At 65.8% G+C, this 218,957-nt stretch carries 232 protein-coding genes, 4 tRNA genes and 61 pseudogenes (2 of these 297 only partly in view); 204 read left to right on the top strand and 93 right to left on the bottom strand.

Going from position 1 to position 218,957, the window contains the following annotated elements; genetic code table 11:
- The 14 genes and pseudogenes from ACHMWU_RS08130 to ACHMWU_RS08065 all read left to right on the top strand — a co-directional run.
- Positions 1-529: the 3' portion of an NADH-quinone oxidoreductase subunit NuoE gene (locus tag ACHMWU_RS08130; protein WP_396043031.1), read on the top strand. It extends 119 nt beyond the left edge of the window; the window shows 529 of its 648 coding nt (coding positions 120-648); its start codon lies beyond the left edge, outside the window; it ends in the stop codon at positions 527-529.
- A 39-nt stretch (positions 530-568) separates the two neighbouring features.
- Positions 569-1,845 (top strand): annotated as a pseudogene (gene nuoF / locus ACHMWU_RS08125) (NADH-quinone oxidoreductase subunit NuoF); the annotation flags it as partial.
- A pseudogene (locus ACHMWU_RS08120) lies at positions 1,745-2,428 on the top strand (2Fe-2S iron-sulfur cluster-binding protein); the annotation flags it as partial. The pseudogenes nuoF and ACHMWU_RS08120, both read left to right, overlap by 101 nt.
- A gap of 34 nt (positions 2,429-2,462) precedes the next feature.
- Positions 2,463-2,525: pseudogene (locus ACHMWU_RS08115) on the top strand (hypothetical protein); the annotation flags it as partial.
- Between the two features lie 78 nt (positions 2,526-2,603).
- A complete protein-coding gene (locus ACHMWU_RS08110; RefSeq protein ID WP_396042637.1) occupies positions 2,604-3,047 on the top strand; it encodes a hypothetical protein in 444 nt (147 codons plus the stop codon).
- Between the two features lie 2 nt (positions 3,048-3,049).
- Positions 3,050-3,304 (top strand): hypothetical protein, encoded by a 255-nt coding sequence (locus tag ACHMWU_RS08105; protein WP_396042635.1) that lies wholly within the window; start codon positions 3,050-3,052, stop codon positions 3,302-3,304.
- On the top strand, positions 3,301-4,266 hold the full coding sequence (locus ACHMWU_RS08100; protein ID WP_396042633.1) for a molybdopterin-dependent oxidoreductase: 966 nt from the start codon (positions 3,301-3,303) through the stop codon (positions 4,264-4,266). The genes ACHMWU_RS08105 and ACHMWU_RS08100 overlap by 4 nt, the downstream gene beginning before the upstream one ends.
- 96 nt (positions 4,267-4,362) lie before the next feature.
- On the top strand, positions 4,363-5,625 hold the full coding sequence (gene nuoH / locus ACHMWU_RS08095; RefSeq protein WP_396042631.1) for an NADH-quinone oxidoreductase subunit NuoH: 1,263 nt from the start codon (positions 4,363-4,365) through the stop codon (positions 5,623-5,625).
- Complete coding sequence (gene nuoI / locus ACHMWU_RS08090) at positions 5,622-6,194, top strand: NADH-quinone oxidoreductase subunit NuoI (protein WP_396042629.1); 573 nt, start codon at positions 5,622-5,624, stop codon at positions 6,192-6,194. The genes nuoH and nuoI overlap by 4 nt, the downstream gene beginning before the upstream one ends.
- The gene (locus tag ACHMWU_RS08085; RefSeq protein WP_396042627.1) at positions 6,191-6,952 is read left to right on the top strand and encodes an NADH-quinone oxidoreductase subunit J; all 762 of its coding nucleotides are present in this window, start codon (positions 6,191-6,193) and stop codon (positions 6,950-6,952) included. The genes nuoI and ACHMWU_RS08085 overlap by 4 nt, the downstream gene beginning before the upstream one ends.
- The gene (gene nuoK / locus ACHMWU_RS08080) at positions 6,949-7,242 is read left to right on the top strand and encodes an NADH-quinone oxidoreductase subunit NuoK (RefSeq protein WP_396042625.1); all 294 of its coding nucleotides are present in this window, start codon (positions 6,949-6,951) and stop codon (positions 7,240-7,242) included. The genes ACHMWU_RS08085 and nuoK (ACHMWU_RS08080) overlap by 4 nt, the downstream gene beginning before the upstream one ends.
- Before the next feature lie 10 nt (positions 7,243-7,252).
- Positions 7,253-9,127: pseudogene (gene nuoL, locus ACHMWU_RS08075) on the top strand (NADH-quinone oxidoreductase subunit L).
- On the top strand, positions 9,124-10,677 hold the full coding sequence (locus tag ACHMWU_RS08070) for an NADH-quinone oxidoreductase subunit M (RefSeq protein WP_396042623.1): 1,554 nt from the start codon (positions 9,124-9,126) through the stop codon (positions 10,675-10,677). Before nuoL ends, ACHMWU_RS08070 begins: the two are co-directional and overlap by 4 nt.
- Positions 10,677-11,333 (top strand): annotated as a pseudogene (locus ACHMWU_RS08065) (proton-conducting transporter membrane subunit); the annotation flags it as partial. The gene ACHMWU_RS08070 and the pseudogene ACHMWU_RS08065, both read left to right, overlap by 1 nt.
- Here the strand turns inward: ACHMWU_RS08065 and ACHMWU_RS08060 are convergent.
- Positions 11,244-11,444, bottom strand: a complete 201-nt coding sequence (locus ACHMWU_RS08060) for a hypothetical protein (RefSeq protein ID WP_396042620.1) — start codon at positions 11,442-11,444, stop codon at positions 11,244-11,246. The pseudogene ACHMWU_RS08065 and the gene ACHMWU_RS08060 overlap by 90 nt on opposite strands.
- Between ACHMWU_RS08060 and ACHMWU_RS08055 the strand changes: the two genes are divergently transcribed.
- From ACHMWU_RS08055 to ACHMWU_RS08045, 3 genes are read left to right on the top strand one after another with little or no spacing between them, the layout of a single operon-like run.
- The gene (locus ACHMWU_RS08055; protein WP_396042618.1) at positions 11,443-12,306 is read left to right on the top strand and encodes an NADH-quinone oxidoreductase subunit N; all 864 of its coding nucleotides are present in this window, start codon (positions 11,443-11,445) and stop codon (positions 12,304-12,306) included. The two genes, ACHMWU_RS08060 and ACHMWU_RS08055, sit on opposite strands and share 2 nt — an antisense overlap.
- Before the next feature lie 31 nt (positions 12,307-12,337).
- Complete coding sequence (locus tag ACHMWU_RS08050) at positions 12,338-12,583, top strand: hypothetical protein (protein ID WP_396042616.1); 246 nt, start codon at positions 12,338-12,340, stop codon at positions 12,581-12,583.
- Positions 12,520-13,326, top strand: a complete 807-nt coding sequence (locus tag ACHMWU_RS08045) for a polyprenyl synthetase family protein (RefSeq protein WP_396042614.1) — start codon at positions 12,520-12,522, stop codon at positions 13,324-13,326. The genes ACHMWU_RS08050 and ACHMWU_RS08045 overlap by 64 nt, the downstream gene beginning before the upstream one ends.
- A gap of 269 nt (positions 13,327-13,595) precedes the next feature.
- Here the strand turns inward: ACHMWU_RS08045 and rarD are convergent, their stop codons facing one another.
- From rarD to ACHMWU_RS08015, 6 genes are read right to left on the bottom strand one after another with little or no spacing between them, the layout of a single operon-like run.
- The gene (gene rarD, locus ACHMWU_RS08040) at positions 13,596-14,504 is read right to left on the bottom strand and encodes an EamA family transporter RarD (RefSeq protein WP_396042612.1); all 909 of its coding nucleotides are present in this window, start codon (positions 14,502-14,504) and stop codon (positions 13,596-13,598) included.
- Positions 14,505-14,527: 23 nt separating this feature from the next.
- Positions 14,528-14,971 carry a hypothetical protein gene (locus ACHMWU_RS08035; protein WP_396042610.1) on the bottom strand — a complete coding sequence of 148 codons (444 nt, stop codon included), beginning with the start codon at positions 14,969-14,971 and terminating at the stop codon, positions 14,528-14,530.
- Positions 14,965-15,513: a hypothetical protein gene (locus ACHMWU_RS08030; RefSeq protein ID WP_396042608.1), complete on the bottom strand. Its 549-nt coding sequence runs from the start codon at positions 15,511-15,513 to the stop codon at positions 14,965-14,967. Before ACHMWU_RS08030 ends, ACHMWU_RS08035 begins: the two co-directional genes overlap by 7 nt.
- Positions 15,510-15,905 carry a YybH family protein gene (locus ACHMWU_RS08025; RefSeq protein ID WP_396042606.1) on the bottom strand — a complete coding sequence of 132 codons (396 nt, stop codon included), beginning with the start codon at positions 15,903-15,905 and terminating at the stop codon, positions 15,510-15,512. Before ACHMWU_RS08025 ends, ACHMWU_RS08030 begins: the two co-directional genes overlap by 4 nt.
- Positions 15,906-15,910: 5 nt before the next feature.
- Complete coding sequence (locus ACHMWU_RS08020) at positions 15,911-16,297, bottom strand: hypothetical protein (RefSeq protein WP_396042603.1); 387 nt, start codon at positions 16,295-16,297, stop codon at positions 15,911-15,913.
- Positions 16,294-16,686 carry a hypothetical protein gene (locus ACHMWU_RS08015; RefSeq protein WP_396042601.1) on the bottom strand — a complete coding sequence of 131 codons (393 nt, stop codon included), beginning with the start codon at positions 16,684-16,686 and terminating at the stop codon, positions 16,294-16,296. The genes ACHMWU_RS08020 and ACHMWU_RS08015 overlap by 4 nt, the downstream gene beginning before the upstream one ends.
- A gap of 679 nt (positions 16,687-17,365) precedes the next feature.
- Between ACHMWU_RS08015 and ACHMWU_RS08010 the strand changes: the two genes are divergently transcribed.
- The 21 genes and pseudogenes from ACHMWU_RS08010 (at position 17,366) to ACHMWU_RS07910 (ending at position 31,269) form a co-directional block, all read left to right on the top strand.
- Positions 17,366-17,761, top strand: a complete 396-nt coding sequence (locus tag ACHMWU_RS08010) for a hypothetical protein (protein WP_396042598.1) — start codon at positions 17,366-17,368, stop codon at positions 17,759-17,761.
- Positions 17,688-18,269 (top strand): hypothetical protein, encoded by a 582-nt coding sequence (locus ACHMWU_RS08005; RefSeq protein WP_396042596.1) that lies wholly within the window; start codon positions 17,688-17,690, stop codon positions 18,267-18,269. Before ACHMWU_RS08010 ends, ACHMWU_RS08005 begins: the two co-directional genes overlap by 74 nt.
- 142 nt (positions 18,270-18,411) lie before the next feature.
- Positions 18,412-18,651, top strand: a complete 240-nt coding sequence (locus tag ACHMWU_RS08000) for a hypothetical protein (RefSeq protein ID WP_396042594.1) — start codon at positions 18,412-18,414, stop codon at positions 18,649-18,651.
- A complete protein-coding gene (locus tag ACHMWU_RS07995) occupies positions 18,621-18,998 on the top strand; it encodes a class I SAM-dependent methyltransferase (RefSeq protein ID WP_396042592.1) in 378 nt (125 codons plus the stop codon). Before ACHMWU_RS08000 ends, ACHMWU_RS07995 begins: the two co-directional genes overlap by 31 nt.
- A 209-nt stretch (positions 18,999-19,207) precedes the next feature.
- Entirely contained in the window at positions 19,208-19,576 is a 369-nt protein-coding gene (locus ACHMWU_RS07990) for an NADH-quinone oxidoreductase subunit A (RefSeq protein WP_396042590.1), read from the top strand.
- 23 nt (positions 19,577-19,599) lie between these two features.
- Positions 19,600-20,152: pseudogene (locus ACHMWU_RS07985) on the top strand (NADH-quinone oxidoreductase subunit B).
- The gene (locus ACHMWU_RS07980) at positions 20,149-20,682 is read left to right on the top strand and encodes an NADH-quinone oxidoreductase subunit C (protein WP_396042588.1); all 534 of its coding nucleotides are present in this window, start codon (positions 20,149-20,151) and stop codon (positions 20,680-20,682) included. Before ACHMWU_RS07985 ends, ACHMWU_RS07980 begins: the two are co-directional and overlap by 4 nt.
- Before the next feature lie 173 nt (positions 20,683-20,855).
- Positions 20,856-21,191, top strand: a pseudogene (locus tag ACHMWU_RS07975) (NADH-quinone oxidoreductase subunit H); the annotation flags it as partial.
- A 67-nt stretch (positions 21,192-21,258) separates the two neighbouring features.
- The gene (locus ACHMWU_RS07970; protein WP_396043029.1) at positions 21,259-21,642 is read left to right on the top strand and encodes an NADH-quinone oxidoreductase subunit H; all 384 of its coding nucleotides are present in this window, start codon (positions 21,259-21,261) and stop codon (positions 21,640-21,642) included.
- Positions 21,642-22,442 carry a hypothetical protein gene (locus tag ACHMWU_RS07965; protein ID WP_396043082.1) on the top strand — a complete coding sequence of 267 codons (801 nt, stop codon included), beginning with the start codon at positions 21,642-21,644 and terminating at the stop codon, positions 22,440-22,442. Before ACHMWU_RS07970 ends, ACHMWU_RS07965 begins: the two co-directional genes overlap by 1 nt.
- A gap of 123 nt (positions 22,443-22,565) precedes the next feature.
- Positions 22,566-22,829 (top strand): annotated as a pseudogene (locus tag ACHMWU_RS07960) (4Fe-4S binding protein); the annotation flags it as partial.
- 210 nt (positions 22,830-23,039) lie between these two features.
- Complete coding sequence (locus tag ACHMWU_RS07955) at positions 23,040-23,450, top strand: NADH-quinone oxidoreductase subunit J (protein ID WP_396042586.1); 411 nt, start codon at positions 23,040-23,042, stop codon at positions 23,448-23,450.
- A 6-nt stretch (positions 23,451-23,456) separates the two neighbouring features.
- A pseudogene (nuoK, locus tag ACHMWU_RS07950) lies at positions 23,457-23,755 on the top strand (NADH-quinone oxidoreductase subunit NuoK).
- On the top strand, positions 23,752-25,977 hold the full coding sequence (locus ACHMWU_RS07945; protein ID WP_396042584.1) for a proton-conducting transporter membrane subunit: 2,226 nt from the start codon (positions 23,752-23,754) through the stop codon (positions 25,975-25,977). Before nuoK (ACHMWU_RS07950) ends, ACHMWU_RS07945 begins: the two are co-directional and overlap by 4 nt.
- Entirely contained in the window at positions 25,913-26,956 is a 1,044-nt protein-coding gene (locus ACHMWU_RS07940) for a NuoM family protein (protein ID WP_396042582.1), read from the top strand. Before ACHMWU_RS07945 ends, ACHMWU_RS07940 begins: the two co-directional genes overlap by 65 nt.
- The gene (locus ACHMWU_RS07935) at positions 26,953-28,227 is read left to right on the top strand and encodes an NADH-quinone oxidoreductase subunit N (protein ID WP_396042580.1); all 1,275 of its coding nucleotides are present in this window, start codon (positions 26,953-26,955) and stop codon (positions 28,225-28,227) included. Before ACHMWU_RS07940 ends, ACHMWU_RS07935 begins: the two co-directional genes overlap by 4 nt.
- Complete coding sequence (locus ACHMWU_RS07930) at positions 28,193-28,357, top strand: hypothetical protein (protein WP_396042578.1); 165 nt, start codon at positions 28,193-28,195, stop codon at positions 28,355-28,357. Before ACHMWU_RS07935 ends, ACHMWU_RS07930 begins: the two co-directional genes overlap by 35 nt.
- A 100-nt stretch (positions 28,358-28,457) precedes the next feature.
- Positions 28,458-29,192, top strand: a complete 735-nt coding sequence (locus ACHMWU_RS07925) for a hemerythrin domain-containing protein (protein WP_396042576.1) — start codon at positions 28,458-28,460, stop codon at positions 29,190-29,192.
- Positions 29,189-29,461 (top strand): annotated as a pseudogene (locus tag ACHMWU_RS07920) (hypothetical protein); the annotation flags it as partial. The gene ACHMWU_RS07925 and the pseudogene ACHMWU_RS07920, both read left to right, overlap by 4 nt.
- Positions 29,415-30,305 (top strand): hypothetical protein, encoded by an 891-nt coding sequence (locus ACHMWU_RS07915; protein ID WP_396043027.1) that lies wholly within the window; start codon positions 29,415-29,417, stop codon positions 30,303-30,305. The pseudogene ACHMWU_RS07920 and the gene ACHMWU_RS07915, both read left to right, overlap by 47 nt.
- A gap of 634 nt (positions 30,306-30,939) precedes the next feature.
- Positions 30,940-31,269, top strand: a complete 330-nt coding sequence (locus tag ACHMWU_RS07910) for a hypothetical protein (RefSeq protein ID WP_396042574.1) — start codon at positions 30,940-30,942, stop codon at positions 31,267-31,269.
- On the opposite strand, the pseudogene ACHMWU_RS07905 reads toward ACHMWU_RS07910, so the two are convergent.
- Together ACHMWU_RS07905 and ACHMWU_RS07900 are read right to left on the bottom strand one after the other, a co-directional pair.
- A pseudogene (locus tag ACHMWU_RS07905) lies at positions 31,185-31,880 on the bottom strand (FBP domain-containing protein). The gene ACHMWU_RS07910 and the pseudogene ACHMWU_RS07905 overlap by 85 nt on opposite strands.
- Before the next feature lie 64 nt (positions 31,881-31,944).
- Positions 31,945-32,436, bottom strand: a complete 492-nt coding sequence (locus tag ACHMWU_RS07900) for a YajQ family cyclic di-GMP-binding protein (RefSeq protein WP_396042572.1) — start codon at positions 32,434-32,436, stop codon at positions 31,945-31,947.
- Between the two features lie 91 nt (positions 32,437-32,527).
- Between ACHMWU_RS07900 and ACHMWU_RS07895 the strand changes: the two genes are divergently transcribed.
- A tRNA-Tyr gene (locus ACHMWU_RS07895) sits at positions 32,528-32,609 on the top strand.
- A gap of 547 nt (positions 32,610-33,156) precedes the next feature.
- Here the strand turns inward: ACHMWU_RS07895 and ACHMWU_RS07890 are convergent.
- The 3 genes and pseudogenes from ACHMWU_RS07890 to ACHMWU_RS07880 all read right to left on the bottom strand — a co-directional run.
- A complete protein-coding gene (locus ACHMWU_RS07890) occupies positions 33,157-33,777 on the bottom strand; it encodes a class I adenylate-forming enzyme family protein (protein WP_396042570.1) in 621 nt (206 codons plus the stop codon).
- Positions 33,778-33,800: 23 nt separating this feature from the next.
- The gene (locus ACHMWU_RS07885; RefSeq protein WP_396043025.1) at positions 33,801-34,460 is read right to left on the bottom strand and encodes an AMP-binding protein; all 660 of its coding nucleotides are present in this window, start codon (positions 34,458-34,460) and stop codon (positions 33,801-33,803) included.
- A gap of 16 nt (positions 34,461-34,476) precedes the next feature.
- Positions 34,477-34,671: pseudogene (locus tag ACHMWU_RS07880) on the bottom strand (AMP-binding protein); the annotation flags it as partial.
- A 246-nt stretch (positions 34,672-34,917) separates the two neighbouring features.
- On the opposite strand from ACHMWU_RS07880, the gene ACHMWU_RS07875 reads away from it, so the two are divergent.
- A complete protein-coding gene (locus ACHMWU_RS07875) occupies positions 34,918-36,642 on the top strand; it encodes a helix-turn-helix domain-containing protein (RefSeq protein WP_396042568.1) in 1,725 nt (574 codons plus the stop codon).
- Here the strand turns inward: ACHMWU_RS07875 and ACHMWU_RS07870 are convergent.
- The 3 genes and pseudogenes from ACHMWU_RS07870 to ACHMWU_RS07860 all read right to left on the bottom strand — a co-directional run bounded on the left by ACHMWU_RS07870 (position 36,628) and on the right by ACHMWU_RS07860 (position 38,609).
- Positions 36,628-36,882 carry a hypothetical protein gene (locus tag ACHMWU_RS07870; RefSeq protein WP_396043080.1) on the bottom strand — a complete coding sequence of 85 codons (255 nt, stop codon included), beginning with the start codon at positions 36,880-36,882 and terminating at the stop codon, positions 36,628-36,630. The genes ACHMWU_RS07875 and ACHMWU_RS07870 overlap by 15 nt on opposite strands.
- Positions 36,878-37,807: pseudogene (locus ACHMWU_RS07865) on the bottom strand (acyl-CoA dehydrogenase family protein); the annotation flags it as partial. The gene ACHMWU_RS07870 and the pseudogene ACHMWU_RS07865, both read right to left, overlap by 5 nt.
- 13 nt (positions 37,808-37,820) lie before the next feature.
- Positions 37,821-38,609, bottom strand: coding sequence for an enoyl-CoA hydratase/isomerase family protein (locus ACHMWU_RS07860; RefSeq protein WP_396042566.1), 789 nt, complete (start codon positions 38,607-38,609; stop codon positions 37,821-37,823).
- 170 nt (positions 38,610-38,779) lie between these two features.
- Between ACHMWU_RS07860 and ACHMWU_RS07855 the strand changes: the two genes are divergently transcribed.
- The 9 genes and pseudogenes from ACHMWU_RS07855 (at position 38,780) to ACHMWU_RS07815 (ending at position 44,289) form a co-directional block, all read left to right on the top strand.
- A complete protein-coding gene (locus ACHMWU_RS07855) occupies positions 38,780-39,457 on the top strand; it encodes an ABC transporter substrate-binding protein (RefSeq protein WP_396042564.1) in 678 nt (225 codons plus the stop codon).
- A complete protein-coding gene (locus ACHMWU_RS07850) occupies positions 39,420-40,013 on the top strand; it encodes an ABC transporter substrate-binding protein (protein WP_396042562.1) in 594 nt (197 codons plus the stop codon). The genes ACHMWU_RS07855 and ACHMWU_RS07850 overlap by 38 nt, the downstream gene beginning before the upstream one ends.
- A 25-nt stretch (positions 40,014-40,038) precedes the next feature.
- The gene (locus ACHMWU_RS07845) at positions 40,039-40,932 is read left to right on the top strand and encodes a branched-chain amino acid ABC transporter permease (RefSeq protein ID WP_396042560.1); all 894 of its coding nucleotides are present in this window, start codon (positions 40,039-40,041) and stop codon (positions 40,930-40,932) included.
- 8 nt (positions 40,933-40,940) lie between these two features.
- Positions 40,941-41,840 carry a branched-chain amino acid ABC transporter permease gene (locus tag ACHMWU_RS07840; RefSeq protein WP_396042558.1) on the top strand — a complete coding sequence of 300 codons (900 nt, stop codon included), beginning with the start codon at positions 40,941-40,943 and terminating at the stop codon, positions 41,838-41,840.
- A 68-nt stretch (positions 41,841-41,908) separates the two neighbouring features.
- A pseudogene (locus ACHMWU_RS07835) lies at positions 41,909-42,582 on the top strand (ABC transporter ATP-binding protein).
- Positions 42,569-42,703, top strand: a complete 135-nt coding sequence (locus ACHMWU_RS07830; protein ID WP_396042556.1) for a hypothetical protein — start codon at positions 42,569-42,571, stop codon at positions 42,701-42,703. The pseudogene ACHMWU_RS07835 and the gene ACHMWU_RS07830 overlap by 14 nt, the downstream one beginning before the upstream one ends.
- Complete coding sequence (locus ACHMWU_RS07825; RefSeq protein ID WP_396042554.1) at positions 42,703-43,293, top strand: ABC transporter ATP-binding protein; 591 nt, start codon at positions 42,703-42,705, stop codon at positions 43,291-43,293. The genes ACHMWU_RS07830 and ACHMWU_RS07825 overlap by 1 nt, the downstream gene beginning before the upstream one ends.
- A 41-nt stretch (positions 43,294-43,334) precedes the next feature.
- Positions 43,335-43,775 (top strand): EthD family reductase, encoded by a 441-nt coding sequence (locus tag ACHMWU_RS07820; RefSeq protein WP_396042552.1) that lies wholly within the window; start codon positions 43,335-43,337, stop codon positions 43,773-43,775.
- Positions 43,705-44,289, top strand: a complete 585-nt coding sequence (locus ACHMWU_RS07815) for an SDR family oxidoreductase (RefSeq protein WP_396042550.1) — start codon at positions 43,705-43,707, stop codon at positions 44,287-44,289. The genes ACHMWU_RS07820 and ACHMWU_RS07815 overlap by 71 nt, the downstream gene beginning before the upstream one ends.
- A 188-nt stretch (positions 44,290-44,477) precedes the next feature.
- On the opposite strand, the gene ACHMWU_RS07810 is transcribed toward ACHMWU_RS07815, so the two are convergent.
- Positions 44,478-44,921 (bottom strand): thioesterase family protein, encoded by a 444-nt coding sequence (locus ACHMWU_RS07810; RefSeq protein WP_396042548.1) that lies wholly within the window; start codon positions 44,919-44,921, stop codon positions 44,478-44,480.
- A gap of 299 nt (positions 44,922-45,220) precedes the next feature.
- Between ACHMWU_RS07810 and ACHMWU_RS07805 the strand changes: the two genes are divergently transcribed.
- The 23 genes and pseudogenes from ACHMWU_RS07805 (at position 45,221) to ACHMWU_RS07695 (ending at position 60,836) form a co-directional block, all read left to right on the top strand.
- Positions 45,221-45,886, top strand: a complete 666-nt coding sequence (locus ACHMWU_RS07805; protein WP_396043078.1) for a hypothetical protein — start codon at positions 45,221-45,223, stop codon at positions 45,884-45,886.
- Complete coding sequence (locus tag ACHMWU_RS07800; protein WP_396042546.1) at positions 45,796-46,335, top strand: hypothetical protein; 540 nt, start codon at positions 45,796-45,798, stop codon at positions 46,333-46,335. The genes ACHMWU_RS07805 and ACHMWU_RS07800 overlap by 91 nt, the downstream gene beginning before the upstream one ends.
- 61 nt (positions 46,336-46,396) lie before the next feature.
- Complete coding sequence (locus tag ACHMWU_RS07795; protein WP_396042544.1) at positions 46,397-46,693, top strand: ATP-binding cassette domain-containing protein; 297 nt, start codon at positions 46,397-46,399, stop codon at positions 46,691-46,693.
- Positions 46,590-47,420, top strand: a pseudogene (locus ACHMWU_RS07790) (ATP-binding cassette domain-containing protein); the annotation flags it as partial. The gene ACHMWU_RS07795 and the pseudogene ACHMWU_RS07790, both read left to right, overlap by 104 nt.
- The gene (locus ACHMWU_RS07785) at positions 47,375-47,866 is read left to right on the top strand and encodes an ATP-binding cassette domain-containing protein (RefSeq protein WP_396042542.1); all 492 of its coding nucleotides are present in this window, start codon (positions 47,375-47,377) and stop codon (positions 47,864-47,866) included. The pseudogene ACHMWU_RS07790 and the gene ACHMWU_RS07785, both read left to right, overlap by 46 nt.
- Positions 47,863-49,110 (top strand): ABC transporter permease, encoded by a 1,248-nt coding sequence (locus ACHMWU_RS07780; RefSeq protein WP_396042540.1) that lies wholly within the window; start codon positions 47,863-47,865, stop codon positions 49,108-49,110. The genes ACHMWU_RS07785 and ACHMWU_RS07780 overlap by 4 nt, the downstream gene beginning before the upstream one ends.
- A 171-nt stretch (positions 49,111-49,281) precedes the next feature.
- Entirely contained in the window at positions 49,282-50,451 is a 1,170-nt protein-coding gene (locus ACHMWU_RS07775) for a hypothetical protein (RefSeq protein WP_396042538.1), read from the top strand.
- A gap of 9 nt (positions 50,452-50,460) precedes the next feature.
- Complete coding sequence (locus tag ACHMWU_RS07770; RefSeq protein ID WP_396042536.1) at positions 50,461-50,919, top strand: MaoC family dehydratase; 459 nt, start codon at positions 50,461-50,463, stop codon at positions 50,917-50,919.
- Positions 50,920-51,000: 81 nt separating this feature from the next.
- Entirely contained in the window at positions 51,001-52,107 is a 1,107-nt protein-coding gene (locus ACHMWU_RS07765) for a class I adenylate-forming enzyme family protein (protein ID WP_396042534.1), read from the top strand.
- A 49-nt stretch (positions 52,108-52,156) separates the two neighbouring features.
- The gene (locus ACHMWU_RS07760; RefSeq protein ID WP_396042532.1) at positions 52,157-52,510 is read left to right on the top strand and encodes a hypothetical protein; all 354 of its coding nucleotides are present in this window, start codon (positions 52,157-52,159) and stop codon (positions 52,508-52,510) included.
- Positions 52,511-52,523: 13 nt separating this feature from the next.
- Positions 52,524-52,841, top strand: a pseudogene (locus ACHMWU_RS07755) (acyl-CoA dehydrogenase family protein); the annotation flags it as partial.
- 97 nt (positions 52,842-52,938) lie between these two features.
- A pseudogene (locus tag ACHMWU_RS07750) lies at positions 52,939-53,091 on the top strand (acyl-CoA dehydrogenase family protein); the annotation flags it as partial.
- 12 nt (positions 53,092-53,103) lie between these two features.
- Positions 53,104-53,481 carry an acyl-CoA dehydrogenase family protein gene (locus tag ACHMWU_RS07745; RefSeq protein WP_396043023.1) on the top strand — a complete coding sequence of 126 codons (378 nt, stop codon included), beginning with the start codon at positions 53,104-53,106 and terminating at the stop codon, positions 53,479-53,481.
- Positions 53,482-53,506: 25 nt separating this feature from the next.
- Complete coding sequence (locus ACHMWU_RS07740) at positions 53,507-53,719, top strand: acyl-CoA dehydrogenase family protein (RefSeq protein ID WP_396042530.1); 213 nt, start codon at positions 53,507-53,509, stop codon at positions 53,717-53,719.
- Positions 53,716-54,458: pseudogene (locus ACHMWU_RS07735) on the top strand (phosphotransferase family protein). The gene ACHMWU_RS07740 and the pseudogene ACHMWU_RS07735 overlap by 4 nt, the downstream one beginning before the upstream one ends.
- Positions 54,455-54,793, top strand: a complete 339-nt coding sequence (locus tag ACHMWU_RS07730) for a hypothetical protein (protein WP_396042528.1) — start codon at positions 54,455-54,457, stop codon at positions 54,791-54,793. The pseudogene ACHMWU_RS07735 and the gene ACHMWU_RS07730 overlap by 4 nt, the downstream one beginning before the upstream one ends.
- Positions 54,790-55,550: pseudogene (locus tag ACHMWU_RS07725) on the top strand (SDR family NAD(P)-dependent oxidoreductase). The gene ACHMWU_RS07730 and the pseudogene ACHMWU_RS07725 overlap by 4 nt, the downstream one beginning before the upstream one ends.
- Positions 55,547-56,293 (top strand): SDR family NAD(P)-dependent oxidoreductase, encoded by a 747-nt coding sequence (locus ACHMWU_RS07720; protein WP_396042526.1) that lies wholly within the window; start codon positions 55,547-55,549, stop codon positions 56,291-56,293. The pseudogene ACHMWU_RS07725 and the gene ACHMWU_RS07720 overlap by 4 nt, the downstream one beginning before the upstream one ends.
- Positions 56,294-56,382: 89 nt before the next feature.
- A pseudogene (locus ACHMWU_RS07715) lies at positions 56,383-57,564 on the top strand (thiolase family protein).
- A gap of 2 nt (positions 57,565-57,566) precedes the next feature.
- Positions 57,567-58,307: an SDR family oxidoreductase gene (locus ACHMWU_RS07710; RefSeq protein WP_396042524.1), complete on the top strand. Its 741-nt coding sequence runs from the start codon at positions 57,567-57,569 to the stop codon at positions 58,305-58,307.
- The gene (locus ACHMWU_RS07705; RefSeq protein ID WP_396042522.1) at positions 58,304-58,957 is read left to right on the top strand and encodes a TetR/AcrR family transcriptional regulator; all 654 of its coding nucleotides are present in this window, start codon (positions 58,304-58,306) and stop codon (positions 58,955-58,957) included. Before ACHMWU_RS07710 ends, ACHMWU_RS07705 begins: the two co-directional genes overlap by 4 nt.
- Before the next feature lie 86 nt (positions 58,958-59,043).
- Positions 59,044-59,988, top strand: coding sequence for a GAF domain-containing protein (locus ACHMWU_RS07700; protein ID WP_396042520.1), 945 nt, complete (start codon positions 59,044-59,046; stop codon positions 59,986-59,988).
- Positions 59,907-60,836, top strand: a complete 930-nt coding sequence (locus tag ACHMWU_RS07695) for a helix-turn-helix domain-containing protein (protein ID WP_396042518.1) — start codon at positions 59,907-59,909, stop codon at positions 60,834-60,836. Before ACHMWU_RS07700 ends, ACHMWU_RS07695 begins: the two co-directional genes overlap by 82 nt.
- Positions 60,837-60,896: 60 nt before the next feature.
- Here ACHMWU_RS07695 and ACHMWU_RS07690 read toward each other — a convergent pair whose 3' ends face one another.
- From ACHMWU_RS07690 to ACHMWU_RS07680, 3 genes are all read right to left on the bottom strand, one after another.
- A complete protein-coding gene (locus tag ACHMWU_RS07690; protein WP_396042516.1) occupies positions 60,897-61,280 on the bottom strand; it encodes a Zn-ribbon domain-containing OB-fold protein in 384 nt (127 codons plus the stop codon).
- 79 nt (positions 61,281-61,359) lie between these two features.
- Complete coding sequence (locus tag ACHMWU_RS07685; RefSeq protein ID WP_396042514.1) at positions 61,360-62,541, bottom strand: thiolase family protein; 1,182 nt, start codon at positions 62,539-62,541, stop codon at positions 61,360-61,362.
- On the bottom strand, positions 62,541-63,683 hold the full coding sequence (locus tag ACHMWU_RS07680) for a hypothetical protein (protein WP_396042512.1): 1,143 nt from the start codon (positions 63,681-63,683) through the stop codon (positions 62,541-62,543). Before ACHMWU_RS07680 ends, ACHMWU_RS07685 begins: the two co-directional genes overlap by 1 nt.
- A gap of 199 nt (positions 63,684-63,882) precedes the next feature.
- Between ACHMWU_RS07680 and ACHMWU_RS07675 the strand changes: the two are divergent.
- The 3 genes and pseudogenes from ACHMWU_RS07675 to ACHMWU_RS07665 form a co-directional block, all read left to right on the top strand.
- Positions 63,883-63,984 (top strand): annotated as a pseudogene (locus ACHMWU_RS07675) (SDR family NAD(P)-dependent oxidoreductase); the annotation flags it as partial.
- 88 nt (positions 63,985-64,072) lie between these two features.
- Complete coding sequence (locus ACHMWU_RS07670) at positions 64,073-64,264, top strand: SDR family oxidoreductase (protein ID WP_396042510.1); 192 nt, start codon at positions 64,073-64,075, stop codon at positions 64,262-64,264.
- A pseudogene (locus ACHMWU_RS07665) lies at positions 64,264-64,575 on the top strand (SDR family NAD(P)-dependent oxidoreductase); the annotation flags it as partial. The gene ACHMWU_RS07670 and the pseudogene ACHMWU_RS07665, both read left to right, overlap by 1 nt.
- On the opposite strand, the gene ACHMWU_RS07660 reads toward ACHMWU_RS07665, so the two are convergent.
- From ACHMWU_RS07660 to ACHMWU_RS07645, 4 genes are all read right to left on the bottom strand, one after another.
- Positions 64,464-64,907, bottom strand: coding sequence for a putative quinol monooxygenase (locus tag ACHMWU_RS07660; protein ID WP_396043021.1), 444 nt, complete (start codon positions 64,905-64,907; stop codon positions 64,464-64,466). The pseudogene ACHMWU_RS07665 and the gene ACHMWU_RS07660 sit on opposite strands and share 112 nt — an antisense overlap.
- Positions 64,908-64,998: 91 nt before the next feature.
- Positions 64,999-65,931 (bottom strand): alpha/beta hydrolase, encoded by a 933-nt coding sequence (locus ACHMWU_RS07655; protein WP_396042508.1) that lies wholly within the window; start codon positions 65,929-65,931, stop codon positions 64,999-65,001.
- Between the two features lie 193 nt (positions 65,932-66,124).
- Positions 66,125-66,502, bottom strand: coding sequence for a zinc-binding dehydrogenase (locus tag ACHMWU_RS07650; RefSeq protein ID WP_396042506.1), 378 nt, complete (start codon positions 66,500-66,502; stop codon positions 66,125-66,127).
- A gap of 56 nt (positions 66,503-66,558) precedes the next feature.
- Positions 66,559-67,104 carry an alcohol dehydrogenase catalytic domain-containing protein gene (locus ACHMWU_RS07645; protein ID WP_396042504.1) on the bottom strand — a complete coding sequence of 182 codons (546 nt, stop codon included), beginning with the start codon at positions 67,102-67,104 and terminating at the stop codon, positions 66,559-66,561.
- 605 nt (positions 67,105-67,709) lie between these two features.
- Between ACHMWU_RS07645 and ACHMWU_RS07640 the strand changes: the two genes are divergently transcribed.
- From ACHMWU_RS07640 to ACHMWU_RS07595, 10 genes and pseudogenes are all read left to right on the top strand, one after another.
- Positions 67,710-68,000, top strand: a complete 291-nt coding sequence (locus tag ACHMWU_RS07640) for an acyl-CoA dehydrogenase family protein (RefSeq protein WP_396042502.1) — start codon at positions 67,710-67,712, stop codon at positions 67,998-68,000.
- 147 nt (positions 68,001-68,147) lie between these two features.
- Positions 68,148-68,648, top strand: a complete 501-nt coding sequence (locus tag ACHMWU_RS07635) for an acyl-CoA dehydrogenase family protein (RefSeq protein WP_396042500.1) — start codon at positions 68,148-68,150, stop codon at positions 68,646-68,648.
- A 251-nt stretch (positions 68,649-68,899) separates the two neighbouring features.
- On the top strand, positions 68,900-69,367 hold the full coding sequence (locus ACHMWU_RS07630; protein ID WP_396042498.1) for a hypothetical protein: 468 nt from the start codon (positions 68,900-68,902) through the stop codon (positions 69,365-69,367).
- Entirely contained in the window at positions 69,364-69,750 is a 387-nt protein-coding gene (locus tag ACHMWU_RS07625) for an acyl-CoA dehydrogenase family protein (protein WP_396042496.1), read from the top strand. Before ACHMWU_RS07630 ends, ACHMWU_RS07625 begins: the two co-directional genes overlap by 4 nt.
- Before the next feature lie 18 nt (positions 69,751-69,768).
- Positions 69,769-70,395 (top strand): annotated as a pseudogene (locus ACHMWU_RS07620) (acyl-CoA dehydrogenase family protein); the annotation flags it as partial.
- Between the two features lie 158 nt (positions 70,396-70,553).
- A complete protein-coding gene (locus ACHMWU_RS07615) occupies positions 70,554-70,961 on the top strand; it encodes an acyl-CoA dehydrogenase family protein (protein ID WP_396043019.1) in 408 nt (135 codons plus the stop codon).
- Positions 70,961-71,715 (top strand): annotated as a pseudogene (locus tag ACHMWU_RS07610) (SDR family NAD(P)-dependent oxidoreductase). Before ACHMWU_RS07615 ends, ACHMWU_RS07610 begins: the two are co-directional and overlap by 1 nt.
- A 25-nt stretch (positions 71,716-71,740) precedes the next feature.
- On the top strand, positions 71,741-72,184 hold the full coding sequence (locus ACHMWU_RS07605; protein ID WP_396042494.1) for a hypothetical protein: 444 nt from the start codon (positions 71,741-71,743) through the stop codon (positions 72,182-72,184).
- Positions 72,181-72,615 (top strand): MaoC family dehydratase, encoded by a 435-nt coding sequence (locus ACHMWU_RS07600; RefSeq protein WP_396042492.1) that lies wholly within the window; start codon positions 72,181-72,183, stop codon positions 72,613-72,615. The genes ACHMWU_RS07605 and ACHMWU_RS07600 overlap by 4 nt, the downstream gene beginning before the upstream one ends.
- Positions 72,612-73,388, top strand: coding sequence for an enoyl-CoA hydratase/isomerase family protein (locus tag ACHMWU_RS07595; RefSeq protein ID WP_396042490.1), 777 nt, complete (start codon positions 72,612-72,614; stop codon positions 73,386-73,388). Before ACHMWU_RS07600 ends, ACHMWU_RS07595 begins: the two co-directional genes overlap by 4 nt.
- A gap of 56 nt (positions 73,389-73,444) precedes the next feature.
- On the opposite strand, the gene ACHMWU_RS07590 is transcribed toward ACHMWU_RS07595, so the two are convergent.
- A complete protein-coding gene (locus tag ACHMWU_RS07590) occupies positions 73,445-73,981 on the bottom strand; it encodes an SDR family NAD(P)-dependent oxidoreductase (RefSeq protein WP_396042488.1) in 537 nt (178 codons plus the stop codon).
- A gap of 103 nt (positions 73,982-74,084) precedes the next feature.
- Positions 74,085-74,276, bottom strand: a pseudogene (locus ACHMWU_RS07585) (SDR family NAD(P)-dependent oxidoreductase); the annotation flags it as partial.
- A 182-nt stretch (positions 74,277-74,458) separates the two neighbouring features.
- On the opposite strand from ACHMWU_RS07585, the gene ACHMWU_RS07580 reads away from it, so the two are divergent.
- On the top strand, positions 74,459-75,304 hold the full coding sequence (locus tag ACHMWU_RS07580; RefSeq protein ID WP_396042486.1) for a mycofactocin-coupled SDR family oxidoreductase: 846 nt from the start codon (positions 74,459-74,461) through the stop codon (positions 75,302-75,304).
- Between the two features lie 89 nt (positions 75,305-75,393).
- Here the strand turns inward: ACHMWU_RS07580 and ACHMWU_RS07575 are convergent, their stop codons facing one another.
- The gene (locus ACHMWU_RS07575) at positions 75,394-75,984 is read right to left on the bottom strand and encodes a flavin reductase family protein (RefSeq protein WP_396042484.1); all 591 of its coding nucleotides are present in this window, start codon (positions 75,982-75,984) and stop codon (positions 75,394-75,396) included.
- Positions 75,985-76,167: 183 nt separating this feature from the next.
- On the opposite strand from ACHMWU_RS07575, the gene ACHMWU_RS07570 reads away from it, so the two are divergent.
- Complete coding sequence (locus ACHMWU_RS07570; protein WP_396042482.1) at positions 76,168-77,424, top strand: LLM class flavin-dependent oxidoreductase; 1,257 nt, start codon at positions 76,168-76,170, stop codon at positions 77,422-77,424.
- Between the two features lie 1,266 nt (positions 77,425-78,690).
- On the opposite strand, the gene ACHMWU_RS07565 is transcribed toward ACHMWU_RS07570, so the two are convergent.
- Positions 78,691-79,212 carry an SDR family oxidoreductase gene (locus ACHMWU_RS07565; RefSeq protein ID WP_396043017.1) on the bottom strand — a complete coding sequence of 174 codons (522 nt, stop codon included), beginning with the start codon at positions 79,210-79,212 and terminating at the stop codon, positions 78,691-78,693.
- Positions 79,193-79,456, bottom strand: a pseudogene (locus ACHMWU_RS07560) (SDR family NAD(P)-dependent oxidoreductase); the annotation flags it as partial. The gene ACHMWU_RS07565 and the pseudogene ACHMWU_RS07560, both read right to left, overlap by 20 nt.
- A 608-nt stretch (positions 79,457-80,064) precedes the next feature.
- Between ACHMWU_RS07560 and ACHMWU_RS07555 the strand changes: the two are divergent.
- The 3 genes from ACHMWU_RS07555 to ACHMWU_RS07545 all read left to right on the top strand — a co-directional run bounded on the left by ACHMWU_RS07555 (position 80,065) and on the right by ACHMWU_RS07545 (position 83,755).
- Positions 80,065-81,237 carry a sugar ABC transporter substrate-binding protein gene (locus ACHMWU_RS07555; protein ID WP_396042480.1) on the top strand — a complete coding sequence of 391 codons (1,173 nt, stop codon included), beginning with the start codon at positions 80,065-80,067 and terminating at the stop codon, positions 81,235-81,237.
- 42 nt (positions 81,238-81,279) lie between these two features.
- A complete protein-coding gene (locus ACHMWU_RS07550) occupies positions 81,280-82,734 on the top strand; it encodes a sugar ABC transporter ATP-binding protein (protein WP_396042478.1) in 1,455 nt (484 codons plus the stop codon).
- Positions 82,735-82,870: 136 nt separating this feature from the next.
- Entirely contained in the window at positions 82,871-83,755 is an 885-nt protein-coding gene (locus ACHMWU_RS07545; RefSeq protein WP_396042476.1) for an ABC transporter permease, read from the top strand.
- 248 nt (positions 83,756-84,003) lie between these two features.
- On the opposite strand, the pseudogene ACHMWU_RS07540 reads toward ACHMWU_RS07545, so the two are convergent.
- Positions 84,004-84,812 (bottom strand): annotated as a pseudogene (locus ACHMWU_RS07540) (mycofactocin-coupled SDR family oxidoreductase).
- A 220-nt stretch (positions 84,813-85,032) separates the two neighbouring features.
- Here ACHMWU_RS07540 and ACHMWU_RS07535 point away from each other — a divergent pair.
- From ACHMWU_RS07535 to ACHMWU_RS07520, 4 genes and pseudogenes are all read left to right on the top strand, one after another.
- Positions 85,033-85,356 (top strand): hypothetical protein, encoded by a 324-nt coding sequence (locus tag ACHMWU_RS07535; RefSeq protein ID WP_396042474.1) that lies wholly within the window; start codon positions 85,033-85,035, stop codon positions 85,354-85,356.
- An 84-nt stretch (positions 85,357-85,440) separates the two neighbouring features.
- Positions 85,441-85,515: pseudogene (locus tag ACHMWU_RS07530) on the top strand (hypothetical protein); the annotation flags it as partial.
- A gap of 59 nt (positions 85,516-85,574) precedes the next feature.
- Positions 85,575-86,036 carry a hypothetical protein gene (locus ACHMWU_RS07525; protein ID WP_396043075.1) on the top strand — a complete coding sequence of 154 codons (462 nt, stop codon included), beginning with the start codon at positions 85,575-85,577 and terminating at the stop codon, positions 86,034-86,036.
- A 249-nt stretch (positions 86,037-86,285) separates the two neighbouring features.
- A complete protein-coding gene (locus tag ACHMWU_RS07520; protein WP_396042472.1) occupies positions 86,286-86,753 on the top strand; it encodes a VWA domain-containing protein in 468 nt (155 codons plus the stop codon).
- Positions 86,754-87,050: 297 nt separating this feature from the next.
- Here the strand turns inward: ACHMWU_RS07520 and ACHMWU_RS07515 are convergent, their stop codons facing one another.
- From ACHMWU_RS07515 to ACHMWU_RS07500, 4 genes and pseudogenes are all read right to left on the bottom strand, one after another.
- Positions 87,051-87,605, bottom strand: a complete 555-nt coding sequence (locus ACHMWU_RS07515; RefSeq protein ID WP_396042470.1) for an acyl-CoA dehydrogenase family protein — start codon at positions 87,603-87,605, stop codon at positions 87,051-87,053.
- Positions 87,592-87,861: an acyl-CoA dehydrogenase family protein gene (locus tag ACHMWU_RS07510; RefSeq protein ID WP_396042468.1), complete on the bottom strand. Its 270-nt coding sequence runs from the start codon at positions 87,859-87,861 to the stop codon at positions 87,592-87,594. Before ACHMWU_RS07510 ends, ACHMWU_RS07515 begins: the two co-directional genes overlap by 14 nt.
- Positions 87,862-87,958: 97 nt before the next feature.
- Positions 87,959-88,225 (bottom strand): annotated as a pseudogene (locus ACHMWU_RS07505) (acyl-CoA dehydrogenase family protein); the annotation flags it as partial.
- The gene (locus ACHMWU_RS07500; protein ID WP_396042466.1) at positions 88,222-88,974 is read right to left on the bottom strand and encodes a TetR/AcrR family transcriptional regulator; all 753 of its coding nucleotides are present in this window, start codon (positions 88,972-88,974) and stop codon (positions 88,222-88,224) included. The pseudogene ACHMWU_RS07505 and the gene ACHMWU_RS07500, both read right to left, overlap by 4 nt.
- A gap of 184 nt (positions 88,975-89,158) precedes the next feature.
- On the opposite strand from ACHMWU_RS07500, the gene ACHMWU_RS07495 reads away from it, so the two are divergent.
- The 15 genes and pseudogenes from ACHMWU_RS07495 to ACHMWU_RS07425 all read left to right on the top strand — a co-directional run bounded on the left by ACHMWU_RS07495 (position 89,159) and on the right by ACHMWU_RS07425 (position 97,837).
- The gene (locus ACHMWU_RS07495) at positions 89,159-89,875 is read left to right on the top strand and encodes an enoyl-CoA hydratase/isomerase family protein (protein ID WP_396042464.1); all 717 of its coding nucleotides are present in this window, start codon (positions 89,159-89,161) and stop codon (positions 89,873-89,875) included.
- Complete coding sequence (locus ACHMWU_RS07490) at positions 89,872-90,426, top strand: hypothetical protein (RefSeq protein WP_396042462.1); 555 nt, start codon at positions 89,872-89,874, stop codon at positions 90,424-90,426. The genes ACHMWU_RS07495 and ACHMWU_RS07490 overlap by 4 nt, the downstream gene beginning before the upstream one ends.
- Positions 90,389-90,730 (top strand): cyclase family protein, encoded by a 342-nt coding sequence (locus tag ACHMWU_RS07485; RefSeq protein WP_396042460.1) that lies wholly within the window; start codon positions 90,389-90,391, stop codon positions 90,728-90,730. The genes ACHMWU_RS07490 and ACHMWU_RS07485 overlap by 38 nt, the downstream gene beginning before the upstream one ends.
- Positions 90,730-91,689: a hypothetical protein gene (locus ACHMWU_RS07480; protein ID WP_396042458.1), complete on the top strand. Its 960-nt coding sequence runs from the start codon at positions 90,730-90,732 to the stop codon at positions 91,687-91,689. Before ACHMWU_RS07485 ends, ACHMWU_RS07480 begins: the two co-directional genes overlap by 1 nt.
- Position 91,690: 1 nt before the next feature.
- Positions 91,691-91,852: pseudogene (locus tag ACHMWU_RS07475) on the top strand (enoyl-CoA hydratase/isomerase family protein); the annotation flags it as partial.
- 145 nt (positions 91,853-91,997) lie between these two features.
- A complete protein-coding gene (locus ACHMWU_RS07470; RefSeq protein WP_396043015.1) occupies positions 91,998-92,450 on the top strand; it encodes an enoyl-CoA hydratase/isomerase family protein in 453 nt (150 codons plus the stop codon).
- Positions 92,447-92,890: pseudogene (locus ACHMWU_RS07465) on the top strand (CoA transferase); the annotation flags it as partial. The gene ACHMWU_RS07470 and the pseudogene ACHMWU_RS07465, both read left to right, overlap by 4 nt.
- Positions 92,891-93,005: 115 nt before the next feature.
- Positions 93,006-93,611 carry a CoA transferase gene (locus ACHMWU_RS07460; protein ID WP_396042456.1) on the top strand — a complete coding sequence of 202 codons (606 nt, stop codon included), beginning with the start codon at positions 93,006-93,008 and terminating at the stop codon, positions 93,609-93,611.
- A pseudogene (locus tag ACHMWU_RS07455) lies at positions 93,601-93,903 on the top strand (acetyl-coenzyme A synthetase N-terminal domain-containing protein); the annotation flags it as partial. The gene ACHMWU_RS07460 and the pseudogene ACHMWU_RS07455, both read left to right, overlap by 11 nt.
- Positions 93,876-94,499, top strand: coding sequence for an AMP-binding protein (locus ACHMWU_RS07450; RefSeq protein WP_396042454.1), 624 nt, complete (start codon positions 93,876-93,878; stop codon positions 94,497-94,499). The pseudogene ACHMWU_RS07455 and the gene ACHMWU_RS07450, both read left to right, overlap by 28 nt.
- Complete coding sequence (locus tag ACHMWU_RS07445; protein ID WP_396042452.1) at positions 94,496-95,071, top strand: AMP-binding protein; 576 nt, start codon at positions 94,496-94,498, stop codon at positions 95,069-95,071. Before ACHMWU_RS07450 ends, ACHMWU_RS07445 begins: the two co-directional genes overlap by 4 nt.
- Positions 95,043-95,609, top strand: coding sequence for a hypothetical protein (locus ACHMWU_RS07440; RefSeq protein WP_396042450.1), 567 nt, complete (start codon positions 95,043-95,045; stop codon positions 95,607-95,609). Before ACHMWU_RS07445 ends, ACHMWU_RS07440 begins: the two co-directional genes overlap by 29 nt.
- 3 nt (positions 95,610-95,612) lie before the next feature.
- On the top strand, positions 95,613-96,248 hold the full coding sequence (locus ACHMWU_RS07435; protein ID WP_396042448.1) for an AMP-binding protein: 636 nt from the start codon (positions 95,613-95,615) through the stop codon (positions 96,246-96,248).
- The gene (locus ACHMWU_RS07430; protein WP_396043013.1) at positions 96,149-97,249 is read left to right on the top strand and encodes an AMP-binding protein; all 1,101 of its coding nucleotides are present in this window, start codon (positions 96,149-96,151) and stop codon (positions 97,247-97,249) included. Before ACHMWU_RS07435 ends, ACHMWU_RS07430 begins: the two co-directional genes overlap by 100 nt.
- Before the next feature lie 3 nt (positions 97,250-97,252).
- Entirely contained in the window at positions 97,253-97,837 is a 585-nt protein-coding gene (locus tag ACHMWU_RS07425) for a DUF2889 domain-containing protein (RefSeq protein WP_396042446.1), read from the top strand.
- On the opposite strand, the gene ACHMWU_RS07420 is transcribed toward ACHMWU_RS07425, so the two are convergent.
- The 3 genes and pseudogenes from ACHMWU_RS07420 to ACHMWU_RS07410 all read right to left on the bottom strand — a co-directional run bounded on the left by ACHMWU_RS07420 (position 97,830) and on the right by ACHMWU_RS07410 (position 99,038).
- Positions 97,830-98,303, bottom strand: a complete 474-nt coding sequence (locus ACHMWU_RS07420) for a hypothetical protein (RefSeq protein ID WP_396043073.1) — start codon at positions 98,301-98,303, stop codon at positions 97,830-97,832. The two genes, ACHMWU_RS07425 and ACHMWU_RS07420, sit on opposite strands and share 8 nt — an antisense overlap.
- 154 nt (positions 98,304-98,457) lie before the next feature.
- Positions 98,458-98,796, bottom strand: a pseudogene (locus tag ACHMWU_RS07415) (MFS transporter); the annotation flags it as partial.
- 11 nt (positions 98,797-98,807) lie between these two features.
- A complete protein-coding gene (locus tag ACHMWU_RS07410; RefSeq protein WP_396042444.1) occupies positions 98,808-99,038 on the bottom strand; it encodes a hypothetical protein in 231 nt (76 codons plus the stop codon).
- Positions 99,039-99,198: 160 nt separating this feature from the next.
- Between ACHMWU_RS07410 and ACHMWU_RS07405 the strand changes: the two genes are divergently transcribed.
- The 3 genes and pseudogenes from ACHMWU_RS07405 to ACHMWU_RS07395 all read left to right on the top strand — a co-directional run bounded on the left by ACHMWU_RS07405 (position 99,199) and on the right by ACHMWU_RS07395 (position 102,650).
- Entirely contained in the window at positions 99,199-99,630 is a 432-nt protein-coding gene (locus tag ACHMWU_RS07405) for a hypothetical protein (protein ID WP_396042442.1), read from the top strand.
- The gene (locus tag ACHMWU_RS07400; protein WP_396042441.1) at positions 99,573-101,036 is read left to right on the top strand and encodes a flavin-containing monooxygenase; all 1,464 of its coding nucleotides are present in this window, start codon (positions 99,573-99,575) and stop codon (positions 101,034-101,036) included. The genes ACHMWU_RS07405 and ACHMWU_RS07400 overlap by 58 nt, the downstream gene beginning before the upstream one ends.
- Before the next feature lie 142 nt (positions 101,037-101,178).
- Positions 101,179-102,650 (top strand): annotated as a pseudogene (locus ACHMWU_RS07395) (aldehyde dehydrogenase family protein).
- A gap of 526 nt (positions 102,651-103,176) precedes the next feature.
- Here the strand turns inward: ACHMWU_RS07395 and ACHMWU_RS07390 are convergent.
- The 5 genes and pseudogenes from ACHMWU_RS07390 to ACHMWU_RS07370 all read right to left on the bottom strand — a co-directional run bounded on the left by ACHMWU_RS07390 (position 103,177) and on the right by ACHMWU_RS07370 (position 106,818).
- Positions 103,177-104,229 (bottom strand): aldo/keto reductase, encoded by a 1,053-nt coding sequence (locus tag ACHMWU_RS07390; protein WP_396043011.1) that lies wholly within the window; start codon positions 104,227-104,229, stop codon positions 103,177-103,179.
- Between the two features lie 247 nt (positions 104,230-104,476).
- A pseudogene (locus tag ACHMWU_RS07385) lies at positions 104,477-105,031 on the bottom strand (HpcH/HpaI aldolase/citrate lyase family protein); the annotation flags it as partial.
- An 86-nt stretch (positions 105,032-105,117) separates the two neighbouring features.
- Positions 105,118-105,477 carry a PucR family transcriptional regulator gene (locus tag ACHMWU_RS07380; protein ID WP_396042439.1) on the bottom strand — a complete coding sequence of 120 codons (360 nt, stop codon included), beginning with the start codon at positions 105,475-105,477 and terminating at the stop codon, positions 105,118-105,120.
- Positions 105,478-105,583: 106 nt separating this feature from the next.
- Positions 105,584-105,988 (bottom strand): annotated as a pseudogene (locus tag ACHMWU_RS07375) (hypothetical protein); the annotation flags it as partial.
- Positions 105,989-106,173: 185 nt separating this feature from the next.
- On the bottom strand, positions 106,174-106,818 hold the full coding sequence (locus ACHMWU_RS07370) for a GAF domain-containing protein (RefSeq protein ID WP_396042437.1): 645 nt from the start codon (positions 106,816-106,818) through the stop codon (positions 106,174-106,176).
- 424 nt (positions 106,819-107,242) lie between these two features.
- Between ACHMWU_RS07370 and ACHMWU_RS07365 the strand changes: the two genes are divergently transcribed.
- From ACHMWU_RS07365 to ACHMWU_RS07355, 3 genes are all read left to right on the top strand, one after another.
- Positions 107,243-107,740 (top strand): hypothetical protein, encoded by a 498-nt coding sequence (locus ACHMWU_RS07365; RefSeq protein WP_396042435.1) that lies wholly within the window; start codon positions 107,243-107,245, stop codon positions 107,738-107,740.
- Positions 107,741-107,908: 168 nt separating this feature from the next.
- Positions 107,909-108,094, top strand: coding sequence for a hypothetical protein (locus ACHMWU_RS07360; protein WP_396042433.1), 186 nt, complete (start codon positions 107,909-107,911; stop codon positions 108,092-108,094).
- 212 nt (positions 108,095-108,306) lie between these two features.
- On the top strand, positions 108,307-109,056 hold the full coding sequence (locus tag ACHMWU_RS07355) for an SDR family NAD(P)-dependent oxidoreductase (RefSeq protein ID WP_396042431.1): 750 nt from the start codon (positions 108,307-108,309) through the stop codon (positions 109,054-109,056).
- Between the two features lie 1,517 nt (positions 109,057-110,573).
- Here the strand turns inward: ACHMWU_RS07355 and ACHMWU_RS07350 are convergent.
- The 4 genes from ACHMWU_RS07350 to ACHMWU_RS07335 all read right to left on the bottom strand — a co-directional run bounded on the left by ACHMWU_RS07350 (position 110,574) and on the right by ACHMWU_RS07335 (position 112,591).
- The gene (locus ACHMWU_RS07350) at positions 110,574-111,479 is read right to left on the bottom strand and encodes an NAD(P)/FAD-dependent oxidoreductase (protein ID WP_396042429.1); all 906 of its coding nucleotides are present in this window, start codon (positions 111,477-111,479) and stop codon (positions 110,574-110,576) included.
- 288 nt (positions 111,480-111,767) lie between these two features.
- The gene (locus ACHMWU_RS07345; protein ID WP_396042427.1) at positions 111,768-111,962 is read right to left on the bottom strand and encodes a ferredoxin; all 195 of its coding nucleotides are present in this window, start codon (positions 111,960-111,962) and stop codon (positions 111,768-111,770) included.
- 112 nt (positions 111,963-112,074) lie between these two features.
- Positions 112,075-112,473, bottom strand: coding sequence for a cytochrome P450 (locus ACHMWU_RS07340; RefSeq protein ID WP_396042425.1), 399 nt, complete (start codon positions 112,471-112,473; stop codon positions 112,075-112,077).
- Positions 112,433-112,591: a hypothetical protein gene (locus ACHMWU_RS07335; protein ID WP_396042423.1), complete on the bottom strand. Its 159-nt coding sequence runs from the start codon at positions 112,589-112,591 to the stop codon at positions 112,433-112,435. Before ACHMWU_RS07335 ends, ACHMWU_RS07340 begins: the two co-directional genes overlap by 41 nt.
- A 37-nt stretch (positions 112,592-112,628) precedes the next feature.
- Here ACHMWU_RS07335 and ACHMWU_RS07330 point away from each other — a divergent pair, with 37 nt between their 5' ends.
- Entirely contained in the window at positions 112,629-113,105 is a 477-nt protein-coding gene (locus ACHMWU_RS07330; protein WP_396042421.1) for a hypothetical protein, read from the top strand.
- 256 nt (positions 113,106-113,361) lie between these two features.
- Here ACHMWU_RS07330 and ACHMWU_RS07325 read toward each other — a convergent pair whose 3' ends face one another.
- The 3 genes from ACHMWU_RS07325 to ACHMWU_RS07315 all read right to left on the bottom strand — a co-directional run bounded on the left by ACHMWU_RS07325 (position 113,362) and on the right by ACHMWU_RS07315 (position 115,465).
- Positions 113,362-113,754 (bottom strand): hypothetical protein, encoded by a 393-nt coding sequence (locus ACHMWU_RS07325; protein WP_396042419.1) that lies wholly within the window; start codon positions 113,752-113,754, stop codon positions 113,362-113,364.
- 322 nt (positions 113,755-114,076) lie between these two features.
- Entirely contained in the window at positions 114,077-114,589 is a 513-nt protein-coding gene (locus ACHMWU_RS07320; protein WP_396042417.1) for a hypothetical protein, read from the bottom strand.
- A 9-nt stretch (positions 114,590-114,598) separates the two neighbouring features.
- Positions 114,599-115,465 (bottom strand): HpcH/HpaI aldolase/citrate lyase family protein, encoded by an 867-nt coding sequence (locus ACHMWU_RS07315; protein WP_396042415.1) that lies wholly within the window; start codon positions 115,463-115,465, stop codon positions 114,599-114,601.
- Between the two features lie 315 nt (positions 115,466-115,780).
- On the opposite strand from ACHMWU_RS07315, the gene ACHMWU_RS07310 reads away from it, so the two are divergent.
- The 6 genes and pseudogenes from ACHMWU_RS07310 to ACHMWU_RS07285 all read left to right on the top strand — a co-directional run bounded on the left by ACHMWU_RS07310 (position 115,781) and on the right by ACHMWU_RS07285 (position 121,722).
- Positions 115,781-116,944, top strand: coding sequence for an epoxide hydrolase family protein (locus tag ACHMWU_RS07310; RefSeq protein WP_396042413.1), 1,164 nt, complete (start codon positions 115,781-115,783; stop codon positions 116,942-116,944).
- Positions 116,945-117,179: 235 nt separating this feature from the next.
- A pseudogene (locus tag ACHMWU_RS07305) lies at positions 117,180-118,182 on the top strand (ABC transporter substrate-binding protein).
- A gap of 31 nt (positions 118,183-118,213) precedes the next feature.
- Positions 118,214-118,357 (top strand): hypothetical protein, encoded by a 144-nt coding sequence (locus ACHMWU_RS07300; protein ID WP_396042411.1) that lies wholly within the window; start codon positions 118,214-118,216, stop codon positions 118,355-118,357.
- A 24-nt stretch (positions 118,358-118,381) separates the two neighbouring features.
- Positions 118,382-119,272: a branched-chain amino acid ABC transporter permease gene (locus tag ACHMWU_RS07295; protein ID WP_396042409.1), complete on the top strand. Its 891-nt coding sequence runs from the start codon at positions 118,382-118,384 to the stop codon at positions 119,270-119,272.
- Between the two features lie 13 nt (positions 119,273-119,285).
- On the top strand, positions 119,286-121,022 hold the full coding sequence (locus tag ACHMWU_RS07290; protein ID WP_396042407.1) for an ATP-binding cassette domain-containing protein: 1,737 nt from the start codon (positions 119,286-119,288) through the stop codon (positions 121,020-121,022).
- Positions 120,991-121,722, top strand: coding sequence for an ABC transporter ATP-binding protein (locus tag ACHMWU_RS07285; protein WP_396042405.1), 732 nt, complete (start codon positions 120,991-120,993; stop codon positions 121,720-121,722). The genes ACHMWU_RS07290 and ACHMWU_RS07285 overlap by 32 nt, the downstream gene beginning before the upstream one ends.
- Here the strand turns inward: ACHMWU_RS07285 and ACHMWU_RS07280 are convergent.
- The 4 genes from ACHMWU_RS07280 to ACHMWU_RS07265 all read right to left on the bottom strand — a co-directional run bounded on the left by ACHMWU_RS07280 (position 121,719) and on the right by ACHMWU_RS07265 (position 124,334).
- Positions 121,719-122,585, bottom strand: coding sequence for an MFS transporter (locus ACHMWU_RS07280; RefSeq protein ID WP_396042403.1), 867 nt, complete (start codon positions 122,583-122,585; stop codon positions 121,719-121,721). The genes ACHMWU_RS07285 and ACHMWU_RS07280 overlap by 4 nt on opposite strands.
- A gap of 35 nt (positions 122,586-122,620) precedes the next feature.
- Positions 122,621-122,935, bottom strand: a complete 315-nt coding sequence (locus tag ACHMWU_RS07275) for a hypothetical protein (protein WP_396042401.1) — start codon at positions 122,933-122,935, stop codon at positions 122,621-122,623.
- The gene (locus tag ACHMWU_RS07270) at positions 122,928-123,887 is read right to left on the bottom strand and encodes a nuclear transport factor 2 family protein (protein WP_396042399.1); all 960 of its coding nucleotides are present in this window, start codon (positions 123,885-123,887) and stop codon (positions 122,928-122,930) included. The genes ACHMWU_RS07275 and ACHMWU_RS07270 overlap by 8 nt, the downstream gene beginning before the upstream one ends.
- A gap of 108 nt (positions 123,888-123,995) precedes the next feature.
- Entirely contained in the window at positions 123,996-124,334 is a 339-nt protein-coding gene (locus tag ACHMWU_RS07265) for a hypothetical protein (protein WP_396042397.1), read from the bottom strand.
- Positions 124,335-124,773: 439 nt separating this feature from the next.
- Here ACHMWU_RS07265 and ACHMWU_RS07260 point away from each other — a divergent pair, with 439 nt between their 5' ends.
- From ACHMWU_RS07260 to ACHMWU_RS07250, 3 genes are read left to right on the top strand one after another with little or no spacing between them, the layout of a single operon-like run.
- Positions 124,774-125,829 (top strand): ABC transporter permease, encoded by a 1,056-nt coding sequence (locus ACHMWU_RS07260; protein WP_396042395.1) that lies wholly within the window; start codon positions 124,774-124,776, stop codon positions 125,827-125,829.
- Positions 125,830-125,873: 44 nt separating this feature from the next.
- Positions 125,874-126,353, top strand: a complete 480-nt coding sequence (locus ACHMWU_RS07255) for an ATP-binding cassette domain-containing protein (RefSeq protein ID WP_396042393.1) — start codon at positions 125,874-125,876, stop codon at positions 126,351-126,353.
- 50 nt (positions 126,354-126,403) lie between these two features.
- Positions 126,404-126,694, top strand: a complete 291-nt coding sequence (locus tag ACHMWU_RS07250; protein WP_396042391.1) for a hypothetical protein — start codon at positions 126,404-126,406, stop codon at positions 126,692-126,694.
- Between the two features lie 54 nt (positions 126,695-126,748).
- Here ACHMWU_RS07250 and ACHMWU_RS07245 read toward each other — a convergent pair whose 3' ends face one another.
- Positions 126,749-126,892: a hypothetical protein gene (locus ACHMWU_RS07245; protein WP_396042389.1), complete on the bottom strand. Its 144-nt coding sequence runs from the start codon at positions 126,890-126,892 to the stop codon at positions 126,749-126,751.
- Between the two features lie 146 nt (positions 126,893-127,038).
- On the opposite strand from ACHMWU_RS07245, the gene ACHMWU_RS07240 reads away from it, so the two are divergent.
- The 12 genes and pseudogenes from ACHMWU_RS07240 (at position 127,039) to ACHMWU_RS07185 (ending at position 137,703) form a co-directional block, all read left to right on the top strand.
- Positions 127,039-127,308 (top strand): hypothetical protein, encoded by a 270-nt coding sequence (locus ACHMWU_RS07240; protein ID WP_396042387.1) that lies wholly within the window; start codon positions 127,039-127,041, stop codon positions 127,306-127,308.
- Positions 127,309-127,679: 371 nt separating this feature from the next.
- Entirely contained in the window at positions 127,680-128,645 is a 966-nt protein-coding gene (locus ACHMWU_RS07235; protein ID WP_396042385.1) for a sugar ABC transporter substrate-binding protein, read from the top strand.
- A gap of 34 nt (positions 128,646-128,679) precedes the next feature.
- On the top strand, positions 128,680-130,152 hold the full coding sequence (locus ACHMWU_RS07230) for an aldehyde dehydrogenase family protein (RefSeq protein ID WP_396042383.1): 1,473 nt from the start codon (positions 128,680-128,682) through the stop codon (positions 130,150-130,152).
- Positions 130,149-130,481: pseudogene (locus tag ACHMWU_RS07225) on the top strand (GMC family oxidoreductase N-terminal domain-containing protein); the annotation flags it as partial. The gene ACHMWU_RS07230 and the pseudogene ACHMWU_RS07225, both read left to right, overlap by 4 nt.
- A complete protein-coding gene (locus tag ACHMWU_RS07220; RefSeq protein ID WP_396042381.1) occupies positions 130,441-131,766 on the top strand; it encodes a GMC family oxidoreductase in 1,326 nt (441 codons plus the stop codon). The pseudogene ACHMWU_RS07225 and the gene ACHMWU_RS07220, both read left to right, overlap by 41 nt.
- 183 nt (positions 131,767-131,949) lie before the next feature.
- Positions 131,950-132,345 (top strand): VOC family protein, encoded by a 396-nt coding sequence (locus tag ACHMWU_RS07215; RefSeq protein ID WP_396042379.1) that lies wholly within the window; start codon positions 131,950-131,952, stop codon positions 132,343-132,345.
- Between the two features lie 65 nt (positions 132,346-132,410).
- The gene (locus ACHMWU_RS07210) at positions 132,411-133,436 is read left to right on the top strand and encodes a phytanoyl-CoA dioxygenase family protein (RefSeq protein ID WP_396042377.1); all 1,026 of its coding nucleotides are present in this window, start codon (positions 132,411-132,413) and stop codon (positions 133,434-133,436) included.
- 567 nt (positions 133,437-134,003) lie between these two features.
- The gene (locus ACHMWU_RS07205; RefSeq protein ID WP_396042375.1) at positions 134,004-135,119 is read left to right on the top strand and encodes a thiamine pyrophosphate-dependent enzyme; all 1,116 of its coding nucleotides are present in this window, start codon (positions 134,004-134,006) and stop codon (positions 135,117-135,119) included.
- Position 135,120: 1 nt separating this feature from the next.
- Positions 135,121-136,091: pseudogene (locus ACHMWU_RS07200) on the top strand (alpha-ketoacid dehydrogenase subunit beta).
- A 15-nt stretch (positions 136,092-136,106) separates the two neighbouring features.
- Positions 136,107-136,730 carry a biotin/lipoyl-containing protein gene (locus ACHMWU_RS07195; RefSeq protein WP_396042373.1) on the top strand — a complete coding sequence of 208 codons (624 nt, stop codon included), beginning with the start codon at positions 136,107-136,109 and terminating at the stop codon, positions 136,728-136,730.
- A 28-nt stretch (positions 136,731-136,758) separates the two neighbouring features.
- Entirely contained in the window at positions 136,759-137,406 is a 648-nt protein-coding gene (locus ACHMWU_RS07190; protein WP_396042371.1) for a 2-oxo acid dehydrogenase subunit E2, read from the top strand.
- Between the two features lie 75 nt (positions 137,407-137,481).
- Entirely contained in the window at positions 137,482-137,703 is a 222-nt protein-coding gene (locus ACHMWU_RS07185) for a hypothetical protein (protein ID WP_396042369.1), read from the top strand.
- A 59-nt stretch (positions 137,704-137,762) separates the two neighbouring features.
- Here ACHMWU_RS07185 and ACHMWU_RS07180 read toward each other — a convergent pair whose 3' ends face one another.
- The 4 genes and pseudogenes from ACHMWU_RS07180 to ACHMWU_RS07165 all read right to left on the bottom strand — a co-directional run bounded on the left by ACHMWU_RS07180 (position 137,763) and on the right by ACHMWU_RS07165 (position 140,353).
- Positions 137,763-137,903 (bottom strand): SDR family oxidoreductase, encoded by a 141-nt coding sequence (locus ACHMWU_RS07180; RefSeq protein WP_396042367.1) that lies wholly within the window; start codon positions 137,901-137,903, stop codon positions 137,763-137,765.
- Between the two features lie 4 nt (positions 137,904-137,907).
- Positions 137,908-138,534, bottom strand: a complete 627-nt coding sequence (locus ACHMWU_RS07175) for an SDR family NAD(P)-dependent oxidoreductase (protein ID WP_396042365.1) — start codon at positions 138,532-138,534, stop codon at positions 137,908-137,910.
- Between the two features lie 79 nt (positions 138,535-138,613).
- Positions 138,614-139,407: pseudogene (locus tag ACHMWU_RS07170) on the bottom strand (ABC transporter permease).
- 313 nt (positions 139,408-139,720) lie between these two features.
- Positions 139,721-140,353 (bottom strand): ATP-binding cassette domain-containing protein, encoded by a 633-nt coding sequence (locus ACHMWU_RS07165; RefSeq protein WP_396042363.1) that lies wholly within the window; start codon positions 140,351-140,353, stop codon positions 139,721-139,723.
- A gap of 58 nt (positions 140,354-140,411) precedes the next feature.
- Here ACHMWU_RS07165 and ACHMWU_RS07160 point away from each other — a divergent pair, with 58 nt between their 5' ends.
- Complete coding sequence (locus tag ACHMWU_RS07160; protein WP_396042361.1) at positions 140,412-140,720, top strand: hypothetical protein; 309 nt, start codon at positions 140,412-140,414, stop codon at positions 140,718-140,720.
- Here the strand turns inward: ACHMWU_RS07160 and ACHMWU_RS07155 are convergent.
- The 4 genes from ACHMWU_RS07155 to ACHMWU_RS07140 all read right to left on the bottom strand — a co-directional run bounded on the left by ACHMWU_RS07155 (position 140,644) and on the right by ACHMWU_RS07140 (position 144,271).
- Complete coding sequence (locus ACHMWU_RS07155; RefSeq protein WP_396042359.1) at positions 140,644-141,270, bottom strand: ATP-binding cassette domain-containing protein; 627 nt, start codon at positions 141,268-141,270, stop codon at positions 140,644-140,646. The two genes, ACHMWU_RS07160 and ACHMWU_RS07155, sit on opposite strands and share 77 nt — an antisense overlap.
- A gap of 35 nt (positions 141,271-141,305) precedes the next feature.
- The gene (locus ACHMWU_RS07150; RefSeq protein ID WP_396042357.1) at positions 141,306-141,893 is read right to left on the bottom strand and encodes a hypothetical protein; all 588 of its coding nucleotides are present in this window, start codon (positions 141,891-141,893) and stop codon (positions 141,306-141,308) included.
- Positions 141,853-143,241, bottom strand: a complete 1,389-nt coding sequence (locus ACHMWU_RS07145) for a sugar ABC transporter substrate-binding protein (RefSeq protein WP_396042354.1) — start codon at positions 143,239-143,241, stop codon at positions 141,853-141,855. The genes ACHMWU_RS07150 and ACHMWU_RS07145 overlap by 41 nt, the downstream gene beginning before the upstream one ends.
- A 796-nt stretch (positions 143,242-144,037) precedes the next feature.
- A complete protein-coding gene (locus ACHMWU_RS07140) occupies positions 144,038-144,271 on the bottom strand; it encodes a helix-turn-helix domain-containing protein (RefSeq protein WP_396042352.1) in 234 nt (77 codons plus the stop codon).
- Positions 144,272-144,550: 279 nt separating this feature from the next.
- On the opposite strand from ACHMWU_RS07140, the pseudogene ACHMWU_RS07135 reads away from it, so the two are divergent.
- From ACHMWU_RS07135 to ACHMWU_RS07100, 8 genes and pseudogenes are all read left to right on the top strand, one after another.
- Positions 144,551-144,811 (top strand): annotated as a pseudogene (locus tag ACHMWU_RS07135) (cupin); the annotation flags it as partial.
- A gap of 110 nt (positions 144,812-144,921) precedes the next feature.
- Positions 144,922-145,494 carry a hypothetical protein gene (locus ACHMWU_RS07130; protein WP_396042350.1) on the top strand — a complete coding sequence of 191 codons (573 nt, stop codon included), beginning with the start codon at positions 144,922-144,924 and terminating at the stop codon, positions 145,492-145,494.
- 126 nt (positions 145,495-145,620) lie between these two features.
- Positions 145,621-145,923 (top strand): fumarylacetoacetate hydrolase family protein, encoded by a 303-nt coding sequence (locus ACHMWU_RS07125; RefSeq protein ID WP_396042348.1) that lies wholly within the window; start codon positions 145,621-145,623, stop codon positions 145,921-145,923.
- An 80-nt stretch (positions 145,924-146,003) separates the two neighbouring features.
- Positions 146,004-146,461, top strand: a pseudogene (locus ACHMWU_RS07120) (fumarylacetoacetate hydrolase family protein).
- Positions 146,349-146,663 (top strand): maleylpyruvate isomerase N-terminal domain-containing protein, encoded by a 315-nt coding sequence (locus ACHMWU_RS07115; protein ID WP_396042346.1) that lies wholly within the window; start codon positions 146,349-146,351, stop codon positions 146,661-146,663. The pseudogene ACHMWU_RS07120 and the gene ACHMWU_RS07115 overlap by 113 nt, the downstream one beginning before the upstream one ends.
- Positions 146,572-147,000, top strand: coding sequence for a maleylpyruvate isomerase N-terminal domain-containing protein (locus ACHMWU_RS07110; protein ID WP_396042344.1), 429 nt, complete (start codon positions 146,572-146,574; stop codon positions 146,998-147,000). Before ACHMWU_RS07115 ends, ACHMWU_RS07110 begins: the two co-directional genes overlap by 92 nt.
- 67 nt (positions 147,001-147,067) lie before the next feature.
- Positions 147,068-147,373 (top strand): annotated as a pseudogene (locus ACHMWU_RS07105) (MFS transporter); the annotation flags it as partial.
- Positions 147,374-147,386: 13 nt separating this feature from the next.
- A complete protein-coding gene (locus ACHMWU_RS07100) occupies positions 147,387-148,259 on the top strand; it encodes a hypothetical protein (protein WP_396043071.1) in 873 nt (290 codons plus the stop codon).
- Positions 148,260-148,271: 12 nt separating this feature from the next.
- Here ACHMWU_RS07100 and ACHMWU_RS07095 read toward each other — a convergent pair whose 3' ends face one another.
- The gene (locus ACHMWU_RS07095; RefSeq protein WP_396042342.1) at positions 148,272-149,012 is read right to left on the bottom strand and encodes an IclR family transcriptional regulator; all 741 of its coding nucleotides are present in this window, start codon (positions 149,010-149,012) and stop codon (positions 148,272-148,274) included.
- A gap of 474 nt (positions 149,013-149,486) precedes the next feature.
- Here ACHMWU_RS07095 and ACHMWU_RS07090 point away from each other — a divergent pair, with 474 nt between their 5' ends.
- The 3 genes from ACHMWU_RS07090 to ACHMWU_RS07080 all read left to right on the top strand — a co-directional run bounded on the left by ACHMWU_RS07090 (position 149,487) and on the right by ACHMWU_RS07080 (position 152,059).
- Positions 149,487-149,909 carry an FAD-dependent oxidoreductase gene (locus ACHMWU_RS07090; RefSeq protein ID WP_396042340.1) on the top strand — a complete coding sequence of 141 codons (423 nt, stop codon included), beginning with the start codon at positions 149,487-149,489 and terminating at the stop codon, positions 149,907-149,909.
- A gap of 679 nt (positions 149,910-150,588) precedes the next feature.
- Positions 150,589-151,212, top strand: coding sequence for a hypothetical protein (locus ACHMWU_RS07085; RefSeq protein WP_396042338.1), 624 nt, complete (start codon positions 150,589-150,591; stop codon positions 151,210-151,212).
- Positions 151,213-151,261: 49 nt separating this feature from the next.
- Positions 151,262-152,059, top strand: coding sequence for an alpha/beta fold hydrolase (locus ACHMWU_RS07080; protein WP_396042336.1), 798 nt, complete (start codon positions 151,262-151,264; stop codon positions 152,057-152,059).
- A gap of 73 nt (positions 152,060-152,132) precedes the next feature.
- Here ACHMWU_RS07080 and ACHMWU_RS07075 read toward each other — a convergent pair whose 3' ends face one another.
- The 5 genes from ACHMWU_RS07075 to ACHMWU_RS07055 form a co-directional block, all read right to left on the bottom strand.
- Positions 152,133-152,570, bottom strand: coding sequence for a MaoC/PaaZ C-terminal domain-containing protein (locus ACHMWU_RS07075; RefSeq protein ID WP_396042334.1), 438 nt, complete (start codon positions 152,568-152,570; stop codon positions 152,133-152,135).
- 37 nt (positions 152,571-152,607) lie between these two features.
- The gene (locus ACHMWU_RS07070; RefSeq protein ID WP_396043009.1) at positions 152,608-153,066 is read right to left on the bottom strand and encodes a hypothetical protein; all 459 of its coding nucleotides are present in this window, start codon (positions 153,064-153,066) and stop codon (positions 152,608-152,610) included.
- A gap of 22 nt (positions 153,067-153,088) precedes the next feature.
- A complete protein-coding gene (locus ACHMWU_RS07065; RefSeq protein WP_396042332.1) occupies positions 153,089-153,637 on the bottom strand; it encodes an AMP-binding protein in 549 nt (182 codons plus the stop codon).
- Positions 153,638-153,882: 245 nt separating this feature from the next.
- Positions 153,883-154,311 (bottom strand): AMP-binding protein, encoded by a 429-nt coding sequence (locus ACHMWU_RS07060; RefSeq protein ID WP_396042330.1) that lies wholly within the window; start codon positions 154,309-154,311, stop codon positions 153,883-153,885.
- Positions 154,312-154,634: 323 nt separating this feature from the next.
- A complete protein-coding gene (locus ACHMWU_RS07055) occupies positions 154,635-155,081 on the bottom strand; it encodes a GAF domain-containing protein (protein ID WP_396042328.1) in 447 nt (148 codons plus the stop codon).
- Positions 155,082-155,536: 455 nt separating this feature from the next.
- Here ACHMWU_RS07055 and ACHMWU_RS07050 point away from each other — a divergent pair, with 455 nt between their 5' ends.
- A complete protein-coding gene (locus ACHMWU_RS07050; protein ID WP_396042326.1) occupies positions 155,537-155,866 on the top strand; it encodes a DUF6907 domain-containing protein in 330 nt (109 codons plus the stop codon).
- A 901-nt stretch (positions 155,867-156,767) separates the two neighbouring features.
- Here the strand turns inward: ACHMWU_RS07050 and ACHMWU_RS07045 are convergent.
- Both ACHMWU_RS07045 and ACHMWU_RS07040 read right to left on the bottom strand, forming a co-directional pair.
- Positions 156,768-157,238: a hypothetical protein gene (locus tag ACHMWU_RS07045; RefSeq protein ID WP_396042324.1), complete on the bottom strand. Its 471-nt coding sequence runs from the start codon at positions 157,236-157,238 to the stop codon at positions 156,768-156,770.
- A complete protein-coding gene (locus ACHMWU_RS07040; protein WP_396042322.1) occupies positions 157,222-157,593 on the bottom strand; it encodes a hypothetical protein in 372 nt (123 codons plus the stop codon). Before ACHMWU_RS07040 ends, ACHMWU_RS07045 begins: the two co-directional genes overlap by 17 nt.
- An 807-nt stretch (positions 157,594-158,400) precedes the next feature.
- Between ACHMWU_RS07040 and ACHMWU_RS07035 the strand changes: the two genes are divergently transcribed.
- The 4 genes and pseudogenes from ACHMWU_RS07035 (at position 158,401) to ACHMWU_RS07020 (ending at position 160,037) form a co-directional block, all read left to right on the top strand.
- On the top strand, positions 158,401-159,510 hold the full coding sequence (locus ACHMWU_RS07035) for a hypothetical protein (RefSeq protein WP_396042320.1): 1,110 nt from the start codon (positions 158,401-158,403) through the stop codon (positions 159,508-159,510).
- Positions 159,511-159,528: 18 nt separating this feature from the next.
- A pseudogene (locus ACHMWU_RS07030) lies at positions 159,529-159,660 on the top strand (hypothetical protein); the annotation flags it as partial.
- A gap of 28 nt (positions 159,661-159,688) precedes the next feature.
- Positions 159,689-159,841 carry a pentapeptide repeat-containing protein gene (locus ACHMWU_RS07025; protein WP_396043007.1) on the top strand — a complete coding sequence of 51 codons (153 nt, stop codon included), beginning with the start codon at positions 159,689-159,691 and terminating at the stop codon, positions 159,839-159,841.
- The gene (locus tag ACHMWU_RS07020; protein WP_396043005.1) at positions 159,780-160,037 is read left to right on the top strand and encodes a pentapeptide repeat-containing protein; all 258 of its coding nucleotides are present in this window, start codon (positions 159,780-159,782) and stop codon (positions 160,035-160,037) included. The genes ACHMWU_RS07025 and ACHMWU_RS07020 overlap by 62 nt, the downstream gene beginning before the upstream one ends.
- A gap of 1,400 nt (positions 160,038-161,437) precedes the next feature.
- Here the strand turns inward: ACHMWU_RS07020 and ACHMWU_RS07015 are convergent.
- The 3 genes and pseudogenes from ACHMWU_RS07015 to ACHMWU_RS07005 all read right to left on the bottom strand — a co-directional run bounded on the left by ACHMWU_RS07015 (position 161,438) and on the right by ACHMWU_RS07005 (position 164,958).
- Positions 161,438-163,225, bottom strand: coding sequence for an acetyl/propionyl/methylcrotonyl-CoA carboxylase subunit alpha (locus tag ACHMWU_RS07015; RefSeq protein ID WP_396043003.1), 1,788 nt, complete (start codon positions 163,223-163,225; stop codon positions 161,438-161,440).
- A gap of 11 nt (positions 163,226-163,236) precedes the next feature.
- Positions 163,237-163,464: an acyl-CoA carboxylase epsilon subunit gene (locus ACHMWU_RS07010; RefSeq protein WP_396042318.1), complete on the bottom strand. Its 228-nt coding sequence runs from the start codon at positions 163,462-163,464 to the stop codon at positions 163,237-163,239.
- Positions 163,461-164,958 (bottom strand): annotated as a pseudogene (locus ACHMWU_RS07005) (acyl-CoA carboxylase subunit beta). The gene ACHMWU_RS07010 and the pseudogene ACHMWU_RS07005 overlap by 4 nt, the downstream one beginning before the upstream one ends.
- A 200-nt stretch (positions 164,959-165,158) precedes the next feature.
- Between ACHMWU_RS07005 and ACHMWU_RS07000 the strand changes: the two are divergent.
- Positions 165,159-165,797, top strand: coding sequence for a helix-turn-helix domain-containing protein (locus ACHMWU_RS07000; RefSeq protein WP_396042316.1), 639 nt, complete (start codon positions 165,159-165,161; stop codon positions 165,795-165,797).
- 186 nt (positions 165,798-165,983) lie between these two features.
- On the opposite strand, the gene ACHMWU_RS06995 is transcribed toward ACHMWU_RS07000, so the two are convergent.
- Positions 165,984-166,163 (bottom strand): hypothetical protein, encoded by a 180-nt coding sequence (locus tag ACHMWU_RS06995; protein WP_396042314.1) that lies wholly within the window; start codon positions 166,161-166,163, stop codon positions 165,984-165,986.
- 210 nt (positions 166,164-166,373) lie between these two features.
- Between ACHMWU_RS06995 and ACHMWU_RS06990 the strand changes: the two genes are divergently transcribed.
- Entirely contained in the window at positions 166,374-166,658 is a 285-nt protein-coding gene (locus ACHMWU_RS06990) for a hypothetical protein (RefSeq protein WP_396042312.1), read from the top strand.
- Here ACHMWU_RS06990 and ACHMWU_RS06985 read toward each other — a convergent pair.
- The 5 genes and pseudogenes from ACHMWU_RS06985 to ACHMWU_RS06965 form a co-directional block, all read right to left on the bottom strand.
- On the bottom strand, positions 166,584-167,504 hold the full coding sequence (locus tag ACHMWU_RS06985; RefSeq protein WP_396042310.1) for a glycosyltransferase family 2 protein: 921 nt from the start codon (positions 167,502-167,504) through the stop codon (positions 166,584-166,586). The two genes, ACHMWU_RS06990 and ACHMWU_RS06985, sit on opposite strands and share 75 nt — an antisense overlap.
- Positions 167,501-168,034 (bottom strand): glycosyltransferase, encoded by a 534-nt coding sequence (locus ACHMWU_RS06980; RefSeq protein WP_396042308.1) that lies wholly within the window; start codon positions 168,032-168,034, stop codon positions 167,501-167,503. The genes ACHMWU_RS06985 and ACHMWU_RS06980 overlap by 4 nt, the downstream gene beginning before the upstream one ends.
- A 459-nt stretch (positions 168,035-168,493) precedes the next feature.
- The gene (locus ACHMWU_RS06975) at positions 168,494-169,036 is read right to left on the bottom strand and encodes a glycosyltransferase (RefSeq protein ID WP_396043001.1); all 543 of its coding nucleotides are present in this window, start codon (positions 169,034-169,036) and stop codon (positions 168,494-168,496) included.
- A 59-nt stretch (positions 169,037-169,095) separates the two neighbouring features.
- A pseudogene (locus ACHMWU_RS06970) lies at positions 169,096-169,563 on the bottom strand (glycosyltransferase); the annotation flags it as partial.
- Between the two features lie 308 nt (positions 169,564-169,871).
- Positions 169,872-170,555: a GAF and ANTAR domain-containing protein gene (locus ACHMWU_RS06965; protein ID WP_396042306.1), complete on the bottom strand. Its 684-nt coding sequence runs from the start codon at positions 170,553-170,555 to the stop codon at positions 169,872-169,874.
- Positions 170,556-170,965: 410 nt separating this feature from the next.
- Between ACHMWU_RS06965 and ACHMWU_RS06960 the strand changes: the two genes are divergently transcribed.
- The 3 genes and pseudogenes from ACHMWU_RS06960 to ACHMWU_RS06950 all read left to right on the top strand — a co-directional run.
- A complete protein-coding gene (locus tag ACHMWU_RS06960; RefSeq protein ID WP_396042304.1) occupies positions 170,966-171,061 on the top strand; it encodes a hypothetical protein in 96 nt (31 codons plus the stop codon).
- Complete coding sequence (locus tag ACHMWU_RS06955; RefSeq protein WP_396042302.1) at positions 171,058-171,204, top strand: hypothetical protein; 147 nt, start codon at positions 171,058-171,060, stop codon at positions 171,202-171,204. The genes ACHMWU_RS06960 and ACHMWU_RS06955 overlap by 4 nt, the downstream gene beginning before the upstream one ends.
- 112 nt (positions 171,205-171,316) lie before the next feature.
- Positions 171,317-171,478 (top strand): annotated as a pseudogene (locus ACHMWU_RS06950) (sigma factor-like helix-turn-helix DNA-binding protein); the annotation flags it as partial.
- Positions 171,479-171,550: 72 nt separating this feature from the next.
- Here ACHMWU_RS06950 and ACHMWU_RS06945 read toward each other — a convergent pair.
- The 3 genes from ACHMWU_RS06945 to ACHMWU_RS06935 form a co-directional block, all read right to left on the bottom strand.
- The gene (locus ACHMWU_RS06945) at positions 171,551-172,249 is read right to left on the bottom strand and encodes an ANTAR domain-containing protein (protein ID WP_396042999.1); all 699 of its coding nucleotides are present in this window, start codon (positions 172,247-172,249) and stop codon (positions 171,551-171,553) included.
- A 39-nt stretch (positions 172,250-172,288) separates the two neighbouring features.
- The gene (locus ACHMWU_RS06940; RefSeq protein ID WP_396042300.1) at positions 172,289-172,633 is read right to left on the bottom strand and encodes a hypothetical protein; all 345 of its coding nucleotides are present in this window, start codon (positions 172,631-172,633) and stop codon (positions 172,289-172,291) included.
- Between the two features lie 263 nt (positions 172,634-172,896).
- A complete protein-coding gene (locus ACHMWU_RS06935) occupies positions 172,897-174,570 on the bottom strand; it encodes a catalase (RefSeq protein WP_396042298.1) in 1,674 nt (557 codons plus the stop codon).
- A 140-nt stretch (positions 174,571-174,710) separates the two neighbouring features.
- On the opposite strand from ACHMWU_RS06935, the gene ACHMWU_RS06930 reads away from it, so the two are divergent.
- On the top strand, positions 174,711-174,872 hold the full coding sequence (locus tag ACHMWU_RS06930; RefSeq protein WP_396042296.1) for a hypothetical protein: 162 nt from the start codon (positions 174,711-174,713) through the stop codon (positions 174,870-174,872).
- Between the two features lie 534 nt (positions 174,873-175,406).
- Here the strand turns inward: ACHMWU_RS06930 and ACHMWU_RS06925 are convergent.
- Positions 175,407-176,657, bottom strand: a complete 1,251-nt coding sequence (locus tag ACHMWU_RS06925) for a Glu/Leu/Phe/Val dehydrogenase (protein ID WP_396042294.1) — start codon at positions 176,655-176,657, stop codon at positions 175,407-175,409.
- A 133-nt stretch (positions 176,658-176,790) separates the two neighbouring features.
- Between ACHMWU_RS06925 and ACHMWU_RS06920 the strand changes: the two genes are divergently transcribed.
- The 5 genes from ACHMWU_RS06920 (at position 176,791) to ACHMWU_RS06900 (ending at position 180,325) form a co-directional block, all read left to right on the top strand.
- Complete coding sequence (locus ACHMWU_RS06920) at positions 176,791-177,663, top strand: LysR family transcriptional regulator (protein ID WP_396042292.1); 873 nt, start codon at positions 176,791-176,793, stop codon at positions 177,661-177,663.
- A 77-nt stretch (positions 177,664-177,740) separates the two neighbouring features.
- Positions 177,741-178,367, top strand: a complete 627-nt coding sequence (locus tag ACHMWU_RS06915; RefSeq protein ID WP_396042290.1) for a superoxide dismutase — start codon at positions 177,741-177,743, stop codon at positions 178,365-178,367.
- Between the two features lie 89 nt (positions 178,368-178,456).
- The gene (locus ACHMWU_RS06910) at positions 178,457-178,888 is read left to right on the top strand and encodes a flavin reductase family protein (protein ID WP_396042288.1); all 432 of its coding nucleotides are present in this window, start codon (positions 178,457-178,459) and stop codon (positions 178,886-178,888) included.
- Entirely contained in the window at positions 178,885-179,208 is a 324-nt protein-coding gene (fdxA, locus tag ACHMWU_RS06905; protein ID WP_396042286.1) for a ferredoxin, read from the top strand. The genes ACHMWU_RS06910 and fdxA overlap by 4 nt, the downstream gene beginning before the upstream one ends.
- Before the next feature lie 64 nt (positions 179,209-179,272).
- A complete protein-coding gene (locus tag ACHMWU_RS06900; RefSeq protein ID WP_396042284.1) occupies positions 179,273-180,325 on the top strand; it encodes an NAD(P)-dependent alcohol dehydrogenase in 1,053 nt (350 codons plus the stop codon).
- A gap of 1 nt (position 180,326) precedes the next feature.
- Here the strand turns inward: ACHMWU_RS06900 and ACHMWU_RS06895 are convergent, their stop codons facing one another.
- From ACHMWU_RS06895 to ACHMWU_RS06875, 5 genes and pseudogenes are all read right to left on the bottom strand, one after another.
- Positions 180,327-181,154: a type II toxin-antitoxin system HipA family toxin gene (locus tag ACHMWU_RS06895; protein ID WP_396042282.1), complete on the bottom strand. Its 828-nt coding sequence runs from the start codon at positions 181,152-181,154 to the stop codon at positions 180,327-180,329.
- Between the two features lie 163 nt (positions 181,155-181,317).
- Positions 181,318-181,617: pseudogene (locus tag ACHMWU_RS06890) on the bottom strand (HipA N-terminal domain-containing protein); the annotation flags it as partial.
- Positions 181,614-181,742, bottom strand: coding sequence for a hypothetical protein (locus tag ACHMWU_RS06885; protein ID WP_396042280.1), 129 nt, complete (start codon positions 181,740-181,742; stop codon positions 181,614-181,616). The gene ACHMWU_RS06885 and the pseudogene ACHMWU_RS06890, both read right to left, overlap by 4 nt.
- Before the next feature lie 430 nt (positions 181,743-182,172).
- Positions 182,173-182,649: a hypothetical protein gene (locus ACHMWU_RS06880; protein WP_396042278.1), complete on the bottom strand. Its 477-nt coding sequence runs from the start codon at positions 182,647-182,649 to the stop codon at positions 182,173-182,175.
- The gene (locus ACHMWU_RS06875; RefSeq protein ID WP_396042276.1) at positions 182,646-182,927 is read right to left on the bottom strand and encodes a hypothetical protein; all 282 of its coding nucleotides are present in this window, start codon (positions 182,925-182,927) and stop codon (positions 182,646-182,648) included. The genes ACHMWU_RS06880 and ACHMWU_RS06875 overlap by 4 nt, the downstream gene beginning before the upstream one ends.
- Before the next feature lie 69 nt (positions 182,928-182,996).
- Here ACHMWU_RS06875 and ACHMWU_RS06870 point away from each other — a divergent pair.
- A pseudogene (locus tag ACHMWU_RS06870) lies at positions 182,997-185,390 on the top strand (ATP-binding cassette domain-containing protein).
- Positions 185,391-185,402: 12 nt separating this feature from the next.
- Here the strand turns inward: ACHMWU_RS06870 and ACHMWU_RS06865 are convergent.
- Positions 185,403-185,717 (bottom strand): annotated as a pseudogene (locus ACHMWU_RS06865) (hypothetical protein); the annotation flags it as partial.
- Between the two features lie 281 nt (positions 185,718-185,998).
- Here ACHMWU_RS06865 and ACHMWU_RS06860 point away from each other — a divergent pair.
- From ACHMWU_RS06860 to ACHMWU_RS06825, 8 genes and pseudogenes are all read left to right on the top strand, one after another.
- Positions 185,999-186,424, top strand: a complete 426-nt coding sequence (locus ACHMWU_RS06860; RefSeq protein WP_396042274.1) for a winged helix-turn-helix domain-containing protein — start codon at positions 185,999-186,001, stop codon at positions 186,422-186,424.
- Positions 186,405-186,686 (top strand): annotated as a pseudogene (locus ACHMWU_RS06855) (BTAD domain-containing putative transcriptional regulator); the annotation flags it as partial. The gene ACHMWU_RS06860 and the pseudogene ACHMWU_RS06855, both read left to right, overlap by 20 nt.
- A 140-nt stretch (positions 186,687-186,826) precedes the next feature.
- Positions 186,827-189,283 (top strand): ATP-binding protein, encoded by a 2,457-nt coding sequence (locus ACHMWU_RS06850; protein WP_396042272.1) that lies wholly within the window; start codon positions 186,827-186,829, stop codon positions 189,281-189,283.
- A 4-nt stretch (positions 189,284-189,287) separates the two neighbouring features.
- Positions 189,288-190,313, top strand: coding sequence for a quinone-dependent dihydroorotate dehydrogenase (locus tag ACHMWU_RS06845; protein WP_396042270.1), 1,026 nt, complete (start codon positions 189,288-189,290; stop codon positions 190,311-190,313).
- A gap of 71 nt (positions 190,314-190,384) precedes the next feature.
- Positions 190,385-190,457: transfer RNA gene (locus ACHMWU_RS06840), tRNA-Thr, on the top strand.
- A 55-nt stretch (positions 190,458-190,512) separates the two neighbouring features.
- Positions 190,513-190,587 (top strand) — tRNA-Met (locus ACHMWU_RS06835).
- Between the two features lie 57 nt (positions 190,588-190,644).
- Positions 190,645-190,815: a 50S ribosomal protein L33 gene (gene rpmG, locus ACHMWU_RS06830; protein ID WP_108579795.1), complete on the top strand. Its 171-nt coding sequence runs from the start codon at positions 190,645-190,647 to the stop codon at positions 190,813-190,815.
- Between the two features lie 89 nt (positions 190,816-190,904).
- Positions 190,905-191,925: pseudogene (locus ACHMWU_RS06825) on the top strand (UDP-N-acetylmuramate dehydrogenase).
- Between the two features lie 24 nt (positions 191,926-191,949).
- On the opposite strand, the gene ACHMWU_RS06820 reads toward ACHMWU_RS06825, so the two are convergent.
- Positions 191,950-192,501, bottom strand: a complete 552-nt coding sequence (locus ACHMWU_RS06820) for a DUF4190 domain-containing protein (protein WP_396042267.1) — start codon at positions 192,499-192,501, stop codon at positions 191,950-191,952.
- A 27-nt stretch (positions 192,502-192,528) separates the two neighbouring features.
- Positions 192,529-193,551, bottom strand: coding sequence for an adenosine deaminase (locus tag ACHMWU_RS06815; protein ID WP_396042265.1), 1,023 nt, complete (start codon positions 193,549-193,551; stop codon positions 192,529-192,531).
- Positions 193,552-193,717: 166 nt separating this feature from the next.
- Between ACHMWU_RS06815 and ACHMWU_RS06810 the strand changes: the two genes are divergently transcribed.
- From ACHMWU_RS06810 to ACHMWU_RS06665, 30 genes and pseudogenes are all read left to right on the top strand, one after another.
- Positions 193,718-193,790: transfer RNA gene (locus ACHMWU_RS06810), tRNA-Trp, on the top strand.
- Between the two features lie 46 nt (positions 193,791-193,836).
- Positions 193,837-194,058: a preprotein translocase subunit SecE gene (gene secE / locus ACHMWU_RS06805; RefSeq protein ID WP_396042263.1), complete on the top strand. Its 222-nt coding sequence runs from the start codon at positions 193,837-193,839 to the stop codon at positions 194,056-194,058.
- Positions 194,059-194,119: 61 nt separating this feature from the next.
- Positions 194,120-194,935, top strand: coding sequence for a transcription termination/antitermination NusG family protein (locus ACHMWU_RS06800; protein WP_396042261.1), 816 nt, complete (start codon positions 194,120-194,122; stop codon positions 194,933-194,935).
- A gap of 25 nt (positions 194,936-194,960) precedes the next feature.
- Positions 194,961-195,434, top strand: coding sequence for a 50S ribosomal protein L11 (gene rplK / locus ACHMWU_RS06795; RefSeq protein WP_396042997.1), 474 nt, complete (start codon positions 194,961-194,963; stop codon positions 195,432-195,434).
- Between the two features lie 89 nt (positions 195,435-195,523).
- Positions 195,524-196,239: pseudogene (rplA, locus tag ACHMWU_RS06790) on the top strand (50S ribosomal protein L1).
- Positions 196,240-196,382: 143 nt separating this feature from the next.
- Positions 196,383-197,171 (top strand): hypothetical protein, encoded by a 789-nt coding sequence (locus ACHMWU_RS06785; protein WP_396042259.1) that lies wholly within the window; start codon positions 196,383-196,385, stop codon positions 197,169-197,171.
- Between the two features lie 243 nt (positions 197,172-197,414).
- A pseudogene (gene rplJ / locus ACHMWU_RS06780) lies at positions 197,415-198,051 on the top strand (50S ribosomal protein L10).
- Between the two features lie 56 nt (positions 198,052-198,107).
- Entirely contained in the window at positions 198,108-198,494 is a 387-nt protein-coding gene (gene rplL / locus ACHMWU_RS06775; RefSeq protein ID WP_396042257.1) for a 50S ribosomal protein L7/L12, read from the top strand.
- Positions 198,495-198,814: 320 nt separating this feature from the next.
- Entirely contained in the window at positions 198,815-199,177 is a 363-nt protein-coding gene (locus ACHMWU_RS06770) for an ATP-binding cassette domain-containing protein (RefSeq protein ID WP_396042255.1), read from the top strand.
- A complete protein-coding gene (locus ACHMWU_RS06765) occupies positions 199,066-199,776 on the top strand; it encodes an ABC transporter ATP-binding protein (protein ID WP_396042253.1) in 711 nt (236 codons plus the stop codon). Before ACHMWU_RS06770 ends, ACHMWU_RS06765 begins: the two co-directional genes overlap by 112 nt.
- Positions 199,777-199,899: 123 nt before the next feature.
- Positions 199,900-200,658, top strand: a pseudogene (locus tag ACHMWU_RS06760) (MlaE family ABC transporter permease); the annotation flags it as partial.
- A 7-nt stretch (positions 200,659-200,665) separates the two neighbouring features.
- Complete coding sequence (locus ACHMWU_RS06755; RefSeq protein ID WP_396042251.1) at positions 200,666-201,511, top strand: MlaE family ABC transporter permease; 846 nt, start codon at positions 200,666-200,668, stop codon at positions 201,509-201,511.
- A gap of 3 nt (positions 201,512-201,514) precedes the next feature.
- Positions 201,515-201,778 (top strand): hypothetical protein, encoded by a 264-nt coding sequence (locus ACHMWU_RS06750; RefSeq protein WP_396042249.1) that lies wholly within the window; start codon positions 201,515-201,517, stop codon positions 201,776-201,778.
- Positions 201,775-202,952 (top strand): annotated as a pseudogene (locus ACHMWU_RS06745) (MCE family protein). Before ACHMWU_RS06750 ends, ACHMWU_RS06745 begins: the two are co-directional and overlap by 4 nt.
- A 7-nt stretch (positions 202,953-202,959) precedes the next feature.
- Positions 202,960-203,861 (top strand): annotated as a pseudogene (locus ACHMWU_RS06740) (MCE family protein).
- Positions 203,837-204,055 carry a hypothetical protein gene (locus ACHMWU_RS06735; RefSeq protein ID WP_396042247.1) on the top strand — a complete coding sequence of 73 codons (219 nt, stop codon included), beginning with the start codon at positions 203,837-203,839 and terminating at the stop codon, positions 204,053-204,055. The pseudogene ACHMWU_RS06740 and the gene ACHMWU_RS06735 overlap by 25 nt, the downstream one beginning before the upstream one ends.
- A complete protein-coding gene (locus ACHMWU_RS06730) occupies positions 204,052-204,384 on the top strand; it encodes an MlaD family protein (RefSeq protein ID WP_396042245.1) in 333 nt (110 codons plus the stop codon). Before ACHMWU_RS06735 ends, ACHMWU_RS06730 begins: the two co-directional genes overlap by 4 nt.
- A complete protein-coding gene (locus tag ACHMWU_RS06725; RefSeq protein ID WP_396042243.1) occupies positions 204,357-204,968 on the top strand; it encodes an MCE family protein in 612 nt (203 codons plus the stop codon). Before ACHMWU_RS06730 ends, ACHMWU_RS06725 begins: the two co-directional genes overlap by 28 nt.
- 93 nt (positions 204,969-205,061) lie before the next feature.
- On the top strand, positions 205,062-205,571 hold the full coding sequence (locus ACHMWU_RS06720; RefSeq protein WP_396042240.1) for an MlaD family protein: 510 nt from the start codon (positions 205,062-205,064) through the stop codon (positions 205,569-205,571).
- A 150-nt stretch (positions 205,572-205,721) separates the two neighbouring features.
- A complete protein-coding gene (locus ACHMWU_RS06715; protein ID WP_396042238.1) occupies positions 205,722-206,222 on the top strand; it encodes a hypothetical protein in 501 nt (166 codons plus the stop codon).
- Positions 206,222-206,758, top strand: coding sequence for an MlaD family protein (locus tag ACHMWU_RS06710; RefSeq protein WP_396042236.1), 537 nt, complete (start codon positions 206,222-206,224; stop codon positions 206,756-206,758). The genes ACHMWU_RS06715 and ACHMWU_RS06710 overlap by 1 nt, the downstream gene beginning before the upstream one ends.
- Positions 206,751-207,653 carry an MCE family protein gene (locus ACHMWU_RS06705; RefSeq protein WP_396042234.1) on the top strand — a complete coding sequence of 301 codons (903 nt, stop codon included), beginning with the start codon at positions 206,751-206,753 and terminating at the stop codon, positions 207,651-207,653. The genes ACHMWU_RS06710 and ACHMWU_RS06705 overlap by 8 nt, the downstream gene beginning before the upstream one ends.
- Positions 207,650-208,882: an MCE family protein gene (locus ACHMWU_RS06700; RefSeq protein ID WP_396042232.1), complete on the top strand. Its 1,233-nt coding sequence runs from the start codon at positions 207,650-207,652 to the stop codon at positions 208,880-208,882. The genes ACHMWU_RS06705 and ACHMWU_RS06700 overlap by 4 nt, the downstream gene beginning before the upstream one ends.
- A gap of 60 nt (positions 208,883-208,942) precedes the next feature.
- Positions 208,943-209,713: a hypothetical protein gene (locus tag ACHMWU_RS06695; RefSeq protein WP_396042230.1), complete on the top strand. Its 771-nt coding sequence runs from the start codon at positions 208,943-208,945 to the stop codon at positions 209,711-209,713.
- Positions 209,689-210,174, top strand: a complete 486-nt coding sequence (locus ACHMWU_RS06690; protein WP_396042228.1) for a hypothetical protein — start codon at positions 209,689-209,691, stop codon at positions 210,172-210,174. The genes ACHMWU_RS06695 and ACHMWU_RS06690 overlap by 25 nt, the downstream gene beginning before the upstream one ends.
- A gap of 678 nt (positions 210,175-210,852) precedes the next feature.
- A pseudogene (locus ACHMWU_RS06685) lies at positions 210,853-211,606 on the top strand (hypothetical protein).
- A gap of 62 nt (positions 211,607-211,668) precedes the next feature.
- Positions 211,669-212,172 (top strand): annotated as a pseudogene (locus ACHMWU_RS06680) (DNA-directed RNA polymerase subunit beta); the annotation flags it as partial.
- Positions 212,173-212,272: 100 nt separating this feature from the next.
- Complete coding sequence (locus ACHMWU_RS06675) at positions 212,273-213,817, top strand: hypothetical protein (RefSeq protein ID WP_396042226.1); 1,545 nt, start codon at positions 212,273-212,275, stop codon at positions 213,815-213,817.
- Entirely contained in the window at positions 213,762-214,064 is a 303-nt protein-coding gene (locus ACHMWU_RS06670) for a hypothetical protein (protein WP_396042224.1), read from the top strand. The genes ACHMWU_RS06675 and ACHMWU_RS06670 overlap by 56 nt, the downstream gene beginning before the upstream one ends.
- Before the next feature lie 86 nt (positions 214,065-214,150).
- Positions 214,151-217,973 (top strand): annotated as a pseudogene (locus ACHMWU_RS06665) (DNA-directed RNA polymerase subunit beta').
- Positions 217,974-218,052: 79 nt separating this feature from the next.
- Here the strand turns inward: ACHMWU_RS06665 and ACHMWU_RS06660 are convergent.
- The 3 genes and pseudogenes from ACHMWU_RS06660 to ACHMWU_RS06650 all read right to left on the bottom strand — a co-directional run.
- Positions 218,053-218,328, bottom strand: coding sequence for a hypothetical protein (locus ACHMWU_RS06660; protein WP_396042222.1), 276 nt, complete (start codon positions 218,326-218,328; stop codon positions 218,053-218,055).
- 91 nt (positions 218,329-218,419) lie between these two features.
- Positions 218,420-218,680: pseudogene (locus ACHMWU_RS06655) on the bottom strand (hypothetical protein); the annotation flags it as partial.
- Between the two features lie 127 nt (positions 218,681-218,807).
- Positions 218,808-218,957, bottom strand: the 3' portion of a protein-coding gene (locus ACHMWU_RS06650) for a hypothetical protein (protein ID WP_396042220.1). Its footprint extends 423 nt past the window's final position; 150 of the gene's 573 nt are visible here — the last part of the coding sequence; the start codon falls outside the window, past its right edge — the gene reads right to left on this strand; its stop codon occupies positions 218,808-218,810.

The following is a 218,957-nucleotide window of genomic DNA, read 5'->3' as shown; positions in this document are numbered from 1 at the left end:
GTACAAGCGTCGCCCCATGGGCAAGCACCATGTCGGCGTCTGCACCAACACGCTGTGCGCCGTCATGGGTGGCGACCTGATCTTCGAGCGGCTCAAGGGCCACCTCGACGTCGGCAACGACGAGACCACCGACGACGGTGCGATCACGCTGGAGCACATCGAGTGCAATGCGGCGTGCGACTTCGCCCCCGTCATGACCGTCAACTGGGAGTTCTTCGACAACCAGACACCCGAGTCGGCGGTCGAGGTCGTCGACAAGCTGCGCTCCGGCGAGACGGTGCAGGCAACTCGCGGCGCGACGATCACGTCGTGGCGCGAGGCCGAGCGGGTCATCGCCGGCTCGAGGACGGTCTCGTCGACGAGGGCCCGACCGCTGCCGGGGCGTCCCTGGCCGGATTCGAGATCGCGAAGGCCAATGGCTGGACGGCGCCGGCGTACGGCGAGGCATCGGCCGCCTCCGGCACGGCGGAGACCAAGCAGGGCGCGGCCGAGCAGGCAGACACCTCGCGCGCCGAGACCGAGACCGTGATCGAAGAATCTCCGGCAGACACGGCGAAAGAGGGCAACGATGACTGACGTGCTCACACCGGTGCTGACGGCCGACTGGGGAACCGACCGGGCCTGGACACTCGCCGAGTACCGCAAGACCGGTGGCTACGACGCGCTCGAGAAGGCGCTGAAGATGAAGCCGGCCGACCTCGTCGAGATGGTCGAGGAGTCGGGGCTGCGCGGCCGTGGCGGCGCAGGATTCCCACGGGCATGAAGTGGAGCTTCATCCCTCAGGACAACCCGAAGCCCAAGTACCTGGTCGTCAACGCCGACGAGTCCGAGCCGGGCACGTGCAAGGACATCCCGTTCATGATGGCCACGCCGCACACCCTGATCGAGGGTGTCATCATCGCTGCGCACGCGATCAACGCCAAGCAGGCGTTCATCTACGTGCGCGGTGAGGTGCTGCACGTCATCCGGCGCCTGCGCGCGGCGTGCCGTGAGGCCTACGACGCCGGCTACCTCGGACAGGACATCTTGGGCAGCGGCATCAGCATCGACCTGGTGATCCACGCCGGTGCCGGCGCCTACATCTGCGGTGAGGAGACGGCGCTGCTCGACTCGCTCGAAGGACGTCGCGGCCAACCGCGGCTGCGTCCGCCGTTCCCCGCGGTCGAAGGCCTCTACGCGAGCCCGACCGTCATCAACAACGTCGAGTCGATCGCGTCGGTGCCGTCGATCGTCCGCGGTGGACACGAGTGGTTCGCCTCGATGGGCACCGAGAAGTCCAAGGGCTACGTCATCTACTCGCTGTCAGGGCACGTCAAGAAGCCCGGCCAGTACGAGGCGCCGCTCGGCATCACCTTGCGTGAGCTGATCGATCTCGGCGGAGGGATGCGCGAGGGCAGCGAGCTCGAGTTCTGGACCCCCGGTGGTTCGTCCACCCCGCTGCTGACCTCCGAGCACCTCGACATGCCGCTCGACTACGAGGCCGTCGGCGCCGCCGGTTCGATGCTCGGCACCCGCGCCCTGCAGATCTTCGACCAGACGACCTCGGTCGTGCGCTGCGTGCTGCGGTGGACCGAGTTCTACAAGCACGAGTCGTGCGGCAAGTGCACGCCGTGCCGCGAAGGCACGTGGTGGCTCGTCCAGACACTGCAACGCATCGACTCAGGCCAGGGCAAGGACGGCGATATCGAGCTGTTGCTCGACCTGTGCGACAACATCCTCGGCCGTTCGTTCTGCGCGCTCGGCGATGGTGCGACGAGCCCCATCACGTCGGCGATCCAGTACTTCCGCGACGAGTTCGAGGCCGGGATGCACACGCCGTCCAGCGAGCTGTTCCCCCGGCCGCGTCGATGCTGTTCAAGCAGGAGGTCAGCGCATGACTGTCGAGGCACAGCGCACGTCAGGAGCGGCGGAGACTCAGGTACCTGTCGAGCTGGTCACGCTGACGATCGACGACGTCGAGGTCAGCGTCCCCCAGGGCACGCTCGTCATCCGGGCCGCCGAGCTGATCGGCACCGAGATCCCGCGGTTCTGCGATCACCCCTTGCTCGATCCAGTCGGCGCCTGCCGCCAGTGCCTGGTCGACATCACCGACGCTGGCAACGGACGTGGGTTCCCCAAGCCGCAGGCCTCCTGCACGATCGAGGTCGCTGCGGGGATGGTCGTCAAGACCCAGGTCACGTCGCCGGTCGCCGAGAAAGCACAGCGCGGCAACCTCGAGTTCCTGCTGATCAACCACCCGCTCGACTGCCCGGTGTGCGACAAGGGCGGCGAGTGCCCCCTGCAGAACCAGTCGATGACCCACGGGGCGGGGGAGTCGCGGTTCATCGAGACCAAGCGGACGTTCCCCAAGCCGATCGAGGTCTCCGAGCAGGTGCTGCTCGACCGCGAGCGGTGCGTCCTGTGTGCCCGGTGCACGCGCTTCTCCGAGCAGATCGCCGGCGACCCGTTCATCGCGCTGATCGATCGCGGCGCGCGCGCAGCAGGTCGGCATCTACGAGGAAGAGCCGTTCCACTCCTACTTCTCGGGCAACACGATCCAGATCTGTCCCGTCGGTGCCCTGACCAGCGCCGACTACCGCTTCCGCTCCAGGCCTTTCGACCTCGTGTCGACACCGTCGATCGCCGAGCACGACTCGAGCGGCTCGGCGATCCGGGTCGATCATCGCCGCGGCAAGGTCATGCGTCGCCTGGCCGGCGATGATCCCGAGGTCAACGAGGAGTGGATCACCGACAAGGACCGCTTCGCGTTCACCTATGCAACGCAGGGCGACCGCATCACGACTCCGCTCGTCCGCGACCCCGAGACGCGCGGAGCTCGTGCCGGCCTCCTGGCCGGCCGCACTCGCGATCGCCGCCAAGGGACTGGCTGCTGCCGACGGCAAGGTCGGCGTGCTGCCCGGTGGCCGGCTGACCGCCGAGGATGCCTTCGCGTACAGCAAGTTCGCGCGCACGGTGCTGCGCACCAACGACATCGACTTCCGGGCCCGGGCCTCGTCAGACGAGGAGGAGGCCTTCTTGGCCTCGCACGTCGCGGCGACCCAGACTGACGGTGTCGTTCGCCGATCTAGAACGGGCCAAGACCGTCGTCCTGGTGGGCTTCGAGCCCGAGGACGAGAACGGCAGCATCTTCTTGCGCCTGCGCAAGGGAGCACGCGACCACGGACTCAAGGTCATCGCGATAGCGAGTCACGCGAGCCGGGGTCTCGTCAAGCTGTCCGGCGAGCGTCCAGACCGTCCCCGGTCAGGAGCCGGCAGCGCTGGCGGCTCTCGACCTGCCCGCCGGTTCGATCATCCTGGCCGGTGAGCGGCTCGCGTCCGTGGCCGGTGGGTTCTCTGCGCTGGCTTCGGTCGCGCAGACGTCAGGAGCCAGGATCGCCTGGATCCCCCCGTCGCGCGGGCGAGCGGGGCGCTGTCGAGACCGGCTGCCTGCCCCATCTGCTGCCCGGAGGTCGTCCGCTCGACGATGCCGAGGCGCGCACTGACCTGGCTGCCGCATGGGGAGTCCGCACGATTCTCGCCAAGGCCGGACGCGACACCGCGACGATGCTCGCCGACACCAGGCACGGTGTCGTCAAGGCACTTCTGGTCGGCGGGGTCGAGATTGCCGACCTGCCAGACCCGACAGTGGCCCGTGAAGCCCTCGCCAAGGCCCAGTTCGTGGTCTCGCTCGAGGTGCGGCACAGCGAGGTCACCTCGGCTGCCGACGTCGTCCTGCCAGTCGCCCCGGTCGTGGAGAAGCCCGGTTCGTTCGTCAACTGGGAGGGGCGGGTCCGCAGCTTCGACGCCGTCCTGCACGAGCCCAACTCGTTGACCGACATCCGTGTGCTGGCCGGCATCGCCGAAGGCTCGGCAAGCCGCTCGGCTTCCGCACCGTCTCGGGAGCCGGCAGGCCATGGCCGGCTCGGGCCGTGGGACGGCGCACGCGCCACCGCACCGTCCACCGCTGCCTCGCCTGCCGAGGTGCTGAGCTCGCCGACCGTGGTGCTCGACACCTGGCGCCAGATGATCGACGACGGCCGGGGCCAGGACGGTCAGGCCCAGTACCACGCCACGGCACGTCCGGCGGTCCTGCGAGCCGGCGCCTCGACGTTCAAGTCCTTCGGCATCGAGCCCGGTGAGACCGCGACGATCTCGACCTCGCACGGCAGCACCTCGTTCCCGACCGAGGTCGCCGACGTCGCGCACGGTGTCGTGTGGGTGCCAGCCAACTCCGGGTCAACCTGCGCGATGCGCTGGGAGCCGGGTTCGGGGACCGGGTCACGCTGAGAGGTGGACGTGAATGAGCGAGCGCCAGCGAGTGAACGATGAGGCAGGTCTCATGACGTCGCCTCGATACTCCGCTTCTTCTGTTGAGGTGACGGCATGAGCGATCTCTTCGGCAATGAGCCGTTCTGGGTCATCGCGCTCGAGTCGGTGCTGATCTTCGTCTTCCTCCTGCTCTACACGTTGTTCAACATCTGGTTCGAACGCCGTGTCGTGGCCCGTATGCAGCACCGCATCGGTCCCGACGTCAACGGTCCGTTCGGCCTGCTGCAGAGCCTCGCTGACGGCGTCAAGCTCGCGCTCAAGGAAGACATCGTCGTCAAGGCGGCCGACAAGTTCGTCTACATCCTCGCGCCGATCCTCGCGACGATTCCCGCCTTCCTGGCCTGGGCCGTCATCCCGTTCGGTCCCGAGGTCCGCATCCCGTTCACCGACACGGTCACGCCGTTGCAGCTGACCGACATGCCCGTCGCCGTGCTGTACGTGCTCGCGGTGACGTCGATCGGCGTGTACGGGATCGTGCTCGCCGGTTGGGCGTCCGGCTCGATCTACGCCCTGCTGGGCGGTCTGCGGTCCAGTGCCCAGGTCATCTCGTACGAGGTCGCGATGGGTCTGTCGTTCGTCTCGGTGTTCATGTACGCCGGCTCGATGTCGACGTCCGAGATCGTCGCCGCGCAGAGCGACATGTGGTACTTCATCCCGTTGTTCCCGTCGTTCGTCATCTACTGCATCGCGATGGTCGGCGAGACCAACCGTGCGCCCTTCGACCTCCCCGAAGCCGAGGGCGAGCTCGTCGGCGGCTTCCACACCGAGTACTCGTCGCTGAAGTTCGCACTGTTCTTCCTGGCCGAGTACATCAACATGGTCACGGTCTCTGCGCTCGCCACGACTCTGTTCCTGGGCGGCTGGCGGGCACCGTTCGGCATCGGACAGATCAACGACGGCTACTTCAACACCGGTTACTGGCCGGTGCTGTGGTTCTTCGGCAAGACGCTGTTCTTCATCTTCATCTTCGTGTGGCTGCGCGGAACCCTGCCGCGCATGCGGTACGACCAGTTCATGAACTTCGGCTGGAAGATCCTCATCCCGATCTCGTTGGTCTGGATCGTCGCGGTCGCCTTCATCCGCAAGCTCAAGAACGAGGACATGCTCGACCAGGGTGTCATCGTGCCGGTCGCGATCGTGGTCGGCGTCCTCGCGCTGCTCTCGTTCCTGATCCCGGAGAAGAAGCCTGAGCCCGAGCCGGAGCCCGAGGAGTGGGACGCCTTCGCTGGCGGCTACCCCGTGCCACCGATGCCCGGACAGGCCACCCCGTCCACCGACATCTCAGACACCCAGCCCGAGAGGACGGCTCCGCGATGACCGGCAATCCCATCCGCGAGACCCTCTGGGACCCGATCGCCGGCTTCGGCGTGACGTTCCGGACGATGTTCCGCAAGCCAGTGACGGAGCAGTACCCCTTCGAGAAGCTGCCGACCGCGCCGCGGTTCCACGGACGGCACCAGCTCAACCGCTGGCCCGACGGCCTGGAGAAGTGCATCGGCTGCGAGCTGTGCGCGTGGGCGTGCCCGGCCGACGCGATCTACGTCGAAGGCGCCTCGAACGCCGACGGCGACCGGCACAGTCCCGGCGAGCGGTACGGCCGGGTCTACCAGATCAACTACCTGCGCTGCATCCTGTGCGGGCTGTGCATCGAGGCGTGCCCGACACGTGCGCTGACCATGACCAACGAGTACGAGCTGGCCGACAACAACCGGGAAGCGCTGATCTACGAGAAGAACGACCTGCTCGCGCCGCTGCTGCCCGGCATGGTCGAGCCCCCGCACGAGATGATGATCAGCGACGACCACCAGGACTACTACCGCGGCAAGCAGCTGCCCATCGTGAACGTCTCGACCTCTGCCGGCGACGAAGCGGGGGGCGAGCAGTGACGACATTCTGGATCCTCGCGCCGATCATGGTGATCGCCGCACTCGGACTGCTGTTCGCCAAGAAGGCAGTGCATGCGGCGCTCGCGCTGGCGGTCGTGATGATCAGCCTCGCGGTGCTGTACGCCGCGCAGGGAGCGCCGTTCCTGTTCGCGGTGCAGATCATCGTCTACACCGGCGCGATCATGATGCTGTTCCTGTTCGTGCTGATGCTGGTCGGCGTCGACAACAAGGAGTCGCTGCGCGAGACGATCGGCGGGCAGCGGCTCGCAGCGACGATCGTCGGGCTGCTGTTCGGCATCGTGGCGGTGACCCTGATCGGTCAGACGGTCTCGTCACCGGTCGTCGGGCTGACCGAGGCCAATGCCAACGGCAACGTCGAGGGCCTCGCAGCCTTGATGTTCGGTCCCTACACGCTGGCCGTCCAGTTCACCGCAGCGCTGCTCATCACCGCAGTGCTCGGCGCGATGGTCATGGCCCATCACGAGAACCTCACGCCCCGCCGGTCGCAGGCCGACCTGTCCCGGCAGCGGATGCGCGACTACGCCGAGAGCGGCGTCCATCCTGGCAACGCCCCGACACCCGGCGTCTTCGCCCGGCACAACGCGGTCGACACGCCGGCCCTGCTGCCTGACGGCTCCCCCCTGGAGGAGTCGATCTCGCCGAGCATCGTCGAGCGCGACCAGGTGCGGCACAGCCACATGCACGACGTCGAGAAGGTCGTCGAACAGCTGAAGCCGACCGAGGAGGAGGGCAAGTGAACGAGTACATCACCTTGTCGCTGATCCTCTTCACGATCGGCGCCGTCGGCGTCGTCGTGCGGCGCAACGCGATCATCATCTTCATGTGCATCGAGCTGATGCTCAACGCAACCAACCTCGCCTTCGTGAGCTTCTCGCGGCAGCACGGCAACCTCGACGGCCAGCTGGCGGCGTTCTTCGTCATGGTCGTCGCCGCAGCCGAGGTCGTCATCGGCCTGTCGATCATCGTGTCCATCTATCGCACACGTCAGACGACCTCGGTCGACGACGTGAGCATGCTGAAGTCATAGGGGTAGATAGATGCTTGATCTTCAATGGCTGCTGATTGCCATCCCGCTGCTCAGCGGAGCTCTGCTGCTGATCTGGGGCAAGGAGTCCGACCGCTTCGGCCACCTGATCGGCACGGCGGCGTCTGCCGCGTCCTTCGTGCTCGGCGTCGTGCTGTTCGTGGCCCTGCTGGGCAAGGACGGCGGCGACCGCTCGCATGCCGTGAGCCTGTTCACCTGGATCGACACCGGGACGTTCCACGTCGAGATGAGCTTCGTCTACGACCAGCTGTCCGCGCTGTTCGTGCTGCTGATCACCGGCGTCGGCACGCTGATCCACATCTACTCGATCGGCTACATGGCACACGACGAACGGCGTCGGCGCTTCTTCGCGTACCTCAACATCTTCATCGCCGCGATGCTGACGCTGATCCTGGCCGGCGACTACCTCGTGCTGTTCCTGGGCTGGGAGGGTGTCGGCCTGGCGTCGTACCTGCTGATCGGCTTCTGGCAGCACAAGCCGACCGCTGCGGCGGCCGCCAAGAAGGCCTTCGTGGTCAACCGGGTCGGCGACATCGGCATGGCTCTGGCGATCATGCTGATGTTCGCGCAGTTCGGCACCACCGCGATCGCAGCGGTCAACGCCGCGGCTCCCGGTGCCGGTGACAACGTCACGACCGCGCTCGGCCTGCTGCTCCTGCTGGGTGCCTGTGGCAAGTCGGCGCAGGTGCCGCTGCAGAGCTGGCTGCTCGACGCGATGGAGGGCCCGACCCCCGTCTCGGCCCTGATCCACGCGGCGACGATGGTCACCGCCGGCGTCTACCTGATCGTGCGCTCCAACGCGATCTTCGACGCCTCCGAGGCGGCCCGCACCGCCGTCATCATCGTCGGTCTCGTCACGCTGCTCGCAGGTGCCTGGATCGGCTGCGCCAAGGACGACATCAAGAAGGCCCTCGCCGGCTCGACCATGAGCCAGATCGGCTACATGATGCTGGCAGCAGGCCTCGGTCCGGCGGGCTACGCCTTCGCGATCTTCCACCTCATCACGCACGGCTTCTTCAAGGCCAACATGTTCCTCGGCGCCGGATCGGTCATGCACGGGATGAACGACGACGTCAACATGCGTCACTACGGCGGACTGCGCGAGCTCATGCCTGTCACCTTCGTGACGTTCGCGCTCGGCTACCTGGCGATCATCGGCGTCCCGCCGTTCGCCGGCTTCTGGTCCAAGGACAAGATCATCGAGGCCGCCTTCGGCGAGAACCTCTGGGTCGGGCTCGGCGCCCTGCTGGGTGCCGGTGTCACGGCGTTCTACATGACCCGGCTCATGATCATGACGTTCGTCTCGGAGAAGAGATGGCGCGAAGGCGTCCACCCGCACGAGTCGCCCAAGGTCATGACCTGGCCGCTGATCGCGCTCGCCGCGCTGTCGGCCCTCGGCGGCATCCTGCTGCTGGGCGACTGGATCAACGAGTGGCTCGAGCCAGTCGTCGGCCACACCGAGCACCACGAGCCGCGGTCCCGGCGATCGTGCTGACCCTGATCATCACCGCCGTCGTCGCGCTCGGCGTCGTGGCAGCGGTCTTGTTCTACCGGCGTGAACCGATCGCCGCCGAGACCCCGGGCGACAGCTCGGTGTCGATCTTCGCCCGCGCCGGCCGCCACGCTGTACGGCAACGAGGTCAACGACACGATCATCGTCCGACCCACCCGGCACCTGACCCGGTTCTTGGTCTGGCTCGACGTCAAGGGGATCGACGGTCTCGTGACCGGCATCGCCGACCGGCTCGGCGACACCTCGCAGTTCCTGCGCAAACCGCAGACCGGCTTCGTCCGTTCCTATGCCCTCACGATGTTCGGTGGCGCCGCCATCGTCGTCCTGTGCCTCCTGGCGGTGACCCTCGCATGATCCTGACGATCCTGACTGCGACCCCGATCGCAGGTGCGCTGATCCTCGCGCTGATGCCTCGCCAGAAGTCCGGGCACCTCCCGGCCAAGGTCGTCGCCCTCGCGGTCGCGCTCATCACGTTGGCGCTGTCGCTCGTGGCGCTCGCGAAGTTCGACACCAGCACCGGCGACTACCAGCTGACCCGCACCCACGAGTGGATCGCTGCCTTCGGCGCCCACTACGCGGTGGGAGTCAACGGCATCGGCATCACGCTGATCCTGCTGACCACGATCCTGACGCCGATCGTCATCCTGGCCTCGCTGGAGGACCGGCTGCCCGATCCGAAGGGCACGAACGCGTACTTCGCCTGGATGCTGGCAGTCGAAGGCCTCGCGATCGGCGCGTTCGCGGCCACCGACGCGTTCTTGTTCTACATCCTGTTCGAGGCGACGCTGATCCCGCTGTACTTCCTGATCGGGACGTTCGGCGGCACCAACCGGTCCTACGCCGCCGTGAAGTTCTTGATCTACAACCTCGTCGGAGGCCTGCTGATGCTGGCCTCGATCGTCGGCCTGTACGTCGTGAGCTCACGCCAAGGTGATGCGTCCTACCTGTTGGCCGACCTGCAGAACCTCGACTTCAGCCAGACCACCGAACGGCTGCTGTTCCTCGGCTTCATGGCAGCCTTCGCGATCAAGGCGCCGTTGTGGCCGTTGCACACCTGGCTGCCCGATGCGGCCGGCCAGGCGACGCCCGGCACGTCGGTGCTGATGGTCAGCGTCGTCGACAAGATCGGCACGTTCGGCATGATCGTCTGGTGCGTCGGGCTCTTCCCCGAGGCTGCCGACTGGGCCAGCCCCGTCATCATGACGCTCGCGGTCGTCAGCATCATCTACGGTGCGCTGCTCGCAATCGGCCAGGACGACATCCGGCGCCTCATCGCGTTCACGTCGGTGTCGCACTTCGGCTTCATCATTCTCGGCATCTTCGCGTTCACGACGACCTCGATGGCCGGCTCGACGCTCTACATGTTCAACCACGGCCTGTCGACGGCGGCGCTGTTCATCGTCACCGGCATCATGATCTCGCGCCGCGGCTCGGCCAAGATCTCCGACTTCGGCGGTGTGCAGAAGATCGCGCCGATCCTGTCGGGAGTCCTGCTGATCGCCGGCCTGTCGAGCCTGTCACTGCCGGGTCTGGCGCCGTTCATCTCCGAGTTCCTGGTGCTGGCTGGCACGTTCACCCGGTCGATCCCGCTCGCGGCCGTCGCCACGCTCGGCATCGTCCTCGCCGCGCTGTACATCCTGATCATGTACCAACGCACCATGACCGGACCGCTGAAAGAAGGCAACGAGGGAGTCACCGACCTCGAGCCTCGTGAGATAGCGGCCCTGACCCCGGCACTGATCCTGATCGTCGCGCTCGGCTTCTTCCCGCAGCCCATGCTCAACGCGATCAACCCGGCGATCGACACCGTCATGAGTCATGTGGGCAAGGGCGACCCTGAGCCGAAGACCCCGACCCAGATCTCTGACTCCGACACTGCGCACACCGAGGGGGAGGGGCACTGATGAACCTCACAACCCTGAGCTTTGCCGGCAAGACCGACCTGCCGCCCATCCCCGCGCCGGACATCGAGTTCTCCCTGCTCGCCCCGATGCTGATCATCTCGGGTGTTGCGCTGCTCGGCGTGATCTTTGAGGCTTTCTGGCCCCGCCGTACGCGTTTCCAGGCGCAGGTCGTGCTGGCCGTCGTCGGCATCGTTGCTGCGTTCGCCGACACCGTGTGGGTCTACAACCAGCTCGACCGGGTCGACTCCGACCTGGTTGCACGGGGGAAGGTCGGGGCCGAAGGGGCGTTGACCTTCGACGGTCCTGGCGTGTTCACGTGGGGCATCCTGCTGATCTTCGCGCTGCTGAGCATGCTGCTGTTCGCCGAGCGCAAGCTCGAAGGCGGCCTCAGCCAGTTCACGGGTCGTGCCGCGGATGCGCCCGGGTCACCTGCCGAGGCCGAAGCGATCAAGGCTCGCCTCGAGCACAGCGAGGTCTTCCCGCTGGCGATGTTCGCCCTGGTCGGCATGATGCTGTTCGCGACCGCCAACGACCTGCTGACGATGTTCGTGGCACTTGAGGTGCTGTCACTGCCGCTGTACATCCTGTGCGGGCTCGCCCGCCGTCGCCGGCTGCTGAGCCAGGAAGCAGCGCTCAAGTACTTCCTGCTCGGTGCGTTCTCCTCGGTGTTCTTCCTGTACGGAATCGCCCTGACGTACGGCTATGCGGGCAGCTTCGCTGTCGGCGATCGACCAGGCCGTCACCAGCCGCGCCGGCGGCGAGAACATGCTCCTCGCCGCGACTGCCCTCATGGCCGTCGGTCTGCTGTTCAAGATCGGCGCGGCGCCGTTCCACACCTGGACACCCGACGTCTACCAAGGCGCGCCGACACCGGTCACGGCCTTCATGGCGGCCGGCACCAAGGCGGCGGCGTTCATGGCGCTGCTGCGCGTCTTCTACGTCGCCTTCGGCGGCTCGCAGTGGGACTGGCGGCCGACGATCGTCGCGATCGCGATCATCACGATGTTCCTCGGCGCGGTCGTCTCGATCTCGCAGACCGACGTCAAGCGGATGCTGGCGTACTCCTCGATCGCGCACGCGGGCTTCCTGCTCGTGGGCTTCACCGGCGTCTACGTCGGCGTCGCCTCCTCCGACCGGGTCACCTCGCTGTCGAGCATCCTGTTCTACCTGACGATCTACGGGCTCTCCTCGATCGGTGCCTTCGCGATCGTCACGCTCGTACGCGACTCCGGTGGCGAGACGACGCACCTGTCGAAGTGGGCGGGGCTCGGCAAGAAGTCGCCTTGGCTCGCAGGAACGTTCGCCCTGTTCATGTTGTCGTTCGCGGGCATCCCGTTGACCGGCGGATTCGTCGGCAAGTGGGCCGTGTTCAGTGCCGCCTACTCGGGTGGCTTCTGGTGGCTCGTCGTGATCGGTGTCCTGATCAGCGCGCTGGCGGCCTACTTCTACGTCCGCGTCATCGTGCTGATGTTCTTCACCGAACCGGTGGGGGATGGCCCGACCGTCGCGGTGCCGAGCGTCCTGACTACCGTGGTGATCGTCGTCGCTGCGGTAGCCACGATCGGACTCGGTATCATTCCGGGACCGGTGCTTGAGCTCGCGCAACATGCGGGCGCCTTCGTGCGCTGATCGTCTTGTTGGACTGTTCTAGGAGCTTTGCGTGTCCACTCTGGGTGTCTCGTTCAACGACGACGCGCTTGAAAAGCGTGTGCTCGCGGGCGTCGATGAGGTGGAACGGCAGCTGTCTGCCGCGGTCGACAGCCCCGACCAGCTCGTCGCCGAGGCTGCCGCGCACCTGCTCAACGCTGGCGGCAAGCGGTTCCGACCGCTGCTGGTCATGCTGTGCGCCGAGTTCGGCGACGCTGCGGCGCCCGACGTCGCGCGCTCGGCCGTCGTCGTCGGCTGACCCACCTGGCGACGCTCTACCACGATGACGTCATGGACGAGGCCGATGTGCGCCGCGGTGCGCCGAGCGCCAACTCCCGCTGGGGCAACTCCGTCGCGATCCTCGTGGGCGACTACCTGTTCGCCCAGGCCTCCGACCTGGTGTCCGATCTCGGCACCGAAGCCGTCCGCATCCAGGCGCGGACGTTCTCACGTCTCGTGCAGGGCCAGATCCGCGAGACGATCGGCCCGGCCGATGGTGAGGACGCCCTCGCGCACTACCTCGCGGTCGTCGCCGACAAGACCGGCTCGCTGATCGCGACCGCGGCGCTGTTCGGCGCCAAGATGGCCGGAGCGTCGGCCGAGATCCAGTCGACCCTGACCGAGTTCGGCGAGCGCATCGGGGCGGCCTTCCAGCTGGCCGACGACATCATCGACGTCGCCAGCGAGACCGGCGACTCGGGCAAGACCCCCGGCACCGATCTGCGCGAAGGCGTCCCGACGTTGCCGACGCTGATCGCCCAACGGTCCACGGCACCCGAGGACGCCCGGTTGCTCGACCTGCTGTCGCGTCCGTTGACCGATGACGCCGAGCATGCCGAGGCGTTGACCCTCCTGCGGGTGCATCCTGCGATGGACGAGGCCCGCAGCTACGTGCAGGCCGAGGCCGATGCCGCGAGCGCGCTGCTGGCCAAGCTGCCTGACTCGTCGGCGCGCGAGGCGCTCCAGGTGCTCTGCGACACCGTCGCCACCCGTCTCGGCTGAGCCCCGCTGGCCAATCGCCCACCTCCCTGCGCCCGTCGAGCCCAGGACGGTGTTTGAGCAACCTCATCGGTGGGTCGCCGGCCTGGTGCGGTGGTTCTGCAACCTCATTGGTCGGTCGCCGGCCTGGCGCGGTGGTTCTGCAACCTCATTGCTGGGTCGCCGGCCTGGTGCGGTGGTTTATCAACCGCATTCGGTCGAATGAGGTTGCGGGTCCACCGCCCCAGCGAGATGAGGTTGCGGATCCACCGCCCCAGGGGGCGAGGTTCCGGCTAGAGGGCGGCGCCCTCGGCGCACTGTCGTAGCGTCCGGCGGTGGCCGACGAGGGCGTCGACCGTGAACACGACCAGCGCGAGCCACACCAGCACGAACCCGAACCAGCGGGCCTGAGTCATGTCCTCGCCGAAGAACGTCAGCCCGGCGATGAACTGGATGACGGGCCCGAGGTACTGCAGGATGCCGAGCGTCGTCAGCGACAGCCTCGTCGCTGCGGCGCTGAACAGCAGCAACGGGATCGCCGTGACGACCCCGGTGCCGATCAGCAGCGAGGCATTGCCGGCGCCCTCGTGGCCGAAGGTCAGCTCGCCGCGCAGCTGCAGCACCACCAAGAACGTCAACGCCAACGGGAAGAGGATCGCCGTCTCCATGCCGAGCCCCTCGAATGCGCCTAGATCGGCCTTCTTCTTGAAGAATCCATACGCCGCGAAGCTGAAGGCCACGATCAGCGCGACCCATGGAAGCCGTCCGTAGTCGACCGTCAGCACGACCACGGCAGCTGTTCCAATGCCGATCGCGCACCACTGGGCCGGACGCAGCTGCTCCTTCAACACGAACACCGCCAGCAGGACCGTCACCAGCGGGTTGATGAAGTAGCCCAGGGATGTCTCGATGACGTGACCGTTGGTGACGCCGTAGATGAAGGAGCCCCAGTTGACCGCCACGACGACCGAGGCCGCAGCGAGAGTCAGCATCAGACGCGGGTTGCCGGCGATGGCCCGCATCTGCGGCCACTTGCCCATCGCGGTGATCAGGACCATCACCAGCAGCATCGACCACACGACACGGTGGGCCAGCACCTCAAGCGGGCTGGCCGGTTCGAGCAGCGGCCAGTACAGCGGAAAGAAGCCCCAGCACAGGTAGGCCCCGATGCCGAAGGCCACACCACGCCTCGACTCACTCACCAGCCGACTGTATGCCCTGACGGCTACTTGCGTCGCTTGTCGTACATGCGAGCGGCCGTGACCTGACTCTGCCAGCGCAGTGCCTCGGCGCGCCCGAACAGCTGGACGGCCGGCCCGGTCGGGGCCTTCGCGGCCAGCTCGTGCAACCAGGCCAGGATCGGCCGGGCCGAGAGCTCCTGGCTCTGCAGGCGGACGGGCTTGACCACCTCGCGGCGTTGGAGCACCACTGGGTTCGTGTTGATCTCCCAGACCTGAAGGCGGCCGTCGACGAACCCGTAGTCGATCCGGCCGTAGTCGAGCCCGGCGAGCCGGAATGCCTCGTCGACCAGCTGCTCGTCGGCGAAGTTCTCGATGTAGGCGCATTCCTCGTCGTTGGTCCACGGCTCGGCCACGTCGGTCATCTTGGTGACCCAGTCGTCGCTGAACAGCACGTGGCGCGGGAGGAGCCGGTCGCCGATCTTCAGCACCGAGTACTTGCGGAACAGGCCGTCCTCGCTGCGGGCGTCGAGCTTCTCGACGACCAGCAGCTGTGTCGCTGAAGCCGCAGGCGGCCGCGTGCATGCTCGTCAGCGCGTTCCTGGATGGCCGGGTGGTTCATGACAGGCTGGCCGAGGCTGCCGCTGTGCTCGTTCTCCCAGCGGACGAACGCCGGAAACCGCAGGTCTGGCGGGACGTCGCCGATCCGGAACGCTCGGTAGTCGTTGATGCCGGCATCGCTCAGGGCCTGATTGAGGCCCAGGCGTCCGGTCCACCGTGTCGGAGAGTTCAGCACCGAGTACGACTCGGGATGCTCCAGCAGACGTTCGTGGAAGGCGCGGACGTAGGCCGCCTCGGGCCGGCGAAGCCGCTCGAAGTCGCTGAAGATGTGCAGGCCCGCCGGAATCGGTGCCCGGAGGTCGAGATCGCCGTACGGCACCGAGATGACCTTCTGAGCCAGGGTCTTGTCCCAGGAATGGACGAAGGAGTTCATCGTGAACGTGTAGCCGCGGGTGGCGTGGAAGTAGATCATGCCCGGCTTCCTGGTGTCATCGAGAAGTGCGTGTGGACGGCCACGGTGCGGTCCGCATCGTGCTGCACGACGACCGTCGCGCGGCCAGATCGAGGGTGGGTCGAGCCGTCGGGATCGATGCCCTGCGACGACCACTCGACGATGGCCGTCGACTGGTCGCCGACCGTCCACACGGTTGCCCGTTCCAGGTCGAAGGCGAAGTCGCGGGTACGCGGCCAGACCGATCGCCACTGGTCCGCCTCGAGGTCGACGAGGCCGACGTAGCGTCCTGTCACGGTGCCGAACCCTTCGACCTCTGGGGCGCAGAGCTCGCGTCCGGCCGCGAAGTCGCGGGCTCGCACAGCTGCTGCGAACGAGGCAAGCCACTCACGCGTGGCTGTCAGCGGATCCATGGGGCTTATTTTCGCCTCTTGTCGTAGCCGCGGGTCGCCGCCAGCTGTATCTGCCACCGGTGACCACCGATTCGTCCGAACAGTCGCCGGGCAGGACCCCGAGGGGCTTCGTCGGCCAGCTGCCGGAGCCACGCCAGGATGGCCCGGCCGGAGATCTGCTGACCCTGCATGCGTTCAGGCTCGATCATGTGCGGGCGATGCAGGACGATCGGGTTGGTGTTGATCTCCCAGACCTGCATCCGACCATCGACGATGCCGTAGTCGATGCGGCCGTAGTCGAGGCCGGCGAGCTCGAAGGCCTCGGCGACATCGTCATGGTGGGGGAAGTTCTCGATGAACTCGAGCTCTTCGGCGTTCATCGACGGCTCGACGAGGTCCGACACCTTGGTCACCCAGTCGTGGCTGAAGAACACATGTCGGGGAAGAGCCGTGCGCCGATCCTCTGCGCGGAGTACTTGCGGTAGAAGCCGTCCGGGCTCTGGGCGTCGAGGTGCTCGACGACCAGGAGCTTGTGGCGCTTGAGACGTTGACGTCCGTGGGCGTACTGGTCGGCGCGCTCCTGGATGGCCGCGTGGCTCATGACGGGTTCGCCGAGGCTGCCGCTGTGCTCGTTCTCCCAACGGACGAAGGCCGGGAACCTCAGGTCTGGCCCGACGTCACCCAGCCGGAACGCCCTGAAGTCGTTGCGGCCAGCAGCGCTGAGCGCCTGGCTGAGACCCAGCCGCCCAGACCAGCGTGCCGGGGAGTTGAGCGTCCGGTAGGACTCAGGGTGATCGGACATCCGGTCGTGGATGGCCTGGACGTAGCCTTCTCGAGGGGACGGAGGCGTTCGAAGTCGGCGAAGATGTGCAAGCCGGCCGGAATCGGCTCCCGCAGGTCGAGGTCGCCGTACGGGACGCTGACGACCTGCTGAGCGAGTTGCTTGTCCCAGGTGCCGACGAACGAGCTCATCGTGAAGGTGTATTTCCGGGCAGCGTGGAAGTAGATCATGCGCTCGAAGCCGTCGATGCAGGATCGTGGGCGGCGATCGCGTCGGCGGGGAGCCAGTTCGTCGCGAGCCAGCTGGGATCGAGGCGGTCGGTCACGGCACAAGTATGTGGTGCCGCGTCGCCCGGGGTGACGGAACCCTTGACATTCCAGTCGCGCAGCAGTCGGGCCCCAGCGGAGGCGGGCAGCCTCGCAGCACCCACTCACAGGAGGAAACGATGGCATCACTGCGCGTACGAGGCGCCCGGGACGTCCCGCGCCACGATTGCGACGCTGGTCGTGGCGGCCGGGCTGGGAACACTCCAGTTGGCAGCATCGCCGGCAGAGGCGGCGACGAGCCCAGGCACGATCGTCTATCTGAAGGGCCACAACGTCTGGATCGCGAAGGGGGACGGAGCAAGCCGCGACAGATCACGCGAGGCGGGACGGCCAGCGTCCCGTGGATCTCGCCCACGCAGTCGGACGCCGGGATCGTGGTGGCTGGACGCGGCAACCTGATCTATCGGATGGACCAGTTCGGCACGGTGCTGAACTCGATCGATCCGCCGAACCTGCAGAGCTCGGCCGGTGAGACCCTCGGCGGTCGTCCGACGAGACTGGCGGTGTCGCCGGACGGCAGCAAGATCGCGTACACGTATTCGCGCTACTCGTGTCCCGTCGGGGCAGCGTGCCGGGTGCGGTGGGTCACCGCGTTCACGAAGGCAACGGCCCTGCTCGCCCAGCACCTGGGGCGTGACGTACTACGACCATCCGTCCTGGGTCACGAACCAGCGGGTCCTGGTCAACAGCTGGCTCGTGCAGCACATCCGATTGTTCGACCTCGGACGTGGGGACCTGTTCTGGTTCGACGAGAACGTCTACACCTCTGACGACCGTGATCTGGAGGACATGGAGCTGTCGCGCGCTGGGACGTTCGGTGCAGCGGTCCGTGACACCGCTGACAGCAGTCGCATCATCTGGTACTCGCTGACCGGCAACGTCAAGGACGGTGGACGACCGCCCTTCCCGACGCCGATCTGCCAGACCACTGCGGCCGCCGGCTATCGCAGTCCGACCATCGCGCCGGACTCGTCGGCGCTGGCCTGGCAGGAGCCGGATGGCATCTGGATCAAGCAAGGGTTCGACTGCGTCGAGAACATGGTCCTGAAGATCCCTGGCGGATCGGTGCCGTCGTGGTCGGCAGCGTCGATGCAGACGAGCCGCCCGACCTACCGGTTCGCCATGTCGGTGAAGCCGAAGATCAGCGGTGTCGCCAAGAAGGGCAGGACGCTGTCGGCCACGCCCGGCACGTGGTCGCCGGTGCCGGCTCGTACTCCTACCGGTGGTTCCGCAACGGCAAGGCGATCGCCAAGGCCACCAAGCGGACGTACAAGGTGACCTCGAAGGATCGTCGCCGCAAGATCAGCGTCAAGGTCACGGTGCGGGGCCCCGCCCCCGCCAAGACTGCGAGCACCTCGTCGGTGCGCGTGAGGTGAGCCTGGGGGCGGTCGACGTGACCGGTCTCAGGGACCATGGGGGTATGTCCGAGACACCCCGCTGGTTCACCGAGACCAAGGACGGCCACTCGCAGTGGTACGTCGACCGCTTCCGCACGCTCGCTGCTGAGGGCGCCGATCTCGCCGGAGAGGCCCGGCTGGTCGACGCCGTGGTCGAGCGTGGTGCTCGCATCCTCGACGCGGGGTGCGGGCCTGGTCGGGTCGGCGCCGACTCCACGCCCGAGGTCACACCGTGGTCGGGGTCGACGTCGACCCGGTGCTGATCGAGGCGGCGCAAGAAGATCACCCGGGACCCCGGTGGATCGTCGGCGACCTGGCGACGCTCTCGCTGGACGAGGATCCCTTCGACCTCGCAGTCGTCGCGGGCAACGTCCTGGCCTTCGTCGCGCCAGGAACCGAGCGGTCGGTGCTGACCTCGTTGCGATCCGTGGTGCGGCCAGGTGGGCGCATCATCACCGGCTTCGGAACCGACCGCGGATACGAGCTGGAGGCGTTCGACGCTGACGTCGTTGCCGCGGGCCTGGTCGTGCAGCAGCGCTTTGCGACGTGGGACCTGGTGCCGTGGACCCCGGACGCCGACTTCGCAGTCTCGTTCCTGCTGGTCGTCTAAGCTACCGCGCGTACTTGGTGGGTGTCTGGTCTTCCCGCGGGAGGGCGACGGTCCACGACATGCAAGGACTGTACGAACAGTGACACCCCAGCAGAGCAAGGTTCTGCGGGTCTGTGGGCAACCGATGCGTGCGCGTCGCTTGTGGACCGACGGGCTGAATTGCGGTGACGGATCATCTGTCACGGTCGCTCGCGCCCTAGAGTGGACCCATGCGCCTCTACCTGGATGACTACGCCGCCGTCGGCGTCATCATCCTCGTCGGCATAGCGCTGGCCGTCGCGATGCTGGGCGTCAACCGGTTGCTGCGACCGCAGGCGCCGTCCCGCGAGAAGGGCCTGACCTACGAGTCGGGCGTCGACCCGGTCGGTGAGGGTTGGTCGCAGTCCAACGTCCGCTACTACGTGTACGCCTTCCTCTACGTCATCTTCGCGGTCGATGCGGTGTTCCTGTTCCCGTGGGCCGTCGTCCTGGAGGGGATCGGACGGGCCGCCGCAGTCGAGATGGGCATCTTCGTCGGCGTGCTGGTCGTGGGCCTGGCCTATGCCTGGCGCAAGGGGGTGCTGTCATGGACGCCGTAGGAGGCGGGCCGGTCAACCTGCCCATGCCCGCGTTCGCGCCGCCTGAGCTGGGCGTCGCCTCGCAGATCGCACCCAAGCCCGCCCGGTACCTGCTCAACTGGGGACGCAAGTACTCGTTGTGGGTCTTCAACTTCGGCCTGGCGTGCTGTGCGATCGAGTTCATCGCGACCTCCATGTCACGGCACGACTTCATCCGCCTGGGCGTCATCCCGTTCGCGCCGGGGCCGCGGCAGGCCGATCTCATGGTCGTGTCGGGCACCGTCACCGACAAGATGGCACCGGCGATCAAGCGGTTGTACGACCAGATGCCCGAACCGAAGTACGTCATCAGCTTCGGCTCGTGCGCCAACTCCGGCGGCCCCTACTGGGACTCTTACTCCGTCACCAAGGGCGTCGACCAGATCATCCCGGTCGACGTGTACGTGCCGGGTTGCCCGCCGCGGCCGGAGGCGCTGCTGAAACGGCATCGTGACGTTGCAGGACAAGATCGCCGGAGAGAACCTGGCCGAGCGCTACTCCCGCTCCACGACGTCGCTGCTGTCACCGCGCATCCCACCCCCGGTGGTCGACGCGTGAGCATCGCTGACAACGCCTTCGGACCGCCGCACCGGGTCGTCGAGGCCGTCGAGTGGCATGACGCCGTCGCTGCGCTCAAGGCTGATGGATACACCTACTTCGACTGGCTGTCGGCCGTCGACGAGCACCCTGAGGGATTTCGACTCGTGCTGCACCTGGCACGGCTGGCACCGCTGGACCACCTGCTGCTGGTGACGTACGTCGACCGCGAGTCGCCCGCCGTCGCATCGATCACCGACGTGTTCGCCGGCGCCGCGTGGCACGAGCGCGAGACGCACGAGATGTTCGGGATCGACTTCCCTTCGACAGGGGACACCCACCTCGTGCCGTTGCTGCTGCCGGACGGATTCGAAGGGCACCCGCTGCGCAAGGAGTTCGTGCTCGCCTCGCGGGTCGCCAAGCCGTGGCCGGGCGGCAAGGAGCCCGGCGAGAGCGATGCCGACTCCACCCACTCGCCGAGTCGTCGACGGGTCAAGCCGCCGGGAGTTCCCGACGACTGGCTGCAGCCGAGGGGCGGCAGCGATGAGTGATCTTCTCGATGCACTGCTGCGCTGTCTCGTCGTGCTCGTCGCCTTCCTGACCTTGCCGCTGCTGGTCGGCCAGCTGGAGCACAAGACCATGGCTCACATGCAGGGCCGGGTCGGACCGATGGCGGCTGGCGGCTTCCACGGCTGGGCGCAGCGTCGCCGATGGCGTGAAGTTCATGCAGAAGGAGAGCATCACGCCGGTCGCGGCCGACCGGCGCGTCTTCGAGCTCGCGCCGGCCGTCGCCCTGGTGCCTTATCTCGTGGCGATGCTGGCTATTCCGCTCGGGCCGTTCTTCGGCCAAGGCAACCTGATCGGCCAAGACCTCGACCTCGGTCTGTTCTTCGTCCTCGCTGCCATGAGCGTCGGAGTGCTCGGCACCCTGATGGGTGGCCTCGGCAGCGGCAACAAGTACTCCTACCTCGGTGGCATGCGGGTCGCCGCCCAGCTGATGTCGTACGAGCTGCCGATGGTGCTGGCCGCGGCGAGCGTCGCGATGGCCGCCGGGACGTTGTCGCTGGTCGGCATCGCCGAGGCGTGGGAGCCGTGGTGGCTGCTCGTGCAGCTTCCCGGGACTCGTAGTGTTCTTCGTCGCAGGCCTCGCCGAGCTGCAACGACCGCCCTTCGACGCGCCGCTGGCCGATGCCGAGCTCGTGATGGGTCCGTTGACGGAGTACGGCGGGATGCGCTTCGCGATGTTCCTGCTGGCCGAGTACGCGGGCATCGTGGTGCTGGCCGCCCTGACCGCCGTGCTGTTCCTGGGCGGCTGGGTCGGGCCGTGGTCCGACCAGCTCGGCTGGGCTTGGACCCTGGTGAAGATCGTGGCCGTCTCGTTCCTGGTGATCTGGGCTCGGGTCGCCTACCCGCGGTTGCGCGAAGATCAGGTCAACGCCCTGGCCTGGAAGGTGCTCGTGCCGGTCGCGCTGGCGCAGATCACACTGACGACAGTTCTGGTGGTGTGGTGATGGCGCGCAATCGAGACATCGTGATGTTCGGCTGCGGCCGGCTGACCGACGAGACCACCCAGGCCTTCCGCGACCTGGTCCGCCAAGCTCCACGCTGGCTCGACGTCGCGCTCGTCGGCTACGCGAGCGAGCCGGTGCCCGGTCGGGTACGGGTCGGCCTGAGGTCGTACCGGCACCGCCTGTTCGACGCCGCCGAGCTGACGTCGTTCAGATTCCCGGTCAAGGCAGCGGCTGAGGAGTTCCGGCTGATCCCGGGCAACACCGACCTGATCCACCTGCGCTTCGTCGCCGAGAATCCTGGCTACGACCGCTACTGGTTCGTCGAGGACGACGTGCGCTTCGGCGGCAGCTGGTCCGAGCTGTTCGACCACCTGCGACCCTCGACCGCCGGGCTGCTCGGCACGACGTTCCGCCGTCCTGCCGATGATCCCGACTGGCCGTGGTGGGAGGGACTCTCCGGTCCGGCGGCCGATCCTCTGGGCGGCTTCCTGCCCTTCGGAGCGGTGACCCGTCCGGCGATCGACGCGATCATGGCTGCCTACGAACAGGGCTGGCACGGCCACTACGAGGCGGTCTGGCCGACTGTCGTGCACGCTGCAGGTCTCGGTGTCCAAGACATCGGTGGCACCGGAGCGTTCGTCGCGTCGGGCGACGAGGGACGCTTCTACGACAACAGTGGGACCGGGCCGTTGGCACCTGGGACGTTCGTGTGGCGCCCCTATCACCACGACTACGACCGCACGGGTGGCAAGATCTGGCATCCGGTCCGCAGCGAGCCAGGAGGGGTGCACGCATCATGAGCTTTTCCAGGCAAGGGACTTCTGCAGGGGCTTGTTGTCACCTGGCGCAACCTGACCCGTCGCACCGTCACGGCGCACTATCCCGACGTGCAGCCGGTGCTGCCGCCGCGCAGCCGCGGCGTCATCGCGTTGCAGGAGGAGAACTGCACGTCGTGCATGTTGTGCGCCCGCGAGTGCCCGTCGTGGTGCATCACGATCGACTCGCACAAAGAAGTCATCCCGGCGACGACCGAGGGCGGGCGCGATCGCAGCCAGAACGTGCTCGACCGTTTCGACATCGACTTCTCGCTGTGCATGTACTGCTCGATCTGCATCGAGGTGTGCCCCTTCGACGCCCTGCACTGGTCGCCGGAGTTCGCCTACGCCTCGGGTGATCTGCTCGACCTGACCCACGACATGAACCGTCTGCGCGAGTGGATGCCGACCGTGCCGCCGCCGCAGGCCCTCGACCCGGGTGCCGAGCAGGGCAAGGAGCTCGACGCCTACCGTCAGGCCCAGCAGCTGGAGGATGACGCATGAGCCTGACTCAGCTCGTCTTCATCGTCTTCGCGGTGCTCGCGGTCGGTTCGGCACTGCTGTCGATGACCGCCGGTCAGCGTGCACTCCGCGCTGTGGCTCGTCGTGACCCTCGGGGCTGTCGCGGGCTGCTTCGTGCTGATGACAGCAGAGTTCGTCGCCTGGGTGCAGGTGCTGGTCTACGTCGGATCGATCGTGGTGCTCGTGATCTTCGCCCTGATGCTGACCCGGCAGCCGTCGGGCGGCAGGTCGGCCGAGGTGACGGGCAATCAGTGGCTCGCGGCGCTGCTGGGCGTCGTCGCAGCGGTCGGACTCGGTGCGACGATGATCGCCGGCTTCCGCGGTGAACGCATCGAGGGCAACCAGATCGGTACTGCCGGGTCGATCGGCGAAGCACTGTTCACCGACTGGGTGCTGCCGTTCGAGATCCTCAGCGGTGTCCTGCTCGCGGCGCTGGTCGGCGCGATCGTCATCTCCCGGTCGGGGATCTGATCGCTGATGCCGCTGCTCTATCCGCTGCTGCTGGCCGCTGCCCTTTTCGGCATCGGCCTGTACGGCGTGCTCGCTCGGCGCAACGCCGTCCTGATGCTGCTGGGCGTCGAGCTCATGCTCAATGCGGTCAACCTCAACCTGGTCGCCTTCGACGCCTGGTTCGCCGACGAGCTGCACTCGGGCAGGTGCTGACGCTGTTCACGATTGCGCTGGCCGCCGCTGAGATCGGCCTCGGGCTGGCGATCATCTTGGCGTTGTTCCGAGCGTTCCGCACCGTCGACGTCGACGAGGTGGGGGCCGAATGACGTCTTTCCACGAGCTCAAGGGGCGCTGGTCGTACGTCGCGCTGACCGCTGTCCTGGCGGTTGCTGCGGCGATCTGGGCGATCCCGACGGCCTTCAAGAGTGAGATCTCGTTCGGCTGGATCGCCTTCGAGGGGCAGAGTGGGCCCGACGCAGGAGCACCGTTCCCGTCGCTGTCACCTGACTTGACGCTGCTGCCGTTCTCAGCGCAGATCGTGCTGCTGGCGGTCGGCGTCGGGCTGCTGGTGCAGATCTACTCCACGGCCTACCTCGGTCACCATCCGCGCTACCGGTCGTATGCGCTGATCATCATCGTCTTCCTGGTCGCGATGATCGCCGTCGTCGGCACGTCCAACCTGTGGGTGCTGCTGGTCGGCTGGGAGGTCATGGGCCTGTGCTCGTACCTGCTGATCGGCCACGAGTGGGAGACCGGCGAGGCGCGAGCCGGTGCGGCCAAGGCATTCCTGATCACCCGCATCGCCGACCTCGGGCTGCTGCTCGCGATCTTGGTGATCGGCCAGACCTACGGCACCTACGACATCATCGGCGCCCAGGTCGTGATGCTCGATGATCCGCAGAGCTCGACCCTCATCGGCCTGCTGATCCTGGTGGCCGTCGTCGGCAAGTCGGCGCAGTTCCCACTGCACACCTGGCTGCCCGATGCGATGCCCGGTCCCACGCCGATCACAGCGCTGATCCACGCCGCCACGATGGTCGCGGCCGGCGTCTACCTGGCCGCGCGACTGTTCCAGTTCTACGCCGACTCAGCGGTCGTGATGACGGCGATGGCCGTCATCGCCGCGGTCACGATGCTGCTGGGTGCGCTGTTCGCGCTGGTGCAGACCGACCTCAAACGGGCGCTGGCGTGGTCGACGGTCAGCCAGCTGGCGTTCATGTTCGCGGCTATCGCGGCCAGCGATCCGGGGTCAGGTCTCGACCACCTGATCTCGCACGGCGTCTTCAAGGCGCTGCTGTTCCTGGGTTGTGGCTGCCTGATGCATGCGGTCGGCTCGAGTGCCCTGTCGGCGATGGGCGGTCTCCGCGGCTCGATGCCGGTGACGTTCTGGAGCATGACGGTGGGCTTCGCGGCCTTGGCCGGGGTGGTGCCGACAGTCGGCTTCTTCACCAAGGACTCCGTGCTGCACGGCATCCACGCTGCGACGGACGGCGAGACCGCGTTGGCGACCGGAACCGCGTGGGCCTTGCTGGTCGTGGCGCTCCTGACCTCGTTCGTGACGGCGGCCTACGCGACCCGACTCTGGCTCAAGGCGTTCTTCGGTCCCGCACGTGACGATCAGGCTGCGCACGAGGCGCCCTACGCCATGAGCGGCCCCCGTCGTGCTGCTGGCGGTGGCGACGTTCGCCCTCTCGATCGGACAGCCCTTCCACCTCGGCATCGGACTGCTCAGCACCGCGATCGCCCTCGCCGGTGCGGGCACCGTGCTGGCGCTGTGGCAGCGGGGTGCACAGCTCGACTGGTCGACCCGGCCACTGGCCGCCGAGCTCGGCCTCGACCGTCCGTTCACCCACTGGATCCCACGCAGTGTCGACGCCGTGGCACGGCTCGTGGTCGAGCTCGACCGCGATGCCGTCGCGGTGTACCCGCGCTCGTCGGGCGCGGCGGCTGGCCTCGGCTCGCAGGCGCTCGGGCTCGTCCAGTCACGCAACGTGCAGCGGTACGCCACGATCATCGCGGCCGGCGCGATCGTGCTGGTCGGAGCCGGGGTGATCTGGTCATGATCGTCGCTGCCCTGGTTGTGCCCTTCGTCGTCGGCGTGCTGGTGATCGCGCTGCGAGCCACGCTGTCCGGCCGGGTCGCCGCCTCGATCGGCGCGGCAGCGATGGCCGTCTCCCTGGCCCTGTACGCGCTGGTGTGGGACGGGCGTGCCGGCTCGACCGGCACAGGGGTCTCCGGCGAGGTCGACACGACCTGGATCGAGCCCTTCGGTGTCCACTTCCACCTCGGGGTCACGGCTCTTTCGTGGCCGTTCCTGCTGATGACGGCTGCGATCGGGCTGCTGTGCTGCCTGTGGCTCGTCGCCGACGACACGGCGCCCACGCTGGTCGGCCTCGTGCTGGTCATCAGCGCTGCATCGTTGGGCGTGTTCAGCCGCTCGACCTGCTGGTGTTCTTCCTGTTCTTCGAGCCGCGCTGATCCCGATGTGGTTCGTGATCACCTTCCCTTCGACGAGCTCAGGGGGCAAGGGCGGCTCAGGGGGCGCTGAGGCGCGACGCGCGGCCACGACGTTCCTGCTGTTCACGGTCGGCGGGTCGGCGCTGCTGCTGGTCGGCATCGTCATGATCGGGCTCGACGGCGGCTCGCTGCAGGTGGCCGATGCCTCGACCGGATCGCTCGCAGCAGCGGTGCTGGTGTTCTTGGGGTTCGCGGTCAAGACGCCCCTCGTCCCGTTGCACACGTGGCTGCCCGACGCCCACAGCAAGGCGCCGACCGTGGGATCGGTCTTGCTGGCGGCGGTGTTCCTCAAGCTCGGCACGTATGGCTTCATCCTGTTCAGCCCGGTGCTCAGCCGGTTCGACGACGTCGCGCCCTATCTCGCGATCGCAGGTGCTGTCGGCATCATCTGGTCGGGCTTCGCCTGCTACGCGCAGGACGATCTCAAACGTCTCATCGCCTACTCCAGCATCGGCCACATGGGCTTCGCCGCGATCGCGATCTCGACGCAGTCGACGGTCGGCCTCGCCGCGGCTGTCTTCGGATCCGTGGCCCACGGCCTGGTGACTGGCATGCTGTTCTTCGTCGCCGGATCGCTCAAGGACCGCTTCGGCACGGCGTCCATGGCCGCGATGGGCCGCGGCCTGTACGGCCGCACGCCGTGGTTGGCCGTGACCTTCGTGCTCGCGGCCGTTGCGAGCCTCGGCCTGCCGGGCTTGGCCGGCTTCTGGGGCGAGGTGCTGTCGCTGCGGGCGGCCTACGAGATCGGTGACGTCCTGACCAAACCGGTCGCGTGGACCGCACTCGGTCTTGCCGTGATCGGCATCGCGCTGACGACGGCCTACTTCATCCGGGCGATCCGGTTGATCGCCCAAGGGGAGCCGACACCGCACGAAGCAGATCGCGATCTCGGACGACGCGAGGTGCTCGTGCTGGCTGTCCTGGCTCTTGGTGTGCTCGTGCTGGGCCTCGGGCCGGGCCTGATCCTCGACCTCTACCTACCCTTCCAGCTCGGGGAGATTGCACGATGAACATCCCCATCGACTGGAACATCGTCGCCCCGGCCGTCATCGTGCTGGCCGGTGCGCTGATCGGGCTGCTCGTCGACGCGTTCTACCCGCGACGCACCTGGAACGGCCCGGCGATTCCGGCGTGCGTCGCACTCGTCGGTGCCGGGGCGGCAGCGCTGCACTACCGCGACGACCTGGGCCGGTTCTCCTTCGCGCTCGTCGCGATCGTCATCGTCGGCACCCTGTTCGTCGTGGTCGCCTCGATCGTGATGAACTTCGAGGCCGCGATGCCACCGGGGGAGTATCACTTCCTGGTCCTCAGTGCGGCCGCCGGAGCGCTCATGATGGTCGTGGCCCGCGACCTGGTGACGCTCGTGATCTCGCTCGAGCTGGTGAGCCTGCCGTCGATCGCCTTGGTCGGGCTACGTCAGGGCGACCACCGCGCGATCCGTTCGGCATGGACATTCTTCCTCGCGTCGGTCGTCTCGACGGCGATCACGCTGATGGGCATCTCGCTGCTCTACGGCGTCACCGGGTCGATGGACTACGCCGAGATCCGCGACGCCCTGGCGCAGCCCGACGTGCCGCAGAGCGTCGTCGCGGTGGCGGTGCTGCTGACCTTGATCGGGTTGCTGTTCAAGCTCGGTGCGGTGCCCTTCCACGTCTGGATCCCCGACGCCTACACCGGCGCATCGGTCATGGTCGCCGGCTTCTTGTCGACCGTCTCCAAGGCCGCGTCCCTGGGGGCCTTGCTGATCCTGGTCGCCGTCGCGTTCCCCTTCGCCTTCGACACCTGGCAGCCGCTGTTCGCCGTCGTGGCCGCTGCAACCATGACGATCGGCAACCTGGGTGCGCTGCGGCAAGCCGATGCGATCGGCATGCTCGCCTGGTCGTCCGTCGCCCAGGCCGGATTCCTGCTGGCGCCGGCGACCGCCCTGCTGACGATCGAGGGCCTGACGGCACCCGTGCAGTACCTCGCGGTGTACGCCGTGGCCAACCTGGTCGCATTTGCGGCGTTGTCGGTCATGCTGCCGGCTGCGCGGCAGCACCCGGTTCGCCGAGCTGAAGGGCATGGTCCGCAGCGACCCGTGGATGGGCATCCCGCTGGGCTTCGCGGTGCTGACCTTGGCCGGATTCCCACCCGCCGTGATCGGTCTGGTCACCAAGTACGTCGTGATCCGTCCGGTCATCGACTCGGGCTACACGTGGCTCGCCGTCGTCATGGGCGTCAACATCATGCTGGGACTCGCCTACTACGTGAAGTTCCTCATCGTCCTGTGCGACCGGCCTGACGGCGAGCCGTACGTCAGCCCGTCGCCGCCCGTCTCGGTGCGCATCGCCAAGACGACGGTCCTGCTCGGAACTGCGGCCCTCGTCGCGTTCAGCGTGTGGCCCGACCTGGTGCTGACCAACCTGCCCTGAGCGCGTCCCAGTTTAGGCCCCACCAGGACTCCAGTCGGGCTTGTCACGGTAGTCGCGAGCGATGGCGTACGGACGCCGTCACCGTGACGAAAGTGATCCCATGTCTGTCCCCACGACCCCGGCGCCGCTGATGCTGCCGGGCCAGGCAGCGGCGCCAGAAGGCCCCGCCGACCTGACGATGATGTACGTCCTGCATCACGCGTTCCGCCGCGACCTCGACGACTTCGTCGATGCCGCCGGGCGTCTGCCGATCGGCGACCGTGAGGCCTGGCGACGGCTCGCCGACCGGTGGGCCACGTTCGGTGTCCTGCTGCACGATCACCACACGAAGGAGGACAAGTACCTCTGGCCGCTCCTGATCGCCAAGGCCACCCGCGCCGATGACCACGCGGCTCTCGACGTGCTGGCCGAGATGGAGGCCGAGCACGCGAGCATCGATCCCTTGCTCGCCTCGGTCTCCGACACGTTGCAGCGGCTCGTCGAGGCCGACGACGAGGAGGCCCGCGCCGCGCTGGTCGTCGCCTTGGCGCGCACCCGCGAGAACCTCGGTGGACACCTGTCCCACGAGGAGCGCGATGCGATCGCGATCCTGCAGCGCCACGTCGGCGGTGCCGAGTGGGCCGAGCTGGAGGCCAAGAAGTTCCGCGGCGGCATGACGTTCGCCCAGGTGCGGGTGCTCGTGCCCTGGGCCTACAAGGGGCTCTCGGCCGAGGCCACCGCTCACGTCGACAAGACGGCGGGCCCGCCGTTCCGGCTGATCAACCGGCTGGGCCGCAAGAAGTTCCTGCGATCGGACTCGGCTGCCTTCGGTCTCGTGGCAGGAGGCCGGTCATGACCATCTCGACGACGTCTCGACGCGCGACGGCCTGGTTCGCGACGCTCGCACTCGCCGCCGGCCTCGCGGTCAGCGTGCCGGACGACCAGGCGCAGGCCGCGGCCGCCAACGGGTCGAGCTTCATGCAGGCGTGGGGCAACAACGACTTCGGTCAGACCCAGCTGCCGCTCGACCTGCGTACCGGCCTGAAGAACATCGTGAAGATCTCGCTCGGCAAGCATCATGGCGTTGCTGCCACGGCTGACAAGAAGCTCTATGCCTGGGGCAACAACGTCCACGGCGAAGGGTCGGTGCCCGGACTACCTGCAGAACCTCGGCACGATCGACGTCGCGGCCGGCAGCGGCTTCAACGTGGTGCTGGGAGACGACTTCAATGCGCGGGTGTGGGGCGACACCCCGTCGGGTCTCGACAGCGTCCCGGCTGCCGCAGTGGCGGCCGATCTGCTCGAGGTCGCGGCAGGTCACGACCATGCGCTCGCCAAGTCGTCGGCCGGCAAGGTCTTCGCCTGGGGAAGCAACTCCAAGGGGCAGACCCTGGTGCCGATCTCCCTGGCGACCACGACGGTGCAGGCCGTCGCCGCCGGCAACGGCTTCTCGATGGCGTTGACGTCGGGCGGCAAGGTCGTGGTCTGGGGCGACAACACCTACGGTCAGCGCAACATCCCCAGCGCGCTCGACGGCAAGAAGGTCGTTCAGATCGCCGCCGGCGCGCGTCACGCGCTGGCCCTCACGTCGGACAACGAGATCGTCGCGTGGGGCAGCAACGGCGAGGGCGCGCTCGACGTACCCGCACTTGCCCCCCGGGGAGCAAGTGGCTGCAGATCGCCGCCGGCGACGGCTTCTCGTCCGGCGTGGCCAAGGACTCCCCGACGGCGGGAGTGTGGGGATTCGGCGCGACCGGAATCCGCAAGCCTCCGGCGCCGTCGGGCTCGCATCCCGTGTCGATCGTGGCGGGTGGGGACTCGCTCGTCCAGGGCTTCAAACGCCACGGCGTCTCGGCCGCTCCGAGCGTCACCACGACCGGGGGAGTGTTCCGGGTCGGCACGCCGATCCAGGCCTCCCACGCGACCTTCGGTCCGGCTGATGCGACGACCAAGACCGGTGAGTGGTTGAAGGTCGTCGGCAACGTCGTCACGACGGTCGGAACCGGCATGACGTACACGCCGAAGGCGGACGATCTCGGCGCCAACCTCGCGTTCCGCACCAACGGATCGAGCGCTGCGTACGGCTCGGCCTACGCCGACACCCCGCAGGTCGAGGTCAAGGGGACGCTGTTCGCGTCCGTGACGAAGCCCGCCATCACCGGTGACGCCTTCGTCGGGTCGACGCTGAAGGGCTCGTTCGCCTCGACGCCCGAGGCCGACTCGTACCGCTACGACTGGTATGCCGACGGGGTCTACCGCAAGACCAGCGACACCCGGGGCGAATACGTCGTCCAGGAGGACGATCTGGGCAAGCGGATCACGTTGCTGGGATATGCCGACAAGACCGGTTTCGAACGGATCAACGCCGGATCCTCCGATCCGACCGCGATCGTCACGCGAGCACCGGGCTTCGACGTCCAGACACCGCCCGTCGTTCGCGGCGTCCCGCGGGTGGGTGTGCTGCTCGGGGTCACGGCGGCCGGGGTGGTTCCGCAGCCTGGGCGGACGACCTACCAGTGGTACCGCAATGGTCAGCCGATCCGCGGTGCGGCGGGTGCGACCTATCGGGCAGTGCCGTCGGATGCGGGCAGCTGATCGGCGTCATGGCGACGTTGACCGGCTCTGGGCGGTCGACGACGACCGTCGGATCGCAGACCGTGGTGATCGGCAAGGCCACGCCGTCTGTCGTGTGGAAGGCCAAGTCGGGGCGCCGGTCGGGGTCCAAGCGCAAGGTCACGTTCAGCATTGCCGTCACGGCACCCGGCGTCGCGCCGCTGTCAGGCAAGGTCACGATCCGTGACGGCAGGAAGGTCGTGAAGACGCTGACGCTCGTCAAGGGCAAGCGGAGCTACACCGCCAAGCTAAGCGCGGTCGTCACACGGTCTCGGTCACGTACGCCGGGACGACGGGGGTGGCCGGCAAGGCGTCCGTGAAGAAGCTGCGCGTCAAGTAGATCGAGGGCCCCTACCCCGGCGCGGTGGCTCAGCAACCTCATTCGGTCAGGTGAGGTTGCTGAGACACCGCCCCGGCGGGATGAGATGACCTCGTGGGTGTCAGGCGCAGACGCGGGCGACGAAGTCGCGCAAGCGCTCGACGAGCTCTGGCACCCGCTCGTCGGGCGCCCGGTCACGGAGACCTGGTGCCCCTTGAGGGGCACTCGGGCTCGTAGGGAGCAGTCGAAGTCGAGGCACATGCAGAGTCCGACCGAGTCGCCGGAGCGCCCGCGGGCACCGGCCCTCGGTGCCACGAGGAGTGCCACGCCGGCCGACGAGTCGGCCGTCTGGCACAGATCGCACATCGTCTTGCGGGTGCGGCCACCCGGCGAGCTGGGCAGGCGCAAGCTCGATCGTCACGAGCCGTCGACGAGGTCTGGGCCGACCGCGAGATAGGCGCGTCGCGGTGCCTTCGGATCGACCCAGCCGAGGAAGTCGCGGTCGTCTGCGCGCGGCGGCGGCCACGTGGCCGGCATCGTCATCGAGGCAACCTTGCTGCGCGACGCGTTGATGAAGGCGCGTCGGAGCTCTGCCTGGTCGGGGACGTGCATCGTGTCTCCTCGTCGTGTCTTGCCGATTCACCGGCCAGGCGGATGGGCCGGTGAATCCACCGCTTCAGCGGTAGTTGGTGAACTGGACCGCGAAGTCGAGGTCGGCACCCTTGAGCAGGGCGATGACCTCCTGCAGGTCGTCGCGCTTCTTGCTGGTGCAGCGCAGCTCGTCGCCCTGGATCTGCACCTTGACGCCCTTGGGGCCCTCGTCGCGGATCAGCTTGGAGACCTTCTTGGCCTGCTCCTGGCTGATGCCCTCGGTGAACGTCGAGGTGATCTTGACGTCCTTGCCCGACTGGCGCGGCTCACCCTCTTCGAGGCACTTGAGCGAGATGCCGCGCTTGATGAGCTTGTCCTTGAACACGTCGAGGACGGCCAGAGCGCGCTCGTCGGCGTTCGCGGAGATCTCGACGCCCCACTCACCACTCCACTTGATCTCGGCTCCGGTGCCCTTGAAGTCGTACCGGGTCTGGATCTCCTTGACCGCCTGGTTGAGCGCGTTGTCGGCCTCCTGGCGATCGATCTTGCTCACGATGTCGAAGGAAGAATCGGCCATTTTCGGTGCTCCTGGTGCGCTTCAGTGGATCTGGTTTCTCATAGCCTAATCGGCTGCGATAGAGTTTCTTCTCGTTGCCCGGCAACGACCCGGCAGGTTGCCCGAGTGGCCAAAGGGATCTGACTGTAAATCAGACGGCTCAGCCTACAGAGGTTCGAACCCTCTACCTGCCACAGCAAGACAATCAGGCCCTGACCAGCGCAAATGCGTCGGTCAGGGCCTGATGCGTTGTCTGGCGGAAGGCGGCTATATCCGGTTGTCCACGGAAGTCTGGGCTATTTGTCGGCTAGTTCTAGGCGGCTGCACGAATCTTGGGTGTCTCACGGGTGGTTGTCGAAGAGATCCTGAATGCGCTGAAGCGCGACTTCCTCTTGCCCGTCCAGACATTTGGCGTAGGTCGACAGAAGGACAGCAACGCTGTGTCCTGCCCATTTAGCGACCTGCACGGGCGCTACCCCGGCGTTGAGCCAGGTAGAGAACGGGATGAGACTCGCCGTGGGAAAGGGCGGACTGAGAAGACGGCGGTGCTTCGGCAACGGAGCCGTGACATGTGCTGGCGTAGCCCCCGCGGCTGATCACAAGCACGCTCCTTGTTCGGGTCGTCTCGCCAATCCTCCCTGAGGACCGTGTTGGTCGGGTCGGAACCGCGATGCTCGCCACCTATGTGAACCAGGCTAGGGATGGACGAGCTGGTTGGTGATGCACGCCGCCTCTGGGTTGTTAGCTGAATGCCCTCTTGAGCATCGGTCGATCCACCTTGTTGGTCGCTGTCCTCGGAATGGCGTCCACGATCTCGATCCGGCGTGGGCGCTGCAGTCCGCGCAGGTTGGGCTGCGACTCGCAGTACGCCGCAATGTCCTCCGCAGTCACGCCGGGGTTCCGCGGCACGATGATGGCGGTGACCTGGTTCGACAGGCGCTCGTGTGGCGTCCCGATCACTGCTACCTCCAGGACCAATGGGCAGGCAGCCAGATGTCCTTCGACCATCTGCGGGAAGACGTTCTCGCCTCCGCTGATGATCAAGTCATCGGTCCGATCGACGTAGTACATGTAGCCGTCTTCAGCTTCTCGAACGAGATCGCTGGTGCGAAACCAGCCGTCGATGAACTTGTCGGCAGTCGTCTCCTCCAACCGCCAGTAGCCAGGTGTCACAGCATCCCCACGGACCCAGAGCTCGCCCACCTCACCGACGGCCACGTCGGTGTGTGGTGCGACAGGAGCCACGATGCGCGTCTGGACGATCTGCGACAGAGGTTTGCCGAGAGAGCCGCCACGCCGAGCCTCATGAGGGGGCTCGGTGATCGAGACGCCGCTCTGCTCGGTCTGGCCGTATATGTTCACCGCGACGATGTTGGTCAGGCGCGTCAGCGCATCCAGTCGATGCTGCGGAGTGCGGATCCGCCGATGGCGCAGATGCGGATGGAGTCGAGCGGACGCGGGGTTCCGTCCAGCTCGTTGATGATGTCGATCATCATGGCTGGCACCAAGGCTGTGAACGTGGGTCGAAGACGGACTGCATCGTCGAGGTACTCGCGTACGGACCACCGCCGTAGGGTGACCTGCCCGCCGGCGAGCAGCGTGGGCAGGGAGATGAGCTGAAGGCCACCGACGTGGAACAGTGGGGTGCACACCAGGGCGTGGTCGAGATCAGTCAGGGACCAGATGTCGATCGCGGCTTCGGCTACCGCCGTGGAGTTGCGATGTGTCTGCCGGACGCCCTTCGGATGGCCAGTCGATCCGCTGGTATACATGAGGATTGCGTCATCGGTGTCAAGACGTGGGGTCGTGTCGTCGTCGCTGACGCACTGCATGACCTCGGCCCACGTCGCGGCCGTGCCGTCGGCCGGTTCTAACGACACGAGGCGATCCGCAGCAGGCAGACCAGCGAGTGCTTCCTTCAGACGGGGCACATCGGCGGCCGTCGTGATGATCCATTGCACGCCCGCGTCCTCGGTCGTGTGACGAAGTGCTGAGGGGTGAAACAGGTAGTTGTAGGGGACCAGGGTTCCGCCCGCCTGCCAGATCCCCCAACGTGGCGATGAGCCATTCCGGCTGGTTGCGCATCACGATTCCGACACGCGCGCCGGGCTCGAGGCCTTGTTGCCGCAGCCAGGTACTCATTCGTCCCGCTCGGTCCAACAGGTCGGCGTACGTCAGCTCGACGTGGCCGTGGCGGACGGCGACCCGCTCCGGGGCGTGCAGGCCGACGCGGCGGAGAGAGGTAGCGATGTTCACGGTGCGGAATCCTCCATCGATGCGGTGTTCTCTCACGGTAGGCGCGGTTGGCTGTCTCGAGATGTCTCTGATTGGGACAGCGCAGGCACGTAAGTGATGAGCGTACCTGCCAGCGCACTCTTGACACCGTGTCAGTAGTGACGGACGATGGGACCACGTCGGGCGATTGGGAGGGTGAGATGACTGTTGTAGGCGACTTGTTGCTGAACGACGTCGAGCGAGGAACGAGTCAGTCGACGTCCCTCGTTGCCGAGTCGTGGCGACGATGCGCAGCTGGACAAGATCGACCCGGTCACGGCGGCTCCTCAGCAGGGGCCGGTGCCCGAGGAGCGACACCTCCGGGGTGTCATCGAGGGCTTGGCCACCGAACGCGAGGCCGATCTTGTGCATGCTCGCGCCGCCTTGATGGTGACGGATGCGGACGGAATCGTTCTCGGCGTCTGGAGCGGCGATGCAGATGTGTCCGATGCCGTTGCTCGCGCGGGCATCCGCGTGGGCGCGTGCGTGGCCGAGAGGCTGGTCGGGACCAGCAGCGTGTCGACACTCGTGTCCCGTGAGCCGATGTTCGTTGAGGGTCCTGAGCACTTTGCGCGGTCTTGGCAGCACCTCGTATCGGCAGGTACCTGTCTCACGCATCCCGTCACGCGCCGGGTCGTGGGAAGTCTCCACCTGATCACAGATGCCGATGACGCCAGTCCGTTCGCCTTGTCCTGGGTGTCCGAGCTCGGTCGGGAGACCAATAGACGGGCGGGTCATTTCGCGTCGCAGGTCGAGCGCGTGCTCATGGAGGCATATCTCAGCGAGAACCGCGACAGTCGTCACGCAGTGGTGGCCATCAACCAGCAGAACATCGTGACCAACGCGGCGGCGGCCCGTCTGGTCGGCGTGGAAGAGCAGACGGTGCTGTGGGAGCACGCGTCACGCGTGGTTGCCGGTGAGCAGGTAGAAGCAGGCTTGCTCCAGGTAGGCCGTGGTCTCACACTGCGTGTACGGAGCCGGCCGGTCATGCACGGGAACGAGGTGGTCGGCGTCATCATGAGGCTCAAGCGGCTTGCCGGTCCCCGCCACATGTCCAATGAGTCGAGCAGTCTGGCTCTTCCGGGTCTGGCCGGCTCAGGATCGAAGTGGCAGAGCATGTGCAGGCAGGCGCTCGGCGCGGGGTCGGCCCCGCTGGCTCTTGTGGGAGAACGAGGGACGGGTCGCGCCTCAGTCGCCAGGGCACTCTCGATGGGCGACACGCTCGCGGAGCTGGACGCCCTGACCGCCTCGAAACATCCGGCGCGATGGTCGCGAGAACTGAGTGAGGCGATCGACACTGCACCCTCGGCGTTGCTGATCCGGCACGTCGACGAGCTGCCTGAGGTGGTCCTTGCTGAGGTGACGGGCGTCATCGAGTCGCTGCCTGCGGGCACGCGCCTGCTCGTCACCTCTGCCACCTGGCCAGGCCGTGGGGGACCGGTGGACGTCATACTCGGCCGCTTCGTGGCCGTCGTGAACGTCCCGCCGGTCAGGGACCGACTCGAAGACCTTCCTGATCTGGTCAAGGAGCTAACCCGCAGATTCGTCCGGGAGCATCCACACCTCGACGGGGTCGAGTGGATGTCCGACGCTCTGCAGGCGCTGGCACGCATGGACTGGACGGGAAACGTCGCCTCCCTTGCGTCGGTGGTCGACGTGACCCTCGCAGGATCGAGCACGGGCTACGTCGGAGCCCGCGATCTGCCGCCCGAGGTCATGGTGAGGGCCACTGGCCGACGCCTGACCGGCCTCGAACGGATCGAGGCTGGAGCCATCCTGCAGGCCCTGCGCGAAGCGGGAGGCAACAAATTCCATGCCGCCGAGGCGTTGGGGATCGCCCCGCTCGACGCTGTACCGCAAGATGCGTGCGCTCGGTATCGATCTGGCGGTTCAGGCCTACTGACCCCGATCCGCCAGGGCTGCGCTGGCAGGACCCGGTCAGCTGCGGGGTAGGCCAAGCACTCGCTCGGAGATGTAGCTGAGCACTGACTCGTTGTTGATGGGAGCGATCTGCAAGATGCGGATCATCGGCCAGAGTGTCGCGACATCCGTCTCGTAGACGAAGGCCGAGCCGCCGTGGGTCTGGATGGCAGCGTCGACGGCCGCCAGTGCGGCACGGCTGCCCAGGAAGCTTGGCCATGTTGGCCTGGGCGGCGGCATCTTGCCCCCAGTCGTAGCCAGCGGCCGCGGCATACATGACATGACGCGCCGCCTCCATCTCGGCCTTGGCCAACGCCAGCGGGTGCTGCACGGCCTGATTGGCACCAATGGGCTTGCCGAACGGTGCACGGATCTTCGCGTACTCGACGGCCTTCTCCAACGCATAATTGCCTAGGCCGAGGGCCCAAGCAGCGATGATGATGCGCTCTTGATTCAGGCACGACAGGAGGTAGTCGAACCCCATCCCTTCCGTGCCGATCAATGCCTCGTCCGGAACTTCGACGTCGTCGAAGAAGATCTCGTACTGGTTCTCAGGGGCGTACCACTCGATGTCGAGCCGGTTCAGCTGAATACCGGGTGAGGACAGGTCGACCATGAAGAGCCCGAACCCGCTCGTGCGGGTCAGCGCCGTCCCGGCCGGGGTCGTTCGGGCAAGTAGAAGGATGTGGTCGGCCTGGTCCGCGCCGGAAATGTAGACCTTCTGCCCGTTGATGCGGTACCCGTTCTCGGTCTTGCGTGCTGAGGTCCGTAGTGCGAAGGAATTGGTACCGGCCTCCGGTTCGGTGACGCCGAAGCAGATCTTGCGTTCACCGCTGATGGTCGGCACGACGTGCTTCTTGATCTGCTCCGGTGATCCGTATCGGAGAATCGCTTCGCGTGAGAACGAGGTCAGCGAGTACAGCAGCGGAGGGATCCCGGCGCGTGCGAGGGCCTCCATGACAGCGGTGTTCCCACTCAGCCCGCCGCCGGCGCCGCCCAGGGACTCCGGCACTCCAATGGCCAGCAGGTCAGCTTCGACCAAGGCGTCCCGACAGCCGGTCGCAGCACCTTGCTCCCTCGCTCGCTGCAAGAACGTGGATCGAGGGAAGGCCGCGGCCACGCCGTCGACCGCCTGAAAGACTGACTCGACGAGGTCGAGGCTCGGACCGTGGACGGTGGGTGGCAGATCGATGCTCATGTTTCTCCTGGATCTAGCGGTTCTCGTAGCGGGGGGTGCGCTTCGCCATGAAGGCGGCAGGGCCCTCACGAGCGTCGCGGGTGGCAAGAACTCGGGCGTTCAGCCGTTCTCGAGCACGAACCGGGGGGTTGTCCCAGGCGCGGACGGCGATCTCCTTGGCAGTCCGGACAGCGATGGGAGCGTTGCGACTGATCGTCTCGGCGATGGCCATGGCCCGGGGGAGCACCTCGTCAGTCGGCACGACCTCACCGACCAGACCCATGCCGAAGGCACGGGCGGCATCGACGGCCTCGCCGGTGAGCAGCAGCTGCATGGCCGCCGTCCAAGGCACCTGCTGGGTGATCCGCACGTGCGAACCGGCGCCAGGAACGATGCCCCAACGCACCTCAGGTAGTCCGAAGGTCGCCGTCTCAGAAGCCACCCGGATATCGGTGCCGAGAAGGATCTCGAGCCCACCGGCCAGGCAGATGCCGTTCACTGCGGCGACGATCGGCGTGTAGACGTCGCTGAAGAAGCGCTTCGCCGGGTCGGGGATCAGGACGTCGAGCTCGCCGGCGGTGAGTCGAGGGATGAGCCCCCCGAGGTCGCCACCCGCTGAGAAGGCCCGGTCTCCGGCCCCGGTCAACACCAAGCAGCGGACGTCGTCGTCCTGATCGGCAGTGTCGACAGCTTCGGCGAGCTGCCGCAGCATGTCGACCGTCAAGGCGTTGTGGGCCTGCGGGCGATCAAGTGTCACCAAGGCGATCGGGCCGCGGCGCTCGAGGCTCACACTCCCGCGGGACGTTGGGGCAGCGTCGCTCATCGCACATCCTTGTTCGGGCCGAACCAGGCCCCACATGGCCTGGTTCCCGATGCTACGGAGGCCGCGGAATCGCTGGTGTCCCATCGCGACACAGCTATGAACTGGTTCGATGTGGGACACCTGCGGGCCCAGATAGATAGTGACACTCCTCACAGAAGGATGCGCGGCCGGTGGAGGCCGCTGCCAACCCCGAGGAGTTCACGATGATCGGTCTCATGTCCAAGCCAGGTCGCGCTGTCGCTGCCCTGGCAAGTCTTGCCCTCGTGGCAGCGTGTGGTGGAACGTCCGGTGGGTCGGACGCTGCCGCTGGCGACACCGTCTCAGTCACCTACATCGCCGACACGTCGGGTCCGGGTGCGTTCTACGGCAAGGACTTCGCTGCTGGTGCCAAGTACGCGGTGAAGCAGATCAACGAAGACGGCGGCATCGGCGGACGCGAGCTCAAGGTGTCCTTCGTCGACTCCGCATCCGAGCAGCAGTCGGCAGTGGGTGCTGTCACCAAGGCGGCGAAGTCCGATGACATCGCTGTGATGTACGCGCTGCTCAGCCAGAACGCGCTGGCCATGGCGCCCATCGCCCAGCGCTCCAAGATCCCGTTCATCGTCGGACAGTCCGGCTCCGATGGAATCGTCGAAGCCGGTGACTACGTCTACCGGACGACGACGTCCGAAGGTGAGTACTACCGCTCGATGCTTGAGACCCTCAGCAAGAGTGGTGCCAAGTCGACGGCGATTCTCTACGCGAGTGACAATCCGACGGCAGTCGACAATGCCACCGAGACGATCCCTGGGATCGTCAAGGGAGCTGGGCATGACGATCACCGACACGGTGCCGATCAAGACCGCTGACACGGACTTCTCCCAGCCGGCTTCGCGTATCGCCGACGGCAATCCGGACGTGGTGGCCGATCTGACCTTTGGCCCTGCCGTGACGACCTCGATCAAGGCGATTCGCGACGCAGGGTTCGACGGCCCGTTGTACGGCACGACCGCGTTGGGCTCAGGTGCGCTCAAGCCCGCCGGCGACGCCGCCAAGGACACGTTCTACCCGTCCACCTTCATTCCGGCGGCGGACCTGCCGTGGGCGTCGGGTGTTGCGTTCGGGACGGAGTACGAGAAGGCGACTGGTAAGCAGGCCTCGTTCTCGACGGCCGGCGGGTACGACCAGATCATGTTCCTGGCCAAGGCGTTGCAGAAGATCGACACGGGCGACGTCACACGAGATTCAGTCAAGAAGGCGCTGGGCCAGGTCGCCGATGAAGGATTCACCGGGGCGACCGGCGACCCGGTCAAGTTCAAGGATCGTGTGGCCGTGACACCTGGCGTGCTCGTTCGATGGGACGGCTCGGCCGAGACCGTCGCCCCCGACCAGCCTGCGCCGCTCCTCGCCGCGTACGGCGACTGAGCTCCTAGACGAGAGGACGAACGCGATGACACAACAACTCGTGAACGCCGTGGCCCTCGGCGCCATCTACACGTTGTTCTCGTTGGGTCTCACACTGTCGTGGGGAATTCTCAACGTGCTCAACCTGGCTCACGGGGCGGTCTTCGCTGCAGGGACAGTCATCGCGTTCGTCCTCACGACGCATGTCTCTGGTGCTGGACTCGTCGTGGTGCTCGTGGCCGCCGTCCTCGGGTGTGCGGCCTTGGCGGTCGCGATCGAGGGCCTGGCCTTCGCGCCGATCCGCAAACGTGCTCATAACGAGCTCGATGCGGAGATGCGGACGCTCATCGCCAGTGTCGCCGTCGCGGCGATGATCGTCACCATCGCGGGGATCATCAGCGACCATCAGCCCTATGCCTTGCCCGACACTCTCCTTCCGCGGTCGCAGTACCTGCTTGGTGGCGTGCGGGTGTCGAACGTCCAGATCATGGTTCTCGTTGCCGCGCTGGCGCTGGCGGCTGCTCTCATCCTGTTCGTGCGGCGAACCCGACATGGCCGAGCCATGCGTGCGGTGGCGTTCGACCGCACCGCCAGCAGCCTGTCCGGTATCTCTCCGAGAGGTCTGCAGACCGTAGCGATGGCCCTGAGCGGGGCCTTGGCTGGCCTTGCTGGCGTCCTTCTCGCGCTCTACCTAGGGGCGGCCGACGCGCACATGGGTGATGCATTCCTCCTGAAAGCGTTCGCGATCATCATCCTGGCCGGAGTTGGCAGCCTCGAGGGAGCCGTGGCGTTCGCGTTCGCTCTCGCCTTGGTCGAGACGTTGGCCGGCTACTACTTCGGCGGTGACGTGAGGGACGCGCTCGCCTTCGTGCTCATCATCGCGATCCTGGTCATCAGGCCACAGGGACTCGTCGCAGGAAAGGTATGGCAACGCGCATGATTGACTGGTTGAGCAGCAATGAGGGGTACATCCAAGGAGCGTTGGTCGCCACGCTGCTGGCAGCCAGCGTGCAGGTCGCGCTGCGGGCGGGCGTGCTGTCCTTCGCAGGCGCCGGGTTCTACGGCGTCGGCGCGTACGGACTCGGCTACCTGACCACGACCCAGGGCTGGGGCACACCGGCCGCGATGCTCGTCCTGCTGGTGGGCACGGTCATCGCGTCTTGGCTGCTCGCCCTCGTCCTGGCACGGCTACGGGCCTTGTACCTGGCGATGGCCACCATCGCGTTCGTGCTGCTCGTTCACATCGCTGCCCTCGCCTGGGACGGTGTCACCGGCGGACCCATCGGCATGTACGGGATCCCGCCCGTCCTGTCGACCGGATCGGTGGCTCTCATCGTGCTCGGCATCCTGGTCATCAATGCACTCAGCCAGCGGGGTGCGCGCGGCCGCAGCTTGCTGGCGCTCAGGCTCGACGAACCGCTGGCCGGCGCGTTGGGGATCGACGTCCGGAGGGCGCACCGGGCCGCGTTCGTGTGGAGCGCTGTGATCGGTTCAGTGGCCGGCTTCTGCCAGGTGACCCTGCTGACGGTGTTCACGCCCGAGAACGTCGGCTTCCCCGTGGTCGTGTCAGCGCTGACCGCACTGGTTGTCGGCGGAGCCTGGCACTGGGCCGGCCCGTTCGTCGGCGCCGTGGTGTTCGCATGGATGCCGGTGTACCTCGGTGCCATCGGTGAGTGGCGGGCGATCGTCGAAGGAGTGCTGACGGTCATCGTGCTGATCTACCTTCCGCACGGCATCGTCGGGACCGTCTCGGCCATGAGCGACCGCGCCCGGGCGATGGGCGCGTCTCGCCGAGACACCGGCGCGGCCGCAGATGACAGCACCCTCGAGAAGGAGACCGTTTCGTGACCACGATCTTGGAGCTGCGGGACGTCCGCGTGTGGTTCGGCGGAGTCAAGGCAGTCGATGGCGTCTCGATGCAGCTCGACAGTGGGCATCTCCACGCCCTCGTCGGACCGAACGGATCAGGCAAGACCACTCTCGTCAACGCGATGTCGAGTCTTGTCGCGCCTACTGGAGGTCACATTCTCCTGAACGGTGAGGACGTCACGGAGGCAGGGTCCCATGAGGTATATCGACAGGGGTTGGCCCGGACGTTCCAAGGCATTCGTCTGATCGACGGCTGACCGTCAGGGAGAACGTCATGCTCGGGCTCGACGCCCGGGCGGCGACGCGCGCCGAACGTCTGACCGGACGTCAGCAACGCTCCGTTACTGATGAAGCGATGGAGCGACTGGGTGTTCACCCCTTCGCGGACGTTTCGCCATCAGCGCTGCCGTACGGCATGCAGCGCCGGGTGGAGATCGCACGGTCGGTCGCCTCCGATCCGCTCATCCTGCTTCTCGACGAGCCGGTCGCCGGCATGAGTGCCGGTGAACGGCACGACATCGCCACGGTGCTGTCGACCCTGCGCGACGACGGGTTGACGATGCTGCTGATCGAGCATGATCTGCAGTTCGTGCTGTCCCTCAGTGATCACATGTTCGTGCTCAACTTCGGGCAGATCCTCGCCGAGGGCGAGCCATCAGCAACGGCTGGGCTGCCGGCCGTTCAGGAAGCGTTCCTCGGGAGGAAGCATGTCACTACTTGAGATCACCGATCTGCGGGTCGACTACGGCAAGATCGCGGCTGTCAGGGGAATTGACCTGACACTGGACGAGGGCGAGATCGCAGTCGTCGTCGGTGTCAACGGCGCTGGCAGAGCTCCTTGATGAACGCGATCAGCGGCGTCGTGCCTGTGACGTCGGGTGAGATCCGCTTCAAGGGACGCGACATCACCAGACGCTCTGCACACAAGATCAGTCGAGACGGCCTCGTGCAGGTGCCGGAAGGTCGCCGCGTCTTTGCGCCGCTGAGCGTCGAGGAGAACTTGCTGCTCGGCGGATATGCGCAGCGTGACCGTGCCCGCACGTCGGAGATATTGGCGACAGTGTTTGACTCGTTCCCGATCCTTGCGGAGCGACGTCACTCGACGTCCGGGCTGCTCAGCGGCGGTCAGCAGCAGATGCTGGCATTCGGTCGAGCGCTGATGGCAGACCCGGAGGTACTCCTGCTCGACGAGCCGTCGATGGGCCTGGCGCCGGTGATGGTCGATGTCGTGATCGAGGCGATTCGCGACATCGCCGCACGAGGAATCTCGATCCTGCTGGTCGAGCAGAACGCCACTGCCGCATTCGATGTCGCCACGACGGCCTACGTGCTCGAGAACGGTGAGGTCGTCCTACATGGGGCCTCGGCGTCTGTCGCGAAGGATCCGCGAGTCCTGCAGGCCTTCCTCGGTATCGAGGCCGAAGCATCGTAGGTCAGGTCGTCCGCGAAAGGTCAGACGAAGGAGACAGCAACATGTACAAGCTCATCGGCTACTGGTCGGCTCCCCATTCCAAGGACGAGGCGGAGTTCGAGAAGCACTACGTGGACGTCCACGCCCGACTCGCGTCTCAGGTCCCGCTCTTGCGCCGGATCGTCCTGACACGCACGGCTGACGGATTTGCCGGAGCGGAGCCGGCGTTCTACCGGGTGGCGGAGATGATGTTCGACAGCCCAGAGGACATGGCGACAAGCGCTGAGTCGGACGAGTGGCACGCGATGCACGCGGACGCCGGGCACCTCGTCGAGCGGTTCGGCGTGGACTCACTGCCGCCGCTGGATGGGAGCTCGAAGCACAGACCGACTCAGTCCGATGAGCATCCTGGTGACGGGTGGCTCGAAGGGGGTGGGGAGGGCCACGGCACTGCGGTTCGCCCGGCCGGGGGCACACGTCTTCATCAACTATCACGCCGATGATGCCGCTGCGGACGAAACCGCCGCAGCGGTCAAGTCGATGGGGGCCAATCCGCACGTCATCAAGGCAGACGTGCGGACTGTCGAGGGAGTCAGGTCCATCCTCCGGTCGGTCCAGACCGTGACCACCCGGCTGGACGTCGTGGTGCACTGTGCCGTCGACACATCGCTGCCTGGCCCGGCCCTCGCGCTCGACCCGATCGCCTTCGCTGACGCCGTGCAGGCCAACGGCAGTGCGGTGCTGGCTCTCACCCAGTCGGCGCTGCCGCTGATGTCGGCAGGCGCCAGCGTCATATTCGTGACCAGCCGTGGGAGCCATGCGGTTGTGCCTGGGTACGTCGCCGTCGGGGCGCCGAAGGCACTGGGCGAGATCCTCATCAGGTACCTGGCTGTCGAGCCGGCGCCGTCGGGCATCCGTGCCAACTGCGTGATGGGTTCGGCCATGGATACCGATGCGATCAGAGCGGCTCTTCCGCCGGTGAGGCCGAGGCGCGTCTGCTCAAGGCCGCGGAGATGAATCCCAGCGGTCGGCGCATCGAGATCGAGGGCCGTGGATGCCATCGAGTTCCTGGTGTCGGACCGACTCGAATGATCCAGGGCCAGTGCCTGACTGTCGACGGCGGCTACTACCTGCGTTAGCCGGCCCGGCGCCGCGAGTCCCTCATGCAGCCCGCGGGGTGGGGCGACCACGTCAGCCGGTCAGCCTCACTGACGAGATCGTCGAGACTGCGGGCGATCTGCGCCGACATGGGACGGGATCGCCGCGTGTCGAGATCCACATGAATGAGCGTCTCTTCCAGCGAGCTGGATACCTGCTGGGTTGATCGGTTCACCAGGTAAGCTGATCAGGTGGAGGGTCGTAGTCGTGCGCCCGATCACCCGAGGATGCATCGAGACCGAGCTGCCCTGCAGGATCTCCGTCGACAGCGTGACGTGCTGCTCCGCCACGAAGAATCCCATGCGCCGTGCGGACCGATAGTGGTCGTCTACGCCAACGGCTTCGAGGAGCGACGCTGTGCCGTGCCCGCCCAGGACGGCGTACTGCCCCACGGTCATGTGCCCGTTCTCGTCGATGAACTCTGCTGGCACTCGTGTCGACCAGGTCTGGGGCAGGGCGACGACGTGCGCGTACGCCGGGGTTTGGTTCACCGATCCTCCTGGGTTGACGCCGGGATCCGGCTGGCGAGTCCGTGAAGCATGTCGCGCGGCAGAGCCGAGCAGATGTGCCGGTTTGCTACAGCACGTCGGGTTTGTCGCCGCGGACCGGATGTGTAGCGAAATCGATCACGGCGCTCCATGTGACCGGTGTCACGCTGGCGCTCGTGAGGTTCCGGACGGCCGATGGTGGCCGGGTTTCCGGGGGAAACCGGAACTGACACATCCGGCCAGCGGATGTGTTTGAAGAGCCGAGCGGTCGCCACGGTGGCCGGATCCGAAAAGGGAATTCCATGCACAGAACACGTATCAAGCTGACGGCGGCGGTTGCCAGTGGGCTGCTCGTCGCTGTCGGAGCGAGTGCCTGCGCCAGCGACGCAACCTCTGACGCCGAATCCAGCGCTGACTCCGGATCGTCCGCTTCCAGCAGCGACGAGGCGGTGGCTGCCGCGCAGGTGGTCGTTGACCAGGCGCTGAGCGCCGACAAGACTTACCCGAAGCCACCCGGTGACTTCGACCCCGGCAAGAAGAAGGCCGTCGTCATCGCCCAAGGCTTCGCCATCCCGGTCATCCAGGCGATGTCCGAGGAGGCCGTCACGGCATACAGGGCCATGGGCTGGGACGTCGGACAACCGCTCGACGGCGCGCTGAACCCCGCCACCTTCGGTGGTCAGGTCGACCAGGCCGTGCAGGACAAAGCCGACGCCATCACCTTGGTCTCCGCTCCACTGACTCCCGTCAAGGCGGCCATCCAGCGGGCCATCGATGCAGGCGTCGCGGTCACCTGCGTGAACTGCGACATCCCGGCCGACGTGCACGGCTGGGGGTGGAGGACGCCTCGGTCGACTTCCAGGAGCAGGGCCGCATCATGGCGGCCTCCATCATTGCCCGAACCAAGGGCAAGGCCAACGTGGTCATCACCGAGGAGCCCGCGCAGGCGACGGTGGTCGACCGGGTGAAGGGCCTCGAAGAGGCTTTCAAGGAGTGCAGTACCTGCAAGATCCAGAAGATCACGATCCCGGCGGCGGACTCGGTGCTTCCAGGGCCCCCGGTGTGGACGTCGTTCCTGACCAAGAACGCGGCAGGCGGCGGGGTGACCGACGCGGTCGCGTACTACGACGGGCTCACCCAAACGATGGACACTGCACTCAAGCAACAGGGTCGCACTGATATCGCGGTGTCGGGGTTCGATGCCGATGAGGCGCCGGTCACCGGCATCGCCTCCGGCAGCAAGCCGGTCGTCGCCGACCTCGCCATCCCGTACGAGTACCAGGTCTGGTCCGCGGTCGATCTTGCTGCGCGCATCTCGGCGAAGGCTGATCTGTGGGACGCGTCGAAGATGCCCAGCACGTTGCTGGACAAGTCCAACGCCGGCGACTACACGCCATACGTGGGTGCCGGAAGGTGACTGGAAGGGCGCCTTCCAGACCTCCTGGGGCGCCAAGTAAAGCCTGAGCGGAGAGATCGCGATGACTGATATTGCTCCGGCGCCGACACTGTCGGTTCAGGGCCTACGCAAATCGTTCGGACGAACGGAAGTTCTGCGAGGTGTCGACCTCGATGTCCAGGCGGGTGAGTTCGTCGGCCTGATGGGTCCGAACGGGGCGGGAAAGTCCACCCTGATCAAGATCCTCGACGGGCTCTACTTCACCGAGCTCGGGCCGAATCTTGGTGGATGGTCGTCAGGTGGACAGCCTGCGAACCAGCCACGACGTCGGCTTCGTCCATCAGGACCTGGGTCTGATCGATGCGCTCTCAGTCGTTGACAACTTGCGGCTCGGGCAACCAACGCTGGGGCGTCTCGGTCCGCTTCTCGACAAGCGGGCCGAGCGCCTCGAGTCACAACGCGCGCTGGAGCTGGTGGGACTCGAGATCTCGGTCGACGCGTTGGTCGGGAGCCTTTCACCGGCAGAGAAGACGCTGCTCGCTGTTGCCCGGACGTTCTCTCGAGGCGCTCGTATCCTCTTCGTGGACGAAGCGACCTCGACCCTGCCCCCCAGCGATGCGAGACGAGTGATCTCTGCGCTGGCAACAACGGTCGAGGCGGGAATGACCGTCATCATGGTCAGTCACAAACTAGGGGAGATCCTCGACGGAACCAGTCGGGTCGTCCTGCTCCTCGACGGCCGTATTGCCGCAGATCGGACCACGAGAGGACTGGACCGGGCCGCCCTCGTGCAGTTCCTGTACGCCCACGAGTCATCACGAGCCGTCGAGGCGGGTGGGGAGGAAGGCGTGTTCGTCGGTGAGAGGACGCTCGGACCGATCGAGCTCGACATGACGGCCGCCCGCGGGGGGCGAGCGGGACCCATCAACCTGAAGGTCGCCGCAGGGGAGATCGTCCGGGCTGACCGGCCTGGCCGGGGTCGGGCCTCCACGACGTTGCCCTGCTTGCCGCCGGCGCTCTGCCTGCGCTCGAAGGCTCCGTCAGCAGGCGTAACAGCGGGGTGGGGCTGGTCCCGCCTCACCGGGAGACCCAGGGCGGATTCGTAGACCTGAGCGTCAGGCACAACCTGACCATCTCGTCACTAGGGCGTTGGCGGGGCAGGACACGACTGCTGGCTGCCCGCCGGGAGTGCGAAGACGCCGAAACTGTCGCAGAAACGCTCGGGATCGTCCCGGACGGCGTGGAGACACCGTTCGGACTGTTGTCCGGCGGCAACAAGCAGAAGGTCGTGTTCGGCAGAGCACTGCTGCGCAAACCTGGATTGTTCGTCCTCTGCGAACCGACTCGAGGCGTCGACGTGGAGACGCGGACATCTATCTACCGGCTGATCCACGCGCTGCGGGACGACGGGGCAGCGGTGCTCATCGTCAGCTCCGACTCCGAGGATCTCTTTGCCACGTGCGACCGCGTGGGGGCCGTCGAGGACGGCGTACTCGGCCCCCTGCGCCCCGTCCATCTCATGAACTCCGCCGACATGGAGGCACTCCTATGACCACCACACCCGAAGAGAAGCTGATCGACTCGACAGCGACCCCGAAAGACGCCACACCATCGGCCGGAACTGGCGGGGACGCGCCTGGCGCGCGTCGGTCACCGGCGCGTCTCCGGGCGGCGCGACATGTGCAGTCCTCGGTGACGCTGGTCGCCTTTCTCGTGCTGTTCGCAGCCTTCGCGATCTGGCTCGGCGGCGAGTTCGTGAACGCCAGCGCTCGCGTGCTCAACATCCACCAGAACGCGCCGATCCTGCTGCTTGCCCTGGCTGCGCTGGTGACGTTGACCGCGGGGATGTTCGATCTGTCGATCGCATCGATGGCCACCCTCACGACCTTCCTGACCATCGGCCTGAGAACCGAGCAGGATCTCGGAATCGGCTTGATCCTGTTGATCTGCTGCGCTGTGGGCATCTTGGGCGGTCTTCTGAACGGGATCTTGGTCGAGGTGCTGGGTATCAACACCTTCATCGCCACCTTGGGCTCTGGGGGCCTGTTCCTCGGCGCGTCATCGGTGTACTCCGGCGGTGCGCAGATCGCGCCGGCCGTGGACGGCCCTACGCTGCCGAGCTGGTTCCTGGAGTTCGGTCTGTTCACCCAGAAATGCCCCGACTGGCTGTTGATTGCGCTGATGGTGCTGGGTGCCGTCGCCACGGCGCTGTCCCTCGGTCGGTGGAAGCCCAGGTCGGTGCCGACCGCAGTCTGGTGGTCCGTGCGCGGTGTCATCGGCGTGTCGGTCCTGGCCGTCGAGCTCTTCGTGATCCGCGCATGGTTCGACGCGATCTCGGTGCTCGTCGCCTCGCTGATTGCGGTGACCTTCTTGCTGTGGGTGCTGCTGCAGCAGATCAGCTACGGTCGCTACCTGCGAGCTGTGGGCTCGAACCGGGCGGCTGCGTCCCTGGCCGGCGTCTCGGTCCAGCGAACCGTGATTCAAGCCTTCGTGCTCGGCGGATTCCTGGCCGGACTGTCGGGCGTCGTGCTGGGTGCCACTCAGAGCGTCGCCGTGCCGAACGTCGCTGTCTCGTACCTCCTGCCGGCCTTCGCCGCTGCCTTCCTCTCCACCGTCGTCCTGTCGTCGAGTCAGTTCACGGTGTGGGGAACGCTGATCGGCGGTGTGTTCTTGGTGTGGGTCAGCCAAGCGCTGATCCTGGGTGGGTTGTCGCCCACCTGGAGCGACATCGTCAACGGTGCAGTCCTGGTCGTGGCAGTAGGAATGTCGAGCGTCCTCAATCGCGTGCGTACCTGAGCCGCGGAACACACGGCTCTGCCCGGCGGACAGCTGTCCGCCGGGCAGCGCAGTCTGGTCTGTCCCGTCGGCCGCGTCCGGGACGCCGTGTCATGTACCGAAGTGGGACACGCTCAGATTGTGACCTTGCTTACGTTCGAAGGGTCAGACATTCCGACCTAGGAGACTCCCATGTCAAGGCACTACACCAGTACGACACGACGACGCAGGTCTATCGCAACCGTCGCAACGCTGCTGATCGCGGCTCTCGCGTTCGCTGGCTCGGAGCGCGCCGCATCGGCCGCCGGCAGCACGGGCCCCACGCTCGAGGAGGTTCCGATCTCGCTGCTAGCCAAGCCGGCCGACATGAAGAGCGGGCCTGACGGGAAGATGTGGTTCACCGAGCTCACGGGCAACAACATCGGCAACATCGACCCCGTCACGAAGAAGGTCACCGAGTATCCCATGCCGGTCCCGGCCTGCGTCCCGTACGCGATCAACGGGGCCCCCGGTAACAACATCTGGTTCACGGCGGTCGGCCCGGGCTGCAACGCCATCGGTCAGATGGACCTCGCGACCAAGAAGATCACGCTGCACAGGATTCCGACGCTGCAGGCTCACCCGGCCGACCTCAAGGTCGGTCCGGACGGTGCCCTGTGGTTCACCGAGCTGGTCGGCAACAAGATCGGCCGCTTCGACACCACGACCTTCGAGTTCGAGGAGTTCCCGCTGCCCCGGTTGGCGGCTCTCCCGCAGGACATCGCGGTCATCGGCGACAACAAGGTCTGGTTCTCTGAGCAGGGCTCGAACCGCCTGTCCAACATCGACGTGACCACCAAGCAGATCGAGTCCTACCCCTACCCGACGCCTCTGGCGCAGGTCTTGGACATCGACCCGGGCGCCGATGGCAAGACCATCTGGTTCGCCGAGATCGTGGGCAACAAGGTGGGCAAGTTCGATCCGGTCACGAAGAAGTTCACCGAGTACAACTCGCCCACGTTGGCGTCGAGTCCCTTCACGATCTCTGCCGGCCCGGACGGCGCCATGTACTTCACGATGCTGACCGGTCGGGGCGTCGGCCGCGTGGATCCTGTCACCGGCAAGGTGACGAGGACGCAGCTCCACGTCGCTGCTCTCGATGCCAGCAGATATCTCGTGCCAGCGTCCGATCGACGATGCCCAGGATGGGGACTGCCTGCCTGGCACCTCGCTGTACTACTCCGACCTGGGAGCGGACAAGGTGGGCGTCCTGACTCCGTAACGGACCCGCTCGGGTGTAGCGAACGGCCACACCCGGCGCTGACACAGTGCGGCGAGACTGGCGACGGACCTGAGCGGTCCGTCGCCAGTTCCATGTCATGAGGAGTCGTCTTGCCCGCAGTCTTTGAAGATCTGGACACGTTCAGCGCCACCGTCGGCCAGTCGCTTGGAACCAGCGATTGGTGGCAGGTGACCCAGCAGCAGGTGGATGCGTTCGCAGATGCGACCGGAGACCGCCAGTGGATTCACGTCGATCCCGAACGTGCAGCGGGCGGTCCTTTCGGTGGAACCATCGCTCACGGCTACCTGACCCTGTCGCTCGTGCCGATCTTGGCGGAACAGATCTTCGAGGTGCAGAACATCGCGTCAGTCGTGAACTATGGCGCGGACAAGCTGCGCTTCCCCCACCCGGTTCTCGTGGGTTCACGCATCAGGGCGACCGCGACCCTCGCCGGAATCACACCGAAGGGCACCGGGACGCAGGCTCTCATCTCGTTCGTGGTCGAGATCGACGGAGCCGAGAAGCCGGCCTGCGTGGTCGACGTGGTGTACGTCTACACCGCCGTTTGAGCCCTGTTCTGATCTGGGACATCGGCCCCAGATCATGTGGACCTAGCGTGCAGGAGCACGCGACGAAAGGTATATGCACACATGAACGTACTGTCCGTCATCGAACGGGTCGCACGACGTCGCGGGACGCACCTGGCCTTGCGATCCGAGGACGTGCTGCTGACATACGAGGAACTGCTCGACCGCGCATCGCGCATCGGCGCCTACCTCGTTCGTGAGGGACTCAAGCCGGGCGAGCGGGTCGCAGTCTTCCTGCACAACCAGCCCGAGTACCTCCCCATGGTCCTGGGCATCTGGAAGGCCGGCGGCGTCTTCGTGCCGTTGAACGCGCTGTTCGCACCCTCGGCGATTCGTCATGCCGTCGAAGACTCCGAGACGCGGTGGGTGCTGACCCGGCCTGACGCCGTCGGGACTGTGCGCGAGGCTCTCGAGGGCCTGGAGGTGGCCGCACGCATCATCTCCACGGGCCCGGCAGACGGCGCCGTCGTCACCTTCGACGACGTGATCGCCACCGATCCACTCCCGACGACGGTCCCGCGCAAGGACCACGACAACGCCGTGCTGATGTATACCAGCGGTTCCACCGGCCGACCGAAGGGCGTGCGTCAGACACATCGCAACACGGTTGCCGCCAGCGAGGCGACGATGGATGTCTGGGAGATGACCGATGAGGACCACGCGCTCGTCTGCACTCCGCTGTTCCACGTCGGTGGTCTCCAGCTCATCTCGTTGCCGGCACTGCTTGCCGGTGCCACGGTGACGCTGATGAAGTGGTCTGTCGACGAGTACCTCAGACTGGCGGTGTCGCTCGAGCCGACCGTGCTCGCCATCGTTCCGGCCATGATGATCGACATCGTCAACACGCATGAGACGGGACGCCACCTCGACTCCGTCCGCGTGTGCGCTGTGGGTGGGAGCGCGCTACCCGCAGCACGGCTCGAAGCCTTCACACGAGCAACAGGTGTGGTGCCGGTGAACATCTATGGTCAGACCGAGCAGGCCGGCCTCGCCATCTGCGAGCCATTGCACGAAGCACGCAGGGAGGGCACGCTCGGTCGGCCCCTGTCCTCGATCGTCGAGCACCGGATCGTGGCCCTGGGCAGCAACAACCCTTCGGACGTCGCCGTGGAGGGCGAGCTTCTGGGTCCGTGGCGACGCCGTCACACCGGGCTACTGGCGGCTCCCTGAAGTCAACGCAGTCAAGTTCGTCGACGGCTGGTTCCGCACCAGCGACATCGTGCGCACGGACGACGACGGCTTCCTCTATTACATCGAACGCACCGACGACATGATCATCAGCGGGGGCGAGAACCTTTACCCCCAGCTGATCGAGAATCTCCTGCAGGGCTGCGAGCTCGTCGCCGAGGTCGCCGTCATCGGCACCAGGCACGAGCGTCTCTCCGAGCAGGTGACGGCCATCATCGTGCCGTCCCGCCCCGGTGTGACGGCAGAGGACATCGCCGCCTACTGCCAGAGCAGGCTCGAGCTGCGCGGACTCCAGCGGCCCCGACGGATCGAGGTCGTCGACGCGATCCCGAGGACCGCCACCAACAAGATCGACCGACCCGTGCTGCGCCGGCAGTATCGCTGACCCGAGGATTCGCATGCCGATTGACTTCCAGCCCACAGACGCGGTGCGTGACCTCGTCTCCCGCACCGAGCAGCTTGTTCGCGACGTCGTGCTGCCGGCCGAGGACGCGATCGACGGCGTCATCGACGATGGCGGTGAGCCCTTGAGAGCTCAGCTCCAGGCCGCCGCGCGCCAGGCCGGCGTGTTTGCACCCCATGTCTCCGTGGAGCTCGGCGGCCACGGTCTCTCCATGACGGAGCGCGCCCCGGTCTTCGAGGCGGCCGGTTACTCGGTGTTCGGACCACTGGCGCTCAACATCGCTGCCCCTGACGAGGGCAACATGCACTTGTTGGCCGAGGTGGCGACGCCCGAGCAGCAGCAGAGGTACCTGGCCCCGTTGGCGGCCGGCGACATCCGCTCTGCGTTTGCGATGACGGAGCCGGCACCGGGTGCCGGCTCGGGACCCGGGCGCGCTCAACACCGTCGCGACAAAGGACGGCGCCGGCTGGCGTATCGACGGCCAGAAGCACTTCATCACCGGCGCGGACGGCGCGGGCTTCTTCATCGTCATGGCTCGTACCTCCGGAGAGGTCGGCGAAGCCGGCGGAGCCACCATGTTCCTCGTCGACGCCGAGGCTGAGGGGCTCGACGTGACACGGCACATCCGCACAACCGATCGCTCGATGATCGGCGGCCACTGCGTCGTGGCGTTGGACGGGCTACGGGTCACCCAGGACGATGTGCTGGGCGAGGTCGACGAGGGATTCCGCTACGCGCAGGTGCGACTCGGCCCGGCACGCATGACGCACTGCATGCGGTGGCTCGGCGCTGCACAGCGCGCTCACGACGTGGCGCTGGCCTGGGTCGGTGAGCGCCAGGCCTTCGGCGGTCTCGTCTCCGATCTCGGCATGGTCCAACAGATGATCGCCGATTCCGAGATCGATCTTGCCGCATCGCGCGCGCTCATCCTGCGCGCCTGCTGGGAAGCTTGACCGTGGCGGCCGGGCGGGTCAGGAGGTGTCGATAGCGAAGACCTTCGTCGCCGAGGCACTCACCCGCGTGGTCGACCGCGCGACTCAGATGTGTGGCGCCATGGGAGTGTCGGAGGACCTACCCATCTCACGCATCATGCGCGAGGTGCGCCCGTTCCGCATCTACGACGGGCCCTCAGAGGTTCATCGCTGGTCGATCGCCCGCCGCGCCGTTCGCAACGCCGGGAAACGGGCATGACGCCGCCCGTTCACGCGGGGTCCGGCCACGATCTTCCGGGGCTCGATCTTGCCGTCCTGCGTCCGCTGTTGGCCGAGAAGGTCGACATCGTCGGTGATCTGCGGGCTGAGGTCATCGCCGGGGGGCGATCGAACCTGACATATCGCATCCTCGACGACGCCTCGATGTGGGTGTTCAGACGACCGCCGACCGCCGGCCTGACGCCTTCGGCGCATGACGTCGAACGAGAGTTCACGGTCATGGCCGCACTTCAAGGATCGGAGGTGCCGGTCGCGCCGACGCTGTTGATGTGTACCGATCCAGCACTGATGGGTGCCCCGTTCGTGGTGGTCGGCCACGTCGACGGGCGGACCTTGCGGACGCAGTCCGACCTAGTCCGGATCAACGACGCCGAGCTTGATCGGTGCGCCGACGACTGGTACGCGTGCTCGCTCAGCTTCACGCGATCGAACCCGCCGAGGTCGGACTGGCCGGGTTTGGTCGTCCCGGGTACGTCGGGCGCCAGGTTGCGCTCTGGCGTCGGCAGTGGGACCTCGTCAGCCGAGAGGGGAGCACCGACGTCGATCGGCTGCACCAGCAGCTGACCGAACGAGTGCCGGCGGAGCGGCGGTCGGCCATCGTCCACGGCGACTATCGCATCGACAACACCATGGTCGACCACGACGATGCCGGGAGGATCAAGGCTGTGGTCGACTGGGGCTGTCGACGCTGGGAGACTCCCGGGCCGACCTCGCCATGACCTGCGCGTACCGGCATCCCGCTTTCGACCACGTCGTCGGCGAGCCGGCCGCCAGCACCAGCGCGCGCATGGCCGATGCCGACTCATTGGCCGATCGCTACGCGACGGTGTCCGGCGACGACCTGGGGGACTGGCCGTTCTACCTGGGCCTGGCTCACTTCAAGCTCGCCGTGATCGCCGCGGGCATCCAGCACCGGCACGACCGGGGAGCCTCCGGTGAGGACGCGTCCGGTGCAGGGGCCGCAGTGCCCGATCTCATCGCCGCGGGTATCGCGGCGCTCAGGCCCACTCGACACATGGCCCGGACCAGTCCGGCCGGACAGGAGAACCCATGAATATCGACGGATCGGTGGCGCTCGTCACCGGAGCAGCCTCAGGGCTGGGCCTCGCGACCTCCAAGAGGCTCGTCGAGCGCGGAGCCAAGGTCGTCCTGGTGGACCTCCCGAGCTCCGAGGGCGCTGCGCGTGCGGCAGAGATCGGTGCGGCCGCACAGTTCGTTCCGGCTGACGTGCGCGATGCAGATCAGGTGTCGGCCGCCGTCGCCGCAGCTGCAGAGCTGGGTGATCTGCGGGTAGCCGTGAACTGTGCGGGTGTCGGTGACCCCGCCAGGACGATCGGCAGACACGGGCCGCTCGACCTCGGCAGGTTCGCGCGGGTCATCGAGATCAACCTCGTCGGGACGTTCAACGTCATCCGGCTCGCTGCGGACCAGATCGCGAAGAGCGCCCTGGTCGACGGCGAGCGTGGCCTCATCGTCAACACCGCCTCCGTGGCCGCGTTCGACGGCCAAGTGGGCCAGGCCTCGTACGCCGCATCCAAGGCCGGTATCGCAGGGATGACTCTCCCATTGCCCGTGACCTTGCTCGTCATCAGATCCGAGTCATGACGATCGCTCCCGGAATGTTCGAGACTCCCATTCTGGAGGGACTGTCCGACGAGATCCGGGCGTCGCTGGCGGCCCAGGTGCCGCACCCATCGCGGCTGGGACAGCCCCACGAGTACGCCGCCCTCGTTGCTCATCTCGTCGAGAACGCGATGCTCAACGGCGAGGTCATCCGTCTTGACGGAGCGATCCGGATGGCCCCCCAGTGAGCGCCCAGGTTCGTCCAGCTGCCATCGTCACCGGCGCCTCTCGCGGCATCGGTGCCGAGATCGCTCGACGACTCGCCGTCGAAGGCCACGACCTGACGATCAGCGCTCGTGGCCGTGAAGCCCTTGACGATCTGGCCACAGAGCTGCGGGAAGCTCACGGTGTCGACGTGCTCGTGGTGACCACCGACATGTCGAGCGAGGACGACGTCCGGCGCCTGGCGCACGAGCACGCCGACCACTTCAAGCGGCTCGACGTGCTGGTGCTGAACGCCGGGATGGGAGACATCGGGGCGTTCGCGGACTACCCCGTTCGCCGGTTCGACAAGATGTACATGGTCAATGTTCGCTCCGCATTCGTATTAACCCAAGACCTCCTGCCGCTTCTGCGGACGGCCGGCAGCTCCACGGTTCGTGGCGGCAAGATCATCGCGATCGCTTCAACCACAGGCGTCGTGGGAGAACCGCTCAACTCGGCCTATGGCGCCACCAAGGCCGCGCTGATCTCGTGGTGCGAGACGATCAGTACGGAGGAGTCGGTAGGCGGTGTCGTCGCCACCGCTGTGTGCCCGGGGTACGTGGCCACCGACATGACCAAAGGGCTGTCTGACACGCTCTCGCAGGACCACATGCTGCCTGTCGCCGATGTGGCGGAGGCCGCGCTGAGCCTGACACGTCTGAGTCGTCAGACCGTCGTGCCCAGCATCGTGCTGACCCGGCCAGGCGCTCATCTGTGGCGCGCGTGACGCAGCCGTAGCGGAACGGGACACCTGTCGTCCGGGTCCCGGACCTAACGTTTGAGACGAACCGACCGCTGCAGAGAAGAGTGAAAATCGTGACCAGTGCTGTCATCGTCGACGCCGTCCGTACTGCCTCAGGCAAGGGCAAGCCCGGAGGTGCCCTTTCGGGTGTCCATCCCGTCGACTTGCTCTCGCAGACCCTACGAGCGCTGCTGGATCGCAACGATGTCGACCCGACGTTGATCGACGACGTCATCGCGGGCTGCGTGTCGCAGGTCGGCGATCAAGCGCTCAACGTGGCCCGGACCGCGGCCCTGGCGGCGGGGCTTCCCGAAGAAGTTCCGGGGACCACCGTCGATCGCCAGTGCGGATCGAGCCAGCAGGCCGCGCACTTCGCTGCCCAAGGCGTCATGGCTGGTGCCTACGACATCGTCATCGCGTGCGGCGTCGAATCGATCAGCCGTATCCCGATGGGAGCCAGCTCCCACGGTGGCGACCCGGTCGCGGGCCCGCTGGCGAACCGGTACCCCCAGGGCCTGATCGGTCAGGGCATCTCCGCAGAGCTGCATCGCGGCCCGGTGGGGCCTGTCACGGACGCAGCTCGATGACTATTCCGCACGTTCGCACCAGCTTGCCGCAGCGGCCGTGGAGTCGGGACTGTTCGACCGCGAGATGGTTCCGGTGATCCTGCCCGACCTTTCGCGCCACCTCACGAACGAGACGCTGCGCGCCTCGACAACGGCCGAGAGCCTCAGTGGACTGCGCGCCTCCTTCGAGTCCGAAGAGTTTGCTCACCGCTTCCCCCAGATCAACTGGAGCATCACGGCGGGCAACTCCTCACCTCTGACCGACGCCGCGTCGGCTGTGCTGATCATGAGTGAGGAGCGGGCGAAGCAGCGGGCCTGACCCCGCGTGCCCGGTTCCACTCGTTCTCCGTCACGGGCAGCGATCCATTGCTCATGCTGACTGGCGTCATCCCCGCGACCGAGAAGGTGCTCAAGCGGGCTGGTCTCTCGATCGACGACATCGACACCTTCGAAGTCAACGAGGCGTTCGCCCCGGTGCCGCTCGCGTGGCTGGCCGAGACCGGCGCGGACGCATCGCGTCTCAACCCGGCCGGCGGCGCCATCGCGCTGGGCCACGCGCTCGGCGCTTCTGGGACCCGGCTGCTGACCACGATGCTGACCAACCTCGAGGCATCGGGCGGCCGCTACGGCCTGCAGACGATGTGCGAGGGCGGCGGCATGGCCAACGCCACGATCATCGAGCGGATCTGATCGTGAGCATCACCTTCGACTTCTCCGGGCGCACCGCACTCGTGACCGGCGGCGCGCAAGGCATCGGCCGAGAGATCGCGCTGATGTTCCATCGGGCGGGCGCGCACGTCGCCATCCTCGACCGCGATCCCCAGGCGCTGGACGAGTCGTGGCCTGCCGGTACCGAACGGGTCTCTACATTCGCCGTCGATGTCAGCAGCGGGGAACAGGTCGGTGCTGCGGTCGATGACATCGTCGCTTCGACCGGATCGCTGGACATCGTCGTGAACAACGCGGGTATCACCCGCGACACCGTGGTCTGGAAGATGACAGACGACCAGTGGCAGGCGGTGATCGACGTGCACCTGAAGGGCACCTTCGTCCTCACCCGCGCCGCCGTGCCGGTCATGCGGGCGGCCGGATTCGGACGCATCATCAACGTCACGTCGTACACCGGCCTGCACGGGACGATCGGCCAGGCGAACTATGCTGCGGCCAAAGGAGGCATCGTCTCCTTCACCAAGACGGTGGCAAAGGAGACCGCCCGTTTCGGGATCACGGTCAACGCGATCTCCCCTAACGCAGCGACGGCGATGGTGACAGCGGTGGGGGAGGAACGGCTTGCGGCCATGACTGCGAGCGTCCCCGCAGGACGATTTGCGGAGCCTGCCGAGATGGCCACGGCCGTCGGGTATTTGGCCGCCGACGAGAGCTCCTACGTCACCGGCATCGTCCTCCCGGTCGATGGCGGGCTCGCGATGTGAAAAGCGTCGAGGTAGGGGTAGTCGAGACTGACGTTAAGGTGAACCTCGTGTCCCCGCCCCCTCCCTCGGCCCGCCGCACCCGCTTGGACGCCGACGATCGTCGCGGTCAGATCGTGTCAGCAGCCAGGACGCTGTTCGCCGCGCAACCCTACGAGGCAGTGTCCACGAGCGACATTGCCCGAGCCGCGGGCACGACGCGGACGAACATCTTGTACCACTTCAGCAGCAAGCGGGACCTCTTCCTCGAGATCATCGAGCACTTCTCACGCATCCCAGACGTCGTCGAGCCAGCGACGAACGCCCAGACCGTGGAGGATCGGGTCTCGTCGGTTTTCCACCGATGGCTCGACGCTGTGGAACGCAATCAGCAGACGTTCCTGACGATGTTGCACGCGGCCGCAAGTCCTGACCCGTTGGTCAGCGGTGTTCTCGCCAACAGCATGAAGGCCTGGGAGCGGCGTCTCCTGGTCGTGGTGGGGTTGGACCCGTCAGACCCGGCACATCAGGCCATGGTCAAGACCTTTCAGGCGATGGTCGCTGCCGCGACAGCGGCCTGGTTGCAGGAGGACGTGCTTCAGAAGGAGCAGGTTCACAGTTTGCTTACCGCGTGTCTGATTGCCATGGGAAAGGCAGCCAAAACACCCTCTTGACACCATGTCAGTAGACGGTAGAGTGGTGTAACCCAGGTCACGCTGCACAGCGTGCTTGGGCACCCCGAAGGTGTCAGGAGGACCGCATGACGATCGATGATCGCACTCGTTCAATGCTCGCCCTCCGCGAGCGGTTCCTCAGCACGGGAGGAGCGGCGGAGGGTTTCGACGGCGTACGGCCCGGAATCGTCGCATCGTGGCGTCGCTCGCTGATGTACGGACTGGAACCGGAACGATCTCGTCCGGCCTTCGAGGAGCCAGCTCCTTCAGAACAGCTCATCGAGATGACTCGCCGTGTCATCGAGCCACGTCGCCACCATTTCGCTGACGCAGCAGCCAGCATCGCCTTGACGGACCACAACGGTCGGCTGCTCGTGCGATGGGTCGAGGACTCGGCGTTCCAGCGCCGTCTCGACCATCACGACGTGTTGCCCGGATTCTCCTTCGCGGAGACTGCAGTCGGCACCAACAGTGGAGGCATGGTGCTCGAGACCGGGCGGGCATCCATCGTCGTTGGACCCGAGCACTTCTTCGAGGAATCGGTGCTGTTGACCTGCGCGGGCGCTCCGATACGTCACCCCGTCACTCGGCGCGTGATCGGCACCCTTGATCTGACCTGCCGGGTCGAACAGACTTCGACATTGCTCCTGGCCTGGGTGACGGACCTGGCGAGCGAGATCGAGCAAGCTCCTTGTCAAGGCGCTGTCGAGTCGAGAGCAGGCGTTGCTCATGGCCTACATGGCCGAGAGCCACGACGCCCGCCAGGGCGTTGTCTGCCTCGACCACCAGACGATCGTGAGCAACGCCACCGCATCGCGCATGCTCAGCCCAGTGGATCAGGCCATGCTGTGGGAGCGCGCAGGACAAGGCATGAAGTCGGGAGTCGTCGATGCCGAGTCGACCATCACCTTGTCGGACGGCACGAGTGCGTTGATGCGCACCCGACCCCGTGCTCGACGGCGGCGCGACAGTCGGCGCCTTGGTGCGGCTGCGCCCGCTGCAGACGGAGCCGACCGACAGCGGACGGCTGACGATCCCGAGCGAGCCGCGGCAACTGCCGGGCCTGGTGGGACAGAGTCCAGCCTGGACCGACATGCGTCGCAAGCTCAGCACCTTGGGCGGCCGAACCCTGGTCCTGGTGGGCGAGCGGGGAACCGGTAAGACCTCGGTAGGTCGAGCGCTGCTGCAGTCCGAAGGCGTCGACGACATCGTGACGGTCGATGCCTCGGGCCTTCGTACCATCGACGAGCGGGCTTGGCTGGGAGACCTTTCCAGAGCCGCCAGCGGCGACTCGAAGGCCGTGCTGTTGACGCATGTGGAGCACATCGGTGAGACCATCGCCAGCTCGGTACACGCGGCCCTGAGCGATGCCCGCGAACGTGGACTTCGGGTCGTGGCGACGTGTGCGCCTCGAGGCGCGGGCATGGAGTCACCGATGCTCGGGTGGTTCGACGTCGAGGTCGCGGTGCCGTCGCTGGCTGACAGGTCGGACGACATCGCGGTGCTGCTCGAGGAACTGTCCTGGCGTGTCACGGGTGGAATGCGCCGGAGCCGTTGGACTTCCGACGTCGTGCAGACGGTCTCGCGGGCGAGCTGGCCGGGCAACGTGGCAGCGCTCGACTCGCTGGTTCGGTCGATCATCAAGGACGGCAGCAAGGATCGGGTGACGGCGGCCGACCTTCCGGCATCGGTCAAGGCGAGGGCATCCCGCCGGCAGCTCGTCGGACTGGAACGGGTCGAGGCTCAAGCCATCATCCAGGCACTGGAGGCGGTGGACGGCAACAAGAAGGCCGCAGCCGATGCGCTGGGCATCGCCCGGTCGACGCTGTACCGCAAGGTTCGCGCCCTCGGTATCGACCTCGCAGGTTCCACGTTCTAGACGGTCCACCGTGCACGGCAAGGCCCGGACTCCCCTGGAGCCCGGGCCTTGCCGTGCACGTCAGGCGTCGATGCGCTCGAAGTGGGCGATGTCGAGGATCTGCCCACTACGCTCCTCGGCCCAGACAGCTCTGACGCGGCTGCCTACCGGCAGGTGCTTGCGCACATTGGCCGGATCGTCGAAGTCGACCCCCACGACCCAGTGCATGAGGAGAGTGCTCGCCCCGTCGAGCCGGATGCCGCCGATGGCGTAGGGCGCCGGCGGTCCGCCGGTAAAGCCGTGCCACGCGACAGTGAAGACCTCGAGGGTTCCCTCCGGCGGTAGCTCCAGCCACGCGTCGGTGGCTTCAAAGCAGGACTCGCAGTACGCCTGCGGCGGTACGAAGACGCGTTCGCACGAAGAGCAGCGGTTGGCGAGGATCTTCTTGTCCTTCAGCCCTTCCATGAACCGGCTCCAGGTGACCCCGAGATGGATGTCGTACCCGAGATTCCAGGCGACCGCTTGAGTGGTGGGTGTGGTCATGTCAGTGCTCCCTTGTCAGCGTCTCGAAGACGGCGAGGTTCTCGAACTGGAAGAAGGATCCGCCTGTGCCATGGGCCAGTGCTCTGCGTGCGCCGGCCACCTGCAGGGCCCCGGGCGCATCGCCCATGACCTGCAGAGCGGCGTAGGCGTATGGCGAGAGCTCACCGGCGACTCCGGCATTGGTGCATTTCGGCCCGCCCGACAGGTTGGTCGGCAGCGACCCTCCTGAGTCGGTGACGCCCGATCTGATCAGATCGACGCCGCCGCCGAGCGGGGCGAAGCCCAACGCCTCGAGCTGCATCGGCTGCATGTGCGCATAGGGGGCAAAGATCTCGACGACGTCGAAGTCCTCCAGTGGGTCACGTACATCCGCCAAGGCATATACGCGGTTGGCCAGGTTGGCGAGGTTCTGCATCTCGGAGAAGTCGCCCTTGCCGCCACCGAGATACGGGTCGCTGGAAGTTCCCATCGCCCGGATCAGCGCCGGTGTCGTCGTCAGGTCCTCGACACACTCGGGGTCGGCCACGATCATGGCGACAGCCGATACCGAGACCGGGCACACCATCGGCTGGGTCAGCGGCGACGCGAGTGGTCGGCCGTCGATGACATCCTGCTCGGTCACTTCGTACCGGAGGTGGGCATGCGGGTTCTGCGCTGCCTTTCGGTGGTCAGACACGACGACGATTGCCAGGTCCTCGGTCGTCAGTCCGAAGCGCTCCTGGTAGGCACTCGCTGCGAATGCGCCCATGTGATAGGCGCCCATACCCAGTGGCTGCTCGACGATCATCGGCGAGTTGGTGTTGATCGCACTCTGCAGGTCGGTGGCGCCGAAGAACGTGGGGCCGCCCACGCAGAGGACCCGGCGATGTGTGCCGGACCTGACCATGCGCGCCGCGACCTGCATCAGGTTGCCGCCCGTGGTCCCGCCGGTGTTGATGATCACGATGGGAAGGTCGGCGCCGATGCCCAGCAGGCGGGTCAGGTGCTTGCCGCCGAGGACGGTGCCCTCGAACCCGTCGATGTTTCCGATCACCACGGCGTCGAGGGTGGCCGGATCGGCGCCGCAATGGTCCAAGGCCGCCCGCACGGCCTGCTGACACAGCTCGATCGTGGAGAGGGTCTGCTTGCGCGGGGAGGTGGCGTCGGTCAGGCCGACGCCGACAACTGCTGCTCTGTACGACATCAGGCGGCCTCCACAACCATCACGGTGACGTCCTCGGACACGGTCCCGGTCTCGGAGTCGACCGAGTGGGCGACCGCCCGGGAGGCGCCGCTCTGCTCCAACCGTTCCACCGCCTCTAGAAGTCGCAGGGCACCGTTGGCCAGGCCCGGAAAGTTGCTGCGCAGGCCACCACTGGCGTTCACCTGCTCGTCGGAAAGGATCTGTGCCAGGCCGAGTGCGTCGAGGTAAGGGTGGTGCAACGCAGGGGTCGGCGCGCTGATCTCGGCCAGGTCGATCTGTTCGGGGACGATCCCCGCTTGTCCATAGGCCATCGTCGCGGCACGGCGGGTGGGTGCCCCCGGATCGCTCAGCCACTGGCCCGACCAGGTGTACTGGCCGGTGCCATGCCCGAGTCCGGTCAGACGAGCCGAGCGTCCCAAGGCCCGACCAGCCCGAGCCGGTGACGCCAGCACCACGGCAACTGCTCCGGTCGAGTGTCCCGGCAGCATCAGATCGTGCAGCGGCCAGGCGATGCGGGGGGATGCAAGCACACCGGCTCGAGTCGAGGACTCACGGCGCAGCGACCGGGGCCGGTCGCTGCCACGGGTGAGCTCGTCCGCGGCGAAGTCTGCGAGTGCGTCGAGATCGAGGCCACCGTTCTCGAGCTGATGGGATGCGTGCAGCGCGTAGATCGTCTCTGCGGTCAGTCCGATGGGCCGGTCGAAGTGAGGCTCGAAGCCCAGGTTGGAGATCTGCTCGATGAACGAGCGGCGAGTCCGACTATCGGCCGATCGTGTCTCAGGGTTGTGGACTCCGACTGCGACCGCGACCTCGACGTCACCAGCGGCGACCGCCTGGGCGGCTGTGATGATGGCCAGTCCAGAGTCGCCCTCCACGCGGTACGCGTCGTTGAGATAGCCGGCGGCGGCTGCGTTGGTCAGGCCGCTAGAGATGCTGCGGCCGTCCAGCACGTCCATGGAAGCGGTGACGGACAGTCCGACGTCCTGCTTCCGCAGGCCGCACTCGCGAAGAGCAGCGTGAACGGCGTCGAACACGAGTTCGTCGAGCATCGCATCCTGCTCGGGCAGGAAGGGGGTTGCAGCCAGACCGATGATGTGGACGGGTGCCACCTGTCGGGTCCGCTGGGCGCGGGTCGCGGTCATCTCACTCCTTGTCGGACGGGTACGGCTCCACGCTAGGACCGCAGCGTCGGCATCAGATGTCCCATCGCGCGACAGGGTGACCCACTCATGCCGACCGGAGGGCAGCCCCGAGGTGCAGCGCCGGTGTGCCAACGTGCAACAACCAGCCGCGAGAGTGCGGTGACACGATGGCGACTCATCCACCAGAAGGGGCTTGGGCATGATCATCGAGGATCTGGCAGGTCAGGTAGCCGTCGTCACCGGCGGCGCGTCGGGCATCGGCGCGGCTACGTGTCGCCGCCTGGCCGCACGTGGAGCGCATGTCGTGGTCGCCGACGTCGCTGTCGACGACGCTCGTGTGCTGGCAGGAAAGCTCGGGGGGCTCCGCCGTACATGTCGACGTGACCGACATGGCATCGGTCGAGGCCATGGTGAAGGCAGCGATGTCGGTGTCGGGACGGCTGGACATCGCGGTCAACAATGCCGGTATCGGCGTACCAGTCAAGAAGCGTGTGGGCGAGATGGGTGTCACTGACTGGCGCAAGGTCATGGGCGTCAACCTGGACGGGGTTTTCCACTGCCTCGAGGCCGGCTCGCGGTGATGGGACCCGCCGGATCTGGGTCGGTGGTCAACGTCGCGTCCGTCATGGGCGTCGTCGGAACGTCCGGTGGCGCGGCCTATGTGGCATCGAAGCACGCGGTCGTGGGACTGACCAAGGCGGCCGCACTGGATCACGCAGCGTCCGGCATCCGGATCAACGCCGTGGGGCCGGGCTTCGTCGACACTCCACTTCTGAGCCATCAAGATGCCGCTGTGCGGGAGCGGACCGTCCTGGCGCACCCCCTCGGTCGGTTGGCAACAGCGGACGAGATCGCGGCGATGATCGCCTTCCTGGTCTCGCCGGACGCGTCGTTCGTGACCGGTTGATCCACGTGGTGGACGGCGGCTACACCGCCGTCTGACCGAGGGGTGCGCTGCGGGAGCGGACTCGAGTCCATGTCGAGGACCGTGAACTCCCGTGACACGGGCGGCGCTGCCAGTGCGGCGATGAGCGCGTGGGGGACGCCGTCGGACGCGCGCCAGCTCTGGTAGGCCTGGAGAGCCTCCTTGGACTCCCAGGACTCGACGACCACCACCTTCTTGTCGTCCTCCGCGTCGACCCAGGCTTCGATGGACTCGGCGCCGGGGTAGCGGGCGCGTCTCGGCCAACGTGGTCTTGACCCCGGCGTACGAGGCCGAGAGATCGTCGCTCTTCAGCTCGCCTGGAGCAGTACGTGAATCGTCATCAGGTGCATCCTTCTAGGTGTGGGGTTGGCGTTCCGGGTGTCTAAGACTTCAACGGGCGTGCTTGCCCACGAAGGTACCGGCCTGGGCGACCGCGGTCGCGGCTTCAGGCAGGAAGTTGAACAGCGGCCAGATGTGAATCTGGCCATCGCCCTCGATGTAGCTGGCATCACCGCCAGCTTCACCGACCTTCTCCACGAACCGGACGGCGTCGTCGTGGAGACCTTCATCCGTGCCGGAGAACGCCAGGACCGGTGGGAGCCCGTGCGGATCTGCGTGCAGTGGCGAGGCGAAGGGTGTCTCCTGCGGCGTGCGCCCACCGAGGTAGGCGCCACCCATGTTCTCGACGAGGACAGCAGCCGGCAACGGATCAAGATGCGCTCGTTCCACCAGGGAGACACTCTGACCTGCCAGGTCGAGCAGCGGCGAGAACAACACGATGCACGTCGGCTGCTCCACGTCCTCGTCGCGCAGAGCCAAGGCGGCCCCGGCGACCAGTCCGCCCCCGGCAGAGTCGCCGACCAGCGCGACCGAGGGACGCCCTCTTGCCGGCGAGCCCAGCGGTAGGCAGCTTAGTACGTCCTCATGGGGCGCCGGGTATGGATGCTCGGGTGCCAGACGGTAGTCCACGACGAGCACTCGGTGGTCCGAGGCTGCGGAGATCCGGTATCCGAGCTCGCGGTATCCCTTGGCGGAGCCCATGGTCCATCCGCCGCCGTGGACCAGGACCACGACACGGGAGGGGGCAGCGCCGGGAGCGGAGACCCAGTAGGCCGGAACTCCTCCGGCGTCGACGGATTCGCTGACGGCATCTTCGGGAAGAACGAACTGGGTGAGCACTTCCTCGTAGAGGTTGCGGTAGTCATCCATCGTGGCCTCTGGGTTGGAGACGAGATGTCCGAGCAGCTCTCGCGCGCGCTGCTGATCCGCGGCCATCCGGCGATCCGCCTCGCCGTCGTTCGACTGCACTTGTTCTGCACGCATGTCTGATCCTCTCTCGACCGGTGACCGATCGTGTGACTGGTGTCACCTGAATCCTCACCGCCCGGAGGCGCTGCGGGTTGTCGCAGTTCGGGACATCGGACAAGTGGGTGGCGGCTGTCAGAAGGTCACCACGGCGCGGCCTGGCACGAGGCCGTCGCGCAGTCGCCGGTAGGCCGTCGGTGCGTCGTCGATGTCAAAGGTCTGGACGTCCACCGAGATCTGGCCCGAGCGGGCCAGCGCCAGGACGTCGAGCAGAGCCCGGACGGGTGCCCGAGTACGGGAACCGTACTGAGACGTCCGTGGGAATCGTGCCGTACCCCACTTCGACCGATCCTTGTCCCACCCCGATGACGTTGATCTCCCCGCCACGCATGACGATCTGTGTCGCCAAGCTCGTTGTCGGCACGGAGCCCACGAGGTCGAGAACCACTGCGGCTCCGTCGCCGCCCGTGAGTCGCGCGACGACTTCCGATGCCTGGTCGGGTGCCACGGCATGATCGGCGCCGAGCTCGAGCGCACGGCTGCGCCTGGATGCATCCAGGTCCACGGCGATCGTGACGCAAGCCGTCAAGGCCGGCACGAGCTGGACGGCAACGTGCCCCAGACCTCCGACGCCGATGATGACGACTACGTTTCCAGGAGCCAGGTGCTCCCACGACCGCCGCAGTGCGTGATACGGGTCAGTCCAGCGTCGCTCAGGCTGACGTGCTGCACCGGGTCGAGACCGTGCAACGGCACGAGATGTCGCGGATCCTCGACGAGCAAGTACTCGGCCATCGTGCCGGGCGCGCCGAGGCCCGGGGAGCGCAGCCCAAGTCTCGGGGCCGCGGCACACAGGTTCTCTGCGCCCGCCACGCAGCTGCGGCAGTGGCCGCATCCGCGCGGCCCGTACACGAGGACATCGTCGCCCAGCCGGACCCCCGCTGCACCGGCGCCGATCTCGGCAACGACGCCGGCGCCCTCATGACCCAACGTCTGGGGCAGTGCGCCGTACGGGTATTCGGCCTGGGGGCGTGTCAGCAGGCCGATGTCCGAGTGGCACACGCCTGCGGCAGTCATGCGCAGCAGGACCTGGCCCGGGCCTGCGCGAGGTCGTTCCACCTCTACGACCTCCGGCCACTGTCCGAAGGTCAGGTACTGCAGGGCGCGCATGGTGGTCGGTGATGAACTCATCGCTTCAGTCTTGTCCACCACGGCAGGCGCGCCATGTCTCGATGTAGGACGACTGGGTGGTCTGCTCAGAACGCGCCAAGGGCCGTCAGCACCTCCTTGCTGAACAACACGGCTTCCCTTCGCCGTGAAGCCCCAGATCTGAGCGTCCGCGTACACATCGGCGACGCACTCCAACCCCGTCGCATCGAGGGCCGCGTCGTGAACGGTCTTGGAGGCGGGATGGCACTAGGTGAGGTCGATCAGCCTCGGCGGCGCCTTGGTGCCGTGCGACTTCTTGAACAGGCGAACCGAGCGGTCGACGGGCGAGGCGTTGCGATGTGAGACACCCGAGAGGGGCTTTCGGATGTGAACGTAGGGGACATGACTGGAGCAGCAGCTGGCTTGCGGACCGCGGTGGAGGAGCTCCTCTCGCCGCCCACCCGCCGGCCACGACCGACCGCCTTGATTTCTGCGAGCACGTTTCGATGCGGGTCTGCGCGGGTCCACTTCCCGGAAGGACTGGGAGGAAGAGGACTCGACGCCTCTCTTCAGCCCGCAGTCGATGCGGCATTCTCTGCCGCCGGAGCACCCGACAACCGCCGCAGGGCAACGTCATCGGGCTCGGCATGGCGGCACCGACCCTGTTGCACTTCGCGACGGAGGAGCAGAAGCAGACGTGGATGCGTCCGCTCTGGACCGGCGAGGAGGTGTGGTGCCAGCTCTTCAGCGAGCCTGGTGCCGGGTCGGACCTGGCCGCCGTGGGCGCGTCTGCTCGGCGTGACGGCGATGCCTGGATCGTCAACGGTCAAAAGGTCTGGACCTCCCTGGCGCACGATGCCCGCTGGGCGCTGCTGCTCGTCCGTACCGACCCGTCGTTGCCCAAGCACAAGGGTCTGTCCTATTCGTCTGCGACATGAACAGCCCCGGGGTCGACGTCCGGCCGTTGCGGCAGATGACTGGCGAAGCGGAGTTCAACGAGGTCTATCTGGATGACGTCCGGGTGCCGGACGCTAACCGTCTTGGGGAGGTCGGCGCCGGGCTGGAAGGTCACGCAGGCAACTTTGATGAACGAGCGGGTGGCGATCGGCGGGGCTGTTGCGCCCCGCGAGTCCGGCCCGATCCGACCCCTCGTCGCCGCGTGGCGAGCCAGCGAGGCGCACCAGGATCCGGATTCCTACGACGCGATGATGGACTTGTGGGTCGACGCCGAGGCGTTGCGGCTGACCGGCGTGCGCCTGGGGCAGCAGCTCGAGGTCGGCGCTCCGGGGCCGGAGGGCTCTGGGTTGAAGCTCGCATTCGCCGACCTGGCGCAGGAGACGGCCTCGTTAGCGCTGGACCTTCTGGGACCCGAGGCGCTGCGCTACGACGACTGGTCGTTGCGGCGGCCCGACTTCACCGACGCTCTCGACCGTGAGCCTGGGTACTGGTACCTGCGCAATCGAGCCAACTCGATCGAGGGCGGAACCTCGGAGATCATGCGCAACATCATCTCCGAGCGCGTCCTCGGACTTCCGCCGGAAGCGCGAGGACAACGAGACACCCCGTGGAAGGATCTGCCCAAGTGACCGTTGTACCCAACCTCCTGTACTCAGACGTGGAGGACGACCTGCGCGCCTCGCTGCGCGACCTCCTGGCCGACCACAGCCCCTGGTCTGAGGTCCTGAGGCGGACCGATCAGCCCTTGGCGGCCGACAGCGTGGTCTGGTCAGCCTCACCCACGAATTCCGGGCTCGCCCGGTTCTGGCCGTGCCTGAGGATCTCGGCGGGGCCGGCGCATCGTGGAAAGAGGTCGGCGTCGTTCTCGAGGAACTCGGACGTGCAGTTGCTGACGTCCCGTTCTTCACCAGCGCCGTCGAGGCCACTGCGCTCGCACTCGCGCTGGGCGCGGAATGCGCTGGCGTCCGCTCTGGTACGTGGCGAGAAGATCGCCGCAGTGGCCGTCCCTCACACGCAGGCGCTCGACGCTGCAAACACGGGTGTGCAGTTCGACGGTTCGAGACTGACGGGCACGATCGGGCTGGTAGCGGGTGCGTTGGAAGCCGACGTTCTCCTGGTGCCGGCCGACGACTCGGTGCTGCTGGTCGAGACGGCGGATGTCGTCCTGTGCGGAGGCCATCTCGTTCGACATGACGCGCCGAGTGGCCGATCTGGTGTTCGTCCACATCGAGGTCAGTGTCCTCGCCTCCGGCACGGCGGCCAGCGAGGCCTTGACACGGGCCACCAGATCAGTGCTGCTCTCCTGGCCTCGGAGCAGTGGGCATCGCTGAGCGTTGCCTGGAGATGACAGTGGAGCATGTGCAGGACCGCCGACAGTTCGGCCGGACGATCGGGTCGTACCAGGCGGTCAAGCATCGCCTTGCCGACCAATGGACGGCGATCACCCAGGCTCGCGCGGTGGCGCGCTACGCGGCCGCTTGCGCTGCATCGGGTTGGACGATCTTGCTGTCGCCGCGGCCCTCGCCCAGACTGTCTGCTCGAAGGTGGCGCAGCACGCTGCGGAGGAAAGCGTCCAGCTCCACGGCGGCATCGGGTTCACCTGGGACATCCCGCACACCTGTACCTCAAGCGTGCCAGGGCCGATGCCCTCGCGCTAGGAACCCCTTCGCAGCACCGGAGTCGGCTGGGCACGCTCGTCGATCTTCCGCGTCCGCGTCCGTCGCGAACTGACACCACTAGGAGTGACACATGACCACCATTCCCGTTGACCGCGCTGCGGCTCCGAGCCTCCCGCTGCACCCGACCGAGGAGGAGCGCGTGCTCCGGTCGACGGTCCGCGACATCGTCGCACGGTTCGGCCACGACTACTTCATGAAGTGCTCAGCTTCCGGCGAGCCCATGCAGGAACTGTGGGACACCTTGGGTGCGCTCGGCTTCCTCGGACTGAACATCCCCGAGGAGTATGGCGGAGGCGGCGCTGGTCTCACGGAACTGTCCATCGTCCTGGAGGAGATGGCGGCGGGCGGTTGCCCTGAGCTCGCCATGGTCCTGTCGCAGGGCATAGCTGGATCGATCCTCCCGCTGCACGGCACCGAGGAGCAGAAGCAGCGCTACCTCCCCGGTATCGCCAGCGGCGCGGAAAAATTCGTCTTCGCCCTCACCGAGCCGGATGCTGGCTCGAACTCGCACAATGTCAGCACCACCGCGCATCTCGACGGAGACGAGTGGGTCGTCAAAGGCACGAAGTACTACATCTCCGGCGTTGATCATTGCGATCACTTTCTCCTCGTGGCGAGGACTGGAACCGATGGGACGACCGGTCGCGGACAGCGACGCTGTTCCATTGTCGACGACCCGACTGTGGCCGGACTCAGCCGGCCTGATCCCACGCGCTCTCAAGCGCCCGAACGGCAGTTCACTCTGTTCTTCGACGACGTGCGACTGCCTGTTGACTCGGTCATCGGCGACGTCGGGCACGGCCTGCGGCCGATCTTCGACGGCCTCAACCCGGAGCGGGTGCTCAGCGCTGTCATCTGTACCGGCATCGCACGGTATGCGCTCGACAAGGGAGTGGCGTACAGCAAGGAGCGCATGGTCTGGGCGTCCCGACCGGCAGCCACCAGGGCGTTCAGCACCCGCTGGCGGAAGCGCACATCGAGCTCGAGGCTGCACGGGGGATGGTGTGGCGTGCCGCCGCACTCTTCGACGCCGGGATGCCCGCCGGCGAAGAGTCCAACATGGCCAAGTTCCTTGCGTCGAGAGCCGGATTCAAGGCACTCGACACCGCGATCCAGGTGCATGGCGGCAACGGTCTGGCCAGTGAGTACGGACTGGCTGACCTGTGGTCCATCATGCGTCTCCAGCAGGTGGCACCCGTCTCGACGCAGATGGTGCTTAACCACATCGCGCAGCACACGCTGGGTCTGCCGAGGTCGTACTGATGGTGGACCTGACCGGTCGCACGGTCGTCATCACGGGCGGTAACAGCGGGCTCGGGCTCGGCATGGCTCACGGCGTGGGCCGAGCCGGTGCCTCAGTCGTCATCTGGTCGAGGACACAGCCCCGAAACGAGGAGGCCGTCGCTGAGCTCACCGAGGCCGGCATCGACGCGTCCTCAGAGGCATGCGACACCGCCGACGAGGCCGGTGTCGCCGAGGCCATGGCCCGCACCGTTGCACGTCACGGGAAGGTCGACTGCCTGATGGCGAACGCCGGGATCGCGGCCGCTTCTTCCTACGTCGACACGACGTTGGACGAATGGCACAGGGTGCTCCGGACGAACCTCGACGGGACCTTCCTGTGCACCCGCGAAGCAGCACGTCACTTCATCGAGCGAGGCGAGGGAGGATCGATGGTCGTCGTCTCCTCGATGATCTCCCGGTACGGCGGCGCGACGCAGGCTGCTGCACGACCAGCAAGAACGGGTTGATCGGTCTCGGCCGCACTCTCGCGGTGGAGCTGGCGCGTCACCAGGTCCGCGTCAACCTGCTGATACCCGGTTGGACCGCTACGGCGATGAACACGCATCTGCGAGAGGACGAGGCGTTCATGAAGGCAACGACAGCCAGGACGCCCGCTCGACGCTGGGCCCAGCCCGAGGAGTTCCACGAAGTCGCCTCGTTCCTTGCCGACCCGACCTTGACCTTCCACACCGGCAACGAGGTCGTTGTCGATGGCGGCTACACCATCTACTAGCCATATCTCGTTCTAGGAGTTTTCAATGATCACCATCGACGCGTTGCGCGAACGAGGTGAGGGACGCGTGCTGCCTGGCGGGACGATCGACGTCCTGCCCCATGAGGCAGCCATCGGCGACCTCGCCCTTCGCGCCGAAGACGAAGACGACGGCATCGCCCACCCGCTCTGGTTCGTCATCGCGTCCCTTCGCTGCATGGGCATCACAGTTGAACAGCTGTGTGCTCTCGCGCGGCAGGCCGAGGGAGACACGCTGCTGTTCGGTTCGTGCGAAGTTGTCCAGGAAGCGCCCATGCTGGTGGGCGGCACGTACACGAGCGACGCGTCGATCGGCGACGTCGGCACGCGAACGATTCGCGACGGGTCCCGCCTCGACAGTGTCGAGGTCGTGGTTGAGCTGCGCGACGAGGTGCAGAAGGTCGGCCGAGTCGCGAGCACCTACCTGTTCAAGCGAGGAGGGCGAGCATGAGCACCACGGTGGGCGTCGAAGTCGGGACCACGATCCCGAGCGTCATTGTCACGAACATCCGAGCGGAGGACATCGCCATGATGGCGCTCATCCTTCGCGATCCCAACCCGATCCACTTCGACCGCGACGCCGTGGCAGCCTCCGGTCTCGGCGATCGTTTCGTCAATCAGGGCGGCAGCACTATGGCGTACATCATGAACATGCTGACCGCGTGGGCAGGATCCCGAGCTGCGATCACATCGATCAAGTGTTCGTTCACTGGCAACGTATTTGCCGGCGACGACGTCGAAGTGGGAGGAACAGTCACGACCGTCAGCGCCACCGACGACGGAGTCCGCGCTGATTGCGAAGTGTGGGCTGAGGTCGTCGGCGGACGACGTGCCATTGTCGGCACCGCGGTGGTCCTTCTGCCGGTGGGGTTCTCGGCATGAGCGACGACGGAACGGGTCACCTGTTCGAAGGACGGGCACGTCGCAGTCGTCACGCTGGACCGGCCGGCAAAGCGAAATGCTCTGACACTCGACATGGTCCAGAGCTGCGCGACGTGTGCGCCGATCTGCAGGCTGACCGCGAGGTGCGGGCCGTCATGCTCACAGGTGCCGGCGACAAGGCCTTCTGCGCTGGGGGAGATCTGAAGGCGATGATCCCGGTGGCGCTCGATGCCGGTCGCGACACGCTGAATCCCGATCCGACGACCCGTTTCCTGAGCGGACTGATGAAGCCGGTGGTGGCAGCCGTACGGGGCGGTTGCTTCGGTGCGGGCTTCGAGATGTTGCTGGGAACAGACTTGCGGGTGGTCGGGAGCGACGCGGTGTTCGGTCTGCCCGAAGCTTCGCTGGGCCTCATCCCGGGCGACGGAACCCACATCCGGCTTCCCCAACAGGTTCCCATGGCAGTTGCCAAGTCAATGCTGTTGCTCGGGACCACGTTGGACGCCGAGCAGGCCCTGGCTCTCAACCTGGTCAACGAGGTCACTGAGCCGTCGCGTGTCGAGACGGTGGCGCTGCAGTGGTGCGAACAGCTGGCGGCCAAAGGTCCGATCGCGGTGCAGACATCGAAGGAGATCGTGAACCGGCACGCCGACTCCGTCACCGGGTTCGTGTTCGAGCACGCAATGAATGCTCGTGTGCTGGGCTCCGAGGACGCCCGCGAGGGGGTCGCGGCGTTCCTGGAGAAGCGGTCGGCCGTCTTCCGTAACATCTGACGAACACAGAAGGGGTGTTGGACCGATCGGTCCAACACCCCTTCCGTGCGTTGGTGCTACAGGGTGGTGCCTGCGTCGATCGGGAGCGTCGCGCCGGTGATGTATCGGCCTCGTCGGAGACGAGGAACAGCAGGGCGTTGCTGACGTCGTCCACCTCGACCCACGGGATGGGGAAGCTTGTTGGTGGCGGTCGACGCTACCTCGAACTCCGCGCGGCCAGGGTTGGGGTGATCTGGCGAGAAGATCCGGTAGGTGCCCTCGTTCTGGATCATGGGCGTGTCGACTTGCGTCGGATGCAACGAGTTGACCCGGATGCTCGAGGGCGCGAGCTCCGAGGCGAGGCTGCGCATCAGCCCAACAACGCCGTGCTTGGCCGCGGTGTAGTGGGAGATGTGCGCGTAGCCCTTCAAACCTGCGGCAGAGCTCGTCAGGACCACCGATCCGCCCCTCCCGCCGGCGAGGATGTGCGGAACTGCCACGCGAGTCGTGTTCCAGACACCGGTCAGGTTGATGTCGATCATCTGGTTCCAGGTCGCGGGCGGCAGCTCGTGTGACAGGTAGGGGTTGGACGCGATTCCGGCGTTCGCGGACACGATGTCCAGGCGGCCCAGCGTCCCGACGGCGGCGTTCACACCAAGCTTCGAGAACGTCGAAGTCGCGGACGTCAGCCTCGATGACCTCGGCGCGACGGCCAGTAGCCCGGACGAGCTCGGCGGTCTCGGCGAGCTCGTCGGACGTGCCGGTCGGGTAGCCGATGTCGATGATCGGGCGTGGCACGTCGACGATGATGACGTCGGCGCCTTCCTCGGCCAGTCGTACCGCATGTGAACGGCCCTGGCCTCGCGCAGCACCGGTGACGAGGGCGACTTTTCCTTCTGCTTTGCTCATTGCGCTTCTGCTTTCTTCTGCCAGATCTGGTGACGATCGAGGTGACCGCCGTCACTGTCGACGGTAGATCTGTTGGCCGCAAAGGCGTGTCCCAATGTCGGACAGAGATGCTCCTCACGGGCTGCCTAACGTCGTGGACCTAGAGGTCGACGGTCCGATGCTGTCGGCGGTCAGGAGCAGAAATGGGCAAGCTTGATGGACGCGTTGCACTCGTCACGGGAGGAGCCCGGGGCCAAGGTCTGAGCCACGCGCATGTCTTGGCGGCGGAGGGCGCCGACATCGCCGTGGTCGATATTTGTGAGCAGATCGAGACCGTCCCCTACGCCATGTCGACGGTCGATGACCTCACCCGGGCTCACAAGGAGCTCGAGGAGCACGGCACGCGCGTGTGGACGCGACAGGTCGACATGCGCGACGGAACGCAGGTCCAGACGGCCGTCGACGACATCGTCGCCGAGCTGGGCGCGGTCGACATCGCCGCTGTGAACCACGGCATCTGGACACGCGGCGACTTCTGGGACATGCCCGACGACGTGTGGCAGGACATGATCGATGTGAACCTGACAGCGGTGTGGAGGGCTCTTCGTGCGCTGGGCCCGCACATGATGTCGCGCAGAAGCGGCTCGATCATCCTGACAGCATCGGTCAATGGCAAGGAGGGCCAGCCCGGCTCTGCGCACTACACGGCCGCCAAGCATGGCGTGCTCGGCTTGATGAAGTCGGTCGCCCTGGAGCTGGCTCCGTACGGAGTCCGGGTCAACGCGATCATGCCTGGATTCGTCGACTCCGGCATGACCAACTGGCAGGGCTGCTATGACATGACGGGCGGCAAGCCGGGCTCCACGCGTGCCGAGCATGAGCAGAACTCCCGTCACTGGCATGCCATCGGGGGGCTCATCGAACCGAACGAGATCAGCGGGGCGGTGGTGTTCCTGGCCTCTGACGACGCCAAACGCATCACCGGCATCGAGATGCCGGTCGATGGCGGCCACTTGCTCCTGCCGGGCTTCAACACGGCGCCGGTATGACGGGCGCCCCACCCGTTAGCTGACAGCGAGAAGCCATCGGGTCACGATCACTGAGGATCGTGGCCCGATGGCCTGGACGGCCCGACCGCTTAGTCGATCTTCGACGTCTCGCTCAGGCGGTGCCATGTCCTGTTGTGGTAGACCAGCGGCTCGGAGGCAGCTGCGTCGGCGGCCGGGTCATCGGCCGGCGGGGCAGCCGACTCGAGCGCCTGGACCGCAACGACCGTCGAACCTCCGGCGACCATCTCGTTCACGATCCGTCCGCGGATCCATGCATGTGCCGCCGGGAAGAACGGCTCACCGGTATCTAGGCGGCTCCACAGCGTGGTGTCAGCGAACCGGTCGATACCGCTCGTGGACCCGATCTTGGCCAGATGGAGCTGCTCGGCACCGAGCAGATGGACGACCACGGTCTTCGATCGGAGGATGCTCGGAGCAGCCGACGAGATGGCCGAGATCGAGAAGACGAGCAGCGGCGGGGCTGCGCTGACCGAGAACACTGAGGTCGCGGTCATCGCCACGGGTCCGTCGCCGGGGTCAGCGGTGATGATGGCCACGCCGGCAGGGTGATTTCGGAAGGCAGCCTTGAACTCGTCGGGCGTCACGGCCGACCGGCCTAGGATCAGAGGCCTCCAGGTGGGAGCGTGGTCATCCAACCAGTGCTGGTCGTCGCTGCTCATGTCCTGCTCGGTTTCGGCAACTGCGTGCATGGCCGACCTCCTCTTCGTCGATGTGCGGCCAGTCCATCACGTCAAACCGGACCAAGTCTGTCGCGGAATGAGACAGATCACACGCCCTCGAACTGCCTACCGTCGAGGCACAGGACGTATTGACGTCAGAATCCACGTCGAAGGACTAGAACCATGGAGTACACACCGATCGAATTCGGAGCCTTCTTGGCCCCGTGGCACAAGGTAGACACTGACGCGCACCTGGCCATCAACCAAGACATTGAACTGGCAGTCGAGATGGATCGTCTCGGGTTCTCTGAGTTCTGGATCGGCGAGCACCACTCGGGCGGAGTGGAGATCGTCGCCGACCCCACGTTGTTCCTGGCAGCTGTCTCGCAGCGCACCTCTCGCATCAAGCTCGGTCTCGGGGTCGTGTCGTTGCCCTACCACAACCCGTTCATCCTGGCCGATCGCCTGGTCCTGCTGGACCACCTCACGCGCGGACGCATGATCTTCGGTGCCGGACCCGGTCAGTTGGTCGACGACTCCCGTTCTATCGGCATCGACCCGGTCGAGAACCGGCGCAAGATGGAGCAGTCGTTCGACGTCATCACTCGTCTGCTTGCGGGCGAAACCGTGACGGAGAAGACCGACTGGTACGACATCCAGCAGGCATACATCCAGATCGCACCCTACTCGGCGAAAATCCAGACGGCAGTCACCGCGACAGTCTCACCGACAGGTCCGAAGCTGGCTGGCAAGTATGGTGCAGGCATCCTGTCGCTCGCTGCCACCGATCCGGCCGGTGCAGAGATGCTGCAAAAGCACTGGGGCATTGCCGAGGAGATCGCGGCCGAGAACGGCCAGACGGTTGACCGCGCCAACTGGCGTCTGACGTGCCCGATGCACATCGCGGAGACTGAGGAACAGGCGCGCGAGAATGCTCGTCACGGACTGCTGTATCTGATGAACTACCTCTCACACGTCAGTCCCGGTATGCAGGAGGTCGATGACGTCGACGTCCTCATCGACGGCATCAACTCAACCGGATTCGGTGTCATCGGAACCCCCGAGATGGCGGTCGAGCAGGTCAAGCGGATGCAGGAGAAGTCCGGCGGATTCGGCAAGCTCTTGGTGCTTCACGGTGAGTGGGCCAACTACGAGAACAGTGTGCGGAAGCTGCGAGCTCATCGCCGAGCGCGTCATGCCCGAGTTCAACGGGTCGAAGGCTCGCCGGCAGCGCGGATACGACGAGACGGTCAACAGCGGCGGCGCTGGTGCCACCGCTACGGCTGCAGGTCAGGCCGAGGCGCAGGAGCGCTTCGAGCGCGAGCGCGCAGCAGTCGCTGCCAAGTAGAGCCACGAGGTCTCGCGCCGCCCATGTGTGGTGCGGCGCGGGGCTTCTTTACTCCGGCAGCACCATCTACTCAGCAAGGAACTCACACGTGATCATCAACGACATCGGTGACCGGCTTCTGCTTGAGGAGCCTTGGGACTTCACGTCCCTTGCCTTCGCGACCGACAAGTCCGCCGGCACGGCAATCGGCGGTGTTCGATGGGTTGGCGAGGGGCACGTAGACATCCCTGTGGACCGGCTGCGTTCGCTCGCCGGCGAACTGGCGGATGATGAGGAGTGGCGTTCGAGGCTTCGACGCGATGATCGAGTACGCGACGGGCAAGGGGTGGGTCGACGTGGCACGCAATGTCCGGATTCACGTCGTCGACCAAAGGCGCTAGCGATAGGCGTGACTCGACATGACCAGTTCGAGAGGTGCTCGAGGTACCGCCGACATGGCCACGCGGGACTACTTCGTGACGTGTCGGCATTTCGCTGCCGGAAGCACGAGCCGGAGGGAGCCGATCGGGACCCAGCACCTTCGCCGCTTCGGCGATTCAGATACTGCGTGCGGACAATGGGCGGTGGAGTGGCCGATGTACGTCGATCTGCGTATCGACGTTCGCAGCGCGGATCTGTGCCTCGGGTGTGCTCGAGCCATCGGGTTGCGCCCCTGAGCAGTTGAGCCCCTCCGTGGTTGATGGTCCATCAGGAGTTGCGCGTTTGCTCATGAAGCGGCCGTGATGACAACCCTGCATGCAAGGCGAGGGCCGGATCAGGTGGGGGCGTCTCCGCGTATACGGGGCTGACGTGCGACGTGGCCTGTCGTACTCGACGACTCGGAAGGCCTTCGCGGCGCAGCCGATGACGTTGCCCTCCAGCGGGTCTGCAGATCGACCCGGCCGGCGGTAGTGTCGCGATGCGCGGTCGGATTGATCGGGTCGTGTCTCCGCAATATCTGAAGCAGCACGTGCTGGTCGGATACATCAAGGGCCTCGATCGGTGACACGACGAGCTTGTACACAGCGCCGACATGAGTCATCGGCAGCTGCGCGCGGCTCGTGCTCGTTTCGGATGTGCCTCGGTCTGCCGGGCTCTTGGAGCGCGAGTGGCAGGTCATGATTTCGTCCCTGAGGCCAACGAGTACCCGCAAACGCGACGTTGACATCCTTCACGAGCCGCAGCATCGGTGTCGAGCGGCGACCTGCCGAAAATGGTGGCATCGAGGTCGGGCGAACCGCAGCGTATGTCGCGAGGAGGGCGTGCAAAGGGGATGAGCCGTCGGGGTCGGCAACGGCAGGAAGACGTCGAGACCGTCAGCGGACCGCCGCAAGGCGACCGAGCCGCGCCCGATGAGTTCCACCAGCGTGGAGGAAGACTCATGGGGGGCTCGGTCGCTGTCTTGAGCATTCGCGTTCGTCGTTTCCTCCGGACCGCGCAGCCCGCGGGGATGCGGCTTGGACGGCGGTCAGCCCGATCAGACGGCCACGCGGTGCGTCACTTCTCGCAGTACCCGAAGTCGACCTTCGCTGGAGCCCTGTGACGTACCGGCTCTCGTCCGAAGCCAAGAAGAGCACGGCGTTCGAGATGTCCCGAGGGTCGGCCCACCGCTCAGGAAGCATGTGCATCGACTGGAACAGGTCGCCGTAGTCGTCCGGCCCCGGGTTCTCCAGGTCTGGTCGGAACAACTTGTACATGGTGTCGTTCTTGATCATGTCGGTGTCGACTGACGATGGATGAATGGAGTTGACCCGGATACGTGCCGGTCCGAACTCTCCCGCGAAGGACTTCATGAGGCCGACCACGCCGTGCTTGGCTGCGGTGTAGTGCGAGAAAGCAGGAAATCCGCGGATGCCGGCGCTCGAGGCTGATGAGGACGAGTGATCCGCCCTGGCCGCGATCGAGCATCGCCGGCACAGCGGCGCGAACCGTGTTCCAGACGCCGGTCAGATTCACGTCGATCATGTCCTGCCACACCTTCGGCGACATGTCGCGAGTGGGAGCGGTGCTGAAGATGCCGGCATTCGCCACGACGATGTCGATGTCTCCGACCGTGGCTACACCTGCGTCAACTGCTCGCTGCATCTCGGACAGGTCGCGGACGTCGGCCTGGTGCGTGGAGATTCGACGGTCCAGGGCCTCCACGACTCTGCCGTGCGCTCGAGGTCGGACCGCGAGGACATCGCGTAGGGAACTGTCTCCATCTGGTCGCAGAGGTCGATCGCAATGATGTCTGCGCCCTCTTCAGCTAGACGCAGCGCGTGCGATCGGCCCTGGCCCCTCGCCGCTCCGGTGACGAGAGCCACCTTGTTCTCGAGACGTCCCATGACGTGCTCCTTCGTAGTTGGCCGGCTTCGATGCCGGGAGGTGTGATGGGTGCCACAGGAGCGTATGTCGAGCAAACCATGGAGTCAACATCTCCGTTGATTTATGCGATAGAAGGATCGCACAGATCACGACTTACTCTGATCAGACGTGCAATTTAGGTGCAATTGGAAGCAGGAGTCATCCTCAACAGATCTGTTGACAAGATCTCGGAACGGACCTAGTGTCAGGCCCGTACTACGTCGACAGTGAGGTAGATCACGTGGCTGGCAACGCATGATCGCCCTCTGCTCGTCGAGAAGAGCTGGGCTCGAACCCGCGCCATCGCGGTGGGGGACTCGAGGAGACACATCCAAGCGGGCCGTGGGCCTGTCCTTCCTGGTCTGCCGACTCGGGCGCCTGACCATTCACGACACGGAGAAATGCGCATGACAACTTCAACCTCCACGAGGCTCGGGAAGACCGGGCGCGTCCTCGGCATCGGCGGGATCGCCGCCCTCTTGATGGCCTCTGCAGCGTGTGGCGGGTCGGACGGAGCCTCGTCAGATGGCGCGTCCGGGGGTGCTGGCAAGACGACAGCTGCCCAGGTGAAGGAGGCCGCGGGACTCGCAGAGAAGGCTCAGACGGCTCCCACGCAGATCAACTCGACCGTCCCGCTGGCCAAGGCTCCGGAGGCAGGCACGAAGGCGGTCTACCTGCTCGACCCGAATCCAGCCAACACGCTCATCGGCAAGTCCTTCCAGGAAGCCGTGGAGTCCGCAGGGTGGGACGCCGAGCAGATCCCCTACAACGTCGCGGATCCCGCAACCGTCCAGGCAGCGCTGAAGACGGCCCTGTCCAAAGGGGCAAAGTTCGTAGGCGAGGCGGGTCTTCCGGCGGACGTGTTCGGCGACAGCGTCATCAAGTCGTACACCGACGCTGACGCCAAGATCGTGATCGGCTCCATCTTCCCCAAGGCGAACACCGAGACCATCAACACCGACGCGGGAGGTGGTGAGGCCCGGTACGAGACCGGCAAGGCGCTCGCGTCATGGTTCGTGTCCGACTCGGACGGCAAGGGCAAGGCCATCGTGCAGAACCTGAGCGCCTACCCGATCCTCGCCGAGTTCGTTCGCGGATTCACCGACGAGGTCGATCGACTCTGCCCCGGCTGCTCCGTGGAGGTCGCGAAGTTCACGCCGTCGGACCTGGCGGGCGGCAAGATCAACCCTGCCCTGGTCTCCAAGCTCCGCGCAGACCGCTCCGTCGGCTACCTGTTCTTCGACAACTCCGGTTTCGCGACCGGCATCGACTCTGCCCTCAAGGCGGCCGGTCTCACGAAGGTCAAGGTCGGCGGCTCCGGGATCGACTCGAACGCGGTGGCGTCCATCAAGAAGGGCACGCAGCACGCGTGGATCGGGACCAGCTGGTTCTACCAGGGATACGCCATGGCTGACGCTGCCTTCCGCCTGCAGACAGGCACGCAGGAGGGATCGGAGCAGAACGGCGACCAGCCCTTCCAGCTGTTCACGAAGGACAACATCGACCAGCTTGACGGTGAGTACGACGCGCCCAAGGACGCGCTGGCCCAGTTCCAGAAGCTCTGGAACGTCACGGGCTGACGGACCCACCGCCCATCCACGGAAGCCGGAGAAGGAGTAGATATGACAACACAACCAGCGATCGTCCTCGAGAAGGAGGAGGAGGGCAAAGCTGTGCCTGCGCTGGAGCTCAGCCACGTGTCGAAGTCCTTCTCCGGCAAGACCGTGCTGTCCGACGTCGATCTGACCATCGAGCGAGGCGAGATCCACGCCTTGCTAGGCCAGAACGGCTCGGGCAAGTCCACGCTCATCAAGATTCTCTCCGGATTTCACCAGCCCGACCCCGGTGGCAGAGTGAGCGTCGCCGGCGAACCGTTGAGCCTGGGTTCGTCGTCGGCCTCCCGTCAGAGTGGATGCCGCTTTGTCCACCAAGACCTCGGGCTCATTGTTGAAGACACTGTCCTCAACAACTTGGCAATCGGCGTGGGCTTCCCGACGCGATGGGGCACGATCCGCAGCCGCCAGGCATTGAGGCAGGCTGAGCGAGCGCTGTCACGCGTCGGTCTCGACATCAGTCCAAAGACCCAGGTGTCGGCCCTCAGCCCCGCGCAGCGCACGGGTGTGGCAATCGCCCGTGCACTCGACAACAGTGCCGGCGAACGTCCGGACCTGCTGGTCTTGGACGAGCCGACGGCTAGCCTTCCGGTGGACGAGGTGCGACACCTGCTCGAGATCTTGCGCTCGACTGCCGCGAGCGGGGTTGGCATCCTCTACGTGACGCACCACCTGGACGAAGTATTCGCCTTGGCTAGAACTGTGTCGGTTCTGCGTGACGGTCAACTGGTCGGAACGCGTCAGGTCGCCTCGGTCGACAAGGACACCCTCGTCCACATGCTCCTTGGCGCCGAGCTCGAGAATGCCGAGCACATCGACCACGACGTCGTGCATCTCTCCGACAGCGACGCACCACCGGTTCTCACGGTCAAGGACCTCTCGGCCGGACCTTTGTCCGACGTGTCGTTCGAGGCAAGAGCTGGCGAGATCATCGGGGTGCATGGCTTGACCGGATCGGGACGGAGACGTTGCTCGGTGCGGTCTTCGGAGCCGTGTCGCGCTCCACCGGCGATGTGGCCGTGGGCGGCGTGTCGGTCCCCGCAGACGACCCGCGTAGCGCCGTCAAGTCGGGCATCGGCTACATGCCTCCCGACCGTCGGGACCCGCGGCGGCCTCATGGCGCTCACTGCCCGCGAGAACCTGTCGATGGTGGACTTGACGACCTTTTGGAATCGTCTGCGGGTAGACACCACCGCCGAGCGGGCAGAAGTCGCCGAGTGGTTCGCCAAGCTTGACGTTCGCCCGGTCGGCGGACTGGAGCTGCCGCTCTCCAGCTTCAGCGGCGGCAACCAGCAAAAGATCCTGCTGGCGAAGTGGTTGAGAACCTCCCCGTCGGTACTTCTTCTCGACGATCCGACCCAGGGCGTTGACATCGGGGCAAAGGTCGAGATCCACCAGCAGATCCTCATCGCGGCGGCAGCAGGTGCAGCCGTCGTCATCAGCTCGACCGACCAGGACGACTGACCGCCGTCTGTACCCAGGTGCTGGTCGTCAAGGACGGAGCAATCGCGAGCATCCTCCGCGGAAAGAGGATCAACGACACCGAGCTCAACCGGGCCCTGCACGACGGTTCGAGCCCCTCAGTAGAAAAGGACCACTCGTGAAGACCAAGTTCGGCTTCGGCCTCGACCGCTTCAGCGGCATCTACCTAGGCGTCCTGTTCGTCATCGTCTTCGGCTTCTGGAGTCCTGACACCTTCCTGACGGCCGATACGCTTCACCTGATCGCGTCCCAGCAGGCAGTCGCAGGCATGGTGGCAGTGGCGCTGCTCATCCCCATGGTGTGCGGTCAGTTCGACCTCTCGGTCGGCTTCACCGCGAACTTGTGCGGGCTCATCGCCGTTGTCGTCCAGAACGACAACGGGGTGCCTGCTATCTGGGCCATCCTCATCGCTGTCCTGGTCGGAGCCGTCATCGGGTTTGTCAACGGGCTGGTGGTCGTCGTGTTCGGTGTGAACTCGTTCATTGCCACGCTGGGGATGGGATCGGTACTCCTCGCCGTCCAGTCCATCGTCACGAACTCTGAGACGCCGCTCCCAGTTGCCTCCACCTTCTTCAGCGACATCAGCCAGCACCCGCTGTTCGGCTTCCAGTTCGTGATCGTCTATCTGGCCGTCATCGCTCTGGTGGTCTGGTGGGTCTTGGCCATGACGCCGGTCGGACGCTACATGTACGCGACCGGTAGCAATCCCATCGCCGCGAAGCTGGCGGGCATCCAAACCGCGCGATGGTCGTGGATCTCGTTGATCGCCTCGTCCACGATCTCCGCATTCGCGGGGGTTCTGTACGTCTCACTGACTGGGCCGTCCCTGTCGTTCAACCAGACCCTGCTCTTGCCGGCGTTCGCAGCCGTCTTCCTCGGGTCCACGCAACTTCGTCCCGGGCGGTTCAACGTGTGGGGACGTTGCTGGCAATCGTGGTCCTCGCTATCGGGGTTCAAGGACTTCAGCTGGTGTCAGGCATCCAATGGGTACAGGACATGTTAAGCGGAGTCGCGTTGATCCTTGCTGTCTCGCTGTCAGTCGGTCGGCAGCGCGGGTGGGGGCTGCGACGCAAGGCTTCGTCGAAAGCGTCGACGACTGCGACTTCTGCAATCTGACGGTCCGCATCTGAAGGGTGGTGTCCGTCGCAAAGACGGCCACCACCCTTCTAGTCGTTGCTGGTGGCCCGAGACGCAAGCGACCGCGCGGCGCCCGCCCCATGGGGCGAGCGCCGCGCGGTCGTGACGTGAGGTTCAGCGATTGGTGGCGCCGGCATCCACCATGGTCTGTGTGCCTGTCACGTAGCGCGCCTCGTCAGACGCCAGGTAGAGCACTGCGTTGCTGATGTCCCGAGGTTCGACGAACTCCACGGGCAACGTGTTCTCGAAGATCCCGCCGGTCGAGGGGGCCAGGCCGATCAGCTCGGGCATGCCGCCGAGCCCTTCGAGCATGTTGGTGTTGACACCGGTCGGATGCACCGTGTTGACGCGAATATTGAGTGATCCCAGTTCGTTTGGCCAACGAGCGGGCGATGCCGACGACCCGTGCTTGGCCGCAATGTAAGGCGTCAGGAACGGTTGTCCCTTGGTGCCGCCGGTCGAGCTGGTGATGATGATCGAGCCGGCCTTCGCGGCGACAAGGTGCGGTAGCGCGGCCACGACGGTGTTCCAGACTCCCGTCAGGTTGACGTCGATCGTGTCCTGCCAGCGCGGTCCGTCACCTTGTCCCATGGCTGGACGGTGCAGATACCGGCGTTGGCGCACACGATGTCGAGCCGACCGAGCTCAGCGACGCCTGCATTGACGGCTGCCGCCAGTGCTGCGGGTCGCGCACGTCGGCCTTGGTGGCGATGATCCCGCCGATCGAGCGCCTCGACCTCCTTGACCGTCTGTGCCAGGTCTTCTTCTGCCGACATCGCGTAAGCGACGGTGTCGTAGTCGACCAGTCCGTCGACAGCGATGATGTCAGCGCCCTCCTCGGCGAGCCGGATGGCGTGACTGCGGCCTTGGCCTCGGCCCGCACCGGTGATGAACGCTACCTTGCCTTCAACTCTGCTACCCATGTTCACAAGTCCCTTCAAATGGCACGGCGTGACATCAGATTGTGATGCAACACACGTGTTGACGATAGGTCTAAAGTTAAGAACTGTATGCTCGGAAGTCAATGGTGACCATCTCCATCGAATCGGTCCGGCCGAACATGCAAAATGGTCGAATTATCCTGAAATACAAGGATAAAAGTTGGATCATATGAAGGCAGTCTAAGTGAGGGAAGTATCGATCATGGTCAACCGAATCACTGGTGTAGATGTCAACGCGATCGTAGACGTGCGTCGTCGTGTCTCGACTCAGGTGGTGGGGCGCAGCCACGAGCTCGAACTCCTGCTGGCCGCGGTAGGTGCGGGGCGCGACCTGGTCATCGAAGGGCCGCCAGGCACCTCGAAGACAACTCTGCTCGGCGCCATCACCCGCGAGTGGGGCGTGCCGCTGGTGTTTGTGGAGGGCAATGCCGACCTGACGCCGTCGAAGCTCTGGGGCACCACCATCCTGCTCAGGTACTGCAGGACGGATACACGCCCCAGAACTTCGTTGACGGCCCGCTGCTGACCGCGATGAGAGAAGGGGGCTTCCTCTACATCGAGGAGTTCGAACCGCTCACCGGATGACACCCTCAACACGCTGCTGACGGCGATGGCCGACCGCAAGGTGACCGTGCCCCGTGTCGGCACGATCGAGGCCAAGGACTCATTTCGCGTCATTGCGTCGATGAATCCCTTCGACAACGTTGGCACGACGCGACTCTCGTCGAGTGTCCACGACCGGATGTGCAGAGACTGTCGATCGACTACCAGGACGCTGGCGCCGAGCGCAAGATCGTTGAGCGTCGGGCGCAGAGCGCGAGCATCGACCTGCCCGCCGATCTCTTCGACCACGTGCGCCAGGATGCCGTCGCCGTGACGCGTGCCACGCGGGTCCACCCAGACATCCGCCAAGGTAGCAGCGTCCGCGGCGCGATCGACCTCGCGCTCGTCGCGAACGAGCTTCTGGCCCTGAGGGGTGTGGCCTCGCCGGGTCGCGGTCGATTCCTCGGTGCCGAGACCGATCCCGAACGTGCAACGTACACGTCCACGATCTGGGATGCCATGGTTGTGGCGCTGTCTGGGCGCATCCACCTGGACGAAGTGGTCGAGGCCACGCCTGGAGTCGGTCCTTCGCCAGATCTGGGAAGATCACTTCATCCTTGCGGCGGCGTCCGCGGCTCCCGGTTGAAGAGCCGTCGAGGCTGACTCGCCGCTGGTCAGGGACACCCCTGCGCGGAGTCGCACAGCAGGTCTCAAGCCGTTGCGGCGGAAGCCGAAGGCGAGCCGACGGAGGGTGCTGAGCTGCAGCCTTGGTCTGGAGCGGGCGGCGCGGGAGGCGGGACGTCTCGCAGGGACCCAGATGACCGCGGGGCATCAGGGGCACAACCGCCGGGCAGTGGGACCGGTGCCACCGATGACGACGCCGAGCTGGTTCCCGACGACGCAAGCTCCTCGATGGTCGATCCGGAGGTGGCGCGGCGGGTGCGTCGGATAGCGGCGCGGTTGTCGGTGCCGCGGGCTCGCCGCGACGTGATCGCGCGTCGCGGCACTGGAGCGGTCAGGAGCGTCCGCTATCGCGGTGGCTCGGACGACATCGACCTGGAGGCAACGGTCGCCCGGCTCGTTGGGCGGCCAATCCCCGAGGATGATGACATTATCGTCCGCGAGCGAATGAGTAGCCGCCGCTCGGTCGTGCTTGCCGTCGATGTCTCGGGATCGATGAACGGCGAGCGCGCCACGACAGCGGCTGCCACGGTGGGGGCACTGTTTGCAGAGCTGTCGGCCGACCACGTGGCGGTCGTCGCCTTCTGGTCGGACGCGTCCCTGCTCGTTCCGCTGGGCCAACCGTCCAGCCCGCAGAGAGTGCTCGACATGCTGCTGCGGCTTCCGTCCCGCGGTCTCACCAACGTCAGCTCCCCCTAGAGGTCGCGGCGAAGCAGCTGGCGCGCGTCCCGAGCCGCGATGCGCGCGTGCTGCTGCTCTCGGACTGCGTTCACAACGCGGGGCCCGACCCCCGTGAGATCGCGTCCAGACTGCCGCGACTGGACGTGCTGCTCGACACATCCGGTGAGAACGACCTCGATCTGGGGCGCGAACTGGCGCTAGTGGGCCGTGGGAGGGTGGCGAGTGCCGCGACCTACCGCGACGTCGGCCCAGGGCTCTCGAGGATCTTCGCAACATAGGGCCGTGCCGCTCGTTCTCTGCACGAGCGGCTCGGCCCTACGACGGCCCGACCCGGTCAGTACGACCGGGGAGTGCGAGCTCACGCTCGGCGACGTAGTTCATGATCTGCTCCTCGCTCACCGGTGTGATGCGGAGCATCCGTGCCTCGCGGAAGAAGCGCTCGACCTGGTACTCAACTGCGTATCCGAACCCTCCGTGCGTCTGCACGGCGCGATCGCACGCGTAGAACGCCGCCCGCGCGGCCAGGAACTTGGCGGTGTTGGCCTCGGTGCCGCAGGGCCGGCCGGAGTCGTACAGTCGTGCGGCCTGCTGCACGATGGCTGCCGCGCCGCGCAGCTGCATGTAGGCGTCCGCAAGCGGGTGCTGGATGCCTTGGTTCTGGCCGATCTGTCGGTTGAACACGACCCGCTCGTTCGCGTATCGGACAGCGCGCTCGAGCGCGACCTTCCCAAGACCGACGGCCTCGGCTGCGACGAGCACTCGCTCGGGGTTCAGGCCGTCGAGGATCGTGTAGAACCCCCGGCCGAGCTCGCCGACGAGGTTCATCCGAGGAACCGGCAGATCGTCGAAGACGACCTCACAGCTCGACACCGCATTGCGTCCCCATCTTGTTGATGGGCTTGATGTCGACAAAGTTGGGGTCGAGGTCGGCTACGAAGAGGGACAGTCCGTCGATGGGTCGCTCGACCTGGTCGATGGGGGTGGTGCGGGCGAGGATCAGAACCGTGGATGACTGCTGAGCCTTGGTCATCCAGACCTTCCGGCCTCTGAGGACCCATCCGTCCTCGGTCTCGATGGCGCGCGTCGAGATGCGACCTGTGTCGCTGCCGGCATCGGGCTCCGTCACGCTGAATGACACGTGGATCTCGCCGCTCGTGATGCGGGGTAGAGTACTTGGCCTTCAGCTCGTCGGTGCCGTGCACTACGAGAGGGTGGAAGCCGAACATCGACAGGTGGACCGTCGAGCAGCCGTTGATGCCCGCACCGCTTTGGGAGATGGCTTCCAATGCGAGCGCCGCATCTTCGATGGAGGCGCCTGCCCCGCCGTACTCCTCCGGCGCCAGCATGCCGACGACGCCGACATCGACCATCGCCTCGAAGAAGTCCTGAGGGAACTTGTGCCCCTGGTCGTGCTCGGTCCAGTACGCGTCATCAAATTTGCGGCACGCATTTTCGATCGACTCGACGAACGAGCGCTGGTCGGGATTCATTTCGAGTTGGAACACGTGAGTACACCTCTGCGATCGGCGGGAACACCATTAACGTAGGCGTTGACCGGGTATACGTCAACGTGAATGTTGACAACGTGACTAGCGCCGCAGGCCGTCGATGGCAGCTGCGAGATGCCCTTGCCGATCTCATCGGCGTCCATCAGGCCGTTGGGCTTGAACCACAGGTTGGAGTAGTTCAACATCCCGATGATGCAGTTCGCTGCTACCCCGGCCGGAAGGGGTGTCTGGAACGAGCCGTCCGCGATGCCGTCGGCGATGGTCTGTCGGACGAGCTGGAAGTAGTCGGTGTTCCAGGCCTGGACGGTCTCGCTCCAGCCCTGATCGGAGGCGCCTTCAGTGGCCAGTTTGGCGACGTCCTCCTGCACGAACACGTACATGTACGGGTAGTGCTCCTCGAATGACTTCATGAGGCTTTGAATCATCATCGACAATTTTTCTGCCGCAGGCGCGTCCATGGCCGACACGGCGTGGGCCGCCGCGATGTTGGCGGACACTGCCTCGGACACCACATCGCGAAAAAGCTGCTCCTTGGAGCCGACGTAGTAGTAGAGCGACGCCCGATCGACCCCTGCCTCGGCAGCGATGTCGTTAGAGCTGGTGCCACGGAACCCGCGTTGGTGGAAGACCTTGCCGGCTGCGCGCCGGATCAGCTCCACACGCTCTTGGTACGCGGGGTTGGTGTCTGCGGACGCGGCCGCGGCCGCACGCCTCTTAGCGATCTCGCTCACGTTTCCTCCTGGTCGATGGCGATCGTATCAACCTTGTCAGTCAACATTAGTGTTGATAGAGTTCTTTGTGGCCGCTGACATCGAATGTGGCCGGACCAGAAAGGCTGAGCTCCAGTGACTGACGTCCTCTACGACGTGCGAGGCAGTGCCGCGTGGCTGACCATCAACCGGCCCGAGGCGCGGAATGCGTTGTCGAACCACGTGCTTCAGCCTCAACGACCGGCTGCGTGACGCGAAGGAAGACCCCGCCGTCAGGTCCGTCGTCCTTGCCGGCGCTGGCGATCGGGCCTTCTGCGCGGGCGGCGACCTGAGTCAGATGGCAGAAGCGGGCAGCGAGTTCGAGGCGCACCAGGGCCGTTCGCAGCTCGCTGAGGTCTTCGGTGCCCTGTGGGATCTCGGCAAGCCGACCATCGCTCGGGTCCAGGGGTACGCACTCGCCGGCGGCTGTGGACTCGCGTCGGCTTGCGACTTCATCGTCGCCAGCGACCGAGCAGTCTTCGGCATCCCAGAGGTCCACGTCGGTCTGTGGCCCTACATGATCACCGTTCCCCTCCTGCACACCATGGCGCCGAAGCTCGTGCTGCAGCTGATGCTGACCGGTCGGCGGTTCGACGCAGCCGAGGCCTCAGCGATGGGTCTGCCGCTCACGATCGTCGCGCCGGACCAGCTCGACGCTGCCGTGGAGAGCCTCGTGCTGGAACTTGAAAAGGCATCGCCGCAGGCGGTCGCGCTCGGACGCACGGCGTTCTATGCAGCACTCAACGATGGTCTGGAGACGAAGATGCAGATGCTCAAGGGGATGCTGACGGTTGGGCTGGGGATGCCCGATGCCCGCGAGGGCCTGCAGGCATTCGCGGAGAAGCGGCCGGCTGCGTGGGCCACGATCGGAGGCCAGGCATGAGCAAGGCATGGGGGCGCTGGGGTGTCGACGACGAGCGCGGTGCCCTCAATCGCATCACCGATGAGTCGGTCATGCGTGCGGTCGGCTCTGTCCAGCAAGGCAGGACCGTCTCGCTCGCAGTCGACATGGTCGCGGGCTCGGGCCCTCACTTCAAGGGGCGTGCCTCCCTCCAGCACTTCATGACCCGACACGGTGGCGACTACGCCGCCGGGCTCAAAGAGAAGGGATTCGGGTTCGCCGACGACTACGTGCTGGTCGCGACTCATGGCACGACCCATCTCGATGCGCTGTCGCACGTGTGGCGCGACGGTCTCATGTACAACGGGATCTCGGCCAACACCGTCACGAGTCGAGGAGCGTCCCGTTGCGGGATGGAGACAGTCGGCCCCATCGTTACCCGCTCGATCTTCGTCGATCTCGACACCGGCGACAGCGGCGAGCGGATGATCCATGTCGACGAGCTGCAGGGCCGCCGTCGAGGCCACGGGGATCACCCCCGAACCAGGCGACTCGTTGCTCGTAAGGACGGGCTGGCTGAGGCGCTGGCGTGACGGCACGGCCACCGAAGAACACTGGTCGGGACTGTCCCCCGACTGCGCGGGGTGGATCGACGAGCAGGGTTTCGTGTTCGCCGGTGCCGACAACATCGCGGTCGAGTACGGTCCATCGCCGGACCCGATGGATGCAGCACCGCTGCACGTCGCACTCATCCGCGACCGCGGCATCTTCCTGGTCGAGCTGCTCGACCTGGAGGCGGTCGCCGACTTGGACCGGCCAGCATTCATGGTCACCATCGCTCCCATGCCGCTGGTGGGTGGCGTCGGTAGCCCCGTCAACCCGGTCGCGCTGATCTGATGAGCACCGCGCCCCACAGCACGGCTGACGTCGTGGTCTGCGATGCCTTTCTCCGCGACGGCATCCAGGGCTGGCCCGATGTGCTTCCCACCGCGGACAAGGTCGCGGTCCTGAACGCCCTTGTGGCGAGCGGGGTGTCGGAGCTGGACGTCACGTCGTTCGTACCGGCGAAGCTGGTGCCGCAGTTCGCCGACTCGCTCGACCTGCTCGCAGCAGTACCGCCGGACGTCGCGATCCGGGTGCTGACGGTCAATGCCCGTGGTGTGCAGGGAGTCGTCGAGGCGCATCGGACGGTGCGAAACATCAATCGGTGCGGAATCCCGTACTCGGTCAGCGAGCCGCACAACCTCGCCAACTTGCGCCGCAACCACCACGACCACCGCATCGTGGTGGCCGAGATGGTCGATCGGCTCGTCGAGGAAGGAATCGACCCGCTCATCGGCGTTGCGACGGCCTACGGCTGCCCCATCCAGGGCCGGGTTCCGCGCGAGGACGTCTTGGACACCGTGGAGTGGGTTCATGGTCTCGGAGTGCGCACCATCATGTTCGGCGACACCACGGGAACCGCCGACCCAGCCACGGTCAGCGACCTGTTCAGCACGGCGGCATCGACCTGGCCTGACGCTCATTTCATCGCCCACTTCCACGACAACCGCGGGCTTGGCATCGCCAACGTCCTCGCCGCGATAGCCGCCGGTGCGCAGACGGTCGACGCCAGCCTCGGTGGCGTGGGTGGTGAGCCGTCCATGGTCGACCAGGGCGATGTCGGCGAAAGCGGCAACGTGACGACCGAGGACCTCGTCGCCGGTCTCGAGCAGATGGGAATCTCGACGGGCATCGATCGCGAGGCGCTGCTCGAGGCGGGCCTGGTCGCCGAGTCGGTGCTCGGTCGTCGACTCCACAGCCGGGTGCTCCGCGCAGGGCTGATCCCCTTCACTGCAGAACGACGAGAGGTCTGACATGGGATCCATCGATTTCGAGGTCACCGACGGCATCGCCGTGGTGACGCTCGTCAACCCCGCTCGCCGGAACGCCGTCGACGCCGCGATGCGTGAAGGACTCAAGCAGGCCTACGCCCGCATCGAGTCCGACGACGAGATCCGGGTCGCGATCATCCGGGGCAGCGGCGACAAGGCGTTCTGCGCGGGCGGCGACATCAACGGCTATCAAGAGGCGAATGCCTTCGGGCCCGAGGTCGCGCCCGCCGCCAATACCGCGGCCATGGCCGATCTGGAAGCCGTTCATCGCGGCCATCCAGGGCTACGCCGTGGGCGGCGGCTTCGCGTTGGCGATCTCCTGCGACCTGAGGGTCGTCGGCACCGGCTCCATGCTGGGAGCGACCGGTCTCAAGCGTGGAGCCATCCAGGGAGCGGGGCAGAGCCAACGACTTCCGCGCCTCATTGGCGCCAGCAAGGCTCTCGAGATGCTGCTGCTGTCCAAGTACGTGTCGGGCGATGAGGCTGCCGCGATGGGTCTGGCCAACATCGTGGTCGAGGACGAGCTCGTCATGCAGCAGGCCATGGAGTGGGCGACCATCATCGCGTCCCACAGCCCCTGGGCGGTGGCGCAGACCAAGCGACTGACCTGGGGGGCGTTCGATCACGGGCTGGACGACGGCCTGGCGGACGAGGCCGACATCGCCCTCGAGGGTTACCGCACCGAGGCGGCGCAGGCCGGTTTTGCGGCCTTTCTGAGTCGTGACGAGGACAGCCCGACATGAGTCGCGCCTCATCCGGTCCGCTTGCCGGGATCAAGGTGGTGCTGCTCGCCTCCCTCGGCCCTGGCCCATACGGAGTCATGCTCCTCGCCGACATGGGAGCCGACGTCGTTGTCGTCGACCGGTTGCCTGCTCTCGCCGGGTCGATGCCGCCGGAGGTAGACCCTCGGCGTCGCGGGCAGCGCAGTATCGCGGTCGACCTCAAGACACCGGATGGGCTCCGTGTCGTCCAGCAGCTCGTGAGCGGGGCGGACGTCCTGGTCGAGGGCATGCGGCCGGGCGCGGCCGAGCGGCTGAGCCTCGGACCCGCGCAGTGCCGCGCCGCCCACCCGGGACTCATCTACGCACGCATGACCGGCTGGGGCCAGGACGGACCTGACGCCATGAAGGCCGGGCACGACATCAACTACGTAGCCGCGACGGGGGCGCTGCACGCGATGGGCGCTCCAGGCACGCCGCCGCCGGTGCCGTTGAACCTGCTCGGCGACTATGCGGGCGGTGGTGCGTGTCTTGGCACTGGGCGTTCTTGCCGCGATCCTGGAACGACAGAGAACCGGCGTGGGAGCCGTCATCGACTCCTCGATCGTGGACGGCGTCACCTCCCTGACGACTGCGACGGTCGGCATGGCGGCTGCGGGTCTGTGGGGCGACCGTGGACAGAATGCATTCGACGGCAGCCGCCCGTGGTACCGGACCTACGCGACGCGCGACGGCGGCTACATGGCGGTCGGCGCTGTGGAGGACAAGTTCTACGTGGCGCTGCTGCAGGTGCTGGGCCTCGATCCCGCGGACTGGATCCGTTCCGACGACTTGGATCCAGCAGCGCTCACCAGGACTCTCGAGGGTGCTTTCGTGACGAAGGACAGGGACACGTGGACCGAGAAGTTCGCGAACGTCGATGCATGTGTGAGCCCGGTGCTGACCTTCCAGGAGGCTCAGGCGTCCGCAGCAGCGACGAGCCGTTCGGCCTACGTGGACATCGACGGGGTCGTGCAGCCCGCGCCCCTGCCCCGCTGGGTCGGGGTAGATGCGGAGGCTCCCGCGGCACCACCGGGCAACGGCAGGGACACCTCGGAGGTGCTGCGGCAGATCGGCTTTGCGCCAGCCGAGATCAGAAGACTGCAATACGCCGGAATCGTGGCAGGAGAACCCGATGATCAGTGAACAGAGCAGAGCACAGCTGACCGTGGCCGATCGGGGTGAGCTGCTCTACGAGCCGACCAACGCTTCCGTCGCGGGCAGCCGTATTGCCGAGTTTCGCGACCAGGTCGCTCTGCGCACTGGCCTGAAGCTCGACGACTACGCAACCTTGTGGACCTGGTCCATCGAGAACGTCGACGACTTCTGGGCTGAGGTTGTGCGGTACTTCCAGCTGGACATTTCGGGTGCCGAGGGGATGCTGGTCGATCGAGCGAGGCCTCGTGCCACGTGGATGCCGGGGGCGACGCTGTCTTATGCGCAACACGCGTTGCGTCGAGCTGGCAACGGTCAGGCCATTGTCGGCGTCTCGCAGACACGGGACGAGGTCATGTTGACCTGGGACGGCTGCGCGAAGCTGTGGCCCGTTGCAGGACCGGCCTGGCCGCTCTTGGCGTCGAGCGCGGCGACCGCGTCGTCGGGTACCTCCCGAACATTCCCGAAGCAGTCGTGGCCATGCTCGCGACAGCTTCGCTGGGTGCCGTGTGGGCGTGCTGCCCGCCGGAGTTCGGGCCCACAGCAGTGACCGACCGACTAGCCCAGATCGAGCCGAAGGTGCTCATCACGGTCCAGGGATACGTGTACGGCGACAAGGAGATCGATCGATCGGCTGCGGTCGCGGCCATCCGCGCGGGGCTGCCCACCGTGGAGCACGTCGTCGTGGTGGAGTACCTCGACCCCAACCCGCCGCCAGCACCCACCACGGCGTGGGCAGATCTGCTCAGTATCCCGGGTGAGCTCGCGTTCGAGCAGGTGCCGTTCGACCACCCGCTGTACGTGCTCTTCAGCTGGGCACGAGCGGATTGCCCAAAGCCATCGTCCATGGGCACGGCGGCATCCTGCTCGAGCATGTGAAGGCACTGGGTCTCCACAACGATGTGCGGTTGAGCGACCGGTTCTTCTGGCAGTCGACCACCGGCTGGATGGTCTGGAACTACGCGGTGTCCGCGCTCGTGCTCGGAGCCACCATGGTCTGCTCGGACGGCAATCCGAGCCACCCGGACTCATCAGCCTTGTGGAGGCTTGTCGCCGACCAGCAGATCACCTACTTCGGCACATCGGCCGGTCACCTCCACGCATCCGCCGAGGACGAGCTTGGTCCTGCTGACGACCTGGACCTGGGGCGCCTGCGTGGCATCGGGTCAACGGGATCGCCCCTGTCTGCGGATGGATTCCGTTGGGTCCACGCCGCGTTCGGTCCTGGTGTGCTGCTGACCTCCGTGTCCGGCGGGACGGACATCTGTTCGGCGTTCGTCGGCGGATCCGTCCTCTCTCCGGTCCGAGCCGGGGAGATCTCGGCCCCGACGTTGGGCTCGCACGTCGTCGCTCTGGACGAGGCCGGTGAGCAGGTGGTCGACGGGTTCGGCGAGCTTCTCGGTGCTCGCGCCGATGCCGTCGATGCCGGTCGCCTTGTGGGGCGATGTTGACGGCTCGCGTCTGACGGAGACGTATTTCTCCAAGCACGACGGCGTCTGGTCCCACGGCGACTGGGTCACGTTCCATGAAGATCTGTCGTGCGTCATCACCGGACGCTCCGACGCGACGTTGAACCGTGGCGGTGTCCGTCTCGGCACGTCCGACTTCTACACCGTCGTCGATCAGCTGCCCGAGGTCGAAGACTCGGTGGTGGTGCACCTCGAGGACGCTGGTAACGGTGAGCTCGTCCTGCTGATCGCGACTCCCGGGGAGACCGCTTCCGACGCATTAGAGCAACGGCTGCGCCGCGCGATACGAGAGGCTGTCGCCGCGTCACGTGCCCGACCGGGTCATCCGCCTGGACCACCTGCCGCGCACCCTCACCGGCAAGAGACTCGAGCAACCCATCAAGAACATCCTTCTGGGCCGGGCGCCGGACGAGGTCGTCAGTCGCGAGAGCGTCACGTGGTCCGACGCCCTCGATGTGATCTTCGCTCATGCCAGGCCCGCCAACCCCGCCAACCCCAGAGATGCACAGCCCGGAGGTAACCCATGAACGGTCGCTATCTCAGCCATATCCAGCCGGAGGACGTCACGATGGTGCGCATCCTGGAGGAGCGCGCGTCGAGAGACCCGGGCTCGGTGTTCTACACCTGGGCCGACACAGTGACCACCGTCGGAGACTTCAACACTACGGTCAACGTGATGGCGCGCAACCTCCAGGACGTCGGTGTGACGCAGCAGACCCACGTGCTGGTGCTCATGGACAACTCACCGGACTATCTCGCGCTTTGGTTTGCCATCGCGAAGCTGGGAGCCGTCGAGGTTCCGGTCAACACGGCGTACCACGGCGCCATCCTGCAGCACCAGATCGTCACTGGCGCTGCGACCGTGGCCGTGGTCGACGAGGCATATGCCGAACGCATCGCTGCGCTGGGCGACGCCATCCCTGCGTTGCGCGATGTGGTGGTCCGAGGAGTAGCGCCACGTACCCCGGCATCCGATGGCACGACTTCGCGGCGCTTAGTTCTCCGGCCGACGCCGCCAACCTGGACGTCGAAGTCCCTTACCACTCGACGGCGGGGGTCATCTTCACATCTGGGACGACCGGCCCGTCCAAGGGTGTGCTGCTCTCGCATCACTACCTCGCGGCTTACGGCCTCATGTATGCCGAGGTCAATCAGCTGAAGGCCGATGACGTCATCTTGAACTTCCTGCCGTTCTTTCATGTCAGCGGCAAGTTCTTGACGATGGCGACGCTCGCCATGGACGCGCGCATGCACCTGCAGCCACGGTTGAGCGTCACGACGTTCTGGGAGGAGATCCGCAAGTACGGAGTAACGAACTTCGTCGGCGTCGGTGGAGTGTGCAACATGCTGCTGGCGCAGACGCGCCGGCCGGAGGACGCCCAGACCTCCTTGCGCACGGTCTACGCCGTGCCGGATCCGGCCGACATCCACCGAGAGTTCGAGGAACGCTTCGGCTGCACCATGACGACGGTGTTCGGGTCGACCGAGGCCGGCCTGCCCATCTTCCGTGGCCCCTCGCACGAGTACCGACCGGGATCCTGTGGCCAGCAGAGCCCCTACTACGAGATCCGTGTCGTCGACGATCGGGATCAAGAAGTCCCGGTGGGGGAGTCAGGCGACATCGTGGTGCGTTCCCGGCGGCCCTACCTGCTCGGATCGGGCTACATCGGGATGCCAGAACGCACCGTGGAGGCGTGGCGGAACCTGTGGTTCCACACCGGCGACCGTGGCCGTGTCGACGCCGATGGGTGGTACTGGTTCGAGGATCGATCGTCGGACTCGATGCGACGTCGAGGCGAGAACATCTCCTCCTTCGAGGTCGAGATGCTGGTCTGCCGGCACCCGGCAGTCGCGGAGGCCGTCGTCGTCGCCGCGCCGTCGTCGGTGGGCGAGGACGAGGTGTGGGTCTTGGCGAAGCTCCGTGACGAGGCATCCTTGACGCACGAGGGGCTGCTGTTGCACTGTGCCGCGGTCATGCCCTACTTCATGATCCCGCGATACTTCGACATCGTCGAGGAGTTCCCTCGCACGCCTACGGCGAAGGTGGAGAAGTACAAGATTCGTTCCACTGGGCCGGGTCCCCACACCTGGGACCGGGAATCGCACGGATGGCACCTGCGACGGCGAGAGCCGTCTTCGAGCCGGACGAGATCGGAGTGACCCGTGCCTGACGTGCCGGCAGGCCGTCGACGCAGCCGCAGGACGAAGCAGCTCGACCTTGTCCCTGAGGACGATGGATCCTTCACGTTCCACGCCTCGCTGGTAGACGAGTCCTTCGGAGGCAACTACGAGTCGGGAGCCGACTCGCTGGTCATCCACCACTTCGTCATCGACGGACGGGTGGGGGATGACCTCACGCTCCTCGACCTGTCGGTCGAGGCCGAGGAACATCCGTTCCCGCAGTGCCCATTCGTCCTGCCTGCCGCGCAGGACCTGATAGGCCTGGGGCTATCGGCCGGTTGGCGCCGCACGGTGCTCGACGCCTTCCGCGGTTCCGCCGGGTGCACGCACGTGACGACCTTGCTGCTTGGCCTGTCCGAGGTCGTGACGCTGATCTACTTCCAGCGCATGAATCGGGGCGCTGCCTACGGGCCACACACTCGAGCATCGGGGGAGTGGATCGCAGGAAGCCTCGACCTCGCACCTGATCTGGGAGGCGCTTGCCACGCGTTGGCCGAGGACGGACCGGTGCTGCGTCAGGCTGCAAGGTTTCGGCACCGGGGTGATCGCGCCGACGACCTCAGCTGACCAGCGTGGGACGCGGACGCGGTGTGACTGCGACGAGCAGGCCCGCGGCAATGATGGCGAGACCGGCACAGATCCAGCCGGCCGACAGCCCGAAGGCGTTGACCGTCGCCGCCATGAGCAGCGGCCCTGAGGCTGATCCGGCCATGCCGCCGGCTTGGATCACGGCGCCGGTGGACCCCGGGTTCTCTGCGTGGCCCACCAGGACCAGTGCGTACGTGAGGCCGGACCAGCCCCACCCGACACCGAAGGCAAGGAGGGTTCCGGCGATCGTCCAACCCGGACGTCCTATCGCCAGCATGAAGGCACCCACACCTCCGCCGATCATCATGGCCGTGACCGGGAGCCAGCTGTGCAGGGTGAGGTGTTGCGCGACGGCCCCGCTGATCAGCCTGGTCACGATGCCCGCGCCGTTGGCCACGCCCAGCACCAGCGCAATGGTGCTGGGGTCCAGGTCGACCTCCGTCAACGACAGTGCTGCGAAGCCGGTGAGAGCTTCCCGGCAGGAGAGACGCCAGCATCGTGGCCGCCCCGAACCGGATCACGGCGCGCCGGGCCGCCCTGCCGGCGGTGTGATCGGCAGGGCTGCCCGCTGGGGCGGCGCCGACCTCTTCGGCTCGCAGGAAGGTCAGCAGCACCGCGCTGGTCGCAGCAAGCCCGGCCGCCACCAGATAGGCAAGACGCCAGCCGCCGAGCTGGTGCAGCACAGGAACGGCGGCGGCCGCGAGCAGAAGGGCCAACGGAACGGCGGCCTGCTTGGCGCACACCGCGACGATGCGACGTCTGGCTGGGACGGCCGCGCCCAAGATGGCGTTGGTGGCCGGCATGGTCAGTGCGAACGAGGCGCCGGCCAACGCGCACGCGACAGCGAGCACCGTGATGTGGGCACCGCCGATCGCGACGGCGAGGCAGGCGGCGATCGTGGCAAGTCCGGCCAGGCGGGCGGTCCTGCGGGTGCCCACGGCATCGATACTCAGGCCGAGGGTGGCCGCAGTCGGCTTCCAGTGGCGAAGAACGTGCCTACCAGCATGCCGATCGCGTGCGAGCCCATGCCCAGCGCCGCGCGGATGTCCAGAGCAAAGGCCCCCACCAGGCCGACGGGGAGGATCGCGGAAGTGTCCGCGAGGATCGTCGCCGCGAGAACGAGCAGCCTCGAGTCAGGCCCGCGCGGCCGGAGATCTGGATGCTCCTCTGATTCAGCCACCCGACGCATCCTGGTGCCGCGGCTCAGCATTGTCAACAGATGTGTTGAATCTGGTCCAGGGGGTGTCGAAGACAGTCGAGCGTCTGCCGCGGCGCAGGACGAGATCATCAACACATGTGTTGACAAGCCCATCGGTCACGCGTTGAATGGGGGCACGTCCATGTCGGACGCCTGGGGAAAGGACATGAACATGACCGTGGTCGAGACGCCCGAACTGACGGCTGAGCAGATCGTCGAGCACTGGCTGGTTCGATACGCCGAGGTCCTGGCCGGAGGCTCGGCAAGCGACTTTGCGGACCTGTTCGTCGTTGACGGGTTCTGGAAGGACATCCTGGCCTTCTCGGGTGCATTCCGGACGTTCTCGGGACGGTCCGGAATCTCGGAGGCGTTCGCTGCCACGAGTCCGCACGCCCTTCCCCGTGATGTCCGCCTGTCACCTGGGCGACAGGCGCCCCGATTCGTCCGGCGCTCGGCCAAGGACATCATCGAGGCCTTCATCGACTTCGACACCGAGATCGGCGGGGAACCGCGTTCGTGCGCCTGCTGCGAAACGAGGAGACGCCCCTCGAGCCGCAGATCTGGATCCTGTTGACCACGCTCCAGGATCTCCAGGGCTTCGAGGAGCGTGTGGGGGAGTTCCGGCCGACGGGCGTCAACTACTCGGAGAACTTCGCCGGCGACAACTGGTTGGACGAGCGGATCGCCGAGGCCCGCTTCGACGATCGCGAGCCCGAGACCATCGTGATCGGTGGAGGGCAGTCCGGGCTGATCCTGGCGGCGAGGCTTCGGCAGATGGGCGTCGACGCCCTCGTCGTCGAGCGCAATGAGCGCGTCGGCGACAACTGGCGTCAGCGTTACCACTCGCTGACCTTGCACAACCAGGTGTGGGCCGACAACTTGCCGTACATGCCCTTTCCTGACACCTGGCCCACCTTCGTCCCGAAGGACAAGCCGGCCGGCTGGCTTGAGGCCTACGCCGAAGCTATGGAGCTGAACGTGTGGACCGGCACTGAGGTGACAGAAGCGACGTATGACGAGGCCTCTCGCACGTGGACGGTAACGGTTGTCAAGGACGATGGCAGCGAGCGGAGGTTGCGCACGGCTCACGTCGTCGTGGCGACGGGTGGGTCCAGTGGTGTCCCCAACATGCCTTCGCTTCCCGGTTTGAACTCCTTCACGGGAGAGGTGATCCACTCGAGCAGGTTCACCAGCGGCGTTCCGTACGCAGGTCGCAAGGCGATCGTGATCGGCACGGGAAACAGTGGCCACGACGTGGCTCAGGACCTCTACTCCAACGGCGCCGAGGTCACGATGGTGCAGCGGAACCCGACAACCGTCGTAAGTCTCGTGCCGAGCGGCACGCTGGTCTACGGCGTGTACTCGGAGGGGCTCGCGAACGACGATGTCGACCTGATCACAGCCGGCATCCCTTATGACGTGCTGCGTGACACCTACCAGTGGCTCACAAAGCGCATGTGCGGACTCGACCAGGAGCTCATCGACAAGCTGAACGCCGCCGGGTTTCAGACCGAGTACGGCGAGGATGGCACTGGCTTCCACATGAAGTACCTCCGGACGGGCGGCGGCTACTACATCAACGTGGGCTGCTCCGACCTGATCGCCGATCGCAAGATCGGACTGGTGCAGGCCAGCGACATCGATGGTTTCGCGGCCGACGGGCTCCGGATGGCCGACGGTTCGTTCGTCGAGGCTGATCTGGTCGTCCTTGCCACGGGTTACCGGAACCTCCAGCACGGCATCGCCACGATGTTCGGCGACGAGGTCGCCGATCGGGTCGGCCCAGTGTCGGGGTTCGACGAGAACCACATCATGCGCAACATGTGGCAGCGCACGGCGCAGCCGGGCTTCTGGATCATGGGCGGGTCGCTCATCGACGCACGACTCTATTCGCGCTTCCTCGCGCTCCAGATCTTGTCGGACATCCGTGGTGTCTCGCTACCGCCCGCTCCCCGAGTGATCGTTCAACGCCTGTGTTGAGGGATTTGGGCTGCCGCTGCCCGCCTTCGTGGCTCGGGCGAAATACGTTCAACGCTAACGTTGACAAGCCGGGCGGACTGGCTCAGACTTGATGTGACTCGCAACACGTTCAGCACTCCGTGATCTCTACGAAGGACAGCACATGACTCAAAGCGCAGACGGCCGCCTCTTCATCGGCGGCGAGTGGGTAATCGGCCACGGCTCCGAATGGATCACGGCCATCAACCCGGCGACCGAGGAGGTCTCGGGCAAGGTGCGAGCCGCAGACCGGCACGACATGGATGCCGCGGTCGCCGCTGCCCGAGAGGCGTTCGACGCTGGGCCGTGGCCGCGCATGTCGCACGGCGAGCGCGCCGAGGTGCTGCGCAAGGCAGCAGCGTACCTGCGCGACAACACCGATGCGATCGCCACGACCATCACACAGGAGATGGGCTCGCCGATCGCTCAGTCGATCGGCGTGCAGGTGCCTCGCGCATTCCAGATCTGGGAGTTCTTCGCCGACCTGGCCGAGACTTTTCCCTGGAGCGAGCGCCGTCCGTCCTACGACGCGGTGAACGCCGAGCTGGACCTGCTTATCGAGCACGAACCGATCGGCGTTGTGGCGGCCATCGTCCCCTGGAACGGGCCACTGATCGTCGCGGCCATGAAGCCGCGCCAGCCCTGATGGCCGGTTGTACCGCCGTGCTCAAGCCGTCCCGAGGAAGCGGCCATGAGCTTCGAGTTCCTCGCCGAGGCCTTCACCGCGGCAGGCCTGCCGGCGGGCGTGCTCAACATCGTCCAGCTGATCGCGCCGTCAGTGAGTACCTGGTGTCTCACCGTGGCGTCGACAAGGTCTCGCTCACCGGCAGCACCGTCGCCGGACGCAAGGTCGCCGCGATCTGTGCTGAGACGTTCACCCGATGCACCCTGGAGCTCGGCGGCAAGGGGGCCGCCATGCTCCTGGACGACATCGTGCTCGACGATGTCGTCGCCGGACTGACGGCTCCGATGGCGTTCATCAACGGTCAGGCGTGCAACGCGCCGACCCGCCTGCTGGTGCCCCGGTCGCGTTACGACGAGGTCGTCGACGGGTTCACCGCAGCGATCTCGGCCTTGCCGTTCGGCGACCCGATGGACCCCAACACGTTCGTCGGACCTCTGGCCTCGCGTCGTGCTCGCGATCGCGTGGCCGGTTACCTCGAGCTCGGCGTATCCGAGGGCGCCAAGGCAGCCACCGGTGGCGGCGCTCCAGCAGATGGCCGTCCCGGCTTCTACATCGAGCCGACGCTGTTCGTGAACGTCGACAACTCGATGCGCATCGCCCAGGAGGAGATCTTCGGACCCGTCTACTGTGTGATCCCCTACGACGACGTGGCCGATGGCATCCGCATTGCCAACGACTCGCCGTACGGTCTCGAGGCGAGCGTGTGGACCAGTGACCCCGATCGTGGCGTCAATGTCGCGCGTCTCATCCGTTCGGGGACCGTCGGCGTCAACTCGCACAACATGGACATGGCCGGGCCGTTCGGTGGCTTCAAGCAGTCCGGCATCGGTCGCGAGTGTGGTCCCGAAGGCATCGCCGACTACACCGAGCTGAAGTGCATCATGCCTCCGATCGGCGCCGGCGCACGCTGATACCAGCACCTACCTGCCCACGGGCCGACTACCTCGGGCCGTGGGCAGGTCTCCGTCCACGTCGCATGCGACATCATCGTCCGTTGGAAGGGGGGCCATGATGCGAACTGATCAACCGCTCGACGGGCGGGTCGCCGTCGTGACCAGAGCTGGAGCAGGGCTGGGCCGTGCCTACGCCACGACCCTCGCGTCGCTGGGACCGGCATCGTTGTTGACCATGCCGGGAACCTTCGTGACAAGACCTTCGACCGGCCGGATGCGGACACCTGCGACGCCGTGCCGGACGTTCACCGCAAGGGTTCGTACTCAGTTGCTCAGGCGGCGTGGCACCAAATGGTTGAGTAGAACTTCGGTCGTACCGTGGATGTTGTCTGTACCGGAGCGCTCGGCGATCGCGATGATCTTCACAGTTTCTGCAGTAGATTTTGCCAATCGGCGAGGCTGAGGCCAAATGAGGCTGAACTGGTAAGCTTCGCCGAGAAGTGGAGTCCCAGGAAGAATATCGGTGCGACGTCAGGACCGAAATTCAGTCGGCCACCAGCCCATTCTTTCGCTGGGCTGCACGACCGGGGCTGTCAGCCCCGCTCACGGCGCGCCGGTTGTCACCCACTTGGCGATCGGCGGCGTGGACTCGGTTGTGCGACGCTGGGTAGGGCGCTGGCGGGTCGGTGACCGCGTTGAGCCGGTGTGCCTCGTCGGCGGTCATCTCCCACTGGGCTGCACCGAGGTTGTCGATCAGTTGACGCTCGGTCCGTGCTCCGAGCACGACGCTGCTCACTGAGGGACGAGTGATCAACCAGTTGATCGCCACCTGCGCGACGGAACAGCCCCGGTCGGCGGCAATGTCAGACGCGACGTCAAGAATCGCCAGAGTCTGCTCGTCGTCGACTGGGACGGTGTCGCCAAAACCACGCGACCTCCGCGAGTCGGCCGGCGTGGCCACGCCGCGCCCGAACTTGCCGGACAGGAGTCCCCCGGACAGCGGGCTCCAGATCACGTGCCCAACGCCTGCGTCTAGTGCACTCGGCACCAACTCGAACTCGATGTCGCGGCATAACAGCGAGTAGTGAACCTGGTTGCACACGAACCGCTCCCACCCGCGCGCGTCTGAGATCCCAGCGGCCTTGGTGACCATCCAGCCGGGAAAATTCGAGAGACCGAGATAACGGACCTTCCCGCTTCTCACGAGATCGTCCAAGGCGCGGATGGTTTCCTCCCAAGGCGTGGTCAGGTCGATCTGGTGAAGGTGGAGAAGGTCGATGTGTTCAACGTCTAGCCGACGGAGACTGGCTTCGCACGCCCGGATGATGTGGTGTCTGGAGAGCCCCCCGTCGTCGGGACCGTCGCCCATCGGATAGCGCAGCTTGGTGGAGACGATCGCCTCGTCCCGTCGACTGCCCAACGCCTCGCCGAGAATCTCCTCGGACGCGCCGGCGGAGTAGAAGTCGGCGGTGTCGAACAGGTTGACCCCGGCATCGAGTGCCGTCCGGACGAGCCGAGTGGCTTCGTCGACCTGCTGTGACCCGAGCTTGCGAAAGTGCTCGTCTGTGCCACCGAAGGTCATGGTTCCGAAAGCCAAGGCCGAGACCTGCAGGCCGGAGTGGCCAAGATAGTTCATCCTCATGTGTGCTGCGTGCCCTTTCAGCGAGCGGGAAGTCGACTGGGAATGTTGTCGGCGTGCTCCCAGCACTGGGCGAGCTGCTCCACGGCTGCACCCTTAAGGGTGTGGAAGTCGGTGTTGCAGCAGATGAGGCGGTGACCGGCAGCCAGGCCGGCGCGACCTCGGCAGAGCCGCCGGTCACGGGGATCACCGGAATGGAACGCTTGCGGGCGGCGTCCTCCATGGTGCGGAGCGCGTCGGTCACCTCGGACGGGACCTTGTTGGCCGCCCCATAGCTGAGGTGGTGTCCCATCGAGCGAGCGAGATCGACGTGGCCCGGCATGATCGCGTCGATCCCCTCAACGTCGAGGATTGCGTCGATGTCGTTGATCGCGTCGAAGTGCTCGATCTGAATCACGCACGCGACGTCGCGGTTCGCGTCTTGGGGGTAGGCTCGCCCACGCACCATGGTGTTGCGCACGGCGCCCATGCTGCGTCGGCCGGTCGGCGGGTAGCGGCATGCCGCCACGGCCTCCGCGGCCTCGTCCGCTGAGTTGACCAGCGGCACGACGATGCCGTCGACGCCGAGGTCGAGAACCCAGCCGATCTGGTCGGGGCGGCCCGGCAGGATCCGCGCCAAAGGGCTGCACCCGGTGCCGAGGCAGGCTGCGACCGACGCCCGGACCAGGTGCAGGTCAAACGGGGTGTGCTGGAGGTCGAGGACCAGGAACTGGTAGCCCGACCGGGCGAGGACCATGGCGCTCAAGGAGTTTGTCAGCATCCCGAAGATGCCGAAACCAATGTCCTCTGAGTCCAGCAGAGACCTAAACGGGCTGGGTGCGATCCCGTTGACGGTTGTTGTTGGTGTCATGCCACTCTTTCCCTATTAACAGCGACTCCGGTGGGCGAATTGCTCAGGACCTCTTGGATCATGAGCGCTAGTCGAAGATCGAGAAGGTGGTCGGTATCGTCGAGCGACTTGCCGGTCAGTTGTGCGATGCGCTCCAACCGGTTGTTGACGGTGTTGGGGTGCACCTCCAGCTGCTTCGCCGCCCGTGAGGTGTTGCGACCGTTGGCCAGATAGCAGCACAACGTCGGGATCAGGGCGTCGGACGCGCGATGGTTCTGCTCCTGGAGCGGCGCCAGTAACGACTGGCTGAACTCGATCGCCTCGGCCGAGACGGCCGGGAGCAGCACCTGCATCGTGCCTAGGTCCCCGAAAAACACGATCTTGCCTCGCAGGTCCCGGGACTCCCGGATGGTCAGGGCGGCCCTCAGAGTGCGAAAAGCCGCCGACAACTCGGCCGGTCCTTGGCAGGTGGGCCCCGACCACGGCGGACACGGCAGCGCCACCGAACTTGCGCTTGACGACCGAGTGCAGTGTCTCGGGGAACGTGGCGTGCGCGAGTGTGTCGGGCACCAGGATCACGGTGAAGTCGGTCCCGTAGGAGGCGATGATCTGTGGCCGCTCGTCAGGGGCGATAGATCGTGCGATCTGAGCCATGCGCCGGGATGAAGTGGCCGCTGCGTCATCAGCTCGCAGCACCATGAGGTGGCTCGGGACGTCCAGGCGGTAGCCGAAGCGCAGTGCCCGGTCCGCGAGTCCCGTGATGTCCGTGGCCCGGTCGGTCGTGAGGACTTCGTTGAGTAGATCGGCGATGTGCTGGTCGCTCGCCTCCTCCAGGGACTGTGCGCGCTGCACCTCTAGGGCGACGACCAGCCCGGCCGCCTCGAGCATCGTCCTTGACTCCTCGTCGAGAGGTTCGTCGACGTGGATGGACGAGAATTGCGGTCCCTCGACCGGGAGCAGCACCGTCGTGGAGCTTGACTCGGTCTTGTCCGACAGATACACGGGAAAACCGAGACTGTGCTCTACCGCCGCGACGATGTCATCCGCCGTGCCGCCTTGCAGAGCGAGCGCAGTCAGGGTCGTGTGGAAGCTCCTGCCGTCTGCTGAGCATGGCCAGGGTGTGACTCAGGTCGGTAATGCTCTGGGCCTGACGACTTCGCAGCTGGAACGATTGCAGCGCTAACGCAGCGTGGTCGGCGATAGGGCCGCGCCAGCTCCCGCTGGGGGCCGTTCAGCTGGCCGACCGTATCGTTGTAACAGGCGATCGTCCCCAGCGCCTCGTTGCCGGTCAGAAGCGGCACGGCGAACATCGCCCGATATCCCTCAGCCTCGGCGAACTGCAGCCACGGGGCGAACTCGGTCGAGTTCTGCACATCGGGGATGGAGATCGACCGACGCTCGCGGAAGACCCGGCTGGACGGCGACCCTGCGAGCTCGTGGCCTTCTGGGTAGATCTTGATCGTCTCACCGTCGTTAACCTGGTTCATGAAGTCCGACGACAGCCCGGACGCGCCCACGGCGCGGAGAGCGTTGCGATCCTGTTCGGCGACCATGACGATCGCTCGATCGACGCCCACGAGGCGTGTGCAGGTCTTGGCAATGAGATCGCCAACCTCGCGCTCGGACTGGTCGTTGTTGACTGCCCGGGTGATGTCGGCGAGCGCATCGAGCCACTGTCGATAGGACGAGCCTCCCGCGAGATACGGTGAACCTGTCAACAAACCGGTCGGATCCATTCTTTTCCTTCCTTCAGTGCTGCACAGGGAGTCAGTCGCATGAGTCCCTTAATGTGACCAGCATCACGGCGATAGCGGGAGTAGTCTATGTGACCAGCACGACTATCACCTCAAGACTTTGTGTGATGCCACATCGAATTCGGCTCTCCGGCACTGCATGCTCTTCGTGTGATCTTCAATTCCCCCGCAAAGCTAGGCCGTAGCCGGCGCGCTGCAATCGTCGGTGGATCTTTGGCCGGCCTTCATGCCGCAGCGCTCCTGCAACGCGACGGCTGGGACGTCGGCGTCTGTAGAGAGATCGCCAAAAGTGCTGGACGGCGCAGGGCGGGCATCATCGCCCTGCCCGAGACCTTGCCGGTTCCTAACGGAGGTCGAGGAGGTCCCGGCGTTGTCGATTTGCCGCGCCGTGACCCAGGTACGTACCTACGCCGCAGGGGGTGACACCGTCCTGGAGCGGCCGAACCCCTACCTGATGACGAGTTGGACTGCGATCTACCGGTCGCTCCTGGCGTCGCTCGGCCGTTCCCACTACCACGTCGGCCACGAGCTGACGTCGATAGAGCCGGGTCCGCACGGAGTTAGCCTCGGGTTCGCCACCGGAGACATGGTCCAGGCTGACCTGGTGATCGGCGCGGACGGTATCGCGTCGGCCGCGCGGCGGCTCCTCGGTGCCGAGACGACGCGCACCTACTCGGGCTATGTCGGGTGGCGGGGGACCGTCGATCCGGACCTACTAGACCCGAGCGCGGCAGCCCGACTTCGCGCCGCGATCTCGTTCGGCACGATGCCCGGCGGGCATATCGTAGCCTACCCAATCCCGAAGAACGACGGTTCGGACGACGTGATGCTCAACTTCGTCTGGTATCGGGACGTCGGTGCTGGCAACGAACTCGACCAGCCATGACGGGCTCCCGACGGTGTGAGACGCGACGTCTCGCTCCACGACGTACGCGCGGACGCTCTTGACGAGATGAGGGCCGCGGCGGAGAGGCTGGGACCGGACCTCGCCAGTCTGGTGATCTCGACGCCCCGGCCGTTCCTGCAGGCGGTCTTTGACCAGTCCGTGGACCGGATGGCTTTCGGGCGGGTCGCCCTGATCGGTGACGCGGCCAGCGTCGCGCGCCCCCACGCCGCGGCCGGAACGGCCAAGGCTGCGGAGAACGGACGTACCCTGGTGGCCGCGCTGCGGGAGGGCGACGATGTCGCCGAGGCCCTGGGTCGGTGGGAACCCACCCAGCTGAACTCGGCCTCCAGCTGATCGCGCGTTCGCGGGCCCTCGGCGAGGCCGCCCAAGTGGGCCTGGACTGGCCTGCGCTCGACCCCGCGGCCGGGTTTGGCCTCTACGGTCCAGGGCGCTGAGCCGCCTTCTCGTTCTACCTTCCAAGGGCCCCGTCGGGTCCAGAGCATCCACCCGAAAGAAGTTGAGAACAGTGTTGGAGAACAAAGTCGTCGTTGTGACAGGCGCTGCGCGTGGCCTTGGTGAAGGCGTGGCCAGGACCTGCCATTCCTTCGGGTGCGCGCGTCATCCTGACCGACCTGTCCCTGGAGCACGCCACGGCGACTGCGGAGTCCATCGGACCCGACGTCGCAGCACGGCGGCTCGACGTGACTGATCCCGACTCCTGGCAGGAGTTGGAGGCGTGGCTGGGATCGACGACCGGCAGCCCCGACGTCTTGGTCAACAACGCCGGCCTACTGATCCTCGGTTCCGTCGACACCATCCCCGCCGATGCAGTCCGCCAGATGACCGAGGTCAACGTCATAGGACCGCTGCTTGGGATCCAGATGTTCGTGCGGATGAATCAGGCCGAGGCCGATCCGCGGCCGGGTTCGATCGTCAACATCTCGTCTGTCCGCGGGCTCGCGGGCGGTCACTCTTTCGGTGGCTACTGCGCTTCCAAATTTGGTGTGCGGGGCCTGACCAAGGCTGCTGCCGTCGAACTGGGAGCGCTCGGCATCCGTGTCAATACGGTGTGCCCGGGGCCCATCGAGACGCCCATGAGCAAGACGAACCCCGACTTCAAGAACCTTGACTGGGACGCTTACCTGTCGAATCTGCCGCTGGGACACATCGGCCAGCCACACGACATCGGTCACGCCGTCGCATGGCTCGGCTCCGACCGCAGTGCGTTCGTCACAGGCGTCGACCTTCCCGTCGACGGTGGGCTAACGGCGACGACTCACAACGTCACGTCCAAGGCTGCACCCGGCGAGATCTAGGCGTACACGGCCGGGAAGTCGGTGGTGGAAATCGGCTGACGTCGGGAGAACCCCTCCGAATGGGGGTCTGTCGAAGGCTCACATCCACCACGGGGTTCTCGTGGCTCGCGGGTAGCGCCCGCATCACCTTTTACGGCCAGCTGTCGATCGTTCGTCGTCATCCCGATGGATGGAAAGGGCTCCCATCGCCGAGGCGATGGGAGCCTCACCTTGGCGTATGGAGCGGTGGGATGACCGGCTCGCTGAGATGAGGGAGGAGGTCCTCGCTATCGGTGGAGGCTGCTAAGAAATGATGGGCCCGGACCACCGTCAGGAAGCAAACGGACCGGGATCGGCCACGACTCCCTCCACTCATTGGTCGACGATTGCACCCGGGTGGTGCACTCTGCGGTCCTGCCCGATGAGCGGGCACGACCCGCGTCGGCCAGACGGAACGGGTCTGATAGGAACCGGAGTACAGGTCCCGTTACAGACTTGTCGTCCCGCCAAGCCGGTTCGCTCTATCCGTCAGATCAGACCCAACAGAGGGGCAAATCCAGCATGTCAACATAGACGATGACTGTCATTGGTGGGTGTCGACACCCACCGACACACTCTCGCCACGAGGCCGCTATCGATCAGAACGGTCGACTTTTGGAGCATCGCCAGTTCCCGGCCAACGACAACGGCTTTCAGGCTCTGCTGACCTAGATGAGAAGCCAAGTCGCCGTCGCTGCGATCGGCGTCGAGAGCACAGGCTCGTGTGGCGCAACGCTGATGCGAATGCATACCAAGGCCGGCGAACACACGATTGAGATCAACGCAGAACAGATCGCCAGAGGCGTTCTTGGCAAGACCTCGAAGGCCACAGCAACATCCAAGTCGGGGATGGTCGAGGTCCATCGAATGTTCCGAGGCACCCGCGCCAGCGCTCTCGCCGCTGCGCGACGAGCTGGTCGCACCGGCCACCTTCTGCCGGAGGCTGCGTCCCGAGACTACCGATTTCCTTGCGCTGCGAGACGGCTCTGACTGCTGGAGACAACTCCGACAGGATCCGCAACGAAGCAGCCGTCGCCAAACTCTGCGGGCCACACCGCAACCAGCAAGTGGCGGAGAACCACCGGTCGGCACCGGCTCAGTCGTGAAGGGGACCGCGCAGCGAATAGCAGCCTATACGTGGTCACGATCGTCCGGATACGCCGCCACCAAATCGCCCTCGCGACTACGTCGGATGACGAACCGCCGAAGGACCGAGCAAGCGCGAAGCCATCCGCCGCCTCCAGGTCAGCATTGCCGGAACTCCTCCAAGCAGCCGCTTGACGAATTGTAGGAGCATCGAATCGATGCAACCGCACTATTACGACGACCGATGGGGCTACCCGTCAGCCCTCGACCTCCCGTGCGTCGCTGTCGATGTGCTCGCGTGGCACGTCGTAAGCATGCTCGTCCAGTGTGTGTGCGCGCGCCTCGAGGAACAACTCGTCTCGGTCCACACCTTCCGAGACCGCTCCGCAGGCAGGGCATATCACCTCGAACATCTAGACGCTTCGTTCCGCGTGCTCGAGGATAAGCTGCCGCCGATATTTCTGGAAGTCCTTTGGTGCGCTCCACCCGAGCACGGCGGTCAGCTGGTCGTCGCGATGAAACAGTGTGATGGTGGAGCCCTTTGCGCTGTCGATGTCGATCAGGGTCTCGGACGAATCCTCGGAGAATGTTCCGGCCAGCTGGATGCGGGCGTCGAAGTGGTCCGTCCAGAAGAACGGCACAGGCTCGTAGGCATCACGGTGGATGCCGAGGATCCCCTTCGCGACGGCGTCTGCCTGCTCGATAGCGTTGGTCCGGTGCTCCAGCCGCATAAAGGCCTGCTGCCTACCGTCCCACCATCGCGCTACATCACCGACCGCCCACACGTGGGGCGCAGCTTGACAGCTCGCGTCGCACACGACACCGTTGTCGATCTGCAGCCCGCTGCCGCTCAGCCAGTCCGTCTCAGGGACTGATCCCACCGAGACGAGTACCTCGTCGGCGTGGACCGTCGACTGGTCGGTTAATGTCAGGGTCCAGGTGCCGTCCGCGTCGGTCGATGAGCTGACGACGGACACGCCCAAGCGCAGGCTCACGCCGTGCGTCACGTGCAGTTCCATCAGCCGATCCGAAGTCTTCATGCCCAGCCGGTTCGACAGCGGGTGCAGGGTCGGCTCGATCACGATAACGTCGACGCCCAAGGCGACAGCCGTAAGCTGCGGTCTCAAGGCCGAGGAAGCCTCCCCCACGACGACCAGCCGCGTCCCAGGTTGAAGACGTTCACGCAGGCGGACGGCGTCGGTCATCGTGCGGAGAACATGAGGTCTGCCATTGGAAAGCGTGTCCAGCGTGCGGGCGCGCACACCGGTGGCGATGACTGCGGCATCGAATGAGTGGACCCGTCCGGCATCGTCGGTCACAGTCTTCGCCAGCGTGTCCATCGCGACGGCCCTACTGCCTAGGATCAGGTCGGCCCCAAGGCCGGCGAGCTGGTCGGGCTCATGAGGCTCAGCTTCTCCTCGGCCCAGTGGCCGGCGAGGAATTGCTTGGACAACGGGGGCCTGTCGTAGGGCACCACCTCGTCGCCGACGATTGTGAGCCTTCCCGAATAGCCGAGCCGTCGAAGCTGGCAGCCGTCGCCGTCCCGGCCGCTGAGGCACCGACGATGACGATCGACTCAGGACCGTCGGAATCCCGATCCGCAGAGGTCATGACTCGCTGACCACGATGACTGCCGACGGGCATGCCTCTGCCGCGTCCTCCAGGGACTCCGCCAGGTCGTCTGACGGGGTGGAGTCCAGGACTATGACGATTCCCTCGTCATCCTGATCGAAGACCTCAGGGCACTCGAGGACGCACACGCCGCACGCGGTGCACTTCTCGACCTCAACTGTGACCAACATGTCTCACTACCTACCTACACTGTTGTTGACTTTGACAGAAAATTGTTCGGCGAACGGCGACGTACGCCGCCTTAACGGCCGACGGAAACGTTCATCGCGACGGGGCCGCGAATCATCGCGTTGAGCCCGTACGAGATGTCGTGCATCTCCAGTCCGGCACCTCGTCGAGGAAGCGGTTCAGCACCGTCTCGACCTCGAATCGCGCGAGATTGTTGCCCAGGCAGACGTGCGGGCCGATGCCGAAACCGAGGTGGGCCTGGACTGGCCGGTGGATGTCGAAGTCGTCTGGGTTGTCCCAGCGCTCCGGGTCGCGGTTGCCAAGGCCCTGCAGGGCCATGACGGAGGCTCCGGCGGGGATCATCTCGCCGCCGAGCTCGACCGCCTCGTCGCGTACGAACCGCATGTTCCACATCTTGACACTGTTGAAGCGGTGGACTTCCTCGATCGCCTGCGGAATCAGCGTGCGATCCTCACGAAGCTCGGCCCGCTGCTCGGGGTGCTGAGCGAGCACGGCGAGACAGGCCCATGAGCTTCGATGTGGTCTCGTTGCCGGCGAAGATCAATTGCGTGTTCCACGAGACCAGGTCGGCCTCGCTCATGGGGACGTCCGACTCGACCATCTTGCTCACCAGGTCGTCCTGGCCGGGGTTTCGACGGCGCTCCTCGATGATCGTCGCGACGAACGCGTTCATCATCGCGGTACTCTCGAATGCCGCGGCTTACGAGCTCGCGACCGCGAGGCGTCGGGTCATCCCGGCCCTCCATGATGCCCGTCATATTGTCGGTCCAGCGGATGAATTCGGCGAAGTTTTCGGTTGGAATCCCCATCAGGGTTGCGATGACGAGAGTCGGGATCGGGCGGGTCACCGCAGGAACGATGTCGACGACCTCGCCGTCGCGCATCCGGTCGATAGCGTCCTGTGTGGTCGTCGCCACGACGTCGGCGATCATCCCGGAGATCTCGTCGATGCTCTTTCGTCGGAAGTCGCGCGCCCAGATCCCCCGTACGTCCATGTGACGCTTCCCGTCCAGAGCAGTGAACGGGGGGCCGCCGAACAGCGTGCCGATCTGCTTATGGTCGGACGTGAACTTGCGACCCTGTCCCATCGCTCGTGCGCAGTCGCGGTCCTCGTGATGAGGTAGTGACCCAGCTTCTCGTGCATCACGACCGGACCTGCGGCCCGCACAGCCTCGAGAGCCGGATAGGGGTTTCTTACGAATTCGGGATCATAGAGATCCAGATCGATCGTGGGGATAGAGTTCGCGATCATAGAGTTCGTCATGTGGGACCCTTTCGTCCTTCTCGGCGGTCATCTGCCGAGTCGGCAGGAACTGAGGCTGTGATATCGGACACGGCAGCCTTGGCGTTTGAGACTAGGCGCGCTGCGCCTCGACTTCATCAGATTTCCTCATAATTCGGCGATGGCCTGTTGTGGGTATGCAGCAAGCCGTGGGCATCTCGTACCCTTGGCGCCCAGGTCGCGGCGGTGAGGGCCATGATCCCGAACGTGGCGAGAGCGCCGACGACGGCGGGGACGAGGCCCGTGAGCATGCCCACGAGGCCAACCGTCGTCACGACGACGGCAGCGACCGCGTAGCACACGGCGGCATACAGAGACGCGAGGGCGCCCTGCTGCGCGGGTCCCGAGCCCTTGGTCAACGCGACAAGCGCCGTTCGGGAGCCAGTGCCGATGCCCGCGCCGAGGACGGCGAAGCCGACGATCGCGAGCACGTCGGCACGTAGCCACGCCCCGAGGAGGATGATGACGATGCCGGATGCCGTGGCAGACATGCCGTTCGATCGTGGTGCGAACCGGCGTAGGAAGGGCGCCCCTGGCTGGACGGCTGCGGTGGCGCATGGAAGTACCGCGGCCCGATCGCCCTGGCCCCTTGGAGATCGAGCTCGTCGAATGTTGTGGCGCCGAAGACGGCGGCGAGGCTCACGCACGTCCACACGATGGCGCCGGCGGCGAACATGGGCAGGGCCTCCCGGCCGACCCGTACAGACCCTTTGCCCATGGGTCAGGCTACAAGGGCAGCCCGGTTGTGATCGCGGCGGATCCAGAGCACGAGGACCAGTCCCGCCAACAGCAGTAGAACGATGAGCGCGTGGCCTACGAAGACAGCTTGAGGCGCCGTGTCCGCCGGCAGCTTCGACACGACCAGCTGGGAGCCTGTGGCCCCCACGATGGCTCCGGCGGTGTTGCCCGTCGCCGTGACGGCACGACCCTTGACGCCGACGGCCGCGACGACCAGCGCGGAGGCTGCCCCGGTGCCGAACCCGCCAGCAGGCCGCAGACGATCCGACCCGTGAGGATCGACCACTCCTGGGCGTACGCCAACAGCACGTCTGATTCGATGATCAGGATCAGGCTGGTCACGAGCAACGCCCCTGCCCATCGGGTGAACCGGGCGCGCGACAGCGCGAAAAGCGTGACGACGAGCGTCGCGACGTACAGCGTGAACGTGAGGGAGATGACGAGCGGGTCGAGACCGAGGGCTGCTCGGTAGGTTGGTAGTAGCGGGTTGATGGCGTTGGACGAGGCGACGAGCATCGCAAAGCAGGTCGCGGCGATGGCTCCTTGTGCCCGAGCAGTTCGTCGTCCAGGGGGGCGCCGAACAGTCATCCCGCAGCGCTAGCCGCGCTCCGCGGCGCGAAGGACGTCCTTGGCGCGTTCGACGGTCGGAACGTCCACGATGACACCCCGCGTCACTACCTGGCCCAGACCCGCCTCGAGCGCTCGCTCGTATGCGTCGACGATGGCGAGGGCGTGGTCAACTTCTGCGTCGGTGATGCCAAACTCCGACATGACTACTCCGACGTCCTGTAGCGTCAGGCATAGCTTGGACGTGAAACCCATCCGTTTGGCGAGTCGGCACTCGTCTCTCAGGAACTCCGTGTTGCCGACGAACAGTGACGCCGTGTCGATCGGGGCGGTCAGGCCGTGGGCGGCAGATGATTGGACGAGCAGGGCGCGGACGTAGTTCTCAAACTCCCCGTTGCCCGTGTACTGCGTGTTGGTGTCTCGGGTGAGGTCACCGATGCCCGCCACCAGCGCCACCGGGGGTTCAACGTCACCACAAATCCGATCGAGGTTGCGCAGACCCCGAGCGCTCTCGATCAGCGCGACCAGCCCAACGTCGGACCCGGCCTCGCGCAACGCGGTGCGCACCCGGGTCATCTGGTCGGGCGTCTCGACTTTCGGCACCATGACAATCGAGGCGGTCCGAGCGGCCACCTGGATGTCCTGTCTCCAGTCGGCGTGGTCCTCGTGGTTGAGCCGGACCCAGGTCCGGTCCCGTGGCACGTCGACGTCCAGGATCATCGAGCGCTGGGCCGCCTTCTCGGACTCGGGGATCGTGTCCTCGAGGTCGAACAACAGGATAGACGCCTGCGAGGCGAGCGCCTCGGACCTGCTTGGCACTCGCGATCCGGCAGCCGGCTCAATGTCGTGGGGTGCGGCGAACAGCACCGAGCGAAAGGCGGATGGTGTGACAGGCACGGAGGGCTCCTTGGTTGTGGTTGAGGGAAACTGAGGACCTGCAACATCGTGGTGCCAGTCCAAGCTCGTTGCGGTCGGACGAGCGGACAGATTTTGGAGCCGGACCCGAGTCGTCCGTCGCCGCTTGATGAGCCTGCATGAGGCAGCCGGCGCATGAAAGGTGTGACTCACCAAATACATGCCCCCAGACTGTGCCCTGACACATGAGAAAGGTCGGCATTTGGTGAACTACACCTTCAGCCCGCCGGCCCCCGGGGCAGCCTCTGGCGACGTGCCCGAACCCGGTGGCACCCATCCGATGAGGAGCAAACAAGCATGGATCAGCCCACCAATTCGATCATGCCCTTCGAGGTGTCGCTGTCGGATGAGGCTATTGGCGATCTACGCGCGCGCGTGGCGAGAACGCGCTGGAGCGACCAAGAGACTGTCACTGACTGGTCGCAGGGTGTGCCGCTCGACTATCTCCGTGAGTTGACCGAATACTGGGTCACTGAGTACGACTTCAGCAGGCTGGCGACCCGTTTCAACCAGTTCGATCAGGTCATGACCTCGATCGGCGGCACGGACATTCACGCGCTCCACGTGCGCTCTCCCGAGCCGCATGCTCAGCCGTTGCTCCTTACTCACGGCTGGCCGGGCTCGGTCGTGGAGTTCCTGGATATCATTCCGCTCTTGACCGACCCGGTTGCGCATGGAGGCGATGCGTCGGATGCGTTCCATGTGGTGTGTCCTTCGTTGCCGGGTTACGGCTTCAGTGGCAAACCTGATCAGACGGGCTGGGGGTTGGCTCGCGTGGGCGAGGCCTGGTTGGAGCTGATGACGCGCCTAGGGTACGACCGCTTTGGCCTTCAAGGTGGCGGCTGGGGATCGATGGTCAGCATCAAGGTGGCGCAGTTGGCGCCTGCACGAATCACGGGCGTCCACCTAAACCTCGGCGTGGCCTCGCCAGACGCGCTGCTTGAACTGGGCGACCTGACGGACGTCGAGACCGAGTACCTCGGCAGGTTCCAGTACTACGCAGACAACGAGGGCGGCTATTCCACGATCCAAGGAACACGCCCCCAAACCCTCGGCTACGCTCTCGTCGACTCTCCCGTCGGCCAGTGCGCCTGGATAGTCGAGAAGTTTCACGGCTGGACCGAGAACGACGGTTCGCCGGAGTCGGCGGTCCCTCGCGACGTCATTCTAGACAACGTCAGCCTGTACTGGCTGACGGCCTCGGCGACTTCGGCGGGGCGCCTCTATTGGGAGGGCTATCCGGCGTCGTTGACGGACTTCTCGCCGACTGAGGTGCCGGTGGGGTACACGGTCTTTCCCCGGGACTTGTTCGCGCTGTCGGAGCGATGGGCGCTGACCAGGTTCCCCAATCTCCAGTACTACTCGATTGCCAAACACGGCGGGCACTTCGCGGCACTCGAGGAGCCGGGCGCCTTCGTCGACGAGGTCCGCCGATCCTTCCAGGCGTTTCGAGAGGCTTGACCTGTGACCCTGAGGACAGAACGCCGCGATTCCGCGAGTCGCTGTGGGGGCCGAGTGGTGCAGGGCGATTGTGGGTGCTTGCGCACGGTCTGAGGCACGCAAGGGACGACGTCAGCCAACCAAACTGGCCGAGAAATTGTGTAAACACACATTGAACAGCCGAGGACAACTCGTCAGGGTTCCGTATGGCCCACGTCACATTCGTGGCCGTCAGCATGAATCACTCGACAAAGGGATGTCACACATGACTCGACGCGCAGCATTCGGCAAGAAGATCGCCATCGGTGCCTCGGCACTGATGATCGGGATGGGCTCCGCGGCCTGCGGCGGGGGGGCGAAGGCAAGCACCGACGACATCGTGATCGGGCATCTCGCGCACCTGACGGGTCCCACTGCCGGACCGTACGGTCTCCCGTTCGACAAGGGGATCAAGCTCGGTGTGGAAGCCGTCAACGAAAGCGGTGTTCTCGGGGACCTGACCCTCAAACTTGACAGCCAGGATGTCGGTGGCGAGGTGTCGGCCGCGATCACGCAATACAACAAGTTCCTTCGGTCGGGCACGTCGATCTTCGTTAGCCCGAGCTCGACCCCGATCCAGCGCGCGCTGCAGCCGTACGCCGAGAAGGACGATGCGGTCCTCCTGAGTTCGTCGGTCGGTGACGAGACGAAGAAGGAGCCCGGTAACGTATTCGCGCTCCCCCGACGCCATCACACCCAACCAGATGTTCGGCGAGCACGTGGCTGTCGAGGACAAGCGCAAGAAGGCCGTCATGGTCGTCGACGGCGACAACCCCGCCTTCAAGGACATCGCCGTCGCACTCCAACAGGGCTTCGAGAAGGGCGGAGGAACCTTCGTCGACCGTATTGACATCTCGGCGAAGGACAACGACTTCTCGCCGGTCGTCACGAAGATCAAGTCGATGTCCCCCGACGCCGTGTTCTTCTCGACGCTGTCGGAGACCGCGGGCAACCTCCTGATCCAAATGGATCGCACCGGCGGGTTCGAGGATGTGCAGATGGCTGGCGGTGTCTCGTGGGGCAAGCAGGTTTTCGACGTCGCCGGCGACGTCGCTGAAGGAGCACAGTTCGCGGCCTACTCGGGCGCCGACGGACGGTGGCGAGTTCGAGAAGCGTTTCAACGAGGAGTACGAGGGCGCGCCCGAGTCCGTCGCGGCGACGGGCTACGAGACCGCCTGGCTGATCGCGGGCGCAGCCTCGCTGGCCGTCGAGAACGATGAGCAGATCAACGGAGCGTCGATCGCCAAGCATATGCCGAAGGCCGCCGAGACCGAGATCGTGAAGGAGAACGGACCCTACGAGTCCTGGGACTTCCGGGCCAGCGGGACCGCGATCTACCCGGGCGTCGTGATGGAGTTCGGCCCCTCGGGCGTTATCGCTCCCGTGGCCAAGTAGGTCGGCCGGTCTGGAGGCGCTGAGATGAACTTCTTTCTGCAGCAAACAGTCAACGGTGTGGCCCTGGGCTCGTTGTTCGCGCTCTATGCGCTCGGCTTCAGTCTGGTCTTCGCCAACATGAAGGTATTCCACGTCGCCCACGCGGCGATCTTCACAGGGGGCGCGGTCTTCGCCTGGGAGCTCACGGATGGTCTGGGCTGGTCGTTGCTCGCGGCGTTGCCCGCCGTCGCGCTCCTCGCTGGCGTGCTCAACGTGGTGGTCTACCTGCTGGCGATCAGGCACCTGCAAGGGCGCAAGAACAGCGATATGTTCATCTTCGTCTCGAGCCTGGGAGCCGGAATCGTCCTGACGGAGATCGCGCTGCATCACCTCAAGAACGAGGTGGTGCGCCTACCATTCGGCCTCATCGAGGCGCGGCGGTGGTCCGTGGCGGGCCTCCAGATCTCGAACTTGCAACTGATCATCGTGGGGACGGCCGTCGCCATGTTCGTGATCCTGCGATGGCTGTTGACGTCGACCCAGTTTGGCCGCGAGGTCAACGCGGTCGCGAGCGACCGTGAGGTCGCCGCCGTCATGGGGATCAACGCGGAGCGCGTCAGCATCCTGGTGTTCTTCATGTCGGGCGCCTTAGCAGGCGTCGGCGCCACTTTGGTGGCTCTCGCGTTCAACACCGTCGAGGGCAACATCGGTCACAACTACCTGGTCATCGCGATGGCCGTGCTCGTTATCGGTGGTATCGGCAGCGTGGCCGGTGGATTTCTCGGCGGCCTCATGGTCGGTCTGGCATCGGCGTTCACCACCGGATATCTCTCGTCGTCCTACCGCGATGTCGTGGTGTTCGGACTCTTGATGGCTTTCCTCGTCCTACGCCCTGACGGGCTCGTGAAGACGGCCAACGTCAGCAACCGGGCCTAACGAAGGAACCATTGTGTATTTTCTCTCCAGCTTCGGCGTCTACGACTTCCTGATCAGGGACTCGCTTGTCCTCGTCCTGGTCGGCGCCAGCATCTACTTATTGTTCAACGCCGGCTTCTTTGCCGTCCCGCAGATCGGTTTCATGGCCATCGGCGCTTACACGGCTGCGTTGTTGTCCCAAGAGTGGGACCTTCCCCTTCCGCTCACTCTGCTGTCAGCGATCCTCGTTGGCGCGTTGTTCGGGCTGCTACTTGGATTAATGCTGTTCCGTCTGAACGGGGTTTACCTGGCGATCGCCACGGTCGGCTTCAGCGAGATGGTGCGTGTGACGATCCGAAACTTGGACGTCACCGGCGGGCCGGCTGGCCTGGTCGGCATCGACCTCTCGCTCAACGATCTGCACATCACGCTGATCGTCCTCGCGGTCTTCGTCGGCCTGGCGCTACTTCGGCGCACCCGTCACGGCGGTGCCATGGTGGCGATCCGCGAGGATGCGCTGATGGCGGCGCACCAGGGGATCAGCGTCCGACGCTACCGTTTGTTCCTGTTCGTTGCGTCCGGGGCATTGGCCGGTCTCGCCGGGGGGATGCGGGTCCACCTGACGGGCTTCGTCGAACCCTCGACCTTCTCGTTCGACCTACTGAGCGACATCCTCGCGGCCACGGTCGTGGGTGGGATGACGGTCGTCGCGGGTCCGCTCGTCGGCGGTGCGCTGATCTTCGGGCTGGCTGAGGTGCTACGGGAGTTCCAGGAGTATCGACACATTATCAACGGTGCCCTGATCGTCTTGATTGTAGCGTTCGCGCCGTCGGGCGTCGTCCTGCTTGTCAAGGACTCAGTCGTCAAGGTCGCCCGACGGCTCAGGCTGCTTCCGCCCGAGCCCACGATCTCGGTGTTCGACGATCGCTCGTCACCAGACGTGGACCTCGCGCCGACCTCGTTGAGGAAGTCCCCTCGGTACTCGGAGCCGCCGGTCCTGACCGTCAACGGCCTGGTCAAGAACTTCGGCGGGGTCAAGGCCGTGCAGGACGTGGGCTTCGATGTCCACGAGGGCGAGGTCCTCGGGATGATCGGGCCCAACGGTTCCGGCAAGACGACCGTGCTCAACCTCCTGTCCGGGGTCTACGTCCCCGACGAAGGGCACGGCAGCCTCGCCGGCACGACGGTCGACCACATCTGGGGCCGGCCCGAGAAGCTGATGCGCTCCGGGCTGTCCAGGACGTTCCAGAACATCCGCCTCATCGACGGCCACTCCGTCGTCGAAAACGTCCGCGTCGGCGCCTACTTGGATGCGTCCAACGACCAGCTGATGCATCGGCTGGGGATGGTCACCTCGTCGCCCGACGACGCGGACCTTGCAGGTTCTGAGAAGGCCATCAGTCTCGCGATGTCGCGCGTAGGTATCTCCCACATCGCCTCGCTCGATGTGGCGGCTCTTCCGTACGGACTGAAACGCAAGGTTGAGATCGCGCGCGCACTCGTCGCCCAGCCCAAGCTCCTGCTGCTGGACGAGCCGACGGCCGGGATGTCCCCGGCCGAGCGCGACGAGATCTTCGCCGTCGTGGAGAGCCTGCGAGGTGAGGGCGTCAGCGTCGTGATCGTCGAGCACGATGTCGGATCGATGGTGCGGCACTGCGACCGGATCGTGGTGCTTAACTTCGGAAAGGTCATCGCCGTCGGCGCGTCAGAGGAAGTCACTAACTCGAAGGAGGTCATCGATGCGTACATCGGCGGCATTGCTCACGCTTGAGAACCTGTCCGTCCGCTACGGCGAGGTGAGGGCTGTCGAGGCGGTGGACCTCACGGTCGGCGTCGGCGAGGTCGTGTCGATCCTGGGTGCCAACGGTGCCGGGAAGTCCTCCTTGCTCCGGGCAATCAGCGGAGAGGCGGGACATGTCGACGGTCGCGTCTCGCTCCGTGACGTCGACTTGCTCAAGGGCCCTCGGTACGGAGTGGCCCGCAGAGGCGTCGCGCACGTGATGGAGGGCCGCCGGGTCATCCCGACGCTGTCGGTGATAGACAACCTGCTGCTCGCGGCCAACGCCTCGCGACGCGTGAGTCGTGGCAGTGTGCCCGGTGCGCTCGAGGAGATGTATGCTTACTTCCCGCGCCTCCGCGAGCGGCAGTCGCAGGCAGCCGGACTGCTGAGCGGCGGTGAGCAGCAGATGCTCGCGATCGGTCGCGCGCTGATGGCGAAGCCGGACCTCTTGCTCCTCGACGAGCCGTCGATGGGTCTCGCGCCCATCATGATCGAGGAGATCTACGACATCCTCCGCGCCCGGGACGGGATACTTGGGGAGTGCTCTGTCCTGTTGGCCGAGCAGAGTGCTGCGGTGGCACTGTCCGTCTCCGACCGGGCCTATGTGCTCTCGCGAGGCTCGGTCGTATTCGAGGGACAGGCGTCCGAGCTCGACGCGGGTAGGGTAGCCGCTGCTTATCTGCAGGGCTAACCTCGTGCGGTGGTGCTTGATTCCATCTGGACCCGTGCCAGGAGAGCGGAAGACACGATGGCGAACGCGACGACGAAGCTGGCGTGCCCGACCAGGGCGACGCGAATACCAACGTGGGAGTCAAGGATCGCTGCGATCGCGGCGGGGAAGGCTGAACCGACGAATCCGGCCAGATACACGATGGTGAGGAACCGGCCGATTTCGTCGCTCGGCACTTCGGCCATGACGGTACGCAGGATACCGGTCGTTGCTCCGCCGAAGCCGACGCCGGACACGGCGCTGAAGACCAGGAATACCGGCTCGTCGTGCAGGTGGAGCCCCAACACCATCCCGATCATGCCGACCGTGATCGTCAGCAGAGAACAGAAGGTGGCGGTTGTGGGTGACACCCGGGCGAACGAGGGGCCACCGACTGTCGTCAGACCGATCACCATCCCTACGACGACACCGGCGAACAATGAGCCGTTGTGATCGAGATAGGTAGCGACCATGGCTGATCCCAGACTCTGGTAGAGGCTGCCGACGGACCAGGCGGCTACCATCGCCGTGCTCAACGCCGCGCAAAGCCAACCCATGCTGGTTGGCGCAGCCAAGACAGGTCGCAGCGAGGCGAGGAGGCCGCGCTGGCGTGGAGTGGTCTTGGGGGATCGGAGGAGGCCAACGAGGCATCCTGCGAGCAGGACGTTGACTACGACGTAGATCCACTGACCGGAGAAGCCGAGCACATCGGAGATGACGCCACCGGTGAGCGCTCCGGCCGCGATGCCTACGGGTGCGCCGATGCTGGAGATGACAGCGGGCCACGCGTCGAGCTGCGGCCGCCGCAACTCGATCAGATAGAGGCTGAGCACCGCGATCCCCATGCCGGTCGCTGTGCCCTGAGCCAGGCGGCCGAGCATCAGCAGCCGGTGTGTCCGGTTGCCGCAGCCACCATCGAGTTTCCCGAGATGGCGATGCAAACGGCCGTCGCTGCGCCGGTGTTGCGTCCGACCACGTCGGACACGCGGCTCAGGAACAATAGCGCCAGCACGGTGCCGAGCATGTACATCGCAAACGACCCTGTGAGCGCCGCATCGCTGGTGCCTGCCGCCGATAGGAGCGCGGCCGGTGCGCCGGCGCCGACCGTGAGCAGGACCAGGCACACGCCGGCGTTGGCGAATGCGGCGTTGGGACGGCCGGTGACCAGGGGGCCGCTGGCCTCGCGTCTAGGCAAGACCGCGTTCGCTCAACGACGGGCCGACCGTCCACCGAGGGATCAGCACCCGTTCGCTGATTCGGCGGTGGCCGCTCGCGCCGGTGTAGCGGTCGTCGTACTGCCCGATCCGCACGTGGAAGCTGTCTCGATCGATCGAGTGGTAGGTCGATGTCGAGCGAAGGTACGAGTCGTCCGTCCATACGTAGGGGTTGGTGGTCTGGTGCGCCGGAGGGTGCGGCGGGCTGCCTAGCGCGAAGAACGCCGCAATCTGCTCGACTCCCTCCAGTCGGTCCCCGCCCAGAGCCGTCATGTCGAGCGCAGCATCAGGGTGGAAGACCCTGGTCCAGTCGCTCGTGCCGCGGTCTGCCAAGGCGCAGTACAGACCGATGAGCTGGTGCACTTCGAGAATGTCGGCCAGGGAGGCGCGTGACGGCGCCTCGAAAGGGTCGAGGCTCATGGGTACGGCAGCAGTCGACGATCCTGCATGACGCGGATCCAGTGCCGGGCGCTGACGTCGGTCTCCATGACCTCGGTGAAGCCGAGTTGCTTGATCTTGACCGAACTGACTACGGCGGGTCGTGGCATCTCGTCCTTTCCATAGTTTAGGGGAGAAGTCCGCCAGGTGGTGCGACTCCCCAAGCAGTTCGGCCAGGGTGCTTTCCCGGAGTCCCTGCTCGTCGACGACGCGGCGCCACACATGCTCGTGTGCCGGCAGGAAATCCGCCAGGCGGGTCGGCACCGCATAACCCGGGTCCTGGACCCCAAAGCCCTCGGCGAGGGTCGGCCACAGGTCCGGCCAAGAGAACACCTCGCCGTTGGTGACATTGAGGTGCTGCCCTGCCGACGAGGGTTCGCCCGCTCCCCACAAGATCGCCCGGGCCAGGAGACCTGCGTCGCACCCCTGGCGGACAGCCGTGGCCCCGCCCGGGTAGGCGAACGGTCGACCGGTCGCCTGGCGATAGAGCCGCATAGGCCCCGATCGTCATCAGAATGTTCATAGCGACGCCGGCCGTCGCGCCAAACACGCTGGACGGTCGAAAGATTGTCCAGTCGAATCCGTGGCGCCCTGCCTCGGCCCTCAGGTAGTCCTCCTGGAGCCAGTAGAAGTTCGGGTGGTCGTCGCGGGCATCCGCTCGCGGGCAGGGATCGGCACGTCGTGGAGGTGCACTCCGTAGGCCTTGCCGCCTTGCAGGAGGGTGATGTGCGACAGATCAGCCGACGAGCACAGCGGGGCGATGACGTGGCGCAGCATCGAGTGGTTGACCTCGCCGTGCTCGGGGGATGTCCAGCCGGCGACGAGCCCTGGCTGCTCGTGCAGTGCTGCGAAGACGACATGTGTGACGTCGTGTAAATGTTCAGCGTGGGGGGCCAGCGCAGCGGGGTCCCGCAGGTCTGCCTCGATCCCAGCGGAACTCACGCACGGATTGGATCTCGGGCCGACGACGTGACAGGGCAACGACGTCCCACCCGTCGGCGAGGAACTCGTCGACGACGGACTACCGACCAGTCCGCTCGCCCCAGCAACCAGGACTCGGCGATGCATGGGTCTCTAAGATGCGAAATGCTGCAGGCCTCGACGAGACCGCCCCGAACGTACGACCAGCGCGCCGGAAGGGCCCATGGGCCAGCGCACAAAACGCTGACGGTCGTCTGGGCGGTGTGACAGGGACTCGTCAAGGGTGCGCCGGCGCTGCAGCGTGAGGGGCCTGGGCGTGACAAGTGTTTTCACACAATAGGAGAGCGAGAACTTCGTCTAGATCACAGAGACGGGAGTGAGCCTGATTGGCATTCTTCGGATGTAATCCAGATCACGTAGTCCAGATCACGCATGGGAGCCAGACGCGGTGAAGAACGAGATGACAGACCTTCGTGGCCCCGGGGGCTCCGACATGGTCCAAGGGACCGACGAGGTCGGGTCGACGACAGGTCACAAGAAGCTCGAACGAGGGGTTAACGAGGTCACGCGTGTCGCTGTAGCCAAGTACGGCCTGCTCGCGATGCTCGCCATCGAGATCGTGGTGTTTTTGATCCTCGCACCCGATACCTTCGGCACAACCGCGAACGTCAGCAACATCCTCGCGTCACAGGCCATCTTGATGATCGTCACGCTCGGCCTCACCATTCCGGTGCTGGCGGGAGAGTTCGACGTCTCGGTCGCGCACAACCTCGGCTTCAGCATGGTCCTCGTCGGCTACCTCACTGTGCTCCATGGTTGGCCGCTCCTCCCGGCGCTTGTCGCCTGCGTCCTCGCTGGGGCGCTGATCGGCCTGATCAACGCAGTACTGGTCGTCAAGGTCGGCATCAACTCCTTCATCGCGACGATCGGCGTGGGCACGGTGCTCGCTGGCCTCACGGTCCAGCTCAGCGGGACGAATGTCATCCCGGGACTGCCCGAACCCCTGGTCAAGGCTTCTTCGGCCGAGTTCCTGGGTCTTCCTCTGCCGGTCTTCTACGGACTGGGTCTCGCCCTGATTTTGTGGGTCGTCTACGAGTGGACGCCGGTTGGGCGACGTATCATGTTCGTCGGCGCCGGTCGCGAGGCCGCCCGTCTGGCTGGTGTCAACGTCGTTCGGATCCGCGGGGGAGCGTTCGTCGCCTCGGGCGTCATCGCGTCGCTGGCTGGTCTGACTCTCGCCGGCCAGTTCGGTGCTTCGGACCCGCTGATCGGATCCTCCTACCTCCTGCCTGCCTTCGCGGGCGCGTTCCTCGGGGCGACGACGATCAAGCCCGGGCGTCCCAATGCGTGGGGCACCGTGATCGCGCTCTACGTGCTGACGGTTGGTGTCACCGGTCTGCAGCTTCTCGGAGCCGGTCCGTGGGTGCAGGACGTGTTCAATGGTGGCGCGTTGATCGTCGGTGTGACGATCGCCCGGCTGGCAGCGCGCCGTGACGGCCAGGGGGCAGCGCTGTGACCGTGACCGCGAGTCCAGTGACGACTCGCGTGAGCATCCGCGGGATGTCCAAGACGTTCGGTAGCACGCGCGCCCTGAGGGACCTGAGCCTTGACCTTGGCGGGGGAGAGATGCACGCGCTGTGTGGTCAGAACGGCTCTGGCAAGAGCACGCTGATCAAGATACTGTCGGCCTACTACGACCCGGACGACGGTGCCGCAGCTGCGCTCGACGGCGTCGACGTCCCGGTGCCGCTGCAGGCGGGGCACGGCGACGCGCTCGGGATCCGGGTCGTCCACCAGGACCTCGGCCTGGCGCTCGGCCTGTCGGTGCTCGACAACCTCTACATCGATGGCTATCCGACTGGCCGCAGTGGGCTAGTGGCATGGCGTGAGGCGCGCAAGTCCGCTGCTGCCCTGCTCACAAGGTTCCACCTGGACGTCTCGCTAACCGCGCTCGTCGCAACGCTGAACCCGGCGGAGCGCGCCATGCTCGCCATCGCGCGGGCGATGCACCCGGGGGGAAAGGAGCGACTCGCCTGCTGATCCTCGACGAACCGACGGCGCACCTGCCCAAGGCAGACGTCGACCTGCTGATGGGTGCCCTGCAAGTGGCGAAGGACAACGGCGTTGCCATTCTGATCGTGACACACCGGTTGAGCGAGGTGCTGGGCTACGCGGACCGCGCAACGGTCCTTCGTGATGGAGTCAACGTCGGCACGCTGTACGGCAGCGATCTCGACCACGATGCGCTGGTCGAGCTGATGCTCGGCCGGAAGCTCGACAACCAGTACCCGGACGTCGCGGGTCAGCACGATGCCGAACTCCTGACGGTGCGCGACTTCGGCGCCGGGACGGGCGATGTCGGTCGACCTGACGCTCCATAAGGGCGAGATCCTCGGCGTCACCGGTCTGGTCGGCTCAGGATTCGAGGACATTCCCTACGGGATCTTCTCGGCCACGGACTCGCACGGCACCATCGCCTTTGGCGGCCAGGTCGTCAGCTGGCGTTGTCCGCAGGACGCGATCGATGCGGGCGTGGCGCTCATCCCGGCCGAGCGCATTGGCCAGGCCGGAGTTCCCACGGCATCCCTCCTAGAGAACGCGACCCTGCCGTCCATGCGGTCCAGGATGCGCGGGCCGTTCATCAACCGATCCGCTGAGGCGAGGTTCGTCACCAGCATCCTCACGGACTACGACGTACGCCCCGCCGGGAGGTATCGAACGCACGTTGGCCAAGCGCAGTGGTGGCAACCAGCAGAAGGTGCTGCTCGCGAAGTGGCTGGAGATGCAGCCCAAGGTCATCTTGCTCCACGAGCCCACTCAGGGTGTGGACATCGGTTCGCGCCGGCACATCTTCGGGTACTTGGCCACCGCGGCGTCGCGAGGCGCGGGCATCCTGCTCGCCTCCGCCGATCAGGCTGATCTGGTCAATCTCTGCCACCGGGTCCTGGTCTTCAGCCGGGGTCGTGTCGTGGCGGAGCCACCGGTGCCGCTCTGACCGAGGATCGGATCGCCGAACTTTCGCTGCGCGACAGCATGTCCCGAATCGGTGACGGGACGTAAGAGTCATCGCGGGGCAAATCACCAGGGTTCTGCTCGGCGCGGCCGAGCGACACAATATAAGGAGAAGTGCATCATGAACCGAACTCAGGGGAGCTAGCCCGAGTTGTCGTCCCAAGCGGGTGATCTCTGTCGCCGTCGTCAGTTCGCTCGCCCTGCTCCTGGCAGCTTGTGGTGGTAGCGGTTCGGGCGGTGAGGCGGGAAGCTCTTCCGACAACGCGGAGGCTGCCGCCGCGGCCACGACGAAAAGCTTGCGAGGCCGCGGCGAAGGCCACGGGTTCCGTCATCGGTGAGGCCCCTACCGAGAAGGTGGACGGATCGGCACTCAAGGGCAAGTCGATCTGGATCGTCACGATTAACAACGCCGGCACGGTGGAGCAGTTCGTGGACAACACGAAGGAGGTCGCCTCGGAGCTCGGTGCGACGGTGGGATTCTTCGACTCCAAGGGCAGTATCCCCAATGCGATCAAGGGCATTAACCAAGCGGTCGCCCAGGGCGCCGACGTGATCGTCAACATGGCGCTCAACCCAGCGCTCGTCGAGAAGTCGATGGTCGCCGCCCAGAAGAAGGGCATCAAGGTCGTCGACGTGGTCAATAGCCAGCCCGAGACCCCGCCAGTGACCGGAACCGATGGCCGCGTCTCCTGGGACTACATCGGCGGAGGTGCCGCCAGGACCGCCCAAGCGATCTGTGACAAGAAGGGCGAGCTCAACCTCGCCTTCATCTCGGCCGATGAGATCCCCGTGACCGCTCTGCAGTACGAGGGGGTGCAGAAGTCCATGAAGGAGCTCTGCCCTGAGACCTGCAAGATCACCAAGCTTGACGTTCCGAGTGCTCAGTGGGCGACCGGTCTGGCTCCCGCGGTCACCAACCTGTTCCAGCGCAACCCCGACCTGAACTACCTCATGCCTGCTTACGGCGACATGATCACGCCGCTCGCCTCGACCCTGAAGCGGATCAACCCTGACGGCAAGATCACGGTTGGCTCGTGGGATCTTCAGCCCGAGTACGTCAAGCCGCTGCTCGCTGGCGAGTTGAGCTCCGACGTCGGAGCGGCGTTCGGCGCCCTGGCCTACCCGATGATCTATCAGAGCCTTCGTCTCCTCAACGGTGAGGACCCGACCGCGCTGGCCGGTTCGTGGCGCATGGTCACGACCTCGGTTGGCAAGGAGCTTGGTCTCGATCCGGTGGATTCGCCCGTGGAGATGCAGCGGAAGATCTTCGGAGAAAACGTCGTCGATGGGACCGAGTACCGGGCGCTCTGGATGAACTAAGCCAATGACATCTCTCACTACGGAGGAACGCATCATGGGAAACGTACCACTCGACATCATCAACGTCCGCGAGCTGTTTATCGGCAGCCGGTGGCAGAAGCCGGCGACCGACGCAACGTTCGAGGTGACCAGCCCACACTCAGGCGAGTCTATCGCTCTGCTCCCGGAGGCGGCTATCGCTGACGCGCAGGTCGCGGTGGACGCTGCTGCTCGTGTCTGGGACGAGGGTGGCTGGGCTGACCTGGCCCCCTCGGTCCGCGCCGAGTTCGCTCAGCGTTGGCTCGATGCTTTGCGGGCGAAGTTCGACGAGCTGAGCACCGCCAACGCTGGTCAGACTGGCATGCCGCTCACGTTGGCGGAAGCCATGACGGACAGCGGGATCGTGCTCGTCGAGGATGCATTGGCGCTGGCCAGCACGATCGAGTTTGTTGAGCACCGCGACACGGCGACTGGTGCGGTCGAACTGCATCGTGAGGCGATCGGTCCGACGCTTGTCATCGGCACATACAACGGTCCCGTCAGCGGTCTGGGCATGTCGGTAGTGCCCGCGTTGATCATGGGCAACCCGGTGATCCTCGAGCCGCCCCCGGAGAATTACCTCATCGGTGCCGTGATCGCTGCTACTGCCGCGGAGGTCGGGTTTCCGGAAGGCGTGCTGAGTATCTTCGCGGCGGACGCAGAGGTCAGCAAGTTCCTCGTCGCTCACGAGCGTGTGTCTGCAGTGCACTTCACTGGCGGCACCAAAATCGGTGCCGAGGTGGCTGCTGTGGCCGCCTCGCGCATCGCTCGGGTGACGTTGGAACTCGGAGGCAAGACGGCCGCGATCGTCGCCAATGACGCCGACTTCGATGAGGTGCTGCCGATACTCGTCGGCGGCGCTGTGGCCAATCAGGGTCAGATGTGCATCGCCAGCTCACGCATTCTTGTCTCCAACGAGCGGCATGACGAGCTGGTCGCTCGGCTGGTCGAGAGCTTTGAGGCACTCGAGATCGGCGACCCGCTCGACCCGAAGACCCAGTTCGGCCCGCTCGCGGCCGAACGCGTACGTGAGCGCTCGCTTGGGTTCATCGAACGGGCCGTCGCCGCGGGGGCGACGCTCGAGTACGGCGGCGATGTGCCCGAGGGCCTCACGGACGGCTACTACCTGCGTCCGGCGCTCCTCACCAATGTCAAGAACTCGATGGAGATCGCACAAGAGGAGGTCTTCGGTCCCGTCTATAGCGTAATCCGTTATGACGACATCGATGACGCCGTCAGCATTGCTAACGACTCAAAGTACGGGCTCTACGGCACCATCTTCACCAAGGATGCCGACGTGGCCCACCAGGTCTCGTCCAAGGTGCGCGTGGGGCAGTTCAGCATCGGCGGACGGTTCCCCTCGCTTGCGGCCCCCTACGGAGGCATGAAGCAGTCGGGCTACGGACGCGTAGGCGGGGTCGAGGGGATGCTCGAGATGTCGAACATCAAGGTGGTCCTCCCCGCCGTTGAGTCAGGAGCCAGCGTATGAGCTCCGAAGCCTACGACTACATCGTCGTCGGTGCCGGGTCTGCGGGATGTGTGCTGGCCAACCGACTGTCCGCAGACCCGGCGACCTCCGTCCTGCTCCTGGAGGCCGGCGGCCGGGATCGCAGTCCCATGATTTTCATCCCCAAAGGCTTCTACTACCTGCCGGACAAGGTCAAGAAGCAGTACGAGACGACGCCCTTTGGGCCGAACAAGCAGACAGAGGTCTGGGGCCGCGGCCGAGTCCTCGGCGGATCGAGCTCCATCAACGGTCTGCATTGGAACCGGGGCTTTGCCGCGGACTTCGACGCGATCGCCGATTTGGGCAATCCCGGTTGGGGGTCGGGACAACATCCTGTCGATCTATCGCCAGATGGAGGATCACTCGCTCGGAGGATCGGCCACACGCGGACAGGGTGGTCCTCTGGGCGTCTCCGTGCCCACGCGGACCGAGCCTGTCTGCGAGGCGATGATCGGCGCCGGCGAGAAGATGGGGTGGAAGCGGGTCGATGACGTCAACGCCAGTGATGAAGAGCGGATCGGCTACGCCCCTTCGTCGACCAGGGGAGGCACGCGGGTCAGCACGGCGCGGGCCTTCCTTCGTCCTGCGCGGGGTCGGTCTAATCTGCGGGTCCTGACCGATACCGAACTGACCGACCTGGTGTTCGACGGCACGCGCGTCGTCGGTGTCCGCTGCACGTCCAAGGGGGGGGCGAAGGAATATCGCACCAGAGGCGAGGTGATCTTGAGCATGGGGTCTTTTGAGAGCCCACTCACCCTGGAACGGGCAGGCATCGGACGTGGCGACGTGCTGCGGGCGGCCGGCATCCAGCTGCGGATCGAGTCCCCTAACGTGGGTGAGAAGATGCGCGAGCACCGAGCCGTGGGGATGCAGGCGAGGCTCAAGCCGAATTTGGGCTATAACCGGCATATCCGGTCGAAGGTGGCTCAAGGGTGGACGGGTGCCAAGTACCTGGCGTCTCGCCAGGGTGTCATCTCGCAGCCGGCCTACGACCTCGCTGCCTATTTCAAGGCGGACGAGTCGAGCGATCGGCCGCAGCTCCAGGCATTCCTCTCGCCTCTGTCGGTCGAGACGCCTGGAGAGAACGAAGTGCAGCATTCCAAGTTGATCCCCGAACGTGAGTCAGGATTGAACTTTCTGACATACGCGCTGCGTCCGACGAGCACGGGCTCGGTCCACGTGACGGGTCCCACGCCAGATCATTTGCCTGCCGTCGATCCGAACTACCTGGCGACCCAGGAGGATCGGGACATCACACGGAAGGGCTTCCTTACAATGCGGGAGCTGCTCGAGTGCAGCCCACTGGCGGAGCTGGTGGAGTTCGAGTCGGTCCCGAGTAAGTCGGTCAGTACCGACGAGCAGATCGACCGGCACATCCTGCTGAACGGCTCCACGGGCTATCACTCGCTGGGGACCTGTGCGATGGGTCCTAACGACGACGATGTCGTCGACGCTGATCTCCGGGTCCGTGGGGTCAAGGGATTGCGCGTCGTGGATGCCTCGGTGTTCCCAAGTATGGTCTCCGGCAACTGCAACGCGCCCACCATCGCGTTCGCGTGGCGTGCGGCCGACCTAATCAAGGCTCAGGCTGGCTAACGTCGCTCTCGGGGCAGTCGAGCGCTGGGGCGGGGATCTCATCCCTGCCCGGCGCTCGAGTGGTTGTGCCTCTATTGCAGGGGATTTTCGCTCTCCCTCGGGCTGTGGGACTGGACAGGAACTGTGGTGGAAGTTGTTCGGATCACCATCGTCAAGGTCACAGTGGATAGGCATGATCGAGGCATGAAGATCACCAAAGACGGCATGCGTTTCGATCACGTCAGCGTGTGCGTCACTGAGCTCGACGTCGCTCGCGGGTTCTACTGTGGCCTGTTGGGCTTTGAGGAGACCGAGCGTCCGGCGTTCGAATTCGAGGGCGTCTGGTTGAGGATCTCCGGCATGCCGATCCACCTGACGACCGGCGGGTTTAAGCGTGGGGGCGGATCGTCGCTGAGTCCGGCCGATCCGCACTTCGCCGTCGCCGTCGAACGAGCCGAGGACCTCGACGAGCTCGTTGAGGGCTGGCGCGGCCAAGGCATCGACGTCTACGAGCTCGAGAACTCGCCGGCGGCGAAGCGTCAGTACTTCGTGGCCGACCCAGACGGCAACATGATCGAGTTTTGTTCGTACGCCTCCTAGTGGTCGGTCGCACTGATCACTGCGACACCAGATCCTCGGACTCCCTGTCCGAGCCAAAGAGAAGGATGAAACACATGTCAGTAGAGCTGATGTCCGAGTTGAACGACGCCTACCAGGTGCCGGAGGGAACGCTGGAACATCTCCGCACGCAGAGCTGGGCGCCTTTGCCGGGACTGCTGAATGCGGACACCGTTAAGACGATGCTTGAGCAGGTGCAAAAGTACGCAGCGCCCGTTCAGCCGTCAGAGACCGAGAAGTGGATGACATCGGATGAGTACGCAAAGGTCCTGCAGAGTCACGACGGCATGGCGTGGACCGACAACTGGTTCCGTGACCTGGCGCTGTCCCCCCGTCTGACCGGCGTCGCGCTCGACCTGCTGGACGAGTCTGAAGGCTTGTTCATCCACGACATGACGTTCACGAAGCCAGGTCACGAAGGTGGCCCAACACCTTTCCATCAGGACTATCCGTTCTGGCCGTTCGATCGGAAGGGCGCCTTCACGATCTGGATCGCGATGACCGACCTGACCGCCGACATGGGCATCTTGCAGTTCATGCCCGGCTCGCACAACGAAGGGCCTCTAGGTCGCTTCAGCCGCGCGCCCGGCGATGACATCCGTAAGGCGTACCCGTACCTCGAGGACAAGTACGGCTTCGCGGGCGGCACGGACCTCAAGGCTGGCGACGCGACGGTGCACTACGACCTCACGGTGCACGGCGCCAATGGCAACCAGACGACTCGTGGCCGCGCGGCGTACACCCTGCGATACATGCCCACCGACGTCATCTATACCGGTGCGCCGCACCGTCACTTCGACGCATTCGAGATGACGCCGGGTGAGTTGTTCGCTGACAGCCCCCAGGTGCCGCACATCAGCAGACTCAGCTGGCTGCGAATGGTCGGGGTGACCCGCCCGTCTGGCACGACTCACCGGAGACCGAGCTGTTGCGCCGGATTGATGAGCAACACCTCGATCAGCGCGGCCCCTCGGTCCACGGTGCCCGTGGCACATGACTCCGTCGCCGAGATAGCAGTCGCAGAGTGGATACAGCGCAGCCGAATAGACCATCCCTGCCTATGTCGGCGGTGACCTAGTCGAGTAGGGGACGCAAGTCGGTACGGATTAGGCGTGCCAACCGAGATGGTCGACGTCGTCTAGCGCGGTGAGGTCCATCCGGAACGGACGGTATGACACCCCCCAACTCGCGGATGCACGAGAAATGAGGCCACATCCATGGCAACACATCAGCCCGACGGCCCTGCCCGTTCCTTCGCCATTACCGTCGCCGTGTTGGCCGCGGGCGACCGTGGTGATCTACTTGCGCTGGCGTCGGTCCTGCACCGTCGCCGTGTGGAAGTCGTCGAGGCCGGCTCGCTCGGCCCGCCCACGGACGCCGCGTCTTCAGCGCCACGTTCATCGCTGAGCCGGAAAGGGCAGCGACGGTGTTGCGCACCTACGAGGGGCTCGTCGACGTTATCGACGCGTCGCTGTATGAGGCACTCGACTCGCGGCAAGCCCATCTGCCTAATCCGGTCTCCGCCGCGCACTGAGTAGCGGCCGCCCCTTACTCCAGCACCCCCAGCACGACATCCGCTCCCGGCACACCCCGCTCGGGCTCGGACCCTCCACACCCCGCCTACCGGCACAGGAGAAACCATGAGCAACACGAGTATCCTCCCCGACCTGTTCACGTCTTCGGCACTCGATCGCGTCGGCCACCAGCCCGTGCAGCTGATCGGTGCAGACGGCCGCCTCACCACGTCGGGTGAGTCGCTCGACCTCGATCTCGACCTGGCTCGCGCGCTCTACCGCGACATGGTGCGTGCCCGGCGGCTCGACAAAGAGGCTTTGGCGCTGCAGCGACAGGGCCGAGTTGAGCCTGTGGCTGATGAGCCGGGGCAGGAGGCAGCCCAGATCGGCTCGATACGCGCCCTGCGCGACTCCGACATGGTGTTCCCGAGCTATCGCGAGCACGGCGCGGCACTGTGTCGTGGAATCGGCCCAGCCGACCTGATGCGCCAATGGCGTGGAGCGGCGCACTCGGGTTGGGACTCAGTTGAGTCACGTTTCCACATCTACTCGTTGGTACTTGGTACGCAGGCGCTCCACGCGACGGGATACGCAGCCGGGGCAGCGCTCGAGGGATCGGACGAGGTGGTGGCGGTCTACTTCGGTGACGGCGCCGCGAGCCAGGGTGATGTCAACGAGGCGCTCAACTGGGCGGCGGCCGGCTCGTTGCCGGTGTTGTTCTTCTGCCAGAACAACCAGTGGGCGATTTCGACGCCGACGCGCCTGCAGATGCGGACTCCGCTGCACGTACGTGCCGCCGGGTTCGGGCTGGACGCCTATCATGTCGATGGTAACGATGTCATGGCTGTGCACGCTGTCACCGCACACGCGGCGGCGCGGATCCGCGAGGGTGGCGGACCGGCGTTGATCGAGGCGCAGACCTACCGATTCGGCGGTCACAGCAGCTCCGACGATCCGAAGCGCTACCGCTCCGACGAAGAGTTCGCGTCGTGGGAGCTGAAGGATCCGCTTACTCGTACCGAGGCGTTCCTACGGGGGGCGGGGGTCGGCGACGATTTTTTTGCAGCGCTTGACGAGGAGGTCGACGCATTCGCTGCAGTCGTCCGCGACGAGTGCAAGAACATCTCCGGGGCGCATCTTGCCGAGCTCTTCGACCGGGTGTACGCCGATCCGCACGGGCCCCTAGCGGCTGAGAGGGCGACATTCGAGGCGTACTCGGCGGCACTCGGGACGGAGGCCTGACATGACGACGATGACACTGGGCGGAGCCATCAACGCAGGCCTCCGCAAGGCGATGGAAAGCGACGATAAGGTCGTCGTGATGGGCGAGGACGTCGGCGTACTTGGTGGTGTGTTCCGGGTGACCGACGGACTGCAGAAGGACTTTGGCGAGCAGCGCGTAGTCGATACCCCATTGGCCGAGTCGGGCATTGTCGGAACCGCCATCGGCCTGGCGCTGCGCGGCTACCGGCCAGTCTGCGAGATCCAGTTCGACGGCTTCGTCTATCCCGCATTTGACCAGATTGTCAGCCAGCTCGCCAAGATGCGCGCCAGGTCGGGTGGACGCATCGCTCTGCCGGTGGTGATCCGCATCCCAGTCGGCGGTGGTATCGGTGCGGTCGAGCACCACAGCGAGTCCAACGAGGCCTACTTCGCACACACGGCCGGCCTGCGGGTGGTCTCGTGCTCGAACCCCGACGACGCGTTCCACATGATCCAGCAGGCCGTTGCCTCGGACGACCCGGTCATCTTCTACGAGCCCAAGCGTCGCTACTGGGACAAGGGCGAGGTCACCGGCACATCACCCTACTTGCTTGAGTCGGCGGCGGTGCTTCGGGAGGGCACCGATTGCACGCTCATCGCGCACGGGCCGACCGTCACGACGGCCCTGTCGGCGGCCTCGGCGGCGGCCGAGGACGGCTACTCCGTCGGCGTCGTAGACCTGCGCTCGATCTCACCTCTGGACGTTGCGACGCTGCAACGTGTGTCGTCCGCATCGGGTCGGGCGGTTGTCGTGCACGAGGCATCGACTTTCGCCGGTATCGGCGCCGAGATCGCGGCGTCGATCACGGAGTCTTGTTTCTACGAGCTCGAGGCACCGGTCCTGCGAGTCGGTGCCTACAACCTGCCGTACCCCCGGCCTCCGTCGAGGACGAGTTCTTGCCAGACGTCGATCGAGTCCTCGAGGCCGTCGACCGCAGCCTTTCCTACTAGAGAGCGAGCAGCATCATGTTTGAGTTCGCCCTGCCCGACGTCGGCGAAGGCCTGACCGAGGCCGAGGTCGTCACGTGGCACGTCGTCGTCGGTGATTCCGTCCAGATCAACGACACCCTGGTTGATATCGAGACCGCCAAGTCCGTCGTTGAGCTGCCTTCGCCGGCGGCCGGCGTCATCACTGCCGTCCACGTCGAAGAAGGCTCGACCGTCGATGTCGGCACGATTATCGTGACGATCGACGATGGCGTCGCTGCGAAGCAGCCCGAGCCCATCCCCGCTCCAGGCGCGGCCGAGCCACCGAATGCCGTTGACGAGGAACCTTTGGTGCTGGTCGGCAAGGCACCGACGGCCGCAGTTCCTCGCACCAGGAAGCTGCGAGGGCGCCCGGCCGCGACCCAGGGCACGGCCTTGGGAGTTGCCCTGGAAGAACGAACGTCCGTTGCGGGCAAGGTCCGGACGAAGCCACCTGTGCGCCTGCTGGCCAAGCGGCTCGGCGTCGACCTGAGCACAGTGCTCCCCTCAGTGGGCGACATCATCACGCGGTCCGATGTGGAGAGCGCGGCCGGAGCGGTGGGCTCTACGACGTTTGAAGCGGTCCAGATCCCCCGCTTCTCGCGAGACCCGCGTACCGATTAAGGGCGTCCGCAAGGTCACCGCGGCCGCCATGGTGCAGTCGGCGTTCAGCGCCCCGCACGTGACGGAGTGGCTGACGGTGGACGTCACCCGCACCATGGACATGGTCAAGCGTCTCAAGGCCGATCGCGAGTGGCAGGGCGTGCGCCTGACCCCCCTGGTGTTCGTCGCCCGAGCCTTCCTACTCGCGATCCGACGGTTCCCCGACATTAACGTCTCGTGGGACGAGCAGGCGCAGGAAATCGTGCACAAGCACTACGTCAACCTCGGGATCGCCGCAGCGACTCCGCGAGGGCTCATCGTGCCCAACATCAAGGACTGTCACGAGTTCGATGTCACGGGGCTTGCCCACGCGATCGACACGTTGGTGCAGACGGCTCGCTCAGGCAAGACGCCTCCTGAGGACATGTCGCGAGGCACCATCACGATCACCAACATCGGAGCGCTCGGTGTCGATGCGGGCACACCCATCTTGAATCCGGGCGAGGCGGCGATCCTCGCATTGGGAGCGGTACGCGATACGCCGTGGGTCGTGGACGGTCAGATCGTGCCGCGGAAGACCACTCAGCTCGCGATGTCATTCGACCACAGGCTGGTCGACGGCGCTGTCGGCTCCCAGGTGCTGGCCGAGGTAGGACGGCTCCTATCCGATCCAGGCGAGACGTTCCTGTTCGTGTGACGGTCGAGCACACCCCGGCCGAGCTCGTCGTCGCAACCGTATACATGCGTCATGACCTAGCTTGAGGTCGCCCGGGTGCTTCAGATGCTGGTCAGACTGCCGGTGCAGGTGGAGCGTTTCAGCGCTCGGGTTACCCCGCACGACGTCAGCAACGTGCGGGGTATCGAATCGGTTGGCGAACCGGTGATGTGTCTGGTCGTCGTTGCGACTGTGGATGACGCGCGACATGTAGAACGCCTGACCAAGACCCTTAACAAATCGGCGAGCGTCTTCAAGGTCGTGGCCACGACGACGTGATGGCCTCTGCGTATGGGTGGACGTCCTCACTTCCCGGAGTTCGATCGATGGCGGCGGTCTCAGATGACGGATGTGAGCCCGCCGTCGACGACAATCGAGGCGCCCGTGACGTAGCTGGACAGGTCTGATCCCAGCCACACAATCACGTCGCCGATCTCAGAGGGTTGACCGAGCCGGCGCAGCGGCGTGCGCTGACGCATACCATCAGCGGCCTCGGCGACGCCGGGGGGTGGTGGTGAGCATGTGGGTCTCGATGAGGCCTGGGCTGACGGAGTTGACCCGGATGCCGTCAGGACCGAGTGCCCCGGCCAGGGCCTTGGCCATGACGATGACTCCACCCTTGCTGGTCGAGTACGCCACGGTGTGCGGCGACCCTTGGAGGCCACCCATGCTGGCAGTGAGCACGATGCTGCCGGGCTTGTGGGCGGTCTTCAGCTGCCGCGCCGCGGCTTGTGCGCAGAGCAGTACTCCCTTGACGTTGACCGACATCATCCGATCGATGTCCTCTTCGCTGACGTCTGCATCGTCCGAGGCCACGGTGATCCCCGCGTTGGCCACCATCACGTCGACTCCACCGAAGTCCTCGGCTGCTGAGACCAGAGCATCTACCTGCGATCGGTTCGTGACATCGGTCTCGATGAATCGTCCTTCAGATCCGATCGACTGCACCATCGTGTGTGTCGGCTCCCCGCCTTCGCGTGGCTCCGCCAGCACGTCGGCGACCAGCACGGCACGGGCGCCCTGTTCGGCGGCGGCGATGCACGTAGCGCGTCCCAGCCCGCTCGCCCCACCTGTCACGATGACGACCTTGTCCTTCAGTATGCCGTTCATCAGCTTCTCCATGCTTGTCGGTTCTCACGTGTCGTTTCCGTCTGCGCACACCGTGTGTCGGCGTTTGCAATGGCGGTGGCTACGCTCGTCGGGCCGTGCGGGCCGCGAGGGCCACTGCGATGATCAGTGCCGCACCGTTGAACAGGTCGCTGACGTAGATCGCCGCACCAGCGAGTTGCAGTCCTTTGACGCCGGTGGCCAGCAGGTAGATTGCCACGAGCGTGCCCAGCACATTCACCCGGCCTGCTTTGATCTGAGTCGATCCGAGGAACACCGCGGCGAAGGCCGGCAACAAGTAGGACGGGCCCATGTCAGGCGAAGCCGTCCCGACGCGCGCTGCGAGCACCACACCTGCAATCGCGGCAATCGTGGACGACGCAACCAGGGAGCCGAAGACAACGCGATCGACACGCACCCGGCCAACCGGGCGGCTTGAGGATTGCCGCCTGCGGCATAGAGATACCGCCCAGTCGGCAGGTATTCCAGAACGATGTAGATCACGGCCGCAAGTGCCAGCATCGCGTAGAAGGGGTAGGGGATGCCGGAACAGCCGCGCGTACCAAGCTCGACGAATGTCTCGCTGAAACCCTCACTGAGCTGGATTCCGCCGGTGATCCAATAGGCGGCCGCAGCCATCAGGCTACTCATGCCCAGAGTGGCGATAAATGAGCTGACGCGCAGCCGGACGACGATGAACCCGTTGGCGATGCCGACCAGGACTCCGACGGCGATAGCGGCGATCACAGCCACCCAAGGGCCATGGCCGTCGCCTTGTAAGCGTGCTGTGACGGCGACGGAGACGCCGAGTACGCCCGCGAATGACAGGTCGAACACCCCGGCCGCCAAAGGGAGAATGATGCCGAGTGCCAGCATCGCCGTGATGGCCTGGTCGCCCGCGATGATTTTGGCGTTCGTTGCGGTGGCGAACGTCTCAGGCACCCAGATGCTGAACAGGATGATGAGGCCGGCCCACACGTACAGTCCGCTGAACCGGTCTAGGCCGAGACCGAATCGGCGCCTGTCCGCATCTGTGATCTTGTCGCCAGGTCGAGCAGGGCCACCCTGTCGGGAGGGGGTGGGAGCTGGTTCCAGTGGTGCGAGAGGCTTCTCGTGCACAGGTGACTCAGAAGTCGCGAGTGGTGACCCTGCGACAGCGGCGGCGTCGTCTGGTGCGACTGCCCTCCGATCACCTTGGTGTCGTCTGATCATGGCTCTGCTCTCCTTGACCGACGCCGATCGTGGCGGCGGTGATGTGGTCGGGGTCGATATGGGGGCGGTTGATCTCGTCGGTGATGCGTCCGTCGTTCAGCACGACCACGCGATGAGCCAGCCTGGTGAGTTCGGCATGATCGGTCGAGATGACGATCACTGCGGCACCTTCGGCGGCTGCTTGGTCGATCAGCGCATGGATCTCAGCTTTGGCGCCGACATCGACGCCTTGCGTCGGCTCGTCCAGCAGCAGCACAGTTGGGTGTTGGCGCAGCCAGCGAGCCAACATGACCTTCTGCTGGTTGCCACCGGAGAGCGTCGCGAGTCCCTGCTCGGGCAGGGGCGGTTTGACGCGCAGCTCGAGCAGCCAAGACCTGACCTCGGCGACCTCGCGACGGCGACTGATCAGACCCCGCCGACGGAAGTCACCTGGGCTGACGATCGAGATGTTCTCTCGAAGCGTCGAGTCGAGGAAGGAAGCGTTGGCATGGCGTTCGGCTGGGACCAAGCCGAGGCCCGCATCGACCGACTTGTCCGGTCGATGCGGTGCCACGGCTGTCCCATTGATGCAGACCTCACCCGTGCGGTCGATGCCGCCAAACAGTGCCAAACGCGACTTCTTCGCGGCCTGACCCCGTGATGCCGGCGATGCCGACCACCTCTCCCGCGTGGACTTCGAGGTCGACCCCTTGCAGCGTCTCGGCACCAAGATTGCGAACGATGAAGGTCGCTTGAGTCTCGCGGGCAGCATTGACCGACTCACCTGGCGGGGCCTGCTCGAGCGTGCGGCCAATCATCAAGGCGACCAGCGCCTCTTCGTCAAGACCTTCGACATCGCGCGTGATGACGTGCTGTCCATCGCGCAGCACTGTGACGGTGTCGCAGAGCGCGAATACCTCGTCAAGGTGGTGAGAGATGAAGAGCACCGCGATGCCCCGATCCCTCACACTTCGCACGACGTCGAAGAAGCTGATTGATTTCGGCGGCTGGCAGGTTGGCTGTCGGCTCGTCGAGAACCAGCACCCGGGGCGCGGTCGCGCGTGGTGACATTGCCCTGGCTAGTGCGATCGCAGTGCGCTCGCTGATCGCGAGGTGCCCCGTCGGCTGCCGTACATCGATGTCATAGCCCAGGTCGGCTAGAACTTCCTGCGCCAGCTTGGCCTCCCTGCGCCACGAGATGAGACCTGCCTTGTTGCGTTCGTATCCATGACCCAGCGCAAGATTGTCACACGAGTCCAGACCGAGCACCAAGCCAAGATCCTGGTGTACGAAGCGCAACCCGGCGTGATCGCCCGCGCCGTCGGTACCAAGCGACAGGGTCTTGCCGCTGACGAGCACCTCGGCGCCAGGATCAGGCTCGTGATAGCCCGAGAGCACTTTGACCAGGGTCGATTTACCGCAGCCGTTCTGGCCGACCAGCGCTCGGACTTCCCCGGGCTGGATCGAGAGGTGGACGTCGTTGAGGGCTCGCTGTCCCGGAAACGTCTTGGAGAGACCGGAGATCTGCAGCGCGGCTGACTGATGCATGACCCCGATACCTCCTCTCTCGTCCGATGTCACCGTCACGCCGGGTAGGCGGGAAGGGGGCGGATCAGTGGCTCGAGAGCCGCCTTGGCCTCCGCCGGTGTGATCACATCGGCCTCGTCGACCTCACGGATGATCGGCGGGCTCATCTGGGCGACGTACTCGCCCACTAGGAGCCCCTCCTTGGTGTACGGCCAGAACTCAACAAAAAAGCCTTCGCTGGTGTACCACTTGTCGTCATCCAGCCCGGTGTGTCCCTGCGCCGCCAGTTCGTGACCTTGGTGGAAGAACGTCAGGTTGACGTTTGTCGCATAGCCGTTGTCAGTGACGACGATTTCCTGGTTGGTGAGCAGAATGACGTTGCCCCCGCCTGTCACGAGGCCTTCGTAGAACGCACCGACCGCGTCGAGCCCGCGCATGATCTCCAGCTTCCCGCCGATGGACATCCGATAGTCGGGATCTCGAACTGTCATGTCGGGGGCCAAGATGCCCTCCCAGTTCCCCGAGACCTCGAGGAGCATGTGGCGCCGCCAGTTCTCCAGGATCTGACGGTGAAGTGGGTTTTCAGTGCGCTCGAGGAGTGCGTCAACCGCATGGGTGTTGCGTGTGATGTCGAACTTGGCCATGAGAATCTCCGTGGTGGTGTTGATGTATGTCGTGAGGTGGGATGGCGGCTACTGGCTGGAGGTCAGTTGGCCTTCCACAGGGTCTTGAACTCTTCGGCGTAGGTGGGGACACCGATGTAGAAGCCGCTCTTGTTGAGCGGGAGCGCTTCAACGTTCTGGGGGTGATCAACTGAGTTGGAACCGGGACCTTCTGAGCCTCTGCGAGGTCATCGCCGTTGAACTTGCGAGCGAAGATGTCGACCACGCGAAAGCCGATCGCGCGGAAGGGGTAGGCCGTGAATGCATCTTCGGTCCCGGCCTTGATGGATGCCACATTCTTCGCCGAGCCGCCCAGGCCGCCGATGCGCACCTTGCCGCTGAGCCCGGCGCCCTTCAGTGCAGCCTCCACACCAAGAGTCACGTCGCCGACGGCGAAGATGGCCCAGTCCGTCTTGGGTGAGCGCTGCAGGGTGCTGACGACGCTGCCCGGCGTCTTGGTGCCGATGTCGCCGAACTGTTGCGGTACCTCGGTGACCTTGCACGTCGGGCACCACTTTTCGACGTTAGCCGTGAAGGACTCGATGAAGCGCTGCAGGACCTTGAGTGCAGGGACCGAGAAGACCGCGATGTCGGCCTCGCCCTTGCTCTCGCTCACGACGTACGCGGCGACCATCTTTCCCCAGGCGTCGAGCTGAGACTTGTTGGCGATCGACGTGTCGAACAAGTCGGGCCCCTGCTCGTCGGTGGACGCGTTGGCGCTGACCGGGATGCCGGCCGCTTCTGCTTCCTTGAGCTGGCGGCCGATGACGGAGCGTTCGATCGAGCTGACCGAGATGCCATCCGGCTTCTGCTGGATGGCAGCGGACATGGCCGCCTGATCTCCCTGGGGGTGCCGTCGGTGTTGATCACCTTGACCTTCCAACCCAGTGCCTCCGCGCCTTCCTTGACCCCGTTCGTGATCTCGGTGTTGGTCGGAGCGCCGTTCGCGATGACCGCGAGGGTTTTGCCAGCTTCCGGCTTCTTGCTCAGGGGAATGCTCAGACCGATATTCGCCGGCGGTTGAACAACGGTTTCGAGGTGAGCTGTCGCGGCGGCGAGGCCGGCCTTGTCCACGTCGCCGGAGCCCGCACTCGACCCATTGTCTGAGCTGGAGCAACCTGCGGCCACCGTGCAGATGATGACTGCACCGACGGCGGCTTGGGCTATTCCCTTGGTCCAAAGTGTGCTTCTCATGATTTTGCTCCTGCTCGTGGACGTTGCATGGGGGGTGAAGATGGCCAACCGGTTCGGTTGACCGGAGCTCGACAGGTGTCCATCGGTTGCGCGATGGGGGTGTTGCGCCTCTCGAAACCTCGACCGAACCGGGCACGTGACGGTGGACACGGCAGGAGAGTCAGGCTCTCCATGACGCAGTGCAGTCGCCTAGCGCGAGGATCGGCCCCGGCTGGCCGGTGTCCGTCAGGTCTTCGCTGCGCCAAGGGCCAGCCGGAAGCCGATGCCATGCACACATACTGTGACTGCACTCACAAGCGGACCAGGAGATTCTGCTCAGCAGAATCGGTATGTCGACCCTTACTAGCCCGAAACCGTCGACTTTCCCGCAGACTCAGACGGCCGCCTTGGGCAGTCCCGATGGCGGGTTCCTGCAATGACTGGGAGGGCCTTCCAGAGTCTTCGTTCAGCGGGCTTCAGAACCGCCATTGCTGGCCAGGTCGAGCGTGATCGCACGTGATGCGGCGTTCAGCATGGCAACAAGGTTGGGCAGGCGGCTGCTCTCGGTACCTGACCTCAGGCATCGAGATCGCCAGGCCGGGACGGGCTCACCGGCGGGGTTTCGCACCGCAACTCCCACGGCTATCACGCCCCGCTCGGACCGGGCGTTGTTGACGACGAATCCGTTGCGGGCGGATACGTTCGACGTCGGTCTGGATCCGGGCCAAGTCGGGACGGTCCTCAGGTCGCTCGGCGTAATGCTCTGCTGCGAACAGGGACTCGAGCTGGTCATCCTCTAGGTGGGACAGCATCAGCAGGCCTGTCGTGGTTCGATGCGCTGGAAAGACCATGCCCTCTCTAGACCCGACTCGCAGAACCTGATCGCCTTCGACACTTGCGATGAACCGAACGGAGGTGCCCGTTCGCAGGCCGAGGTTTGTTCGACTCCCCGGTCAGAGCGACCAAGTGCTGGAGGTGCGGCATAGACACGGCTCTCGAGTCGCGAGGTGAGCGATCTGGAGTGAGCCGCCAGTTCGAGACCGGCCCCGGACGGTAGCTGCGGCTCTCGTTCTGGACAGCGAAATCGCGGTATACCAGTGTCTGAGAAGTCGGTGAGCCGTCGACCGTGCGACCTCGAGACGCTCCGCGACTGCACTCACGGTCAGCTCTCCTTCAAGCTGCAGCATGGTGGCGATTCGCAGAGCGTGGTCGACGCTGGTGATCGAGTAGGTGGGGCTTCTTCACGGACGATCATCTCCTGATTCTGCTGGGCAGAATAGCGCGATCGCCTAGCGGAACCAAGGTGAAACTATCCCTATGGCTTCTACTCCTGTCTCGTCACCTGTGCGTCTTGCTGCGGTCGAGTCGCCCGATCAGCCCAACGTCACGCCCGAGCTCGAATCGCTGTACGCGGACTTCGGAGGGCGAGTTGCTTGTGCCGTCTGGGGACCGAGATCGGTGACCTGATGCCGCTGCGCCCCGGGTCCAGTGCTGTACCCCACTTGTGGCGCTGGAAAGCGTTGCGCGAACTGGCAGCGCGGGCGGGTCAGATCGTCCCAGTCGGTCGCGGTGGCGAGAGGCGTGCGATAGCGCTGGCCAATCCCGGACTGGGCGGAAGGCCATTCGCCACCCCGACGCTGTGGGCGGCTATCCAGTACCTCATGCCGGGCGAGGACGCTCCCGAGCACCGTCATACCCAGCACGCGTTCCGTTTCGTGGTCGAGGGGTCGGGTGTTTGGACGGTGGTGGGCGGCGACGCGGTCCCCATGAATCGGGGTGACTTTTGCCGCAAGCTGGCTGGAACTGGCACGCACATCACAATGCGACCGATGAACCCATGGCGTGGATCGACGGACTCGACATTCCGTTGCAGTACACGATCGATGCGCAGTTCTTCGAGTTCGGGCGTGACGCGATCTATGAAGAGGAGCGCATCACGCCGGAGCGTTCACGGTCCGAGAAGCTGTGGGGGCATCCAGGGCTGAAGCCGGTAGGGGTGACGCCCACAGGTGGCGGATCGCCGCTCTTGTCCTACAAGTGGAGCCATACCGATCGGGCCCTGACCGACCAGCTGGACCTAGAGCGAGCCGGGTATGGCGGGCGGTTGCAACCCGGTCACGCAGCGGTTCGCTACACCGACCCGTCAACGGCGGCGATGTGTCTGCCGACCGTGCGCGCAGAACTGCACCGCATCGTGAGCGGGGCCGAGACTACGCCGATTCGTGAGACTGGCTCAAGCATCTACCAGGTCTTCGATGGCTCCGGCAGGGTCACGGTGGGAGCGCGGACGTGGTCGGTCGAACGAGGTGACCTTTTCGTCGTGCCGTCCTGGGAGGCATTCTCAGCGGGTATCGACGGCGTCATCCTCGGACTCCGACTCCAGTTCGCTCGACTTGTTTTATTTCAGTGATGCGCCGGTGCTCGAGGCGCTTCAGCTACACCGCCGACAGAACGAGGTATGACATGAAACTTGCAACTATTCGCATCGGCGGAGGTACTCGCGCGGTACGTCGCGACGGCGAGATGCTGCGTCGACTTGGGGTACGAGGACCTGGGAAGCTCTTCTTGTCAAAATGACTGGGCCGTCGAAGCTGCGTCGGCCCAGGGGGAGTCGTACCCACTTGAAGGTGCAGACTTCGCGCCCGTGGTGCCGCAACCCTCGAAGGTCATCTGCGTCGGTCACAACTATCGGCACCACATCGAGGAGATGGGGCGCGAGCTGCCTACGTACCCCACACTGTTTCCGAAGTTTGCCGATACCCTCATCGGCGCGCACGACACGATCACCAAGCCTGCGGAGACCGAGGCGCTGGACTGGGAGGTCGCAGGGTCATCGTGATCGGTCAGCAGGTACGACGCGCCAGCACTGCGGAAGCCGAGGCAGCGATCGCGGGCTTTACCGTCATGAACGACATCTGAGTGCGCGACTGGCAGTTTCGTACGATCGAGTGGACGCAGGGCAAGATCTGGAACTCTTCGACGCCTGTGGGCCCGTTCGTGACCACGCTTGACGAGATTGACGGAGGCGCGCGGCCGGAGCTGGAGGTTCGGACCATCGTTGACGGCGAGGTCATGCAGCGTGACAACACCGGGACGCTCCTGTCGACCCGGTCTTCCTCGTCGAGTACATCTCCACGATCGTGACACTTCGGCCTGGGGACTTGATTGCTACGGGCACGCCGGCCGGAGTGGGGCATGCCAGGGACCCGAAGGTCTACCTCAGCGCTGGGGCGATGGTCAGGGTGGAGATCGATGCCCTTGGGCATGTGTCAACAGGATCGTCGACCAGACGTGACCCGCGCGCGCTCACAGACATTGGCATGGACCGAGGTCGGCACGAACCTGTTCCTCAAGCACGCGGAGCCCTTGTCGGATGAGGATCTTCGCGCACCAAGCGCGCTTCCAGGCTGGACGCTCAAGCACCTCCTTGCACACGTTGCCTCCAATGCCGATGCGTTGTCCAATCTCGTCGAGTGGGCCAGGACTGGTGTATATCGGCCCTACGTATGCCTCCGCTGGTCAGCGCGCAGCCGACATAGAGCTGGGTGCGTCCTATCCACGTCAACGGCTCATCGATGACTTGCGGCGGTCGGCCGACAACTTGGCGGTGGGGCTTGCTGCATTGGACGAGCAGGCATGGTCTCGTGAGGTGGTGACTGCCCAGGGTCGGACGATCGATGCGACAGAGATTCCGTGGCTTCGCGCGCGAGAGGTGTGTGTGCACGCGGTCGATCTGGGGCTGGGAGCAACCTTTAGCGACCTCCCACCCTCGTTTGTCGACGCGCTTGTCGTCGAGATACAAGGTAAGCGAGGCCTCGAGAGCCTGCCCGACGCACCCTTGGCAGCGGTGGCTGCCTACTTGGCCGGGCGCCCCCACTCGCTCGTCGGAGTCCCAGAACTGGGCCCGTGGCTCTGACGAACCTCAGCTGATCAACGGGCGGAATGCCGCGCGCCGGCCGCGGTGGTGGCCGGTCGCGTGCGCCATGTTCGTAGTGGGATGGGGAGGCAACCAGTTCACACCATTGCTGATCGCCTACCGCCAGAACTACGGCTACTCCACAGGGGCGGTCAACGTATTCCTGGGGGCCTACGTCGTTGGCCTCGTACCAGGGCTTCTCGTCGCATCCACGTTGTCGAATCGCTTCGGTCGACGGCCAATACTTCTGGCTGGAATGGTCGCATCGCTCGGCGGCAGTGCCGCCTTGGCGTCTGCTGATGGGGGTGGCCAGAATCTGATCATGGCGGGCCGAGTCCTCAGCGGATTGGCCGTTGGAATCGCGATGTCGGTAGGCACGGCCCTGGATGAACGAGCTCTCGTCGAGGCAGCGAGACCCCACTGCGGATGTGGGCAGCGGCGCGCGACGATCGTCCATCTCGCTGACGGCGGGATTCGTCATGGGCCCGGCTGCGGCGGGGCTGCTCGCCCAGTGGTCGCCCCATCCGCTGGTGGTGCCGTACCTCGTTCACATGGCGATCGCGGTGCCGGCGACGGTTCTGCTGGCAGCACACGGCGTAGAAACTCGCACCGTGGATGGTCGGCTTCGGCTACGAGACGCGATACGTGCCCCTGGTCTGTCGCACCGTCGTTTCCGCTGGGTGGTCGTTCCGATGGCGCCGTGGATCTTCGGATCTGCTGGTATCGCCTACGCGATCGTGCCACAGCAAGTAGATGCGGCTATCGGTTCGTGGGGGCTCCTGTTTGCCACAGGGCTGACGGTCTTGACGTTGGGTACGGGCCTGGCGGTTCAACCGCTTGCCAAGCGCCTCGATGACACGTCGTCGGCGCGAGCAGTCGTAGTGTCGATGGGGCTGATGGCGCTTGGGGTGGTGGCAGCTGCCGGAACGGCGGCGACGGGCTGGCCGGTGATGGCCTTGCCCACCGCGGTGTTGCTGGGGGCTGCCTATGGCATCGCGGTCGTGTCGGGATTGCTTGAGATCCGTCGTATGGCGACGCCCCAAGAACTCGCTGGGATGGTTGGTGTCTACTATGCGTTGGCGTACGTGGGCTTTTTGGCCCCCGCTGTGCTCGCAGGGATGTCGACCTGGTTCTCATACCCGGTCATGCTCTCTGTTCTTGTATGTGTCGCCCTACTCAGCACGATCGTCATTGCGAGCGCCTACAGGAAGCACCTCCCAGGCGAAACGGCGGTAGACCTCTTCCAGGTAGGCAGGTGAAAGTGCGCTGCGCTATCGAAGTGCAGCGGTGATGCTGTGCGCTGAACGTCTGACGTGCTGAGCGAGCTCCGACGTGACGGTCAAGTGGTCGTCCATGTGAATGCCCGAGACGTTGATCGCGCCCACGACATGTCCTTGTCGGTCCAGCACCGGTGCCGCGATGGCACTGAGACCGGCCCGCAAGCTGTCGTGCGCGAAGGCAAGGCCGCCGTTGCCACATGCTTCGTCCAGCTTCGTTTGGAGCGCTGCGATTCTTTCGGTCCCCATTGCCGCTTTGGCGTCCGCCGGAGGCATTGCGGCCAACAGGGCAATTCCAGTGGCGCTCTCGCCCATCTCGAACCGAGTGCCGATTGGCAAGATGCTGTTCAGGGGGGAGTTCTGGCCCCAGAACCGGTCGATCAGCACGACCCGGTCGCCAGCTGGTACGCCCAGGCTGACGAGCCAAGGACGATCCGCGACAGCGCGGCGGTGCAGGTCGATCGCGTACGCAGGGGCCACCGACGCGAAGGGTAGGCCGTCGAGGTAGGACATCCCGATCTTCAACGTGCCAGAACCGAGGCGCCAGTCCGTGCCGCGAACTTCGACGAGATCATCCGATTCCAGGGTGCGTAGGAGCCGATAGACCACGGTGCGATCGAGCCCAACGGCCTCGCCGATCTCGCGGGCCGTCATGGGGGATCTGCTTGCCAAGGTGCCCAAAACCGCATTGGACCGCGAAACGGATTGGACATTGGACCGACGTTCTTGCTCCATGGAACTCCCTTGACGTGTGGATAGGCGCATTGTTAACGTTCATGCTCTCATGCGCACACGGTGTGCGCATGACGCACAATCAAGTGGTAAACGGACCGAAGTGATCGGTTGGCCACGGATGAAGGAGTCAGCATGGGGCAAGAACGGTTGGACGGTCGACAGAACACTGCTGCCCGGCGAGGGCATCCACACGCGAACGGATCCGTCGATGGCGCTGAATGAGGACTGGTCTGCGAACAGTTCGTCCTTGGATTTCGGATCTACTCGTCGCATCACGCAGGACGACGAGTTCCTGATCGCCATGCTGGCCGAGGCTGAACTGCCGGGACTGTTGCCAGCGCTTGCTCACGCAACGGGGAATCTTGAGCTCGTGCGGCATGATGCCCGGCCCGGAGGTGGCGCGATCGGAGCGGTGGTCCCTCCGCAAGGCGGAATGACGTCCGATCAGCAGCAACGGGCTCGTCGAGCTTGCACTTGGGGCTCTGCGCCAGCCTCCGAGACGTGGGCCCGACCCCCGCCGACCTGAGTGACGACGCCGTCACGGCGGAGCTCATGGAGTTCATCACCGGTCCGGTCGACGCTGACTACCTTCCGCTGGCCGCGCACGAGCTGGGCAGTCCTCGCGACACCGGTGCCCCTGCCTGGAAGGCCACAGAGGTCGCGCCCGACCGATCGTTCAGAGTGGTGATTGTCGGCGCGGGCATGTCAGGGCTCGTAGCGGCCCACCGGCTCAGGGCCACTGGGGTCTGCGTCACTGTGCTGGAGAAGAATGACGACATCGGTGGCACCTGGCTTGAGAACACCTACCCGGGCTGTCGGCTCGACACCAGCAATTTCGGCTACAGCTTATTCGTTCGCCCAAGCGACCGACTGGCCTTACCAGTACTCGTCGCGTGACTCGATCTTCGAGTACTTCAGTCGGGTCGCTGACCAGACTGGGATTCGTGATCTGATCTCCTTTCGGACCCGAGTCGACGCGCTGGAGTTTGACGACGAGCGTGCCGTGTGGAAGATCTCGGTCACTGGCCCTGACGGCGCGCAGTCACTGCTTGAGGCTGATGCTGTCGTCAGTGCGGTGGGGCAACTGAATCGCCCGAACGTCCCCGACCTTCCAGGCCTGGGATTCCTTCAAGGGGCGTGCCTGGCACACGGCCAGGTGGGATCACAGCGTGGACCTCGCGGGTCTGAAGGTGGTGGTCGTCGGAACCGGAGCAAGTGCGTTCCAAGTCATTCCTGCCATCGCCTCGACAGTTTCAGAGCTGACCGTGCTGCAACGAACCCCGCCGTGGATGCTGCCGGCGCCTGACTACCGGGCGAAAGTGCGGCCCGGGATGACATGGTTGCTGCAGCACGTTCCCTACTACCATCGCTGGCACCGCTTCTCGCAGTTCTGGACGACGGTCGAGGGACGCAGAGCCTATGTCCAGGTCGATCCCACGTGGGAGCACCCCGTCTCGGTGTCCCCACGCAACGAGGAACTGCGGATGGCGCTGGAGGGCTATCTGGCAGCCCAGTTCGCCGACCACCCGACCTGCTCGACGTCGTCGTCCCTGCCTACCCGCCAGGAGCGAAACGGATGCTGCGCGATGATGGCGCCTGGGCTGAGACGCTCGAGCTGTCGCACGTGCACCTGGTCACGGACGGTATCGATCGGGTGGAGCCCGAAGGTATCCGCACGCAAGACGGTGAGCTGCACGAAGCGGACGTGATCATCTGGGGCACAGGCTTCAAGGCTTCAGAGTTCTTGATGCCGATGACCGTGCGCGGACGAGACGGCGTGGACCTGCACGAGAGGTGGGGGGCAGACGTCCGGGCGTATCTCGGCATCACGATGCCGGACTTCCCCAATCTGTTCAGCCTCTACGGCCCGAACACCAATCTTGTGGTGAACGGCAGCATCGTGCTCTTCTCGGAGATGGCGACCGAGTATGTGGTCGATAGCGTGCGACTGCTGCTTTCTGCTGGGGCACAGACAATGGAGGTGCGCCCGGCGGTATTCGAGGAGTACAACCAGCGCATCGACAAGGCGAATGCCTTGATGGCATGGGGGGCCTCGGGGGTCAGCTCGTGGTACAAGAGCGCATCAGGGAGGGTGTCGCAGAACTGGCCATCCACGATCCTCGACTACTGGCAGGCCACCCGGACCGCTCGCCCGCAGGACTATGTCTTGTCGGGAGTAGAAGGGCCGGTGGGCTTGTGAGCACGCGCCTGCCTGAGGGTGTCCATCACGACTTCATCGACGTGGGGGCGTGCGCACGAGCTGCTATACCGCCGGCGACTCGACAGCGACTCCGGTCCTGCTCCTCCATGACGGGGCATGGGGTGCCGATGCCATGCTTTCTTGGGGAGACGTCATGGCGGACCTCGCCACAGACCACCGAGTCATAGCGCCCGACCTGCCCGGTTTTGGCCGGACCGACAAGGTTGTGATGTTCGGTGCTTCGCCATACGAGCACCGGCTGCGGCACATCGCCGGATTGTTGAGGTCTATTGCGCTCACTGGGCCGGTCCACGTGGTTGGTACGTCCTTCGGCGGTTCGTTGGCCCTCGGAGCTGCGATCGAGGGGACCTGGCCACTCGCCAGCGCCACGAGCGTTGCCGGCACGGGCGGCCCGTGGCGGCTCGAGCTGGCGCAGCGACTCCTCGCCGACTTGGAGCCGGGGCGGGAGTACATCGCCCGCGTCGTAGAAGTGCTGACGAACACCACAGATGGACTCGAAGATCATATCGACCGGCGGTACGAGAACTCCCTCGTACCGGGACACTATGCTGCGATGGTCGCGCTGCGACTAAAGCATCCAGAGGCCAAGCCGACTGCATTCGTCGACGGCTATCCGACGAGCCTGGCTGGCGTGTCGGTCCCGGTCGCGGTGATCGTGCCAGAGGACGACCGGTTAGTCGAGCTCGACTGGCCGAAGCATGTCCGGGCGGTTGCTCCGAAGGTCGCGTTTCACCAGATGCCTGGGCCACACTCGCCCAACATCACGCAACCGCATGACGTTGCCGACCTGCTTCGGTCGATCATCACGGGGTATTCAGGGGCCTGACATCGTCGTCATGCCCGCGCCAGGACCTCCGATGTCGTCTCATCTCGGGCGGCATCGGAGGTCCTGGCCAATGTCAGGGCCGCACGGCAACCAGGAGGCTGATGTTTCCGCACTGCACGACCTCGTCAGCGTGGTTGATCAGCTCGATCCGACGTTCGAGTACTCCAGACCGACTCGAGCTGGTCAGTCGGGTGCTCAGAATCTCGACACGGCAATGCACTGTGTCTCCGGGACGAACCGGCAGCAGGAACGTCCAGCCGTCGATCCCCAGCAGAGCGATCGAGCAGTCTTCGAAGATCCCCAGACGTGAAATCAACCCCATTGCCACTGAGACGCCCAGCAACCCGTGCGCAATCGGTGCACCAAAGCGGCTCTGGCGCATGTGTTCGGCATCGGTGTGGACAGGGTTGGTGTCCCAGCTCCAGGCCGCGAACTGTGCGACGTCGGAGTCCGTAATAGTTCTTCCCTGCGACGTGAATGCCTGTCCTGCGTAGAAGTCGTCGAAAAACATCTGCTGCCTCCTGAGACCTTGTCTGCCGGATGTGATCTCAACTATTGCTGGCGGGTCGGCCGAAGTCCTCCTCGCGATGCTCTCCGACTGGCCGATGGTCTACCGCATCCATTTCACGAGATCGAAGGTCGACGCGACGGATCTTTCCCGAGATTGTCTTGGGCAGGTCGGCAAACTCGAGCCGGCGAACACGAAGGTACGAGGGCAAGTGCTCCCTGGCGTAGGCCAAGATGGAACCCGCCGTCTCTGCTGTGGGTTCATGACCTGGCGCCAGACTGATGTAGGCCTTGGGCACGGCGAGGCGAACGGGGTCAGGTGCGGGCACCACGGCGGCCTCTGCCACTGCTGGATGCTCGATGAGCACCGACTCGAGCTCGAAAGGTGAGACCTTGTAGTCAGATGCCTTGAAGACGTCGTCAGTGCGCCCGATGTAGGTGATGCGGCCATCATCAGTACGCTGTGCCACGTCGCCGGTGTGGTAACGGTTCGCACGCATCGCCTCGGCATTTCTTTCTGGGTCACCCTGGTAGCCGGTCATGAGAGTGACCGGCTGCCGGGCGAGGTCGAGGCAGATCTCGCCCTCGCCAACCCCACGGACGATCTCGTCGGTGACCGGATCGAACGAGCACCACTGGCACGCCAGGTAGCGGGCGTCCCATGGACCCAGGGACGACCTCTTGACCGGGGGTGTTGGCGATCGAGGCAGTGGACTCCGTCTGACCGTAGCCATCGCGAATCAGCAAGCCCCAGCGGTCGCGGATCTGCGAGATCACCTCGGCGTTCAGAGGTTCGCCGGCGCTGATCGCCTCACGTAGGTTGCCAGACCCGCCGGACAGATCAGCGTTGATGATCATGCGCCACACAGTGGGTGGTGCACAGAAGGAAGTGACACCCTCTGCACGGATCGTGTCGAGAACGATGTCGGGGGTGAAGCGGTCGTAATGATGAACCACGACGGTGGCCTCCGCGAGCCAGGGTGCGTAGAAGTTGGACCAAGCATGTTTCGCCCATCCGGGACTTGAGATATTCAGGTGAACATCGCCCGGACGAAGTCCGAGCCAGTACATCGTGCTGAGGTGTCCAACCGGGTATGAGCGATGGGTGTGCTCGACGGAGCTTAGGTCGGCTCGTCGTACCGCTGGTGAAGTAGAGCAGTAGCCGGTCGTCACTGCTGTTGCCGGGATGTGCGAGGGCTCCGGGCTCCTGTGAGTAGGCATCTGTGTAGTCGGCCACGCATCGTGCGATCCGACTGTGAACCGCAGGATCTCACCGGGTACGTCTGCGAACTTCTCTGCCTCGCTGGGGTTGCAGATCACGGCTCGCGCACTGCCGCGCTCTCGACTCGGTCGAGAATCTCGACGGATGTCACAGCCGCAGTTGTCGGCATGATGACGGCGCCCAGCTTGGTGAGGGCCAGCATCGACTCCCACAGCTCCACCTGGTTGCCGAGCATCACCATGACGGCATCACCACGCCCGACGCCTTTGGATCGCAGGAACTTGGCTACCCGGTCGGATCGATCGGCTGGCTCGGCGAACGAGTAGGACTGACGGCTGCCGTCATCCTGGACGATCACGAGACCTGGGGTGTCGTTGCCTCGTGCGAAGGAGTCGAACCAGTCCGTTGCAAAGTTGAAGTTCGCACCGACGTCGGGCCATGTGAAGCCGGCGAGCGCATCGTCGTAGTTCAGGCGATGATCGATCAAGAAGTCCCTGGCTCGTCTCAGGTCGTCAAAAGTCATGACAGCATGCTGTCGTCGGTCCGGGTTCGGCACCATCCCCCTCGGGGAGATCACGGGTATGAGTCCAGCTCGCGTGCGATAACGACCGCTTGGTGACGGTTGTGAGCGCCGAGGATGCTTAGAAGATCGCGCATGTATGCTCTGACGGTCTGACGTCAACCCGCTTGTTGTCCCACCGATGCGTATGAGGCTCCCCCTGCCACCACGGCCAGGACGTCAAGTTGGCGGACGCTCAGAGTGGGCGCAGCGGGGTGCTGGAAGGTCATCAGCTTCCGAAACCCTGTCGAGCTCAAGCCGAGCGCTGGGGTCGGTTGTCGCGGCCCTTAGCACTCGAACAGCGGCGTGAGCTCGTCCAGGGCCGCCGCGGCACTCGCGTGTGTCGAACGGCGACCGGCCAGCCGTCGGTTGACCTCATCGTCGATCTCGATGTCGCGAGCCAGGCGATGTGCCTCCCGCACGACGGCGTCGGCCATGCGATCGCCACCGGTCGGCTCTCCCCGTGTGCCGGCATACAGAACGCCGCGTACGGTCCGCTCGACGACGACGGGCGCGCCGATGACAGTGCGCAGCCCTTCGGAGCGCACGGCGGCGTCATGATCATGGGATATGTCCGCCGAAACGGCGTAGTCACGGACGATGATGACCCGTCCATCCTGGAGAACTCGCCCTCCCACGCCGGTCCCCCGATCGACGGTCAGCCCGGCGAGCGCGCCAGTGTGCGCTCCGAGGGAGTGCGGTGAGGTGAACAGCCCCCGATGTGACAGGCCCACCGAAAGCCATCGACGAGTCACAACGATCCCGCAGGGCCGTAAGCGCAGCCTTCCACTTCGGGACTTCTGACGTCATTCACGGTTTCCGATCGTGCATTCCAGGATCGCGGTTAGTCGTCACCGCAGTCTTCGAGTTCGCTTGGGACCAGGCCCGCGGGTCGCCTATCGGGACTACTAGCGTGTGTGACCGGTTCCACACGTCAGCTTAGCAAATTCTGCTACGCAGAACCCGAGGTGAAAGCGTACTGCCGCACGACCGATTCGGAAAAGTGTGCGCCGCCACTGCGCTGACCCAGCCTGTATGTCCACAAAGCCGGGCTTGGGACGGGTTGTGCACAAGTCGTTCTGAGGTAGTTGCGCTCAAGTCATGTGTTTGGGAGAACGGAGATGATGCAAGGTGTCCCGCGCTGTTGTAGCAGCCGGGACGTGGACTGACCTAACTAGGAGATCAGATCATGAGCAACTCTACGGCTGAATGCCCCGCGTGGTGCGATGGTCCGTCGGATCGGCTGGTGCACGGCATGACTCCGACGCATTCGAGTAAACCGGTTGTTGTAGGCGGAGCCAGTGCCAACATCACCCAGCACGTGCGAGGGGATGAGGAATTGGACGAGGGCGCGCGGTTCGATCCGTCGGCTTCGCTTTGGTATTGCGGCAACGGCGCGATCGGCGACCTGACAGCAGTGGACTGTCGAGACCTCGCGAGCGTCCTGAGCGGCGTTGCTGACCAATTGGATGATCTAGCGAGGGGCCATGCCGTGATTTACGGTGAGGAGCGACCGTAGTTGCTTCGCCTGCTGAGTCGGTAGCCAGCCTTCTCTTTCAGCGTCGCGGGGTTGCGGCCGAGGTTGCTGGCCCCGGAAGGCTAGTCCGTTTTCGTCCGACTGCGCCGCCTGATGGCACGCTCACCGCGGCGGACTGTAGTTCTCGGTCGATGGTGTCGAGGCCCGCAACCTCGTCGGACTGCTTCGTGTGCGCATGCGAACACGTAGTTTGCGGGTCCCTTGAGCAAGTGCCGTGTCTCGGTGTCGAGAGGCAGTGTGGTTCCTTGGTAGATCGCGACAGCGTCAACGGGTGCTGTGGTGGGGCTTCCGTTGCGGCCGTGTTGCTGAATCTTGAGGCGGGAGATCGCGCGTGCGGGTGCGCGGAGTTCACCATGGGTGATGCGGCACCTTGCGGTCGCCGAAATGGTGACGGCTGTTTCCAGGTGTCCGGTGAGTGCTCGCACTATGTGATGCTGCTGGTCTGTGGGGCTGCCGTTCGCGGCTTGGGTGAGGGTGTCTTGCAGGTCGCGGGCGGCGTTGATAAATGGCATCGGTACTAAGGTGCTGCCGAACGCGAGCTCGGCGCAGGCGTCGCGGAGTTGCTCCCAGGAGTCTGATGCCTCGTGAAGGACGGGAATGATGCGCCCGGCGGTTATGTGGTCGATGACGCCAGCGTCGCTGGCGCGCCCGATGAAGTGCTCGGTGGCTTTGAATGTTTCGGCTTCCAGGTGTGACAGGGCGTGAAGGACGATGGTGGACGGCTCACCCAGAAGCGTTCGGTGGGCTTGGATGTCCCAGCCGGCAACTGCTTGCCGCAGACGGGGGCCGACGCCGGCACCAGCGTCACCTGGGATGGGTGGTGTGATGCCGGTGATAGATGCGCGGGCCAGTTGTTCTGCGGCGTTCAACCGGCGGCTCAGGTCTAGTCGCGTGCTGCGGAATCTAACTGCGCTGTTGATGCGTCGGGGTTGCCGACGGTGAGGTCGAAATGGAGGTCGCGGTTTGCTTGGCCGACGAGCCGTGAGGTGGTCCACATGATGCTGGCGATCAGCCGCCGGGCCTCACCCTGGGCTTTGCTGTCGACCTGTGTGGAGCGGGCGTGCTCGGCGGTGGTGCCCAGAGCGCGGCAAATGGCCGTGAGTGAACTATCGGTGCCGCCTGGTCCGGGCCACAGCTGGTTGCCCAGCGTGACAGCGATCGCTTCGGCGTCCGCTGAAATCCGTTCGACGACCCTGTCGTGGTCTGCCAGCCCCAGGGCTTGTTCGACGTCTCTGACCGCGAGGGCAAGACGAGGCCAAGTTCTCATGAGGGCTGCTGCGTCGAACTCGCTGCTGTGATGAGCCTTCAACGCCAGATGGTGGGCGACACGCAGATGCTCAATGGCTTTGGACATACCGTCTCAGCTCACGGCCAACGGTGCCGACGTCTTCTATGAACATCAGCATGTCAACCGATGGGTTCCTTGACACCAGCGGTAGCAGGCGCTCATGGACGTCTTCGAGCCGACTAAGCAGGTCAGCGCTGTCGAATGGCGCTAGCTGGACATCGATGTGCGGGATGAGGTGGCAGGCCCTCAACGATGCGAACTCGACAATTGTGCGGAGACGGAGCACTGCCAGCTCATCGGCGACCTCGACCGCATTGGCCCGAAGGTCCGCCAAGAATGTGTTTGCAGACGTCATAGCCTCCGCAGAGTCGCAGATCAGTGCTGCGGACTCTACCTGCAGTGCCGTTGCCGATGGGTCCATGGTGCTTCTTCCGTTAGTCACATTTCATTGAGCAGCGAGTCTGTTGCCAGAAGCCAGCGTCGTTAGTACCGGCTGTGGAGGCGGGGACCATAGCGGCATGACCTGTGAACAGGCAGCGACGCCGCTTGGGAACAGCGCCCCGGTGCGCAGACGTTCACAGCGCAAGGCCCATCACTCGGCGTGAGTGGACGGCGGAGATGAGCACCCGCAGAGGAGGCTGCGATGCGAAGGGTGACGGAGCAGGCCAAGCCCGATCGGAGCCCTTCGGAGTCATCCGAAGGGAAGAGCGTGCCGTTCTGTAGATCCAGAACCTGAGGGCCGCGACCACAGCGCTCAGCCGTCAGTGCGGTGATTGATGATGGCGAGAGAATGAACGACCGGCGTACTGGACTATCTTCGAGGCCGGGAGCCTTCCGAGACTAGAGAGCATCATATTGAAGTAATAGCTGCGTCAATCGCGGGGAAATGACGCAGGCCGGTCAGGACCTCCAAAGGCAGCCACTGCCGCACCTGTTCGGCAAACCCAGCCGGGTCAGGCTCCAGTTGGCTTCGAGGAAGCAATGCGCGAAGATTGAGGAAGGCTCGACCCGGTCGGGCGGTCGCCGTGCGTGAGGCGGGGAGGAACGTTGTCGGCTATCTTCGCTCTGTGCAGTTAACAGCGCGAGATGAGACTCCGTACTCAGCCAGACATGGTGGCGCCTGGAGCTGGCTACGGTTGCGTACCAGGTGGTGCGCCCTTCTCGGCATAACAGTGACCACCCTGGGACTTCTGCTAAACGGTGGGGGTGGGCGGCGGCTCTCGGGCGCATGGACGACTTTTCCATAGGAGCCAACTTCGCCCTTGCACCTGCATTAGGAATCCTCGTATTTACCGGGTCCACTGCGTACTTGAGGGCCGGGCGCTTCTTCTCGACCTATTCCGATCTTTCTTCGAGAGTTGCCCTCTTCGCAGCGTGTCTTTCCGCCGTTCTGCTGCCGACAGCGTTCGACTCAGAGCTTCAGCCGAGATCCTGGATACCCGAATCTGCGACCAGTGCGCGGAGCTTCTTGATACTCAGCGTGGGTTTCGGTGTCACCCTTATCGCGAGGTTGGTTGACCTCGAATCTCGGCAGCCCAGGCGAATCCTCGCTGCGATTGTGGGCGGCGCAACGCTCTTGATGACGCTCCGCTCGATCTGGAAACTGTGGGGGTTCGAGGAAATGCTGCGCCCGCTGAGGACAGCAGCGATCAACTTTGCGAGCGATCATCCAGTGACGACACTTCTGGCTATCCTTATCGCGATCGGTCTTCCTCAGTGGTATCGCCTCGGGAAATCTGTACGACTATCGAGATTTCAGGGCTTACGTGAACTTTTCCAAAGGGACCGTAGGGGCGTCGCGCTTGGGGCGGTCGCATTTCTCCTTGCGCTGATCACGTTGCTATACGAACTCCCGCTGACGCTGGTGCCTGATCTAGGACTGACCCCTGAGCAGCGAGCGGACGCCGTGACGCAGGAACGACGGACACTTCTTGCGATTCTGGGCGCGTTCGGTGCAGGACTGACGCTGGTATACACCCATCTCCGACACCTACTTGAACGCGACGCGAACGCAACTGGCCGCTATACCGAAGCGGTCCAGCAGCTGGGCAGCGATTCGATGAGCATCCCGACTCGGCGGCATCTATGCGCTCGCGCGTGTAGCCCGAGACTCGCCCAACGACGCGCAGACCGTAACAGAGGTACTTGCTTCCTTTGTTCGCGACGGGGGACGACAGACGTCAGGTGTTGGCGTAGACTCGACATCGTTGCGGCACTCACCGCGCTGGAGTCGACCGCCCAAGCAACCGCTGACGGGAGCCACCTCGGATCTATCGACCTAAGTGGAAGCAGACTTGAAGAGGGCCGGCTGCACTCGGTGCAGTTCCCGTCGGCGTGAACTTACGGGACGAACTTCAGCAATGCCGTGCTCTCTAACGCTTATATGAATCAGGCGATCCTGGAGGACGCAAACCTGCACGAGCCGACTTCCGGGAGGCCGATCCTATACCTCTGCAAAGGCGGCGAGAGTTCACGGCCGATCGAGTGACGTTCCGCGACGCCACGCTCCGCTTCGCGTGGCTGCCAACGCCAACCTCAGAGAAGCCGACTGCCAACGGGCGCATCTTTTGGGGGCAATCCTGTACAAAGCCAACCTGGCCGGCGCCGATCTTCGAGGAGCAGACCTCGGAGCGCGCAGACCTACGGGGCGCAGACCTCACTGGGGCTAGGATGGACGGCGCCGATATTCGGGGGGCACTTGTGCACGAAGCTAATGGGCTTACTCCCGAAATGATCGCCGGTTGCAGCCACACGGAAAGCCTCGTGAAAGGCCAACTGGACGACGCAACCGCTGAATTCTATGCAGATTGGCGCGGGGACTACGGCGACGAAACGTACTACCACCCGATCCATCACTGGTCGTAGCGATTCTCGACGGTAGGCGGCTGGACATCGAAACTGTCTAACACGTCTCTGAGTCGGACAGCGCCCTGCGAGCGGGCTCGCTCGCGCTTGCCGCCTCGAACCTTGGGCTCCTACTACGGCCTAATCATCAAGATCCACAATCCGCCTTAGGTCTCGTGCTTGAACTGCGCTTGCCACCGCGATTCACGCAAACCAGAGTTCTCAAGGCCCACGATCTTGCGACAGCCGCCGGCGAGGCCAACGAGCGCATAGCTAGCGTCCCGGATGATCTGGCGACGGGCCGTCACCGGGGTTGGCGAAGCGTCAATCTGGGTGAAATGTGCCACTCACACGGCAGCCTGCAGGCCACTCTGGGTCTCGGGCTGAACACGTCCGCCCGGCTGGAGTCGACCAACGGCGGTGACTGCCGATGGTCCGTGGGCAATGCGTGGGCGAAACGCAAGTCTAAATACAAAACCGCAGGTCAGCGCCACAATGGCGGAGGTCTGTAAATCAGACGGCTCAGCCTACAGAGGTTCGAACCCTCTACCTGCCACAGCGAGACAATCAGGCCCTGACCAGTGCGAATGCGCCGGTCAGGGCCTGATTCGTCTGTCCGGTCACGACGTCCCGTGCGGCCTGGCGCTGCTTTCCAGAACCTCGGCCGACTCGCCCTCACCTTCCCCAGCGAGCACATCGGTCTAGGTGCGCATCGTGGGAGGGTGCTGGCTGGGGATGAAGGCAGTGTCTCCTTCGACTCGCGATTCCTCGTTGTGAGTCTCGCGGGTGGTCAGAGCTGTGTTGTTGAGGTTGGCTGGAGTTCCGTCGAGCGCTTGCTCGAATTCCTCTCACAGATTCCGGCAGAGAACCGGCGCCCAGAGGTCAACCGATTTCTGCAGACCTATGACCGCCACTAGTACGGGTCAGGTTCTGTTGGCACGCTGGCAGCGGTGCTTGTCAGTCGCGTGTCGTAGTCGACTGAATTGACTGTGGTGACCTGGCCAGTCCCGAAGTGGTCGGCTTCTGCCCGGCTGCTGCAGCCAGGACTCCTGCAATTCCCATGGCGAGACTCTTCACTCAGGAATGTCGGATGCGGGAATGGCAGGAAGTACCGAGCCGATTCGTCGGACATCGTGCGGGACGGGCGATGCCAACGTCAGCGCTGTGCAAGTCGGGCATGAGCGCGATCGGGATGTGAACGAACGGATGAGTGAAGAAGATGTACCACTCGATGGCTGGAAGACCGCAAGCCGTCAGTCTGTCTCCTAGCTGACGTGCGTGAACTTCTCCGAGTGGCGCCCAAGCAAGCGCGCCCTTGTAGGGGCCTACCTGTCGCCTGACCGAGGTGGAGAACCAACGCACCGCGACCGTTGGCGGAGCAGGGTGGCCTCGTGCAGCCGAAGGCTTCAGCGATCGCCGCGTCATGCGGACTCGGCTGGTGCGGTGTCCTTGATCTCGGCGATGACTTCGCCGCTGCCGATGGGTCCGCCGACCTCGACCTTGAGGCCGGTGATGATGCCGGCCTTGTGGGCGTTGATGGGCTGTTCCATCTTCATGGCCTCGACGACGATGATCTGGTCGCCCTCGGCGACTTCCTGACCCTCGGTGACGGTGACCTTGACGATGGTGCCCTGCATGGGTGCGACGACGGAGTCGCCGGATGCTGCTGCGCCGGCGCCCTTGCCGGCCTTGCGCTTGGATTTCTTGGTGCCGCCTGCGGCGACTGCTGTGGCGCCCAGGCCACCGGGCAGGACGACCTCGACGCGCTTGCCGCCGACCTCGACGGTGACGCGTTCGCGCTCGGTGGGCTCGTCGGTCTCGTTGCTGCCGGCGTAGGGCTCGAGGGTGTTGTTGTAGTCGGTCTCGATCCAGGTGGTGTAGACCGTGAAGTTGCCGTCGGCAGCGGTGAACGCGGGGTCGTCGACGACCGAGCGGTGGAACGGGATGACGGTCGGCATGCCGTCGACGACGAACTCGTCGAGGGCACGGCGTGAACGGGCCAGGGCCTGCTCACGGCTGGTGCCGGACACGATCAGCTTGGCGACGAGGGAGTCGAACGCTCCGGGGACGGTTTCGCCTTCTTCGTAGCCGCCGTCGAGGCGGACGCCGGGACCTGATGGGGGAGCCCACTTGGTCAGGGTGCCGGGGGCGGGCAGGAAGCCGCGGCCGCCGTCCTCGGCGTTGATGCGGAACTCGATCGAGTGGCCGCGGACCTCGGGGTCGCCGTAGCCGAGCTCTTCGCCGGCTGCGATGCGGAACATCTCGCCGACCAGGTCGATGCCGGTGACCTCTTCGGAGACACAGTGCTCGACCTGCAGGCGGGTGTTGACCTCCAGGAAGCTGATCGTGCCGTCGGCGGCGACGAGGAACTCACATGTTCCGGCGCCGACGTAGCCGGCTTCCTTCAGGATCGCCTTGGACGACTCGTACAGGCGTGAGACCTGGTCGTCGGTCAGGAACGGTGCGGGGGCTTCCTCGACGAGCTTTTGGTGGCGACGCTGCAGCGAGCAGTCACGCGTCGAGACGACGACGACGTTGCCGTGGCTGTCGGCCAGGCACTGGGTCTCGACGTGGCGGGGCTTGTCGAGGAACTTCTCGACCAGGCACTCGCCGCGGCCGAAGGCGCTGACGGCCTCGCGGACGGCCGACTCGTACGCCTCGGGGATCTCCTCGAGGGTGCGGGCGACCTTCAGGCCGCGGCCACCGCCACCGAAGACGGCCTTGATGGCCACGGGCAGCCCGTTGGCCTTGGCGAACTCGACGACCTCATCGGCGTCCTTGACCGGGTCCTTGGTGCCCGGGGCCAGGGGTGCGTTGGCCTTCTGGGCGATGTGCTTGGCCTTGGCCTTGTCGCCGAGCGCCTCGATCGCGTGCGGCGGGGGACCGATCCAGATCAGCCCGGCGTCGATGACGGCCTGGGCGAAGTCGGCGTTCTCGGCCAGGAAGCCGTAGCCGGGGTGCACACTGTCAGCGCCCGCACGCTGGGCCACAGCGATGATCTTCTCGATCGAGAGGTACGACTCGGCAGGCGTCGAGCCTTCCAGCGAGTAGGCCTCGTCGGCGAGCCGGACGAACACCGCATCGCGGTCGGGCTCGGCGTAGACCGCGACGCTGCCGATGCCGGCGTCCTTGCAGGCTCGGATGACACGAACAGCGATCTCACCGCGGTTGGCGATCAGGACTTTTGCGAGGGACTTGCTGGTAGGCATGGTCGTTCCATTCATCTCGTTGCGAAGGCCGACCGGCGCCAGTGGTCGGGGCCGAAGGTGTGGGTGGTGCGTGTCTGGCGGGTGGGGTGGCCCCATTCGGAGCGGGGTGCCGGTTTGGTGGCGGATGCTGCGTGGGCTGCGGCGGCGTTGCGGGCGGCTATGACGGCGACGAGCGCGGCGAGTTCTTCGGCCGTCAGGTCGCCCTTGACGATGCGCAAGATCGGGGTCGTGCCGCTCACAGGGGGATGTTTCCGTGCTTCTTGGGCGGCAGTGACTCGCGCTTGGTCCGCAGCAGGCGTAGCCCCTTGACGATCTCTGCGCGGGTCTGCGACGGCTCGATGACCGCGTCGACGTAGCCGCGCTCGGCTGCCAGGTACGGGTTGCACAGGGTGTCTTCGTACTCGGTCATGAGCTGTGCACGCAGGGCTTCGGGATCGTCGGATGCGGCGAGCTCTTTGCGGTACAGCAGGCCGACGGCGCCGGATGCGCCGACGACGGCGATCTGGCCCGTGGGCCATGAGATGTTGAGGTCGGCGCCTAGGTGCTTGGAGCCCATGACGTCGTACGCTCCGCCGTAGGCCTTGCGGGTGATGACCGTGATGAGCGGGACGGTTGCCTCGGCGTAGGCGTAGATGCAGCTTGGCGCCGCGGCGGATGATGCCGTTCCACTCCTGGTCGGTGCCGGGCAGGAAGCCGGGCACGTCGACGAACGTCAGGATCGGGATGTTGAACGCGTCGCAGGTGCGGACGAATCGGGCGGCTTTCTCGGAGGCGTCGATGTCCAGGCAGCCGGCCAGCTGCATCGGCTGGTTGGCGACGACGCCGACGCTGCGACCCTCGACCCGGCCGTAGCCGATCACGATGTTGGGCGCGAACAGCGGCATGACCTCGAGGAAGTCGCCGTCGTCGACGACGGTCTCGATGACGGTCTTGATGTCGTACGGCTGGTTGGCCGAGTCGGGGATCAGCGTGTCGAGTGCGTAGTCGGTCTCGTTGCGCTCGAGATCTGCCGTCTCGTCGAAGACGGGTGCTTCTTCCATGTTGTTCTGCGGGAGGAACGAGATGAGCGCCTTGGCGTACTCGATCGCATCTTGTTCGTCGGCACCCATGTAGTGGGCGTTGCCGCTCTTGGTGGTGTGCGCGCGGGCGCCGCCGAGGTCTTCCATCGAGACCTCTTCACCCGTGACGGTCTTGATGATGTCGGGGCCCGTGATGAACATGTTGGACGACTTGTCGACCATGATCACGAAGTCGGTGACGGCCGGGGAGTACACGTGGCCGCCGGCGTTGGCGCCCATGATCAGCGAGATCTGCGGGATGACACCCGAGGCGTGCACGTTGCGCTTGAAGATCTCGCCGTACAGGCCGAGCGAGACAACACCCTCCTGGATACGGGCGCCGGAGCCTTCGTTGATGCCGATGATGGGGCAGCCCGACTTGAGCGCGAGGTCCATGACCTTGGTGATCTTCTCGCCGTAGACCTGGCCGAGCGATCCGCCGAAGACGCTGAAGTCCTGGCTGAAGATGCAGACCATGCGGCCGTCGATCGTGCCGTAGCCGGTGATGACGCCGTCGCCCAGGGGCCGGTTCTTCTCCAGACCGAACTCGGTCGAACGGTGCTTGGCCAATGCGTCGAGCTCGACGAACGAACCTTCGTCGAGAAGCTGATCGACGCGTTCGCGGGCGCTCTGGCGGCCACGGGCACTCTGCTTCTCGTGGGCACGCGCGGCCATCTCCACCAACGCCGTATCGCGACGCTCAATGAAGTCCGCGAGCTTCCCGGCGGTCGTGTGCAGCTCGGGCTTCTCTACGATCTCGTGTTCAGTCACTACATCTCCTGGAACTGAGTACCATTGTTCGGTACTGAGAACCATAGCGCAGGATCGAGTGAACAATGCACCAGACTGGGTTCGTGACAACTACTCGAGACCGAATGACTGACGCGGCTTTCAGCTTGTTCGCATCCCAGGGATACGACGAAACGAGCGTTGACGACATCGTCGCCGAGGCCGGCGCCGGGCGCACGTCGTTCTTTCGCCAGTTCGGTTCGAAGGAGTCGGTGATCTTCCCGGACCACGACGCGCTTCTGGTCTTGGTGGAACAGCGTCTTCGATCGACGACAGAGAAGTCGGCACTCCGTGCGGTTGCTGACGCCGTCCGGCTCGTGCTTTTCCACTACGTAGCCGAAGGGGACAAGGCCAGGCAACGGTATGCACTCACCAGCACGGTCGAAACCCTGAAGGATCGCGAACTGGTCAGCGGCGCCCGGTATCAGCGTCTGTTCCGTCGATACCTCAGTACATGGGGTGAAGGATCAGAAGAGTCGGAATTGCGAGCCGAGATGATGGCCGCCGCAGTGGTTGCAGCGCATAACCGTGTGCTTCGGCGTTGGCTCCGATCCGAGTGTGACGATCCGCAGGCGGAGGTCGATGCCGCGCTTGAAAGCGTGATCACTACTTTCTCGGCCCCGGCGGACGTTGCGCCCGCGATTCTGATCGTCTCTAGCGGAGCGTCGATGGAAGATGTTGCGGCATCCGTCCGGAGGGTCGTTGGGAACGAGGGGCTTTCGTGACGTGGGCCCCGCCCCGCTGCCGACCTTTTGGCATCGAATACATCGACCTCCGAGCAGGACGCGAACTTCGTTTGCACAGGTCAGCGACTCAGGGCCAGCACGACTGTAGATCAGACGGCTCAGCCTGCATAGGTCGTTCGGCCTCTGCTCGGCCCTGTCTCCGGGCAGCGCGCCGGAGCGGATCAGTCAGGAGCCGCCGCTTGCGACGTCGTCGCCCTGACCCTCGTTGAAACCTCCGTCGTCGGAACCCGAGGGATTGTCGACGGGCGTTCCGGACGGGTCGTCGTTTCCGGGCGTCTCCGTGATCGGGTCTTCGGTGGCGTCGGGATTGGTCTCTGGTTCTGTCGTGCTCGGATCGGTCGTCATGTGGTCTCCTTGGGTAGAAGAATGGAGTACCCGTTCGCCGACATCCCAGACGCAAGGCGATCTCAGTGGGCCGCGTGTGCGTGGTGGCCGTAGTCTGGTGGCATCGGACCGATGACTTGAGCCCACAGGTGTTGTTTTCGTGATGCGTGGCCGCTGCGGCGGAACGTCGAGATCTTCGACAACGCGTCCACTTCCACCGAAGGGCACGCCATGGGTCGGCTCCACCACTCGTCAGCGCACGACCATGCAGCGTGGGCGGTGCTGATCTACCAGACCGCGACGCACGAGACCCAGCAGCAGATCCTGCAGCGGTTCGCCATGGAGCCTCACGCCGAGGTCACGATGCTCGGCACGTCACGCGGACCGGATCATTTCGTCGTGGTCAACTGCCCAGGACCGCAGGAGCAGGCGTTGGTCGCCTCAGTCGTGAGCTCGGTCGATCGCAGTGCCTTGCTGGTGCACGTCTCGAGGGGCCTGGAGGCCAGCCTCGGCTGACGGGACGTCCGCGGACGTGACGCGGGTCCACGAACCATCCGGATGCCGTTGCGCGAGCCCGGACCGTTCAAAGTCGTCCAGCCAGCCCTGCATGGGCCACCAGCCCCAGCGCTGGTGAAATATCGCAGCATTGCGCACGATGTCGTCGAGGTGCTCGACCGGCGGGCTGCTGACGGGGTGGTGCTGGTGGTGGGAGAGTGCGCCGCCCACCCACGAGACCGGGATGTCGCGTGCCGCCGCGCGTTGCGCGAAGTCGGTGTCCTCGCCGCCGTAGCCGACGTAGGCCTCGTCGAAGCCGCCGATCGTCGACCAGGTGCGCCGTGAGACCGCGAACGACAGCGACCAGAACAGCTGGTGGCCTTCATGGTCGGTGACGACCTGGCCGGCAGGAGGAGCGGGACGTGCTGGGTGGGGTGGTGCGAGATCGGACAGTCTGCTCAGGTCGTACCCCTGCGCGGGAGCCGGCGGCAGATAGGCCACCGGCCCGCACAGCAGATCGTCCCGGGTCTCCGGATGCTCGGCAGCGCTGCGGTAGGTCGCGACGAGATCTGGTGCCGGGATGCAGTCGACGTCCAAGAAGATGAGCACGTCTGCTCCTGCGGCGAGTGCAGTCCGTGCGCCGAGGTTGCGCGCGGCGGCCAACGGCAGGCGACCGTCGTCGAGTTCAAGCGTGCGCAGGGTGGGACGGACAGTCCCGCCGGGATCCCAGCCTGCCAGCTCAGGATCTCCCATGGCGACGACGAAGTAGTGATCTGGTGCGACGGTCGACGACTGGAGCCCGAGGTGCTGCTGGTGCAGATGACCATGACGACCGCGTGCCACGGTGATGACAGCCGTGACGGTCATGTGCGCGCCTCCCGCTCGATGACTGCTGCGGCGCGGGCAGCGCCCTTGCCGTCGTTCCAGGCCGACCAACGGGTGCCGTCCAGCTCGGCAGCGCCCGCCAGCAGCTGTGGCCACCCGTGGGTCGGGAAGGCGTCGAGCGCCACGACGGGAAAGCGTCCGTCGCGGCGCAGCGCCGCCGCAGTCGTGTGCTGCTCGTCGTGCGGTCGCTCCTGAGGGAACGCGATCGCCGGGCGCCTGGCCGCGGCGACCTCGGCGAGAGCGTTCTGGCCCGCGTGCGTCACGACGACGTCGGATCGTACGAGCACGTCCCACGGATCGTCGACCCATGAACTCTGGTCCGCCCCGAGCAGGGTCCAGGTCCATCTGGGGGTCGACTTCACGGCCCTCGTGACATCGGCCTCGGGCACGCCGTTGCCGCCGCGTCCCAGCAGCAGGGCGACATGTCCGCGTGTCGCCTGTCGGCGGATCAGTCGGAACGGCTCTGCCGTCGAACCGTGAGATGGCGCCGACGTGCGCGAGTCGGGGATCATGCGGATCGACTCCTGAGAGCATCCCAGCCACGTCGGGGGGCCAGGCCACCACGATCCGGCGGGCGATGTCGTGCACGAGCTGGTGCGGTCGGTCGTCCCGCGCTCCTGGCAGGGCCACGGTCACGACCGGAATCCCGTGCAGACGGCACAGCGCAGACACCTCGACCGAGATGTCGACGACGACGAGGTCGGGGCGTTCGAGCGCGAGCCAACCGGAGATCTGGGCCATCCGGGAGAGCAGCCCGGCGCTTCGCTCCGGCACCCAGTGGAGTCGACCCGCCGCAGCAGGGTCGACCGGGTACGGCTCATCGTCGTCTCGAGCCAGCTGGACCCAGTCGCCGGTCCAGTCGGCGGGACGCGGCAGCGAAGACAGTCCGGTGACGTCGCTGTCGAGCTCTCGGGCAATCGCGGCGGCTCGATGCGCGTGCCCGAGCCCTTGATGGTGCACGTAGTAGCCGATCATCCGGCGGCCCGATCGAGGAACCGGGCTGACTCGTACAGCGTCTCGTACTCGCTGACCATCCGGTCGAGCGAGAGCGACGACACCGCGTGGTGTCGCACGGTGCTGCGGTCAGCCTTGCTGGCCTCGTGCATTGCTGCTGCGAGACCCTCGGGGTCCTCGGTCCTGGCCAGCGCGCCGGTGTCGGGTCGGACCAGCTCGGGGAGGGCCCCCCGTGCCAAGGCCGCGACCGGGGTTCCGCACGCCATGGCTTCTGCCGCGACGAGGCCGTACGGCTCGTCCCACTGGGGTGACACGACGGCGACGCGCGCGCGTCCGACCAGCGTGGACAGCCGTGGCTGGGGAGGTGGCCGAGGTAGGTGGTTCCGCGACCGAGCAGCGGCGCTACCTCGGCGTCGAAATAGGCCCGATCCATGATGGGCCCGGCGAGGTCGATCTCGATTCCTGCGAGGTGCGCAGCCCGCACGGCCAGGTGCGGTGCCTTCTCGGGCACGATCCGCCCGGTCCACACCGCGCGGTTGCCGCCCGGGCCGTGAGCCCATCGCCGGACGTCGACCCCGTTGAGCACGACCTGCGAGGTGACCGAGTGTGCCCACGCGTCAGCGGTGTGGGAGCTGACCGCGACGAAGACCGCCGAGGGCGGCGCAAAGCTCATCGCCGACTCGATCCACGCGACCGGGGGCGTGTGCAGCGTCGTCACGAGGGGCAGACCCGTCGCCTCGGCCATCGCGATCGGGAGGTGGTGAAGGCTGTTGTTGTGGATCAGGTCGAACCGCTGCCTGCCGTGCTTGGCGAGCTCCAGCATCAGGCCGAGGTAGGCATGATGCTCTTGCATCCACTCGTCGGGGCGTGCCCCGACGTCGGTGCGTGCGGCGTTGCTCGTGCGGAAGGGCCGCACGGTCAGCTCGTCGACGTTGAGGGTCGGATCTGAACCGGGCGCAGCGAAGACGCTGACCCAGTGTCCCCGCGCGACGAGCGTGTGGGCGAGGGATGCGGTGTGCGCTTCCAGGCCCCCGTGGAAGGGCTCGATGACGGGGAAGCGGCTGGATGCGATCAGGCAGATACGCATCAGGCTGCCAGCAGGTCGGTGTGTTCGGTGGTCACGCAGGTACCCCAGATCAGGAGTGGTTCCCGGCGTCTTCTTCACCGAACCGTGACGTACCCCGCGTGGGCTCGTCCAACCTGGCACGTTCTCATCGGGACTCGCTCCCATCGGGGAGGAGCGGCACCGCCAGCACGTGGCTGAACCGGCGGCACCTGGAGTAGCCGCCGCCCTAGGCGCGAAAACTACCTTGCCGCATCGTTACCCAGCCGGGACGCCATTGAATCACCTTGTCGCGAGATCGTCCGTCGTGGTGAGCGGGGATCCCTGACCGATCACTTCTGCGGTCGGGCGTTGGCGTCCCGCTGCACGACGATCGCCTCGGCCACGGTGTGCAGGCGCTTGTTCTCGTGCTGGGAGATCCGCTTGAGGAACTCGAACGCCGCATCAGAGGTGATGGCGAATTTCTCCATCAAGATGCCCTGCGCCTGGCCGATCGTGGTCCGCGACTCCAGTGCTGCAGTCAGGCCTTCGGCCTTCTCAGCGGCAGCGAAGGCTGCCGTGGCGTGCGCAGCGAGCATCTCGGCGACCTGCTCGTCGCTCGCGGAGAACGCGCTCGGCCGGTCGGCATAGATGTTGAGCGAGCCGTAGCCGCGTGTCCGTGTCGCCAGGCGGACGCCGACAGCCGATCGGATGCCGATCTCTGCGGCTGCCGGTCCCCACAGCGGCCAGCGCCGATCGGTCGTGACGTCATCGGTGCGGTACGTGGCGCGGCCGAGAATCGCGTCGAGGCAGGGACCTTCGTCGTGCTTGACCTGCAGCGCATGCGCTTCGTCCACGCGGGAGGTGGTGGCCGCGGGAGTCTCGACCCGTGAGCGACTGATGATGCGCATGATCCCGGCGTCGTCGGCATCGAGGGTGAGCCGGGCGTAGTGCACGACACGGTCCAACATGGCTGGCGGCGTGCCGTCCTGCTGAAGCTCGAGCGCCATGTCTGCCAGTGTTCGGGCGATGTCCACGGATTCCATCCTCGTCAGTCCACATCGGTCTCAAACAGGGGGAGTACCCCAGAAGACGACGGTGAATCCTCCTGGCTCGGATGAGCCATCGCGTCCGGTTCGTCATGACTAGCCCGCAGTTGACGTCAGCACGAATCGGTGTCACGTTGGTCAGGACGTTCTTCTCACCACGGTTAAACCGCAGCCGGGTCACGGACCCCGTTCTGCGAAGGAATGACCAGTGGACTACTCGAAGACCATCGACCTCTCATCTGACGAGGTCGTCTCGCTGCTGAAGGCAGCGTCGACCGCTTCTCCGCACGAGCGAAGCCTGCTCGAGGAGCGGGTCGTGACCTCGCACCTGGCACTCGCGGCCAAGATCGCGGCTCGCTACAGCCGCCGCGGAATCGACCCCGGACGACCTGCGTCAGGTGGCCAACCTTGCTCTGGTCGGCGCAGTACGCCGCTTCGACCCCGATCGGGGAGACTTCATCGCGTTCGCCGCCGTCACCATCTCGGGGAGGTGAAGAAGTACTTCCGCGACAACGGCTGGATGGTGCGGCCTCCTCGCTCGATCCAGGTGCTCCAGGCGGCGATCGTGCAGGCCGAGGAGGAGCGCTCCCAACAAGGCGGCGCGGCATTCAGCCTTGACGGCTCGCCGCAGAGCTGAAGGTCGATCGTGCTGCCGTCGTTGATGCGGCCGCCGCGCGGGGCTGCTTCGCGGTGGCATCGCTCGACGCACCGGTGCTGGGCGGTGAGGGCAGAGCTCTCGGGGCGAGAGCATGGCCGCCGACGGCGTCGATCTCGACTTCGTCGACGGCTGGGTGGACTTCCGCCCGGCGTGGAGGACGTTGGACGCGGAGGAGAAGCAGCTGCTCACGCTGCGGTTCTTCGACGACCTGACGCAGGACCGCATCGCGCAGGTCATCGGCTGCAGCCAGATGCAGGTCTCGCGCAGCTTAGGTCAGTCCTCGGGAAGATCCGCGGGTCGATGTCGACGCCGCACGCAGCCTGATCTACTGCTGGGCGCTCACCACGTCGGACACGAGACCCCGGGCGATCTCCACGAGGCGGACGTTCTGCTCCTGCGAGAAGCGCTTGAGGATCTCGAAAGCCCGGTCGGGGCCGACCTTGTAGCGCTCGATCAGGACCCCCTGGGCCTGTCCGATCACGGTACGGCTGGCGAGCGCGGCCGTGAGCCCTTCGAGCTTCTTGCTGAACCGCAGGGCGATGGACGCCTGGTGCGCCAGCACCTGACCCAGCTCGACGTCCTCGCGCGTGAACTCCTGGTCGGCGGGACGGTAGACGGTGAGCGAACCGAGCCGTCGTCCCTCAGCGTGCAAGCTCCCGACGACAGGACGCTGTCGAGCCCGAGCGCCGCGACCTGGGGCCCCCACCGCGGCCAGCGTGGGTCGAGGCCGATGTCGTTCGACACGACCGATCGGCTGATCATGTCGGTGTCGACGCAGGGCCCTTCGAGCAGCTGGTTCTGCAGCATGTCGGCAGCACGCACCAGGTGGTCGGTGGATCCGGCGGTCTGCAGCTCGGCTCCGGGCTGCGGGACGAGCGTGACACCTGCGTGGGCGGTCCCGAACGCACGCGCAGCGAAGGCAGTGATCTGCTCGACGGTCTGCTCGACCGTGTCTGCGGCCGTCAGCTCGGAGGCCATGCTGGCGCGCCCAGCGTGGAAGAAGGGGACATGAGTCCCTTTGCATTCGACGTGGAGACGCGCACTGTCTGACGTCGGCACGAGTCTAGTGGACGCGGGCGCCCCCCGAGGGGCAAGGGGCGACCGCGTCCGGAGCGCTCAGGCGGGGAACCGCTCCCACACGCGATGGCTTGCGAGCAAGCTCCACGACGGCTGCCAGCACGTCGGTGGGCTCGTCTCCTACCTCGATCCCGGCAGAGGCTGCCGGGAGTCCGGCGGCCTCGAACGCCGAGGCCGCATCGCCCCAGCCGCCCATCGCCTTGCCGTGCCGGTACGCCTCCGACAGCAGGAGGGCGATGCGGGGGTCGAGACCGTCGCCGCTCGGCGCGCCCGCCTTGGCATCGGCGGACGGGTTAGCGTCGGCGGCGGCCAGGGGAGACCCGGCCAGCACGATCGTGTCGAGCTGATCGAGCGAACCGTGAGGAATGTCCGCTGCACCGGAACCGGATCGCCGGAGCCGTCGCTCAGGGCTCCGCCCGTGGACGCGATGATCAACGGCACCATGCCGGCGGCGAACACGGCTTGGCGGACGTCTCGCACCCCGCTGAGGTCGTCGATGTCGTCGGGGACGACGATGCCGACGAGTCGTCCGTCGACCGGCCACGTGCCCCCGATCTGCGAGAGCGCGGGGCTCGGCTCCTCGTCCGTCAGCTCTCACCGCCCGCTGCGGGGGCAGGCATGCCGAGACCGGCGGCGACGACCGCGCAGAGGTCGGGGTCGATGTTCGCGAGCTGCTGGAGCTTGACGCTCCCGGATGGCCGGTTCGTAGCACTTCCCGAGCTCGAAGGTGTACGACTGCGCCACGTGGGCCTGTTCGACCTCGCTCAGGCTCAGGTAGAACAGCCGCGCCTGGCTGAAGTGGTCGTCGTACGTCGCGGGAGCCTCACGCACCTTGCGGGAGGCCTCTACCGGGTGGGGCACGTCGATGAATGCGCTGACGTCCTCGCCGGCCATGAACGGGCAGCCGCCGTCGAGCGAGTTGGGCTTGTAGGGCGCGACGCCGGTGTGGTCCGCGTCTTGGTGGAAGCCGTCTCGGAGCATGTCGTTGACCGGCGCGTGCGGCCGGTTGATCGGGATCTGGTTGAAGTTCGGGCCGCCGAGCCGAGTGAGCTGGGTGTCGAGGTAGGAGAACAGGCGGCCCTGCAGGAGCGGGTCGTCGGTCGCGTCGATGCCGGGGACGAAATGGCCCGCATGGAACGCCACCTGCTCGGTCTCGGCGAAGTAGTTGTTCGGGTTGGCGTTGAGCACCATGGTGCCGATGACCTGGACCGGCGCGAGCTCTTCGGGGACGAGCTTCGTGGAGTCGAGCAGGTCGATCCCCTCGAACATCTGGTCGGCGCTGTCGGGGAAGACCTGCACGCCGAGATCCCATTCCGGGTAGGCGCCCGAGGCGATGGCATCGGCGAGGTCACGCCGGTGGAAGTCGGGGTCGACGCCGGCAGCGAGCTGCGCCTCCTCCCACGTCAGGGAGTGGACGCCGAGACGCGGCTTCCAGTGGAACTTGACCAGCGTGGTCTCGTCGGCCTCGTTGACGAGGCGGAAGGTGTGGACCCCGAAGCCTTCCATCATGCGGTACGACCGAGGGATCCCGCGGTCGGACATGTTCCAGATCGCATGATGCTGGCCCTCGGTGTGCAGAGACACGAAGTCCCAGAACGTGTCGTGGGCGCTCTGGGCCTGGGGGATCTCGACGTCGGGATGCGGCTTGCCGGCGTGGATGACGTCGGGGAACTTGATCGCGTCCTGGATGAAGAAGACTGGGATGTTGTTGCCGACGAGGTCGTAGTTGCCCTCGGCGGTGTAGAACTTGACCGCGAAGCCACGGGTGTCGCGCACGGTGTCGGCCGAGCCGCGCGATCCGAGCACGGTTGAGAACCGGGTGAACACCGGTGTCGTCGCGCCCTCGGCGAGGAAGGCCGCACGCGTCAGTGCTGACGCCGCGCCGTTGGAGGTGAAGACGCCGTGGGCGGCCGCGCCGCGAGCATGGACGACGCGCTCGGGGATCCGCTCGTGGTCGAAGTGCATGATCTTTTCGCGCAGGTGGTGGTCCTGCAGCAGGACGGGGCCGCGGGGCCCGGCCTTGAGGGAGTGATCGGTCTCGCGCAGCGGCACACCGGTCGCCGTCGTCAGGAGCGCGCCCTGCTGGGCCGCGGCCTTCTGGCTGTCCCGCGAGCGGGCACCGGTCGCGGTGTGCGGAACGGGTCCGCGATGGGACGGCTTCGGCGGCAACGGCTCGTGCGGCTCCGTGGGCTCAGCGACGGTCGGTGTCTCGCTGCCGGGCTTGCCGGGAATCGCTGGTTCGTTCGCGTCGGATCGTTCGTCGGCCATGGTGACTCCCTCGATGTGTCCGCAGAGCGCGGTCAACGTGTCGTACCCGGTCGGCGCCGATGACAAACCGGCGCGGGGCTGAGTCGGTCGCCACCGGGACGGAGGTGCTTGAGCAGGGTTGCGGCGGGTACGACCTAGCCATGAACGAACCGACTGAACCCACGACCGACGCGACCGACGAGTCCGATCAGGATCCGACCGACGAGGGAGCGCTCGAGGACCAGATGAGCAAGCAGTCGTTCCCCACGAGCGATCCGCCGTCCACCTGGGCCGGCGACGACGAACCGGCGTCCGAGGAATAGTCAGATCGCCCCGCCTCACGACGTGAGACGGGGCGATTGCCCCGCATGGTGAGAACGGGACCCCTACACGCTAGGAGCAAACAGGGGGGCCGCAAGTCGGGCACACCGCCGCCCCGCCCGGACCCGCGTGGCACAGAACACGCCAGCTGCGCGTAAGAGTTCGGCCGTGCGCGTCTCTCCCATGAGGTGAGATCGGACAGGCCCGGTCTGCAGACGGGCTTCAGAAGGGCAGCAGATGGTATTCGACGAGGGCGAACCTGTCATGGACGAGGACATGGCGTCGGTCATGGCTCGCTTGATGGATCGCATGCTGCAGCAGGAGCATGACGAGATGGACGGACCCACATTGTCATCTGTCGCGCCGCGGGGACGGGGGTCGTGTCCTTCAGGGGCCGTACCCGTCCGGCCTGGCTGCACTGGTCGCCGCTGACGTCGAGGAGAGCGCCGAGTGCAGCGACGGCCCACGACACGAGTTCTCGGTCGCCCCGTTGTTCCCGCACTCCCCGCCGCAGTCCTAGCCGCTGCTCCGGGTGCTCAGGGGTAGAGGCCCCGCACGACGTGGGCTTCGGCGACTCGCTCGACCGCGAGGCAGGTCGCAGCGCTCCGCAGAGACATCGTGCGGGCCTGCGAGTACTTGATGACATCGCGCCACGCGGCGCGCATCCGCTGCTCGAGCCGTTCCTCGACCTCGGACTCGGACCACCAGTAGGCCTGGTTGGCCTGCACCCACTCGAAGTACGACACGATGACGCCGCCCGCATTGGCCAGGATGTCCGGGACGATCGTGACGCCCTTGTGCTCCAGGATCCGGTCGGCGGCGGCCGTGGTCGGGCCGTTGGCGCCCTCGACGATGATCGTGGCTCGCACGCCGTCGGCGTTGCCTTCGTGGATGACTCCCTCGACGGCCGCGGGGATCAGCAGGGTGCACTCGAGCTGGATCATGACGTCGTTGTCGAGCGCGTCAGCACCGGCGAAGCCGACGACGGTCCCGCACTCGTCGACGTGGGCCTCGACCGCCGGGACGTCCAGGCCGTCGGGGGAGTGGATCGCGCCGTACTGGTCGCTGACGGCGATGACCTTGACACCCGACTCGGCGAGGAACCGGGCTGCGCCGCGACCGACCTTGCCGAAGCCTTGGACGACAGCCGTGGCCTGGTCGGGTTCGATGCCGAGGCGTTCGAGGGCCGCGTCGGCGACGATCGCGACGCCCCGTGAGGTGGCGGACGCGCGGCCGAGCGATCCACCGAGGCTGACCGGCTTGCCGGTGACGACACCGAGCACGGTGTGCCCCTGGGCCGTGGAGAAGGTGTCCATCATCCAGGCCATGGTCTGCTCGTCGGTGCCGATGTCGGGAGCCGGGATGTCACGCTCGGGGCCGATGATCGGCATGATCTCGGACGTGTACCGGCGGGTGACCCGTTCGAGCCGGCGCGGGAGTAGTTGCGGGGGGTCGATGTTGACGCCGCCCTTGGCTCCGCCGTAGGGGACGTCGACCAACGCGCACTTCCACGTCATCCACATCGCGAGCGCGCGGACCTCGTCGAGGTCGACGTCGGGGCTGAACCGCAGACCGCCCTTGGCGGGGCCGCGGGTCAGGTTGTGCTGCACGCGGTGCCCGACGAGCAGCTCGATCGTGCCGTCGTCTCGGCGCAGGGGAATGCTGACGGTCGTCTCCCGGCGCGGAGTCGCGAGCATGTCGAACATGCCCGCGTCGTAACCGAGGGCCTTGATGGCGTCCGACAGCTGTTCGCGGGCTTCGTCGAGTGGCGTCCGGGCCGTGCTCATGGCATCTCCTTGCAGGTGCGACGGCGGGGTGCCGACCGCTCAAGCACTATGATTCGTGGTCACGGCCCATGCCGTCCAATGCCAACATCAGACAGAATCTATGCAGTGAGGACATGCGGTGGACTGCCGAACCTTGAGCAACTTCAATGCCGTCGTGCAGCACGACTCGGTGAGCCTGGCTGCGGCTGCGGTCAACATCACCCAGCCTGCGCTGTCGCGTCAGCTCCAGGCGCTCGAGCGCGAGCTGGGGCTCACGCTGTTCGACCGCTCACCCGGTCGCATCTCGCTCAACTCGGCGGGACGCGAGCTGCTGCCATGGGTCGTCGAGGTCCTCGCATCGGCCGAGCGGCTCACCGCGGTTGCAGCGTCCCTGCGGGCCGGTGCGCTCGAGAACATCGAGATCGCCAGCCCGCTGACGACCCAGTTCGACGTCATCGCGCCCTTCGTCGCGACGTTCGGGGAGGGCGATCCTGCGCCGAGCGTCGTCGACCTCGCCGGACGGTCCGACATGCAGGCTCTCGAAGCCGGCGTCGACTTGGTCGTCGGCGGCGCGATGATCGGCGACGGCCCGCAGCGGATGACGCTGTGCGAGGTGCCAGTGTGGGCGTACTGCCGCAAGGACCACCCCTGGGCGAACCAGGACTGGGTCTCGTTGGCCGATCTCACCGGGCAGCCGCTCCTGGTGCTCGACGGTGCCTCTCGGTCTCGGCAGATCCTGGCGGACGCGATCCAGGTCGAAGGACTCGCCACGGCTGCCCTCATCGAGTGCACTGGGCCACAGATCGCCCAGGCGCTGGTGGTGGCGGGCCGCGGAATCGCCGTGCTGACCGATGATCCGCACTTCGATCTCCATCCGCTGCGCATCAGGGGGCGACGCCGCCAGCTCACGATGACGTTGACGGCGGCCTGGTCTCCGCAGCACCACGCCGCCGATGCGCTGGTCGACGTCGCGGCGCGGATGCGTGAGTTCTGTCTGGAGCGCTTCGGCACCACTGCCGTGGACTGAGGCGTGACATTGCCCACGCCCAGCCCGGCCTTCCGCAGCTTGACCTCAACCACGGTTGAGGTCATAGCGTCGAATCCATGGTCAAGTACACACTTCCCGATCTTCCCTACGACTACAGCGCTCTCGATCCGCACATCAGCGGCCAGATCATGGAGCTGCACCACGACAAGCACCATGCGGCCTATGTCACGGGCGCGAATGCCGCGATCGACGCCCTCGAGGATGCGCGCGACCGCGACGACTTCGCGGCCGTCAACCTGCACGAGAAGAACCTCGCCTTCCACCTGGGCGGCCACACCAATCACATCATCTTCTGGGAGAACCTCTCCCCGGACGGCGGCGGTGAGCCCGAAGGCGAGCTGGCAGCCGCCATCATCGAGCAGTTCGGCACCTTCTCCGCGTTCCAGAAGCACTTCGGCGCGACGGCCGCCGGCATCCAGGGCTCGGGCTGGGCCGTCCTCGCCTGGGACTCCATCGGCGAGCGGCTCACGATCTTCCAGCTGTTCGACCAGCAGGCCAACGTGCCGGTCGGAGTCGTGCCGCTGCTGATGCTCGACATGTGGGAGCACGCCTTCTACCTCGACTACCTCAACGTCAAGGCCGACTACGTCAAGGCCTTCTGGCAGATCGCGAACTGGCCGGACGTCGCCGCCCGGCTGGAGCGTGCGCGGGCCAGCACGGCCGGCCTCATCGTCCCCGCCTGACGCATGCGTGACGACACTCGGCTGTTCAAGGCTGCGTTCAGGCGCCATGCGGCGGGAGTCTCGATCATCACGGCGCACACCGCTGAGGGGTGGGTGGGCTCACGGCATCGAGCGTCGCCTCGGTGTCGGCTGACCCGCCGATGCTGTCGTTCTCGATGCCGCAGGGCGGCCGGACGGCCCAGCACGTCACCGCCGCCGCGAGAGTGGGGGTGCACCTGCTGCCGGTGACCAGGGTCGACCTGGCTGAGGCCTTCGCTCGTCGAGGCGGTCCGCGGTTCACGCCTGACCAGGGCTGGGAGCTCGACTCCGAGGGGGTGCTCTACCTCCCGGACGCCCTGGCCACCCTGACCGGTGTGCCACGGGTCGTCCTGCCGGCGGGCAGCTCGTCCCTCGTCGTCCTGGACGTCGAGGCCGTGTCGATCGGCCCGGCCGCCGAGCCGCTGACCTACCAGGACGGGACCTTCCGGGGGCTCGGCCGGCCAGCAGCGCTCTCGCTGATCGATCGAGGAGTCTCGGCATGACGTACGTGATCGCCCAGCCATGTGTCGACCTCAAGGACCGGGCGTGTGTCGATGAGTGTCCTGTGGACTGCATCTACGAGGGCAACCGGATGCTCTACATCCATCCTGACGAGTGTGTCGACTGTGGTGCCTGCGAGCCGGTCTGCCCGGTCGAGGCGATCTTCTACGAAGATGACACGCCGCCGGAGTGGAAGGACTACTACGACGCCAACGTCAACTTCTTCGACGACCTCGGTTCACCCGGTGGTGCCGCCAAGCTCGGCGTCATCGACAAGGACCACCCGATGATCGCCGCGCTCCCGGCAGGCGTCGCGGAGTAACGTCGAAAGTGATACGCGTCGGGGGGCGATCCTCGCCGTCGCGACACACGAAAAGGAACGTTCCATGAAGGCTGTCCTGTTCGACCGCTACAAGACCATGCCGAGCCTGCAGGAGGTCGACAAGCCCCGACCCGGCCCTGGTGAGGTCCTCCTGAAGGTCGCCGGTGCCGGCGCCTGCCACTCGGACATCGCAGTGTTCCGTGAGTTCGACGAGTCGTTCGGGCCTGCGCAGCTCAAGCCGTCGTTCGTCCTGGGGCACGAGAGCTCCGGCTGGGCCGAAGAGCTCGGCGAGGGGGTCGAAGGCATCACGCTCGGTGACGCGTTCCTGGTTTACGGGCCGATGGGTTGCGGTCGCTGTCGCGCGTGCTCGCGGGGGCAGGACACCTATTGCGAGAACGCCGCCACGATGCCGTACCTCGCGGCCGGCCTCGGTCGTGACGGCGGCATGGCTGAGTACCTCACGGTGCCGGTGCGCAACCTGGTGCCGCTCGGAGACGCCGATCCGGTTGCTGCCGCACCGCTCTCTGATGCCGGTCTGACGCCGTACCACGCGATCAAGAAGTCGTTGCCCGCCCTGGCAGGCGGTGGCAAGACCGCACTGGTCATCGGTCTGGGTGGCCTGGGACAGATCGCCGTGCAGATCCTGACCGCACTGACCGGAGCGACAGTCATCGCAACTGACATGAAGGAGGACGCGATGGCCCGCGCGGCCGCCAACGGTGCCGTCGTGTTGCCTGGTGGCCCCGATCAGGCCGATGCGATCCGTGCGGTGACCGGAGGCAAGGGCGTGGACGCGGTGTTCGACTTCGTCGGCGCCGGTCCGACGATCGCCCTGGCGATGGGCGTCGTGGCGCTGCGCGGCCGGGTCACCGTCGTCGGCATCGCCAACGGCACCTTCGAGTGGAACTTCTACACCGTGCCGTACGAGGTCGAGCTGACGAGCACGTACTGGGGCACGATCGAGGAGCTGCACGAGGTCGTCGACCTCTACCGTGCCGGTCAGATCACCCCGGATGTGACGGTCTACTCCCTCGACGACGCGATCGACGCCTATCGGGCGCTTGAAGCCGGAGAGCTCAGCGGCCGCGCCGTCGTCGCGCCGCACGGTCGCGTCTGAGTCAGACCGCCGCTGCGCTCAGGTGGGCGCCGATCATGTCGGTGTCCGCCTGGGCGAGGCCCGCTGCTGAGGCGAACTCGCCCCACGAGCCGATCGCGTCACGGACCTCGGCCAGTGCAGAGCGGGCATACGGGATCGCGAACTGATCGGCGATCGCCAGCAGGTCGGCAGCCGTGATGTCGGTGAACTTGCCGAGCACGCCCATCAGGTGGGCCCGCAGCCAGTGATTGTCCGGGTCGTAGGCAAAGGTCAGGTCATAGGCCGGTGACAACGACCAGGTACCCGTCGAGCTGATCACAAATGCGAGGTTCTTGGTGTGATCGTCGTGGTTGGCGGCCAGGACGTTGAAGGCCATCCGTCGAAAGCCCTGCACCAGGGCCGCCTCGCCGAGATCCAGCGCGTTGATCGTGGCGAAGTACTGGGCATAGTCGTGGGTGCCGACGAGGTTGTAGTCGAGCGCCTGGAGCGCGCACAACGTCTGCATGTGCAGCGGCTCGTTGCCGACCCGGTCGAAACGGCGGGTCAGGAAGTGGGCTCGGCCATTCTCCTCGAGCAGTCGGCACGGTGACATGTCGACTCCTGCGGCCTGTGCCATGAGGAAGTAGGCGTACTCGCGACGGCAGTACGGCTGGGTTCCGGCCAGCCCCTTGTCGGTGCTGGAGACGCCGTCGAACTTCAGCAGGTACTGGCCGAATCCGTCTGGGACGGGGATGTTGCCGGCGCGCACCTCGTGGGTCTCGTCGTTGATGGCGAGCACCGCCTTGGCGCGGGCGCCGCCGGCAGACGTGCCGACCGCGAAGATCTCGGCGAGTGCTCGGCTTGCGAGCACCGTCGTCGTCGAGATTGCCTTCGATGATCTGACGAGCCTCGGTGACCAGGTCGTTCATCTGCAGCGCCGATGGCGTCGGCATCTGGGGCCGGTGCTCGGGCTCGAAGCGCAGGGCTCCCATGGTGCGGCTGCCGAGGTAGGCCAGCCGGTCGAGCGGGGTGATGGTCGCGGGTGTGATGCCCTGCGTCGTCATGTAGGCGTCGATCGTTGCATTGCCGAACCGGTCGGGCAGCGAGTCGGCGATCGCCGGGGGCAGGTCGTGGAACGTCTCGGACGCCAGGTTCGCGAACTCGTACGGTCGGCCGTTGCGGGCTGGCATCAGGATCGGTGAGATCGTTCCGCCCTGCACCCAGGCAGGGTCGTAGGAGAAGGCGTAGGTGCGACGACGTGCTGCGGCGGCGAGGTAGCCCACCGGACGACCCCACGCCGTGACCTTGACGAGGTCGACCGGCTGGTAGGTCATCGCGCACCCGAGCTGGCACGCTCTCGGCGGCGGGCCATGCCGCGTCCGCGTGCGAGCTCGAGCGGGGTAGCGCCCGGATCGGGGTAGAGCTCGTCGAGCCAGTCGGCCAGGTCGAGCCCGCGCACGACGCTGATGAGGGTGCGGGAGAGTGGCTCCCCGCCCGGCCTCGAGATTCCTCAGCGCACCGATGCTGATGTTGGAGCGGTCAGCCAGGGCCTGCTGGCCGATATTGGCGTCGAGACGGGCCCGGCGCACTTGGGCGCCGATGTTCTGCTCATGACCTGCCACAGTCTTGTTAACTGTCACATAAACGATGATAGTGCACAAAATGATACTTAACCACTATAAAAGTATCGGTTACTGAAATGTGTCGGTGGCCGATCATCGTGATCGCAGCATCGCGGTCGGTCAGGCCTGGTCCACGCGACGAAGAGCCCGGTCGACCTCGGCAGCCGCTGAGCGGCGCTTCTTCTCAGCCAGCGCGAGCTCGGTCCGGCACTCGGCGACCTCATGCCGAACCTCTGCGAGTCGGCGCTCGACGTCGGACAGCCGACCTCAGCCGCTCGCGCTGCTCCTGCAGCTCGTCGCGGCTGCCTGCGCCACACGTGCCTGCTCCGCAGCCTGCTCCACCTCACGTTGCGCCGCGGATGCGGAGGACTGTGCCGCGTCGAGGGACTCTTCGGCCGCCTTCCGCTCAGTAGCCCGAGCCTCGTCATCCTCGTCGTCTGACGACGCGGGCTGCGACCGCGCGGACTGCGCCGACCGCGACAGCCGATCGGGTTCTGCCGGTGGGTCGACGTCGAGTGCGGACACCCCGGCCACGTCCACCTCGCCGAAACCGCCGGCTGACAGAGCCTTGACCAGGACACCTGCGTGAACGGTCGCCCCGGCACGGGCGTCAATGATCGCCGCCCAGACGGTCTGCTCGACATCGCGCAGCGTCGCCTCGGTCGCGGCCTTGCCCGACCGTCCGGCCTGGTCACGTGCCGCAGCGACGCAACGCCCCACGAGATCGCGGCGCTCCCGGCTCAAGGCTCGAAGTGTGGCAGCGTCCCCGTCGGCCTGGGCTGCCCGCAGTCGAGCACCGAAGGCCTGCAGCTCGTCGGCAAGCCGGACTCGTGCCGCACCGGCTGGTTGACGAGATCGGCGGCGGCGGTCGGCTTCTCGAACGCGGCGACCTGCTGGGCGGCTTCGAGGTCTCCGTCCTTCTTCAGCTGCCGCACGCGCGCATCGCGGGCTCCGACGAACTCCGGCAGGGCCGTCGAATACAGCGACCGGGCAACGTCCCAGAGCAGCGAGTCGTCGACCATGGCGTCACGCTACGTCACGGCCCGAGACGTTGCAGGGAGTCGCCATGACCCAGCAGAATCAGCATCACCATGACGACTGATGCGACTTCGACCCAGCAGCCCACCTCCGAACGTCACCGTGCCGACAGCCACGACACGATCCGGGTGCACGGTGCCAGGGTCAACAACCTCAAGGACGTCAGCCTCGAGATCCCCAAACGTCGTCTGACGGTCTTCACCCGGTGTGTCGGGCTCGGGCAAGAGCTCCCCTGGTGTTCGGCACGATCGCCGCCGAGTCGCAGCGGGATGATCAACGAGACGTACAGCTCGTTCGTCCAAGGGTTCATGCCGACGCTGGCCCGCCCCACGTCGACGTCCTCGACGGGCTCACGACCGCGATCATCGTCGGACAGGAGCGCATGGGCTCCGACCCGCGATCCACCGTCGGCACCGCGACCGATGCCAACGCGATGCTGCGCATCCTGTTCAGCCGGCTCGGCGAGCCGCACATCGGCTCGTCGCAGGCCTTCAGCTTCAACGTCGCGTCGATCTCCGGCGCGGGCGCCGTGACGATCGAGAAGGGCGGCGAGACGACCAAGGAGCGCCGCAGCTTCAGCGTCACCGGTGGCATGTGCAGCCGCTGCGAGGGGCGTGGATCGGTCACCGACTTCGACCTGACGGCGTTGTTCGACGGATCGAAGACGCTCAACGAGGGCGCCATCACGGTGCCGGGCTACAGCATGGACGGCTGGCAGGGACGGATCCTGCGCGGCTGCGGCTTCTTCGACCCCGACAAGCCGGTCGGGAAGTTCAGTGCCAAGGAGCTCGGCCCTGCTGCACAAGGAGCCGACCAAGCTCAAGATCGAGGGCATCAACCTCACGTACCAGGGCCTCATCCCGCAGATCCAGAAGTCCTTCCTGACCAAGGACGTCGAGGCGATGCAGCCGCACATCCGGGCCTTCGTCGAACGGGCCATCACGTTCACGACCTGTCCTGACTGCGACGGCACCCGGCTCGAGCGAGCTGGCCCGCTCGTCCAAGATCGAGGGCAAGAGCATCGCCGACCTGTGCGCGATGCAGATCAGTGACCTGGCCGAGTGGATCAAGCAGTCTCGACGAGCCCTCCGTCGCACCGTTGCTGGAGTCGCTGACCGAGACCCTTGAGTCGTTCGTCGACATCGGGCTGGGGTACCTGGGACTCGACCGCCCGGCCGGCACGCTGTCAGGTGGCGAGGCCCAGCGCACCAAGATGATCCGCCACCTCGGCTCGGCGCTGACCGACGTCACGTACGTCTTCGACGAGCCCTCGATCGGCCTGCACCCGCACGACATCCAGCGGATGAACGAGTGCTGCTGCAGCTGCGCGACAAGGGCAACACCGTGCTGGTGGTCGAGCACAAGCCCGAGACGATCGCGATCGGCGACCGGGTCGTCGACCTCGGCCCGCGGGCCGGCAAGGCGGGCGGCGAGATCGTGTTCGAGGGCACCCTCGAAGGACTGCGTGCCAGCGACACCCTGACCGGACGTCACCTCGACGACCGGGCCACGCTCAAGGACGAGGTGCGCACCCCGTCGGGAGCGCTGGAGGTGCGTGGTGCGAGCGCCAACAACCTCCAGGACGTCGACGTCGACATCCCGCTGGGTGCGCTCGTCGTCGTGACCGGCGTGGCCGGATCGGGCAAGAGCCGTTGATCCACGGCTCGGTCGCCGGGCGCGAGGGCGTCGTCGTGGTCGATCAGGGGGCGATCAAGGGCTCACGGCGCAGCAATCCGGCGACCTACACAGGTCTGCTCGAGCCCATCCGCAAGGCCTTCGCGAAGGCCAACGGCGTCAAGCCCGGACTGTTCAGCGCCAACTCCGACGGCGCGTGTCCGGCGTGCAAGGGCGCCGGTGTCATCTACACCGACCTGGCGATCATGGCCGGGGTCGAGACGATGTGCGTCGAGTGCGAGGGCAAGCGGTTCGGCGCCGAGGTGCTGGAGTACACGTTCGGCGGCAAGGACATCAGCGAGGTGCTCGCGATGCCGGTCGCCGAGGCGGTCGAGTTCTTCGGTGCCGGTGACGCCAAGATCGCTGCAGCCCACAAGATCCTGGTCCGGCTCGCCGACGTCGGACTCGGCTACGTGAGTCTCGGCCAACCCCTCACGACCTTGTCCGGAGGCGAGAGGCAACGGCTCAAGCCCGCGACGCGCATGGCCGACGAGGGCGGTGTCTACGTCCTCGACGAGCCCACGACGGGCTTGCACCTCGCCGACGTCGAGCAGCTGCTCGGCCTGCTCGATCGTCTGGTCGATGCCGGCAAGTCGGTCATCGTCATCGAGCACCACCAGGCGGTCATGGCGCATGCCGACTGGATCATCGACCTCGGGCCAGGAGCGGGCCACCAAGGCGGTCAGATCGTCTTCGAGGGCACACCGGCCGATCTGGTCGCCGACGCGTCGACGCTGACCGGCCAGCACCTCGCGGAGTACGTCGGCTCGTAGGACGTGAGGTCGTCACGGGACAGGCGTCGACTCCAGCTCGCGCACCAGCAGGTCGAGCTCGGTCCGCATGAGACGGCGGTACGCCGGAGCGAGCAGCGGGGTCAACGGGCGGAGCGGGCCCTGCAGCCGGACGTCGACCAGCTCCTTGAGCCGGCAGGCACCCGTCCCGGCGGGCTCGATCTCACGCCAGCCGCGGATCGTCAGCTGCCCGTTCCCGCCCGCCCATGTCACCCGGTACGGGTGGACCGACTCGACCTGGGTCGGGGTGATGAACGTCATCCCGGCGAAGCGCAGCCTTCCAGGATGCGTTGGCCGACCACGGCCGGACCGTCGGGTGCACCGTCATCCGACGGACCGCCGGTCGCCACGACGGGTCCTGCGACCAGTCGAAGAAGGTCTCCATCGCGAGGTGCGGCGGTCGGTTGACGGTGACGATGTGCGTGAGTGTGGGCATGTGGTCAGGGTCGACCCCACCGTTGGGGACGCTCTGGAGCGCGACTGGGGTGTTTCGACATGAGAACGTTCCTGCGATTCCAGGACGGCACCAGTCGCGGTCCCTGAGGATCGGGCGCATGCAGATAGGAGTGCTCGGATCTGCCGTCGCAACGGTGGACGGGGTCGACCAAGATCTGGGCGCCGCCAAGCAGCGTGCCCTGCTGGCCGTCCTCGCGCTGCACCTGCGCGAGTCCGTCAGCACCACGACGATCGTCGAGGCGTTGTGGGGGCAGCGCCCGCCGGCCAGCGACACCGTCACGTTGCAGGGCTACGTGTACGCATTGCGCAAGGTGCTCGAGCCGCACCGCGCTCCGCGCAAGCCGGCGACGATCATCGTCACGACACATGCCGGCTATGCCTTGGCGCTGCCGGACGAGGCGCTCGACGTAGGACGTTTCGAGGCCGCCGTCCGGCGTGCCTCCGGTCTGGTGCTGACGGTCAACGATCGCCCCTGGCACGTCGACCCCGCGACGTCGCCGGACGATCTCGCCGCGGCCAGGGACGAGCTCGACGCGAGCATTGGCGACCTGGCGCGGTGAACCCTATGCCGAGCTGGCGGGGTTCGTCGGTGCCGAGGCCGAACGGGTCCGGCTGGCTGATCTGCGGGTCACGGCGCACGAGCTTCGTGCGGGGCTCGCCCTGGCCGCGGGCGAGGCGGTCGACGCCGCAGCGATGCTGGAGTCGGTGACGTCGCAGCAGCCGCACCGCGAGCGGCCGTGGCTGCTGCGTGCTGTCGCGCTGGTGCGGACCGGACGCCAGGTCGAGGCGCTCGAGGTCATCCGGGTGCTCCGTGAGCACCTGCGCGACGAGCTCGGGATAGACCCGAGCCAGAGCGTGCGCGATCTCGAGACGGCGATCCTGAAGCAGGACGACTCCCTGTGGGCCGCCGCGCAGGCTGCGCCCCGCCGGGTCGTCGCGGCGGCGCCGGTGGAACCTGATCCGTGGCCCCTGGTCGGTCGCGAGGCCGAGCGTGCCCGGCTCGAGACCGTGCTGGACGCCGCAGACCTGGGCACCCCTCAGCTCGTCCAGCCATCGGCGACCCGGGCATCGGCAAGTCGCGGCTCGCGCGTGACCTGCGCGCCACGGCCGCCGCTCGCGGCTACCTGTGCGTCGAGGCGTTCTGCTCGCAGGACGAAGGTGCCCCACCGCTGTGGCCGTGGGTATCGCTGCTCGAGGGGCTCTGCCGCCAGACCGGTGTCCCGATGCCCGACCTGCAAGGCGACGAGGGCAGCCAGTTCGCCCTGTGGGAGTCGATCGCAGCGGCGGTGTGCGCGGCGGTCGCCGAGCATCCCGTGCTCCTGACGATCGACGACATCCACTGGGCCGATCCGTCGACGTTGCGGGCCCTGCGCCATCGTCTGGACGTCACGGCGCGTGGACGTCTGGTGATCGTCATGACCCGACGGGCGTTCCCGGCTCCGGTCGACGCCCAGGCGGCGCTCGCCGATGCCTTGGCGCGGCGCCATGCCGTGCGCCTCGAGCTCACGGGACTCGATGCGAGCGCTTCGGCCGAGCTGTTGCGATCGGTCACGTCCGAACGTCGGTCCGACGCCGAGCTGGTGCGGCTGCTGGAGCGGACGGAAGGCAATCCGTTCTTCCTGATCGAGCTCGCCCGGGCGGGAGAGTCCGTGCCGGGGTCGGTACGTGACGTCGTGGCGAGACGCGTCGGTGAGCCGCCGCTGGCATCGCGCGACCTGCTCGCGACCGCCTCGGTGCTCGGGCGCAGGTTCCGGCTCGACGCGCTCGGCCTGGCGGCCGGCATCGAGCCGGCACGCGTCGTCGAGGGGCTCCTGCCGGCCATGGAGGTCGGGCTCGTGCTCGATGCCGACGGTCTCGGCTCCGCCAGGTTCTCCCATCCGCTGGTGCAGGACGTCGTGGTCGATCGCATCCCCGGCATCCACCGGGCGGCGCTGCACGCGAGTGCGGCGCAGGCACTGACGAGCCTGCATGACGTCGCTGCGAGCGACCTGGCCAGGCACTGGCGACAGGCCGGCCCACAGCACTCTGCGCAGTGCGCCGAGACCGCGCTCAGAGCCGCCGAGCAGGCGCGGGACGTCGCAGCCTACGAGGAGGAGCTGGAGCTGCTCGGCTGGGCGCTGGAGGCGCAGGCTGCGCTGCCCGACACCGACGACCGGACGTTGTACGACCTCGCCATGGCGCGGGCCCGTGCTGCTCGCTGGAGTGGCCAGTGGGAAGCCGCTGAGGAGTGTGTGGCGTCGGCGGTCGCGCTGGCCGACCGCCTGGGCGATCACGAGGCCCTCGCGCGTGCCGCGTTGTCGACCGTCGAGGGGGCCGTCTGGTACTCCAACTCGTTCGGCGAGGTCAACGCATTCATCATCGACACGCTCGAGCGGGTCCTGCAGGGGCTGCCCCGCGACGACAGCGAGCTGCGCTGCCGGGTGCTGCTGAGCCTGGGCATCGAGCTGTACTTCTCGGCCGATGCCGCACGGGTCAGCGCCTACATCGTCGATGCCGTCGACATGGCGAGGCGGCTCGACGATCCTCGGCTGCTCCAGTCGGTGCTCCACGGAGCCTGCTACGGCAACTGGCGGCCGGGTTCGGCGGCCAATCGGGCCGAGCTCGCGCGGGAGGCGGTCGTCCTGGCCGAGAGCACCGGCGACGAGCGTGCCCTCGCCCTGGCGCTGGCGGCCCTCGCCAGTGCCCTGGCCGAGCTCGGCCAGGTCGAGGAGATGTGGCCGACGGTGCGCCGCGGTCTCGAGGTGTCGACCAAGCTCAACCTGGTTGCCGCCACGGTCTTCCTCGAGGCGATGCAGCTGCCCTGGATCGCGCTGTCTGGCGACATCGAGCGCGCCCGCGACACGTTGCCCCGACTGCGCGAGCTCGCGTCTCGGGTGGCGATCCCCAATGTCGCAGCCGCCTTGGCCCACACCGCGATGGTCACCGGACTGACCGATCAGGACGACCAGTCCGACGACGAGCGGGTGCTCGAGCTGGCCGCCGTGCCGACCGCGTCGGCACACGCCGTGGTCTGCGTACGACGCGGTGACCTCGAGACGGCGCGGCGGATCATCGCGGCCCACCGGGAACGGTTCGTCGCCGACCACGACGACTTCATGTCGATGATGCGCTGGTGCTACGGGGCCGAGCCGCGCTCGCCCTCGACGACCCTGCCATGGCAGCCGAGTCCGACGCGGCCCTCGCGCCGTTCAGCGGTCGGTCCTGCTCGGCTGCGCAGATCGGCGCAGACGGCCCCGTCGACGCCTACCGGGCGCTGGCCGCCGCTGCGATGGGCGATCTCGACCGAGCGGGTTCGCTCGCCGATCAGGCGGCTCGACAGTGCGAGGCGTGGAACACTCCCCGTGCCGCCGATCATCTGGCCGCATACCGTCGCACCCACGGCTTCTAGAGGGTCCGGCCGGGGCCATGCCCTAGGGTGACGGCGTGGTCTATCGCGCCTTTTTCGACGCCGTGTTCAGCTCCATGGATCCTGAGAAGGCTCACGAACGGGCCTTTGCCGCCGTTCGTGCCGGCCGGTTCGTCACTCGGGTCGCCTTCAAGCAGACACGTGCGCCTCGCACCGTCATGGGGATCGAGTTCCCCCACGCCTTCGGGCTCGCCGCTGGCTTCGACAAGAACGCCACCGGGGTGCCGGGCCTGCTCGCGCTCGGCTTCGGCCACGTCGAGATCGGCACCGTCACGGCTCGTCCGCAGCCCGGCAACCCGCGCCAACGGCTGTTCCGGCTCGTCGAGGACCGCGCGATCATCAACCGGATGGGCTTCAACAACGACGGTGCCGCCCAGGTCGCGTCCCGACTGCACCGGCTGCGCCAGACCAAGGTCGGCCGCGACGCCGTGATCGGCGTCAACATCGGCAAGACCAAGGTCGTCGAAGCGAACGACGCGGTCGCCGACTACGTCGAGAGCGCGCGCCTCCTCGCCCCGTATGCGAGCTATCTCGTGGTCAACGTCTCGTCGCCCAACACCCCGGGTCTGCGCGACCTGCAGGCCGTCGACGAGCTGCGACCCCTGCTGGCTGCCGTCAAGGACGTCGCCGACCGCAATCCGTCGGGACGTGTGCCGCTGCTCGTCAAGATCGCCCCCGACCTGGCTGACGTCGACGTCGACGCCGTCGCCGACCTTGCCCTCGAACTGGGACTCGACGGCATCAGCGCGACCAACACGACGATCGCGCGCCCTGAGACATTGCTCACTGATCGCGCCACGATCGAGGCGGCGGGAGCCGGCGGACTATCGGGCCCGATCCTGGCCGAACGCGCGACAGAGGTGCTCGTCCGGCTGCGTGCGCGGGTCGGCGACCAGCTCGCGATCATCGCGGTCGGCGGCGTCACGACCCCCGACGACGTGCGCGCCAGGTTGGCGGCCGGAGCCGATCTCGTGCAGGGCTACACGGGTTTCATCTACGAGGGGCCGCTGTGGCCATCGCGCCTCGCAGCCGCTGCAATCTGAGTGAATTTCACCTGAGCAGGACCCCGATTTCGCAAAGCAGATCCCGACCGGGTATCTTTGCTTGTCGGCTTGCCCCTTTAGCTCAGTCGGCAGAGCGTTTCCATGGTAAGGAAAAGGTCTACGGTTCGATTCCGTAAAGGGGCTCTGGGACTCACAGCATCACGAGTCCTTCGGGCACGAGGAAACTCGTGCCCGTTGCGGCTGGGTAAGCTCAGGTGGTTAGAGCACACGACTCATAATCGTGGGGTCGCGGGTTCGAGTCCCGCCCCAGCTACCGCACAATTGAACGGCAACACCCCAGCATCACCCCCGATCAAGAAGAGGCACCCTCGTGGCCAGCAAGAGCTCAGACGTTCGTCCCAAGATCACCTTGGCCTGCACGGAGTGCAAGGAACGCAACTACATCACCAAGAAGAACCGTCGCAACGATCCCGATCGTCTCGACCTCAAGAAGTTCTGCCCGCGCTGCAAGACCCACCAGACGCACCGCGAGACGCGCTGATCTCAGTTCTCGGCACGACGGCTCCCACAGCAACTGCTGGTGGGAGCCTTCGTCATTCCCGCTCCATGGACGCTGCTAGCGTCGCCGCCATGGACCTGGCTGAGCTGACCACCTTGCGCCTGGGCGGCCCCGCACGGGCCGTCATCGACGCCACGACCGAGGAGCACCTCGTCGAAGCCGTCCGGATCGCCGACGAGGCCGCCGACCCGGTGCTTCTCGTGGCGGGCGGCAGCAACCTCGTCGTGGCCGACGAGGGCGTCGACGGCACCGTCATCCGGGTGCTGACTCGTGGCGTCACGGTCGACGCAGACGCCTGCAGCGGTGCGATGGTCACGGTCGCCGCTGGCGAGTCGTGGGACTCGTTCGTCGAGCGTGCGGTGGCCGAGCAGTGGGTGGGGGGTCGAGGCGTTGTCCGGCATTCCCGGCTCCGTCGGCGCTACCCCGATCCAGAACGTCGGCGCCTACGGCCAAGAGGTCGCGCAGACGATCGCGTCGGTGCGTACCTACGACCGCTACGACCGCGCGATCCGCACCTATGCCGCGAGCGACTGCGCCTTCGGCTACCGGCACAGCCGGTTCAAGGCCGAGCCGCAGCGTCACGTCGTCCTGTCCGTCACGTTCCAGCTGGCGTTGGGAGACCTGAGCGCCCCCGTCGCGTACGCCGAGCTGGCCAGGACGCTCGGGGTCGCGGTGGGCGAACGGGCACCCTCGCGGGCCGTCAGGGACGCTGTGCTGGCCTTGCGAACGGGCAAGGGCATGGTGCTCGACCCGGCCGACCACGACACGTGGAGCGCCGGCTCGTTCTTCACCAATCCGCTGCTGACACCCGAGCAGGCGCACAGCCTGCCGCCCGAGGCGCCGCGCTTCGACCAGCCCGACGGCACGGTCAAGACCAGTGCCGCCTGGCTGATCGATCACGCGGGCTACGCCAAGGGCTACGGCAATGCTGCGGTGTCGTTGTCGACCAAGCACACGCTCGCACTGACCAACCGAGGCTCGGCGACGACCGCGCAGCTGCTCGACCTGGCCCGCGAGATCCGAGCCGGCGTGCAACGTGCCTACGGGATCACGCTGGTCAACGAGCCCGTCCTGGTGGGCTGCTCCCTCTGAGCCAGGTCGGCGGGGTGACCGGCGTCAGCGCAGCAAGCTGCGCAGGCCCGCCAGCACCGCGTCGACCGACGTCTCGTCGTAGTACTCGTCGTCCCACATGCCGTCGACCGTGAACGACAGGACGATCAGCACGACGATGACGGCCAGCGCGATGATCAGCAGCACCGTGCCGATGATGCCCAGGATCATGCCTGCCTTGGCCTCGCTGCGTCCGCTGAGCGCCCCGCGGCTGTCGTCGATCTCGCGGACGGTCTTGGCGCCGATGTACCAGGCGAAGGGTGCCACGAACACGGGCAGGTAGCAGGCGACCGCGCCGGCCGTGCCGACCAGGCCGAGCACCAGCGACGTCGTCGCCGACTCGTGCTTGGGCGGCGGGACGTACTGCGGGTAGCCGAAGCCGGGCGGCGGGTAGCCCTGTCCCGGAGGGGGGTAGTAGGCGCCGGGCGGAGGACCGTAGCCCGGTGGGGGAGTGCCGGGCGGCTGCTGTCCCGGCGGGGGATAGGCGCTGCCCCAGTTGGGCTGGTGCTGGGTGCCGGCGTACGGATCGTTCGGCGGCGTGGGTTCCTCTTCGGTCATGGCGACAGCCTTGCACAGGGGTGGGGGTCAGCGGGTGTCAACGGCTGCGAGCCAGGCGTCGATGTCGGCGAGGCCGGCGGCCACTCGGTCGGAGGGCGCGTACGAGCGTCTCAGCGACATCCGCGCCAGCTCGGCCAGCTCGGCGTCGCTGAAGTCCTGCGCGGCCCGCAGGACGGCGTACTGGCCCGCCAGGCGGGAGCCGAACAGCAGCGGGTCGTCCGAGCCGAGCGCGACGTCGACGCCCGCCGCGACCAGGGTGCGCACCGGCACCTCTTCCAACGTGGCGTAGACCCCCAGCGACACGTTCGAGGTGGGGCACACCTCGAGCGCCACTCCGCTGTCGGCCAGGCGGCCGAGCACCGCCTCGTTCTCGCTGGCCCGGACGCCGTGGCCGAGCCGGTCTGGGTGCAGGTGGTCGAGGCACTGCGTCACGTGAGCGGGACCGCGCAGCTCCCCTCCGTGGGGCACGAGCGCCAGGCCAGCACGCTCGGCGATCGCGAAGGCCGGACCGAAGGCCGCCGTGTCGCCGCGACGCTCGTCGTTCGACAGGCCGAACCCGATGACACCGCGACCCGCGTACTGCGCCGCGAGACGAGCCAAGGTGCGGGCGTCGAGCGGATGACGGGTGCGGTTGGCCGCGATCACCAGGCCCATGCCGATGCCGGCCTGCTCGCCAGCCTCCCGGACCGCGTCGATCACGAGGTCGGTGAACGCCGTGATCCCGCCGAACCGTGCTCCGTACCCGGACGGATCGACCTGGATCTCGGTCCACACCGAGCCGTCGGCCGCATCGTCGATCGCCGCCTCGAGGACGAGGCGTCGGACGTCCTCCTCGGTACGCAGCACCGATCGCGCGACGTCGTACAGGCGTTGGAACCTGAACCAGCCCTTCTCGTCGGTCGTGCTGAGCTGCGGGGGCCAGTCGTCGGTCAACGACGCCGGCAGGTGGATCCCGTCACGCTCGGCCAGCTCCAGCAAGGTCGCGTGACGCATCGAACCGGTGAAGTGCAGGTGCAGGTGTGCCTTCGGTAGTGCGGTGACTGCCCTCATGGATCCATCATGGCCGTACCGGCCTGGGCTGTCCGGTCCGGCACCGTTCGGGTGGACTCGGTTCGACGCGGGCACCGTCGACCACGTACACTGGACCCACCGGTGAAAATTCACTCTGAATCGTCATGCCCTCACGGGCTTTTCGCATCTCGGTGATTTTGACTGAAGGGCACTAGCTCAACTGGCAGAGCATCGGTCTCCAAAACCGAAGGTTGGGGGTTCAAGTCCCTCGTGCCCTGCAAAGACATGACCACACAGCGAACATGAGAAGTACGAAGGAGCATCGTGAGCGATCGTCACGAGTTGGCCGGCACCTCCGGCAAGCGCACGTCGCCAGTCACCTTCTACCGTCAGGTGATTGCCGAACTCCGCAAGGTGGTGTGGCCGACCCGGCCCCAGGTCGTCAACTACTTCTGGGTCGTTCTCGTCTTCGTTCTCGTCATGATGGCGATCGTCGCCGGACTCGACTACGGATTCGGTCGGGCAGCATTCGCCATCTTCGCCTAGCAACCGCCCACAACTTCTGTTTGGCCAAAGGATCAGAGTGACTCAAGGTATCGACCCGCAGGTGACTTCGGAGACCGACGAGGTCGTCGAGGACGAATCGGCGACCCCCGTGGTCGACGAGAGCGACGAGATCGAGGTCGTCGACGACGCCGAAGAGGCTGACGAGGCCGACGAAGCCGAGGCCAGCGAAGAGGGCGCCGACGACGAGGCTGCCGACGACGGCGAAGAGCCTGTCGTCGACGTGCTGCAGGAGTTCAAGGACCGCCTGTACAGCCAGATCGGCGACTGGTACGTCGTGCACACCTACTCCGGCATGGAGAAGCGGGTCAAGTCGAACCTCGAGAACCGCGTCACCTCGCTCAACGCCGAGGACTACATCTTCGAGGTCGTCGTGCCGACCGAAGAGGTGGCCGAGATCAAGAACGGTCAGCGCAAGCCGTCAAGCGCACCGTGCTTCCCGGCTACGTCCTGGTCCGCATGGACCTCACCGACGAGTCGTGGGCGTCGTGCGCCACACGCCGTCCGTCACGGGATTCGTGGGCAACGCCCATCAGCCCGTCCCCCTCAGTCTTGCCGAGGTCGAGAGCATGCTCGCCCCGGCAGTGGAGGCCGAAGTCGCAACTGCGGCAGAAGCCCCCGATCAGCAGCAGACGAAGGCCGCCAAGGTCGAGTTCTCCGACTTCGTGGTCGGCGACTCCGTCATGGTCGTCGATGGACCGTTCGCCACGCTGCACGCGACCATCACCGAGATCAACATCGATGCACAGAGGGTCAAGGCCCTCGTGGAGATCTTCGGTCGCGAGACGCCGGTCGAGCTCAGCTTCACCCAGATCCAGAAGGTGTGATTGCGCAGCAATCGCAGGTTGAGGAGCCGTGAGGAACGAACGGCGTCTCGAAAACCACTGAGCTCCGGCAACACTAAGAACAACCATCAAAAGGACCCGAGAAATGCCTCCCAAGAAGAAGTCGCAGCCATCGTCAAGGTGCAGCTGCAGGCCGGCCAGGCCAACCCGGCACCGCCCGTCGGTACCGCGCTGGGCCCCCACGGCGTCAACATCATGGAGTTCTGCAAGGCCTACAACTCGGCCACAGAAGCCATGCGTGGAAACGTCGTCCCGGTCGAGATCACGATCTACGAAGACCGCACCTTCAGCTTTATCACCAAGACGCCGCCCGCGGCTGAGCTGATCAAGAAGGCTGCCGGTCTGCAGAAGGGTTCGGCTGTCCCGCACACGGACAAGGTCGGCAAGATCACCAAGGATCAGATCCGCGAGATCGCCACGACCAAGCTGCCCGACCTCAATGCGACCGACATTGACGCCGCCATGAAGATCGTCGAGGGCACTGCGCGCTCGATGGGCGTCACGACCGACTGATTTCCTCCTCCCAGATCCACTAGTGGCAGGGCCAGCTGGGCCCGTACCGACCACGACTGGTTCACCCAAGACACGAAAGAAGACCAGAGATGGCACAGCACAGCAAGGCGTACCGCGCGGTCGCCGAGAAGATCGACAAGGACAAGCTCTACACCCCTCTGCAGGCCACGACGCTGGCCAAGGAGTCGGGCAGCAAGAAGTACGACTCGACGGTCGACGTCTCGCTCCGCCTCGGTGTCGACCCGCGCAAGGCCGATCAGATGGTGCGCGGCACCGTCAACCTCCCTCACGGCACGGGCAAGACCGCACGGGTCCTGGTCTTCGCCACCGGCGCCAACGCCGATGCAGCTCGTGAGGCCGGTGCTGACTTCGTCGGTGCCGACGAGCCGTCGACAAGGTCAACGAGGGATGGCTCGACTTCGACGCCGTCGTCGCGACGCCCGACATGATGGGCAAGGTTGGTCGCCTGGGTCGCGTGCTCGGCCCCCGCAACCTGATGCCGAACCCCAAGACCGGCACGGTCACCCCTGACGTCGCCAAGGCAGTCGGCGACATCAAGGGCGGCAAGATCGAGTTCCGCGTCGATCGTCACGCCAACCTGCACTTCGTGATCGGCAAGGCGTCGTTCACCGCCGAGCAGCTCGCCGAGAACTACGGCGCCGCGCTCGACGAGGTCCTGCGTATCAAGCCGGCCAGCTCGAAGGGCCGCTACGTCAAGAAGATCACCGTCTCCACGACCAACGGTCCTGGCATCCCGGTCGATCCGAACCGCACCAAGAACTACGCGGTCGACGCCGAGGCCTGAGTCCTCGCCGAACCACTCCGGCCCGGTGCTGATGTCTGATGACATCGGCACCGGGCCGGTGTCATGTCTGTGCCAGGCTAAGAATCGTCAACGAGAGTTACAAAGCCGCCGTTCCTGCCCCTTGGGTGTCCTAGTGTGCTCGTATGCGCCTGCGTAAGAAGACCTGTGCCGCCCTCGCGACTGCCGTCGCCCTGACGTTCGCCGTGGGTGCGTGCAGCGGTGACGATCCGTCTGAGGGATCCCGTGACGGGGCCGAGGCCACGACGTCCGGCGGGCTGACGAAGGACGACTTCATCGAGCGCCTCACCACGGCGCAGCAGAAGGCGCGCACGAGCCAGGTCAAGATGGACATGGCGGCCGGCGGACAGAAGAACGTCGCCACCGGCCAGTTCAGTGCCGGCCAAGACGTGAAGGACTCTGCGGTGGCGCTCGAGATCGATGCGAAGGATGCCGGGGTCGGGACGATCAAGCTGCGGCTCGTCGACGGCGTCTTCTACCTCAACTTCGGCCAGATGTCGGCCAACAAGTTCACCGAGCTCCCGTTGGAAGGCGCGGCCAAGAACCCGTTGACCGAGCTCGTCCACCAGGTCAGCCCGACCGCTCAGCTGGCCCAGTTCGAAGAGTCCCTCACGTCGTTCGACGAGAAGGGCGCAGCCACGACGATCGACGGAGTCAAGGCGCAGCCGTACGTCCTCGAGCTCGACACATCCAAGCTGACGGGCATCCAGGACCTCGCCAAGCAGGCCGGTGAGAAGCTCCCCAAGACGTTGAAGTACACGATCTTCATCGGTCCTGACGATCTCCCGCGCCGGGTCACCGCCGACCTCGTGGCCCTGAGGTTCACGCTGAACTACAGCAAGTGGGGTGAGCCGGTCTCGATCAAGGCGCCGCCTGCCAGCCAGATCACCGACAAGGTGCCCGGAAGCGCCTGACGGCTACCGAGGCCGGCCGATTTGGTCTGCTGCAAGCCGTGCACTAGTCTGGACAAGCCGAAGACCGCTGGCAACAACTCCTAGGGGTTGTCCGAAGCGCCCGAGAGGGCGGCCCGCGCAGGTTCACGATTCAGATGCAATAGCGTCCCGTGGCCCTGTGCCCGGGACGTTTTTTCGTGTCGGGCCCTGTAACGCACGGGGGTCGCAGTCGAGGTATGACCACCATGTGCTGGAAGGAGACCCATGGCCAACGCGGAAAAGATTGCTGCCGTTGCCGAGCTTGCGGATAGTTTCCGTGAGTCGAACGGCGCAGTCCTCACCGAGTACCGCGGTCTCACCGTGAAGCAGCTGCAGGAACTGCGCCGCTCGCTCGGTGAGGACGTGCAGCTATGCCGTCGCCAAGAACACGCTGACCAAGATTGCTGCCAAGGACGCAGGAGTGGAGCTCGACACCGATCTCCTCACCGGTCCGACCGCGATCGCCTTCATCAAGGGTGATCCGGTTCTGGCTGCCAAGAGTCTGCGCGACTTCGCGAAGGCCAACGCACCACTCGTCATCAAGGGAGGCTTCCTCGACGGGAAGATCCTCACTGCTGAAGAGATCACGAAGCTGGCCGACCTCGAGTCGCGTGAGGTTCTCCTCGCGAAGCTCGCAGGCGGCATGAAGGCCAGCCTCTCGAACGCCGCGTCGCTGTTCAACGCTCCGCTGTCGCAGGCTGCCCGCGTTCTGGGTGCCCTGCAGGCGAAGGCCGAGAGCGACCCGTCGGTCCTGGCTGCAGGCCCCGCGCCTGTTGCCGCTGCTGCCGAAGAGGCCCCCGCGGCCGAGGCAGCGGAAGAAACTCCGGTCGAGGCATCCGCCGACGCCGGCTCCGAGGGCTGAAAGCCCGATTAACTCAATCGGAACCCCTCGGGGTCTCACTACGGAAGGACGCCAACATGGCGAAGCTCAGCACTAGCGACCTGCTTGATGCATTCAAGGAAATGACCCTCATCGAGCTCTCCGAGTTCGTCAAGGAGTTCGAGGACACGTTCGACGTGACCGCAGCCGCTCCGGTTGCCGTTGCCGCTGCTGCTCCGGCTGCTGCCGGTGGCGCAGACGCCGCTGCTGACCAGGACGAGTTCGACGTCATCCTCGAGGGTGCCGGCGAGAAGAAGATCCAGGTCATCAAGGAAGTTCGTACGATCACCGGTCTCGGACTCAAGGAGGCCAAGGACCTCGTCGAGGGTGCGCCGAAGCCTGTCCTCGAGAAGGCCACGAAGGATGCCGCTGACAAGGCGAAGGAGGCCCTCGAGGCCGCCGGCGCCAGCGTCACCGTCAAGTGATTCGTTAGCTCCAAGCGCTAGGGCGCTCCCTCTTCGGAGGGGGCGCCCTTTTGCGTACCCCAGATGGGCTTCTCGGGACCTTGGTCCTGCACGCATCGGAGATCTCAGGTAGCGTGTCAGCCGTCACAGTGTCACCCGCAGTTACGCGAAGGGGAGACCAAAGGTCCTGACTTGTTACTCATGAGTCACTATCTTCGGAAATCACGTAACCTCGGTTGACGCGTGTCGTTAGTTCCTGTGTCTGCGGTCACATCGACCAATGACAGACAAGTTCTGCCAGCAGGTGCGGGCAGTCCGCGGTAAGCAAGGAGGGGCCGTCCGTGGGTGTAGAAGTGGTAGTTGAGGGGCTGACCAAGAAGTTCGGTAGTTCGTTGATCTGGAAGGACGTCTCGCTGACGCTTCCGGCCGGCGAGATCTCGGTGATGTTGGGTCCGTCGGGCACCGGCAAGTCGGTGTTCCTCAAGACGCTGATCGGACTGCTGAAGCCCAACGAGGGCCACGTCTTCATCGAGGGCGTCGACATTGCGAACTGCAAGGAAAAGAGCTCTACGAGATCCGCAAGCTGTTCGGCGTGCTGTTCCAGGACGGCGCGATGTTCGGCTCGATGGACCTGTTCGACAACGTCGCGTTCCCGCTGCGCGAGCACACTCGCAAGTCCGAGTCCGAGATCCGCACGATCGTGATGGACAAGATGGAGCTGACCGGTCTGGTCGGTGCCGAGCGCAAGCTGCCGGGCGAGATCTCCGGCGGGATGCGCAAGCGTGCCGGCCTGGCTCGTGCCTTGGTGCTCGACCCCGAGATCCTGCTGATCGATGAGCCCGACTCGGGACTCGATCCGGTCCGTACCTCGTACATCAACCAGCTGTTCATCGACCTGAACGCCCAGATCGACGCGACGTTCCTGATCGTGACCCACGACATCAACACAGCGCGCCGAGTGCCCGACAACATCGGTCTGCTCTACCACAAGCACCTGGCGATGTTCGGCCCGCGCGAGATGCTGCTGACGTCGGACGAGCCCGTCGTGGCGCAGTTCCTGAACGCCCAGACCGTCGGGCCGATCGGCATGTCCGAGGAGAAGGACGCCGACGAGCTGGCCTCTGAGGCCGGTATCGCGATGCCAGCGCTGCCGCCGGTCCCATTGCAGCTCGAGACCTCGGACGGTCGACCGCGCCGCGGTCAGCGTGATCCGGGTGCCTGGTGCCGCGACAACGGCGTCATCCCGCCCCCGGGCTCCTTCGCCCCGACCGATGCCCCCGTCGCCGTCGGTGTGACGGCGTGAGCGAGCGTCAGCGAGCGGAGGTGGCGGCGTGAGCGAGCGTCAGCGAGCGAGCAATGAGGCAGCTTTCACGCCGTTGCCTCCGTATCGTTGCTTCTTCATGGAGGTGACGGCGTGAGTGCGTCGATCGTCACGGGGCCGGCGCGGGTCGCCGGCGGACTGTTCGCGTTCATGCTCGACGTCGTCGTCGCGCTGTTCCGCCGTCCGTTCCAGCTCAAGGAGTTCCTGCTCCAGTCGTGGTTCATCGTCAAGGTCACGATCATCCCGACAGCCTTCGTCGCGATCCCGTTCGGTGCGGTCATCGCACTGCAGGTGGGCGGCCTGATCAAGCAGTTCGGTGCGCAGTCCTTCACCGGCTCGGCCGCAGTGCTCGCGGTCGTCCGTGAGGCTGGCCCGATCGCCTGTGCGCTGCTGATCGCGGGGGCGGCCGGCTCGGCCATCGCTGCCGACTTCGGCGCTCGACGGATCCGTGAGGAGCTCGACGCCATGATGGTGCTCGGCATCGACCCGATCCAGCGACTCGTCGTCCCACGGGTGCTGGCCTGCATGCTGGTCGCGGTGTTCCTCAACGGCATGGTGACCGTCGTCGGTGTCGCCGGTGGCTATGTGTTCAACGTCGTGCTGCAGGACGGAACTCCAGGCGCCTACCTAGCCTCGTTCACCGCGCTCGCCCAGCTACCTGACATGTATCAAGGCATGGTCAAGGCGCTGATCTTCGGCTTCCTCGCCGCGATCGTCGCGTCCTACAAGGGCATGAACGCCAAGGGCGGGCCCAAGGGCGTCGGCGACGCGGTCAACGAAGCCGTCGTGATCACGTTCACGCTGCTGTTCATCGTCAACTTCTTCATCTCGGCGATCTACATCCGGCCGTTCCGCCCAAGGGGATGTGACGATGTCAGACCTCAAAGTCGTGTCCGCCATCGCCGGGGTTCCCGGACGGATCGGCGGCTTCCTCGATGGCCTCGGCCACCAGATGCTGTTCTACATCCGGGTCGTCCGGTCGATCCCGCGCACGATCAAGAACTACGGCAAGGAGATCGTGCGGCTGCTGGCCGAGGTGACGCTCGGATCGGGCTCGCTCGCCGTCATCGGCGGCACGGTCGGCGTCATCACCGCGATGTGCTTCTTCACCGGTACCGAGGTCGGCATCCAGGGCTACGCAGCCCTCGACCAGCTCGGCACCGCGGCGCTGACCGGTTTCGTCTCGGCCTACTTCAACACCCGTGAGATCGCGCCGATCGTCGCCGGCATCGCGCTGGCCGCGACGGTGGGTTGCGGATTCACCGCCCAGCTCGGCGCGATGCGCATCAGCGAAGAGGTCGACGCCCTGGAGACGATGGCGATCCCGTCGCTGCCGTTCCTGGTCACGACCCGCGTCATCGCCGGCCTGATCGCCGTCGTCCCGCTCTACATCGTCGGCCTGCTGTCGTCGTACTTCGCGACCCGATTAACCATCACCAAGATCAATGGCCAGAGCGCCGGCACGTACGACCACTACTTCACGACGTTCTTGCCACCGCAAGACGTGTTGTGGTCCTTTGCCAAGGTGCTGATCTTCGCGGTCGTCGTGATCCTGATCCACTGCTACTACGGCTACTACGCCAGCGGCGGACCCGCCGGTGTCGGCGTCGCGGTGGGCTTGGCCGTCCGTACCTCCATCGTGGCCATCAACGTCGTCGACCTGTTGGCGTCCATGGCCATCTGGGGCACCAACGTGACCGTCAGATTGGCGGGTTGAGCCATGCCGCGTACCCCCGTGCTCGAGCGTCCCGCATCGCAGAAGATCCTGGGCGCCGCCTTCATGGCCCTGATCCTGTTCTTCCTCTGGATCACCTACGCCTTCTTCACCAAGGCATTCGTCGACTACGACACCGTCACGCTCAAGACCGACACGACCGGCGTCAACCTGCCGCAGAACGCCGACATCAAGCTGCGCGGCATGATCGTGGGGGAGGTACGCAGCGTCTCGCCCGACGGTGACGGCGTCAAGCTCGACTCGGCATGAACCCCGACCTGATCAAGGACGTGCCCCAGGGGGTGACGGCCCAGCTGATCCCCAAGACGTTGTTCGGCGAGAAGTACGTCGCCCTGATCCCGCCGCAGGACGCGACCGTCGGCGGGCCGTCGCTGCAGGCAGGCGACACGATCACCAAGGCCGATGTGCCGATCGAGGTCGAGACGCTGCTCAACGACCTGTACCCGCTGCTCGACGCGGTCGACCCGGCCAACCTGTCCTACACGCTCAGCGCGGTCTCGACCGCGCTCGAAGGACGCGGCACCCAGCTCGGCGAGACGCTCGTGACGCTCAACAGTTACCTCGGCAAGGTCAATCCCGACGTGCCGCAGCCGTCACCGACCTGACCAAGCTCGGCACGGTTGCTGACGGTTACGCCGACGCAATGCCCGACCTCGGCCGGCTGCTGCGCAACACCGTCGTGACGGGCAACACCGTGGTGGCCAAGAAGGCGCAGCTCGCCGGCGTTCTTCGACGAAGGCACCCGCCTCGCCGACAGCCTGACCGAGCTCACCACCGAGAGCGGCGACGACCTCGTGCAGCCGCCAAGGACAGCCGGCCGATCCTCGAGATGGTCGAGGACTACTCGGTGACGTTCCCGTGCTTCCTCAAGTCGATGGCGACACTGATCCCGCGACTCGACAGCGCCTTCCGCGACGGGATGCTGCACATCAACGTCGAGCTGATCGAGCAGACCAACGCCTACACGCCCGACGAGAACGTCGAGGCCAGCCGGGAGAAGTTCGATGCGGCCAGGCGAGATCCGGGTGCCAAGAACGGCAAGTCGATCACGGCACGCAATGCCGCGTCCCCGTCGTGCATCGACCTCAACGAGATCAACAAGGGACGGGCTCAGCAGGAAGCGCTCTCGTCGCAGGACAACCCGTTCCGGGTGCCTGCCGAGGTCTACAAGCCGTCGGAGTCAAGCGGGCCCACAGCAAGTTCGGCTCGGTCGGACCTGACGGCGACTTCGCCCAGAACCGCGCTGCGGCTTCGAGCGTCGACCTCGACGGCCTCGTGCAGCCCAGCATCAACGGTGCCGACACCGCACGTGAACGAGGAGAGCTCAACGTGTTCCTCGGCGCGATGCTCGGGACCCAGGCCGCCAAGGTGCCTGACATCGGCGGCCTGCTGGTCAGCCCCCTGCTACGTGGAACGGTGGTGAGCCCGAAGTGAAGCAGATCGACAGGGAGTCCATCTCCGCCGCCATCAAGCTCGGCTTCTTCTTCGCCTTCACCGGCATCTCGACGCTGATCCTGGCCATCACGCTCAGCAACGGCTCCTTCGGCGACCGCGAGCAGTACAAGGCCGTCTTCAGTGACGTGACCGGCATGGCCAAGGGCGATGACATCCGGATCGCCGGCGTCGCGGTCGGCTCGGTCAGCAAGGTCGAGATCATCGACCGTGACAAGGCGCTGGTGACGTTCGGCGTCGACTCCGACGTGCCCCTGACAGCCAACACGAACGCCACGATCAAGTTCCGCAACCTGGTCGGCCAGCGGTACATCGCCCTGACCCAGGGGTCCGACGGCGCCAAGGCCACGCTCAAGCCCGGCAGCACGATCCCGGCCGATCGGACGAAGGAAGCACTCGACCTCAACGTCCTGCTCAACGGCTTCAAGCCGGTGTTCCAGGCGCTGTCACCCGAGGACACCAACAAGTTCGCCTACGAGATCGTGCAGACCTTGCAGGGTGAGAGCGGCAACGTCCAGAACCTGTTGGCCAGCACCGCGTCGCTGACCAACACGCTCGCCGACCGGGACCAGCCATCGGAGATGTCATCACCAACCTCAGCGACGTGCTCGACACGGTCGGCAGCCGCGACGAGGAGCTGACCGACACGATCGACACCTTGCAGCAGTTCGTCACCGGGCTCAAGGACGACCGCTCGGCGATCCTCGACTCGGTCGACTCGATCTCCGACCTGACCGACGAGACGTCCGACCTGCTGGTCCAGGGACGACCGGCCCTGACCGAGGACATCAAGCAGCTGCGGGCACTGACCAAGAACCTGTCGTCCAAGCGCAACCTGAGCACGATCTCGAGCCGTTGCAGATCCTGCCCATCAAGCTGACGAAGTTCGGCAACGTGGCGGCCTCCGGCAGCGAGTTCAACTTCTACCTGTGCCAGGTCAAGGGTGCCGTCACGATCCCCGAGATCAAGGTCGGCCAGACAGTCCTGGTGCCGGAGACCACGCTCGACCTGACCGGCGACCAAGGCCTGAAGGTCGGCGGACAACGTTGCGATCAGCCGGGGTACGAGAAATGAAGCCATTCCGTGAGCGCAATCCCGTCATCATCGGGATCATCGGCATCGCCGCGATCGCCCTGATGATGCTCGGCGCCTTCCGTGCCGATCGGCTGCCGATCATCGGTGGCGGAGACACCTACCATGCCGAGTTCGCCGAGATCGGCGGACTGAAGGCCGGCAACGAGGTGCGCATCGCCGGCGTCCCGGTGGGCAAGGTCAACGGCATCGAGCTGGCCGGAAACAAGGTCAGGGTCACGTTCAAGATCGACAAGGGAACCGAGTTCGGCCGCAGACCGGCGCCGACATCCGACTTCGCACCTTGCTCGGTGCCGAGTTCCTGGCCCTGACTCCCGAGGGCTCAGGCCAGATGGCCAAGGGCGGCACCATCCCGCTGGAGCGGACGATCGCGCCGTACGACGTCGTGCAGGCCTTCTCCGACCTGAGCCGCACGACCGACCAGATCGAGATCCCGCAGCTCGCCGAGGCGCTTGACACGCTGGCTGACATCTCGAACCAGACGCCCGAGGAGTTCCGTGGCGCGATCCGCGGTGTCTCCGATCTCTCCCGCAACCTCGCAGCCCGCGACAGCGAGATCAACACGCTGCTGGTCAACCTCAAGAAGGTCTCCGGGGTGCTGAACTCGCGCAACGACGAGCTCGTGACGTTGTTCAAGGACTCCGACACGCTGTTCTCGGCGATCAGCGCTCGCCGCGACTCGATCCACCGGCTGCTGGTGTCGACCCAGTCGATCTCCACCCAGCTGCGCGGTCTGGTCAAGGACACCCGCGCCGATCTCAAGCCGGCGCTCGACCAGCTCGATGTCGTGACCTCGATGCTGCGCAGAACGAGGCGAGCCTCGACGAGGCGCTGCGGGTGTACCCGGCGTTCACCCGGGTGTTCTCCGACTCCCTGGGAACAGGCCCGTGGTTGACACCTATCTGGGTGGCCTGACCTCGGCGTCCGGTCTCGGCGAACAGCTCTCCGACGTCTTGAAGGGGCTCACGCCCAAGAACGAGGTAGCGCCATGACAAGTCTGGCCCAGCGATTTGCTGGCTTCTCCAAGGTGCTCGTGGCCGTCGTGGTCCTGCTCCTGGTTGCCGCGACCTTGTTGTTCCTCAATCGGGGTGACGGCAAGAAATACCTGACGGTCGACTTCGAGCAGACCAACTCGGTCTACAAGGGCTCTGACGTCAAGATCCTCGGCGTCCCGGTCGGCGAGGTCGAGAGCCTCACACCACGCGGCGATGTCGTGCGGGTCAAGATCGCCTATGACGGCAAGCAGAAGCTGCCAGATGACGTCAAGGCTGTCGTGGTCTCGCCGTCGATCGTCGGCGACCGGTTCATCCAGCTCAGTCCCGCGTACAACGGCGGACCGACCCTGGCGGACAACTCGGTGCTGAGCGTCGACCGGTCGGCGGTGCCGATCGAGCTCGACGCGGTCTACCAGTCGCTCGACGATCTCTCAGGTTGCGCTGGGGCCCAAGGGCGCCAACAAGGAGGGCGCGCTGAGCAACCTGCTCGACGGGGCTGCTGAACAGCTCGACGGTCAGGGTGCCCAGGTCAACGAGACGATCAAGAACTTCGGCAAGCTAGCACGACCCTGTCCAACAACAAGGACGAGCTGTTCGGTGGACTGCGCGAGGTCGAGGAGTTCGTCTCGCTGCTGCGGACCAACGACACGGCGGTGCGTTCGTTCAACGACAGCACGGCCAAGGTCGCCACGGTGCTGGAAGGTGAGCGCGAAGATCTCAAGGCGACGCTCGAAGCGCTCAGCCTCGCGCTCGTCGACGTCAACAGCCTGGTCAAAGAGAATCGCGGAGCATTGCGCGGCAACGTCGACAACATCGCCTCGCTGGCCAAGGTGCTGGCCAAGCACAAGGACGACCTGGCCGACATCACGATCAATGCGCCGACCGCACTGACCAACGTCGCGCTGGCCTACAACGGCAAGTCGGGCACCCTCGACACCCGCGCCGACATCCCAGAGGTCGTGTTCGGCGTGCTCGACAACCCGGCGTCGCTGGTCTGCAACCTGCTGGGCGAGACGCTCAACGAACAGGGCCTGTGCTCGACGCTCTCGGGTCTGCTGCCGTCGTTGCTGCCGCGCACCGAGGTCGCGTCTCAAGGTGGCGGCCAGCCCGCACCAGTCAATCAGTCGCTCGAAGAGATGCTGGCGGTGAACTGATGCGCATCAAGAACGTGAAGTGGGCAGCCGGCGTGGCCGGCCTGGCACTCGTAGGGGGTTGCGGCTTCTCGCCGTACGATCTCCCGCTGCCCGGTGGCGCCGATCTCGGCGCTGAGCCCTATGCGGTCAAGATCCAGTTCCGCGACGTCCTCGACCTCGTGCCGCAGAGCGCGGTGCGGGTCAATGACATCGCGGTCGGCAAGGTCACCGACATCGAGCTCCAGGGCTGGACCGCGCTCGTGACGGTCAAGGTCAACAAAGATGTCAAGCTGCCCGACAACGCGGTCGCCACCATCCGGCAGACGAGCCTGCTGGGCGAGAAGTTCGTGTCACTGGCCCCGCCAGAGAACGGGTCGCTCGGCACCCTCGGCGACGGCGACACGATCCCGATCTCGCGAGCCGGTCGCAACCCCGAGATCGAAGAAGTTCTCGGTGCAGCGTCGCTGCTGTTCAACGGTGGCGGCCTCGAGAAGACCAACACGATCGTCAAGGAGCTCGAACAACGCGCTGGGCGGCAACGAGCCCGAGGTGCGTAAGCTGATCCGGACGACGTCGTCGTTCATCTCGCAGCTCGACGACAACAAGGACGCGCTGCTGACGTCGCTGGAGAAGGTCAACCGCCTCGCCGTGGCGACCAACGACCAGAAGGACGCCATCACCGGCGCCCTCGACGACCTGCCTGCCGCGTTGAAGGTCGTCAACCAGCAGCGCGACGACCTGGTCGGGCTGCTGGAGTCGCTCGACCGCCTCAGCAACGTCGCGACCGGCGTCATCCGCGAGTCCAAGGACGACGCGATCGCTGATCTGAAGGCGCTGGCGCCGACGCTGAAGAACCTGGCCGCAGCCGGTGACGATCTCGCCACTGCGACGCAAGGGTTGCTGACCTACCCATTCACCGACGGCTTCGTGGGTGGCTCGGTCGCTGCCGCGACAGCCCGCTGCCAGGACGCCCCGTCGATCAAGGAAGGTGCCTGCCTCGGTGACTTCGCCAACCTCTCGCTCCGTCTCGACATCAGCGCCGATCAGCTGACCAACTTGCTGGGCGGCTTCGACCTGACCAAGATCGCGTCTGGCGACGCCGCCGACCCAGACGCCGGGCTGCCCGAGCTGCCGGCACCTGCGGCCGGATCAGGTCAGACCGGCGATCCGGCGCTGCCCGGCGAAGACCTGGCCGACCTGATCTCCGGGCTCCTGCCCGGTGGCAACAAGTCGAAGACCACCAAGCCACCGGCTACCGGCAGCGACAAACCCAGCGGAACCCCCACGACCGCTGCCCCGACGCCCAAGCCGACCTCGGGCGGACTCTTGTGCACCTTGTTCGGTGCGTGCCGGGCACCTGCGGCCAGCACCGCATCTAGCAGCACAGCATCTAGCAGCACAGCGTCTTCCGATCTCGGCAGACTCCTCCTCGAACCGGCGGTGGCACGATGATCACCAGACTGACCAAGATCCAGCTCGTGATCTTCGCGATCGTGACGGTCCTGGGCGGCGCCTTCGTCGGCGGCCGGTATGCGCAGATCGACCGCCTCGTGGTCGATCGGAGCTTCCCGGTCTACGCCCAGTTCTCCGACTCCGGCGGCATCTTCGCCGGCGCGCAGGTCACCTACCGGGGGATCTCCGTGGGCAAGGTCGGCAAGCTGACGTTCAAGGACGGGGGAGTGCAGGCGACGCTCGACATCGAGAACAGCGCCCCTAAGATCCCCGACGACGTGCTCGCCGTCGTCGCCAACAAGTCGGCTATCGGCGAGCAGTACGTCGATCTGCAGCCGCGCACGAACTCCGCGCCGTACCTGGCGAAGGGCGCGAAGATCTCCTTGCGCGACACCAAGATCCCGATCGACACCACGACGCTGCTGGTCGACGTCAACGACCTGGTCAAGTCGGTCAACACCGACAGCCTGCGTACCGTCGTCGACGAGCTCGGACAGGCCTTCGAGGGCACCGGCTCCGATCTGTCGACGATCCTCGACACGTCGTCCGAGTTCATCCAGACTGCCGACGAGAACATCGACGTCACCCGTGCCCTGATCCGAGGTTCCGACCAGGTGCTGCAGACCCAGATCGACAAGCAGGGCGAGCTCAGCTCGTTCTCGAAGAATCTCGCGCTGCTGTCCGACACCCTGGTCGACGCCGATCCAGATCTGCGCCGCCTGCTCGACAAGGGCAGTGCGAGTGCCCGCACGGTGCGCAAGGTCGTCGACGAGAACTCGACCGACCTCAGCAATGCGATCCGCGACCTGGTGACCGCCAACAAGCCGCTGTCCGAGAACGTGCTCGGCCTGCAGGCGATCTTCATCCTGTACCCATACCTGCTGCAGGGCTCGTTCTCGGTCACCGATCCCGAGGTCATCGGCGGCAAGGAGACTGGCGAGTACAACGCCACGTTCGGCCTCGTGCTCACCGACCTGACCCCGACCTGCTCCTACGCTCAGAACGGCGGCGCCGACTCCGGGTACCGCCAGCGTCGTACCGAGGGCACCATCACCGATGTCCAGTTCGACACGGCGGTCGACTGTAAGGTCAAGGACAACCACATCTCACGGCAGGCATCCAAGACGGTGCTCAAGCGATCGGCCGCCGGAACTGTCGCTCACGACGGACCGACGGCAACTGGAAAGGACTCCTGGAAGTGGCTGTTGAGCGACCCAGTGACTCAGTGACCACCCGTTCGAACCGTCCGCTCGTCATGATCCTGGTCGCGCTCGTCGCGCTGGGGGGTCGTGCTGGGCGGGGTCGGCGCGTTCGCCGGGACGTCCGGCGGCGATGACAAGATCAGTCAGTCGGCCGACCGCAACGAGGTCATCGCGCGCGCCAACGACTTCGCGGTCGCCTACAACACCTATGACGTCGCCGATCTCGACGACTACCAGAAGCGTCTCAAGGGACTCTTGACACCCAAGTACGACAAGCAGTTCGTCGAGGTCACGAGTGCGATCTTCAGCGCGCTGAAGGACAAGAAGCAGGTCAGTGGCGAGGCGAAGGTTCTCGGTGCTGCGATCGAGAGCATCGACGCCGACTCGGCCGTAGCGATCGTCGCGGTCGATGCAGCGATCACCAACAGCGACAACAAGGCCGCGGTGCTGAGGCACTTCCGGTGGAAGATCTCGTTCGCGCGGAGCAACGACGAGTGGCTCGTGTCCAACTTCGAGAGCGTGGCCTCCGTCGAGGCGACGACTGAGGATCCTGCGCCGTCGAGCGATCCTGCTGCGGAAGGGGCCGACCAGTCAGCGACGCCAACAAGCCGGTCAACCGCCGCCGCATCGCGGGGGAGCGCCCTGCCTCGGCTCCGGCTCCCGCGGCCAAGCCCGTGGTTCGCAAGACGCCGCTCAAGCGCAGCGCTCCCACACCGCCTCCCGCAGCCGCCTCCACGCCCGAACGGCCGAAGGTGTCGACGGCTGCGAAGGCCCCGACAGCTTCTACGGCCAACGTGGCCGCGAAGGCTCCTCGGGCCAACCGGCGCGACCTGTTGCCCCTGGCGGCCCTGGCCCTGACCGCAGTCGTCTCGCTGGTGGTCGGCTCGTACTTCCTGGTCACAGGAATCTCCGGCAAGGACGGCGGCGACCTGGCCAAGGCGCAGTCACAGGCTGCCGCGGCGGCAGGTTCGGCGTCCGAGACGATCTTCTCGTTCCAGTACGACAAGCTCGACGATCATCTGGCGACGTCCAAGGCCTTGATGACGCCGGCCTTCGCCAAGGAGTTCGAGTCGATCGCTCCGGCGCTGACCGAGCTGGCCCCCCAGCGCAAGATCGTGGTGCAGGGAGTTGCTCGTGAAGCAGCGGCTCTGCCGTGCGGCAGTGACTGCTCGGCCGACAAGGTCGACGTGCTGGTGTTCCTCGACCAGGCGCGACTCGTCGGCGACTCCAAGACGCCCACGGTGTTCGCCAACCGGGTCAAGGTCTCGATGGTCCGCAGCGGGGGAGACTGGCTCGTCTCCGACATCCGCGCCCTCTGACCCTCGTCCCCGGGGCGGTGACTGTGCGACCTATCGCTCCCGAGCGCGGTGACACAGCGTCGTATCCGGGCACCTGATAGGTCGCGATGTCACCGCACCTGAGCGGGATAGGTCGCTGTGTCACCGCCCCTCGGAATGGGGCTTCACCAAGGCGTAACACTTCGGGACCGGAGTTCAAAATCGCTGGTCTCGCAGGAGTTATGTCGCCGCAGGTCGAGACAAAGCCATCTAGAATCCCTGACCAGGAGCGGAATGTCAAGACCCGCCCTTGCTTCGGCGTGGCTCGCGGGTTACACTAAACTTTCGCGCGCGTTTTGACCTGCCCTCACTCCCTTCTCGGGCTACAGGGTGCCCCTTGACCGGGGTCGTTTGGCGTGCGCGCAGCACGAACCCAACGCAACCGCCAGCGAGCCCTTGGAAGGACCCCTCTTGGCCGCCTCGCGCACCTCCGCAACTGTTCAGCCCCGCCGCGTCTCATTCGCCAAAATTGCAGAACCACTCGAGGTACCAGAGCTTCTCGCTCTGCAGACCGACAGTTTTGCTTGGCTGATCGGCGACGAGAAATGGCAGGAGTCAGTCAACGCTGCACTGGCCTCCGGTCGGACTGATGTGTCCACGAAGTCCGGACTCGAAGAGATCTTCGAAGAGATCTCGCCGATCGAAGACTTCTCCGAGACGATGAGCCTGTCGTTCCGCGACCATCGTTTCGAGCCCGCCAAGTACTCGGTCGACGACTGCAAGGACCGCGACGTCACGTACGCCGCGCCGCTGTTCGTCACGGCCGAGTTCATGAACAACGAGACTGGCGAGATCAAGAGCCAGACCGTCTTCATGGGCGACTTCCCGCTGATGACCGACAAGGGCACGTTCATCATCAACGGCACCGAGCGCGTCGTCGTGTCGCAGCTCGTCCGTTCGCCCGGCGTCTACTTCGAGCGCACCGCCGACAAGACGTCCGACAAGGACATCTACACCGCGAAGGTCATTCCGTCGCGTGGCGCCTGGCTCGAGTTCGAGATCGACAAGCGCGACATGGTCGGCGTCCGCCTCGACCGCAAGCGCAAGCAGAGCGTCACGGTCCTGCTCAAGGCACTCGGCTGGACCGAGGCTCAGATCCTCGAAGAGTTCGGCCAGTACGAGTCGATCCGACTGACCCTCGAGAAGGACAACACGACGGGTCAGGACGAGGCGCTCCTCGACATCTACCGCGAGCTGCGTCCCGGGCGAACCGCCGAGCCGCGAAGCTGCCCAGACCCTTCTGGACAACTACTACTTCAACGCCAAGCGCTACGACACGGCCAAGGTCGGTCGCTACAAGATCAACAAGAAGCTCGGCGTCGACGAGGCGTTCGACCAGCAGACGCTGACGATCGACGACATCGTCTCGACGATCAAGTACATCGTCGCGCTGCACGCTGGCGAGACCGGCTGACGACCGCGGTCGGTCAGACGATCGTCGAGGCCGACGACATCGACCACTTCGGCAACCGCCGTATGCGTTCGGTCGGCGAGCTCATCCAGAACCAGCTCCGCACGGGCCTGGCTCGCATGGAGCGCGTCGTCCGCGAGCGCATGACGACTCAGGACGTCGAGGCCATCACGCCGCAGACCCTGATCAACATCCGCCCGGTCGTCGCTGCGCTGAAGGAGTTCTTCGGAACCTCGCAGCTGTCGCAGTTCATGGATCAGAACAACCCGCTCGCGGGCCTGACCCACAAGCGTCGTCTGTCGGCGCTCGGACCTGGCGGTCTGTCTCGTGAGCGCGCCGGCTACGAAGTCCGTGACGTCCACCCGTCGCACTACGGCCGCATGTGCCCGATCGAGACTCCTGAAGGCCCCAACATCGGTCTGATCGGCTCGCTCGCCTCGTACGGACGCATCAACTCGTTCGGCTTCGTCGAGACGCCTTACCGCAAGGTCATCGACAACAAGGTCAGCGAGCAGATCGACTACCTGACCGCGACCGACGAAGATCGTTTCATCGTCGCCCAGGCCAACTCCGGCCTGAACGAAGATCGCTCCTTCTCCGAAGACATGGTCCTGGTGCGTCAGCGCGGAGGCGAGGCCGCAGCTTCGTCCCGCCGCCGACGTCGACTACATGGACGTCTCGCCTCGCCAGATGGTGTCGGTGGCCACGGCCCTGATCCCGTTCCTCGAGCACGACGATGCCAACCGCGCCCTCATGGGCTCGAACATGCAGCGTCAGGCCGTCCCGCTGATCCGCAACGACGCCCCGCTCGTCGGCACCGGCATGGAGTTCCGTGCCGCCGTCGACGCCGGTGACGTCACGGTCGCCAAGGTCGCCGGTGTGGTCAACGAGGTGTCCGCCGACGCCGTCGAGATCATGCAGGACGATGGTTCGTACTTCACGTACCGTCTCGCCAAGTTCAAGCGCTCCAACCAGGGCACCTGCACCAACCAGCGTCCGCTCGTGGCGCAGGGGCAGCGGGTCGAGGTCGGCACGCCGCTGGCTGACGGTCCGTGCACCGACGAGGGCGAGATGGCCCTCGGCACCAACCTCCTGGTTGCGTTCATGCCGTGGCAGGGACACAACTACGAGGACGCGATCATCCTCTCGCAGCGCATCGTCCAGGACGACGTGCTGACCTCGATCCACATCGAGGAGCACGAGGTCGACGCACGCGACACCAAGCTCGGCCCTGAAGAGATCACCCGCGACATCCCCAACGTCTCCGAAGAGATGCTGGCCGACCTCGACGAGCGCGGAATCATCCGCATCGGCGCCGAGGTCAGCAACGGTGACGTCCTGGTCGGCAAGGTCACGCCCAAGGGCGAGACCGAGCTGACGCCTGAAGAGCGCCTGCTGCGCGCGATCTTCGGTGAGAAGGCGCGCGAAGTGCGCGACACCTCGCTGAAGGTTCCGCACGGTGAGTCCGGCACCGTCATCGGTGTCCGGGTCTTCGACTCGGCCGAAGGCGACGAGCTGTCCCCGGGTGTCAACCAGCTGGTCCGCGTCTACGTGGCTCAGAAGCGCAAGATCTCCAACGGTGACAAGCTCGCTGGCCGTCACGGCAACAAGGGCGTCATCTCCAAGATCCTGCCCGTCGAGGACATGCCGTTCCTCGAGGACGGCACGCCGGTCGACATCGTCCTGAACCCGCTCGGCATCCCCGGTCGAATGAACGTCGGCCAGGTTCTCGAGACGCACCTCGGCTGGGTCGCCAAGACCGGCTGGGACATCGCTGACCTCAAGGACGAGTGGGCTGAGCGTCTGCGTGGCATCGGTGCAGATCGTGCGCCGGCCAACAGCAACGTCGCGACCCCGGTCTTCGACGGTGCACGCGAGGACGAGATCCAGGGACTCCTGGCCTCGACCCTGCCCAACCGCGACGGCCAGCGCATGGTCAAGCGTGACGGCAAGGCGATGCTGTTCGACGGTCGTACCGGCGAGCAGTTCCCCGATCCGGTCTCGGTCGGCTACATGTACATGCTGAAGCTGCACCACCTCGTCGATGACAAGATCCACGCACGTTCCACGGGTCCCTACTCGATGATCACGCAGCAGCCGCTGGGCGGTAAGGCGCAGTTCGGTGGACAGCGATTCGGTGAGATGGAGGTCTGGGCACTTGAGGCCTACGGAGCGGCGTACGCGCTGCAGGCCTCCGACCATCAAGTCCGATGACATCCTCGGCCGCGTCAAGGTCTACGAAGCCATCGTCAAGGGCGAGAACGTCCCGGAGCCGGGTATTCCCGAGTCCTTCAAGGTTCTCGTCAAGGAGATGCAGTCGCTGTGTCTCAACGTCGAGGTGCTCTCGAGCGACGGAACCGCTGTCGAGATGCGCGACGCAGAAGAGGATCTCTTCCGCGCCGCCGAAGAGCTCGGCATCGACCTGTCCCGGCGTGAGCCCTCCAGCGTGGAAGAAGTCTGAGCCCTGGCGAGGGGCCTACGGGCCCCTCGCACCTCAGATCTGAATCCACTCTTAGCAAGAACCTCTGAAAGGGAAAGAAGACCAACGTGCTCGACGTGAACTTCTTCGATCAAATCCGGATCGGTCTCGCGACCGCCGACGACATCCGCGGATGGTCGTTCGGCGAGGTCAAGAAGCCCGAGACGATCAACTACCGCACGCTCAAGCCCGAGCGTGACGGCCTCTTCTGCGAGAAGATCTTCGGTCCCACCCCGGGACTGGGAGTGCTACTGCGGCAAGTACAAGCGCGTGCGCTTCAAGGGCATCATCTGCGAGCGCTGTGGCGTTGAGGTCACCCGCTCCAAGGTGCGCCGTGAGCGCATGGGTCACATCGAGCTTGCCGCTCCTGTCACCCACATCTGGTACTTCAAGGGCGTCCCGTCGCGCTTGGGCTACCTGCTCGACCTGGCACCGAAGGACCTCGAGAAGGTCATCTACTTCGCCGCCTACATGATCACCAAGGTCGACGAGGATGCTCGACACAACGATCTGTCGAGCCTCGAGGCCAAGATCCAGATGGAGCGTCAGCAGCTCGAGAGCCGCCGCGACAACGAGGTCAACGAGCGCATGCAGAAGCTCGAAGAGGATCTCGCCTCGCTCGAGGCCGAAGGCGCCAAGGCCGACGCCAAGCGCAAGGTCAAGGACTCGGCCGAGCGTGAGGCCAAGCAGCGTCGTGACCGCGCCCAGCGCGAGATCGACCGCCTCGACGAGGTGTGGAGCCGCTTCAAGAACCTCAAGGTCCAGGACCTCGAGGGCGACGCTGCTCTACCGCGAGATGACGTACCGCTTCGGCAAGTACTTCGAGGGCTACATGGGCGCTGCGGCGATCCAGAAGCGCCTCCAGGACTTCGACCTCGACGCCGAGCAGGAAGCTCCTCAAGGAGATCATCGCGACCGGCAAGGGTCAGAAGAAGACCCGTGCGCTCAAGCGTCTCAAGGTCGTCGAAGCCTTCCGTGGCAGCAACAACGCCCCCGAGGGCATGGTCCTCGAGGCCGTTCCGGTGATCCCGCCGGAGCTGCCGTCCCATGGTTCAGCTCGACGGTGGACGTTTCGCGACGTCCGACCTCAACGACCTGTACCGCCGCGTGATCAACCGCAACAACCGACTCAAGCGTCTGCTCGACCTCGGTGCGCCGGAGATCATCGTCAACAACGAGAAGCGCATGCTTCAGGAGGCCGTCGACTCGCTGTTCGACAACGGCCGTCGTGGCCGTCCGGTCACCGGTCCGGGCAACCGTCCGTTGAAGTCGATCTCCGACATGCTCAAGGGCAAGCAGGGACGTTTCCGTCAGAACCTGCTCGGCAAGCGCGTCGACTACTCGGGCCGTTCGGTCATCGTCGTCGGCCCGCAGCTCGAAGCCCGCACCAGTGCGGTCTGCCCAAGCAGATGGCGCTCGAGCTGTTCAAGCCGTTCGTCATGAAGCGTCTGGTCGATCTCAACCACGCGCAGAACATCAAGAGCGCCAAGCGCATGGTCGAGCGTGCTCGTCCGGTCGTGTGGGACGTCCTCGAAGAGGTCATCACCGAGCACCCCGTGCTGCTCAACCGTGCACCCACGCTGCACCGTCTGGGCATCCAGGCGTTCGAGCCGCAGCTCATCGAGGGCAAGGCCATCCAGATCCACCCGCTCGTCTGCTCGGCGTTCAACGCCGACTTCGATGGTGACCAGATGGCCGTGCACCTGCCGCTGAGCGCGGAGGCGCAGGCCGAGGCCCGCGTCCTGATGTTGTCGACCAACAACATCCTCAAGCCGTCCGACGGTCGTCCCGTGACCATGCCTACGCAGGACATGATCATCGGTCTGTACTTCCTGACGCTCGAGCGTGAGGGACACATCGGCAGCGGTCGCGGCTTCAGCTCGGTCGCCGAGGCGATGATGGCCTTCGAGCAGAAGTCGATCTCGCTGCAGAGCCACGTCAAGATCCGCATCGGCAAGGAGACGCTCGACACGACTCTGGGTCGCGCGATCTTCAACGAGGCGCTGCCGGACGACTACCCGTTCGTCAACCACCAGGTCGGCAAGAACCAGCTGGGCGTCATCGTCAACGACCTGGCCGAGCGTTACTCCAAGGTCGACGTCGCCAACGCGCTCGACAACCTCAAGGACACCGGCTTCCACTGGGGCACCCGCTCCGGCGTGACCGTGTCGATCGAGGATGTCGTCACGCCGCCGCGCAAGCAGGAGATCCTCGGTGGTTACGAGACTCAGGCTGCCAAGGTGCAGACGCAGTTCGACCGCGGTCTGATCACCGAGGACGAGCGTCGCCAGGAGCTCATCGAGATCTGGACCCAGGCCACGGCCGAGGTCACCGAGGAGATGCTGAAGGGCTTCACCGAGGACAACCCGATCTGGATGATGGTCGACTCGGGTGCTCGAGGCAACATGATGCAGGTGCGTCAGATCGCCGGCATGCGTGGCCTCGTGGCCAACCCGAAGGGCGAGATCATTCCTCGCCCGATCAAGGCCAACTTCCGTGAAGGTCTGTCGGTCGTCGAGTACTTCATCGCGACGCACGGCGCTCGTAAGGGCCTGGCCGACACGGCTCTTCGTACGGCTGACTCCGGCTACCTGACTCGTCGACTCGTCGACGTCAGCCAGGACGTCATCATCCGTGAAGAGGACTGTGGCACCGAGCGTGGACTCAAGCAGGTCATCGCCACCAAGCTCGACGACGGTCGTCTGACCGCTGCCGAGAACGTGGAGACGGCTGCCTACTCCCGCACGTCGGCCACCGATGTCACCAACGCCGCCGGCGACGTGCTGATCGAGGCCGGAGGCGAGCTCGGCGACGTCGAGATCGCCAACCTCATCGCCGAGGGCGTCGAGGAGATCAAGGTCCGCACCGTCCTGACCTGTGAGGCCAAGGCCGGCACGTGTGCCAAGTGCTACGGCCGTTCGCTGGCCACCGGCAAGCTCGTCGACATCGGTGAGGCCGTCGGTACCATCGCGGCCCAGTCGATCGGTGAGCCCGGAACGCGAGCCCACGATGCGTACCTTCCACACCGGTGGTGTGGCCGGTGACGACATCACGCACGGTCTGCCGCGCGTCGTGGAGCTGTTCGAAGCACGTCAGCCCAAGGGCAAGGCGCCGATCACCGAATCGGCCGGTCGCGTCGTCATCGACGACTCCGACAAGACCCGCAAGCTCGTCGTGACTCCGGACGACGGCTCCGAGCCGCTCGAGTACCCGGTCACCAAGCGTGCCCGCCTCCTGATCCAGGACGGCGATCATGTCGAGGTCGGTCAGATGCTGACGCACGGCACGCCCGATCCGCAGGAAGTTCTGCGCATCCTCGGTGTCCGTCGTGCGCAGGAGCACCTGGTCGATCAGGTGCAGGAGGTCTACCGCTCGCAGGGCGTGGCCATCCACGACAAGCACATCGAGATCATCGTGCGCCAGATGCTGCGTCGGGTCACGGTCATCGAGCAGGGCGATGCCCAGCTTATCCCCGGTGACCTGGTCGACCGTTCGGTGTTCGAGGAAGAGAACCGTCGCGTCGTGGCCGAGGGTGGCACGCCCGCCTCCGGCCGTCCGGTCCTGATGGGTATCACGAAGGCCTCGCTGGCCGTCGAGTCCTGGCTGTCGGCCGCCTCCTTCCAGGAGACGACCCGCGTCCTGACCGATGCTGCGATCCACGGCAAGTCCGACTCGCTGCGTGGTCTGAAGGAGAACATCATCATCGGCAAGCTCATCCCGGCGGGTACCGGTCTCGACCGTTACCGCAACATCCGGGTCGAGCCCACCGAAGAGGCACGTCAGGCCGCCTATGCCGTCACCGGCTACGGCGACTACGACTACGGCTTCGGTGGCGCCGAGAGCACCTCGGTGCAGATCGACGACTTCGACTTCACGTCGTACGACAGCTGAGCTGATCTGAGAAGGCCCTCCGACCGTCTGACGGTCGGAGGGCCTTCGTCGTGCGGGGCCGCGCAGTGGTCGGTCTCGGCTACTGCTCCAGGATGCGGTGGAGCTGCTCGGCCGACGACGTGGCTGACGACGGCTTCTCGTAGAACGTACGGTGAGTCTCTGACGGTGCCTGTCCGGCGCTGCCAGCGGCATTGCAGATCTCGTCCTCCGCGACGCACAGGCTGATCGCGACAGGACGAAGGTCGACCGGAAGGGGCGTCCCGGCACCGAGGCGTCCGTTGCGGGTCGCCTCGGCACCTCCGTACGTCCAGTGGGCGATCGAGTCCTGGGCGTTGCGGCGCGGATCGGCGATCATCGCGATCACTCCGACGCGCGATGTTGCCGCGGTGGGGGAGCTCGAGCGCCGCGGCGTGGACCACTTGTGCGCCCTCGCTGAAACCGATGAGGGCGAACCGGCTGTCGGGGCATCGGTCGGACAGGGTGCTGAGCCGGTCGACGAGCAGCTGGGCGCCGTCAGCGACCCGGGCAAGATAGCCGTCCTGGGTGGCAGTCGCCGCGGCGTCGTACCGGATGGCCACGATGCGGGTCGAGTCGCCGTTGGCTGCGTTCTGCAGGGCTGCGAGCCGTTCTGCGGTGACCCGCACCTCGGTGCCGACTCCGCGGTTCTTGTCGACGTCCTGGGTCTGTCCTCGGGCGCCGAGCGCAATGAGGTCAGCACAGCCTGACGAGACGAGCGTCGGCTTGCTGCTGGCAGCCGGCGAGGTCCCCGACGGGCGGTCGGAGCAGCCGTCACCAGGAGCACGCTGGCAAGTGTCAGGGCAGCCAGCCGCACCGTCACGGACTGGGGGTAGGAGTCGGTGGCTGGGTCTGAGCCTGGGTCTGGGGCTGGGTCTTCAGCTCGCTGACCGGAACCCGGACCGAAGGTGGCTCGGCCTCGCGGAACAGCCAGGTCAGCTTCGGCTCGAAGATGGGGCGGAACACCGT

The organism is Aeromicrobium sp. UC242_57, from assembly GCF_044452305.1.
Lineage (GTDB): Bacteria > Actinomycetota > Actinomycetes > Propionibacteriales > Nocardioidaceae > Aeromicrobium.
The sequence above is the reverse complement of the archived record's forward strand: the minus strand, read 5'-3'. Positions and strand labels throughout refer to the sequence as shown.

What these genes read in the sequence shown, in the direction of transcription:
- ACHMWU_RS07645 (WP_396042504.1), bottom strand. Translation starts at nt 67,104, where the DNA reads ATGAGTTCATCACCGACCACCATGCGCGCCCTGCAGTACCTGACCTTC.
- ACHMWU_RS07965 (WP_396043082.1), top strand. Translation starts at nt 21,642, where the DNA reads ATGGCGCGCAATCGAGACATCGTGATGTTCGGCTGCGGCCGGCTGACC.
- ACHMWU_RS07230 (WP_396042383.1), top strand. Translation starts at nt 128,680, where the DNA reads ATGGGAAACGTACCACTCGACATCATCAACGTCCGCGAGCTGTTTATC.
- ACHMWU_RS06660 (WP_396042222.1), bottom strand. Translation starts at nt 218,328, where the DNA reads ATGATCGCCGATCCGCGCCGCAACGCCCAGGACTCGATCGCCCACTGG.
- ACHMWU_RS06980 (WP_396042308.1), bottom strand. Translation starts at nt 168,034, where the DNA reads ATGATCCCCGACTCGCGCACGTCGGCGCCATCTCACGGTTCGACGGCA.
- ACHMWU_RS06750 (WP_396042249.1), top strand. Translation starts at nt 201,515, where the DNA reads ATGCCGCGTACCCCCGTGCTCGAGCGTCCCGCATCGCAGAAGATCCTG.
- ACHMWU_RS06985 (WP_396042310.1), bottom strand. Translation starts at nt 167,504, where the DNA reads ATGACCGTCACGGCTGTCATCACCGTGGCACGCGGTCGTCATGGTCAT.
- ACHMWU_RS07325 (WP_396042419.1), bottom strand. Translation starts at nt 113,754, where the DNA reads ATGTCTGCCACGGCATCCGGCATCGTCATCATCCTCCTCGGGGCGTGG.
- ACHMWU_RS07935 (WP_396042580.1), top strand. Translation starts at nt 26,953, where the DNA reads ATGAACATCCCCATCGACTGGAACATCGTCGCCCCGGCCGTCATCGTG.
- ACHMWU_RS07065 (WP_396042332.1), bottom strand. Translation starts at nt 153,637, where the DNA reads ATGTACTGGCTCGGACTTCGTCCGGGCGATGTTCACCTGAATATCTCA.
- ACHMWU_RS07150 (WP_396042357.1), bottom strand. Translation starts at nt 141,893, where the DNA reads ATGGCCAAGTTCGACATCACACGCAACACCCATGCGGTTGACGCACTC.
- nuoH (WP_396042631.1), top strand. Translation starts at nt 4,363, where the DNA reads ATGAGCGATCTCTTCGGCAATGAGCCGTTCTGGGTCATCGCGCTCGAG.
- ACHMWU_RS06820 (WP_396042267.1), bottom strand. Translation starts at nt 192,501, where the DNA reads ATGACCGAAGAGGAACCCACGCCGCCGAACGATCCGTACGCCGGCACC.
- ACHMWU_RS07775 (WP_396042538.1), top strand. Translation starts at nt 49,282, where the DNA reads ATGTCAAGGCACTACACCAGTACGACACGACGACGCAGGTCTATCGCA.
- ACHMWU_RS07270 (WP_396042399.1), bottom strand. Translation starts at nt 123,887, where the DNA reads ATGCGGCTCTATCGCCAGGCGACCGGTCGACCGTTCGCCTACCCGGGC.
- ACHMWU_RS07330 (WP_396042421.1), top strand. Translation starts at nt 112,629, where the DNA reads ATGATCGTCGCGACGAACGCGTTCATCATCGCGGTACTCTCGAATGCC.
- ACHMWU_RS07680 (WP_396042512.1), bottom strand. Translation starts at nt 63,683, where the DNA reads ATGACCGCGACCCGCGCCCAGCGGACCCGACAGGTGGCACCCGTCCAC.
- ACHMWU_RS06875 (WP_396042276.1), bottom strand. Translation starts at nt 182,927, where the DNA reads ATGGTCGACGACTCGCTGCTCTGGGACGTTGCCCGGTCGCTGTATTCG.
- ACHMWU_RS07940 (WP_396042582.1), top strand. Translation starts at nt 25,913, where the DNA reads ATGTGGTTCGTGATCACCTTCCCTTCGACGAGCTCAGGGGGCAAGGGC.
- ACHMWU_RS07685 (WP_396042514.1), bottom strand. Translation starts at nt 62,541, where the DNA reads ATGTCGTACAGAGCAGCAGTTGTCGGCGTCGGCCTGACCGACGCCACC.
- ACHMWU_RS07015 (WP_396043003.1), bottom strand. Translation starts at nt 163,225, where the DNA reads ATGCCTACCAGCAAGTCCCTCGCAAAAGTCCTGATCGCCAACCGCGGT.
- ACHMWU_RS07800 (WP_396042546.1), top strand. Translation starts at nt 45,796, where the DNA reads ATGGCGGCCTCCATCATTGCCCGAACCAAGGGCAAGGCCAACGTGGTC.
- ACHMWU_RS07635 (WP_396042500.1), top strand. Translation starts at nt 68,148, where the DNA reads ATGAACGAGCGGGTGGCGATCGGCGGGGCTGTTGCGCCCCGCGAGTCC.
- ACHMWU_RS07405 (WP_396042442.1), top strand. Translation starts at nt 99,199, where the DNA reads ATGTCGGACGCCTGGGGAAAGGACATGAACATGACCGTGGTCGAGACG.
- ACHMWU_RS07990 (WP_396042590.1), top strand. Translation starts at nt 19,208, where the DNA reads ATGCGCCTCTACCTGGATGACTACGCCGCCGTCGGCGTCATCATCCTC.
- ACHMWU_RS07780 (WP_396042540.1), top strand. Translation starts at nt 47,863, where the DNA reads ATGACCACCACACCCGAAGAGAAGCTGATCGACTCGACAGCGACCCCG.
- ACHMWU_RS07805 (WP_396043078.1), top strand. Translation starts at nt 45,221, where the DNA reads ATGCACAGAACACGTATCAAGCTGACGGCGGCGGTTGCCAGTGGGCTG.
- ACHMWU_RS08030 (WP_396042608.1), bottom strand. Translation starts at nt 15,513, where the DNA reads ATGATCTACTTCCACGCCACCCGCGGCTACACGTTCACGATGAACTCC.
- ACHMWU_RS07280 (WP_396042403.1), bottom strand. Translation starts at nt 122,585, where the DNA reads ATGGGGATCGCGGTGCTCAGCCTCTATCTGATCGAGTTGCGGCGGCCG.
- ACHMWU_RS08000 (WP_396042594.1), top strand. Translation starts at nt 18,412, where the DNA reads ATGTCCGAGACACCCCGCTGGTTCACCGAGACCAAGGACGGCCACTCG.
- ACHMWU_RS07490 (WP_396042462.1), top strand. Translation starts at nt 89,872, where the DNA reads ATGAGCAAGGCATGGGGGCGCTGGGGTGTCGACGACGAGCGCGGTGCC.
- ACHMWU_RS07830 (WP_396042556.1), top strand. Translation starts at nt 42,569, where the DNA reads ATGTCACTACTTGAGATCACCGATCTGCGGGTCGACTACGGCAAGATC.
- ACHMWU_RS07605 (WP_396042494.1), top strand. Translation starts at nt 71,741, where the DNA reads ATGATCACCATCGACGCGTTGCGCGAACGAGGTGAGGGACGCGTGCTG.
- ACHMWU_RS07320 (WP_396042417.1), bottom strand. Translation starts at nt 114,589, where the DNA reads ATGACTGTTCGGCGCCCCCCTGGACGACGAACTGCTCGGGCACAAGGA.
- fdxA (WP_396042286.1), top strand. Translation starts at nt 178,885, where the DNA reads ATGACGTACGTGATCGCCCAGCCATGTGTCGACCTCAAGGACCGGGCG.
- ACHMWU_RS08015 (WP_396042601.1), bottom strand. Translation starts at nt 16,686, where the DNA reads ATGTCCGATCACCCTGAGTCCTACCGGACGCTCAACTCCCCGGCACGC.
- ACHMWU_RS07860 (WP_396042566.1), bottom strand. Translation starts at nt 38,609, where the DNA reads ATGAGCGACGCTGCCCCAACGTCCCGCGGGAGTGTGAGCCTCGAGCGC.
- ACHMWU_RS06900 (WP_396042284.1), top strand. Translation starts at nt 179,273, where the DNA reads ATGAAGGCTGTCCTGTTCGACCGCTACAAGACCATGCCGAGCCTGCAG.
- nuoI (WP_396042629.1), top strand. Translation starts at nt 5,622, where the DNA reads ATGACCGGCAATCCCATCCGCGAGACCCTCTGGGACCCGATCGCCGGC.
- ACHMWU_RS07495 (WP_396042464.1), top strand. Translation starts at nt 89,159, where the DNA reads ATGCGTTGTCGAACCACGTGCTTCAGCCTCAACGACCGGCTGCGTGAC.
- ACHMWU_RS07535 (WP_396042474.1), top strand. Translation starts at nt 85,033, where the DNA reads ATGGTCAACCGAATCACTGGTGTAGATGTCAACGCGATCGTAGACGTG.
- ACHMWU_RS07765 (WP_396042534.1), top strand. Translation starts at nt 51,001, where the DNA reads ATGAACGTACTGTCCGTCATCGAACGGGTCGCACGACGTCGCGGGACG.
- ACHMWU_RS07745 (WP_396043023.1), top strand. Translation starts at nt 53,104, where the DNA reads ATGTTCCTCGTCGACGCCGAGGCTGAGGGGCTCGACGTGACACGGCAC.
- ACHMWU_RS07205 (WP_396042375.1), top strand. Translation starts at nt 134,004, where the DNA reads ATGAGCAACACGAGTATCCTCCCCGACCTGTTCACGTCTTCGGCACTC.
- ACHMWU_RS07035 (WP_396042320.1), top strand. Translation starts at nt 158,401, where the DNA reads ATGGACGACTTTTCCATAGGAGCCAACTTCGCCCTTGCACCTGCATTA.
- ACHMWU_RS06995 (WP_396042314.1), bottom strand. Translation starts at nt 166,163, where the DNA reads ATGACGACCGATCCGAGCACGACAGAACCAGAGACCAATCCCGACGCC.
- ACHMWU_RS07820 (WP_396042552.1), top strand. Translation starts at nt 43,335, where the DNA reads ATGTACAAGCTCATCGGCTACTGGTCGGCTCCCCATTCCAAGGACGAG.
- ACHMWU_RS07440 (WP_396042450.1), top strand. Translation starts at nt 95,043, where the DNA reads ATGCCGGTCGCCTTGTGGGGCGATGTTGACGGCTCGCGTCTGACGGAG.
- ACHMWU_RS07060 (WP_396042330.1), bottom strand. Translation starts at nt 154,311, where the DNA reads ATGACTTTTGACGACCTGAGACGAGCCAGGGACTTCTTGATCGATCAT.
- ACHMWU_RS07915 (WP_396043027.1), top strand. Translation starts at nt 29,415, where the DNA reads ATGGCGTTGCTGCCACGGCTGACAAGAAGCTCTATGCCTGGGGCAACA.
- ACHMWU_RS07070 (WP_396043009.1), bottom strand. Translation starts at nt 153,066, where the DNA reads ATGCGTGCGAACCGTTACCACACCGGCGACGTGGCACAGCGTACTGAT.
- ACHMWU_RS07845 (WP_396042560.1), top strand. Translation starts at nt 40,039, where the DNA reads ATGACACAACAACTCGTGAACGCCGTGGCCCTCGGCGCCATCTACACG.
- ACHMWU_RS07900 (WP_396042572.1), bottom strand. Translation starts at nt 32,436, where the DNA reads ATGGCCGATTCTTCCTTCGACATCGTGAGCAAGATCGATCGCCAGGAG.
- ACHMWU_RS07670 (WP_396042510.1), top strand. Translation starts at nt 64,073, where the DNA reads ATGGCATCGGTCGAGGCCATGGTGAAGGCAGCGATGTCGGTGTCGGGA.
- ACHMWU_RS07175 (WP_396042365.1), bottom strand. Translation starts at nt 138,534, where the DNA reads ATGAACGGCATACTGAAGGACAAGGTCGTCATCGTGACAGGTGGGGCG.
- ACHMWU_RS07260 (WP_396042395.1), top strand. Translation starts at nt 124,774, where the DNA reads ATGACAGACCTTCGTGGCCCCGGGGGCTCCGACATGGTCCAAGGGACC.
- ACHMWU_RS07910 (WP_396042574.1), top strand. Translation starts at nt 30,940, where the DNA reads ATGGCGACGTTGACCGGCTCTGGGCGGTCGACGACGACCGTCGGATCG.
- ACHMWU_RS07850 (WP_396042562.1), top strand. Translation starts at nt 39,420, where the DNA reads ATGACGATCACCGACACGGTGCCGATCAAGACCGCTGACACGGACTTC.
- ACHMWU_RS06945 (WP_396042999.1), bottom strand. Translation starts at nt 172,249, where the DNA reads ATGCAAAGGGACTCATGTCCCCTTCTTCCACGCTGGGCGCGCCAGCAT.
- ACHMWU_RS07095 (WP_396042342.1), bottom strand. Translation starts at nt 149,012, where the DNA reads ATGGAGCAAGAACGTCGGTCCAATGTCCAATCCGTTTCGCGGTCCAAT.
- ACHMWU_RS07300 (WP_396042411.1), top strand. Translation starts at nt 118,214, where the DNA reads ATGCCGAAGGCCGCCGAGACCGAGATCGTGAAGGAGAACGGACCCTAC.
- ACHMWU_RS07655 (WP_396042508.1), bottom strand. Translation starts at nt 65,931, where the DNA reads ATGCGTGCAGAACAAGTGCAGTCGAACGACGGCGAGGCGGATCGCCGG.
- ACHMWU_RS07155 (WP_396042359.1), bottom strand. Translation starts at nt 141,270, where the DNA reads ATGCATCAGTCAGCCGCGCTGCAGATCTCCGGTCTCTCCAAGACGTTT.
- ACHMWU_RS07925 (WP_396042576.1), top strand. Translation starts at nt 28,458, where the DNA reads ATGTCTGTCCCCACGACCCCGGCGCCGCTGATGCTGCCGGGCCAGGCA.
- ACHMWU_RS06730 (WP_396042245.1), top strand. Translation starts at nt 204,052, where the DNA reads ATGAAGCCATTCCGTGAGCGCAATCCCGTCATCATCGGGATCATCGGC.
- ACHMWU_RS07100 (WP_396043071.1), top strand. Translation starts at nt 147,387, where the DNA reads ATGAACGAGCTCTCGTCGAGGCAGCGAGACCCCACTGCGGATGTGGGC.
- ACHMWU_RS06935 (WP_396042298.1), bottom strand. Translation starts at nt 174,570, where the DNA reads ATGGCCGACGAACGATCCGACGCGAACGAACCAGCGATTCCCGGCAAG.
- ACHMWU_RS07555 (WP_396042480.1), top strand. Translation starts at nt 80,065, where the DNA reads ATGACAACTTCAACCTCCACGAGGCTCGGGAAGACCGGGCGCGTCCTC.
- ACHMWU_RS07570 (WP_396042482.1), top strand. Translation starts at nt 76,168, where the DNA reads ATGGAGTACACACCGATCGAATTCGGAGCCTTCTTGGCCCCGTGGCAC.
- ACHMWU_RS07140 (WP_396042352.1), bottom strand. Translation starts at nt 144,271, where the DNA reads ATGCTGCAGCTTGAAGGAGAGCTGACCGTGAGTGCAGTCGCGGAGCGT.
- ACHMWU_RS07580 (WP_396042486.1), top strand. Translation starts at nt 74,459, where the DNA reads ATGGGCAAGCTTGATGGACGCGTTGCACTCGTCACGGGAGGAGCCCGG.
- ACHMWU_RS06720 (WP_396042240.1), top strand. Translation starts at nt 205,062, where the DNA reads ATGACAAGTCTGGCCCAGCGATTTGCTGGCTTCTCCAAGGTGCTCGTG.
- ACHMWU_RS08025 (WP_396042606.1), bottom strand. Translation starts at nt 15,905, where the DNA reads ATGGATCCGCTGACAGCCACGCGTGAGTGGCTTGCCTCGTTCGCAGCA.
- ACHMWU_RS06755 (WP_396042251.1), top strand. Translation starts at nt 200,666, where the DNA reads ATGTCAGACCTCAAAGTCGTGTCCGCCATCGCCGGGGTTCCCGGACGG.
- ACHMWU_RS07600 (WP_396042492.1), top strand. Translation starts at nt 72,181, where the DNA reads ATGAGCACCACGGTGGGCGTCGAAGTCGGGACCACGATCCCGAGCGTC.
- ACHMWU_RS07210 (WP_396042377.1), top strand. Translation starts at nt 132,411, where the DNA reads ATGAAACACATGTCAGTAGAGCTGATGTCCGAGTTGAACGACGCCTAC.
- ACHMWU_RS07085 (WP_396042338.1), top strand. Translation starts at nt 150,589, where the DNA reads ATGCTGCGCGATGATGGCGCCTGGGCTGAGACGCTCGAGCTGTCGCAC.
- ACHMWU_RS08060 (WP_396042620.1), bottom strand. Translation starts at nt 11,444, where the DNA reads ATGTTCTCGCCGCCGGCGCGGCTGGTGACGGCCTGGTCGATCGCCGAC.
- ACHMWU_RS07595 (WP_396042490.1), top strand. Translation starts at nt 72,612, where the DNA reads ATGAGCGACGACGGAACGGGTCACCTGTTCGAAGGACGGGCACGTCGC.
- ACHMWU_RS07130 (WP_396042350.1), top strand. Translation starts at nt 144,922, where the DNA reads ATGGCGTGGATCGACGGACTCGACATTCCGTTGCAGTACACGATCGAT.
- ACHMWU_RS07310 (WP_396042413.1), top strand. Translation starts at nt 115,781, where the DNA reads ATGGATCAGCCCACCAATTCGATCATGCCCTTCGAGGTGTCGCTGTCG.
- ACHMWU_RS07215 (WP_396042379.1), top strand. Translation starts at nt 131,950, where the DNA reads ATGAAGATCACCAAAGACGGCATGCGTTTCGATCACGTCAGCGTGTGC.
- ACHMWU_RS06990 (WP_396042312.1), top strand. Translation starts at nt 166,374, where the DNA reads ATGGGTCGGCTCCACCACTCGTCAGCGCACGACCATGCAGCGTGGGCG.
- ACHMWU_RS07825 (WP_396042554.1), top strand. Translation starts at nt 42,703, where the DNA reads ATGAACGCGATCAGCGGCGTCGTGCCTGTGACGTCGGGTGAGATCCGC.
- ACHMWU_RS07795 (WP_396042544.1), top strand. Translation starts at nt 46,397, where the DNA reads ATGACTGATATTGCTCCGGCGCCGACACTGTCGGTTCAGGGCCTACGC.
- ACHMWU_RS08055 (WP_396042618.1), top strand. Translation starts at nt 11,443, where the DNA reads ATGCTCCTCGCCGCGACTGCCCTCATGGCCGTCGGTCTGCTGTTCAAG.
- ACHMWU_RS06700 (WP_396042232.1), top strand. Translation starts at nt 207,650, where the DNA reads ATGATCACCAGACTGACCAAGATCCAGCTCGTGATCTTCGCGATCGTG.
- ACHMWU_RS07690 (WP_396042516.1), bottom strand. Translation starts at nt 61,280, where the DNA reads ATGGAAGGGCTGAAGGACAAGAAGATCCTCGCCAACCGCTGCTCTTCG.
- ACHMWU_RS07550 (WP_396042478.1), top strand. Translation starts at nt 81,280, where the DNA reads ATGACAACACAACCAGCGATCGTCCTCGAGAAGGAGGAGGAGGGCAAA.
- ACHMWU_RS07180 (WP_396042367.1), bottom strand. Translation starts at nt 137,903, where the DNA reads ATGCGTCAGCGCACGCCGCTGCGCCGGCTCGGTCAACCCTCTGAGATC.
- ACHMWU_RS07575 (WP_396042484.1), bottom strand. Translation starts at nt 75,984, where the DNA reads ATGAGCAGCGACGACCAGCACTGGTTGGATGACCACGCTCCCACCTGG.
- ACHMWU_RS07360 (WP_396042433.1), top strand. Translation starts at nt 107,909, where the DNA reads ATGGCTTTCGGGCGGGTCGCCCTGATCGGTGACGCGGCCAGCGTCGCG.
- rplL (WP_396042257.1), top strand. Translation starts at nt 198,108, where the DNA reads ATGGCGAAGCTCAGCACTAGCGACCTGCTTGATGCATTCAAGGAAATG.
- ACHMWU_RS07255 (WP_396042393.1), top strand. Translation starts at nt 125,874, where the DNA reads ATGTCCAAGACGTTCGGTAGCACGCGCGCCCTGAGGGACCTGAGCCTT.
- ACHMWU_RS07190 (WP_396042371.1), top strand. Translation starts at nt 136,759, where the DNA reads ATGGTGCAGTCGGCGTTCAGCGCCCCGCACGTGACGGAGTGGCTGACG.
- ACHMWU_RS07000 (WP_396042316.1), top strand. Translation starts at nt 165,159, where the DNA reads ATGACTGACGCGGCTTTCAGCTTGTTCGCATCCCAGGGATACGACGAA.
- ACHMWU_RS07700 (WP_396042520.1), top strand. Translation starts at nt 59,044, where the DNA reads ATGACGATCGATGATCGCACTCGTTCAATGCTCGCCCTCCGCGAGCGG.
- ACHMWU_RS07045 (WP_396042324.1), bottom strand. Translation starts at nt 157,238, where the DNA reads ATGTCCAAAGCCATTGAGCATCTGCGTGTCGCCCACCATCTGGCGTTG.
- ACHMWU_RS07285 (WP_396042405.1), top strand. Translation starts at nt 120,991, where the DNA reads ATGCGTACATCGGCGGCATTGCTCACGCTTGAGAACCTGTCCGTCCGC.
- ACHMWU_RS07195 (WP_396042373.1), top strand. Translation starts at nt 136,107, where the DNA reads ATGTTTGAGTTCGCCCTGCCCGACGTCGGCGAAGGCCTGACCGAGGCC.
- ACHMWU_RS06815 (WP_396042265.1), bottom strand. Translation starts at nt 193,551, where the DNA reads ATGAGGGCAGTCACCGCACTACCGAAGGCACACCTGCACCTGCACTTC.
- ACHMWU_RS07050 (WP_396042326.1), top strand. Translation starts at nt 155,537, where the DNA reads ATGAGCAACTCTACGGCTGAATGCCCCGCGTGGTGCGATGGTCCGTCG.
- ACHMWU_RS07075 (WP_396042334.1), bottom strand. Translation starts at nt 152,570, where the DNA reads ATGTTTTTCGACGACTTCTACGCAGGACAGGCATTCACGTCGCAGGGA.
- ACHMWU_RS07040 (WP_396042322.1), bottom strand. Translation starts at nt 157,593, where the DNA reads ATGGACCCATCGGCAACGGCACTGCAGGTAGAGTCCGCAGCACTGATC.
- ACHMWU_RS07640 (WP_396042502.1), top strand. Translation starts at nt 67,710, where the DNA reads ATGGCGGCACCGACCCTGTTGCACTTCGCGACGGAGGAGCAGAAGCAG.
- ACHMWU_RS06785 (WP_396042259.1), top strand. Translation starts at nt 196,383, where the DNA reads ATGCGCCTGCGTAAGAAGACCTGTGCCGCCCTCGCGACTGCCGTCGCC.
- ACHMWU_RS07520 (WP_396042472.1), top strand. Translation starts at nt 86,286, where the DNA reads ATGGTCGATCCGGAGGTGGCGCGGCGGGTGCGTCGGATAGCGGCGCGG.
- ACHMWU_RS06930 (WP_396042296.1), top strand. Translation starts at nt 174,711, where the DNA reads ATGAACGAACCGACTGAACCCACGACCGACGCGACCGACGAGTCCGAT.
- ACHMWU_RS07730 (WP_396042528.1), top strand. Translation starts at nt 54,455, where the DNA reads ATGACCTGCGCGTACCGGCATCCCGCTTTCGACCACGTCGTCGGCGAG.
- ACHMWU_RS07625 (WP_396042496.1), top strand. Translation starts at nt 69,364, where the DNA reads ATGACAGTGGAGCATGTGCAGGACCGCCGACAGTTCGGCCGGACGATC.
- ACHMWU_RS07115 (WP_396042346.1), top strand. Translation starts at nt 146,349, where the DNA reads ATGTGTCAACAGGATCGTCGACCAGACGTGACCCGCGCGCGCTCACAG.
- ACHMWU_RS07870 (WP_396043080.1), bottom strand. Translation starts at nt 36,882, where the DNA reads ATGCCGCGGCCGCTGGCTACGACTGGGGGCAAGATGCCGCCGCCCAGG.
- ACHMWU_RS08070 (WP_396042623.1), top strand. Translation starts at nt 9,124, where the DNA reads ATGATCCTGACGATCCTGACTGCGACCCCGATCGCAGGTGCGCTGATC.
- ACHMWU_RS06915 (WP_396042290.1), top strand. Translation starts at nt 177,741, where the DNA reads ATGGTCAAGTACACACTTCCCGATCTTCCCTACGACTACAGCGCTCTC.
- ACHMWU_RS06710 (WP_396042236.1), top strand. Translation starts at nt 206,222, where the DNA reads ATGCGCATCAAGAACGTGAAGTGGGCAGCCGGCGTGGCCGGCCTGGCA.
- ACHMWU_RS07345 (WP_396042427.1), bottom strand. Translation starts at nt 111,962, where the DNA reads ATGTTGGTCACAGTTGAGGTCGAGAAGTGCACCGCGTGCGGCGTGTGC.
- ACHMWU_RS07480 (WP_396042458.1), top strand. Translation starts at nt 90,730, where the DNA reads ATGAGCACCGCGCCCCACAGCACGGCTGACGTCGTGGTCTGCGATGCC.
- ACHMWU_RS07250 (WP_396042391.1), top strand. Translation starts at nt 126,404, where the DNA reads ATGGGTGCCCTGCAAGTGGCGAAGGACAACGGCGTTGCCATTCTGATC.
- ACHMWU_RS07435 (WP_396042448.1), top strand. Translation starts at nt 95,613, where the DNA reads ATGAACGGTCGCTATCTCAGCCATATCCAGCCGGAGGACGTCACGATG.
- ACHMWU_RS06925 (WP_396042294.1), bottom strand. Translation starts at nt 176,657, where the DNA reads ATGAGCACGGCCCGGACGCCACTCGACGAAGCCCGCGAACAGCTGTCG.
- ACHMWU_RS06975 (WP_396043001.1), bottom strand. Translation starts at nt 169,036, where the DNA reads ATGGGCTCACGGCCCGGGCGGCAACCGCGCGGTGTGGACCGGGCGGAT.
- ACHMWU_RS07945 (WP_396042584.1), top strand. Translation starts at nt 23,752, where the DNA reads ATGACGTCTTTCCACGAGCTCAAGGGGCGCTGGTCGTACGTCGCGCTG.
- ACHMWU_RS06675 (WP_396042226.1), top strand. Translation starts at nt 212,273, where the DNA reads ATGGACGTCTCGCCTCGCCAGATGGTGTCGGTGGCCACGGCCCTGATC.
- ACHMWU_RS07295 (WP_396042409.1), top strand. Translation starts at nt 118,382, where the DNA reads ATGAACTTCTTTCTGCAGCAAACAGTCAACGGTGTGGCCCTGGGCTCG.